The organism is Lysinibacillus sp. A4, from assembly GCF_024919535.1.
Taxonomy (GTDB): Bacteria; Bacillota; Bacilli; order Bacillales_A; family Planococcaceae; genus Lysinibacillus; species Lysinibacillus capsici.
This window is the reverse complement of the sequence record NZ_JANWTB010000006.1, coordinates 1-230686: the sequence shown is the minus strand read 5'-3', so window position 1 is coordinate 230686 and position 230686 is coordinate 1. Positions and strand designations below refer to the sequence as shown.

Genomic DNA, 230686 nt, shown 5'->3' with positions numbered 1-230686 from the left:
ATTATGGTAGGTGAACACGTAACTGCTGAAGCGGGTACAGGTTGTGTTCATACAGCCCCAGGGCATGGTGAAGACGATTATCATATTGGTAAACAGTATGGTTTAGGTATTCTTAGCCCTCTTGATAATAGTGGCTGTTATACAGATGAAGCACCTGGTTTTGAAGGCGTGTTTTATAATGATGCAAATAAACTCGTCACAGAAAAACTAAAAGAAGTAGGAGCGTTAGAAAAGCTTGATTTCTTTACGCACTCCTATCCACATGACTGGCGTACGAAAAAGCCTGTTATTTATCGTGCGACACCACAATGGTTTGCATCTGTTGAAGCATTCCGTGGGGAGTTATTAGAGGCTGTAAAAGCAACAGCATTTACACCAGCTTGGGGAGAAACTCGTCTTTATAATATGATTCGTGATCGTGGAGACTGGGTAATTTCACGTCAACGTGCGTGGGGTGTGCCGATTCCGATTTTCTATGCTGAAAATGGTGAACCTATTATTACACCTGAAACAATTAGTCATGTCTCAGCATTATTCCGTGAGAATGGATCAAATATTTGGTTCCAAAAAACAGCAAAAGAGTTATTACCAGAAGGCTTTACACATCCAGGTAGCCCGAACGGCGAATTTACAAAAGAAAATGATATTATGGATGTATGGTTTGATTCCGGTTCATCACACCAAGGTGTACTAGTAGAACGTGGTATGAAATATCCAGCTGATCTCTATTTAGAGGGTTCTGACCAACATCGTGGTTGGTTTAATTCCTCTCTTATTACATCTGTAGCTATTAACGGCTATGCACCATACAAAGGACTTTTAACACATGGTTTTGTACTTGATGGTGAAGGACGTAAAATGAGTAAATCTTTAGGGAATGTGATTATTCCGCAAAAAGTAATGGATCAGTATGGAGCAGACATACTTCGTTTATGGGTTGCTTCTGTTGATTATACAGCAGATGTGCGCATCTCTATGGATATGTTAAAGCAAGTATCTGAGGTGTATCGTAAAATTCGTAATACTTTCCGTTTCTTGCACGGCAATATTGCTGATTTCGATCCTACGAAAGATCGTGTAAGTTATGCTGAGCTTCGTGAAATGGATCAATATGTGTATATGCGCTTACAGGATGTCTTAAAAACTGTGCGTGCTGCCTATGATCGCTATGATTTTGCTGCTGTCTATCATGTAGTCAATAATTTCGTTGCTGTAGAGTTATCTTCATTCTATCTTGATATTGCCAAAGACGTAGTCTATATCGAGGGTCATGACAATAAGGATCGTCGTGCGATGCAAACAGTTATTTATGATACATTGATGACATTAGTAAAAATCATGACACCAATTATCCCACATACAACGGATGAAATGTGGTCTTATTTACATGTTCAAGGTATTGTAGAAGAAGTTTCTGTTCAATTAACAGATTTCCCAGAGGTAGATGTTCAAGCGAATTTTGACAGCCTACGTACAAAATGGGAAAAAATTATTGATGTACGCGATGATATTTTAAAAGCATTAGAGGAAGCACGTAATGCGAAAACAATTGGTAAATCACTTGAAGCAAAAGTCACTGTCTACGCGAAAGAAGATGTTGTCGCATTATTGAACGATGCCAACATTGACTTTGCACAACTTTCCATCGTTTCAGCTTTTGAGGTAGCTGCTATCGAGGAGGCACCTGCTGAAGCTTTAGCACTTGAGCATGTTTCCATTGTTGTTGAGAAGGCTACAGGTGAGAAATGTGAGCGTTGCTGGTCAATTTCTGAAACAGTTGGTTCAAATGAAGCACAACCTACAGTATGTGCTCGCTGTGCAGAAGTTGTAGAAAAGTATTACGTTTAATCTATAAATAACAAGAATCTGCATTTAAATGTAGAGGATGTGCAAGTCTCCTTGTTGGAGGCTTGCTTTTTTCATGGAAGTTTTGCAGATTCTTTTCCATTATTTAAATAAAATTTCTGTCGTATTGCGATAGTCTGTTGGAGAGATCCCTACATATTTTTTAAAAGTTAAGCTATAGTAATTTGGTGTATTGAAGCCACAGGTGGAGGAGATTTTTTCTATGGTGTAGTCGTACTTGCGTAAAAAAGGTAAGGTTTTGATAATGCGTGTATAAGCAACATAGTCAACAAAATTGCGACCTGTTTCTTTTTTAAATAGTCTACTAAAATGAGTTGGGCTAAAGTTAATATATTTTGCAACATCACGAATGGTCAGTTGTTCGTCGTAATGTTCTTCAATATACTGAATAGCTTTTTGCAGCTGCTCATGCTTTGTTAAATCTTCGTAATATCGGATGTGTATATTATGGATAGGTGGTTTTCTACGTGCTTTTCTAGCCTGGCTATAGGATTCCTTCACTTGCATAGCATCCTGAAATACACCTCCAACTCCCATAAAAAGATGAATAGAACAATCCCTTTTTAGGGTCTCGATAACCTCTAATAAACAGGCTTCACCCTCAGTCCAATGTTTGAAAGAGTTATAAGCAGTAGGAATTCGCATGAGAAGTAATAAATAGCGTTCAAAATGTAAAAAGGATAATGAGGCCTTCTCCGCAAAGTGCTGACGAAAAACAGTTGTAATACGACTACTTGCATCGTGTGGGACAGCTCTCTTATTATCCCCATCAATATAGCCTTGAATTAAAAATACAATATTAGGAATACAGCTTGTCGATAAAAATGAAGCAGATTGTATTATTTCTTGTTCATTGTCAATTTCTCCACGGATCAGGCGTTTTAAAAATGCTTCCCTAAATGGAGAGGTATGTTGTTGGGACACTTGTTGTGATAGCTCAAGTATTGTAAGCGTACTCGCCTTTTTTTCCTGATAGGACGTATACAGTTTTTTTACGATTCGTAAAAATTTTGATTTTTGTAATGGTTTTATGAGAAGTGCAGGTAAAGCTAATTCAATTGCTATACCAGTCGAGTAGGTAAGGTGTTCTGTAACAAACGGGACAATAATACTATTAGGATAGTTTCTTTTTAATCGATTAATTTTTACCCAGTCAAATAACCGATTGACTTCATAGACAATAATGACCTCATCTTCTGGCTTTGGCACTTTACATTCCTCTAAAGCGTTTGGTAAAACCTCTTTTAACCATTCACTCATCTGCAGCTTGTCAAATGAGCTTTCCATATACCATACCACCTTTAAAATGCTACCAGCCCCCTACGAATAAAAAGATAAAAATATTTTAACTTAAAATAGCAATTTTTTGTACTAATACAGCAATATTTTATATCTATATTGAAGTTGAAATAGAATAGAATAATTGTAGTGAATAATAATTTGAAATTTCAGATAATTATTTACTTATCAGAAAAGGGGGAGTTGGCTTATGGCGGAAGTAGGCAGTCATGATTATGACTATGTAGAAGCAGGAACAATTGATGTGAAAGATCTACCACCTTTAGATGCAACAACAAACAAAATTATGAAAGATGAATTTACAACAGGTTTAGGTTTATCGATATTTTACTTTATTTTGATTTTTAGTATCCCTGTTATGAATTGGTTTGCGCCAGCATTTGCGTTTAAGAAAATCTGGGGTGGTATGACAGTCACATGGTTTGTGACAACGATTGTAATGATGGCTATGGCATTTATTATTGCATATGTTCATACAGCCATGTACGAGAAACGTCTAAAAAAATACGATATAGCAAATAAGTAGTTGGAACAAAGGGGGAAATGTTGAATGATGGAAGCTCTATTAGAACCAAAGATGTTAATGACCATTGCTTTAATGGGGACAATTGTATACATTACGTATTTAACAAAAAGAAATGCAACAGCATCGGATTTCTTTGTAGGTGGCCGAAGCTTCGGATGGTTTACAAATGGTTCTGCCATTGGTGGGGATTACTTAAGTGCAGCAACATTTCTGGGCATCGCAGGGTTAACATTTCAACTTGGATATGATGGTGCTTATTATGCTTTTTGCTTTTCCATTGGGTTAACATTATTAGCGATTTTTGTGGCAGGTCCTTTAAGACGCTTCGGTGCATTTACCGTTGCAGATTTTTTAGGCTATCGTTTTCATAGTAGACGAGCACGGCTTGTAGCGGTAGCGGTGGTTTTAGCAATTTCTGGCTTTTATGCAGCTCCACAATTATTAGGTGCCGCACAAATTTTAAGTATGTTTTTTGGTACTTCTTATGAATTCGGCATTATATTTACTTGTGTTGTTATGATTTTTTATGTAGGTATTGGTGGTATGAAAGGAACAACCATCAACCAAGCATTAGAGTTGTGGATTCGTCTAGGTGCGTTTATCGTGATGTTAATTGCAGCAGTTTATGGCGGTTTACATTATGATAAAATTTTAGCAGCCATCCATTCATTTAGTGGTCCGATCACTGGCACTTCACCGTATGCCCTAGATGGCAATGATATCAATTTTGATGGTGCTGCTTGGACAGGCACAGGCTTCTATTTCCCAACGTTCTGGCAAACAATTAGTATGACGATTGGGTTAGCACTAGGAACAATTGGACTTCCACATATATTATTGCGTTTTTATACAAATCCAAGTGCTAAAGCAGCCCGTAAATCTGCACTCATGGCCATTGGGATTGCAAGCGCGTTCTTCTTGTTAGCTGTTTATTTAGGTGTTGTAGGTCGATCTATTTTCATTTCTGGGACAGCTAGTGAGGAAGTTATGCGTGATTTAGTGCTGGGTGGGAATAATATGGTCATTCCTACTACAGCCCTTGCACTAGGTGGCAAATGGCTACTTGGATTAGTTATAGCAGGAGCATTTGCAGCTATTTTCTCCAATCTTTCAGGATTGTTTATTACAAGCTCGGGTGCACTAGCTCATGATTTATATGCCAATATCATGAAAAAGGATATTACACAAAAACAACGAGTTATTGCTGGGAAAGTGGCTATTGTAATATTAGGTATTTTATATGGAGCATTGGGCTTACTTGTAAAGGATGCATCCATTGGCCATTTAGTGGCGCTCGCCTTTACTGTCGCTGCAAGTACATTTACCCCAATATTTATTTTAGGTATTTGGTGGAGAGGCATGACAGAGAAAGGAGCCATTGCAGGATTATTAATAGGACTTGGCGTGTCTATGTGGATGATCTTTTTACCAGGAACGTTACCAAGCTTCTTGCAGTTTAAAATTCCGGGTATTGTGACAGTGCCTGTGGGCTTCTTATCTGTTATTATCGTGTCTTTAATAGATCGCAAAGTTCCTGCTGATGTTAATGACTTCATGAAGCGAGTACATTCAAAAGAATCTGAAACTGTCTAACCAATAAGTTATGGCTATTTCTATTGCTTAAACGTAATAGGGGTAGCCTTTTTATATTTCTTGAAGAGATTTAGATTAGATAGGATATTAGTTATTGTGAATGGAACTGTTATGGTAGAATAGGTAAGATGTTGAGTGAACGGAGGAATGTCTGTGTATAAATATTATGGATTAGCTGCTTTTGTCGTTTTACTGGATCAATGGACAAAATGGCTGATTGTGAAAAATATGGAATATGCTGAACGCATTGCTGTATGGGACCCTTGGTTTGGTATTTTGTCTCATCGAAATAGAGGGGCAGCATGGGGGATGCTAGAGGGGCAAATGTGGTTGTTTAGTATTGTCACAGTTGCTGTTATCTGTGCGATTGTCTATTTTTATCATAAAGAAGCAAAGGGAAAGCCTGTTTTTCAAGTCGGCTTAATGCTTTTGCTTGGTGGTGCAGTAGGAAACTTTATTGACCGTCTATTTAGAGGAGAAGTGGTCGATTTTGTAGATGTTTTAATTCCGATTATTAATTATGATTTCCCTATTTTTAATGTGGCAGATGCTGCATTAACAATAGCGGTTGTCGTGCTGATGATTGGCTTAATTATGGAAGATAAAAAAGAGAAGAAACAGGTGAAACAATGACGCAAGTAACATATACAATCGAAGAACAGCAGCAAGGAGAGCGCATTGATAAAGCACTTTCCAGCTTACAATCTGAGTGGTCACGCACGCAAATTGGGAACTGGATTAGTGAGGGAGTCATTAAAGTAAACGGTGATGTGGTAAAGGCAAAATATAAGGTTAAAGCTGGTGACATCATCGCTATTGATGTACCAGAAGTGGAAGAATTGGATGTTGTCGCAGAAAATTTAGATTTAGATATTGTTTATGAGGATGCAGATGTTCTTGTTGTGAATAAACCAAAGGGTATGGTGGTACATCCAGCACCGGGCCATATGGGAGGTACACTGGTAAATGGCTTAATGTATCATTGTAAAGACTTATCAGGGATTAATGGTGTACTACGACCAGGGATTGTCCATCGTATCGACAAAGATACATCGGGCTTATTGATGGTTGCTAAAAACGATACGGCTCATGAATCATTAGTCAATCAATTAGTGAATAAAACAGTTACTCGTAAATATATTGCTCTTGTCCACGGGCATATTGCGCATGATAAGGGGACAATTGATGCACCAATTGGTCGTGACCAAAAAGATCGCCAAAAACAAGCAGTTGTCGATAATGGTAAACATGCTGTCACACACTTCCAAGTTGTTGAACGTTTTGGTGACTATACGCTTGTGGAATGTCGTTTAGAAACAGGACGTACACACCAAATTCGTGTGCATATGAATTATATTGGCTTCCCACTTGTTGGAGATCCAAAATATGGTCCGAAAAAGACAATCGACTTTGGGGGACAAGTTTTACATGCAGCGACTTTAGGTTTCGATCATCCTTCATCTGGAGAATATTTGGAGTTTGAAACACCACTTCCAGCTGATTATGAACAATTATTAAATGATTTACGAAATAGGCATTGACGTATACGAAAAGAAAGTCTATACTAACGACAGTGAATGAACAACATAACTAAATATTCACCTTTAATGGCAGTCCAGAGAGGCTGAGAAGGGACATGTGATAGTGTTGTGGAAATTTGTGCTGCAAATTTTTCCAACATGCTTTTTCGACACGTATACAACCCTCTCAGGCTATTCGCCTCGAGAGGTTTTTTTATGGACACATGGCCGATAATAGATTGGAGAGAGGAGGATACGAATATGGCACAAAATGAATTATTAGATGGCCCATCAATGACACGAGCATTAACACGTATTGCCCATGAAATAATTGAACGTAATAAAGGAATCGATGAATGTATTTTAGTTGGCATTAAAACAAGAGGTGCCTTTCTAGCCAGACGTTTGGCGCAGCGAATTGAAAAAATTGAAGGTAAACCGATTCGTACAGGGGAACTTGATATTACACTTTACCGAGATGATTTAACAACGAAACATGAAAACGAACAAGCACATGTAGAACAAGTTGATATCGAGTATCAAGTGAAAAATCAAAAAATCATCTTAGTGGATGATGTACTTTATACAGGTCGAACAGTACGTGCAGCTCTAGATGCTGTAATGGATTTAGGAAGACCTGCACAAATTCAACTAGCTGTTCTAGTAGATAGAGGACATCGAGAGCTACCAATTAGAGCAGACTATGTGGGAAAAAACGTTCCAACTTCTGGCTCTGAGCGCATTGTTGTCAATTTACAAGAGGTAGACGGAGAAGATTGCGTCATTATTTATAAAGAAGACGAACAATAAAGTGAGGAAACAGTATGTCAAATGCAGTTTTAGATATTAAGGATAAACCGACCCCGCTCCAGCTAGTGACATTAAGTTTCCAGCATATGTTTGCGATGTTTGGTTCAACGATTTTAGTACCGCAGTTAGTAGGTCTTAGTCCAGCGATTGCCCTTTTAACAAGCGGAATTGCTACATTATTCTTCCTATTAATTACAAAATTTCAGGTACCAGCTTATTTAGGATCATCCTTCGCCTTTATTGCACCAATCCTACTTGCTGCAGGTGGTTTAAATGAAGACGGTTCAAGTGTAAACCCAGGCAATGCCATGATCGGTGCTATGGCAGTCGGCATTACGTACGGGATTGTATCCTTAATCATTTGGAAAAGTGGTTATAAGTGGATTATGAAAATTTTGCCACCGATTGTGGTAGGCCCAGTAATTATGGTAATTGGGCTTGGACTTTCAGGTACGGCTGTGAATATGGCAATGAACGTCAATGGAGAGTATAGCTTTTTACACTTCTCAGCTGCTTTAGTGACGGTCTTTACAGCTATCATCTTTACGATTTTCTTTAAAGGAATTTTAAGCACTATGCCAATTTTGATGGGCCTAATTGTAGGGTACATTTACTCCATGATGATCGACATAGTAGACTATACACCGATTGCCAAAGCAAAATTCTTCGCAATGCCTGATTTCTTAATACCAGGTGTGCATTATGAGTTTGAAATAACAACAAAAATTCTACTTATCATGGTACCAATCGTAATTGTAACAATTTCGGAACATATAGGACATCAACTGGTATTAGGAAAAGTAGTAGATCGTGATTATATTAAAGAGCCAGGACTACACCGTTCGCTACTAGGTGACGGGCTTGGCACATTTGTGAGTGCTTTAATCGGAGGTCCTCCGAAAACAACGTATGGTGAAAATATTGGTGTACTAGCCATTACTCGAGTATACAGTATCTACGTTATTGCAGGTGCAGCAGTGGTTGCTATCTTACTATCATTCTTCGGGAAAGCAATGGCAGTAATTGCAACGATTCCAACCGCAGTACTTGGTGGAGTTTCCATCTTACTCTTTGGAATTATCGCAGCAAGTGGCTTACGTATGCTGGTAGATAATCATATTGATTTTGGTAACAGTCGTAACCTAGTAATTGCTTCAGTGATTTTAGTCATTGGTATTGGCGGTGCCAAGTTTGTTATCTCAGAATCATTGAGTGTAGAAGGAATGGCACTAGCAGCGATTATTGGTGTGCTATTAAATGCGATTCTACCAGGTAAAAAAGAAGCTGATATACCCGTACAATACAATCAAAATAAAGATTCATAGTAGTACCTTTTAATGAATTGTCCAGAGAGGCAAAAAAAGGGAAGTTGTGGACAGGCTGAAGTGGGATGTATGTCTTGCTGTAGTTTGTCACGCCTCCTCATGCCTCGTTGATGACATCAACGGGGCTTTTACTTTATATACAGAGAACGTCATACATAGGCGTTCACGATTCACAACCTAATGGAGGTCACATGATGAAGAACTTATTATCGATGGAACATTTAACAACAGAAGAGATTAACCAAATCCTAGATCTTGCGCAAGCATTTGAAAATGGTGAAACATCATCGTTATCTCGCACACACAAAGTGGCCAATCTATTCTTTGAACCAAGTACTCGTACAAAAACAAGCTTTGAAATGGCAGAATACAAAATTGGCTGTCATGTTATCCCTTTTGATGCAGGGTTTTCGAGTGTTACGAAAGGGGAAACGATGTACGATACGGTCAAAACATTGGAAATGATTGGTTTAGATGCTGTCATCATTCGAGCGTCAGAAGATGAGTATTACAATGAGCTGCTGGATGGTATTAATGTAGCGATTATTAATGCAGGAGATGGTGCTGGGCAACACCCTTCACAATCCTTATTGGATCTTTATACCATCAAAAAGGAGTTTGGCTATTTCGAAGGGTTGAATGTCACAATTGCAGGAGATATCTCTCATAGTCGAGTAGCGAAATCAAATGCAACAGCATTACAAAATTTAGGGGCAAATGTTCATTTCCTTTGCCCAGAAGAATGGTCTGGCGGTTTTGAAGCGCACCATTCATGGGATAATCTGATCGAAATAAGTGATGTCATTATGTTACTACGTGTGCAACATGAACGTCATAAAGTAAATAAAAGCTTCTCAAAGGAAGGTTACCATCAAGAGTTTGGTTTAACAATTGAACGAGAAAAGCAAATGAAAGAATCAGCCATTATTATGCATCCAGCACCCGTCAATCGTGATGTCGAAATTGCTTCTGAGTTAGTCGAGTGTGATCGCTCTCGAATTTTTGAACAGGTGCGGAACGGTGTTTACACACGGATGGCTATTATGGAAACCATTTTAAAGGGGAGAGAATAACATGACAAAGGTACTTCAAAATGTACAAATGCTAGATGAACAAGGTGAATTAAAGACAGTCAATATTGCAATGGCAGACGGAAAGATTACGGCTATTGGTCAAGATGTGACTGTAGCAGGTGCAGAACTGATTGAAGGACATGGTTTAATCGTAGCACCAGGCTTTATCGATGTTCATACACATTTACGAGAGCCAGGATTTGAGCATAAGGAAACCATTGCAACAGGTTCGGCATCAGCAGCAAAAGGTGGCTTTACGACAATTTGCGCAATGCCTAATACAAAGCCAGTACCTGATTCGGTTGAAAACATGCAACTCATCAATGGGCTCATTCAGGACAGTGCGGTTATTCGAGTACTCCCATACGGTTCCCTAACAAAGGATATATCGGGTGAGGTTCGAACAAATATTGAAGAATTAAAAGCACATGGAGCAGTGGCATTCTCAGATGATGGTGTTGGTATCCAGCTAGCCTCAACGATGTATGAGCAAATGAAAGATGCGGCCCAGCACGATATGGTCGTTGTAGCGCATTGTGAGGACAACTCATTAATCTATGACGGCGTGATGCATGAAGGAAAGCGTAATAAAGAGCTAGGCCTCCCAGGAATACCTTCCATCTGTGAATCCGTACAAATTGCACGAGATGTACTACTTGCAGAAGCAGCAGGCGCTCGTTACCATGTTTGTCATGTATCGACGAAGGAATCAGTGCGTGCGGTAAGAGATGCAAAGGCTGCGGGAATCCGTGTTACAGCAGAAGTTTGTCCACATCATTTATTGCTAGAAGAGATGGATATTCCATCTGATGATGCTAATTGGAAAATGAACCCACCATTACGCGCAGCTGATGATAAAGATTCTCTACATGCAGCACTACTTGATGGTACAATCGACTGCATTGCAACAGATCATGCGCCACACACAGTAGAAGAAAAATGCTGCGGTATGGTTGGCGCACCATTTGGTATTGTAGGTTTCGAAACTGCTTTCCCACTACTTTATACACAGTTTGTAGAAACAGGAAAGTGGACGTTAAAACAATTAATTGATTGGATGACAGTGAAAGCAGCTGAGATTTTTGATCTGCCATATGGCACATTAGAAGTAGGTGCTTCAGCTGATATGATTTTAATTGATATTCAAAAAGAACAAACGATTGATGCAGAAGGCTTTGTATCAAAAGGTCGTAATACACCATTCAACGGCTGGGTGGCAAAGGGTTGGCCAGTACTAACGATTTTTGAAGGCAATATCGTATATCAGGAGGCAGAGTAATGAAAAAACGTTTACTAGTTTTAGAAGATGGCACAGTATTTACAGGTACAGCATTTGGTAGCGAGCGCGCTTCACAAGGTGAGGTTGTATTCACAACAGGGATGACGGGTTATCAGGAAACGATTTCAGATCCTTCATTCTATGGACAAATTGTCACTTTAACTTATCCTTTAGTTGGTAACTACGGCATTAACCGTGATGACTTTGAATCGATTACGCCAGCAATTCGTGGATTTGTTGTACGTGAATTAGCTAAAAATCCTTCGAATTTCCGCTGTGATTTAACTTTAGATGACTATTTGACATCAAAGGATATCCCAGGAATTGAAGGGATTGATACACGAAAATTAACACGTATTATTCGTAGTAAAGGTTCCGTAAAAGCGATTTTGACAGCTGCTGATGAAGAAGTAAATGTGGATGAAATTGTGGCACAATTACAAGCAACGCCAGCCATTACGCACCATGTTCGTGAAGTATCACCAAAAGCAGCCTATCCATCTCCAGGACGTGGTAAACGAGTTGTTCTAATTGATTATGGAATGAAGCATGGAATTTTACGTGAGTTAAACAAACGTGATTGTGATGTGCTAGTCGTACCGTATAATACGTCAGCTGAGGAAATTTTAGCTTGGCATCCAGATGGCATCATGTTGTCGAATGGACCAGGAAATCCTGAAGATGTTCAAGAAGGCATTGAAACAGTACGTAACTTAATTGGAAAAGTGCCAATGTTCGGTATTTGTTTAGGCCATCAAATCTTTTCTTTAGCAAGTGGTGCGAAAGCCTTTAAATTACCATTTGGACACCGTGGTGGTAACCATCCAGTAAAAGATTTACGCACAGGTCGTACAGATTTAACATCTCAGAACCATGGCTATGCCATCGATATCGAATCATTAAAAGATACCGATTTAGAATTAACACATATCGCGTTAAATGATGGAACATGTGAAGGTGTACGTCATAAAAAATATCCAATTTTCACAGTGCAATATCACCCAGAAGCATCACCAGGTCCAGAAGATTCAAACCATTTATTTGATGAATTCATCGAAATGATGGAAGTAGAAGCAGGGAAGGGGAAACAACATGCCTAAACGTACAGATATTGAAACTATTTTAGTAATCGGCTCAGGCCCAATTGTTATCGGACAAGCAGCAGAATTTGACTATGCAGGAACACAAGCATGTCTTTCATTAAAAGAAGAGGGCTACCGCGTTATTTTAATTAACTCAAACCCTGCTACAATCATGACAGATACAGAAATCGCAGACAAAGTCTATATTGAGCCAATTTCTCTTGATTTTGTATCGCGTATATTACGTAAAGAACGCCCAGACGCGATTTTACCAACACTTGGTGGTCAAACAGGCCTAAATATGGCGATCGAATTAGACAAATCAGGTATTCTAGATGAGCTTGGAATTGAAATTCTAGGTACTAAATTAGATGCCATCCATAAAGCGGAGGACCGTGATTTATTCCGTAATTTAATGTATGAGTTAGGAGCTCCAGTTCCTGAATCTGATATTATTCATAACTTAGATGAAGCGAAAAGATTTGTTGCAAAAATTGGCTACCCTGTCATTGTTCGACCTGCCTTTACACTTGGCGGTACAGGTGGCGGTATTTGCTACAACGATCAAGACTTAGAAGAAATTGTGACATCGGGTTTAAAATATTCCCCTGTAACGCAATGTCTATTAGAGAAATCAATCGCAGGCTATAAAGAAATTGAATACGAAGTAATGCGTGATGCAGCTGACAATGCCATCGTTGTATGTAACATGGAAAACGTTGACCCAGTAGGGATTCATACAGGTGACTCAATCGTTGTTGCACCAACGCAAACACTATCTGATCGCGAAAACCAAATGCTACGTAATATTTCACTCGATATTATTCGCGCTTTAAAAATTGAAGGTGGCTGTAACGTACAGCTTGCACTTGATCCATATAGCTTTAATTACTATGTGATTGAAGTAAATCCACGTGTCTCTCGTTCATCTGCGTTAGCATCAAAAGCAACAGGTTATCCAATTGCTAAGCTAGCCGCTAAAATTGCAGTAGGCTTAACGTTAGATGAAATTAAAAATCCTGTAACAGGTTCAACATATGCTTGTTTTGAGCCTGCACTGGACTATATCGTAGCAAAAATTCCTCGTTGGCCATTCGATAAATTCGAATCTGCTAAACGTAATCTTGGTACGCAAATGAAAGCTACTGGTGAAGTAATGGCGTTAGGTCGTACTTTTGAGGAAGCTATGCTAAAAGCGGTTCGTTCTCTTGAGACAGGTCAAGTACACTTAGAGTTAAAACATGCTGAAGAAAATTCAGATTCTTGGATTGAAAAACGTATTCGCAAGGCTGGGGATGAACGTCTATTCTTCATCGGTGAAGCTTTACGTCGAGGTGTAACAATTGAACAAATTCATGAATGGTCAGCAATCGATCTATTCTTCTTAAATAAATTTAAAAATATTGTGGATATGGAACAAACGCTTGCTGACAATAAGAATGACAAAGACGTACTACGAACAGCTAAACGTTTAGGCTTTGCAGATAAGAAAATTGCTGAGCTTTGGGAAACAACACCAGAAGAACTGTATGCTTATCGTAAAGAGCATGGGATTATGCCAGTTTATAAAATGGTGGATACATGTGCAGCAGAATTTGAATCAGAAACACCATATTTCTATGGCACATATGAAGACGAAAATGAATCGATTAAGTCTGAAAAACCTTCTGTGGTGGTACTAGGTTCAGGTCCAATCCGCATTGGCCAAGGTGTAGAATTTGACTACGCCACAGTACACTCAGTTTGGGCGATTCAAGAAGCGGGTTATGAAGCGATTATCATTAACTCAAATCCAGAAACAGTGTCAACAGATTTCTCAATTTCCGATAAATTATACTTTGAACCATTAACAATTGAGGATGTTATGCATATTATCGACTTAGAACAACCAATTGGTGTTGTTGTTCAATTCGGTGGTCAAACGGCTATTAACCTTGCTGATAAATTAGCTGCTAATGGCGTGAAAATCTTAGGTACGTCTCTTGAGGATATTGACCGTGCAGAAAACCGCGATAAATTTGAGCAGGCGCTACGTGAATTAGATATTCCACAACCTCAAGGAGAAACAGCAGTTTCTACAGAGGAGGCTCTTGCCATTGGTGAGCGTCTAGGCTTCCCAGTGCTTGTTCGCCCTTCTTATGTACTTGGTGGACGTGCAATGGAAATTGTTTATAACCAAGAAGAATTACAGCACTATATGGAAAACGCGGTAGAGGCATCTCCAGATCATCCAGTATTAGTAGACCGTTACTTAACAGGACAGGAAATTGAAGTAGATGCTATCTGTGACGGTGAGAATGTGTTAATACCAGGAATTATGGAGCATATCGAGCGTGCAGGAGTTCACTCTGGTGACTCAATCTCTGTTTACCCACCGCAAAAATTAACACAGGCACAAAAAGATACATTAGTTGACTATACAACTCGTCTTGCGAAGGGGCTAGGCATCATCGGCTTAATGAACATCCAATATGTCATTTCACAAAACGAAGTATTTGTTATCGAGGTGAACCCACGTTCATCACGTACAGTACCGTTCCTAAGTAAGATTACAAATATCCCAATGGCTAATATTGCAACAAAAGCAATCCTTGGCAAATCCATTGTAGAGCAAGGCTATCCAACAGGCCTAGCAGCTGAGCAAAGAGGTGTATTTGTAAAAGTACCAGTGTTCTCATTCGCTAAATTACGACGTGTAGACATTACATTAGGACCTGAAATGAAATCTACTGGTGAAGTAATGGGGAAAGATGCAACATTAGAAAAAGCTCTTTATAAAGGCTTAGTTGCAGCAGGTATGGAAATACGAACAGAAGGTACAGTATTATTCACTGTGTCTGATAAAGATAAGGAAGAAGCGATTGCATTAGCAAAACGCTTCTCAACAGTAGGCTATCGCATTGTAGCAACAGAAGGTACAGCAAAAGCATTTGAAGCAGCAGGCGTACGAACTGATGTAGTAGGCAAGATTGGGGCGAAAGGACAAACATTGATTGACCTTATCCAAAATGGGGAAGCTCAGCTTGTTGTCAACACTTTAACAAAAGGCAAGCAACCAGCTCGTGACGGCTTCCGAATTCGTCGTGAGTCTGTAGAAAATGGTGTACCTTGCCTAACATCTTTAGATACAGCAGAAGCAATGGTACGTGTTATCGAATCTATGACATTTACAGCAGAACAAATGCCAAAAGCGGAGGTAGTACACTAATATGATACGTCAAGAGAAAATGACGGTCGTCTCTCAAAAGCAAATTGCGACAAACATTTTCGAACTGACACTTCATGGTGAACTGGTTCAGGAGATGACTCCTGGCCAGTTTGTCCATGTAAAGGTGTCGGATTCACTGGAGCCGCTTTTACGTCGACCAATTAGTATTGCAAATATTGATAAAGACAACAATGAGTTTACAATGATCTATCGTGCTGAGGGGCGTGGTACGAAAGTTCTGGCAACAAATCGAGAAGGTCAGCTGGTCAACGTACTTGGACCAATTGGGAATGGTTTCCCAGTAGAAGCGGTGCAGGAGGGAGGTACTGCACTACTAGTTGGTGGTGGCATTGGTGTCCCTCCATTACATGAGCTAGCCAAGCAATTGAATGCTCGTGGTGTGAAAACAATCCACGTCTTAGGCTTCCAAACAAAAGACGTCTGCTTTTATGAGGATGAATTTAGTGCACTTGGTGAAACGCATTATGTGACGGTGGATGGCTCGAAAGGCACAAAAGGCTTTGTAACAACGGTTTTAGAGTCGCATGCACCAGTGTTTGATGTTTTTTATTCCTGTGGTCCATTACCAATGTTAAGAGCATTAGAAGGCTTTTATCCTGAAAAAGAAGGCTATTTATCATTTGAAGAGCGTATGGGCTGTGGTATTGGAGCTTGCTTTGCATGTGTATGCAAAACAACCGATCAGGTTGAAAAAGACTATGTTAAAGTTTGTTCTGATGGTCCAGTTTTCCCGAAAGGAACGGTGGCACTATGAGTCGTTTAACAATTCAAATACCAGGCTTAGATTTAAAAAATCCTATTATGCCAGCCTCAGGTTGCTTTGGCTTTGGTCGTGAATATGCACAGCTTTATGATTTATCTAAACTAGGGGCTATCATGATTAAGGCAACAACGGTCGAAACGCGTGCAGGTAACCCTACGCCACGTGTTGCCGAAACAGCAGCGGGGATGTTAAATGCCATTGGTCTACAAAATCCGGGCATTGAAAAAGTGATGAATGAGGAATTAAAATTTTTAGAGGATTATAATGTGCCCATCATCGCCAATGTTGCTGGAACAGAGACAGCAGACTATGTGGAAGTAGCACGCCGTATTTCAGCAGCACCGAATGTCAAAGCATTGGAGTTAAATATTTCTTGTCCAAACGTGAAATGTGGTGGTATTCAATTTGGAACAGATCCTGCTACAGCACGCGAGCTTGTCAAGGCTGTCAAGGCTGTGTCAGAAGTGCCAGTCTATGTGAAGCTATCACCAAACGTGACGAACATCGTTGATATTGCCCTAGCTGTTGAAGCAGGTGGAGCAGATGGTATTACCATGATTAATACATTGGTTGGTATGCGTTTAGATGAGCGTACAGGTAAGCCAGTCATAGCTAATGGCACAGGTGGACTATCTGGTCCTGCTGTAAAACCTGTAGCAATACGAATGGTTTATGAGGTGTACAAGGCTGTCAATATTCCGATAATTGGTATGGGCGGTGTAACGGAAGCACAGGATGTCATTGATTTTATGTCCGCAGGTGCTTCAGCTGTAGCAGTAGGAACAGCTAACTTTGTTGACCATTTCGTTTGCCCGAACATTATTGAAGAATTACCAGCAAAGCTGGATGCATTAGGTGTAGAACATATAACAGAGATTATTGGAAGGAGCCATCGTTGATGAATACGAAGCCTATACTAGCTCTAGATTTTCCAGGAGAAAAAGAAGTATTCGATTTCCTTAAAAAGTTCGATGAGCCTCTTTTCGTGAAAATTGGAATGGAATTATATATGCAAGAGGGACCTGATATCGTACGCAAAGTAAAGGAGTTAGGTCATGATATTTTCCTTGATTTAAAATTACATGATATCCCGAATACAGTAGGCTCTGCGATGAAGGGTCTAGCAAAATTAGGGGTAGATTTAGTCAATGTCCATGCTGCAGGCGGACGTCCTATGATGGAAGCAGCTCTAGAAGGACTTGAAGCAGGAACACCAACAGGCAAACAACGTCCTGCACTAATAGCCGTTACACAATTAACATCCACAACAGAAGAACAAATGCAAGCAGAACAAAAAATTGCTCTTTCATTGAAAGAGTCTGTCCTACACTACGCAGGGCTGACAAAGGAAGCAGGTTTACAAGGTGTTGTTTGCTCTGTCCATGAGGCTAAGGCGATTGCTGAGGTGTGTGGAGATGAGTTTCTACGTGTCACACCTGGAATTCGTTTAGCTGGTGGTGCTGCACACGATCAAAAACGTATAGCAACACCTGATGGGGCAAAGCGTGATGGTTCATCACTCATCGTTGTGGGCCGTGCTGTAACAGGTGCACAGGATCCAGTAGCAGCATATAAAATCGTAAGTGAATTATGGGAGGCATAAATTATGACATTACAAAATGAAATTGCACACGCTATGTTAAAAGTTGGAGCTGTAGAATTAAATCCTACAGAGCTATTTACATGGGCATCTGGTATTAAATCACCTATATACTGTGATACACGCTTAACAATTTCCGATCCAGTTATTCGTAAACAATTAGCAAATGGTTTAGCCTCTGTCATCAAAGAAAACTTCGGAGCGACAGAAATTGTAGCAGGAACAGCTACAGCAGGTATCCCACATGCGGCGTGGGTAAGTGATATTTTAGAATTACCAATGGTTTATGTACGCTCTAAAGCGAAGGAGCATGGCCGTGGTAATCAAATTGAAGGAAAATACGCAGCAGGACAAAAAGTAGTGGTTGTGGAGGATATCGTCTCTACAGGTGGTTCTTCCATTACAGCAGTAGAAGCATTGCGTGCAGCAGGCTGTGAGGTGCTTGGAGTTGTTTGTGTTTACACATATAATCTTCCACGCGCTGAACAAGCATTTGATGAGGCTGGCATTCAATACGTATCATTAACTAATTTTGATTATCTGATTGAAGCAGCAAATGAATCAGGCGCTATCAAAGAAGAAGATATTCCATTCTTAAAAGAGTGGCATGGAAAATTAAAAGCTGGAGAATTGTAAAAGTAGTAGTAAAACATAGAGTTACTGGAATATAAAAGAGAGCAAATGCATAGAAACAACTATCGATACTTTTGTTGATAGTTGTTTTTTGTGTTTTTTCGACGTAGTCAAAGGAAAATAAACTTTATTAACTTTTAAGAGAAGTATGGCCTATAGATTAAAGAAATTGTAAAAATAATTTATTTTTTTAATGTAATATAAAACACTTCATTTGTTTAGTGCTTTAGTAAATAAAATTATTCGTTAATAATAATTAGGAAAATTTAGTATCATTCTATGAATTAAATAAACAATAAAAATCCTTTTATAATCATGTTTTCCAAATAAAAGTAAATTTTGACATAGTATGTGTGGATCAAATGAGTAGGTTATTATTATTTTAATAAAATAAAAAAATGATACTTTAGGCAAATAAAGTTGAAAATGAACTAATATTCAGTATGGTAAAATCTAAAACATCCAATCTGAAATGGTATAGTTGTATGGATTATTTTGTATGTAATATTATAAGAATTGTAAAAATTCACTTGATTAAATGTATTATTTCCAGATAAAATAGCATTACGCCTAATTGTCAGAATATTATATACCGATCCAGTTACTATTACATTTGGAAAATAGGGTCAATTTTATGTAATGAAGATGTACTCTTTAAAATTTGGTGTTTTTTTTAGGTAATATAATTTTGAAATAGGTTTAACATCTTATGATCTAATTTTTCGGAATATTGAATCTTATGAGGGAAGCCAAAAGCTAATTTCTATTTACATCTTTTACTTAAAGAATACATTTTAGACATATGTTTCTGTTGCTTACATAAAGGATGTAGTGATTTTTAGTAAAAAAATTAAAGGTGTGATATTAAATGAGCTTAATGTTAGAAGTGAAAAACCTTAAAACTGGTTTCGATATAGATGGGGATATCTATCATGCTGTTGATGATGTTTCTTTTTCAGTCAAATCAGGTCAAATTATTGGGGTAGTTGGAGAATCTGGATGTGGAAAAAGTGTCATGTCACTTTCAGTTATGCAGCTTCTTCCAAAAGGGATTGGCAAAATCACAGGCGGAGAAATTAAGTTTGAAGGAAAAAACATCGAAAATTATTCTAGCGATGACATGAATAAGATTAGAGGAAAAGATATCAGTATGATTTTCCAAGAACCCATGACATCATTAAATCCCGTTTTTACAATTGGTTCACAAATACAAGAGATTATCTTAAATCACTCTAAAATCTCAAAGGCTGAGGCTAAAAGTAAAGCAATTGACTTATTAAAACAAGTCGGCATACCCAGAGCGGATCAAATTGTAGATGAGTATCCTCACCAATTATCTGGTGGAATGAGACAAAGGGTTATGATTGCCATTGCCATTGCATGTCAACCTAAACTATTAATTGCAGATGAGCCTACTACGGCACTTGATGTAACGGTGCAAGCTCAAATCTTAGAGCTATTAAAGACAATTCAAGCAAAAAATGATATGTCCATCGTACTTATTACACATGATTTAGGCGTCGTAGCCGAAATGTGTGATGAAGTAATTATCATGTACGCGGGGAAAATTGTAGAAAAAACAAATGTAGATAATTTGTTCCACAATCCGCAGCATCCTTATACAAAGCTATTAATGGCTTCTATACCAAGAATCGATGAGGAAGTTGAAAAGTTAACGACCATTCAAGGGATTGTACCTTCATTGAAAAATATGCCCCAAATAGGTTGCCGTTTTGTGGATAGATGTCCTTCAGCTATGCCTGATTGTAGCAAGGTTACGCCGCAACTTTCCTTTATAGATGATGGACATGAGGTATCTTGTTTACTTTATGAAAGTTGCGATACTAGAAAGGGTGTGAGCTGACAGCATGAATGAAACAAGCGTAAAACAAAAAAAGGATAACTTATTAGAAATAATTGATTTGAAAACATATTACCCAATCAAAGGTGGCTTCTTAAGGCATACTGTTGGTCATGTAAAAGCAGTGGATAACATTTCTTTTTCTATTAAAAATGGCGAGACATTAGGGTTAGTTGGAGAATCGGGTTGCGGAAAATCGACAACTGGACGGACAATTTTAAGATTATTAGACTCGACGGATGGAAAAATTATCTTTGATGGTAAAGATATTACAAACTTGAGAGGGAAATCTTTAAGAGATATACGAAAAGATATTCAAATGGTATTTCAGGATCCATACGCATCTTTAAATCCTATGCAAATGGTAGGAAGCATTGTTGCAGAGCCAATTATGAATTTCAGTAACAAATCATTGAAATCATTAAAAGGCGAGGTAATGGAGCTATTAAGAAAAGTCGGCTTACCTGAAGATGCCTATTATAAATATGCTCATGAGTTCTCAGGTGGTCAGCGCCAGCGTATTGGTATTGCTCGGGCACTTGCACTTAGACCAAAGCTTATTATTGCAGACGAGCCTGTTTCAGCCTTAGATGTATCAGTACAATCACAAGTTCTTAATCTATTAAAAGAACTTCAGGATGAGTTTGATTTAACATTCCTGTTTATCGCACATGATTTAAGTGTGGTCAAGCATATGAGCGATCGAATTGGCGTGATGTATCTAGGAAATATTGTAGAAATAGCTGATAAGGAACATATTTACGATGAGCCATTACATCCTTATACACAAGCATTGATCTCTGCAATACCTGTGCCAGATCCGAGAAAGAAAAATAGTCGTATTGTTTTAGAGGGAGATATACCGAGTCCTGCTAATCCACCGTCAGGCTGTCCATTCCATCCAAGATGTCCAAAGGCAATGGCAGAATGTTCATTATCTAAGCCAGCTTTAAAGGAGGTGAAGTCGGGGCATAGTGTTGCTTGTCATTTATATTAAAAACTAAAAACGGAAAATAGTTATTGACAAAAATAAAATTACGGGGGGAAAAAAATGAAAAAATCAGCATTATGGTCATTTATGCTATTGCTAGTTATGGCATTATTTTTAGCTGCATGTAATAATGACTCATCAAAAACAGAGAAGGAAAATGAAAAGGATACAAGCGGGGATACAACGACAACAACAGATGAACCTTCTACAGAGGGTGGCATCGTAACATATGGTACAGATGTTGCACCTGAAGGCGTATATGATCCTGCTTATTCAGGTAGTATTGTAGACAGCTATATTCAAAATTTCACAATGGAAGGTATTTATGATGTAAATGATGACTTAGAATATGTTCCAAACTTAGCTTCATGGGAAATTAGTGAGGATAAATTAACGTATACGTTTACATTCCAGAAGGGTGTAAAATGGCATAATGGTGAGGAATTAACAGCTGATGACTGGGTTTTTGCTTTAGAAACTCTTGCGCATCCTGATTATGCTGGACCTCGCTACAATTATGTTGAGGGAATTAAAGGTGCCAAAGCTAAAAAAGAAGGTAAGGCTGACAAAATCGAAGGTATTGAAGTAGTAGATCCATACACTGTAAAAATCACTTTTGAACAAGTGAAAATTAATAATTTAGAAAATCTATGGTCAAATCCAATGCCGAAGAAACATTATGAAGGTATTGCTGTTAAGGATTTAGAGGAGTCAAAGCAAGTTCGTGAAAATCCTGTTGGCTTAGGGCCATTTAAGGTGAAAAAAGTTGTAGATGGAGAATATTCTGAATTAGAGCGTTTTGATGATTACTGGAAGGGCAAACCACAGCTTGATGGTGTTATTGTAAAAGTAATTGACCCATCATTAGCAACTGGTGCATTCCAAAATGGAGAAATTGACATTATGGATATTAGACCACAATCCGTAAAAGAATTAGAAGCATTAGGCAATGTACGTATTGAAGAAACTAATGGTGTGGGCTATTCATACATCGGACTTCGTTTTGGTCATCGTGATAAAGCTACATTAAAAAATGTGGCAGATTTTGATAAATTTAATGCAAAAGAATTACGTCAAGCATTATTATATGCAATTAACCGTCCAGCAATGATCGATGCTTTCTTAGAAGGAAAAGCAACAGTTGCCAACACTGTGATTCCAACTACTTTCTGGACTGCTGCACCAGAGTCAGAACTAAACCAATATGAATTCAACCCAGAAAAAGCAAAAGAGCTATTAGCATCTGCAGGTTATGTAGATAAAGATGGTGATGGTTTCGTAGAAGATCCAAAGGGACAACCATTTAAAATTTCATTTGGTCACTATGCAGGTTCAGCAGCATTTGAAGGACGTGCACAAGCAATTGTTCAATCTTGGAATGATATTGGTGTGAAAACAGAATTAGCGACAGGTAGTTTAATTGAGTTTAACTTATATAATGATATGAAAGATAATGATGATGCAGCTTTAGAGGCATTCTTCGGTGCGTGGAGTACAGGTGCTGATCCAGATCCATCAGGATTATGGGGTAATGACGCTGAGTGGAACTATGGTCGTTGGGTAGATCCTAAAAACCAAGAATTATTGGATAAAGGCTTAAGTGAAGAAGCATTTGACAAAGACAAACGTATGGCAACATATGTTGAATGGCAAAAATACTTCAACGAAGAATTACCTGCACTTCCTTTATGGGAAAACTTAGATTTATATGGTATTAATAACCGTTTACAAGGTGTTCATGTCAACGCTGTTGGCTTCCAAACGGATGTTTATAAATGGCATATTAAAGAATAAGCTAATTTGTACTTTAATTCTTGCTAACTAAGTCCTTGAAAAGAGGACTTAGTTAGTAAATTTATAGATAAGGAGACGTTACATGCTTCAATATACACTTCGACGACTACTTGGCATGATCCCATTGTTACTCCTTATTTCGTTGGTGGTATTCTTTTTAGCGAAAATGATGCCAGGAGATGCATTTGCTGGTGAAATTGATCCTTCTAATACGAATCCACAATATATCGAGGAAATGAGAGAAAAATTAGGCTATAACGATCCTATTATCCAGCAATACGGTAGATGGATTGTTAATTTTATGCAAGGGGATTTTGGTAAATCAACTGTTTATAAGAAACCAGCGGTAGAAATTATTGCGCAGCGTATACCTAATACCATATTTTTAGCTTTAACATCGTTAATTTTTACCTACATATTTGCATTTATCATGGGCATGTATGCTGGTAGAAAGCCCTATACACTTGGGGATAATTTGATTGCAACGTATAATTATCTAGCTTTAGCCATTCCGTCATTTGTTGCGGGAATTGTAGCCATTTACTTTTTCTCGTTCAAGTTAGGTTGGTTCCCATTTAACGGATCTGTTGGTGTAGGGCTAGAGCCTGGAAATTTGGACTACTATATAAGTAGATTCCACCATGTTTTACTACCTGCGCTTATATTAGGATTGATGGGAACAGCATCCTATACACAATTTTTGCGGAATGACATTATTGAAAATAGTAGAAAAGATTTTGTAAGAACTGCGAGAGCAAAGGGAACAAAAGAATCGAAAATTTATAACAAACATATTTTACGAAATTCTATTATTCCTCTTATTACGTTCCTTGGGTTTGATATCGCAACATTAATTAGCGGTGCAGTAATAACAGAAACGATCTTTACGTATCCTGGAATAGGTGCTCTCTTCCTTGAATCAGTTGGAAGAAGGGATTATGCAGTCATGATGTCGATCACAATGTTACTTTCGTTTTTAACACTTTTTGGAAATTTAATAGCGGATTTATTATATGGTGTAGTAGATCCACGTATTAGATTGGATTAAGGAGGGGGAAATATGACATTGGTAACGGATCAAGAAGTTTTAACGCCAAAATCGCCAAAGAAAAGCCCCTCGCCATGGGTAATTGCGAGACGAAAGTTCTTTAAAAATAAACTAGCCTTGATTAGCCTTATATTTCTACTGATCGTTATTATCTTATCGTTTCTAGCACCATATATTACAACTAAAGATATTGTCCGGGTTGATTTTACCCAAATAAGTAAACCACCATCTAGTGAAAATTGGTTAGGAACAGATACAAATGGACGAGATGTGTTTACAAGAATGCTCTATGCTGGTCGATCCTCCTTAACAGTAGGATTAAGCTGTATGTTCTTTATTGTTTTAATTGGAACTACAGTCGGCGCTATTTCAGGGTACTTTGGTGGAAAAATAGATCAAATACTCATGAGATTTACAGATTTTATCTTAATGTTTCCATTTATGATTTTTGTAATTGTTTTAAATCAAATTCTAATTGGAAAAGTATCTGGTCTATGGACTTTGATTTTTGTTATCTCACTATTAATGTGGGGATCAGTTGCAAGGATTGTACGAAGTAGGGTGCTTGCTGAAAAGGAAAATGAGTATATATTAGCAGCTCAATCAATAGGATGTAAATCATCAAAGATTATTATGAAGCATTTACTACCTAATGTTGCTTCGACGATTATTGTACAAGCAACATTGCTGATGGCTGTAACAATCGTCGCTGAATCTGGTTTAAGCTTTTTAGGGTTAGGCGTACCAGCAGATACGCCAAGTTGGGGGAATATGCTGTCCGAAGCTAGAAACTCAGAGGTATTAAAGGAGAAGCTTTGGATGTGGGTGCCTCCTGCAACAGCTATTACGCTAGTAATTTTGTCCATTAATTTTATCGGGGAAGGCTTAAAGGATGCATTAAATCCAAAATCCAGAAGGTAATCAAAAAATGGATATTAAATAAGTGACAAGAAAATAGGGCACCTTTAAATGTAAAAGTAATCACATTTAAAGGTGCCGAATTTTATAAAGGATAATAGTTTAATACATAGTAATATTGATTGTCCTTACAGAGACCATAGAGACCTGGAAATAATGTTTTGAGAGCAACTATTATGGTCTAATCACACAAGGCTTTGGACTGTGGCATGGACCAGGATAGGCAGATGCTGTGGTAGAACCAACACTAATTAATACGATTGTAAAACAACATGTAGCAAGAAGAAGTTTCATACTTTTTTTCATTGGACTACACCCCTTTATTCGTGTTAACTCTATCATAATATATTCGGGAAATTATTTAAACTAATTTTACAAAAATGGTATTTATTAACTATTTATTTTGTGTAAAATAAAAGAGTGAAGGGAATTAGAGTCTACTAAAAGGTTGTAAGTTTATTTAGGTTTCATTGACGGGGATATTGGGTAACAAAGAAGTAAATAAAAAAACTCCCATCACAGTTTTTGTACTGTCGATAGGAGTTATAGCTTTTAGCGATTACCAACCCAAGTTTTTACTAGATCAGCAGTACCATAAACATAATGCTGGTCACCTACTTCATGGTAGGTTGCACTTTCGTCAACCTCTGTATGCTTGTACTGAATACGTTGACGGCGCTTCTCTGACATTGGATCAGGAAGTGGGATAGCTGATAATAAAGATTTTGTATACGGATGAACAGGGTGATTGTAAATATCATCTGCTTTACCGATTTCCATGATTTTACCACGGTACATTACAGCAATACGGTCACTGATGTATTTTACCATAGATAAGTCATGGGCAATGAAAAGATATGTTAAGCCACGTTCTTTTTGTAATTCTTTTAGTAAGTTTACAACTTGTGCTTGGATCGATACGTCCAGAGCAGAAATTGGCTCATCGGCAATGATGAATTTCGGGTCTAGGCTTAATGCACGTGCAATTCCTATACGTTGACGTTGACCACCAGAGAATTCGTGCGCGTAACGATTCGCGTGCTCTTTGTTTAAACCAACAGCTTCAAGTAACTCTTGGATTTTTGCACGACGTTCTTTTTTATCCTTGTAAAGGCCATGAATATCAAAGGCTTCTCCAATGATCTCACCAGCTGTCATACGAGGGTTTAAAGAAGCATAAGGATCTTGGAAAATCATTTGCATTTGACGGTTAAATTTCTTTAACTCATTTTTAGATTTTTTTCCATGGACATTTTCACCATCGAAAACAATCTCGCCACCTGTAATATCATATAAACGAATAATTGAACGACCAGTTGTTGACTTACCACAACCTGATTCACCCACAAGACCAAGTGTTTCACCTTCGTAAACATCAAAGCTGATACCATCTACAGCTTTAATAGGATTACTTGGCGAACCAAAATGCTGCTGTAAATTTTTGATTTCAAGAATTTTTTTCGCACCAGTTTTAGTCATTTTCTTGTGCCTCCTTTGCTAAATACCCTTCAATACGTTTAGCAACCGCATCTGGAAGAGGAATCTTTGGTGCATCAGGATGCAACAACCAAGTCTTTGCAAAATGTGTTTCGCTTACTTGGAACATTGGTGGCTCTTGTTCATAATCAATCGCCATAGCATACTCGTTACGAGCTGCAAATGCATCACCCTTAGGTGGATTTGTAAGATCTGGTGGTGAGCCTGGAATGGTACGTAATAGCTCATCAGTATCATTATCTAAATCTGGCATTGAACCAAGTAGACCCCATGTGTAAGGATGCTTTGGATTATAGAAAATATCATTTACAGTACCATATTCAACGATTTGTCCAGCGTACATTACTGCTACACGGTCAGCGATATTCGCCACTACACCTAAATCGTGTGTAATGAAAATGATAGATGTTTTCGAGTTTTTCTGAATTTCTTTCATTAATTCTAAAATTTGCGCTTGAATGGTTACGTCTAGAGCTGTTGTTGGCTCATCTGCAATTAATAGCTTAGGATCAGCTGCAAGGGCAATGGCAATAACAACACGTTGACGCATACCACCTGAAAATTCATGTGGGTATTGGTTATAGCGTTTTTCAGGGAAGGGGATACCTACCTGTGTTAAAAGCTCAATCGCACGTTTTTTCGCTTCATTTTTAGAAACTTTTTTGTGTTGCAAAATTACTTCAGTTATTTGACGTCCGACCTTCATTGTTGGGTTCAAACTTGTCATAGGATCTTGGAAAATCATTGCAATTTCATTTCCGCGTACTTTAGACATTTCTTTATCAGTTAATGGAACTAAATCACGACCATTAAATAAAATTTGTCCTGACTCATAAATACCAGGTGGCTGTGGAATTAGTTTCATTAATGCATTACTCGTAACACTTTTACCAGAGCCTGATTCACCTACTATAGCGAGTGTTTCACCCTCCTTTAAATCAAAGTTAACACCACGCACAGCATGGACAAGCCCTGCATAAGTTTTAAAGTTAATTCTTAAATCTTTTACTTCTAGAACTGTTTTACTCATTTTGGCCACCTCCTTATTTACGTAGTTTTGGATCTAGAGCGTCACGTAAGCCGTCACCAACTGCGTTAAACGCAAAGATTGTTAGTGAAATAAATACCGCAGGGAAAATCAAGCGCCATGGGGCATTCGCAATGGCTTTATTACCATCAGAGGCCATTGTCCCCCAAGAAGCTGTTGGAGCAGGCACCCCAAGACCAAGGTAGCTTAGGAATGATTCGGTGAAAATAGCAGATGGAATTGTTAGCGTCATCGTTACTAAGATTGCACCAAGGGCATTCGGTACCAAGTGTTTGATAATTAAATGGCCTGTACTAGCACCTAATGTACGAGCAGCAAGAACATACTCTTGATTTTTAATAGATAATACTTCACCACGAACGATACGAGCCATGTTAATCCATCCAGTGATGGACAGGGCAATAATCATAGGAATTAAACCAGGTTGCATAACAACTAAAAGTACGATTACTACTAAAAGGTAAGGTACTGCTGTTAAAACGTCAGCAATACGCATCATGATGTTATCAACGCGACCACCTGCTAAGCCTGAAATACTTCCCCAAATAACACCGATAATTAAGTCAATAATCGCTGCAGCAATTCCGATAAATAGGGAAATACGAGCACCTTCCCAAATACGAACGAAAATATCACGACCAAGGTCATCCGTCCCGAACCAAAATTGTGCAGATGGTGGTGCATTGAAAACACCCAGTTGATCACTTGATTTATACTGAGAAAACATTGGTACGAATGTAGCCATTAAAATAACAATGATTAAAATGATTACCCCAATGATGGCTAATTTATTATGAGAGAAACGGAGAAATACTTCTTTCCAAAAGGAGACTGATTTGTCAGCTAACTTATCCGTTGCTTCATGATTGCCACCAACAATTTTAAATTTATCTTTTTCAATTTGTTGCTGTGTCATTATTTTTTCGCTCCTTTCAGTTTAATACGCGGGTCAATCACGCTATATAGAATATCAACGATTAATACCGCAAATAAAAGGATGATGGAATAGAACACCGTCGTACCCATAATGACTGTATAGTCACGGTTTGTAATACTTTGAACGAAGTGTTTACCAAGTCCAGGAATAGCGAAGATTTGTTCAACAATGAAACTACCTGTTACAACACCAGCTGTTAATGGACCAAGGTATGTTACGACTGGTAGAAGGGCATTTCGTAATGTATGACGGAATACGATTGTCCATTTTCCAATACCTTTCGCACGAGCCATTTTTACATAATCACTATTGTTTTGTTCAAGCATACTAGAACGTGTTAATTTTGCAATAAAGCCCATGTGAGAGAAAGCGATTGCAAGAGCTGGCAATATACTATAGACGAAGCCCTTCCAGCCACTAATCGGGAACCAGCCTAGCTTGAAGGCTAGGAAATACTGCATTAAACCTGCTAAGATAAATGAAGGTACTGATATACCGAGCACCGCAAAGGACGTTGCCAAATAATCCGGGAACCTATTATGATATAGCGCGGAAACTACGCCAATTAATACACCGAATCCAACTGCTAATAGCATAGCTTCAATCCCTAATGTTAATGAAACAGGGAAACTTTCAGAAATCATATCATTTGTAGAACGCGCTTTATATTTCATTGACTCACCGAAATTGAATGTGGCCGTATCGATTAAATAATCTTTATATTGTATATACCAAGGGTTATTTAATCCATACGTTTCGTTTAACTTCTCCTCAATTTGAGGTGGGAAATTACGTTCACTCGCAAAAGGACTACCAGGAGCGAGACGCATTAAGAAAAACGTAACCGTTACGATGACGAAAAGCGCGAGAAGTATATACATCAGCCTTTTCAAAATATATTTAATCACATAAAACTCCTCCTTCTATTTGTCAATTTTCAGACAAATATATGCCTTCGTATTTTAAAAAGAGCTGACTCGTGCCGAAGTGGCTACGAGGCAGCTCTTCGCTGTAGAGCTAAATAAGCGAAAGGTTGTTGATTATTTCTCTACTTTAACCTCTTTAAGAGAGATGTTACCAAGGATGTCTGCCTTCATATCTTTCACATAATCTTGTACTACAGAAAGGTTCGTGTAGTAGTAGATTGGAACAACTGGGAACTCAGAAACAGCAATTGCTTCAGCTTGTTTTAAAAGCTCAAGACGCTTGGCTGGATCTGCTTCTGTATTAGATTGATCTAATAATTTTTTGTATTCTGCATTTTCCCAACCTGTATCATTGTTACCGTTTGCAGCAGTGTCATACATTTCTAAGAAAGTATAAGCATCGTTGTAGTCACCAACCCAGCCCATACGGCCAACTTGGTAATCTAATTGGTTAAGTTTTTCTAAATATACTTGCCATTCAGAGTTATCAAGACTTACAGTGATACCAAGGTTTTTAGTCCAGCCCTCTTGAACGAATTGTGCGATAGCAGCGTGTGCTTCACTTGTGTTGTAAGAAAGGTTAATTTTAATATCTGCTGGGTTTGTAATTCCAAGTTCTTTCATACCAGCTTCAAGTGCTGCTTTAGCACCTTCGATATCATTATCTTTGTAGTAACCACGGTCTTCTTCAAAGCCATGAACTGCGATAGGAACCATACCTAATGCAGGTTTTTGCTCACCTTTAGTAACATTATCAATTAAAGTTTGACGGTCAACTGCTAATGCTAACGCTTTACGGATGTTAGCGTTTCCAGTGATTTTATCTTTTGTATTTAGCTTGTACCAATAAACAGAAGCTTGGTCTTCAATACGTAATTTCCCATCTGCTTTGAATCCATCGATTGAGTCAAGTGCCACAGATTGGAAAGGTGCCCCTACATAATCAAGTTCTCCAGCTTTGAAGCTTGTAGCTACAGTTGTTTCAGATTCAACCATACCGATATTAACAGTCTCTAAAGAAACTTTATCAGCATCCCAGTATTCTGGGTTTTTCTTTAATACGATTGTATCATTGTGTCTCCATTCAGCTAATGTGAAAGGACCGTTTGTAACAAAGTTTTCACCAGCATCTGTGTACCACTCATCATTACCTTCAACTACTTTTTGGTTTAATGGTGCATATGTTTTGAATGCTGTTAATTCTAAGAAGTAAGGTGTTGGATTTTCTAAAGTTACTACTAATGTTTTTTCATCTTGAGCTTTAACGCCTACATCATCAGCAGAACCTTCACCGTTGTTATATGCTGTAGCACCTTTAATTGGGTAAAGGATTGAAGCATATTCAGAAAGATTGTCTGGGTTTAATGCCCATTTCCAAGCGTATTCGAAGTCACCAGCTACTACTGGATCTCCGTTTGACCATTTAGCATCACGTAATTTGAACGTGTATGTTTTTAAATCTTCACTAACTTCCCAGCTTTCAGCAGCAGCAGCAACTGGACGAGCGTCTGCATCAAGTGTTGTTAATCCTTCAAAAGTATTTGTAAGAATAACACCAGAAGTTGTATCTGTTGCTAATGCAGGATGAAGTGATGGTGGCTCAGAAGCTACAGCTACATTTAATTCGCCGCCTGAAGTTGTTTCAGAAGAACCTGAATCTTTTTCATCGTCTTTTGATTTGTCAGACGAATCTCCACCGAAGCCACATGCAGCAAGTACTAAAGAAAATACTGCAAGGACTGTTAGTAATAAAAACTTTTTGTTTTTATTCATGTGAATCCCCCTTATACAATTTTTAAGCCTTTTGTGAAGCTCCTATTTAATATACCAAAAAAATCATTGTGTACAAAATAAAAAAGATTCGAATTTATATAGTATTATCTGACATTTAGGAGAATAATAAATTTTTCCGATTTATCACGCTAAAGAGGCGAAGTGTATATATATTAAAAATTTGATATTTACTTATTCTGAATATCAAAAATAAAGTAAAAATAAAAAAATGATTTACTATACGGAAAATTCCTATTTTTTTGATAATATTATCGATATTTGAAAAATGAATCAAAAGTCATGGATGTAATACCTTGAGGAATTTGTATAGATTTGTAGAAAATCTATGTAAAACTCAGTGAATTAGATTCTTTTACAGGCAATTTCTTGTAATTTATTATCGCAAAACATGAATATTTTTATCTATTAATGATATATAAGAAACTTGTTTTGTATTTTTCTAGGATTATCCATTTGTGGGGAAGGAAAAGAAAAAAATGAGCATTTGTATGAAAAAAGGTACCCATACTAAGAAAAAATTGGATTTAGTGACAAGCTAGTTTACGAGATTAAGTTTTTTTGAAATAATTTTAGAGCTAGTTGTATATACATGCATATATGCAGTTGGTTACTGTTTTATTCATCAGTCAAAAAAGAAAAGAAATGCTTCATTTAGCCTTATATTCTTTCTCAGAGAACCGTTTAAATCGTATTGTTTTTTTGAGGATGTCATTTGTCTTACTGAAGAGGATTGATAATGCAAATAATTACTAAAAATCAGTTTATTCATCGAATGAAAACGTTAACAATAGCTATTCAAGAGGATATTCTTCCGCATTTTAAGTGGTGTACTATGAAAAAAATATAAAAAAACAGTGCATCCCAACTATAAAATGCACTGTTTTCTATTTAAAGTTTAAATTGATTGATTTGATTCTGTAAATCTAAGGACTTTTCACTTAGATCTGCGGCAACTTGGTTTACTTGTTGTACTGTTATAGATTGTTCTCTTGTTGCTGAAGCTACAATTTTTGTATTATCCGCGCTCGTTGAAGCACCATGGGCGATTTCTGCAACGGATGCTGCAACCTGTTCAGCGCTAGCTGAAATTTCTTCAGAGGTAGCTGATATATCTTCTATCTGATCTGTCATCGTATTAATTGCTTTCACAATTCCTTCAAAGGCTTGTCCTGCATGTCCAATGATTTTAACGCCCTCTGTGACAGAATGAAGTCCATCAAAGACAGCTTTTTCTACATTATGTGTATCCTGTTGAATATCTAGGGTTAAGGCAACGATTTGGTTGGCGGATTGTTTTGATTCCTCAGCTAACTTACGAACCTCATCTGCTACTACCGCAAATCCTTTGCCATGCTCTCCAGCTCTAGCCGCTTCAATGGCTGCATTGAGTGCCAATAAATTTGTTTGATCGGTAATGGCTGTAATAACTGCTGTGATCTGACTAATTTCATCTGACTGCTTACTCAATTTTTGAACAAGATTATTAATCGTTTGTGTTGATTCATGGATGACGTTCATTTGTTGCTGAGCTTCTTCTACCGTCTCGTTTCCATTTGTTGCTAATTCAGAAGTTGTTATAGCGTTTTGATGTAGTTGTTGAGTTGCCTCAGCTATTCGTTGAACACCTACAGCCGTTTCATCCATTGCGTGTGCGCTTTCGTTAGCTGCAACTGTAGCTGTCACTGCAGCATCAGCTGTATCATTAATCCGTATTGTAATTTCATCAGCAGTGGCAGTAATTTCTTCAGTTGAGGCAGAAAGTTCCTCTACTGAAGCTGTTAAATGCTCCGCATTGTCCTGTATATGCGTTAATAAATTTTTCAGATTACCCTTCATGGCATTAAAAGATGCTGAAAGCTGACCAATTTCATCTTTTGATTGATGGGTAATATCTGGATGAATTAATTCACCATTAGCTACATGGTTTGCTGCCAGAACGACAGATTTTAAAGGGCGTGAGATTGTTCGTTGTATATAGAAAATAAGGAAAATACCTAGAGCGATACCAATAATGATTGCGATAATGGAAATAAGTTGGGAATTAAACACAGCCTGTTTAGATTCTTTTGTCACAATATCTAGTTGTTCCTTTTGATAGGTTCCAATTTTATCGGATACATCTTGTATACCTTTATTAGCTTGTTGTACTTCACCATTTACCTTCTGCAAAGCACCTTCTAGATTACCAGCTTCAAATAGAGCTATTGCTTCGGTTGCTGCCTTGTTAAAAGTATCATTATAAACTTTTAATTCCTGTGCATATGTTTCCATTTCGGCTGAATTCGATTTTTCAATGATTTCTTCTACATGTGTGTCGAGCATACTTGCATATTTTGAGAAACTCTCTTTGTTAGCAGGTTTGTCTTCGATGATGATGGCACGAATGAAAAGACCTTGCATAGCCATTTCGTATTGAATATCATCTGCTAATTCTACAAGGGCAACATGTCCTTCTAATGCATTTTCAATCTTTTTTTCAATGTTTGAAAATAACAGGAACATAATGAACAAAGAAATGATTAATGTGAGAATAATTGCAAAGAAACCAAAGCTTAATTTTTTACCTACAGACATATAGATACGCCCTTTCCTTAAATGCTCTATAAAATTTTTTATACTTTAATTTAGCGTTTCTCAGTAGTAGAAGTCAATATTCGTTGAAGGAAACAGTGCAGATTATTCATGTGCTTTTATATTGTTATTATAATAAGGAAGATTGTCTGTAAAAATCAATCAAAAGAAGGTTGTTTTCATCGTTTTATAGTACTGATTACGTGTACGCGTTATAAAAAAGAAGAAACCGATACAATTTGTATCGGTTTCTTCCTTTATGACTGTTTCTTTAACTGTAAAATGACTGCCTCATCAGGGTCAATATACAGTGTCTTTTGTTCAAAATAGATGACGAAACCAGGTTTAGCACCATTTGGTTTTTTGACCTGTCGTATTTCGGTATAGTCTACAGGGACAGAAGAGGATTCTCTGGCCTTAGAAAAATAGGCGGCTAATGTGGCAGCTTCTCGCAATGTCGTTTCATCTGGTTCACTTGAATGAATGACAACATGAGATCCAGGAATATCTTTTGTGTGTAACCAAATATCAGTTCGTTTTGCTAGTTTAAATGTCAGCATGTCATTTTGTTTATTGTTTTTCCCAACAGAGATTGTTACACCTGTAGAAGAAACATAGCGTTCTGGTTCAGGTTTTGCTTGTTTTTTCTTTTTCTTCGCATGACGTAGTTTTAAGTAACCTTGCTCTGCTAGCTCTTCACGAATTTCCTCAATATCTCCAGGGGAAGCCTGCTGAACTTGCTGAGCTAGCATTTCGAAGTAAGAAATTTCATCAGTTGTTTTTTCTAGCTGCTCTTGAACCATGACTAAAGCATTTTTTGCCTTTGTATATTTTGTATAATAGCTTTGGGCATTTTCAATCGGTGTTTTACGTTCGCTTACTGGAATCGTTATTTCTTCGCCAGTTTCACTATAGTAATTTGTAACAGTAACTTCCTTAACTCCTTTTTCAAAGGCATAGATGTTAGCCATTAATAGCTCACCATATAGTTGGAATTGATCGAGCTTGGAGGCACGTTCATAATCCTTTGTTAATTTTTTTGTTTTTAAAGCTAGTTTATCAATCTCATTTTGTAGCCAGCGCTCTAAATCGCCTGCTTGTTGTTTTACACGATCTCGCTCTGCACGTGCAAAGAATACACGATCAAGAAGCGCATGGACATTAGGATAGATTGTTATATCCCCATCATGCAAGTGCGTTAATTCGATAGGGGAAAAGTATACTTTCTGATTAAAGAGTACGTACATAGGCTTTATTCCACCGTTCGCAAAGGCGGTCATAAAATCCTTGAAACATGCTAGCATATTTGAAGTCGTCTTCATTCGATACAATAATTCTTCCGCGTGAAGAGGTGAAAAACCAGCTAATTGTTGCACTAGCTCTTTAGAGGTTTTTCCTTCAGCAAAAAATGCTGTTAGTTCTTCATCTGTCACTGTTAAAGGATTCCATTTGTTTTGTGGGGGTGGCGCAATATACGGTTGCCCTGGTAGTACAGTACGGAAGCTATTGACTGAAGGCGGTAGATGTTTTAGGCTGTCAATAATTTTTCCCTGCTCTTGATCAATCAACAGTAGATTACTATGTCTACCCATAATTTCAGCATGTATTTCTCTTACAATTGGATCTCCAATTTCATTTTTACTTTCAATTTCTACTATTATAATGCGATCAAAATCACGCTGTTTTATAGAAGCAATAAAACCACCCTCTATATGCTTACGCAAAAGCATACAAAACATTGGCGGCTCTGCTGGATTTTCAATCACATGTTCAGTAAGGTGTACACGTGCATAAGAAGAGTGGATGGAAAACAGTAATTTATGATTCTTTCCGTTCGCTCGCACATGTAAAATAACTTCTTGTGCATTAGGTTGATGTATTTTGGTAATCCGACCAGTGACTAGCTGTTGTAGGTCGGCAGTTATTGAATAAGTAAATAAGCCATCAAATGCCATATGAATTCCTCTTTCCAACGATATCAAGCATCTTGGTACTTTCGTATTTTTTTTCTTAATGTATCTGCATTTACTATTTTTAAGCTTCCGCAAATACTCTTTTGGTATGTTTATCATAGCATTTTTTAGGTGAATATTAAAATATAGCTTCAATTGTGGTAGAATTAGCTTTTACTTTATCCAAATTTTTTTGGAGAGTCGTCATAATCGACAAAGCTTATGTTATAATAATCCCAGTATGCAAAGAAAGGTGTGACGAACCTTGGTGCGTAGTATGACTGGTTTTGGCAGAGGTGTCACAACAACTAGAGACTTTCAATTAACCGTGGAAATGCGCTCGGTCAACCATCGTTTTTTAGAAATTAATGCAAAATTTCCGAAAGAATGGCTTGAAGCTGAAATTTTTGCAAAGAAACTAATTACTCAAGCTTTGTCACGCGGCAAAATTGATGTGATGGTATATGTGAAGGACTTAGAGAACGTAGAGCAATCTATTGAGATTAATTGGTCATTAATTGAAGCGTATCGTAAGGCAAAAGAGCAATTAGCAAGTAAAGTACCACTTGAAGAAAAATGGACGATGCAAGAGCTTTTATCGTTAGAGCAGGCACTTGTACAGCAAAAACCCCAGCTTACACCAGAGGATTTGCTCAGTGCTGTTGAACAAGCGATTTCACAAGCAATTGAACAGCTCGTTCAAATGCGTGAGCGTGAAGGGCAAGAATTACAAGAGGTTGTTGTACAATATAAGGAACAGTTAATGGAGCAGGTCAATCAGATTCGTTTGTGTTCTTCACTTGCTGTTGAAAAATATCGTACACGATTAATAGAGCGAATTAATGAAGTTGCAAATGGCACATTGCTAGAAGATCGTTTACTGGCGGAAGTAGCAATTTTTGCGGAACGAGTAGACATCTCCGAAGAGTTAGACAGATTAGATAGTCACTTCAATCAACTGGAGGAAACATTACTTGAAAAGGTTTCGGTTGGGCGTAAATTGGACTTTTTAATGCAGGAAATACATCGCGAGATTAATACGATTGGTTCAAAAAATCAATCTACAGAAGCAGCGGTTGCTGTTGTTCAGGCAAAAACAATTTTAGAAAAGATGCGTGAGCAAGTGCAAAACATCGAATAACTTGCACGTATCTGTTATAAATTAAGGGAGATATAGAGAATAAATGATAAAAGAACGTGGATTATTAATTGTTCTGTCTGGCCCCTCTGGTGTAGGTAAAGGGACAGTGCGAAAAGAATTATTTTCTCAGCCGAATACGAATTATGAGTATTCCATCTCGATGACAACACGAAATCCTCGCGAAGGTGAAGTAGATGGTGTAGACTATTTTTTCAAGACACGTCATGAATTTGAAGTGTTAATTGAACAAGGTGGCTTATTAGAGCACGCTGAATTTGTCGGTAACTATTATGGAACACCATTAGCTTATGTAAATGAAACACTTGATGCAGGTCGTGATGTATTTTTAGAAATCGAAGTGCAGGGTGCAGCACAAATCCGTAAAAAAGCACCAGATGCCTTATTTATTTTCTTAGCCCCTCCAAGTTTAACGGAATTAAAAGATCGTTTAGTTGGACGTGGGACAGAAACAGAGGATATCATTGCCAAACGAATCGCTACTGCAAGTGAAGAGCTTGAAATGATGAGCTTGTATGATTATGTTGTGGAAAATGATGAAGTGACGAATGCCTGTGATCGTATAAATGCGATTATTAAAGCCGAGCATTGTCGTAGAGAACGTGTTGAAAAAAGATATTTGTCAATGTTGAGAGGAGAATAAAACAATGCTATACCCATCAGTAGACGCTTTAAAAAAAGAAATCGATTCAAAATATTCATTAGTGAGCCTTGCTTCTAAACGTGCTCGCCAAATGCAAGAAGAGCAAGACACAGAACGCTTACACAAGTATGTTTCCCATAAATATGTAGGGAAAGCACTTGAAGAAGTAGCGGCAGGTGTACTTACGAAAGTATCACAGGATGAGTCAACTGTGTATGAGGACGAAATCTAACATCATGTAAAGTGCTTTACTATGTTTACAAGCATGTTAGTCTAGTTAGCAGTTGATTTTGATTATACAGAATGCCGAAAGCTCCCAGGGAATCCTTCTTTGGGAGCTTATCGTTTGAAAGGACGACACCTAACATGAATAAAAATATTTTACTTTGTGTTTCAGGCGGGATTGCCGTATACAAGGCTGTGGCACTCGTAAGCAAGCTATCACAAGCAGGAGCCAATGTAAAAGTCATCATGACAGCTTCTGCTAGAAAGTTTGTAAATCCATTAAGTTTTCAAGTGATGTCCAAAAATGATGTTTATTTTGACACGTTTGATGAAAAAGATTCAAGTGTGATTGCTCATATAGACTTAGCAGACTGGGCTGATTTAATTTTAGTAGCGCCTGCTACAGCAAATATAATAGGAAAAATGGCCAATGGTATAGCAGATGATATGATCACAACAACCCTGCTTGCTACGACAGCACCCGTATGGATTGCACCAGCCATGAATGTACACATGTACGACCATCCAGCGGTAAAACGTAATTTGGATAGGCTATTAGCTGATGGCTACAAATTTATTGAGCCTTCCGAAGGGTTTTTAGCATGCGGCTATGTCGGGAAGGGACGTCTAGAGGAGCCAGAAAAAATCACTGCACTTGTTCAAGATTTTTTTTCGGGAAAAACTAAACAACTGACAGATAAAACAGTCATAGTGACAGCAGGTGCCCTGCATGTACCATTGGATGAACAGCATGTAATTAGCCCACAGGCAAATGGAGCCATAGGACGAGCTTTAGCACATGAAGCAAGAATGCTAGGCGCACATGTAATTGAAATAGAAAATTCTAATTTGTTTGATGCTATACAGCAACTAGAAGCTTATAAAATCCAATACCCTCAAGCAATATTAATCCATGCGGCAAATGTGCCGACTATAAAGGAAACGCCGATCATTTCGGTAGAAGGCATAAAAGCGATCACTTTCGGACAAAAAGTGCAAGGAACACCAATGCTTAACATACTTTCTGAAAGTTGGATTGATTTTAGTGAAAAAGCGCAGCTTAACGGACAGTTTTTAGCTACAATGAACCCACAACTTTTTGCTCAGACATTATGGTCTTATATTATAAAGGGTGAGGAACAATGAGCTTTTTGATAGCAGAGATCATTGTAGATGTCTCTACTTACCATGTAGACCGTCCATTTGATTATCAAGTACCTGTAGAATGGGTTAGTGTTATCGAATTAGGAAGTCGTGTTAAAGTGCCATTTGGTCCACGAAATGTCCTGGGTTTTGTTGTTGGATTGAAGAAAGAAACAGATGTACCGTTAAATAAACTAAAGGCAATCAATCAAATTTTAGATATGGAGCCAGTCCTGACAGAAGAGATGTTGCGAATGGCGAAGTGGTTGAAGAACGATACGATTTGCTATGAAATAGATGCCTTACAAGTGATGTTACCATCTGCACTTCGAGCCAAGTATGAAAAAATGATTAAGCTACAACAAGGTCAACAATTGCCACTAGAGGTACAGGCTATATTCGGCAAGCGTCAACGGGCAAATTTTAAAGAATTTGAACGAGCAGGTTTACTACCCCTATTAAAACATTTGGTTGCAGAAAACATTGTTACAATCGAAAATGTTGTCAAGCAACAGGGAAATGTGAAAGAAATTCGAATGGTTCAAATAACAGCAGACCAACAACTTATTGAACATGCTTTAGAGCAGTCATCCAGAGCAGTTAAACAACGGCTATTACTGCAATGGATGTGCCAACACTTAGGAGAGGTTTTTTCTCCTCAACAAATTTGTGATGAAGCAGGGGTCTCTATATCAGTATTAGAGGCAGTAATTGACAAGGGAGCTGCTCAATTTATTCAAGAGGAAGTATTTCGTGATCCATTTACGAAGGAAGTTTCACGTACACAAGCCTTACAATTAACGGGAGAGCAACAGGTTGCTCTCAAAGCTATTACTACAGCTATGGATCAGCAAATAGCGCAAACCTTTTTATTACATGGTGTAACAGGGAGTGGCAAAACAGAGGTTTATTTGCAGGCTATTCAAAAGGTATTAGAAGAAGGAAAAGAAGCCATTATGTTGGTACCTGAAATCTCTTTAACTCCACAAATGACCGAACGATTCCGCAGTCGCTTTGGTGAGCTGGTTGCTGTGATGCATAGTGGATTATCTGTAGGGGAGAAATATGATGAATGGCGTAAAATCCAACAAGGCAAAGTGAAGGTCGTAGTTGGAGCTCGTTCAGCTATTTTTGCTCCCTTTACGAATATAGGGCTTATTATATTGGATGAGGAACATGAATCAACTTATAAGCAAGAAGATTCACCGCGTTATCATGCAAGAGATGTAGCCATCTGGCGTAGCGAATTTTATAACTGTCCTATTATTTTAGGGAGTGCAACACCAGCATTAGAATCATTTGCAAGAGCTAAAAAGGGAGTATATAAGCTACTCTCCTTAAAACATCGTGCTTTACATCAGGCTTTGCCGACTGTTTTTATTGCAGATATGCGTGAAGAGCTGAGACAGGGTAATCGTTCGATGTTTTCCCAATCACTGATTGAAGCAATCCGTTTAAGACTTGAGAAAAAAGAGCAAATGGTGCTGTTTTTAAATCGTCGTGGCTATTCATCATTTGTACTCTGTCGAGATTGTGGAACAGTTGTCCAATGTCCAAATTGTGATATTTCATTAACCTATCATCGAACAACTGAAAAATTGAAATGTCATTATTGTAATTACGAGGAACATGTTCCTCAAATATGTCCGCAATGTCAAAGTGATCATATTCGTTATTTTGGTACAGGTACACAAAAGGTGGAAGAGGAACTGTACAAGTTGTTTCCTGAGGCAAGAGTATTACGTATGGATGTAGATACTACGAAGCATAAAGGGGCACATGAAGAAATATTGGAGACATTTGGGGCAGGGCAAGCAGATATTTTGCTGGGTACTCAAATGATCGCGAAGGGTCTGGATTTTCCAAATATTACACTAGTCGGTGTACTTAGTGCTGATACATCCTTACATTTACCTGATTACCGCGCAGCAGAGCGAACATTTCAGCTATTAACACAGGTAAGTGGCCGTGCTGGGAGACATGACAAGCTAGGGGAAGTCATCATTCAAACGTATACACCTGAGCATTACGCAATTGAATTAGCTAAAACCCAAGAGTATGAACCTTTTTATGAACGTGAGATGTTTTTACGTCGCAGATCCAACTATCCACCTTATTATTTTGTAGCTCTTATTCAATTATCCCATGAAGATGTCATGATGGCTGCTGAATATGCTGGTCGAGTGGCTGATTGGTTACGAGGAAACTTATCGAATCAAGTAGCAATAATAGGACCAACAACTGCGAGTATTGCTCGTCTCCAAAATAGATATCGTTATCAATGTTTGATAAAATATAAAATTGAACCAAATCTAATTCCCGTGTTACAACGTTTACTTGCTATGTATAGAGCAGAGTGGATTAAACAAGGAATATTAATGACGGTAGATTTAGATCCGTCTACTATATAGTTAGCGTGTAAGAATAGCACGATTTTTAATAAAAGTATCAATTAGCTAGTGCACTAGCTTTAAAGCAGAAATGAGGAAATAATAATGGCTATAAAAAAAGTAATTGAAAACCCTGCAAAAGTACTATCAACACCGTGTGCTGAAGTGACAGAAATTAATGATGAAATTATTACATTACTGGATGATTTATATGACACTATGGTGGAATATGATGGCGTTGGAATTGCGGCACCACAAATAGACGTAGGGTTACGGGTAGCAATTGTTGAACTAGGTGAAGAACGTGATATTTTAGAAATGATTAATCCAACTGTCGTTGAAACGGACGGAGCAGAAGTAGATATTGAAGGATGCTTGAGCTTTCCAGGGTTATATGGAGAAGTGGAACGTCCTAGTTATGTCAAAATTGAAGCGTGTGATCGTGAAGGACGTGTTTATGAATTAGAGGCAGGTGGCTTTGATGCCCGTGCGATTTTACATGAAATTGATCATTTAGATGGTGTGCTTTTCGATTCAAAAATCAAGCGTATTGTCACAGCAGAAGAATTAGAAGAAATGTACGCTGAAGAGGAGGAATAAAATGACATCTATCGTTTTTATGGGGACACCTGACTTCTCCGCACCTATTTTGCGTATGCTACATGATGAAGGATATGCTATTAAAGCAGTTGTAACACAACCAGATCGTCCAGTTGGGCGTAAGCGAGTATTAACACCGCCGCCAGTAAAGGCAACGGCTTTGGAACTTGGCTTGCCAATTATTCAACCTGAAAAATTGCGTGGCTCCGAGGAGTTACAGCAGATTCTTGCTTTACAGCCTGATCTAGTAATAACAGCAGCATTTGGACAGATACTACCAAAAGAATTATTAGATGCACCAGCTCTAGGCTGCATTAATGTCCATGCCTCACTATTACCAAAATATCGTGGAGGGGCTCCAATTCACCAAGCCGTCATGGATGGTGAAAAAGAAACAGGAGTAACAATCATGTATATGGCAGAAAAGCTTGATGCGGGAGATATTATCTCTCAAAAAGCAATCCCTATTGAAGAGGATGATCATACTGGTGGACTTTTTGATAAGCTAAGTATGGTTGGCTGTGAATTACTTAAGGAAACACTTCCTTCAATTATAAATGGTACAAATAACCGTATAGTTCAAGATGAAGCACAAGTTACCTTTGCGCGTAATATTTCAAGAGAACAAGAACGGATTGATTGGACCAACGATGCTATTACTTTATACAATCAAGTGCGTGGTCTTCATCCGTGGCCTGTTGCTTATACCACTTTTGAGGATGGTAATTTTAAAATTTGGTGGGCAACGATTGGCAAAAGTAAGCATGAAGCTAATCCAGGTACAGTGGTGGCCATTGCTAAAGATCATTTTGAGGTAGCAGCTGGCAACGGGACAACTTTAGCATTATATGATGTGCAACCAGCTGGAAAAAAGCGTATGACCGCAGAGGAATATTTACGTGGGACAGGTTCTAAATTACAGATTGGGGACCAATTTAAATGAGTAAAAAAAGTGTAGTGATTTGGGATGGCAATGTACGAGATGCCGCATTGTCAATTCTATTAGCAGTTGATAAAAATCAGGCTTATAGCAACTTATTGCTAAATGAAACAATTAAACGACATAAAATTGAAGCAAAAGATCGTGCTTTATTGACTGAAATAACGTATGGAACTTTACAGCATAAAATGACACTTGATTATTACTTAGAGCCATTTATTCGTGGTTCAATTGATCATTGGGTTCGCTGGTTATTAAGAATCTCGTTGTATCAAATCCATTATTTAACACGTATTCCTCCACACGCTGCAGTAAACGAAGCAGTAGAAATTGCCAAGCGTCGAGGGCATCGTGGGATCGCTTCTATGGTCAATGGCATATTAAGATCCGTGTTACGCGGTGGAGTCTCTTCAACAGATGACATAGCAGATCCAATTGAGCGTCTTTCTATAGAAACAAGTCATCCAATGTGGTTAGTTCAAAGATTTGTTGATAACTACGGTCTTGAAGTAGCGACTGAAATGTTGCATGAAAATAATAGACCGCCTGTGCAGACTGTGCGTGTTAATACAACAAAAGCAACTGTTCAGCAAGCAATTGCCGAGTTAGAGGCAGAAGGATTAACGGCTAATCAAAGCGATGTTATACCAGAGTGCTTATACATTACAAACGGTCAACCAGCTCGTACAAAAGCCTTCAAAGAAGGTATAATTACTATTCAGGATGAAAGTTCAATGATACCTGCTAATGTGCTAAAACCAGCTCCAGGTATGCGTGTCTTGGATATGTGCGCGGCACCTGGTGGAAAAACAACACATATTGCCGAAATAATGAAAAATGAAGGGTCTATTTTAGCAACAGACCTTCATCCACATAAATTAGATTTAATCGACCATAATACTGAACGTCTAGGGCTTGATATTGTTGAAACAGCCCCAATAGATGGACGGAAAGCACCAGAATTTTTACAAGCAGCGTCTTTTGATGCTATCTTAGTCGATGCACCATGTAGTGGACTAGGAGTTATGCGACGTAAGCCAGATATTAAGTATACAAAGCGAGAAGAAGATTTAGAAAGTCTTCAAAAAATCCAATTAGCTTTACTGGATGCTGCAACGAAAGTTTTGAAAACAGATGGTAAGCTTGTATATAGTACGTGTACAGTAGACATACAAGAAAACGAAGGCACTGTGAAAGCCTTTTTAACAGCACATCCAGAAATGGAAGCTATACAACTAGAATCTTTACCAACAAAATTAGCGGAAAAGCAAGCTAATGGCATGCTTCAAGTCTTTCCACAAGACTTTGGCAGTGACGGTTTCTTTGTCGCCGCCTTTCGTAAAAAAGGAGAATCCAACTAATGGTGGATCAAGAGAAATTTAATGAACGTATTAACGATTTAGTCGAAGAAGCGGAAGAAAAGCCCGTTCGACGTGTAAAAAAAGAAAAGCCAAATTTAAAAGAATCCATTTATTCATTACAACCTCATCAATTAGAAGAATGGCTAAAGGAAAATGGCGAAAAGCCTTTCCGTGCTGCTCAAATTTTTGACTGGCTGTATAATAAACGTGTAAAGACATTTGAAGAAATGTCAAACCTTTCAAAGGGATTACGCGAAAAACTAACTGCAAATTTTGCATTATCCACACTATCAACCATTATTAAACAAGAATCTAAAGATGGTACCATTAAATTTTTATTCCAATTACAAGATGGCTATTCAATAGAAACTGTGTTAATGCGCCATGAATATGGAAATTCTGTCTGTGTAACAACACAAGTAGGTTGCCGAATTGGCTGTACGTTTTGTGCATCCACTCTAGGTGGTTTGAAGCGACATTTATTAGCAGGGGAAATTGTGGAGCAAGTTGTCAAAGTCCAACAAACATTAGATGAATTGGGCGAGCGAGTATCTCATATTGTCATTATGGGTATTGGTGAACCTTTCGATAACTATGATGCAATGATGAACTTCTTAAAAGTGATCAATCATGAAAAAGGTTTAAATATCGGAGCACGTCATATCACGGTTTCAACATCGGGTATTGTACCTAAAATTTACCAGTTCGCAGATGAACAATTACAAATTAACTTTGCTGTTTCTCTGCATGCGCCAAACCAAGAAGCACGTCAAAAGCTAATGCCAATTGCCCGTGCTTATAAATTGGAAGAATTAATGGAAGCAGTGCGATACTATACAAAAAAAACAGGTCGACGAGTGAGTTTCGAGTATGGACTGATGTCGGGTGAAAATGATTCAGTAGAAATAGCAGAGGAACTATCTGCTTTAATTAAAGGAATTAAATGTCATGTCAACTTAATTCCTGTAAACTATGTACCAGAACGTGATTATGTTCGTACATCTCGTAGTCAAATTTTTGCTTTTGAAAAAACATTAAAGAAAAATGGTATTAACGTAACGATCCGCCGAGAGCAAGGTTCAGATATCGCTGCTGCGTGTGGTCAATTACGTGCACAAGAGAGATCTGAAGAAACGAGGTGACCAGTATTGGAATACACAGTCGAAAGTGATATTGGTTTAAAACGATCCATTAATGAGGACCGTGCTGCATTCTTTAAACGTCCAGATGGGCTTGCACTAGCACTTGTAGCGGATGGCATGGGTGGTCATAATGCTGGTGATGTAGCAAGTGATATGGCAATTCAACAAATGGAATCCTTTTTTTTACAGGCAGACACACATCATTTTGTATCCACAACATCAAAAAAAGAATGGTTATTACAAACAGTTAAGCAATTGAATAAAACAATATATGACTATTCTTTATCACATGAAGACTGTAAAGGAATGGGCACGACATTTATTGCAGTGTTAATCGAAGAACAACATTGCTTCATTGCACATGTGGGGGACAGTCGTGTGTATTATTTCTTTGAAGATGGTGCACAACAAATAACAAGAGATCATTCATATGTGAACGTCTTGGTCGAAAATGGTGAGATAAGCGAAGAAGAGGCTTTGACACATCCAAAGAAAAATTTCATCTTAAAAGCGGTTGGGACAGAGGACACAATCGAACCAGACTTTTATGAAGTAGATTTAGCATCAGAATCGTATTTACTCATTTGTTCAGATGGATTAAGCAATAAACTAACTGTTTATGAAATGGCATCGATCATTACGTATCCAGACTCCATTAAGGAAAAGGGACGTAAACTTGTAGAATTAGCAAATGCCAGCGGGGGAGAAGACAATATCTCCCTCGTGCTATTAACAAAAAGGGATGAGGAGGTGTAAGAATGCTTGTAGGTAAAAGAATTAGTGACCGCTATAAAATTATAGAACTCATTGGTGGCGGAGGTATGTCCAATGTTTATTTAGCACACGATATGATCTTAAATCGTGATGTAGCCATTAAAATATTACGCTATGATTTTTCCAATGAGGATGAATTACATCGACGTTTTCAACGTGAGGCACTGTCTGCTACAAGTCTTACACATCCGAATATTGTTAGTGTTTATGATGTAGGTGACGATGGAGATCTACACTATATTGTGATGGAATATGTTCAAGGAAAAACATTAAAGCAGTACATACAAGAATTTGCACCAATTTCTCCTGCAAGAAGTGTGCATATTATGAAGCAATTAACGTCTGCCATTGCTAATGCCCATGAAAACCATATTATCCACCGTGATATTAAACCGCAAAATATTTTAATGGATGCGGAAGGTAATGTGAAAATTACGGATTTTGGTATTGCCATGACGTTAAGTGCTACATCATTTACTCAAACAAATTCTGTGCTTGGCACAGTGCATTATTTATCACCGGAGCAAGCTCGCGGCGGTACAGCTACAAACAAATCAGATATTTACGCACTCGGTATTGTATTATATGAATTATTAACAGGTGAACTTCCATTTTCTGGTGAATCAGCTGTTTCAATAGCACTTAAGCATTTACAAGCCGAAACGCCTTCTGTCCGTGCTTTTGATGCAACGATTCCCCAAAGCTTGGAGAATGTAGTATTAAAGGCTACTGCCAAAGATTCATCCCATCGTTATACGACAGTGGAAGAAATGTATGAAGATTTGGAAACTGTACTATCACCATCTAGAATCAACGATCCCAAATTTGTCATACCTGTAGATAATGATGTAACGAAGGCTATTCCCATCATTAAAGAGCAGATGCATAAAAAAGACGAAGATTTAACTAAAACAAGAGTTATTGAACCAATTATGGAAGCTAAAGCTCCTTCTCAACCACAACCTAAAAAGCCTGTAGAAAAGCCAGTTCCTGTTAAGGCAAAGAAGAAAAATTGGCCCAAATATGTTGCTGGACTATTCATTGCTGTGATTGTCATTTTCTTATTCTTTATTTTTGCAAAAGATTTATTTAGCCCGAAAAAAGTGGCTATACCAGATGTAGCAAATTTAACAATAGAGGAAGCGACAAAAAAATTAGAAGCAGATGGATTTGTTGTTGGTGAAGAGCATCAGGAGCGAAATCATGAGGAAATTGAAAAGGGGAAGGTTATTGAAACGGACCCATCAAAAAATTCATTACGTGAAAAAGGCTCAGAGGTAGATTTAATCGTTAGTTTAGGTGTAGAGATGACGACTGTAGATAATTATGTAGGACAAAATTATAGTCAAGTTGAAGCTTTAATAAAAGGAAAGTATAAAGACGTGGTAAAAGAGGATGTCCCTTCTAATGAGCCAGAAGGAAGTATCATTGAGCAAAGCATCCCTCCAAATTCTGAGGTAGTAGCGAAAGAAGAAACAATCACGTTTAAAGTTAGCCAAGGAGTTAGAATGGTAAGGGTTGAAAACGTTGTAAATTATACGAAAGCGGATATGGATGACTATGTGAAAAGAGTAGGCCTCAATTGGCGTATATCTCGTGAAGAACATCATGAAACCATCCCAGCTGGGAGTGTAATTTCGCAATTGACAAAAGCGGGTACTATGGTAGAGGAAGGTTCTATGATATCGGTTGTAATAAGTAAAGGGCCAGCGAAACAGCCTGATAAACTACGTCTAATACCTGTAGTCATTGAGTATAAACCTACAGAAGAGGGAATAGCTCAAAATATTCGAATTGAAATTCAAGATAAAAATCATACATTGTCTGAACCTGTTGAAGTATTTGAAATTTTAGGTGATACGCCATACAACATTCAGCTTACAATTGAAGATGGCAAAGATGCGAGTTATAGAATAATTCGGGATTCAGAAATAATTTTAGAAGGCAAAGTTCATTATAATGATGTCGATTAAGGAGGAATTGGATGGCGCAAGGCCAAATAAGAAAAGCATTAAGTGGTTATTATTATGTATTTGATGGACATCAACTGATTCAATGTCGAGGACGTGGGGTATTTCGTAATCGTGGCGAATCCCCACTCGTAGGCGATATTGTAGAGTATACAATGGAAACTGAAGGCTCTGATGGGACAATACAAAAGATTTTTGAGCGTCAAAATGAATTAGTACGTCCGCCAATTGCGAATATTGATCAAGGTATTTTGGTGTTTTCCGTAAAGGAACCGAATTTCAATACCATTTTACTGGATCGTTTTTTAGTTGTGTTAGAATCCTTCCATGTACATCCTATTATTTGTTTAACAAAAATGGATTTGCTAGAAAATGATGAACGTGATGAATTACAAAATTATATAGCAGATTATGAAGGCATGGGCTATACAGTTTTGCAAACATATAAAGATGAAGAAGAATTAGTAAAACGATTACGTCCTATTTTAAAGGGAAAAACCACCGTTTTAGCGGGCCAATCGGGCGTTGGCAAATCAACTTTGCTTAATACGCTCATTCCAGAGTTGAACTTAAAAACGGGTATTATCTCCCAAAGCTTAGGACGGGGTAAACATACTACTCGTCATGTTGAACTGATAGAAGTCTGTGATGGTTTATTGGCAGATACTCCTGGATTTAGTTCCTTTGATTTTGACGAAATTGAGAAAGAAGAATTAGGTGTATGTTTTCCTGAAATGGCTAGAGTAGCGGATGATTGTAAATTTAGGGGTTGCTTACACTTGAAAGAGCCAAAATGTGCAGTAAAGGCAGCAGTAGAAGCAGGGGAAATTCGTGACTACCGCTACAAGCATTATGAACAATTTATGCAAGAAATTATGGATCGAAAGCCGAGGTATTAATGATGATACAAATAGCACCATCAATTTTAGCAGCAAATTTTGCAAAGTTAGGTGAAGAAGTAAAGGAAGTAGAGCAAGCAGGTGCACAACTTATTCATATTGATGTAATGGATGGTCACTTTGTACCGAATATCTCATTTGGTTCCATTGTATTGGATGCTATCCGTCCATTAACGAAGTTACCATTAGACGTGCATTTAATGATAGAAAATCCAGACCAGTATATTGAACTGTTCGCAAAAGCTGGAGCAGATTATATTACGGTACATGTAGAAGCATGCCGTCATTTACATCGAACAATTCAATTAATCCGTTCTTTTGGAGTAAAAGCGGGTGTCGTATTAAATCCACATACACCGATAGACTCAATTCAACACATTTTAGAAGATATTGATATGGTATTATTAATGACTGTTAATCCTGGATTCGGTGGACAAAAATTTATCCATTCTGTTATACCTAAAATTGAAGCATTATCAACATTGATTAAGGAGCGTGGCTTAGATATTGCCATTGAAATTGATGGTGGTATTACTGCTGAAACAATTGTGCCATGTGCACAGGCTGGAGCGACAATTTTTGTAGCTGGGTCAGCTATCTATAGTAAAGAAGATCGAACAGCTGCTCTTCAAGAGATTTTACTAGCTGGAGAGGCAGCGATTAAAGGATGACGACAGTCGTTGTTTGTGCAGGTGGTCCAAAAAATGAGCTATGTTCATTTTCATCGTTTCAGCAACAACAGGATGTTGTGTTTATCGGGGCTGATCGTGGTGCTTTATATTTAATTGAGCAGGGAATTACACCTCATGCCATTGTTGGTGATTTTGACTCTTTAACGGATGAAGAATATCGACAAGTGATGGCACAAACCAATGATCAACAACGTTTTCAAGAAGAGAAAAATGAAACAGATACGGATTTAGCTTTGCTTAAAGCCTATACGTTTGCACCACAAGAAATTGTTCTGACAGGTGTGACGGGTGGGCGTTTAGATCATTACGAGGCAGCTGTTCGTTCTATTTATCGGTTACAAAAAGAGCATCCTCAAATTGAGCTAAAGATAATCAATTATACTAATATGTTGCAATTTTTACTACCAGGTACACATACAATTTATGCGGATGATCGATACCGATACTTGTCTTTTTTTGCTCACGAGGAGCCTATTCAAGATGTAACTTTACGACAAGTAAAATATGAAACAACGAATGAGGAAATTTCCTTAGGAACATCTCGATTTACAAGTAATGAAATAATAGGAACTTCAGGGTCTATATCTTTCTCGCATGGCATATGTTTAATGATAAGAAGCATAGATTAGCGTAAGGGGGAGAGAGTCCTGAAAGTATATACATTCCAATTGCCGAAATTCGTGAGTAGTATCACGCGTACGTGTATTAACCTATTTAAAAAAGATAAGAAAGTAAAAAAATCCGACTAACACTAGTCGGATTTTTTTACTTTCTTCTAGAATACTAATCAAGAAAAAAATCGATTGCGCTCAATGCGAAATCGATTTTTTAGAAGCAGCGATTAAACGCGCTCGATTTTACCTGATTTTAATGCACGAGCAGAAACCCATACACGTTTTGGTTTACCGTCAACTAAGATACGAACTTTTTGAAGGTTAGCACCCCAAGTACGTTTGTTAGCGTTCATAGCGTGGGAACGGTTGTTACCAGTACGAGCTTTACGTCCAGTGATTACACATTGTTTTGGCATGTTGTATTCCCTCCTTACTGTTGATGCTGAAAGATTATTATTTCAGTTCGGTATTTCACATACCATAATAATTTAACATACGATGGCGTTCAGTGCAACAGTTTTCACATAACCTTTCAAGAAAAAAACCTTTACAGACATAAAACGTTTATGAAAAGTAGAGAAGTTTAATGGGGAATAGTTCTCCTAACCTTTTCCTCGATAACCAAGTTTCAGTGATACACGTCTACCAGTATCAACTAATCGCTCAATTAATGTATTAATATGATCTTGAGAGACATTAAAGTTTACAAAACTAATACTGACTGCTCCTATCACTTCACCAAAACCATCTAAAACAGAGACAGCAATAGAGGAAGTACCTGCAGTTCGTTCTCCGTGACTTATTGCATAGCCTTGTTGTCGAATTTGATGAAGCTGTTCCTCTAATTCGGCCATTTCATCTTTAGTTACTAGTTGCTCTAGTATTTCTTTGGATTGAATCACGGACATTGAGGCAAGTATGGCTTTATTGGCCGCTCCGATATGCATAGGTATGCGAATACCCAACTGATCATAAATACGAATCGGATTTGCTGCACTGTCTATTCGTTCTATAATAATCGTATCTAATCCAGCTGGTTTACTTAAATAAACGCTTTCTTCAACCTCTCTGGCTAATCGTTCTAACTCAGGTCTGATTTTGCTAATATAATCCATCGTATCATACACCTGTAAGCCAAGTTCCATCCATATGGTTCCAAGCCGATAATATTTAGTCTGTTCATCTTGCTCAATCATCCCTTGTTTAATCATGGCTTTTAAAATTCTATGTAAAGTACTTAGCGGTAAATCGCATTTTGTAGAAAGCTCTGAAATGGACAAGCTACTGTCATTTGCATCAGCAGCTAAAACCTTGGCAATTGTCATCGCTCGCTCTAATAATTGCATTTGTCCCACCTCCCTTCATCCTATTTTATTTTTATTCTCCATCTACGTCTAGTTTCAATATTCCCAGAAAAATCAGAAGTCTAAACAAAGGCTTTATTTTAATACACGAAAGCGACAAAAGAATCCTTTTAGGCTTATTTAATAAATGTTTTACGGCTCTTTTTCCAAGGGTGAATGCAAGCTAGATTAAAAGAAAAATTAAAAGTTTTCTAAATATATTGACAGTATAGCATAAAACGAATATATTCTTCATATAAACTTTCCTCTTAACGGAAACGTTTTCCACTACACGGAAAAGAGGTGAAAGGAATGCATTATTGTTCATCAATGTATGCGCCTTTGAAACACGTTATTGTAAAAGATCCAAAAGATGCTTTCCAAAGCCAAACACATCTTAGTAAGGAATGGAAAACATTTAACTACTTATCTGAGCCTAATTATGAAGAAGCTCTAAGCGAATACGTTGAATTTATTGGGATTCTTGAAAGGTATGTTGAGACTATTGAATATTTGCCTAAAGCAGATGAAGTAGGATTAGATTCTCTTTATGCACATGATCCAGTTAAATTCACACCAAATGGTGCCATTATACTGAAATCAGGCAAAAAATTAAGACAACCAGAAGCAGCAGTATACAAGGACTTTTTACGGCAAAAAGGTATACCAATAATTGGTGAACTTACTGGAGAGGCAGTTTCAGACGGTGGAGATATTGTTTGGCTAGATAATCGAACGCTCGTTGTGGGTAGAGGTTATCGAACAAACGATGAAGCCATTCGTCAGTTAAAGGAAATGACAGCCGATATGGTAGATGAATTTATAGTTGTACAACTACCACATGATCTTGGTGAAGCTGAATGTTTACATTTAATGTCTTTCATAAGTATGGTAGACCGAGATTTAGCTGTTGTGCATTCGCGTTTAATGCCAGTATTTTTCAGACAACTGCTAATTGAGCGGGGCATCCAGCTAGTAGAAGTACCTAAAGATGAATACGATTCGTTAGGGTGTAATGTGTTAGCGCTTGCACCGAGGGTATGTGTGATTCCTCAAGGCAACAAAGCAACAAAGCAACAGCTACTTGATGCTGGAGCCACTGTGTACGAATATAAAGGCGATGAAATTACTGTTAAAGGAACAGGTGGGCCGACTTGCCTAACTTGCCCAGTAGTAAGAGGATAAAGGAGAAGATGAATATGTTTAAAAATGTTATTGTTAAAAATCCAGGAAATAGTTTTGTAAACGGTTTAACAACTAGTGATTTAGGAAAGCCGATTTTAGAAAAATTATTTGAACAACATGAACATTATGTAGAGGCTTTAAAAAAATGCGGTGTAGAAGTTACACAATTACCAGCAAATGAAGCATTTCCAGATTCAACATTTGTAGAGGATACAGCTGTATTAACGCCTGAATTTGCTATTATATCGAATCCTGGAGCAGCAGCTCGTAACCGCGAAATTGAAGAAATCGAACCAGCTGTAAAGCAATTCTATGAAAAAATTTACTATATTAAAGGTTCAGGAACACTTGATGGCGGAGATGTACTACAAGCAGAGAAAAAGTTTTACGTAGGGATCTCAGATCGCACAAATGAAGAAGGCGCTCAGCAATTTAAAGAGATTGTTGAACAAGAAGGCTATGAAGCAACTATTATTCCATTAAAAGAATTCTTCCACTTAAAAACTGGAATTGCCTATGTTGGGGAAAATCGTATGGTGTTAGCTGGTGAATTTGTCGATCATCCTGCATTTGAATCTTACGAAAAAATCGTGATTCCTAAAGAGGATGAATATTCAGCTAACTGTATTCAAGTAAATGATTATATTATTATCCCAGCTGGCTATCCAGAAACAAATCGTAAATTACTGGACCTTGGCTATCAAATAATTGAACTTGATATGTCTGAATTTAGAAAACATGATGGTGGTTTAAGCTGTTTATCATTACGTTTTTAAGTAAATCTAACAATACCCAATCAATTTAAAAGAGAAAATTGATTGGGTACTTTCATTCTAGAAAAATCAGAATATTTAATATTTTTACATTATATGGGAAGTAGGGATGGATGTTGAATAAAGGGGATCAGCTTCACAATAATCAATTAAAACGTTCGATGAAAAGTCGTCACTTGTTAATGCTTTCACTTGGGGGGGTAATTGGAACAGGTTTATTTTTAAATGTAGGCTATACCATTAACCAGGCAGGACCCGGAGGTGCACTGATTGGTTACTTATTTGGTGGCTTAATTTTGTTTATGGTCATGAATTGCCTTGGGGAATTGGCTGTTTACATGCCTGTTACAGGCTCTTTCCAAACATATGCAACACGTTTCATTAGTCCTTCAGCTGGTTTTTCATTAGGTTGGATGTATTTTGTCGGGTCTGCTGCCACAGCGGGCGTTGAATTTACGGCTGCAGGTATTTTAATGCAGCATTGGTTTCCGAGTGTACCAATTTGGATATGGTGTGCTGTGTTTATGGTTCTTTTATTTGTCTTAAATGCTTTAACAACGAAGGGCTTTGCTGAAGCAGAGTTCTGGTTTGCTAGTATAAAAGTTGTTGCAGTGATTGCATTTATCATTATTGGTGGAGCGGCAATCTTTGGTTTAATTCCATTAGCAGATCGACCTACCCCACATCTCACAAATTTAGCACCTTCTGGTTTATTCCCAGCAGGTATTACGATTATTTTTGTCACAATGATGAATGTAATTTTTTCTTATCAGGGATCAGAGCTGGTGGGGATTGCAGCAGGGGAGACCGAGAACCCTGAAAAAAATATTCCAAGAGCGATTCGTACAATTCTATTTAGAATCATCGTTTTCTATATTGCTTCCATTATTGTATTATCAGCAATATTCCCAGCATCAGAGCTTGGGCTGATGGAAAGTCCATTTGTCACGTTAATGAATTTAGCTGGTGTACCATATGCCGCTGGTATCATGAACTTTGTTATTTTGACAGCTATTTTATCAGTCGGTAATTCATGTTTATATGCATCAACACGTTTATTATTTTCCATGTCACAAGAGGGGATGGCGCCCAAGTTATTTGGTCGATTAACGAAAAATAAAGTACCTTTAAATGCGCTTATTTTTACGATGGTATTCTCACTCTTATCTTTATTAACTAGTGTTATGGAAGCGGATGCTGTATTTGTATTACTAATGTCGGTAGCAGGTATATCTGTCACAATTTCATGGATGGGGATATGTGCTTCTCAGTTAATGTTCCGTTATCGCTATGTGAAGTCGGGAGGAAATGTGGCTGATCTAAAATTTAAAACACCACTATTCCCGTTGATTCCAGTATTTTGTATAATCTTTTGTGTTTTAATTTTAGTATTTTTAGCGTTTGATCCAACGCAAAGGATTGGTTTACTATACGGGATTGGCTTCTTTATTGCCTGTATGATCTTTTATCAATTGAAATTAAAAAAAGCGGCGACTGCTGCTACAGATAGCAAAAATGAAGAAACACTAGAAGTTCGTTAATCGTACCTCTAACGAAGGGGAGTTAAAGGAGAATTTTATGAATACTTTTATGTGGGATACACCCGAAAAACTACGTGCCCTATTATGTGAGCTTGTGAGCTGGGAAAGCCGAACATTAACGGAGGGCGAAAATAAATTTGCCTTTCGCTTAAAAGATAAATTGTTAACGCTTCCATATTTTGAAAAGCACCCAGACTTGATTGAATTACATGATGCTGGACTTGGCAGGAATGCAGTGACAGCCTTCTATAAGCATCCAATGGCAACTGAAACTGTTGTGTTAATTAGTCACTTTGATACCGTGCATACGGAGGAATATGGTGAACTAGAGCCGTTAGCCTTTTCTCCAGAAGAACTAACGAAAAAGCTAATGGAACCTAAATACCTAAAAGATTTACCAGAGGCAGCTCGCATTGATTTGGCGTCTGGAAATTATTTATTTGGACGCGGCACAATGGATATGAAAATGGGTCTTGCCTTACACATGCAGTTGATCGAAAAGGCAAGCTTTGAGCAATGGCCGATTAATTTGATTTTAACAACGGTCCCTGATGAGGAAGTCAACTCTGCTGGTATGAGAGCGGCTGTTGTGGAGCTGGTGAGACTGCGGGAACAGCATGGCTTAACCTATAAATTATTTTTAAATAGTGAGCCATCGTTTTCACAAGGGCCATCGGATACGAATGAATATATTTATTCAGGTACAATTGGTAAAATCATGCCTGCTGCTTTGTTCTATGGAAAAGAGACACATGTCGGCGAGCCATTAAAAGGGATGACGGCTCCCTTTATCGCTTCCTATATGACACAGCATATGGAGTGGAATCCCCTTTTCCGTGAAACAGATTTAGGAGAAAGCACACCACTACCCGTCTCTCTACAATTAAAAGATTTAAAAATGGAGTATTCTACACAAACACCATACCGTGCGGCGGCACTTTACAATGTCTTCTTGTTAAAACGGACAGCGGCAGAGGTAATGGCTATTTTTGAGGAAGTTGCGTTACAGGCAATGGCTGCATGCAATACGCACTATCAGGACATTTGTACACGAGAAAATGTTCAGGGTGTGGGCAAGGTAAAGGTCTTACGCTACGAGGCATTATTGGAGCATGCGATCCATAAGCTAGGAGCTGAGGAAGTACAAGCAATTAAGCAGCAGGTTCAGCAGCATCGTGCATGGGATGATCGTGAGAAATCCATTCGCATTGTGGATCAGCTCATGATTCGCTGTCAGGAATTAGCACCTGCCACAGTTCTGTTATATGCACCCCCTTACTATCCAGCCATTAATTCATCCAACCATCCGTTAGTGAAACAGTCGATTGAATTAATGAAGCAAACAGCTCAAACATTTGATATTGAGGTGGAGCAGATCCACTACTTTAACGGAATTTGTGATTTAAGCTATGTCAACTATTCAGATGCATCCAATGAGTGGCTAGCATTTGAGCGGAACACACCTGTATGGGGCGATACGTACCATATTCCATTCAAAGAGATGGCAGCATTACAAGGTCCTGTCTTAAATGTCGGGCCATTTGGTAAGGATGCCCATCAAAAAACAGAACGTTTGCATGTGGATAGTGCGTTTAAAGAGATGCCTGTTATGATTGACACGCTTATTAAAAGCCTATTTTAGCCATATAAATTTTTTTAGATTTAATTGAATACAATGTAAAAAGTTGATGCTATAAAGGTATCAACTTTTTTATTTATCAGAAAAATTTAGATTGACTTGTATTTTTTGTTATGATGACGATACATATAGGACATTATAATTATTTGAAAGCGGGCATGAGGAGAGAGCATGATGGAAAATCAAGAAAAATTAGCTTTTTCTATTCGCGAAGAAATGGTTCAGTCGAATTTAAAAGGGATGAGAATAGTTGCTTGGACACTCATGTATGTATCAGCCATTATTTCGTTAATACATTACGGAGAGGTATTTTTTGTGAAGGCGGAAAGAGCCATGGTTCCCGTCTATATTGCCATTCATAACGCCATGTTTTATATAGATGTTGCAGTATTATTGTTTATCCGACAAAAGCGAATTCATATTACTCCTGTTACTATACAGAAGTATGAACGGTTGGTTGTTGTTTATATCTACACAATAATGCTATTGATTACTGCGATATCGATATTGGATGTTTACTTCTTCCGTCATGCAGCACTGTATGAGGTTATTTTAATCATTATTTGTACAGTATTCGCATTACCTTTACGAAAAATTATCTGGATTATTTTGCTTTCTGCATCAGCCATTATTGTGAGTGCATATATGAGTGCTGGAATATCGAGTGAAAATATAAAAATTATATTACCCATGTCCTTATTAATACCTATTGGTGTAATGATTCAATATCAAACCTATAAGGTTCGTAAACAAATCCATACCCAGCATATTTTATTGAATGAGGAAATGACCAAAACGAAGCGACTATCAGAATTGTTGGCTATTAAAAATAATGAATTAGCAGAGCAAGCATTAAAAGATTCTTTAACGAATCTACCTAATCGACGTGCATTTAACCAAAAATTGAATAAGATAGGACAGCAACTTTATCAAACACAACCTTTAACAGTCATAATGATTGATATTGATTGCTTTAAAAAATTTAATGATTATTATGGTCATTTGCAGGGAGATGCAGCAATTGTCAAAGTCGCATCTCTATTGGAGGAAATTGCAGGGAAGTATAATGCATTTGTTGCCCGTTGGGGTGGCGAGGAATTTGTTATGATAAGCCAGCATACTTATAAGGTTGCTGAACCTGTATGTGAAGAAATCTTAGAGGAAATTCGACAACTTAATATACCGCACCTACAATCTACTATTGCCCAACAAGTTACTGTTAGTATTGGAATGTGTCAAGCTAAAATCGCAAAATATGAGCATTTACAAACATGTTGTGAATTAGCTGACCAAGCGCTATATTTGGCAAAGCAAAACGGACGAAATAACTATTTCTGCAAAATGGCAATTTTCGATGAAGAAGCAAATGCGTCTATTTGAAGTCAGAAAACGTTGCTACGAAGCCCTTCAATACCCCCTTAGGTTGCTTAAATTATAACGAAAGTGTTACAATATAGTTTAGTCAAAAAGAGCCAAGGGGGCATTTCTATGTCAATTGAATTAAACAATGAATTCGGCCAAATTGATATTTCAACAGATGTACTTGCACAAATTGCTGGTGGAGCTGCTGTAGAATGCTACGGTATTGTTGGCATGGCATCTAAACATCAAATTCGTGATGGTCTAACTGATATTTTACGTAAAGAAAACTTCGCAAAAGGTGTTGTAATTCGACAACAGGACGACGATTTACATATAGATATGTACATTATTGTTAGTTACGGGACAAAAATTTCGGAAGTGGCTTATCAAGTACAATCGAAAGTGAAATATACAGTAGATAAAACATTAGGTATGAGCGTAAAATCTGTCAATATCTTTGTACAGGGCGTTCGTGTAGCGAATTAAGAGGAGGAACTAAATCGAATGCAGTCTTTAGACGGTATAAAGTTTGCTGAAATGGTACAAATGGGGGCGCATCACCTATACCAAAATGCAAATTATGTAGATTCATTAAATGTTTTCCCCGTTCCAGATGGTGATACAGGTACAAATATGAACTTATCGATGACATCTGGTGCAAAGGAAACAGAGCATGCTGCCTCAGAGCATATTGGTAAAACAGCACAGGCATTATCAAAAGGCTTGTTAATGGGAGCGCGTGGGAATTCAGGCGTTATTCTATCTCAATTATTCCGTGGTTTTGGGAAGTTTATTGAGAAGGAGTCAACAATTGATGCAAAGGGCTTTGCTGGAGCATTCCAGGCGGGGGTTGATACGGCATATAAAGCTGTTATGAAGCCAGTAGAAGGAACGATATTAACGGTGGCACGTGAAGCTGCGAAAAAAGGTGTAGAAGTAGCAGAAACTGAAAACGATATCATTGCCGTAATGGAAGCTTTTACAGCAGAGGCAAAGGCATCGCTGGATCGTACACCTGACCTACTGCCTGTTTTAAAAGAAGTAGGTGTGGTAGATAGTGGTGGTCAAGGCTTACTATTTGTGTATGAAGGATTTTTAGCTTCCTTGAAGGGGGAAGCTCTTCCAGAGAAAAATGACGCGACGCTAGATGATTTAATCAATGCAGAACATCATAGAGCCCAAGATTTCATGAACACTGCTGATATTGAATTTGGTTACTGTACAGAAATAATGGTACGCTTAGAAGAAGGAAAAGAACCTTTTAATGAAGAACAATTCCGTAATGAATTAAATCCTTTAGGTGATTCTTTACTTGTTATTTCAGATGAGGAAATTGCGAAGGTTCATATCCATTCCGAGCAACCAGGTTCTGTTCTATCAATTGGCCAAAAATACGGTAGTCTTATAAAAATTAAAGTTGATAATATGCGTGAGCAGCATTCAGCAATCGTTGGCGAGGAACATAAAGCCCCTACGCCTGCTAAAAAAGTAGAAAAACATCCATATGCTATTGTAACGATTGCTATGGGTGAGGGTGTGGCTGAATTATTGCGCTCTATCGGTGCTTCCTATGTCATTGAAGGCGGTCAAACAATGAATCCTTCAACTGAAGATATCGTGAAGGCTGTACAAAAAATCGGTGCAGAGAAAGTATTAATCTTACCGAATAATAAAAATATAGTGATGGCAGCGGAGCAAGCGGTTGAACTATTAGAAATTGATGCAGCAGTAGTTCCTACAAAGACGATTCCTCAAGGAATGGCAGCGATTTTAGCGTTTAACCCAGAGGCGGCTGTTGATGTAAATAAAAAAACAATGTCAGAAGCATTTACAAATGTGAAGACAGGTCAAGTTACCTATGCAGTCCGTGATACATCTATTGATGGTGTTGAAATTCACAAAGATGATTTTATGGCATTGGCAGAAGGGAAAATTGTCCTTTCTACACCAGCACTAAAGGATGCAGCTGAAAAAGTAATTAAGGATTTAGTCGATGAAGATGCTGAGATTGTTACAGTCATTTATGGTGAAGATACAACTGAACAAGCTGCCTCTGAGTTGGTAGCTTTCATTGAAGAGAACTATCCGGATGTGGAAGTTGAATTATTTGATGGTAAACAAGGGTTATATCCATATATTATTTCAGTAGAATAATTACATGCTACTTTGCTATTCCGTAAAGAAAGCAGTGCACAAAACGTGTACTGCTTTTGTTTATGCTACAAAGAGAATATTGGATTAAATTTATTAAAAACGTACTAAATATGAATCATTCAATGTACGTACCCACAGGATATAAAATTTGGAAATATTGGAATGTCAACGTTTTCGTAGTTGTGTATATATGGTACGGACAATAAATAAGCATAAATATTTACTATAAATTATAGTAGTGGTAATTTTCTGAAAGTTGATAAATTAAATGCTTTACTTTTATAGTAACTATCAAGCATGATATAAATAAAAATAAATATTATTATACGGATAGAATAGAGGGGTGTTTGTATGAAGTTTACTTCAGTATTTGATATTATTGGACCAGTCATGATTGGGCCCTCCTCCTCTCATACGGCAGGAGCAGCTCGCATCGGGCGTGTTGCAAGGGATTTATTTGGTAGACAACCTAAATGGGCAAAAATTCATTTATATGGATCGTTTGCAGAAACGTATAGAGGGCATGGTACAGATGTTGCGATTGTAGGAGGCTTATTAAATTACGATACATTTGATGATCGTATTAAAACGGCATTTGAAGATGCCAAAAAAGCAGGATTAGAATACGAATTCATTCCGGAAACAGCTAATACCGAGCATCCAAATACGGCTCGACTTGTCATTGGAGACGATGAAGGGGAAATGTCAGTAGTCGGTATTTCAATTGGTGGCGGAAAAATTGAAGTCAGTGAAGTCAATGGCTTTAAATTACGTTTAACTGGTGGTATGCCAGCTATTCTTGTTGTTCATGATGATCGTGCTGGCTGTATTGCCAATGTAGCCAATTGCTTGGCGATGCATGAAGTCAACATTGGGCATATGGAGGTATCACGTATCGAACGTGGCTTAACTGCTTTAATGGTAATTGAAGTTGATCAAAACATTGAGGATAAGGTGCTACAGCAAATATCTTTAATTCCATATATTACAAAGGTCTCGAAAATTAATAACTAAGGAGGTGTCCTGTGATGGACGTTTTATTTCATAATGTTCGGGAACTTGTTGAACGAGCAGAGAAAGAAGATAAATTAATATCAGAAATTATGATTGAACAAGAAATATTGATAACTGGTAGAACGCGTGAAGAAATCATCCGGCAAATGGATCGAAATCTAACAGTGATGGAAGAAGCAATTGAACGTGGATTACAAGGTGTGCAATCAGTAACAGGTTTAACTGGTGGGGATGCCGTATTACTTCAAAATTATATTGCACAAGGAAAGTCACTTTCAGGTGATTTATTATTAGATGCAGTAAGTAAAGCGGTTGCAACTAATGAAGTAAATGCTGCAATGGGAACAATCTGTGCAACACCAACAGCAGGTTCAGCAGGTGTAGTGCCAGGAACACTGTTTGCAGTAAAAAACAAACTAAATCCAACTCGTGAGCAAATGATTCGTTATTTATTTACGTCAGGAGCATTTGGATTTGTGGTAGCCAATAACGCTTCCATCTCTGGGGCTGCGGGTGGTTGTCAGGCTGAGGTTGGTTCAGCTGCAGGTATGGCTGCCGCTGCTATTGTCGAAATGGCTGGAGGTACACCACAGCAATGTTCAGAAGCGTTTGCCATTACACTAAAAAACATGCTAGGTCTTGTTTGTGATCCAGTGGCTGGCTTGGTTGAAGTGCCTTGTGTCAAACGTAATGCTATGGGTGCATCTAACTCCCTTGTAGCGGCGGATATGGCACTTGCTGGTGTAACAAGTCGTATTCCATGTGATGAAGTAATTGGTGCTATGTATCGCATTGGACAATCTATGAGTCCTAATCTTAAAGAGACGGCACGAGGCGGTCTAGCAGCAACACCAACTGGTAAGGCGATCAGTAAAGCCATTCTTGAAAATGGTGGCTTACAAAGCATTAAAGCACTTCAATAAATATAAGAAACATGCTATCTAAATAGGTAGCATGTTTTTATGTTGGTTGATAACTTACTGGAAAGAAAAAACCTCTTACGTACATAGTCGATTTAAGTATAATTAAATTTTAATAAGGAAATGTATTTATCTTAATTATATAGCAGGGACGTGAATAGAGATGGATTTGCGTAATTTGAAAACATTTCATGTTGTTTCAACTTACCTCAACTTTACAAAAGCGGCTGAAATTCTTAATTATAGCCAGCCTACAATTAGCCAACAGATTAAAGCGTTAGAGGAAGAGTTAGGGCATATCTTAATTAATCGAATGGGTAAGAAGATGTTCCTTTCTCAAGTAGGAAAAATAGTAAAGGAACATACAGATCAATTATTTGGGATTATTGAAGAAATGGAACAGGATTTGAAGAATTTCGAAAAGCCATTTGGTCATTTGACAATCGCTGCACCAGAGTTTTATTGCGGCTATTATTTATCACATATTATCGGCTCGTTTTTAAAACAGTACCCTCAGGTAAACCTAAAACTTCTTTGTGCCAATAGTAAAGAAACAGCCAAACTTGTGAGTTCAAACCAAGCAGATATAGGTTTTGTAGCTGGATCCCCTAGTTACGCTGGTGTAGAGGGGATTTTATTGGAGGAAGAGGATTTAGTATTGGTTGGAAATCCACTTATTATAAAGGATCGTACTGTGCAGGAAATATTTGATGATTATCCCTTTATAACCTATGGAATGGATGAGTGTATTGTCAGTTGCCTGCAAGAAATTAAGTGTAAGCCACAAACAATAGTGGAATTTGGAAGCGAGGAAGCAATTAAGAGAGCAGTAATGGAACAAGTGGGTCTAGCCTTGTTGAGTGATATTATTATTCAAAAAGAGGTAACCAAAGGGAGTCTTCAAGTTCTGTACCGATTCCCTAAAAAGTTACCCACTTATTTAATTTTTCCTCAAAATGCTAAAACATTTAGTAATGTAAGTACATTTATTGATTTAGTTAAAGACACATGGAAAACAATTTAATTGGTTTGTATATCGAAAAGAATGAAAAGAATGTTGCTGCCTGGTGAAATCGCAGGGATGTAACGTTCTTTTTATTTGTAATTTTTTTGATGTATCCCGATGAATTTATATGTAAATTTATCAATAGTAACTATTCAAAATAGTAATTTTTTATTTATTTTTTTATCAATTACAATGAATAAGACGGAAATTTCAAAAAAAGGGGATGGCTTTTTATGTTGGAGAGATATGTTACGTATTGATAGTGGACATAAAAATTTGTTTTTATTCAATGATTCAATTAAGGAGGATGGCGGATGAGTAAATTTATAGCTAATAAAGAAATAGAGCAACAAAAAGGAATTAATGTTTATGTGTTAATCTTTTGCCTTATTGTTATATCATCTATTTTAACGTATTTTATTCCAGCTGGTTCATTTCAACGGGAAGAAGTTAATGGACGTCAAGTGATTCAACCTGGGACATTTAGTTTTACAGATATGAACCCCATTGGATTTTTGGATATTTTTAGCAGTGTACATTCAGGCATGATGCAAGGAGCAAGTATTATTTTCTTCGTATTGATTGTAGGAGGTACCTTTGGAATACTATCAGCCACAGGGGCATTAGAATCCTTTATCGCCATGCTATCTGTAAAAATGGCAAAACGCGAAATGTTAATAATACCAGTATTAATGTTGTTTTTCGCCTGTGCTGGGTCATTAATGGGGATGTCTGATGAAACGATTGTATATGTAGGGATTCTTGCACCGCTTGCTGTTGCCCTAGGGTTTGATGCAATTACAGGTTTTGCAATTGTTATTCTTGGTGCATCTGTCGGATTTTCGGCAGCTGTTATGAATCCGTTTACAGTAGGAATAGCGCAAGAGATTGCGGGCTTGCCATTATTTTCAGGAATTGCTTTTCGAATTGTCATTTTTATTGTCTTATACACAGTAGCAACAATATATGTTTATCGCTATGCAAGAAAAGTGAAAAATAATCCTAAACTCGGCTTTTATGGAAATTTTCGCAATGATGAGGGTGATTTCGTACAGGGGAATTCGAAAATGGAAATAAGACATAAGCTTGTTATGGCTACATTTCTTTTGAATTTTATCGTATTAATGTACGGGGTTGTAAAACTAGGTTGGTACATTACTGAAATAGCTGGTTTATTTTTATTGTTTGGTATTTTAATGGGGCTTATTGGCAAATTATCACCTTCGCATATTGCTAATTCATTTATGAAGGGTGCAGGTGATTTAGTAGGTGGCGCTCTTATCATTGGGTTAGCTCAGTCTATTTTAGTGATTTTCAATAACTCAGGATTAATTGATACAATTCTCTTTTACACATCTGCATTGCTTGATTCAGTTCCACCTGCACTAAATGCTGTAGGGATGTTTATCTTCCAGTTATTTTTAAATTTTTTAGTACCATCAGGAAGTGGACAGGCTGCCTTAACGATGCCAATTATGGCACCTTTATCAGATATGATCGGTGTTACAAGACAAACAGCCGTACTTGCCTATCAATTTGGCGATGGTATGTCGAATATTATATTCCCAACAGTAGGTTTTTTAATGGCGGGATTATCAATTGCGGGTATTCCTTGGGGTAAATGGATAAAGTGGATTTTTCCGTTTATGCTTATTCAAGTAACAGTTGCGGTAATATCGCTCATTATTGCACAAGTCATACAATACGGACCTTTCTAAAGGAGTTTAACAATGGAAATAATGAATATAAAAAAATTAGCAGAAAAGGCAATAGAGGATCGCCGTCATCTGCACCAATACCCAGAGCTTTCTGGTGAAGAATACGAAACAAGTGAGTTTATTCGTAAAAGACTAGAGGAGTTAGATATAGAAATTCTAGATTATGAACCTCCAGGTGTAGTGGCGTTTATAAAAGGGACAAAGGGAACAAAAACTATTGCATTACGTGCCGATATAGATGCCTTACCTATAAAAGAAGAGGGAGACAAACCGTACATTTCAGACAGGCAAGGTGTTGCTCATATGTGTGGCCATGATGGTCATACAGCGATTTTATTAGCAGTTGCAACATGGATAAGCTTAAATAGAGAGAAAATCGAGCCGAATATCAAGCTTATATTTCAATCAGCAGAGGAAATCACGCCAAGTGGCGCTGATTTATTAATTCAAAAAGGTGTGTTGGAAGATATAGATGCTATTTTTGGCGTTCACTTATGGCAAGGTTTAGAGAAAGGGAAGATAGGTTTAACACATGGACCGATGATGGCTTCTATTGATGATTTTGAAATTATCATTCAAGGGTATGGTGGTCATGGTTCGATGCCACATGAAACAATTGATCCTATTTATATAGCTAGCCATTTAATGCAAGCTTTTCAAAGTATCATAAGTAGAAATGTCAATCCTATCGATGCGGGTGTCATTACAGTTGGTAATATACAAGCGGGAACCACTTATAATATTATTCCTGATACGGCAAAATTAACTGGAACGATCAGAGCATTGACACCGAACACTGTAAAAATCATTAAATCGAAAATGGTAAGTTTAACAGAAGGGATTTGCCGAGCATTTGGAGCAGAAGGAAAAATCGATTTTATTTTAGGAACACCTCCGCTCGTCAATGATCCAACACAATCACGATTTATTGAATCGATTGTACGGGAACAATTCGGAGATACCGCATTTAAGGTAGTCGAACCAGTCATGGGTGGAGAAGATTTTTCTTATTATTTACAACATAAGCCTGGAGCATTTGTTTTTGTAGGTATGGGTGGTGAAAAAAGCCAATATCCACATCATCATCCACGATTTGATCTAGATGAAGATGTTTTCCCTGATGCGATTCAACTATTTATAAATATTATCTTGCAACATAAATAATCAGACTATTTATACGAAAAGGAGTTTTACATCGTGATAAAAAAGATTGAAGTGTTTGCAGCACGTTTACAATTAAAGGAACCCTTCGTTATTTCTTATGTTCATTTAGATGATATGCCAACTATTCTTACCAGAATCGAGACGGATGAGGGTGTAGTTGGCTGGGGTGAAGCTGTGCCTGATCAAAATGTGACGGGTGAAACTTGGGAGAGCACGTATCACGTTATTAAACATGAACTAGCACCATTACTGATTGATGAAGATCCATTTGCAGTAGACCGTATCCATAAAAAGTTTAATGAAAAAATTGATGGAGTCCCTTCAGCAAAAGCCGCATTGGACATTGCACTCTACGATTTGATGGGGAAAATGACTGGTCAACCAGTTTATCAATTAATTGGTGGAAAAGCACATGAGGAATTACAGGTACCAAGAGTGATTAGCATTAAGAGTCCTGAGGAAATGGCTAAAGATGCAAGTGAATTTGTAAAATCGGGTTTCCGTAATATTAAAATTAAGGTTGGTACAAATGCTGATTTAGATATTGCTCGTATTCGTGCGGTAAGAGAAGCAATAGGTGAGGAGGTGCAACTGCGAGTAGATGCCAATCAAGGTTGGAATAGAATGGAGACACTAAAAGTAATAAGAGAAACTACAGCTTGTCATGTAGACTGGTACGAGCAACCTGTAAAAGCACATGATTTAAGAGCGTTAAAAGAAATCAGAGCCCTTTCACCTTGTAGTATTATGGTAGACGAAGGTGTTCATAATATTTATGATTTAGTCGATGTCATAGAAATGCGTGCTGCCGATATGCTAAATATAAAATTAATGAAATCAGGTGGAATCTATCCAGCTTTAGCGCTTGCAAGTCTTGCGGAGGCTGCAGAGATGCCTTGCCAAGTTGGCTCTATGGTTGAATCAGCAATCGGAACAATGGCTGGGGCACACCTAGCCATCAGTAAGTCGATTATCCATACAAACGAGATGGTCGGACCATTAATGTTTGTAAAAGATGTGGCAAATGTTACATACTATAAAGACATCCTGCAGTTAAGTGATAAAGCTGGATTAGGAATAGAAGTTGATGAGCAATATGTGAAAGAAATTACATGTTTCTCCTGTGAAATTAAATAATCACAAGTTTAACCCTATCAATCATTGGTAGGGTTTTTGCTTATATGTAGGGTTAGGGAAATAATTTATGGTACATTAGATAGAGAGAGTATAACACTACATAAACAATCAATGAAGGGAGTTGTGGGATAAGATGACTGAATTATATGGTCCCGTCAATGAATTAAAAGGCGTCGGGAAAGAAACAGCAGCCCATCTTGAATCACTAGGAATCAATACAATAGCTGATTTATTATGGACGTTCCCACATCGACATGAAGATTTTCGTTTAAAAGATTTAGCGCAAACACCACATAACGAACGGGTTACAGTTGAGTGTAAGGTGGAGCGGGAGCCTACGATTTTATTTTTAGGTCGTAATAAGTCAAGACTCCAAGTAACTGTTTTAGCAGGAAGACATTTAGTAAAAGTCGTATTTTTCAATCAGGGCTATTTAAAGCAAAAGCTTGTACCTGGTTCCATTATTACTGTGACTGGTAAATGGGATCGGGGTAGACAAGTAATCAATGGCACTTCAGTTACATTTGGTCCTAAAACAGATCAAGTTGACTTTGAGCCTGTCTATAGTCTGAAAGGCTTGATCCCCCAAAAAAGATTTCGAAAATATATGCGACAAGTGTTAGACGATTGTGGAGAAGTACTGCCAGAGACAATTCCATATTATTTACAAGAGTCGTATAAGCTTGTTTCAATAAGAGAGGGCTTGGAGGGTATTCATTTTCCACTGGATGCTGGGCATGCTAAACAAGCAAGGAGACGCTTTGCCTATGAGGAGCTATTAAACTTCCAATTGCGTATTCAAGCTTTACGGAAAATAAGGAAGGATAGTGAACACGGTACAGTTATTCAATTTAATGTGCATAAGTTACGAGATTTTATTGCTTCCTTACCCTATGAATTAACGAATGCTCAAAAACGCGTGGTGAATGAAATTTGTAAGGATTTGAAGGAGCCGCATCGAATGAATCGCTTGCTACAAGGGGATGTAGGTTCGGGTAAAACCGTTGTAGCAGCAATAGGGCTATATGCAGCAGTAACAGCAGGTTTTCAAGGAGCCTTGATGGCACCAACTGAAATATTAGCAGAACAACACTTAGAGAATTTGAAAGAATGGTTCCAACCATTTGGCGTTCGTGTTGCACTCTTATCCGGGTCCACTAAAACAAAAGAGCGACGTGTGATCTTAGCTGATTTGGCAAATGGAGATCTTGATATTGTTATTGGTACACATGCACTAATCCAGCCAGATGTTATTTTTCATAAACTTGGCTTTGTCATCACGGATGAACAGCACCGCTTTGGTGTGGAGCAACGACGTATTTTGCGTGATAAAGGGGAGAATCCCGATGTGCTTTTTATGACAGCTACCCCGATACCACGAACATTAGCTATTACTGCATTTGGGGAAATGGACGTATCGATGATTGATGAAATGCCAGCAGGGCGTAAGCAGATTGAAACGCATTGGATGAAGAAAGAACAATTCGGCTCCGTTTTATCTAAGCTAGAATTAGAGTTAGCGGCTGGAAGACAAGCCTATGCGATTTGTCCGCTTATCGAGGAATCCGATAAGCTTGATGTTCAGAATGCTGTGGAAATTTATGAGCAGCTAGCGACTTACTTTAAAGATCGTTATCATGTCGGTTTAATGCATGGACGTTTATCAGCTGATGAAAAAGATGCGGTTATGCGTGCTTTTAGTGAAGGGACTATTCAAGTTTTAGTTTCTACAACCGTTGTAGAGGTAGGTGTAAATGTGCCAAATGCTACCTTTATGATTGTCTATGATGCTGAACGCTTTGGCCTAGCGCAGTTGCATCAGCTTCGAGGTCGTGTTGGTCGTGGTGAGCACCAATCATACTGTATTTTACTTGCAGATCCTAAGTCTGATGAGGGGAAAGAACGTATGCAATCGATGACAGAAACAAATGATGGTTTCCGTTTAGCTGAAAAAGATCTTGAATTAAGGGGGCCAGGAGACTTTTTTGGTAGAAAACAAAGTGGTTTACCTGATTTTAAAGTAGCTGATTTAGTACATGATTATCGTATATTGGAGACCGCAAGAAAAGATGCCTCAGAGATGCTTGAAACAAAAGCATTTTGGCAGGATGACGACTATCAATACTTGCGTAAAATGCTAGAAGATACTGGTGTTTTACAAGGAGAGCGCTTCGATTAATCTGAGAAGCTTGTTAGCACAGAAAGAATGTAAGTACTTGATTTCAAAACAAGTCTTGCATTCTTTTTTTAACCTCTATATACTGATATTAGTACCAAGTGCTAATAACAACTCAAAAGGTGGCGAATGAAGTTGAGACGAACGAAAAAAGAGCGACAGCGACTACTATCTGAAACGATAGCTGAAAATCCATTCGTCACAGATGAACAGCTAGCAACACAGTTTCAGGTAAGTGTCCAAACAATTCGTTTAGACCGTATGGAATTATCAATACCAGAATTACGCGAGCGAATTAAAGATGTTGCTTCAAAAAACTATGAAAATGAAGTAAAATCTCTCCCGATTGATGAGGTAATTGGGGAGATAGTAGATATTGAATTAGATCATCGAGCACTCTCGATTTTTGATGTACAAGAAGAGCATGTTTTTCAGCGTAATGGCATCGCACGTGGGCATCATTTGTTTGCGCAAGCAAATTCATTAGCGGTTGCAGTAATTGATGACGAACTAGCACTAACCGTACATTCCAATATTACGTTTGTGAAACCTGTACGAGCTGGAAATCGTGTTATTACAAAAGCGATTGTTATCGGACGAGATGAACAAACACATCGAACAAAAGTTGAGGTAACATCTACCGTTAATGGTGAAACCGTTTTTGTTGGTGAGTTTGATATGTACCGCACGAAAGGTAAAGGTGAGTAACAATGAAATTAGCGCTTGATGGAATGGGTGGAGACAATGCACCAAAGTCAGTTGTTGAAGGTGCACTTTTAGCATTAGAGCAAATTCCAAACTTAGAAATTCAACTATATGGTCATCAAGATAAGCTGGAACCATTTTTAAAACAACATGATCGATTAAAGGTTATACATTGTGAGGAAGCAGTAGAAGGAACTGATGATCCTGCCCGTGCTGTTCGTAGAAAAAAGGATTCTTCCATGGCACGTATGATGGATGCAGTAGAAGAGGGTAAAGCAGATGCTTGCCTTTCTGCAGGGAACACAGGGGCCCTGATGGCGGGTGGCCTATTTAAAGTAGGTCGCATTGAGGGAATAGCTAGACCAGCATTAGCTACAACGCTACCAACATTAGACGGTAAAGGGTTTTTGATGCTTGATTTAGGGGCAAATGCAGATGCTCGCCCAGAGCATTTAGTGCAATATGCCATTATGGGTGATATTTATGCTAAAAAGGTTGGAGGTTTGCAAAAACCACGAATTGGCTTATTAAATATCGGTACCGAGGATAAAAAAGGGAATGAATTAACAAAAGCTGCCTTCGAATTATTGAAGGAAGCAGATTTGAATTTTATTGGAAATGTAGAAGCTCGTGATTTACTTGAAGGAGTAGCTGATGTTGTTGTAACAGATGGCTTTACAGGAAATATGGTGTTGAAGTCTATTGAAGGGACAGCAGGTGCTTTATTTTCTATGTTAAAAGAGGCCTTTATGTCTTCAACGAAAACGAAAATTTCAGCAGCGCTCATGAAAAATAATTTACGTGACTTGAAAAATAAAATGGACTATACAGAGTATGGTGGCGCAGGATTGTTTGGCTTACAAGCACCTGTTATTAAGGCACATGGATCATCAAATGCGAAAGCGATTTTCAGTGCCATTCGACAAGCCAATACGATGGTAGAGCATACGGTTATTTCGACGATTACGGAGACAGTACGCCACATAGAAATTGATTAAGCAAAGGGGATTATTCAAATGACAAAAATAGCATTTATTTTTCCAGGACAGGGTTCACAAGTAGTTGGAATGGGTCAAGAGTTTGTTGAAAATGCTGCAGAAAGTAAAGCATTTTATGATCGCGCAGATCAGGCTCTTCAATTTGAATTATCTAAATTAATGTTAGAAGGTCCAGCAGAAGAGTTAACACTGACATATCATGCACAGCCAGCGCTACTTACTACTGGTGTAATGGTGGCTGAAAAGTTACGTGCAGCAGGTATTCAACCACACTACGCAGCGGGTCATTCACTTGGAGAATATGGTGCATTGGTGTTAGCAGGTGTTATGTCATTTGATGATGCTGTGTCAATCGTGCATAAACGAGGTCTTTATATGAATGAAGCTGTGCCAGCAGGTCAAGGCGCAATGGCGGCAATTTTAGGAATGGAACTAGAGGCATTGAACGAGGTAACAGAGCAGGTATCAGCATCAGGTGACTCTGTTCAGGTGGCTAATGTGAATTGTCCAGGACAAATTGTTATTTCGGGCACTAAAGAAGGTGTGGATAAAGCAAGTGTTGCTGCCAAAGAAGCTGGTGCAAAACGAGCAATACCTTTAGTTGTAAGTGGTCCCTTCCACTCTGATTTAATGCGTCCATCTTCAGAGAAACTGCAAGCAGCATTGGCAGAGATTTCTTTATCTGCACCTGAAATTCCTGTAATTGGCAATGTGATGGCGAAGGAATTAAAAGATGTAGCAGCAATACAACAAGAGCTAGTTGAACAGGTATACAGTGCTGTTCAATGGGAAGCTTCTATGCGTGAAATGCTTGCGCAAGGTGTTGACGTCTTTATCGAATGTGGACCTGGTAAAGTATTAAGCGGTCTCTTGAAAAAAATTGATCGCTCTGTTGCAACTTATTGTGTTTATGATGAAGCTTCGTTAGAAGCGGTTTTAGAAGCGTCGAAGGAGTGGTCAATTAATGCGTAAATTAGAAGGAAAAGTAGCTGTTGTAACAGGAGCTTCAAGAGGGATTGGACGTGCTATTGCTTTAAAGCTTGCAGAAGAAGGTGCTAAGGTTGTTGTGAACTATAGTGGCTCTCAGGCAAAAGCAGAGGAAGTAGTAGCGATGATTCAAGAAAACGGTGGCGAAGCAATTGCTGTACAAGCTAGCGTCTCTCAGACAGAAGAAGTGACAGCATTAATGGATGCTGCTGTGAAAACATACGGCTCTCTTGATATTTTAGTGAATAATGCTGGTATTACAAGAGATAACTTGCTCATGCGTATGAAAGAAGACGAATGGGACGATGTATTAAATACGAACCTTAAAGGTGTTTTCCTTTGTACAAAAGCAGTCACACGTCAAATGATGAAGCAACGTGCAGGTCGCATTATTAATATTTCTTCCATCGTTGGTGTAGCGGGTAATGCTGGTCAAGCCAACTATGTTGCGGCTAAAGCAGGTGTTATTGGACTAACGAAAACGACGGCAAAGGAATTAGCTTCTCGTAATATTTTAGTTAATGCTATTGCACCAGGTTTTATCGAAACGGAAATGACAGAACAATTGCCAGAGGATATCAAACAAGGTATGCTAACACAGATTCCTCTTGCGAAACTTGGTCAGCCAGAGGATATCGCAAAAGCAGTAGCTTTCCTTGCATCGGAGGACGCAAATTATATGACTGGACAAACGCTTCATATTGATGGCGGTATGGTTATGTAATTTCAATTAGGCATATAAGCTGATTTTTTGTATAATCATTTGAGGGGAGGTGAATCATTTGTCTACAGTATTAGAACGCGTAACAAAAGTAATCGTGGACCGTTTAGGTGTGGAAGAAAGCGAAGTAACGCTTGAAGCTTCTTTCCGTGATGATTTAGGTGCTGACTCATTAGACGTAGTTGAGCTTGTAATGGAGCTTGAAGACGAATTCGATATGGAAATTTCTGATGAAGATGCTGAAAAAATCTCAACAGTAGGTACTGCAATCTCATACATCGAAAGTAAATTAAACTAATTTCGTTAAAACTTTATTTAGTGAAAATAGATCACCTCTAATGGTGTAATGGTCATCGTAATCATACAATGGTTTTATGGTAGCTTGAATAAAGTAGAAATTACTTTTTCTGCATCCCTTGTTTGAAGGAGCAGATTCAATGAATGAAGATGTATTTAAAGGGGACGAAATGGATCGGTTTTCGATCTATTAACGTCCCTTTTTTATGTTAAAAATCTAATGACCAGTCAGCTTCAGACTTCTCTCTCATGGGAGATGCATGCTGTATGAAGAGGAATTTTCGGAAAAATTTCCAAAACATTGTGTTTAAGCCGAAATACTTTTGCATAAACGCCCTGAAAAAGGTACACTAAAACGGTAGAAACTATTAGGAAGGCAGATTTGTTCAATGGCTATGAAAAGAAAAGGAACTATGCAGAAATCTGGCGTACTTCCTGAAAAAGTACGCAACCAATTTGAGCTGTTACAGCATGAATTAAATATCACATTTATTAATAAAAATTTATTGTATCAAGCATTCACGCATTCATCTTATGTGAATGAGCATCGCCGTAAATTATTTACGGATAATGAGCGTCTTGAATTTTTAGGAGACGCAGTACTTGAACTGTCTGTTTCTAAATATCTTTTTGAGAAATACCCAAATATGAGCGAGGGTGAGTTAACAAAGCTAAGAGCTTCCATTGTATGTGAGCCATCACTAGTGATTTTTGCTAACGAACTAGGCTTTGGACGCTTTGTATTACTTGGAAAAGGTGAGGAATTAACAGGTGGTCGGGAACGTCCAGCGCTGCTTGCAGATGTCTTTGAATCATTTGTAGGTGCACTCTATTTAGATCAAGATTTACAAACGGTCGTGTCATTTTTAGAACGAATCGTGTTCCCAAAAGTAGAAGTCGGTGCTTTTTCGCATGTGATGGATTTTAAAAGTCAATTGCAAGAAATGGTACAGCAAACGAATAATGGACTTCTTCATTATGAGATTATCGATGAAAAAGGCCCAGCACATAATCGTACCTTTGTATCAAGCGTATTATTAAATGGACAAGAGCTTGGTATTGGTCGTGGAAAATCAAAAAAAGAAGCCGAGCAGCAAGCTGCACAATGTGCAATGCGGATGATGCGTGAAGAAGCTGCAAAAGAGGAGGCTTAATAGATGTTCCTAAAACGACTAGAAGTGATTGGCTTTAAATCTTTTGCGGAACGCATTGGAATTGATTTTGTACCTGGTGTTACAGCCGTTGTTGGACCAAATGGCAGTGGAAAAAGTAATGTCACAGATGCGATTCGTTGGGTACTTGGGGAGCAATCGGCAAAGTCGTTACGTGGAGCAAAGATGGAAGATGTTATTTTCGCTGGGAGTGACTCTCGTAAGCCACTCAACTTTGCAGAAGTAACGCTTATTTTAGATAATACTGATGAGCAACTTGCTTTTTCTTATACAGAAGTCAGTGTAACAAGACGCGTATACCGTTCAGGTGATAGTGAATATTTATTAAATAACCAACAGTGTCGCCTGAAGGATATTACGGACTTGTTTATGGATTCAGGACTTGGGAAAGAGGCATTTTCAATTATCTCTCAAGGTCGTGTTGATGAAATATTAAATAGTCGACCTGATGACCGTCGTTCTATTTTTGAAGAGGCAGCTGGCGTTTTAAAGTATAAAATAAGAAAGAAAAAAGCTGAACATAAGCTTGTTGAAACAGATGAAAATTTGTATCGTGTATTAGACATTCTCCATGAATTAGACAACCGATTAGAGCCGCTTGAAATGCAGGCATCTAGTGCAAGAGATTATGTACAAATGTCTTCTGAGCTAAAGGATTTTGATATTGCAATTCTTGTGCATGATTTTAGAAATTGTGCACAATCTTTGCATGCGCTTAAAGAGGAATTTACGGAGCTTTCTGCAACAGAGCTAGAACAAGCTCAAAATATTTCAATGATTGATAAACAGACCGCTAATATACGTAAGCTATTAAAAGATCTAGATGATTACTTGGATGTTTCGCAGGCTGAGCTTGTCAATGCCACTATGGAGGTAGAGCGTTGGGATGGTCGTAAGGCATTAATGGCTGAAAAACGCCAAAATGCATCGAATCAACTACTACAACTGAATACAACATTACAAGAGGCTAAGGCAGAAGTAGAATTACTCCTGGTTCAAGAACAGGAGAAAAAAGAAGTGTTCTCTGAGAAGCAACAAGCCGTATCAGTATTAAAGCAGAGCATCAAGCAGTTAGAGCAATCATTAAATCGATCTGTGACAGAAATCGAGGAAGAAATAGAAGACTATAAAAATCGATATATTGATTCATTAAATGAAGAAGCAACAGTCAAGAACGAATTGAAAAATATCGATCAGCAATTAGCTCAACAAAAGGCAATGGCGGCAAAAATGTCCGATCAAACAGATGAAATTGGACAAGAGCTTATGCAAATCATTGCTGAAAAAGAAAAGCTAGTGGTTGAACATGCCTTAACAACCAATGATTTACAGAAAAAAATGGAGCAACATGAAACCTTACAAATACAGTTAAAAAATGTCAATATTTCCTTTGCTGAAAAGCAGGATATGTTGTACAAAGCGTATCAACACCAACAACAACTAAAGGCTAGAAAAGATACATTAGCTGAACTCGAAGCTGATTTTTCTGGGTTCTTCCAAGGTGTTAAAGAAGTTTTGCTTGCTCGAGATAAAGGTGATTTACAAGGTATTGAGGGTGCTGTAGCAGAGTTAATCCAAGTTGAAGGAAAGTATTCGCAAGCGATTGAAACAGCTTTAGGTGCTGCCTCTCAACATATTGTCACAACCAATGAGCGTCATGCGCAACAGGCCATTCACTGGTTAAAACAAAAACGGGCTGGACGTGCTACTTTTTTACCGAAAACAGTCATGAAATCACGCAAAATTAATCCAGGAACTATTCAGCTAGCAACTGAACATCCTGCCTTTATTCAAATGGCAGATGCACTTGTCACTTTTAACGAAGACAATCGAACAATTGTTGAAAATCTTTTAGGTAATGTCATTGTGGCATCAAATTTAGAAGGCGCAAGTCAAATTGCCCGATTATGTGGTTTCCGATACCGAGTTGTCACTCTTGAAGGAGATATTGTTAATGCAGGGGGTTCCTTAACAGGTGGTGCACTGAAACAGCAATCCTCACTCTTTACAAGAAAAGCTGAGTTAGATGATTTAATCATTAAGCTAGAATCGTTACAGGCCTCCATTTATAGTGCAGAACAGGCTGTTGCAGCCGAAAAAGAGAAGCTTGCGGTACTGCGAGATCAAGTAGAGCAATTAAAGCTTGAAGGAGAGCAATTACGAAAAGATGAGATGCAACAGTCAAGTCGTATTCGTGAGCTAGAAGTCGTTGAAAACAGCTTATCAGCCAGAGTAACCTTTGCTTCAACTGAAACAAAGGATGTAAAAACACGTGAGGAAGCATTGTTAACACAAAAACAAGCAGCAGAGGAGCGCTTAAATACCCTTGCCATAGAGCTTGTCGAAATCAATGAAACTGTCGAACAATTAAGTAAGGTAAAGTTACAAGGGGAGACAGAGAAAGACGTCTTACGAGAACAGCTTGCCGAAAAGCGTTCACAGTTAGCGGTTATGCAAGAACAAATGTCCCAAGTTCAAATTACAACTGCTGAACTGGCACTACAATTAAACAAAGCACAACAAAAAGTTAAAAATATTTCTCAGGAAATAATGTGGCTGCAATCTGATGAATCGACAAATCATTTAAGTGATGAAGAGGTTGAGGAACAGGTTGCGACATGGAAAGCAAGAAGAGATGCCTTACAAGAGACTATTTCTGAAAAGAAAGAGCAGAAAATAGGACAACAACAAGAACTCTCTACATTGGAAGAACAACTCAAGGAACTGCAACGTATTCATAAAGGATACCTTGAAGCAATTCGTGCCAATGAGTTAAAACGTAATCGTGTAGAATTTGAAATGGATAATTTTATCGAACAACTCGAAGAAAATTATCAGTTAACATTCGAAGAGGCTGAAAAAGAAGCTCTGGCAATAGAAGATGAAGAGTTTGTGCGAAGACGTGTTAAATTGTTAAAAAGATCCATTGAAGAGCTAGGACCTGTTAATTTAAGTGCGATTGAGGAATATGATAGAGTACTAGAACGTCATACTTTCTTAACTGAACAACGGGAGGACTTGCTTGCTGCACAGGAAACATTACATGAAGCAATCAAAGAAATGGATGAAGAAATGACGTTGCGCTTTAGTGAAACGTTTTATGCTATTAGAGAGCAATTTAAACGTGTTTTCCGTGAATTGTTTGGTGGGGGACAAGCTGATTTGGTTTTAATTGACCCACAAAATTTATTGGAAACAGGTATTGAAATTGTGGCACAGCCTCCAGGAAAAAAATTGCAGAATTTAAGTTTGCTTTCTGGTGGTGAGCGTGCACTTACAGCCATTGCTTTGCTATTCTCCATTTTAAATATTCGACCTGTACCATTTTGTATTCTGGATGAAGTAGAGGCGGCTTTAGATGAGGCGAATGTTGTGCGTTATAGCCAGTATTTGAAAAAGTTTAGTCTCGACACACAATTCATTGTGATTACTCATCGTAAAGGAACAATGGAGGGAGCTGATGTCTTGTATGGTATAACCATGCAAGAATCAGGTGTGTCGAAACTTGTATCAGTAAAACTAGAAGATGAACCCGTACTTGCGGAGCAAAGGAGCGAACAAGCATGAGTTTTTTTAAACGTTTAAAAGATAAATTAATGGGTAATCCAGCAGAGGAAGAGAAGCTAGACGCAACCGACAAAGAACAGGAATCTGACCATTCGGAGCCAGAGCTTAAAGAATCAAACGAACCTGCTGCCATTGAGACCGTTGATCTAAAAGTGTCTGAACAAGATGAAGAATCACCAGAAATGGAGATTGTGAAAGAAGTGGAAGCCGAGGCCTCGCCTGAAATAGAAGAAGCACAGCTAGATGTTCAGGAGCTAGCAGTAGTAGAGGATGAACAACTGGAAGAGAAAAAGCCTTCTGCTTGGTCAATAACACAAAAATTCAAGGCTGGTCTTGAAAAAACACGTAATTCTTTTACATCAAAAGTGAATGACCTTGTGGCACGCTATCGTAAAGTGGATGAGGATTTCTTTGAAGAATTAGAGGACTTACTATTACAGGCTGATGTCGGATTTGAAACAGTCATGGAACTTATGGATAAACTGCGTTATGAAGTGCAACGTAAAAATATTAAAGATACAAATGGCATCCAAGCAGTGATTTCTGAGAAGCTTGTCGAAATTTATGAGCAAGGTGAAGAAGATTTAATTGAACTAACTATGCAGCCAGATGGTGAACTAACTGTTATTCTATTTGTTGGCGTAAATGGTGTTGGGAAAACAACAACGATAGGTAAGCTAGCACACCGTTTAAAATCTCAAGGGAAAACGGTTGTATTAGCTGCGGGTGATACGTTCCGTGCAGGTGCTATTGATCAATTACAAGTATGGGGAGATCGTGTTGGTTGTGAGGTTATTAAACAATCAGAAGGCTCTGACCCGGCGGCAGTCATGTATGATGCGATTCGTGCAGCAAAAAACAGAAAAGCAGATGTGTTGATTTGTGATACAGCGGGACGCTTGCAGAACAAAGTGAACCTAATGAATGAGCTTGAAAAAGTTCATCGTGTTATTTCACGTGAAATTCCAAATGCTCCACATGAAGTATTATTAGCATTAGATGCAACAACTGGCCAAAATGCGCTTGTTCAAGCACAAACATTTAAAGAGGCAACGAATGTGACAGGGATTGTTTTAACAAAGTTAGACGGTACTGCTAAAGGGGGGATTGTTCTTGCTATTCGTAACAAGCTGCACATTCCTGTGAAATTTGTGGGTCTTGGTGAGAAAATGGATGATTTACAGCCATTTGATGCAGAAAGATATGTCTATGGATTATTTGCTGATGGTTTGGATAAGGAACTACAAAATAATGATGAGTAACAGCTAACAGTGGCTGAATAGTTTTAAATTGATTGCCATGTATGTCTTCTATTGAGAAAGCTGGATGCTTAGTTTGCTTCAGTTTTTGAACAAAATTGGATAAAATGACACTGACACATAATAGATAAAAACGCTCGATTGTGTATAGGATAATTGACTTGTTTAAAAGCGTAATACTGGCCAAAGGCAAAAAATGCCTGAAAGCTGCAATTTAGGCTTTTAGACAAGGAGATTACCTTGACACAGACGGGCGCTTTTCGTTATGATACAAATGACTAATAGCGGGAGGAGAAACATTCGATGCTACTTGAAAAAACAACACGCATGAACTTTCTCTTCGACTTTTATCAAGCATTATTAACAGATAAGCAAAGAAGTTATATGGAGCTATACTATTTGGATGATAACTCTCTAGGAGAAATTGCTGAATCGTATGGTGTTTCACGCCAAGCTGTTTACGATAATATTCGTCGAACTGAAGCGATGCTTGAGGAATATGAAGAAAAATTATGTTTACTTGAAAAATTTCAACAACGTACCCAAATGCTGTTACAGCTAACACAGGGGATTACAGAAAAAAGTATGACAGCTGAAGAGCAGCTAGCACTTATTGAGCAGCTGAAAGAATGGGATTAGGAGGCGAAAGCAATGGCTTTTGAAGGATTAGCGGAACGACTCCAAGGAACGATCCAAAAGATTAAAGGCAAAGGGAAAGTATCAGAGCAAGACGTTAAAGAAATGATGCGAGAAGTCCGATTTGCTTTAATCGAGGCGGATGTTAACTTAAAAGTAGTCAAAGAATTCGTGAAAAAGGTAAGTGAACGTGCTGTCGGTGTTGATGTTATGCAAAGTTTAACACCAGGTCAGCAAGTTATTAAAATTGTACAGGATGAACTAACAGAATTAATGGGGGGCGAACAAAGTCCCATTAAGTTTAATACGAAGCCACCCACTGTCATTATGATGGTCGGTCTACAAGGTGCGGGTAAAACGACCACTACAGGTAAATTGGCAAATGTTCTACGAAAAAAATATAATCGTAAACCATTATTAGTTGCCGCTGACGTTTATCGTCCAGCAGCTGTCCAACAATTACAAACATTAGGAAAACAGTTATCACTACCTGTTTTTGCGCTAGGTACTGAGGTATCTCCTGTAGAAATTGCACGTCAGGCAATTGAATTGGCAAAGGAAGAGCATCATGATGTAGTGATTATTGATACAGCTGGTCGACTTCATATCGATGAAGACCTAATGCAAGAGTTAAAGGATATTCGTGCATTAAAAGAGCCAGATGAGGTTTTCCTAGTTGTTGATGCCATGACGGGTCAAGATGCAGTCAATGTAGCAGAAAGCTTTAATGAGGCAATCGGTATTACTGGGGTTGTTTTAACAAAACTTGACGGTGATACGCGTGGTGGTGCTGCATTATCTATCCGTTCTGTGACGCAAAAACCAATTAAATTTGTCGGGATGGGCGAAAAAATGGATGCGCTTGAGCCATTCCATCCAGAGCGTATGGCCTCTCGTATATTAGGTATGGGCGATGTTCTGTCCCTTATCGAGAAAGCTCAGGCAAATGTAGATGAAGCCAAGGCCAAAGAATTAGAGGAAAAGTTTAAATCTCAAACATTCACTTTTGATGATTTTGTCGAGCAATTACAGCAAGTCAAGAAAATGGGCCCTCTTGATGAAATTTTAAAAATGCTACCAGGTGCTAACAAAATCAAAGGCTTAGATAATGTAAAAGTTGATGATAAGCAAATGGGGCGTGTAGAGGCCATTATTTACTCGATGACGCCTGCTGAAAAGACCAACCCAGAAATCATTAATGGTAGCCGTAAAAAGCGTATTGCGAAAGGCTCTGGGACATCTATTCAAGAGGTGAATCGTCTCATTAAACAATTCGATGAAATGAAAAAAATGATGAAACAAATGACTGGAATGGCAAGTGGTAAAGGGAAGAAAAAAATGAAATTACCAGGCTTTGATTCATTGTTTAAATAATAATTTTTAGGTGTTAAGAAAAAACACTTTACAAACAACCTAAACATTGATAATATACTATCTTGTGTGAAACTTATTCGGAGGTGCTATTAAAATGGCAGTTAAAATTCGCTTAAAACGTATGGGAGCTAAAAAATCTCCTTTCTATCGTATCGTAGTTGCAGACGCTCGTTCACCACGTGACGGTCGTCAAATCGAAACAGTTGGAACTTACAACCCACTAACTCAACCAGCTACTGTAAACATTGATGAAGAGAAAGCTCTTAAATGGTTAGCTGACGGTGCAAAACCATCAGATACAGTACGTAACCTGTTCTCAGAACAAGGTATCATGGAAAAATTCCATAACCAAAAATTCAGTAAATAATCGGGGGCGACGTCTTTGAAGCAGCTGATTGAAGCAATCGTTTTACCGTTAGTCGATTATCCAGAAGAAGTTCGTATTGAGACGGATGAAAATGCAAATCGAATTGTTTATAAACTTTTTGTTCATCCAGAGGATAGAGGGAAAGTCATAGGCAAGCAAGGGCGAGTAGCAAAAGCGATTCGTACAATTGTTTATTCAGCGGCAGGTAGTCACCATCAAAAGAAGACCTACGTCGATATATTGGATTAATAGAAAAGATTTTCACGCTCTTGCAACAAGTACTAGTGAGTCCTGATAGGTGTGTTTACATGTCGCTTAGGAGTTCGAAGTGGCCTTTTAGTATAAAGCGTAAAATCTGGACGAAAAAGGAGGGAGCTTGTAGGTTCCTTCCTTTTTTTATCTTTTTTTAACATCAGCATATCGCTATGACTGCTCTTTAAGTGGAAAATAAAGCTTAAATAAGGAGTATAGCTAAAGGATATTGCTTATATTATTGTTGACAAGACAAATGCGTCTTAGCTAAAACTACATTCTTCCAAAGCACATCTGCAAGAACGGAACCTTTTTGGGATGAGCCAGATGCTTTGTGAAGATAAGCATGTTTTTACGAGGTGAAATAGAATGGAATGGTTTAATGTAGGTCGAATTGTCAATACGCACGGTATTCGTGGTGAGGTACGTGTATTATCGACAACAGACTTTGAAGAAGAGCGCTTTACAGTAGGAAATAAGCTTGCTGCCTTTAAAAAGGACGATAAGAAGCCAACCTGGGTAACGATTGAATCTGTGCGTCGTCATAAAAACTTTATTTTATTAACTTTTGAAGGCATGAACAATATCAACTTGGTTGAGCCATTTAAAGAAGGCATGTTGAAAGTGACAAAAGATCAAATGAGTGATGATCTTCTTGAAGAAAATGAGTTCTTTTTCCATGAAATAATAGGCTGCACAGTTATTTCTGAAGAGGGCGAAACAATCGGTGTTGTAGCAGATATCCTGCAAACAGGGGCAAACGATGTATGGGTAGTGAAAGGGACTAAGAAAGAACATTATATCCCTTATATAGAAGATATCGTGAAAGATATTGATGTTATAGACAAAAAAATAGTCATTCATGTTATGGAAGGCTTATTATGATGAATATTCATGTATTGAGCCTGTTCCCTGATATGTTTTCGGGCGTTTTTGGTGCATCTATTTTAAAGAAGGCACAAGAAAAGGGAGCTGTAAATTTAGAGGTAACGGATATTCGTACATTTTCAGGGAACAAGCATAATCAGGTTGACGACTATCCATATGGTGGAGGTGCAGGTATGGTATTAAAGCCTGAACCAATGTTTAGTGCAGTAGAGGCTATAACTGCAGGGAAACAGCCACGTATCATATTAATGTGTCCTCAGGGTGAACGATTTACCCAGAAAAAAGCAGAGGAGCTAGCGCAGGAGACAGAGTTAGTGTTCCTATGTGGTCATTATGAAGGTTATGATGAGCGTATACGGCAGCATCTCGTGACAGACGAGATTTCTATTGGCGATTTTGTCTTAACAGGTGGGGAACTAGGTGCTATGACTGTTATTGATAGCGTAGTGAGATTGTTACCTGGTGTCTTAGGACAAGAGGATTCTCATATCCAGGATTCTTTTTCAACGGGTCTACTTGAGCATCCACATTATACACGTCCTGCGGAGTTCCGTGGCATGAAGGTACCTGATGTTTTATTATCGGGGAATCATGCTAAAATCGAGCAATGGCGAGAGGAACAGTCGCTAAAGAGAACTTTTGAGCGCCGTCCTGACTTACTGGAGCAATACCCATTAACAGACAAGCAAAAATTGTATCTAGAAAAACTAAAAAACAATCGTCTAGATGCTTGATTGCTGAATCTATTTATGATAACATCTAATCTGTACTTCTATGTGGAGTACTGAATTACGGTGTTCCGCTGTGGCATAGATTGCGTGCATGAGCATCTGTCTAAGGAGAGAAAACAATGTCAAACATTATTGCAGAAATTACAAAATCTCAGCTTCGCTCTGATCTACCAACTTTCCGTCCTGGTGATACTGTTAAGGTACACGTGAAAGTAGTAGAGGGTACTCGTGAACGTATCCAAATTTTCGAAGGTGTAGTAATTAAACGTCGTGGTGGCGGAATTAGCGAAACTTTCACAGTTCGTAAAATTTCTTACGGTGTAGGTGTTGAGCGTACATTCCCTGTACACACACCAAAAATCGCTAACTTAGAAGTTGTACGTCGTGGTAAAGTACGTCGTGCTAAACTTTACTACCTACGTAACCTACGTGGTAAAGCTGCTCGTATTAAAGAAATTCGATAATTATGACTTAAAAGTGAGGGGCTTGTGTTCAAGCCTCTTTTCTTTTTGCTTGTCATCTTTATTGACTATCATCTAAAATGGTGTTAGACAAGGGGGCAATTCTCAATGGAAAAACAAGTGAAAGAAAAAAATGAATTATGGGAATGGACAAAAGCACTATTAATTGCATTTGCGATTGCTGCAGTTATTCGATATTTTTTATTTACACCCATTGCAGTTGATGGAGAGTCCATGATGCCAACCCTTGAAGATGGCGACCGAATGATTGTGAATAAAATTGGTTATAAAATAGGTGAGCCTAAACGTTTTGATATCGTTGTATTTCATGCACCTGAACAAAAAAATTACATAAAGCGTGTAATTGGATTGCCAGGAGATACACTAGAGTATAAGGATGATCAATTGTATATAAATGGTGAACCAATTGAAGAACCCTATTTAGATGCCTATAAAGCGCAAATCACAGAGGGCACTTTAACAGAAGATTTCACCTTAAATGACATTGATGTTTCCTTGGATAGCAATACCATTCCTGAGGGGTATATCTTTGTTATGGGAGATAATCGTCGATATAGTAAAGACAGTCGACATATTGGCCTTGTTAACCAAAAAGAAATTATCGGTAATACCAGTCTGATTTTCTGGCCATTTAGTGATATAAAAATTGTAAAGTAATGTAAGAAAGGGAGAGCATAATCACTCCCTTTTTCTTTTAGTTTAGGAGGTATAGCTGTGACGATACAATGGTTTCCAGGGCATATGGCTAAAGCCCGACGTGAAGTAACTGAAAAATTAAAGCTTGTCGATATTATCTTTGAATTAATAGATGCACGTTTACCGCTATCCTCACGTAATCCGATGATTGACGAAGTCATTAACCAAAAACCTCGTCTTTTGATCTTAAATAAAGCGGATATGGCAGATGAACAAGAAACACGGAAATGGGTAGAGTATTTTGCAAAGCGTGGCCATAAAGCAGTAGCCATTAACTCACTTGAGGGCAAGGGCTTACAGCAAGTCACAAAAGCGGCACAAGATATTTTAAAAGAAAAATTTGATCGCATGAAAGCAAGAGGAATGAAGCCTAGAGCTATTCGTGCCATGATTGTGGGTATTCCAAACGTGGGAAAATCAACATTGATAAATCGATTAGCGAAAAAAAATATCGCTAAAACAGGCAATACACCAGGTGTGACAAAGGCACAGCAATGGATCAAAGTTGGTAAAGAGCTTGAACTATTGGATACACCAGGTATTTTATGGCCGAAGTTTGAGGATCAAGAAGTAGGCTTTAAATTAGCTTTAACTGGTGCTATTAAGGATACTATTACAAATATGGAAGACCTAGCTGTCTATGGGTTACGCTTCTTATCTAATCATTATCCAAAGCGTATGGAGGAGCGTTACGGTCTTGAGTTTATCCATGAGGAGTTAGTGGATACTTTTGACCATATTGGTAAGCTGCGTCGTGTATTTGGTCCTGGTGGAGAAATAGATTATGATCAAGTAGCTCAACTAATTGTTCGAGATATCCGTGGATTACAATTAGGTAAACTTACCTTTGATTTTGTGGATGAGCAGTTAGAAAAGGAAACTGAACAATTATAAGTATTTAAAACTGTCACACGTTCTTTTGTGACAGTTTTTCTTTTAGGAATACATTTTTTAACCGATAATGACTATAGAGAGGAAAATAGTTTTCAAGTTAAAGAGACTACATAAGAACTGACCATGATATAGTTTGAATGAATAGAAGCAAGAAGGAGTACACAATGAAAACCATTAAGGAAATTACAACTGCATTGAAAGCTGCTGAGGAATGGCAAGATTGGATGAAAGAAGTTGCAGCCGATGAAAGAGCAGGTGTACAAAAGGCTTGGCTAACTTGGCAAAAGAGACAAGATAAAAAACATCAATTACTGCAAGAGCATCAAAAAAAAGTTACATTTGATTTAAGTTATGGGGGAAAAGATACATTTATTGCGGGTGTAGATGAAGCAGGAAGAGGACCACTAGCAGGACCAGTCGTAACGGCAGCAGTAATTTTACCGACAAATTGTGAGGCACTTGTTGGTCTGAATGACTCGAAGCAATTATCGAAGGATAAACGAAACGGCTTTGCTACATTAATTAAAGAGCATGCCATAAGCTATTTTATTCATTTTCAATCTGCCCAACAAATTGATGAACTGAATATATATGAGGCAACAAAACAATCTATGAAGGTAAGTGTTGAATCATTGTCAACGAAGCCCGATGTTGTTTTAGTAGATGCAATGACATTGCCTATTACAATTCCTCAAGATTCGATTATAAAAGGAGATGCTAAGAGCTTAGCGATAGCAGCCGCATCCATTTTAGCTAAAACGGCAAGGGATGAGTATATGGAGCAATTAGACGAGGAATTTCCAATGTATGGTTTTGGGCAACATGCAGGGTATGGGACTAAGCAACATTTAAAAGCGTTAGAAGAATTTGGACCAACTATTCACCATCGTAAATCATTTGAACCAATAAAATCTATGTTTTCATAAAGCTAAAAAACGGTAGACAATTACACGAAGGAGTAATTGATGAAAGGAGTATGTATATGACAGCCACATCATTTAATCCAATTCAATTGCAGCAAAATGCAATGACTTCGACAAATCAACCACTTGCTTTAAAACAAGGTCAAGTATTTCACGGAACAATTAAGCAATTATATCCAGATCAAATGGCAGAAATCCAAGTAGGTAATCAAAAATTTATAGCTAAACTCGAAGTGCCGTTAAAAGCTGGGGATGCCCACTTCTTTCAGGTAACAGGGACAAATCCACAAACGGAATTGAAAATAGTGACTGGACCGATGGCGCAGGCATCTACACCAAGTCAGCAAATTAATCAGTTGTTAGATTCCATGAATTTGCCTAAATCACCAGAGATGCAGCAATTATTAGGGCATTTTATGAAAGCGCAGCTACCCATTTCTAAAGAACAAATGCTGCAAGCAGAAATGTGGTTAAAGGCCTTGCCAGAGGGTATATCAAAAGTAGATGCTCTACAAACCATTCAAAAAATGATAGAGCTTAAAATGCCTATGATAAACGATGTGTTTCAAGCATTGATGAGTGGTCAAAAGACATCTGGGATGACCGCTATCATGGATAACTTTGCTCAGCTTTTAGCGAAGGATACAACCCTATCTGAGTCATTGAGGCAAAATTTAATGCAACAAGTACAAGCGATTGCCAAGCCCTTTGAAGTAGAAACAGGCAGTGCAGTGCTTGCAAGGCTTTTACAAAGTTTAACGAATAGTGCTGCGACAATGAATGAAAAAATGCAAGCTTTATCAATGCTAAAAGAGTCGGGAATTCTTCCCCAGCAGGCTACATTACAAAACTGGTCAAAGATGAATGAAGCAAAAGCCTTTCAGCCAATACAGCAAGCTGGTCAAGTTATTCAAACCATTCTTGCTACAAAGCCAGAAAATGCTAGTCAACTGGTGGCACAGCTTAAATCATGGACAGAAAGTCAAAATTTATTAACAAATGAGCAAAAACAGCAAATCAATCAGCTGGTGGAACGCTTTAATCAGTTACCAGTATCAAAACAAACGCTAGATGTTTTTGCTAAACAAATGCAGGATCAGCTATTAAAAGCATTTACTCAAAATACAGCTGATCGTTTGTTTACACAAGATGCCCACACACTTTCGATGAAGGATCATTTGTTATCCCTATTTAAACAAGAGGCCCATTCTCCTTCACAGACTGAGGCACTCATGCGCAATCTGGTGAAAAATAGTATTAATTCTTCGCAACCATTTATACAGCAAATTGTGACGCAAGCAGATGCACTAGTACAAAATTCGATGGATAGTAAAGCAATGGAACATGCACTTAAAACGGTGTTGAAAAATTTAGGCATTAGCTATGAGGCTACACTCGGAAACAAGTCGGCTGATTTACACATGATTGCGCATCAGCTAAAGCCACAACTCCATACATTATTGCAGGAAACTAATATACCACCTCAAATGAAGGAAGCGGCAGAGATGCTTATGACGCGTATGAATGGAATGCAGCTATCTTCAGGAGAAAATGGTCACCAACATCAGCTCATCATGCAAGTTCCACTTGAATTTTTTGGCAAGAAGATGGATGCAACCTTACAATGGAATGGTCGCATGAAAGATAATGGCAAAATTGATGCTAACTATGCACGCGTATTATTTTATTTACAAATGGCATCTATGCAAGAAACAGTGATTGATATGCAGGTTCAAAATAGAGTTGTCACAGTAACGGTCTTTAATGAAAATTCGGAAATTCAATCACTTGCTGAGCCGTTGAAGGCTGCTTTAAAAATTGGACTGGCTGAAAAAAATTATCAACTTTCAGGTGTGTTTATTAAACAATTTGATAAAGGGCAAACGGAAAAAGTAGGTCCTGTAGTAGAACAGCGAGAGGAGCAGAGTGGGGTGGATATCCGCGTATGAGCGAAGAAAAACTTACTCGAAAAGAGGCAATTGCGCTTACGTATAAGCTTGGTCAATTTGATAGTCCCACTGTTGTAGCAAAGGGAAAAGGGAAAATTGCCGAGAACATTTTGGCAAGAGCAAATGAGCATAATGTGCCGATTTATGAGGATCCTAACCTTGTGCAGTTACTTGGTCAATTAGATTTAAATGAGTCTATTCCTGAAGAATTATATCAGGCAGTAGCAGAAGTTTTCGCATTTATTTATCGTTTGGATCAGCAACATGCGCAAAAATATAGAAAAAATGAATTATTCTGATTATTTTTACAAGCTGTTTTAGTACACAAAATAGAAAAAAGCGTCATAATAAGAGAGAAAATTCGAACTAAAGACAAAGTGTAGACTTTATCAGAATCTTTCGTTAGAATAGTCTATGTTAGTAAAACAATTCTATGCAAATGTTTGATGGGAGGATGTATTATGAATATCCATGAATATCAAGGGAAAGAGATTCTGAGAAAATATGGTGTAGCTGTACCAAACGGAAAAGTTGCTTTTTCCCCTGATGAAGCAGTAAAAGTAGCGAAGGAACTTGGCTCAAATGTAACAGTAGTCAAGGCGCAAATCCATGCAGGTGGACGCGGTAAAGCAGGCGGTGTCAAAATCGCTAAAAACCTTGACGAGGTGCGCACATACGCAAAAGAGTTATTAGGAAAAATTTTAGTGACTCATCAAACAGGTCCAGAAGGAAAAGAAGTAAAACGTTTGTATATTGAAGAGGGTTCTGATATCCAAAAAGAATACTATTTAAGTCTAGTATTAGACCGTGCCACATCTCGTGTAACAGTGATGGGATCTGAAGAAGGCGGTATGGATATTGAAGAAGTAGCAGAAACAAATCCAGAAAAAATCTTCAAAGAAGTTGTGGATCCTGTAGTTGGATTAACAAGCTTCCAAGCACGTCGTATGGCGTTTAATATGAATATTCCAGCAAACCTTGTAGGGAAAGCTGTTAAATTAATGTTAGGCTTATATCAAGCATTTATCGACAAAGATGCATCAATTGTAGAAATTAATCCACTTGTTGTAACTGGACAAGGCGAAGTAGTAGCATTAGATGCTAAATTCAATTTTGATGCCAATGCATTATATCGACATAAGGATATTGTCGAATTACGCGATTTTGACGAAGAAGATGCAAAAGAAATCGAAGCTTCAAAATATGACTTAAGCTATATTTCATTAGATGGAAATATTGGCTGTATGGTTAACGGTGCTGGTCTTGCAATGGCAACGATGGATACAATTAGTTATTATGGCGGAAGCCCTGCTAACTTCCTAGATGTAGGGGGCGGTGCAACAGCTGAAAAAGTAACAGAGGCTTTCAAAATTATCCTTTCTGATCCAAACGTAAAAGGCATTTTCGTAAACATCTTTGGTGGAATTATGAAGTGTAACATTATTGCTGAAGGTGTTGTAACGGCTGCTAAAGAGATTGGTTTAGCTGTGCCATTAGTTGTACGCTTAGAAGGTACAAATGTTGAGCTTGGAAAAGAAATTTTAAATGCATCTGGTTTAAACATCGTTGCAGCGGATTCAATGGCTGACGGTGCACAAAAAATTGTGGGACTAGTAGGCTAAGGAAGGCAGGGAGAACAATGGCTGTATTTATTAACAAAGATACGAAGGTAATTGTACAAGGGATTACGGGCGAAACAGCTCTTTTCCATACGAAGCAAATGCTTGAGTATGGTACTAAAATCGTAGCAGGTGTAACACCAGGTAAAGGTGGACTTGAAATCGAGGGAGTTCCTGTTTTCAATACAGTAGCAGAAGCTGTAGCTGCAACAGGTGCTACAACTTCAGTTATCTATGTACCTGCACCATTTGCGGCAGATGCAATTTTAGAAGCTGTTGATGCTGAATTAGAATTAACAATCTGTATCACAGAGCATATTCCTGTCCTTGATATGGTTAAGGTTAAACGTTATATGGAAGGCAAAAACACTCGACTAGTAGGTCCAAACTGTCCAGGTGTTATTACAGCTGATGAATGTAAAATTGGTATCATGCCTGGTTATATTCATACAAAAGGCCATGTAGGAGTTGTTTCTCGTTCTGGTACATTAACATATGAAGCAGTACACCAATTAACACAAGCTGGAATTGGTCAAACAACTGCAGTAGGTATTGGTGGAGACCCTGTCAACGGTACAAACTTCATTGATGTACTTGAAGCCTTTAATAATGATCCAGAAACATACGCAGTTGTTATGATTGGTGAAATCGGTGGTACAGCTGAGGAAGAAGCAGCGGCATGGATTAAGGCAAATATGACAAAACCTGTTGTAGGCTTTATTGGTGGACAAACTGCACCTCCTGGCAAACGTATGGGTCACGCTGGTGCTATCATTTCTGGTGGTAAAGGAACAGCAGCGGAGAAAATTAAAGCAATGAACGAAGCTGGTATTGAAGTTGCAGAAACACCTTCTGTAATTGGTGAAACATTGATTAAAGTAATTAAAGAAAAAGGGCTATACGAAAAGTGTAAAACCCATTAAAATGGAAGATGTAGCCATTACGGCTACATCTTTTTCATTATTTATACACTGTTTATCATACTTCATTCAACAATTACCTACTTACTGATGAAGAAATCAACAATTTTGTGGCAGATGTTATAAAAAATAATGCAATGTTGTGTTGAAAATTATCATGCGGTCATTTAATTTCTTCTATTATAAAAGGAGGTTTATTGAATGATTCTCGCAGTAGATACGCAGAGATTACTAGCCTTACATTATGTGTACCCATTACCACTACAGAAACTTCAGCAATTGTTGTCCCCTGTGAATATTTTAAGCTCTTTTGAAGACATTCATTATGACGACCTCGCAAAAGTTTTACAAATATCGGCACAAAAAGCACATCAACTTTCTCAGCGCTTTCGACAAATTATGACAACACCACTTGAAGAGGCCTATGCACGGGCTAATATATTCCCCATCCCGTTTTATCATCCTTATTTCCCGGCGCAATTATTTGAAATATCAAGTCCACCTACTGTATTGTATGTGAAAGGTCAATATTCCCTGTTAACAAACAAAAAACAGATAGCTATTATAGGCTCTAGGAAGGCGACAGCGTATTCAAAAAGAGCGATAGACTTAATTGTTCCGCCGCTTATTCAACGTGATTATACGGTTGTTAGTGGGCTTGCAAGAGGTGCAGATACAATGGCACATAGGGCGACTATCGATATGGGCGGTCATACAATAGCTGTGCTTGGACATGGTTTTAATTATCTCTATCCATCAGAAAACCGCATTCTCGCTACGCAAATGGCAGAGCAACAGTTATTAATGACAGAATATCCTCCCTATATGAAGCCTGAAAAATGGCATTTCCCAATGCGTAACCGAATCATTAGTGGTTTATCTCAAGCATTAGTTGTGACAGAAGCGGCATTAAAAAGTGGCACGCTTATTACAACAGAGCTTGCATTAGAGCAAGGAAAAGATGTGTTTGTGGTGCCAGGACCTATAGACGCAACGCAATCAAAAGGGACAAATCAATTGCTTTTTGAAGGAGCAATTCCCATAGTGAATGGTCATCAAATCATTGAAACATTAGACCTCTTTTCTAACAAAAATTGAAAAAAAGTTGCATTATCTTAAAATCTGTTATACATTTTGCAACAGGTAACTTAAAAAATTAGTAATAGACCTCGCTAAGGGGGAGACATAGATGGCGGATTATTTAGTGATTGTAGAATCACCAGCAAAAGCAAAAACAATTGAACGGTATTTAGGAAAGAAATATAAAGTGAAAGCGTCGGTTGGACACGTACGGGATCTTCCACGTAGTCAGATGGGCGTTAGCGCGGAAAATAATTTCGAGCCTAAATATATTACGATACGTGGTAAAGGACCTGTGTTACAGGAATTAAAGTCTGCAGCTAAAAAAGTAAAGAAAGTTTATCTAGCAGCCGATCCAGACCGCGAGGGAGAAGCAATTGCTTGGCACCTTGCGACTGCATTAAATATTGATATTCACTCAGATTGTCGTGTTGTATTTAATGAAATTACTAAAGATGCAATTATAGAGTCTTTTAAAAATCCACGTCCAATTAACATGGATTTAGTAGATGCGCAGCAAACAAGACGTATATTGGATCGACTTGTTGGTTATAACATTAGCCCGATTCTATGGAAAAAGGTGAAAAAAGGTTTATCGGCAGGTCGAGTACAATCTGTAGCACTACGCATGATCATTGATCGTGAAAATGAAATTAAAAACTTCCAACCTGAAGAATATTGGACAATTGAAGGAACGTTTGAAAAGGGAAAAAAATCATTTGATGCCCTTTACTATGGAAATGGTAAAGACAAAATAAAATTAACAAATGAAGCACAAGTCAAGGCAATCTTAAAAGATGTTAAAGGAACAAACTTTGATGTTGTCAATGTAACGAAAAAAGAACGTAAGCGTAATGCTGCACCAGCCTTTACAACATCATCTTTACAGCAAGAAGCAGCACGAAAATTAAATTTCCGTGCTAAGAAGACCATGATGCTAGCTCAGCAATTATACGAAGGTATAGATATTGGAAAAAAAGAGGGAACAGTCGGGTTAATTACTTATATGCGTACCGATTCCACACGTATTTCTGATACGGCAAAAGCAGAAGCAGTTACTTACATTGAGGGTAAATATGGAAAAGAATACATTGCAACAGAAATAAAACAAACAAAGAAAGCTTCAAATGCACAGGATGCGCACGAAGCAATACGTCCAACAAGTACAATGCGGACACCAGATGAATTAAAGGCGGTACTTAGCCGTGATCAGTTACGCTTATATCGCTTAATTTGGGAGCGCTTTATTGCGAGTCAAATGGCACCGGCAGTACTTGATACTGTAGCTGTAGATCTTCAAAATGGTGATGTTTTATTCCGTGCAAACGGCTCACAAGTTAAATTCGCAGGCTTTATGAAACTATATATTGAAGGTACTGATGATCAAACTGAAGAGACGACAAAACTTTTACCTGAGATGGAAATTGGTGATCAAGTAAAATCGCTCGAAATTGAGCCTAAACAACATTTTACACAGCCACCACCACGTTATTCTGAGGCGCGACTTGTTAAAACAATGGAAGAACTAGGAATTGGGCGCCCGTCCACATATGCACCGACCCTCGATACAATTCAGCGCCGTGGCTATGTTGTATTAGATGCTAAACGCTTTATGCCAACAGAGCTAGGAGAGATCGTACACCAACTCGTACTAGAATTTTTCCCAGATATCATAAACATCGAATTCACAGCACAAATGGAACAAGATTTAGATGATATTGAAGAAGGCAATCGACAATGGAAAAAAGTCGTGGAGGAATTTTACAAAGACTTTGAAGTCCATGTAAAACATGCGGATGAAGCTATGGAAAAGGTTGTCATTAAAGATGAGCCTGCAGGGGAAGACTGTGAGCTTTGTGGATCTCCAATGGTCTATAAGCTTGGACGATATGGCAAATTTATGGCTTGTTCTAATTTCCCTGATTGTAGAAATACAAAAGCGATTATGAAGCCTATTGGTGTGAAATGCCCTTCCTGTGAAACGGGCGAGATAGTGGAGCGAAAAAGTAAAACAAAGCGTCTATTCTATGGTTGCAATCAGTATCCTGAATGTGAATTTGTCTCATGGGACAAGCCGATTAATAGACCATGTCCAAAATGTAGTGCATTATTAGTAGAGAAAAAGATAAAAAAAGGTGTGCAAATTCAATGTACGAAGTGTGACTATGAAGAAGCACCAACTCAATGATAGGAAGATGGTAAGAAACATGACTGAACAAGTAGTAAATGTAATTGGAGCAGGGCTGGCAGGTAGTGAGGCAGCTTGGCAAATTGCTAAGCGTGGTATAAAAGTTAAACTTTATGAAATGCGTCCAGTAAAGCAGACACCAGCGCACCATACAGATAAATTTGCAGAACTTGTTTGTTCTAACTCATTGCGAGCAAACGGGTTAACAAATGCTGTAGGCGTTATAAAAGAAGAAATGCGTATGTTAGATTCTGTTATCTTAAAGGCAGCAGACCAATGTTCAGTACCTGCTGGAGGTGCCTTAGCAGTAGATCGTCACGAATTTGCAGGGTATGTAACTGAAACTGTGAAAAACCATCCACTTGTGGAGGTTATTCATGAAGAAGTCACAGAAATTCCAGAAGGTATTACAGTTATTGCAACAGGACCATTAACTTCAAAAGCTTTAGCTGAAAAAATTCAAGGTTTAACGGGTTTAGATTATTTATACTTTTACGATGCAGCAGCTCCTATTATCGAAAAAGATAGTATTGATATGAATAAAGTTTATTTAAAATCTCGTTATGATAAAGGGGAAGCGGCTTATTTAAACTGTCCTATGACAAAGGAAGAATTCGATCGTTTCCGCCAAGCATTAATCGAAGCTGAAGTTGTACCATTGAAGGAATTTGAAAAAGAAATTTACTTTGAAGGTTGTATGCCAATTGAAGTCATGGCAGCTCGTGGAGAGAAAACTATGTTATTTGGTCCGATGAAGCCAGTAGGTCTTGAGGATCCAAAAACAGGAAAACGTCCATATGCAGTTGTTCAACTTCGTCAAGACGATGCAGCAGGCACGCTTTACAACATTGTAGGCTTCCAAACGCATTTAAAATGGGGGCCACAAAAGGAAGTGCTACAGCTCATTCCTGGGTTAGAGAATGTAGAAATTGTTCGCTATGGCGTCATGCACAGAAACACCTTCATTAATTCACCGAAAGTTTTAGAAAAAACATATCAACTTCGTGAGCAAAAGAATATTTTCTTTGCAGGTCAGATGACTGGTGTAGAAGGCTATGTTGAATCAGCAGGTAGTGGATTAATTGCAGGAATAAATGCAGCTCGTTTAGCCTTAGGACAAGAGCCGATTATTTTCCCATTCGAAACGGCATTAGGAAGCATGGCGCGTTATATAACAGAAGCACAGTCGAAAAACTTCCAGCCTATGAATGTAAACTTCGGCATCTTCCCTGACTTACCACCTGGTCGTCGTTCGAAGCCAGAGCGTGCGGAAATGCATGCAACACGCGCAATAAGCACAATTCGAAATTTTGTGAATTCACAAACAATTTAATTGCCAAAAGCCTCTAAAAGTTGTTATACTCTTAGAGGCTTTTTCTTTTTGTAGACAAAATGCTTAATTAGACGTATTTTATTATTTTGTATGAAGTTTTTCTCAAAATATAACTATTTACACTTGCTATATTATGAAGATAGGTTTAGTGTCAATATGTATGTTTATTAATGATCAGGAAAACGATACAAACTTGTAAGAGATGACAAAGGATTGTATATCCGTTATATTACAAGTGTCAGTCATTTAAGAAAATTATTAATAAATTATTGGTGGTGAATCTTTCTGTGTTAGTTTCGTCCCAAGATGCACTCGAACAGTTCATGCTTTACATCCAAGTTGAAAAGAACTTCTCTGTTCATACAGTGCGAGAATATGAATCAGACCTGCTAGATTTTTTAACCTTTTTACAAACGGAGGGAATCGATGATTTAGCAAGTGTTGAATATATACATGCACGTCTTTATGTAACAAAGTTGTACGATGAGAAAAGGGCAAGGGCTTCTATTTCAAGGAAAATTTCCTCAATACGCTCCTTTTTTCGCTTTCTAAATAGACAGTACGGATTAGATGACGGAGCCTTTCGTTCGCTTTATCATCCGAAAAAAGAATCACGTTTACCTAATTTTTTCTACGAAGAGGAATTGAAACAGTTATTTGATGCGAATACTGGTGATGATTTGAAATCATTAAGAAATCTAGCTATATTAGAGCTGTTATATGCAACAGGTATTCGTGTGAGTGAACTGACTTCAATTCAAGTAGAGGATGTAGATTTTCATTATTCGATTATACGAGTAATGGGCAAAGGTCGAAAAGAACGAATCATTCCATTTGGTCAATTTGCGAGTTTAGCAATGCAGGACTACATAGAGCAAGCTCGTCCACGATTGATGAAAAAAACGAATCATCTGCAGTTGTTTGTCAATATGCGTGGTGGGGAACTTACTCCTAGAGGGGTACGTCATATTTTAAACGAAATGATTGACAAGGCCTCACTCCATACAAAAATTTACCCACACATGCTTCGCCATACTTTTGCTACTCATTTATTGAATAATGGCGCAGATTTACGGACGGTGCAGGAGTTATTAGGTCACTCACATTTATCTTCTACACAAGTTTACACACATGTAACAAAAGAGCATCTTCGTCAAACATATATGAATGCTCATCCAAGGGCATAATAGAGCTAAGGAGGAAGGCAGATGGGACAAATTCATGCAACAACGATATTTGCGGTTCATCATAACGGAGGCTGTGCTATGGCTGGTGATGGCCAAGTAACATTGGGAAATGCAGTTGTGATGAAGGGTACAGCAAGGAAGGTCAGACGTCTGTTTAATGGGCAGGTCCTCGCTGGTTTTGCAGGTTCAGTTGCGGATGCCTTTACACTTTTTGAAATGTTTGAAGGCAAATTAAATGAATATAATGGTAATTTGCAACGTGCAGCCGTTGAGGTAGCGAAGCAATGGCGTGGTGATAAAATGCTGCGTCAGCTCGAAGCGATGCTACTAGTAATGGATAAAACGACTTTATTACTCGTTTCGGGTACAGGAGAAGTGATTGAACCTGATGATGGTATTTTGGCCATTGGCTCTGGGGGCAATTATGCATTGTCTGCGGGTAGAGCATTAAAAAAATATGCAGGTGAAACAATGACTGCTCGTGAAATTGCTGAAGCGGCACTAGAAACAGCTGCTGAGATCTGTGTATTTACAAATCATAATATTATCGTGGAGGCGCTGAACTAATGACACAAAAAAATTTAACGCCAAGACAAATTACTGAGCATTTAGATCGTTACATTGTTGGGCAGAATGAAGCTAAGCGAGCAGTAGCTATTGCGTTACGAAACCGCTATCGTCGTTCGTTGTTAAATGAAGATATGAAGGCTGAAGTTATTCCAAAAAATATTTTGATGATTGGGCCTACTGGTGTCGGTAAAACAGAAATAGCCAGAAGGATTGCAAAGCTTACCAATGCACCTTTTGTAAAAGTTGAAGCGACAAAGTTTACCGAAGTAGGCTATGTGGGTAGAGATGTTGAATCAATGGTTCGTGACTTGGTAGAAGCTTCTCACCGTCTAGTTAAAGAAGAAATGATGGAGTCTGTCAAGGAACAAGCAGAAGAATTAGCAAATGAAGCAATCGTGAAACTTTTGGTGCCTTCTTTACGTAAAAAACAGGCGATGCAAAATCCGTTTGAAATGCTATTTGGTGGGAAAGAACAACCGACAAATGATGATTCATCAGCAGATGATGGAGAAGTTCGCTCGAAGCGTGCTCAAATTGCCATTGATTTACGCAATGGTAAGTTAGAAAATGAGTGGGTTACTGTAGAGGTAACAGAACAAAATCCATCCATTTTTGATGCCTTACAAGGAACTGGGATGGATATGTCTGCGAATAGCGGTATGCAGGATATGCTCTCTAGTTTAATGCCTAAAAAACAGAAAAAGCGCCGTGTGCAAGTAAAAGACGCGCGTCGTATTTTAACAATAGAAGAAGCAAATAAGCTGATAGATGCTGATGAAGTAGCACAGGAAGCCATTAATAGAGCTGAGCAGACGGGTATCATCTTTATTGACGAAATCGATAAAATTGCTAGTAAAGAAGGAAATACTTCGGCGAATGTCTCTCGCGAAGGAGTTCAACGTGACATTTTACCAATTGTAGAAGGTTCTACGGTCACTACGAAGTATGGTGCAGTGAAAACGGATTATATGCTGTTTGTTGCTGCTGGGGCATTTCATATGTCAAAACCATCAGACCTAATTCCCGAGTTACAAGGCCGTTTCCCAATTCGGGTAGAGCTAGAAAAATTAACAAAACAGGATTTTATCCGTATTTTACAAGAACCAGATCAATCATTAATTTTACAATATAAAGCACTTTTAGAGACAGAAGGCGTAGAAATTCATTTCACAACAGATGCTATTGAACGAATTGCTGAGATAGCAACTGAAGTGAATCAGGAAACAGACAATATCGGAGCTCGTCGTTTACACACGATATTAGAACGTTTACTGGAAGAACTATCGTTTGAGGCATCTGAGATTGCGCCAGCGAGTATCCCGATTAATGCGGCGTATGTGGATCAAAAACTTGCGGGAATAGTAAAAAACAAAGATTTGTCACAGTTTATACTGTAAGATAAAGCTGATTAGTATCATTCAATAGTAAAAACCTTTAGAATATTTAGTAAATACTCTTCGGATTATTTATAGGAGGAACATATAATGAATTTATTAGAAAAAACACGTAAAATTAACTCGATGCTTCAAGCTTCTGCTGGTAAGCCAGTAAACTTTAAGGAAATGGCCGATACATTAGGCGACATTATCGATAGTAATGTCTATATTTTAAGTCGTAAAGGTAAATTATTAGGTATTTCAATTCACCAACAAATTGAAAATGAACGTATGAAAAAAATGTTCGAAGAGAGACAGTTCCCAGAAGAATACACACATAGCTTATTTACGATCTCTGAAACATCATCAAATTTAGATATTAATAATGAACATACTGCTTTCCCAGTAGAAAATAAAGATTTATTCCAAAATGCTTTAACAACAATTGTACCAATCGTTGGCGGTGGTGAGCGTTTAGGCACATTAATCCTTGCTCGTTTATCTTCACAATTTGAAGATGATGATCTAATTTTAGCTGAGTATGGTGCAACGGTAGTTGGTATGGAAATTTTACGTGAAAAATCGGAAGAAATTGAAGAAGAAGCTCGTAGCAAAGCTGTCGTGCAAATGGCTATTAATTCACTTTCGTACAGTGAGTTAGAGGCAATTGAACACATTTTTGAAGAGCTTGATGGTAATGAAGGTTTACTAGTTGCTTCTAAAATTGCTGATCGAGTGGGTATTACACGCTCAGTGATCGTAAACGCATTACGTAAACTTGAATCAGCGGGTGTCATTGAATCTCGCTCTTTAGGCATGAAAGGTACTTATATTAAAGTACTAAACGATAAATTCTTAAATGCTTTAGCAGAAATTAAAATGAAATAAATACTTCTTTTAAGAAGCTAATGAAAGCGTCTATGGTAAACATAGACGCTTTTTATGTTGTTGAAAAAGACCTTTTAGAAAGGTGAGGGGTGCTTTAGGTTTCGTCATCGTCCAATCCAGAGGAGTGTACAATGAATCTGTTAGTCGAACATGAGGAAAAGTGACTTTTCAGACTAGTGATTGTAATTTTTGCTTTTAATGTAGAACGGTGGAGTAGAAGGCTAATTGATTCCCATGTGAGAAAGGGAGACCTTAAACAGAGCAGTAGTTTTGTACTTTAAACTGAGTGAGAAAGAAGTATAGTGGCAAGCCGGTAGGGTGGAATGAAAGCTGATTTCATCTTTCGTATAATGTATTGTTTTTCAAAATAATGGTGGTGTCTATGGTAAATATAGACGCTTTTTTGTGTATTTTCGAAATTTTAGGGCACTTATTTTGTAGAGAATTAATATAAAAACATGGATATCGTTGCTTTTATCCTAAAAATGTTCGATAATTTGTCACTACAATTAGCATATAAAAAATGCTGATATGTTACTTTTGAAGAATGGTGAATAAACTTATAGTCACTGTATAAAAAATACCCCCTTAGTGGTCAATCTAGTAAAAAGGGACCTTTATTTAAAAGGGTTAAAAAAGGCGATTAACCTCATAAAAAGGCATTTTTCACAATAAAATCGTAAACACTGTCGAAATGGTGTAAAATAACTAGATGATTAATAATCTTTACTGAAGCCTAGAGACACAAAGGATGGGGAAGTTTTGTCATGGTTAAGAGGGAGAAAAAATAGGGCGTATAGACTATTAAAAAGTGACAAAAGACAATAGACACTAGGTATCATCTTAATTACAATTGTATTATTGGATAAATTAACAAGTACATAGATTTTAAATAAAATGAGGTGAACAGTTTTGAATTTATTTGGAGGAACTATTAGTAGCCTGGAAAATGGACTTTCCTATGCCACTTTAAATCATAAAACAATCGCAAATAATATCGCGAATGTCGATACACCTAATTATAAGGCGAAAAATGTTAGTTTTAAGGATATGTTGGAAGAGCAGAAGAGCATAGCTATTTCTGCATACCGCACTGATAATAGACATTATGATTTCACGTTTCGACAATCTACACCAGGTGTCAATATTGTTGAGAACTTGCGATATAGAAACAATGGGAATGCTGTAGATATGGATGCTGAGCAAGCGAAATTAGCAGAGAATCAAATTTATTATAATGCGCTAATCGATCGTGTTAATGGGAAATTAAACACATTGAATACCGTTATTAAAGGAGGTAAGTAATAGATGTCTATTTTTCATGGGATGAATACCACTGCCTCCGCATTAACAGCGCAGCGTTTACGTATGGACGTTATTTCTTCTAATATGGCTAACATGGATACAACTCGCGCTCGTCAAGTGAATGGGGAATGGGAACCATATCGACGTAAGTCCGTGACGCTGTCAGCACAAGAAGGACAATTTTCTAATTTTTTGAATATAGCACTAGGTAAAAATGCAAAAAGTGGTGTTGGTAATGGTGTGAAAATTACTCGAATCTCAGAAGATCAAGAAACACCTTTCAAACTTGTATATGACCCAACTCATCCAGATGCAAATGCAGATGGTTATGTAAACATGCCTAACGTCGATCCATTAAAAGAAATGGTTGATTTAATGTCGGCTACTCGTTCTTATGAGGCTAATATAACTGTATTTAATGCGAATAAATCCATGCTTACAAAGGCTTTAGAGATTGGTAAATAAATTTAAGTAGAAAGGAAGATACATACATGGCCATTTCGTCCATTTCGCTAATGACACCTACTCAGGTTGTAAATAACACGAATAAACTGAATGCTACACCTTATGAAGCGCAACAAAGCTTCGCGAACTCGTTAAAAGAAGCAATTGCAAAAGTAAATGATCAACAAATAACTTCTGATAAATTTACTCAGAAGCTAATTAAAGGTGAAGATGTGGAGTTGCATGAAGTGATGATTGCTTCGCAAAAGGCAAGCATTACCCTAAACGCAACAATTGAAGTTCGCAATAAGGTGATTGAAGCTTACCAAGAAATAATGCGCATGAGTGTTTAATTATATTGTAAAGATAAGAAACCTCTTTTCAATATATATTAACAACCACAATTCAGAGTGGCTCATTATGTTCGCAAATTATTGATGGCTAGGTTATTCACTATAACCGGAGGATTCATAATGAATGAACGATTGACAAAAATAAAAAACGACACCAGTCAATTTTGGACAAGTCGAAGTAAAAAGCAAAAAATAGTTATGATTGGCTCCGTGGTAGTTGTAATCGCAATAGCAGCAATTGTGACATTTTTTGCTTCCAAAACTACATATGTTCCACTTTATAAAGATTTATCAACACGGGAAATTGGACAGGTAAAGGAAGCTCTAGATTCCCAAGGTGTGACTTATCAAATTGCTCCAGGTGGAACATCTATTTTAGTGCCAGAAGAACAAGTAGACTCCTTATTAGTGCAATTAGCTTCAGAGGGATATCCACAAACAGGTTCAATCGATTACTCATTTGCTAATAGTTCAGGTTTTGGTATGACTGATAATGAATTTAACCTATTAAAAAAAGCAGCTACTGAAACTGAAATTGCTAAACTTTTCAAAAATCTGGAAGGTGTAAAAGATGCAAAAGTGATGATTACTGTTCCTGAGGAAGGTGTATTCGTAACGGATGTTCAGGGAGAGGCAACAGCATCTATCGTTTTAAATACTGATCCTGGCTATAAATTTACGGAACAGCAAATAACTACAATGTACAATTTAGTGTCAAAAAGTATTCCGAATTTAAAGACTGAAAATATCGTGATCTCTAACCAATTTTCAGAGTACTTTGATCTGAATGCAGCAACAGCTGATGGTACTTCCACAACAACAGCTGAAGGCCAGTTACAAATGAAGAAATTGGTAGAACGAGATCTACAACGTCAAGTGCAAAATATGCTTGGAACGTTGATGGGACAAGATAAAGTAATGGTTTCTGTCACAACGGATATTGATTTCAAGAAAGAAAATCGTGAAGAAAATCTTGTGACACCAGTTGATGAAGAAAATATGGAAGGTATTGCCATAAGTGCTCAGCGAATTACAGAGCAATATTCTGGTACAGGCGCAGCTGCCGCTGCTGGAACACCTGAAGCTGAAACAACTACTGATAACTTCACAACTTATAATGAAGGTACAGCAGGAAATGGTGATTACGAGCGTACGGAAGAAACGATTAATAATGATGTGAACCGTATACGTAAGGATATTCAAGAAGCTCCTTATAAAATTCAGGATATTGGGATTCAAGTAATTGTTGAACCACCGACAGCAACTGATGCAGCGTCATTACCAGACGGTGTTCGAGAAGATATTGAGAAAATTTTAAGTACAATTGTACGTACAACAATTTCCAAAGACGTAGCAGCAGAACTTACTCAAGAGCAGATCGATGAAAAAGTGGCGGTATCTGTACAACCATTATACGGTAAGGCAACAGAGGTAGCTGATGAAAAACCAATCATTCCATGGTGGGTTTGGGTTATCGGAGGTATCTTGTTAGCTGTTATCTTATTACTAGCATTCTTCATTATCCGTTCACGTAAACGTGCGAAGGAAGAAGAAGAGTTAAGTATCCTAGAAGAACAAGAAGAATTAATGGTTGATGATATTAATGAAGAAATTGAAACGGAAGCTACAATGCGTCGTAAGCAGCTAGAAAAAATGGCCAAAGATAAGCCAGACGATTTTGCAAAGTTACTGCGTAGTTGGATTGCTGAAGACTAACTAGGAGGTTCGGCTGTGTCCAAGAAAGATAAAGAATTAACCGGAAAACAAAAGGCCGCTCTCTTGTTAATTTCATTAGGGCCTGAAGTTTCAGCTTCTGTCTATAAGCATTTAACAGAGGAAGAAATTGAACGTTTAACATTAGAGATTTCAAGTGTTAAAAAAGTAGAATCAAATGTAAAAGAAGAAATTATTGAAGAATTTCACAATATTGCACTCGCGCAGGACTATATCACACAAGGTGGTATTGGCTATGCAAAAACAGTATTAGAAAAAGCACTTGGCGTAGAACAAGCACAAACAATCATCAATCGACTAACATCTTCTTTACAAGTACGCCCGTTTGATTTTGCTAGAAGAGCTGATCCAGCGCAAATTTTTAACTTTATCCAAAATGAACATCCTCAAACAATTGCCCTAATCCTCTCTTATTTAGAGGCAGGGCAAGCAGGGGTTATTTTATCTTCTTTACCACAGGAAGTACAAGCTGACATTGCTAAACGTATAGCGGTCATGGAATCGACTTCACCAGAAGTGATTAGCGAAATTGAATCTGTGTTAGAGCGTAAATTATCATCAACCGTTACGCAGGATTATACAGAAACCGGCGGTATTGATGCAGTCGTTGAAGTTTTAAATGGAGTAGATCGACAAACAGAAAAAACAATACTCGATGCACTGGAAATACAAGACCCAGAACTTGCAGAGGAAATCAAAAAACGTATGTTTGTGTTCGAGGATATTGTTACACTCGACAATCGTTCCATTCAGCGTGTTATTCGTGATTGCGAAAACGAAGACTTACTGCTTTCAATGAAGGTATCAAGTGAAGAGGTAAAAGATATTATATTCCGTAATATGTCACAACGTATGGCTGAAACATTTAAAGAAGAAATGGAAATTATGGGACCTGTACGTTTACGTGACGTAGAGGAGGCACAATCTCGAATTGTTGCTGTTATTCGTCGTCTAGAGGATGCTGGAGAGATTATTATTGCTCGTGGTGGAGGAGATGACGTCATTGTCTAGAATCATCCGTTCTATTTACACTAAATCTGATAGCGATAATGTCAAAGAAATTCAAATCCGCGATATGTTTGAAGCGATGGAAGAATACCAAGAAGAAGAGCCTCCTCAGCATCAATTAACGTTGGATGAAGTCGTGGCAGAGCGAGATCGTTTACTTACTGAAGCAAGAACTGCTTTGCAAGCTGAACGAGAGATGTTTGAACAGGAAAAGCATAGGCACTTTCAAGAGATTGAACACTTAAAGCTAAGTTGGGAGGAAGAGAGACCCAATCGTGTTCAAGAAGCTTATGATGAGGGATTTGGACAAGGCTATGAAGATGGCGTGAATAAGGCCACCGAAGCAATGGCTCAGTCACTTCAAACAGCGAACGAAATAATGATGTTAGCGAAAGAAAATGCTCAAAAATATATTGAGGATCAAGAAGCGGTAATTTTAGAGTTAGGTTTAACTGCGGCAGAAAGAATTATTGGTACTTCTTTAGAACAGGATAACGAACTATTTGTATCGATTGTGCGTAGAGGGCTGAAAGAAGCAAGAGAAATGAAGGAAATTAAAATTTATGTTTCGCCAGCTTATTATGCTTTAATTACGACCAACCGAGATGAATTAGCAGAAATGTTCCCAATAGACGTACCATTTATGATTTTTGTTAATGAAGATTTAGATAATGAGACAGATTGCTATATTGAAACAAATCATGGGCGAATTATGGTTAGCATCGATGAGCAATTAAATGCACTGAGATTAAAGTTACATGAAATATTAGAGAGTAAGGAATGATCTTGATGAAAGCGGCTCAATTAATTGAACAAATTCCGCATATCCCAACTTTTAAAAAGTTCGGTAGGGTTACTAGAGTTGTTGGCTTAATGATTGAGTCGCAAGGTCCAGATAGTTCTATAGGTGATGTCTGTAAAATTCATGTGGAAACTGTAAATCATGGACACCAGATTATTTTAGCAGAGGTCGTTGGCTTTAAAGATGAAATAGTCGTCTTGATGCCTTTTACCTCTTTACGTGAAATATCTATTGGCTGCCTTGTCGAAGGAACGGGAGCCCCACTGGAAGTAAAAGTGGGTCCTGAGTTAATCGGCAAAGTATTAGATTCTATGGGAAATCCAATTGATGGCACTCTATTACCTAAAGGTCTCATGACAGTCCCTACAGAGCAAGATCCACCAAACCCACTAACTCGTCCACCAATTAATGAAAGGCTTGAAGTGGGAGTCAAGGCAATTGACGGTATGCTAACAGTTGGAAATGGACAACGTGTTGGTATTTTCGCGGGTTCAGGGGTAGGTAAAAGTACTTTACTTGGTATGATCGCAAGAAATACACAAGCAGATTTGAATGTCATTGCGCTAATAGGTGAGCGTGGTCGTGAGGTTCGGGAATTCATCGAACGTGATTTGGGTGCTGAGGGCTTAAGTCGATCGATTGTTGTTGCAGCTACCTCTGATCAACCGGCATTAATGCGGATTAAAGGGGCATTTACAGCTACAGCAATCGCCGAATATTTTAGAAATCGAGGCTTAAATGTCATGCTGATGATGGATTCCGTGACACGTGTGGCTATGGCACAACGTGAAATTGGACTTGCCACAGGAGAACCACCAGCACAAAAAGGTTATACGCCTTCTGTTTTTGCGATATTGCCTAAATTACTAGAACGTACAGGCACTAATGAAAAGGGTTCTATAACAGCATTCTATACTGTTTTAGTAGATGGTGACGATATGAATGAGCCCATTGCGGATACTGTGCGAGGGATATTAGATGGTCATATTGTATTGGATCGAAATCTTGCCAACAAAGGGCAATATCCAGCCATAAACGTCTTGAAAAGTGTGAGTCGTTTGATGAATCATGTTGCAGAGCCAACTCATAAGAAAGCTGCTGAACGATTAAGAGAACTCTATTATACTTACGACAAATCAGAGGATTTGATCAATATTGGTGCTTATAAAAGAGGAACCTCTAAAGAAATTGATGAAGCAATTCATTATGAACCGCTCATTACTGCTTATCTTAAACAGGGTTACTTAGATAAAGTGACACTTGAAGAAAGTGTCAATGAGTTAATAACATTATCGAACGGTGGTGCGAAATAGATGGTCAGTTATGTGTATCGTTTTGAAAAAGTATTAACAATTCGCGAACAAGAAAAAAACGAAACCGAAATGGCTTATAAGGAATCTGTCCGTTCTTTTGAAGAAATAGCAACGAAATTATATGAATTGCTAAAAAAGAAAGAAGATTTAATTGCATTCCAGCAGGAGCGTTTAATGGTTGGTTCATCCATAAATGAAATCCATCATTATAGTCGTTTTATTGATAGTCTCGAAAAAACAATTGCAGATGTACAACAGAAAGTGATACAAGCTCGTGCAAAGATGAATTGGCACGAAGAAAAACTATTAGAAAAAAACTTGGAAGTACGTAAATTTGAAAAAATGAGAGAAAAGGATTTTAAGCATTTCCAACAAGAGCAAGATCGTATAGAAAGCCTTTTTTTAGATGAAATTTCATTACAAACGTATAACAAGAAAGAAATCAGGTGATTTCATGGCAAAGAAAGACAATCGATTAGCAACAGAGTTAGTAGAAGAGCAACCAAAGAAAAAATCTGGGGGCTTTCTTAAGTTTTTTACTTGGATTGTACTGCCGATTATGTTTGTAGTAGCGGTTTTGCTTGTTGTGGCAACTTTAATGAATACAAATGTCTTTGATTTAGGAAAAAAGGCAATTGGTAGTATACCTTTTATCCCCTCAGAAGAACAACAAGCAAAGGATGCTGTCGTTAATAACGACTCTAAAATAGTGAGTTTACAGGCAGAGGTACAAGAAAAAGAAGCAGAGATTACCCAGCTTCAAAAAAAATTAGATTCAACAATAACTGAAAAAGAGAAGCTGCTGACAGAAAAGGAACAGTTTCAATTTGAAATTGAAAAATTAAATCGTGAACAAGATGATGTGAAGCGTGACTTTAACGATATTTTATCAACATTTGATAAGATGTCGCCGAAAGCTGCGGCACCTGTCTTAATCAATATGAGTGATACAGAAGCACTGAGGATTTTAACGAATTTAAAGCCAGATAAATTAGCAGCTATTTTAGAGAAAATGGATGCAAAAGATGCAGCAAAATATACGGAGCTTATGGCTAAACAGTAGGATAATTGAAAGGAGGTGAAAAATAGTGGATGTAGCAATGATGCAAATGATTAATAAAACAGTACCTACTAAAACTGCAGCAACAAAGTCAACAACAGTTGGAAACGCTGAAGGAAAAATAGACAGTACACCGAAGAAAGAAAATTTATCAAATTTTGGTTCTGTTTTTGGGCAAGTATTAACTTCTTCAACCCAAACAACCCAAACAACCCAGTCAACACAGACGTTCTCAACAAATGAACTCGAGGATTTACAAGCGTTATTAAATGCTGACTCAATGGAGGAAGTACTAGATTTACTAGGGATTTCTCACGATGATGGCTTATTAATGCTTCAGCTTGGTGAAGACGGAAAAGCAGTGGCGATGGATGAAATGCTTAATTTAGACAATATATTAAACGCATTAGGCATTAATGAAGAGCAGCTGCAAAAAATAGTTCAACAGCTACTAGGAGAAGAAAAGGAAGCAAGTGATGTTTGGGAGCTCTTAACATTAGTAGATGCTCAAGCGCCGGTACTACAGGCGAATATAAGCACGGCTTTACAAGGTGAAGGTCATGTGACACCAAAAGAGGCATCACAACTTCTCCAAGTGTTGAAATTAGCGCAATTAGTAGGGCAAAAGACAGACTTAACAGCATCCCAAGAAGATCTGTTAACGACTGTGAAGAGCCTATTAACGTCATTACAAACGCAGGTAGGAACTTTGCAGGTAACAACAAAAACAACTGTTACATTGCCATTACAAGGCTTCCAGCAAGTAGTTCATCAAGTCCAAGTGATCAAACAAAGTGAAACAACTACAAATGACATGGTTACGCCACAAACTGTACAAACGAAACCAGACACATTCCATGTAACGTTACCAACGGCGAAGCCTGCTCAATCAGAAGCTTTACTAAAAGAAATGCAAGCTATTATCAATCGAGCACAGATTTCGAATGCTCAAGGTATTACACGTTTAACCATAAAATTGTATCCAGAAAATCTAGGGACGGTTCGTATTGAACTTGTACAAAATGATGGTGTCCTTACAGCCCGTTTGCTGGCTTCTACAGCTCATGGACGTGAATTACTTGATAGTCAAGCACACCAGCTAAAACAGGCATTTACTCAGCAAAATATACAAGTAGATCGCCTTGATATTGCACAATCTCTGCAAGATGCCGATCGTCAACAACGTGATCAAAGCTTCTTCAATAATTTCTTTAAACAACAGCAGGAAGAAGAACAGGATCAAAAAAGTGATGATGAAGATGAAGGAATGTCCTTTAGTGACTATTTAATAAGTGAGGAGGTGTAAAAATGGCAGATACAACTACGAAAGTGACAAATCCGGCTATAACTGATGATCTTTATTACTCAAATTATCAGAAGCCAGTGAAGCAAACAGGCAATAGTGAGCTTGGCAAAGATGCCTTTCTACAATTGTTAATTACACAATTACAGCATCAGGATCCAACGAATCCAATGGATGATCGAGAATTTATTTCTCAAATGGCGCAGTTCTCTTCTTTAGAGCAAATGCAAAATATGACAAAGGCAATGGAATCTTTACTAGCATCTCAGCAACAAACACAGATGATGAGTTATACAACTTTTATAGGCAAAGAAGTCAAATGGCATGAGATTACAGAGGGGAAAGATGAAAAAGGAAATCCTGTGGTTAATGAAGGAACAGGCGTAATTGAATCTCTTAAATTTGTAGATGGTAATGTTGTGTTCAAATTAGCTGATGGGAAAGAGATTGCTCCTGGTAATATATCTGGTATTTTAGGTGGAGCTAGCGACTCTAGTTCAAATGGCAATAATAATGTACCAGAATCTCCATTAGTGAAGGCTAGCCAATTGATTGGTAAAAATGTAACGTATAAAGACGGTGATCAAGAACTAAAAGGACGAATCGTCTCTGTTTCCAATAAAGATGGGGTCATTAATTACGTACTAGATAATGATAAAAGACTAACAGATAGAGATTTTACAGTGATTAGCGAATAAAGGTGGAGAAAAGTGATGGATAAATTTTCAATTCATCGTGTACCCTTGCATCCATCTATTCGTACCACACAACCTAAGCCAGTCAATACACAACAATCATTTAAAGCTCATTTACAGGAAGCTTCTAAACAAGAGCTAAAGGTGAGTAAGCATGCGAATGAACGTATTATTGAGCGTAAAATTAATATCACTGAACAAGAATGGCAGGTTGTATCGGATAAGGTATTTGAAGCACACTCAAAAGGTGTCAAACAACCATTAGTCTTGATGGATCAAGCAGCTTTAATTGTCAGTGCTAAAAACGCTACTGTCATTACAGCAATGGATCGCACGGAAGCAAAACAGCAGTTATTTACAAATATTGATGGCACGATTGTGCTTTAAAGGCTGGACCTTCTTACGTAAGGAAGCCTTGGTGATGCTGAGTGATAGAAGCTCACCTATATAAAACGAAGGGAGAACGAAAACATATGTTACGTTCTATGTATTCAGGTATTTCAGGTCTTAAAAACTTCCAAACAAAGCTAGATGTGATTGGTAATAATATTGCCAACGTGAACACTTATGGCTTTAAAAAAGGGCGAGTAATTTTCAAAGATTTAATGTCGCAAACACAGGCAGGTGCCTCTGGTCCGAGTTTGACAGCAGGTGGTACGAATCCTCAACAGGTAGGATTAGGTTCAAGCTTAGCAACAATTGATACTATTCATGGATCTGGATCACGCCAAACTACTGGTCGTGTTTTGGATATTGCTGTTGAGGGTGAAGGCTTCTTTATGGTTGCGAAATACAATCCAGATGGTGACGGAGAATCAGTTGCGGGAGAAAACTTTGACAGTGTAGCTTACACACGCGCTGGAAACTTCTATATGGATGAGCAAGGTTTCTTAGTAGATGCATCAGGGAACTATGTAGTTGGTATCCAAGGTTGGGAAGGAACAGCTGAAGACGATGTGGATTTACCACTTGTTGAAGATGCTGGCACGGCACTAGAATACGATTCGGAAGATTGGGACGAATTACAAACTGAAGTAACAGGGACCCGAATCCGAATCCCGACAGATGCACAATCAATGTCTATAAGTACGGATGGTAAAGTTACATTCGTAGATAGTGAAGGGCTTAAATTTGCTGGTCAAATTGTAATGGCTAAATTTCCGAATGCTGAAGGTTTAACAAAAGAAGGGAATAACTACTTCCAAGAAAGTGCAAACTCTGGAGCAGTTCAAATAGGTGTAGGTAATACATTTGGTATCGGTAAAGCTGTTTCAGGTGCTCTTGAAATGTCGAACGTAGACCTTTCAGAGGAATTTACTGAGATGATTGTGGCACAACGTGGTTTCCAAGCAAATACGCGTATCATCACAACATCTGATGAAATATTACAAGAGCTAGTAAACTTAAAACGATAATAATATAGTCCTTTCAAAACGGACGTTTTAACAAACATATTTTCATATGAGGGAGGGTCGGGCCGGCTCTCATGCTAGACCCGGCCCTAATTCATGATTGAACTAACACGTCTAAATGGCAAAGCATTTACATTAAATGCTTTATACATAGAAACAGTCGAATCATTTCCAGATACGACTATTACATTAACAACTGGAACAAAATTAATTGTTTTAGAGAGTGAAGAAGAGGTGCGACAAAAGGTAACTGCCTTTTATAACAATATACAAATACTATCCAACCCGCATCTACGAGGTGAAGAAGATGAAGAATAATAAAATGCTAACAATGATTATTATTTTACTAGTAGCAGTCATTTTGATTGGGGTTATTTTGTTTGTATTGCTTACGCAATTTAATAAACCCACAGGAGCTGTTGAGCCGTCCATTGATGAGATTGTAGAGGCAACAGTGGAGATACCAGAGATCACGACAAATCTTGCAGATAAAAGAGTTGTTCGCTTGTCATTGAAAATTCAAACGACAAGCAAGGAAGCGGGTGCAGAGTTAACAAAGCGCGTTTTCCAAGTGCAAAATATCGCCATTCAAGAGCTTTCTGAAATGGAGCAAAAGGACTTAGAAGGTAAGCAAGGGAAACAAATTTTCCAAAAATCATTAAAAACAAGATTAAATGAGTTGATGCAAGAGGGAGAAGTCCAGGAAGTATATTTTACCTCCTTCATTACTCAATAAAACAGAAACTGCTTGAATTGGAGGTGGGCAAATGGCAGGAGATGTGTTATCTCAATCTGAGATAGATGCGCTGCTTTCCGCTATATCGACAGGGGAAATGTCAGCGGATGACATAAAAAAAGAGGACGAGGGACGTAAGGTTAAAGTTTATGATTTTAAACGAGCACTTCGCTTCTCAAAAGATCAAATCCGAAGTTTGACCCGAATACATGAAAATTTCGCACGACTATTGACAACCTTTTTCTCTGCACAGCTTAGAAGCTATGTACAAATTACGGTTGCATCAGTAGACCAAATACCATTTGAAGAGTTTGTTCGTTCCATTCCAAATATGACACTCATTAATGTATTTGAAGTGCCACCATTAGATGGTAATATATTGATGGAAATTAATCCTAATATTGCCTATTCGATGTTAGATCGCCTAATGGGCGGTAGTGGGGCAAGTCATAGTAATGTAGATAACCTAACGGAAATAGAAACAAAAATTATGACAAACCTTTTTGAACGCTCATTCGACAATTTACGCGAAGCATGGGAAAATGTTGCGGAAATTGATCCAATATTAGTGGAACTTGAAGTAAATCCACAATTTTTACAAATGATTTCACCTAATGAAACGGTTGTCGTAATTTCGTTAAATACGATAATTGGTGAGACAAGCGGTATGATTAATATTTGTATTCCACATGTTGTATTGGAGCCAATTGTTCCAAATCTTTCGGTTCGCTATTGGATGCAAACCAATACGAAAGAGATGTCACCAGAGCAAACAAAAATGCTTGAAACACGTGTGAAACAAGCCCAATTACCACTTTCAGTTGAATTAGGATTAACGGACATCACTATTGAAGATTTCCTAACAATGCAAGTTGGAGATGTCATACAGTTAGATCAAAAAATTGAAGCGCCATTATTACTAAAAGTAGGTACATTGCCAAAGTTCACTGTTCAACCAGGTAAAAAAGGCAAAAAATTAGCAATCCAGATTATCGACCCTTTGAAAGGAGGAGACGAAGATGAGTGATGAAATGCTCTCCCAAGAAGAAATTGAAGCGCTATTAAGGGGCGAGACGTTGGGAGATAAAAACAACGACACTGATGCTTCAACAAATGAAGAAATAAATGAGATACGAGTGGAGGATTACCTTGATTCGTTTGCACAAGATGCATTAGGAGAGGTAGGCAATATATCCTTTGGTAGCTCTGCCACAGCTCTTTCAGCGTTATTGGGTCAAAAAGTAGATATTACAACTCCAAGTATTTCAATGATTAATCGTAATAAATTAGAAGAGGAATTTCCTCATCCATATGTAGCTGTACAAGTTGAATATACAATTGGTTTGACAGGTATGAATTTACTTGTTATTAAACAATCTGATGCAGCAATTATCGCAGATTTAATGTTAGGTGGCGATGGATTAAATCCTAAGCCAGACTTAGGTGAAATTCAGCTAAGTGCTGTTCAAGAGGCTATGAATCAAATGATGGGCTCAGCTGCTACATCTATGTCGACGGTCTTCAACAAAAAAGTAGATATTTCTCCACCGACAATTGATTTAATGAACATCTCGCAAGATGAAGGTCGAGAAAATATCCCAGAAGACGATTTGCTGGTGAAAGTTTCATTTAGATTAAGAATTGGTAATTTAATTGATTCGAATTTAATGCAATTATTACCGCTTAAATTTAGTCAAAATATTGTAAAATCATTATTAGGTGAAACAGGAGTGTTTGAGGAACCGGTGGCAGCAACTATTGCACCTGAGGCTCCACCAGTTACACCACCGCCTGTTCAACAGCAAATACCTGTAGCACCACCATCTGAACAACCAGTTTATCAACAGCAGTCAGCACCGATGCAGCAACCGATTTATCAGGAGCCACAACAATTTGCACAACCAGCAAGACCTGCACAACCTGTAAATGTGCAACAAGCGCAGTTTGCTAGCTTCGATACAAATGTAATCTCTCAATCCGAAGCTAGAAATTTAAATATGCTACTTGATATTCCATTGCAAGTTACTGTAGAGTTAGGACGTACGAAACGTTCTGTTAAAGAGATTTTAGAACTATCAAGTGGTTCAATTATTGAACTGGATAAATTAGCGGGAGAACCGGTTGATATTTTAGTCAATAATCGTTTAATTGCTAAAGGGGAAGTCGTTGTTATTGACGAAAACTTTGGTGTCCGTATTACAGATGTTTTAAGTCAAGCAGAGCGTTTAAATAATTTAAGATAGTTTCAATTGGAGGAGTTAACCATGTCTAAAAGAATTTTGATTGTAGACGACGCTGCATTTATGCGCATGATGATCAAGGATATTTTATCAAAAAATGGATTTGAAGTTGTTGGAGAGGCAGCAGATGGTTTACAAGCTGTCGAAAAGTACAATGAACTAAAACCGGATTTAGTAACAATGGATATCACAATGCCAGAGATGGACGGTATTGCAGCTCTTAAAGCTATTAAGGGAACAGATCCAAGTGCAACTGTAATTATGTGTTCAGCAATGGGGCAACAAGCAATGGTAATCGATGCGATTCAAGCTGGTGCTAAAGACTTTATCGTAAAACCTTTCCAAGCAGATCGTGTAATTGAAGCGATTCAAAAAGCGCTAGGATGATTGCATGAAAATGTTAAAATCATTTCGTTTAACGATGATTTTCGCATTTCTTGTATCCTTCCTGTTTTTGTACCCGACACCGACTTCTGTCTATGCAGACGCTGATACAAATAGTGTCACGGATTGTATTAAAGACCCAGAAGCTTGTAATGGAGATACGACTGATCCAGCTGCTAAACAAGAAACAACTGTAACAGCAGCTGGAGATATATCTGCATGGGAATACATAAAAATGGTTTTGGCGCTTATTTTTGTTGTAGCTTTATTTTATGGATTGATGAAGTTTTTAAATAAACGAAATTTAAACTTCCAACGTAATCAAATGGTACAAAATTTAGGCGGTTTATCGTTAGGTGCGCAAAAGTCAGTTCAGCTTTTACAGGTAGGTAAAACATTGTATTTAGTTGGGGTCGGAGAAGACGTTCAGCTTTTACGAGAAATTACAGACCCTGAAGAAGTTGAAGCTCTTTTAGCCCTATATAACGAAAGGCAAGAATTTGCAGCAACATCACCGTATATTGCAGAAGTATTTTCTAAGTTTAAGAGAAAAGATAGCGCGAAGGTGCAAAATGAGCAGCAAAAGCAAGATTCATTTGGCAATCTATTCGAAAAAAAGCTATCAGAAATAAAACAGGAGCGTAGTGATGAGATAGAGAGATGGAAGCAGAAGGAGAAGGATGGTAAATGAATGATTTAATCAATATTTTTTCCAACAGCGATCCAACGAATGTCTCTACATCTGTAAAGCTCTTACTTTTACTAACAGTTTTATCACTTGCACCAAGTATTTTAATTTTAATGACATCCTTTGCTCGTATAGTCATAGTCTTATCCTTTGTGCGTACAGCATTGGCAACACAGCAAATGCCACCAAATCAAGTGATCATTGGGCTGGCACTATTTTTAACATTTTTTATCATGGCACCAACCTTTCAAGAGGTCAATAAAGAGGCATTACAACCATTGTTTGCTGAAGAAATTGGTATAGAAGAAGCCTATGACCGTGCTAGTGTGCCATTTAAAGAGTTTATGAGTAAGCATACTAGGCAAAAAGATCTTGATTTGTTTTTAACATATAATCAAGCAGAAAAACCAGCATCAGTGGAGGAAATCCCACTGACTATGCTTGTACCTGCCTTTGCTTTAAGTGAAATTAAAACAGCATTTCAAATTGGTTTTATGATTTTTATTCCATTCCTAGTGATCGATATGATTGTCGCGAGTACATTAATGTCGATGGGGATGATGATGTTACCGCCAGTAATGATTTCATTGCCATTTAAAATTTTATTATTTGTACTGGTTGATGGCTGGTATCTCGTTATGAAATCGTTACTACAAAGTTTTTAGGGGATGATACAGTATGACAGGTGAGTTGGTTATTTCCATTGCAGAGCGTGCTATAATGATTATCCTTCTAACAAGCGGTCCGCTACTATTAGTTGCTTTAATCTCGGGTTTAGCGGTAAGTATCTTTCAAGCCACAACTTCGATACAAGAGCAAACGTTAGCATTTGTACCAAAAATTATTGCTGTCTTAGTGGCCATCGTATTCTTTGGCCCTTGGATGCTATCTCAAGTTACAAGCTATGCGAGAGACATATTCGAGAATTTAACGCGATATATAGGGTGAGTACATGAATGAATTAATTCCGCATTTAACGGTTTTCTTATTAGTACTTGTACGTGTCTCAGCCTTTTTTGCTACGGTTCCTTTTTTTTCCTATAGAACCATTCCACCTCAAGTCAAAATTACTCTCGCACTGGTTTTAGCTTGGATGATGTACTATACAATTGATGTTGAGCCATTTGCATTCAATGATGATTACATATTATTAGTGATGAAAGAAGCACTAGTTGGACTATTACTCGGTCTAATGGGCTATATCATCATGTCCGCAATTCAAATTGCAGGAAGCTTTATCGATTTTCAAATGGGTTTTGCCATTGCCAATATAATTGACCCGCAAACAGGTGCTCAAAGTCCATTAATCGGTCAGTTTTTTAATATGCTAGCACTGCTTTTATTGTTAGCGATTGATGGCCATCATATGATTCTTAATGGAATCTACTACAGCTATCAATTTTTCCCGATGGATCAATTCCCAAGTTTTATGAACGAAAACTTTCCTCAATTTATTATCACAACTTTCACAGCAGTTTTTGCCATAGCATTCCAGATGGCTGCTCCTGTTGTAGCGACCTTATTCTTGGTCGATTTAGCTTTAGGGATCACTGCAAAAACAGTACCGCAATTAAATATATTTGTTGTCGGTTTTCCTATTAAAATTGGTGTTAGTTTTTTAGTGTTATTTACAATGATGGCCGTTATGATTCAAGTTATTCAAAAGCTTATTACGATAATGATTTATGGGATGCGTGATTTAATGGCCATTTTAGGTGGTGGATAATATGAGACTACTACTGAATTTAGAGCTACAATTTTTTGCGGGTGAAAAAACAGAAAAGGCAACCCCTAAGAAACGACAGGATGCTCGGAAAAAAGGGCAAGTTGTCAAGAGTCAAGATATTTCAAGTGCCATTGTAATGTTAATGGTATTTATCTTTTTGTTTTTCTTTGCTGGCTCTTTGCGTGACGAGCTATTAGCTTTTTTCAGGCAAACCTTTATTCATAACATACGCATCGAATCACTGACTATTGATAGTGTGATGCACCTATTTACAGAAACTTTGATTCAAATGGCTTTTATCATTGTGCCCATTATGGCAATTGCATTTGTCGGAGCACTTGCAGGTAACTTTTTGCAATTTGGTTTTCTTTTTACGTTAGAGCCAATGAAATTTGATTTGAAAAAGATGGACCCTATTAAAGGGTTAAAAAAGATATTTTCTGTCAAAGCCATTGTGGAGTTAATAAAGTCTGTTTTAAAGATTGGTTTTATCGGAAGTGTTACAACTATTATTATTTGGTCAAACTTACCAGAAGTTTTGGCGTTATCGTTTAAAAGTCCATGGATGACTCTCATTACGGTAGGGAAGCTTGTTGGTATTATGGGTATAGCAGCTTCTTTAGTATTACTTTGTGTATCCGTTTTAGACTGGATGTATCAAAAACATGAGTATGAAAAAAATCTTAAAATGTCTAAGCAAGATATTAAAGATGAATATAAAAATAGTGAGGGTGACCCTCTAATCAAATCAAAAATCAAACAACGCCAACGTGAGATGGCGATGAGACGTATGATGTCAGAGGTTCCGAGTGCGGATGTAGTTATTACCAACCCTACTCACTATGCAATTGCCCTCAAATATAATGAGGACAGTATGGATGCTCCTCGTGTTATTGCCAAGGGGACAGACTTTATTGCTCAAAAAATTAAACTGATCGCCAAAGAACATGATGTAATAATGGTTGAAAATCGACCTTTAGCACGAGCTATGTATGACCAGGTAGAAATAGGCGATCAGGTACCAGAAGAATTTTTCAAAGCAGTAGCAGAGATACTCGCTTATGTTTACCGAATTAAGCGAAAAATTTAAGGCTTTTTGTAGGAGGGACACAAATGAAAGTTCGCGATATTGGGGTTTTAGGTGCGGTTATTTTAATCGTTGCGATGCTCATCATCCCTCTTCCTCCGTGGATGTTAAGTTTTTTAATTGTCATTAATATTACATTAGGATTAATTGTACTGCTCACAGCAATGAGTATGAAAGAAGCATTGGATTTTTCCATTTTTCCTTCGGTGATTTTACTACTGACTTTGTTCCGATTAGGACTAAGTGTTTCCACAACTCGTGCCATCTTAGCAAATGGAGATGCAGGTTCGGTCGTTGAAACTTTTGGTGATTTCGTAGTTGGAGGAAATATACTTGTTGGTTTAGTCGTCTTCTTAATTTTAGTGTTAATTCAGTTTATTGTAATTACAAAAGGTGCAGAACGAGTAGCAGAAGTAGCGGCACGTTTCACACTTGATGCGATGCCAGGTAAACAAATGAGTATTGATGCTGACTTAAATGCGGGGATTATTTCCGAAAAAGAAGCGCGCGAGCGACGTGAAAAAGTTGCAGGAGAAGCTGACTTTTACGGTGCAATGGATGGTGCCACGAAATTTGTAAAAGGGGATGCCATCGCTTCAATGGTAATGGTTATTATCAATCTATTATTTGGTATCATCATTGGCGTTGTACAAATGGGGCTTCCATTTGCAGAAGCGGCAACTCATTTTTCGAAACTAACAGTTGGGGACGGTATTGTATCCCAAATTCCTGCCTTGCTTATTTCGACTGCTACAGGGATTGTCGTAACACGAGCCTCTTCTAAAGGGAGTCTTGGTCAAGACATTACAGGCCAATTATTTGCTCAAGCTAAGCTGCTTTATGTAGCAGGAGGTACCATTGTATTACTAGGGCTATTTACGCCAATACCAAACTGGGTAACGCTGCCAATAGGCCTTTCGTTAATTGCGGGAGCTTATATGATGGAACGTAAGAAGCCAGAGGATGAAGAAGAATTACAGGAGATTGAAGAAGAAGTGGCTACTGACGGCATGAAGAGTCCTGAGAATGTTGTGAATTTATTAAATGTGGACCCAATTGAATTCGAATTTGGTTATGGATTAATTCCCTTAGTAGATGCCGCTCAAGGTGGGGATTTATTAGACCGTGTTATCATGATTCGTCGACAGCTTGCCTTGGAGTTAGGTATCGTGATTCCAGTAGTCCGTATTCGAGACAATATTCAGCTTCAACCAAATGAATATCGAATTAAAATAAAGGGGAATGAAATGGCACGAGGAGAACTTTTACTAGATCATTATTTAGCGATGAGTCCTGGCGACGATGATTCTATTGAAGGTATTGATACTGTCGAGCCATCATTTGGATTACCAGCTAAGTGGATTACAGAGCAAGTAAAAGAGGACGCGGAAATGTACGGTTACACAGTTGTGGACCCACCGAGTGTGGTGTCAACACATTTAACAGAAATAATTAGAGCAAATGCTCATGAGTTATTAGGCCGTCAAGAGACAAAGCAGTTAATCGATCATTTACGCGAATCCCATCCAATTTTAGTAGAAGAATTGACACCTGCACCTTTATCTACTGGAGAAATTCAAAAGGTACTGGGTAAGCTTCTTCGAGAGAATGTATCAGTGCGTAACTTGCCAATTATTTTTGAGACGCTTGCAGACTATGCAAAATTAACGAGTGATACAGATATCTTAGCTGAATATGTACGTCAAGCATTGGCTCGTCAAATTACAGCACAGTATGTTGGGGATAGTTCAGTATTAAAGGTGATTACGGTTTCTGGTAAAGTAGAAAAAATGATCGCTGATAGTATCCAACAAACGGATCACGGAAATTATTTAGCGATGGATCCACAAGATTCTCAAACAGTATTAGAAACTATTGCAGCGGAAGTAGAGCGTGTTTCGTTTATGGAGCAATCAGCTATTATATTATGCTCTCCAGCAGTTCGAATGTATTTACGTCAACTAACGGAGCGTTATTTCCCACAAATTCCGGTTCTATCCTATAATGAATTGGATGCTTCGGTTGAAATTCAAAGTGTTGGGGTGGTGAATGTTTAATGAAAATGAAAAAGTATTATGCATCATCCATACCAGAGGCGATGAAGCAAGTGCGAGCAGAATTAGGTGAGGACGCAGTCATATTAAATTCAAAAGTCGTCATCACAAAGAAATTTTTTGGCATGATAAAAAAGAAAAGTTTTGAAGTGGTTGCGGGTATTGATGCAATGGAGCCACAACAAGTGGCTTCAGTACCAACACCACCAGCTGGACTGCCAGTAGTAAAAAAAGAAAATGCAAGGTTACAAGAGATTACAAATGCTATTCAAGCAAAAATACATCAGGAGCCACCCCTTGGTGTAGCAGCAGTACATGAGGACGCTAGCATGTCAGAAGAATTGAGAAAAGAAATTGCTGATTTAAAATCATTAATGCAATCGATGCATAAAAAGACTACCCAAGCTCAATATCCCGATGAACTCTTACCCTTCATTGAATACTTAAGACAGCAAGAGCTAAGTGAAGAGCTCATCACAACGATAGGTGATGAGCTTTTTATGCATTTTAAAGAAGCATCCGAAATAAATTTCTCGCAATGTAAATTGATAGCAAAAAATTTACTACGTAAGAAGCTAGAAGTACTTCCCATCGGAGGATTATCCTACGAAAGAAAATATATAAACATTTTAGGACCAACAGGGGTTGGAAAGACTACAACCATTGCCAAAATGGCAGCTAGAGCTGTGTTAGAAAAAAAGAAAAAGATTGGCTTTATTACGACAGATACTTATCGGATTGCGGCAATAGAGCAGCTCAAAACATATGCTGGTCTCTTACAAGCTCCTGTTGAAATTGCTTACAATGCAACAGATTTTGAACAAGCAATCCAGAGATTATCACATTTAGATTTGGTTTTTATTGATACAGCTGGTCGAAATTATAAAGAAGTCAAGTATGTTGATGATCTCCAACGTCTCATAAAATTCGATGATCATGCAGAATCTTATTTAGTGCTTGCAATGACAACGAAAGAAAGGGATATGGAGAATATTGTAGATCAATTTAAGCAATTACCAATTGAAAAATTCATTTTTACAAAAATTGATGAAACAAATTCTATTGGCACAATGATCAATTTAATGATTAAATATAATAAAGGACTTGCTTACTATACGAATGGTCAAGAAGTACCAGAAGATATTGAAGAAGCTGATTTAGAAGCAGTACTTAATTTGTTTTTTCAAGGTGAAGAAAAATGAGAGACCAAGCTGAAGCATTACGCTTAAAAATGATGAAACAGCAAGGCGAACTAGGTAGAGCGATTGCAGTTGTAAGTGGCAAAGGTGGAGTAGGTAAAAGTAACTTCACAATGAACTTTGCCATGACTTTGGCCCAAAAGGGAAAAAGAGTTGTCATTGTAGATATGGATATTGGGATGGGGAATATCCATATCTTAATTGGGAAAAATGCTTCTTATAGTTTAAAAGATTACTTAGAAGGAAATAAGCTACTAGATGAGGTAATATTTGAAGGGCCTTATGATTTAAGGTATATTTCAGGTGGGTCAGGTATGACGAGCGTGCTTGATTGGTCTCATAGTATGTTTGAACGACTTATTCAAGCATTTGAAGAACTTCAAAAAAACTATGATTATATTTTATTTGATATGGGCGCTGGTGCTACTAATTGGTCGTTAGATTTACTCACATCCATTGATGAAATTATCGTCATTTCAACAGCGGAACCTACTTCTATTACAGATGCGTATTCCATGATGAAATATATTCATGTTCGAGATCCAGATAAGCAGTTTTATATTCTCTGTAACCGCGCTTTCAGTAAAGAAGAAGGAATAGAAACGAATGAACGTTTGCAGTTAACAATGAAACGTTTTTTAGACAAAGAAACGATCATTCTTGGTTCATTACCTGAAGACCCTGTTGTGCGTAAGGCAGTGCGCGAGCAAGTGCCATTCTCACTTGCTTATCCAGAAGCATTAATATCAAAGACAATGCAACTTATAGTCGTTCGTTTTATGGAGCAACGTGCGGAGGAAATACATGCACATGATCAAACAACGAAAAAATTTTTAACGAAACTTAGAAGTATTTTCTCGAAAGGGCGTGATTAATTGGACTTTTTGCATAAAAGCAAGCTTTTAGTTGTGGATGATTCTGCTTTTATGAGAAAGCTAATTAGTGACTTTTTTGTTGGCAACTCGAAGGTGGAAGTAGTTGGAACAGCTCGAAATGGAAAAGATGCGATCAAAAAGATACAATCGTTGAAGCCAAACGTTGTAACAATGGATATTGAGATGCCTGAAATGAACGGGCTCGATGCTTTAAAAGAAATTATGATACAATGTCCAGTTCCTGTAGTAATGCTCTCAAGTACCACTCAACGTGGGACAGACAATGCAATTGCAGCAATTGAGAGCGGGGCAGTCGATTTTGTTGCCAAGCCTAGCGGGACCATCTCCCTTGATTTACATAAAATTCAAAATGAACTTGTGCACAAAGTGGAACAAGCTGCAACGGTGCCAGTTTCCAAATTGAAAAAACCTTCTGGAAGTAAACGACAACACGAACAAGTGACAAGGGTGAGTACCGTAATAAAGGAACCACAACAGCATGGACGAACAAATACGTCTACTAATGTTGTTTCTACTAAGGTAGCCGTAACTAAACCAATGGTAGAATGGAGTAAAATAGGAAAGAAGATTGTGTTAATTGGCACATCAACAGGAGGACCTCGCGCGCTTCAGGAGGTTGTTACTAAAATTCCTAAGTCTATTCAAGCTCCAATATTAATTGTTCAGCATATGCCTGCTGGATTTACTAAATCGCTTGCTAATCGACTTGATCAGCTAAGTGAAATTTCTGTTAAAGAAGCTGAACAGGGCGATATTTTGCAAAATGGAGTGGCTTATATTGCACCAGGTGGATATCATTTAAAACTTAGAAAAGTAGGGACAACTTTTGGCATTGTTCTTGATAATCAAGAAGCACCAAGATCTGGCCACCGACCTTCTGTAGATGTCATGTTCGAAGATGTTAGTCAATATAAAGATTTTGATAAAGTAGCAGTGATTATGACAGGTATGGGCCATGATGGCTCTAATGGTCTAAAAGCATTAAAACATACTGGCAATGTCATTGCTATTGCAGAATCAGCAGAAACTTGCATTGTATATGGTATGCCAAAAGCAGCAGTAGAAACGCAACTTGTTGATGAAGTTGCAGATGTAGATGATATTGCACAAACAATAATGAAATATTTGCCTTAAAAGGGGTGTCCTCTTATGGAAGTCAATCAATATTTAGAGATGTTTATTGAAGAAAGTAAAGAACATTTACAAGCGTGTAGTGAACATTTATTAGAATTAGAAAAAAATCCAGATGATTTGGCAATTGTTGGGGAAATATTCCGCTCTGCACACACATTAAAAGGTATGTCTGCCACAATGGGCTTCGAAGATTTAGCAGATTTAACCCATAAAATGGAGAATGTTTTAGATGCCATCCGTAATGAGAAGATTCATGTAACACCTGAAATTTTAGATGTTGTATTTGAATCTGTTGATCATTTAGAAGAAATGGTGATGGATATTGCGAATGGTGGAGATGGTAAGCGTGATGTTTCCTCAACTGTCGCACAACTAAAGCGTATAGAACTAGGCGAGGAAGCAGCAATACCAGAGGTGGTAGCAACGGTTGCTGCACCGGTTGTTGAAAGTGTATTAGAATATGATTCGTTTGAACAAACAGTCATTACACAATCGGCTGAACAAGGCTTTAATGCTTTTGAAATTTTAGTAACATTACGTGACGATTGCCTTCTTAAGGCAGCACGTGTATTTATGGTGTTTGAGATTTTGGAAAAAGATGGGGATGTCATTAAATCAAGTCCATCTGTTGAAAAGTTAGAAGATGAACAGTTTGATCAACAATTTTATGTAGCTTTTGTCACAAAAACAACAGCTGAGGATATGCAGAAAAAGCTAATGAAAGTTTCTGAAGTTGATGAGGTTATAGTGACTACAATTGACCAACGGAAATTTAGTGAAAAAGTATTTGAAGCGCAACAAGAAGTAGCAGCAACTGCAACAGCAGTGGCTGAGGTAGCTGCTATACCAACAAGTACGCCTGCTGCTAAAGCCGAGCCTATTGCAAAACCTGCTAAAGAGGCTACACCTTCCAAGGCTGACAAAAATCATGCACCAGTAGGTAATAAAACAATTCGTGTAAATATTGAACGTCTAGATATTTTAATGAACTTGTTTGAAGAGCTTGTCATTGATCGTGGAAGACTGCAATCTATCTCTACTGAAGTAAATCATGGCGAACTAAATGAAACAGTAGAGCGTATGAGTCGTGTGATGGGTGATTTGCAAACTATTATTTTAACAATGCGAATGGTACCTGTAGAAACAGTGTTCAATCGTTTCCCGAAAATGATTCGTCAGCTATCACGTGATTTAAATAAGAAAATCAACCTTGAAATTATTGGTGCTGAAACCGAACTAGATCGCACAGTAATTGATGAAATTGGAGATCCGCTTGTTCACTTGATTCGTAATTCTGTGGATCATGGCATTGAGAATCCAACTGCTCGTCGTGCAAAAGGCAAGCCTGAAGAAGGAACGGTCGTATTGCGTGCCTATCATAGCGGAAACTACGTCTTTATTGAAATTGAAGACGATGGCGCGGGCATAAATAGAGAAAAAGTGTTAGCGAAAGCTATTTCAAAAGGTATTGTTACACAAGAACAATCCTATTCAATGTCTGATAAACAAATTAATGAGCTTATTCTAGCTTCAGGCTTCTCAACTGCAGATGTTATTTCAGATGTATCTGGTCGTGGAGTAGGTTTAGATGTTGTAAAAACAACGATTGAATCACTAGGTGGCAATATTTCAATTGAATCAACACAGGATGTTGGATCCATCTTCTCGATTCAATTACCACTGACATTATCAATTATTTCAGTTATGCTTGTTGAGATTGAAAAGGAAATTTATGCTATTCCACTATCTTCTATTATCGAAACATCTATTATCCGTTCATCAGAGATTATGAATGCGCATAATCAAAAAGTAATCGACTTCCGTGGCAAAGTTGTGCCGTTGGTATTCTTAGAGGAAATCTTTGAGGTACCTCGTCAAGAGCATCAAGATGAAGAATTCCACTCAGTGGTGATTGTCCGTAAGGGTGAAAAACTTGCTGGTTTAGTGGTGGATTCATTCATTGGCCAACAAGAGATTGTCTTGAAGTCTTTAGGAAATTACTTAACAAATATCTTTGCCATTTCAGGAGCAACAATCTTAGGCAATGGTAAAGTAGCCTTAATTGTAGATTGCAACGCACTAATTAAATAAGGTGAATGAATAAGAGAGGTGTAAAGTATGACAAATGCAGTGGAGCAAGAAAGTATTAAAGTAATAGTATTTCAGTTAGCAGATAAAGAATATGCAATTCCTGTGTCCCATGTTCAAGGAATTGAGAAATTAATGCATATTACACGTGTACCGAAAACAGCGAAATATGTAAAAGGTGTAATTAATCTACGAGGTGTTGTCACACCAATTGTGGATTTACGTGAACGTTTTGAATTACCTATTTCTGAACATGAGGAAACAACACGCATTATTATTATTTCATTAGAAGATATGGAAGTAGGCTTTGTAGTGGATTCTGCTAACGACGTTATTGATATTCCTGCAAGTGCTATTGAACCCCAACCAGAAGTCGTTGGCTCACTTGAAGAAGAATTTATTTCAGGCGTTGCTAAAGTAGAGAAGCGATTATTAATCTTATTACATTTAGAAAAAGTATTAAATCCACTAAAGTAGGGATCGATAATGACATTTAATCAAAAAATTACATCACTACATTTAGATGTATTAAAGGAGATTGGAAACATCGGTGCTGCGCATGCCGCGACAGCACTTTCCAATTTACTTGGGAAAAAAATTGATATGCGTGTGCCAAAGGTAGAGATGGTGTCCTTTAACGATATGATGGAGTTGGCTGGCGGATCAGAAAACGTAGTTGTTGGCATTTTCCTTCGTATTGAAGGTGATGCAGAGGGAAGTATGTTCTTTATTTTACCGATCGAACAAGCAAACCGCTTTATACGCCGACTTATTTTTGATGATTCTTTTGACTTTAAAAAACGACCTGTTTCAGAGTTAGGTTTATCAGCCATGCAAGAGATGGGTAATATTTTATCGGGCTCCTATTTATCTGCCTTATCGGATTTTACTAATTTGAAAATTTATCCAACTGTGCCAGGTCTAAGTGTTGATATGTTTGGAGCTATAATAAGCATTGGATTAATAGAATTATCTCATGTCAGTGATAATGTTATTGTTATAAATACATCCATTTTTGAAGAAGGTGTGGAAGACCATGAAACGGTGAGGGGCCATTTCTTCCTACTACCAGACCCTGACTCGTTTGATGCAATTTTTAAAGCATTAGGGGTTTCGTGATATGTTAACCAATAGTAGTGGACAAGTGATTAAAGTGGGAATTGCACAAATGGATGTAGTAAAGCTGCCTAACACGATTCGAACTTCTGGTCTTGGTTCATGTGTTGGTGTTATTTTGTATGATGAGTCAAAAAAAATTGCTGGTTTAATCCATGTGATGTTACCAGATTCAAGTTTAGGAAGAGCTGAGTCAATCAATGTCGCGAAATTTGCAGATTCAGGGATTGCTGCAATGATTGATTTACTAAAGTTAGAAGGCGTTCAAAAATTTAAACTCAAGGCAAAAATTGCAGGGGGTGCGCAGATGTTCCAATTTACTTCAGACAAAGATACAATGCGTATTGGTCCCCGCAATGTAGAAGCTGTCAAAAATGAATTAAAGAGGCAGGGCATCCCTTTAGTAGCCGAGGATACTGGTGGAAATAGTGGTAGAACGATTGAATTTAATCCTGCAACGTCGATATTACATATCCGAACAGTTAACCAGGGAGTGAGTGAAATCTAATGTTTGGTTCTATATTTTACAACCTATGGGGAGCATTAATTGCCTTTTCTATTTATTTTTTTAGTACATTTCAAAAACCATTTACGCCTCTGCGAATCCTGATAGGCTCTTTTATTGTAGCAATCATCGCATTTTTTGTAATGTTTATTGTACGTTTTCTAATTGCTTACATCTTGTTTACACCAGAGGAAGATGAGGAAGCGGTTGAAGGCGATATAGAAGAAAAGGAACTTGAATCAATAGAAGGCGTAAAACAAGAAGTGCCAATAGCTAATTCTACGGTTGAATTTCAAGATGAAAATTCAGAGGAAATTGCACAAGTAGTAAGAACGATGATGAGTCGAGAAGAAGATCAACAAGTAAATGCGTAACAGTAAGAGTCGTGAATAACGACTCTTTTTTATTTTGCTTTGGAGTATGTAGCATATGAAAAAACTTAAGTGAAATTAATTATTTTTATATAGCCATAACTTTAGGCTAGGAGATGTTTCACACTCTGAGGCAGAAGAAATGGCGAGCATCTTACGTGATGCAGGTATTACGATCGTGACGAGTGTCCCCCCTACGTAGAAAGTTTCCCCCTGCTGGTTTATAACACAGAAAAGGAGTAACTGTTGTAATTGGGTGTGACAATATCTTTGATGTTTGGTCCCCATTTGGTAACGGGAATTTATTAGAACGAGCTGGTCGTTTGGCAAAAAGCTCAGGTTGGGGGGATGAACGCTCATTAGCCCAAATCCTTCAATTTATTACAGGAGGAAAAACTCCACTCAATCAAGCAGGTGAGCAAACATAGCCAAAAGTGAGAGATAGTGCAAATATGGTGTGTGGAGGCTTCTTGCTCTGCTGTAGCAATTGCTCGAAGATCTCTACGTAAGGCAACTATATTCAATGGAAACCTTGTCTTTAGTTCGTTGTAAAGCATAATTTATTGATAAAGAGTGGTTTCTATATATTGGGTAGTATTGCTCTTTTGTTCAATTTGTTCTTTGCGTTACACTAGTGCTAAAACTATATCAAAAGAATTCAGTAGCTACCTACAAATAGCTTAATCATATCCAACTGTATCCAAGTGTCGTTACACAATCAGGATACAGTTTTTCTATGTCTTTCAAAAACAAAGGAATATATTAGAGACTAAGAGAAACAAATGAAATTATAGTCGATTCTTGTTATAATATAGGAAAGATGGCAACTGCTTATCGGGCTTAACTATTCAGGGCTCACGTCTAGATTAGCTTAAATGTGGATTTTTATAAAAAATAACTGAGAAATCCTGTTGAATGATAAATTTTAAGAGCGCAAGTAGTCGTTAGTAAACAGGCGTGAAAAAGCGTTTTTTAGAGAGGTGGATTTCATGACACAACCAATTCTGAACGATGAGCAAAAACTATGGAATCGCTGGATACATGAGCGTGACCCCGATGCGGGTGATTTACTTATAAAAAAATACATTTCTTTAGTATCTTATCATGTCCAACGTATTGGTGCAGGTCTGCCAAAAAGCGTCTCACGAGACGATTTAACGAGCTTAGGGATGGTAGGACTTTTTGATGCATTAAATAAATTTGACATTAACAGAGATTTAAAATTTGATACATATGCTTCGTTTAGAGTAAGAGGAGCCATCATTGATGGTTTACGAAAAGAAGACTGGTTACCACGGTCAGCGCGTGAAAAAGCTAAAAAATTAGATGCACAAATTGAACAACTAGAACAAAAATATATGCGTCATGTAACACCTGAGGAGCTTGCGGAGCATATGGAAGTATCTGTTGAAGATGTCTATCAAACTGTGCAAGAGCATTTTTTTTCAAATGTTCTTTCTATTAATGAACAACAAGACCAAGAAGAAACAGATGGCAAGTCATTTGTCATACGAGACGATACAACAAAAACACCTGAGCAAGCTATCATTAAATCAGAGTTGTTAGATGATCTTGCGGAAAATATTCAGAAACTCAATGAAAAAGAACAACTTGTCCTAAGTTTATTTTACACGGAGGAGTTAACTTTGACAGAAATTGGTGAAATGCTTGAACTATCAACCTCTCGTATTTCACAAATTCATTCAAAAGCGCTATTAAAGCTACGAAAGCTATTATCTAGTGAAATGATTAATGCGTAAATATCCTTGAGGGAGAGATTCCAATGAGTTTAAAAGGTGTCGAGTTACAGATTGCTATTCCAAAAACATTTGAAGCAGGAAAAATGGCGGATCAGGCACAGCAACAAGTATTGGCTCAGCAAGCACATGCAAATGAAGCATTAAAAAAAGAAGTAGAGCGCAAACAAAAAATTGTCAACACATCAGAAGGTATGGATGAAATTAGTGAGGATGAAGATGCGGGTGGTGAGTATTTAACAGGGATTCATAAAAAGAAAAAAAAGCATCAACAAGAAAAACAGGCACAACATCCGTTTAAAGGGAATTTCGTGGATTTTAGTGGATAGGAGTTTACAATGACAACCATTCTAATAGCGGTGCTATTCTTTTTACAGCTAATTTCATTTTATTTTCTTATCATTTTAAATACAAAGTTAGCAAAGTTTAAAGATTTGGAAAAGAAGCAAGAACGATTAATGAGGGAAATGGACGACACCATTAGTGTATATTTAGCTGAAATGAAAGATGAAAATGACCGTCTTATTAAAGAGCTACAAAATGTCTCGCAATCAGAAATAGCTGCTAGTAGCTTGCAGCAAACGGAACAATATGTGACTCCTCAGGAGCAGCCATCTTTGCCAGTAGTACACGAGGTGAAAAGTGATAGTTCTCTATCCTTAGAAAAGGATGCTCGTATCTATGTACCTAAAAATATTGTCGCAAACGCTTATTCACGTCAGCAACATACTGGCTCGAAAATGGTGAAAACAGCTCCACCTTTAAAAGTGGAGGAGCAAAAAGAAGCTGAAAAATTACTGACAGTGGAACAACAAGCTCTAGAATTAGCAAAGCAGGGAAAATCACCAGAGGAAATAGCGAAACAACTGCAAAAGGGTAAAACAGAAATCGAGCTTTTACTGAAATTCCATCACTAAATTGTTGCGAATTATTCAAAGCTATGATATAGTTGCAAATGGTGTTATTACTACACACGCATTTTGATGCAGTAAGTGGTGCTCTAAGCTTAGGGTAGCTTGTTGTAGATGATAAATGCGGAGGATAAAAACCAAACATATTAGGAGGAAATTCACATGTCAGTAATTTCTATGAAACAATTACTTGAAGCTGGTGTACATTTCGGTCACCAAACTCGTCGTTGGAACCCAAAAATGAAGAAATATATCTTCGTTGAACGTAACGGGATCTACATCATCGACTTACAAAAAACTGTTAAAAAATTAGAGGAAGCTTATGACTTCATGCGTCAAGTTGGTCAAGACGGTGGTAAAGTTCTTTTCGTTGGTACGAAAAAACAAGCACAAGAAGCGATCAAAGATGAAGCTGAACGTTCAGGCAACTACTACATCAACCAACGTTGGTTAGGTGGTACTCTTACAAACTTCGGTACAATTCAAAAACGTGTTGCACGTATGAAACAAATCGAAAAAATGGAAGAAGAAGGAACTTTCGAAGTTCTTCCTAAAAAAGAAGTAATCCAACTTAAAAAAGAACACGAACGTCTAATCAAATTCTTAGGCGGTATCCGTGATATGCACGATCTTCCAGACGTAATGTTCGTGGTTGACCCACGTAAAGAACGTATTGCGGTTGCAGAAGCTCGTAAATTAAACATCCCTCTAGTAGGTATTGTTGATACTAACTGTGATCCAGATGAAATCGACTACGTAATCCCTGCTAATGATGATGCTATTCGCGCTGTTAAACTTTTAACTGCTAAAATGGCTGACGCTTTAATCGAGTCAAAACAAGGTGAAGAAGAAGCTCCAGCTGTAGAAGCTGCTGCTGAGTAATTCACGTTTACAAAAAGGTGATAAGTGGCTCAAAACCCTTATCACCTTTTTTAGAACCTATCATTAAATTATGTTCAACCAATTTGAGGAGGAAACACTAAATGGCAAACATTACTGCACAATTAGTAAAAGAATTACGCGAAAAAACTGGCGCTGGTATGATGGATTGTAAAAAAGCGTTAGTACAAACTGATGGCGACTTAGAAGCAGCTATCGACTTCCTACGTGAAAAAGGTCTTTCTTCAGCTGCTAAAAAAGCTGACCGTATCGCTGCAGAAGGTACAACTTATATTTTAGAACAAGGTAACGAAGCAATCATCCTTGAAGTAAATGCTGAAACTGACTTTGTTGCGAAAAACGACAAATTCCAAGTATTAGTTGCATCTTTAGCTGAGCAATTACTTGCTGCTAAACCTGCATCAGTTGAAGCTGCTTTAGAGCTTGCAAATGCTGAAGGCGTAAAAATTGTAGATCAAATTTCTTCTGCTATTGCAACAATTGGAGAAAAAATTACACTTCGTCGTTTCGAAATTAAAACAAAATCTGATGCAGATGCATTCGGTTCATACTTACACATGGGCGGCCGTATCGGTGTATTAGTAACTTTAGAAGGCTCTACTGATGCAGCAGCTGCTAAAGATGTTGCTATGCACATTGCAGCAATTAACCCAACTTATGTTTCTCGCGATGAAGTTTCTGCTGAAGAAGTTGAACGTGAGCGTAAAGTATTAACTGAACAAGCTCTTAACGAAGGTAAACCAGAAAACATCGTTGCAAAAATGGTTGAAGGCCGTCTTGGTAAATATTTCGAAGATGTTTGCTTACTTGACCAAACTTTCGTTAAAAACTCAGATCAAAAAGTACGTGATTTTGTAGCTTCAACTGGTGGTTCTGTAAACGGCTTTGTACGTTACGCTGTTGGTGAAGGTATCGAAAAACGTGAAGATAACTTTGCAGAAGAAGTAATGAGCCAAGTTAAAGGTAACTAATTTAGCTTGCATTTGATTCTAATCAAATAATATCTAGATTATCTAGACAAAAAAATGGGGAACACAACATAGCGTGTTCCCTATTTTTCCGAAATGAATGAAAAAATTGAAGATAATTTTCTATTCTGCCTTATTCACAACTAGCAATTATTGTTAGATATACTATAATGGAAAAGGGAATAGGGATGTTTTAAATAAAGTCTTACGGAGGTTTACAATGAGTGTACCGCAATATAAACGAGTAGTTATTAAACTAAGTGGTGAAGCGTTAGCTGGAGAAGCGGGCTTCGGTTTATCACCAAAAATAATCAAGTCTGTTGCAGAAGAAGTAAAAGAAGTAGTAGATCTTGATGTAGAAGTTGCTGTTGTTGTAGGTGGCGGTAATATATGGCGTGGAAAAATAGGTAGTGAAATGGGAATGGATCGTGCTGCTGCGGACTATATGGGCATGCTGGCAACCGTAATGAACTCCCTAGCTTTACAAGATGCACTTGAAAAATTAGGCATTGAAACACGTGTTCAATCTTCTATTGTGATGACTCAAGTAGCGGAGCCATACATTCGTCGTAAAGCAGTTAGACATCTTGAGAAAAAGCGTGTTGTTATCTTTGCAGCAGGGACAGGTAATCCGTTCTTCTCTACTGATACGACTGCCGCATTACGAGCAGCAGAAATTGATGCTGATGCAATTTTAATGGCTAAAAACAATGTCGATGGCGTTTATTCAGCGGATCCTAAAGTGGATGAGACAGCCATTAAATATGATACACTCACATACTTAGACGTTATCCAACAAGGCTTACAAGTAATGGATTCAACGGCTTCAACTTTATGTATGGATAACGATATCCCGCTAATTGTTTTCTCAATTACGGAGCCGGGTAACATAAAACGAGCTGTACAAGGCGAAAAAATCGGAACAGTTGTTAGGAGGAATGTATAATGGCTAAACAAGTATTAGAACAAGCTAAAGAAAAAATGAACAAAACAATCGCAGCTTTCTCACGCGAACTAGCATCTATTCGTGCAGGTCGTGCGAACGCATCTCTATTAGATCGTATTTCGGTTGATTACTATGGAGCAGCAACACCAATTAACCAACTTGCGGGTGTTTCTATACCTGAAGCTCGTTTATTAGTAATTACGCCTTACGATAAATCAATTTTAGGTGATATTGAAAAAGCAATTATGAAATCAGATATTGGTATTACACCAACAAATGATGGTTCTGTCATTCGTCTTATGATTCCTGCTTTAACAGAAGAGCGTCGTAAGGATCTAGTAAAACAAGTGAAAAAAGAAGCGGAAGATGCAAAAATTGCTGTACGTAATGTTCGTCGTGATGCAAATGATGATTTGAAAAAACTTGAAAAAGCTGGCGAAATCACAGAAGACGATCTACGTGGCTATGGGGAAGATATTCAAAAGTTAACAGATGAATTCATTGTGAAAGTAGATCAAGTAGCGAAAGATAAAGAAAAAGAAATTTTAGAGGTGTAAAGAAACCTTTTACACGTCTATGATGGAACTTTTTGATGAGATGAAGGCGTCCTATACTTAACAGGACGTCTTTTCTCTTTATTATTCATAGCCAAATTGCTTACTCAAATAGAGAGCATGTATGAATGTGAAAAGGTCATTAATGATACAATCATCATTATTTAACAAACTCATTCTTTAATATGTGTATAGTTCTAAAATAAGCTAGTACATACATAGTCAATTTAGAGGGAAAAAAAAGACAAAAGGCGCTTTTGTTTGTTATGATAGGTTAGTATACGTCCGATTAGTTGTAGTGGGGGAGTTAGCATGTTTAAAAAGCTATTAGGTAAACAAATAAATATGGATACACTATCATTGGAGGAGCGTGTGGCCCTAGCTAAAAGCGAGCCGATTCCTGCCCATGTAGCGATTATTATGGACGGAAATGGACGTTGGGCGAAGAAAAGAGCTATGCCACGTGTAGCTGGTCATCATGAAGGAATGAAGACGGTGCGTAAGGTGACAAGATTTGCGTCAGACTTGGGTATTAAAGTCTTAACTGTCTATGCATTTTCCACTGAAAATTGGAAGAGACCAAAACCTGAGGTAGATTTTCTTATGCGGTTACCTGTTGAGTTTTTAGGTTCCTTTTTACCAGAAATGATGGAGCGGAATGTACGTGTCGAAATGATTGGAGACCCATCTTTATTACCTGCCCATACACAAAAAGCGTTGTATGAGGCAATGGAAGAAACGAAGCATAATACAGGGCTTATTTTAAATTTTGCACTGAATTATGGTAGTCGTTCTGAAATGGTCAATGCCATGAAAATGATGCTTCAAAAAGTGCAGGACGGTCAATTAACGATGCAAGACATAACAGAAGATTGCTTAACATCTCATTTAATGACGGCACATTTACCTGAGCCAGATCTTTTAATTCGTACAAGTGGTGAAGTGCGATTAAGTAACTTTATGCTATGGCAGCTCGCCTATACAGAATTTTGGTTTACAGATACATTGTGGCCAGATTTTAGTGAGGAAAACTTACTCGAAGCGGTGGAAAACTATCAGAAACGTAATCGCCGTTACGGTGGGTTGAAGGGAGAAGAAACAACTTGAAACAACGAATTATTACCGCAATAATTGCAGCAGCACTTTTCATTCCATTCGTTATTTATGGAAAAGTACCATTTGCCATACTTGTGCTAGCAATGGCTATTGTCGGTTTTTATGAAATACTTAAGATGAAAGGTATTTCCATTTTTTCTGTACCTGGCTTCTTAGGACTGATCACTTTAATTTTACTGGTTATCCCGAAGGACTGGAGTGAAAGGGTTGTAGAATTAATAGGCTATTCGTCTAATCTAATGGTAGTCTATGGTCTAATGATGCTACTTCTTATTTACGTGGTTTTAGTAAAAAATAAAATAACTTTTGATGAAGTTGGCTTTATTTTATTAGGCGCTTTTTATGTGGGATTAGGATTCCATTATCTAATTGAAACTAGAAATATTGGATTAGAGTATGTTGTCTATTGCTTATTAGTTGTTTGGACAACGGATTCTGGTGCATATTTTGTAGGGAGAAAATTAGGGAAAAATAAGTTATGGCCAGAAATTTCACCTAAGAAAACGATCGAAGGCTTTATAGGTGGAATAGTCATTGCTGTTATTTTTGCAGTCGGTATGCAACTCCTTTACCCATTCGCAAATGGTTATATATCACTTGTTTTTGTAACGATTTTTGCCTCTATCATTGGTCAAATGGGCGATTTGGTAGAGTCTGCTATTAAACGTCACTTTGATGTAAAAGATTCAGGCAATATTTTACCAGGGCACGGAGGAATTTTAGATCGCTTTGATAGTCTATTATTTGTCGTGCCTCTACTTCATTTTTTACATTTATTTGGTAATTAATTGTATAGGAAAAGACATCTTGCTAAATCATTTGCTTAGATAGAAAAAGGGGACAATTTGTTGTGAAAAAAATTAGTTTATTAGGTGCAACGGGTTCAATTGGTTGGCAAACCTACGATATCTTAAAAGAACAACGTGATGCTTTTCAATTAGTAGCTTTTTCATCAGGAAAGAACCTAGAGAAAACGCGAGAAATGATTGAAACATTAAAGCCAGAATTAGTTTCTGTGCAATTAGAAGAAGACGCACTGACACTAGCTAAAGAGTTTCCAAATATCCAATTTACGTTTGGAGCAAAAGGACTTGTAGAGGTCGCAACACATCCAGATTCGACTGTACTTGTCAATGCTGTGCTTGGAAGTGTAGGCCTTGAATCAACATTAGCAGCCATTCGTATGGGCAAAACGATTGCTATTGCTAATAAAGAAACGCTTGTAACTGCTGGTCATTTAGTGATGGCAGAGGCCAAAAAATACAAAGTAGCCATCTTGCCTGTAGATAGTGAGCACTCTGCCATCTTCCAATCGATGAATGGTGAGAATCCGAAAAATATCGAACGTTTGATTATTACCGCTTCTGGTGGTAGCTTCCGTGATAAAACACGAGAACAATTAAAAGACGTGACGGTCGCAGATGCACTGAATCATCCAAACTGGTCTATGGGTGCAAAGATTACGATAGATTCCGCTACAATGATGAATAAGGGATTAGAAGTCATCGAAGCACATGTTTTATTTGATATGCCTTATGATAAAATAGATGTACTTTTGCATAGAGAAAGTATTATTCACTCTCTAGTTGAGTATCATGATACTAGTGTTATTGCTCAGCTAGGTACACCCGATATGCGTGTGCCAATCCAATATGCTTTAAGCTACCCAGACCGTATACCATTACAAAATGGTCAGCGACTAAATTTAGCGCAAATTGGTCAACTACATTTTCAAGAGATGGACTTTGAGCGATACCCTGCTTTGCGTTTAGCGTATGAGGCTGGTCGTATGGGTGGTACAATTCTGACAGCAATGAATGCAGCAAACGAAGCGGCAGTTGCAGCCTTTTTACAAGGGAAAATCACATTCCTTGAAATTGATGAGACGATTGAACGTGTGATGCAGGCACACCAAAACATTGCAGTACCAGATTTACAAACCATATTACATGTGGATAGTGAGACAAGAAAAATAGTGTTAGACATGGTAAAATAACGAAAGCACTGTATCGTTAAACTAATCGCTATTAAAGGTGGGGTATTATGCAAACAGCCATTGCATTTATATTAATATTTGGTATGCTCGTCTTCTTCCATGAACTTGGACATTTCTTATTCGCCAAACGTGCAGGTATCTTAGTACGTGAATTTGCGATCGGAATGGGTCCCAAAATTTATGGAAAAACGCATGGTGAAACAATGTATACTATTCGATTATTACCAATCGGGGGATACGTACGTATGGCCGGCGAGGATATGGATGGCACGGAATTACAGCCAGGCTACCGAATAGGGCTTATTGTGAATGAAGATAATGTTGTTAAAAAAATTATTTTCAATCAAAATAATAAGCAGTTACCAGATTTATTATTTTTAGAAGTTGAACGCGCCGATTTAGAGAAGGAGTTATTTGTAGAGGGTTATGATGAAGAAGAACGTCTAGTTCGTTATCAAGTAGCTAGAGACTGTGTGCTTGTGGAAAATGGTCGTGAACTTGTCATTGCGCCACACGATCGTCAATTTAATGCAAAGACAGTTGGTCAACGAGCAATGACTATCTTTGCAGGCCCTTTGTTTAACTTTATTCTCGCGTTTGTGATTTATTTAGTGATTGGATTGATCCATGGTGTACCAACATACGAGCCAATTATCACAGAGGTAGTAGAGAATGATCCAGCTGCACAAGCAGGGATGCTGGCAGGAGATAGAGTAACAGCTATTAACGGACAAGCAGTTGAAAAATGGCAAGATTTAGCTGCAATCGTTCAAGATCATCCAAACGAAGATATTGCTGTGACAGTTGAACGAAATGGACAATCAGTGAACTTAAATATGACTGTTAAGGAAATCCAGCAGGATGGCGAGAAATATGGTCAAATAGGTGTACGCTATGAAAGTCCCAGAGAATTTAACCCATTAAAGGCAGTTGTTTATGGAGCTCAAGAAACCTATAATATGACAGTGAAAATATTTGAACTATTAGGTATGCTAATAACTGGTAAGTTTACAATAGACGCACTTTCAGGTCCTGTAGGTATTTATAAAGCAACAGAGCAAGTTGCCCAATATGGTATTATGAACCTAATGAATTGGGCAGCAATGCTAAGTATTAACTTAGGAATTATGAACCTACTTCCATTACCAGCACTTGACGGAGGCCGTTTATTATTCTTTGGCTTTGAAGCTTTACGTGGTAAACCAATTGACCGTCAAAAAGAAGGTATTGTACATTTTGTAGGAATCGTCCTACTCATGATTCTAATGGTGGTTGTTACATGGAACGATATACAAAGATTTTTCTTTTAATTCATTGACAGTTAAATGAAATTTGATTTCCTAGCTTTGAGCGCAATTTCGATGAAACATTGCGCTCAAAGCTAAATTTGTTTATGCTATTGAGAGTATAAACTTATCTATTGAAAAAGGTGGAACACTGAATGAAGCAAAGTAAAACATTTATCCCAACGTTACGTGAAGTACCTGCTGATGCTGAGGTAAAGTCACATAAGCAATTACTACGTGCAGGGTTTATTCGTCAAAATACAAGTGGGGTATACTCGTATTTACCGCTTGCAAAACGTGTGCTAACAAAAATTGAAACAATTATCCGAGAAGAAATGGAAGCTATCAACTCCATTGAGCTACTAATGCCATCTCTACAATCTGCTGAGCTATGGCAGGAATCAGGTCGCTGGGAAAAATACGGACCTGAATTAATGCGCTTAAAAGACCGACATGACCGTGATTTTGCATTAGGGCCAACACATGAAGAAGTCATTACAACTTTAGTCCGTGATGAAATTAAATCATATAAAAAATTACCGCTAACATTGTATCAAATTCAAACCAAATTCCGTGATGAAAAACGTCCTCGCTTTGGCTTACTACGAGGAAGAGAATTTATCATGAAAGATGCTTATTCTTTCCATGCGTCACGTGAAAGTTTAGATGAAACATATGAAGATATGTATCGTGCTTATTCTAATATTTTCTCCCGTCTCGGCCTAAACTACCGTGCTGTTATTGCAGATGCAGGTTCGATTGGCGGTAAAGGAACACATGAATTTATGGTCCTTTCTGAAATTGGGGAAGATACAATTGCGTACTCAGATACTTCTGATTATGCAGCAAATATCGAAATGGCTGAAGTTATTGTTGACTATCAACCATCTGATGAAGCTTTAAAAGATGTAGAAAAAGTAGCAACTCCAGAGCAAAAAACAATTGAAGATGTTTCAGCATTCTTAAAAGTAGAACCTGCTAATGTCATCAAATCTCTAGTTTTTGATGTAGATGGAGAGCTTGTAGTAGTGCTTGCACGTGGGGATCATGAAATTAATGATATCAAATTGAAAAATGCACTTGATGCAGGATCTGTGGAACTTGCAAGTGAAGCAGCGATTCAAGAATTATTAGGTTGTGGTGTTGGCTCAATTGGTCCAGTGAAATTACCGGTAGACGTAAAAGTTGTAGCAGACCATGCTATTAAATCTATCCGAAATGGTATTGCAGGTGCCAACGAAGATGGATTCCATTTAGTCAATGTTAACCCTGAGCGTGATTTTGCAGTTAATGACTATTTAGATATTCGTTTTATTCAAGAGGGAGATCCTTCTCCTGATGGACAAGGTAACATTAAGTTTGCAGAAGGTATCGAGGTTGGTCATATTTTCAAATTAGGTACTACATATTCTGCTAAAATGAATGGTACTTTCTTAGATGAGCAAGGTAAGGCTCAACCATTTATCATGGGGTGCTATGGTATTGGTGTTTCTCGTATTCTAGCTGCTGTAGCGGAGCACTTCCAAGATGACAATGGCTTTACATGGCCAACACAATTAGCGCCATATGATATTCATGTTGTGCCAGTAAACACAAAAGATGAGGCACAAGTGACATTAGCGGAGGAGCTTTATGGCTTATTAAAATCATACCGTTATGATGTGTTACTTGATGATCGTCCTGAACGAGCGGGTGTAAAATTCGCTGATGCTGATTTAATTGGCTTACCTGTTCGAGTAACTGTTGGTAAAAAAGCAACAGAAGGTATTGTAGAAGTGAAATTCCGTCAAACGGGTGAAACATTTGAATGGAAAAAAGAAGAAGTAATTGATCGTCTGAATGAATTTTTCCGTAAAAATTAATGACGAGCTAAAAATTGGTGATAATTAGAATTTGATGCTTTTAATAGAGGCTTTCGTATAATTTTGATAAGATAGATATAAATAATTCGCGACACTTCTGCGGGACAGTGAGCCAAGCAAGCAACAACAGATGGTAAAATATCTGTTAAACTTGAAGAGCGCCCGCAGTGTGGGAGCGAATTTTTTTCTTGAATTCATCACGCGTTTGAGACGAATTAGAACATGAGGCTAAAGAAATTGCCTCTTTCTGAAAGTAGGTGTCATTAGATTGGAACAGCAACAAGAGGCAAGAATGAGACTTCGAATGCTCTTGCAACAACTAGAGTTAACAGATGATGTATATATGTCATTTTTTGAGGAAGGTGAACTATCACGCCTGACAGTTCATAAAAAGGATAGACTTTGGCATTTCACAATTAAGTTAAAGGATATATTACCGTTTCCGTTATATCAGCTTTTCCGTACGCATTTGACAGAGAAATTTTCAGCAATCGCGCAAGTTAATACAACATTCGAAACATTGGAAAAAAATGTAACGGAGGAACTGGTGCAAGCTTACTGGCTAAATGTTGTGGAACAAATTGATGAGATGGCTCCAACGCTTAAAAATTGTCTCATCACCCAAATACCAACGTGGAACGGCCAAAAGATGACTTTATCCTGTATGCAGGAAATGGAATTTATGATGCTCAAAACGAAGTATGCTGACAAACTAGCAGAAAGCTATGGTCAATTTGGTTTCCCTCGTATGGCAATCGACTTTGTGCTACAAGAAGAAACAGAAGAAATGATAGCAGCACAGGAAGCATTTATGGAGCAGAAACGTCTGGAAGAAGTGGCTCTGGCACAGCAAGCGATGCAAGATTTCCAAAAGCGTGAGCAAGAGAAGAAAGACAATCCGGCACTGGCCAACTTTGGTGACCGTCCATTCCAACTTGGGATGCATATTAAAGATGATGAAATCATGGAAATTAAGCGGATTGTTGAAGAAGAGCGCCGTGTTATTATTGAAGGATTTGTCTTTGATACGGAAATAAAAGAATTAAAAAGTGGCCGTTCCTTATTACAAATCAAAATTACCGACTATACAGATTCCATCATTGTTAAAATGTTTTCTCGTGACAATGATGATGCTGAATTAATGCAACATCTGAAAAAGGGCATGTGGGTGAAAGTTCGAGGCTCTGTGCAAACCGATACGTTTATTCGTGATTTAATCGTCATGGCGAATGATATTAATGAAATCAAAAAAGAAACACGACAGGATTTAGCACCAGAGGGTGAAAAGCGTGTTGAATTACATTTGCATACACCAATGAGCCAAATGGACGCTGTTACACCTGTTGATCGGCTTGTTGCTCAAGCTGCAAAGTGGGGGCATCCAGCGATAGCTATTACAGATCATGCGGTGGTGCAATCTTTCCCTGAAGCATATGCAGCGGGAAAAAAACATGGCATTAAGATTATATATGGTCTGGAAGCAAATTTAGTTGATGATGGTGTACCAATTGCCTATGCTCCAGAGCATCGTTTATTAGCAGACACAACGTATGTTGTTTTTGACGTAGAAACGACAGGGCTATCAACTGCCTATGATACGATTATTGAATTGGCTGCAGTTAAAATTAAAGATGGACAAGTGATTGATAAATATGAAAGCTTTGCAAATCCACATCATCCACTTTCGGCCACTACCATTGAATTAACAGGTATTACAGATGATATGGTGCGAAATGCACCAGAGGTAGAGCAGGTCATTAAAGAATTTCATGCCTTTATCGGCGATGCAATCGTTGTCGCTCATAACGCATCATTTGATATAGGCTTCCTATATACAGGCTATAAAAAATTTGGTCTTGAAGAGACAATCCATCCTGTCATTGATACATTAGAGCTAGCAAGATTGCTTTATCCTACAATGAAAAACCATCGCTTGAATACACTGTGTAAAAAATTCAATATTGAATTAACACAGCATCACCGAGCAATTTATGATACAGAAGCGACAGGATATCTATTGTTGCAGCTATTAAAGGATGCTGATGAGCTAGCTATTAAATACCATGATGACTTCAATAAGCATATTGGTGGTGGGGATGCCTATAAAAAAGGTAGACCTATGCATTGTACAATTTTAGCAGTTGATAATGCAGGCTTAAAAAACTTATTTAAAATCGTCTCACACTCTCATACAAAAACATTCTATCGTGTTCCTCGGGTGACACGTGCTGTGCTTGAACAATATCGTGAGGGTTTATTAGTTGGATCAGGTTGCAGTAATGGTGAAGTATTCGAAACAATGATGAATAAGTCTCCAGAGGAAGCAGAGAAAGTCGCTCGTTTTTATGATTATATTGAGGTGCAACCGAAGGCTGTATATGCACCATTAATCGAACGCAATGTTGTACGTGATGAATGGACATTAGAAGATATTATCCGTAAACTTGTTAAACTCGGGAAGAAGCTAGATAAACCTGTTGTTGCAACTGGAAATGTTCATTATTTAGATCCGACAGATGGGATGTTTAGGCAAATACTTATTGGTTCACAAGGTGGAGCAAATATTTTAAATCGTTCTAAGCTACCAGAGGTACATTTTAGAACAACTGATGAAATGCTGAAAGAATTTGATTTTTTAGGACCCGATCTTGCAAAAGAAGTGGTTGTGACGAATGCTCAAAAAGTAGCAGCAAGTATTGGAGACGTTAAACCGATTAAGGATGACCTATATACACCAAAAATTGAGGGCTCTGATGATGAAGTAACCAATTTAACTTATGAAATGGCCCATCGTATTTATGGTGAGGAATTACCGGAAATTGTGAAAGCTCGAATTGAGAAAGAGTTAAAATCGATTTTGGGACACGGTTTTGGTGTAATTTATTTAATTTCTGCCAAGCTAGTGAAAAAATCATTAGCTGATGGCTATTTAGTAGGGTCACGTGGTTCGGTAGGTTCCTCATTAGTAGCCACTTTTATGGAAATCACAGAGGTTAACCCATTACCTCCTCACTATATTTGTCCTAGTTGTAAACATTCCGAGTTTTTCGATGATGGATCTGTCAGCTCAGGCTTCGATTTACCAAATAAAGACTGTACGGAATGTGGAACACCTTATAAAAAAGATGGACAAGACATACCCTTTGAAACCTTCCTTGGATTCAAAGGTGATAAGGTACCAGATATCGATTTAAATTTTTCGGGTGAATATCAGCCTCAAGCGCACAACTATACAAAGGTGCTATTTGGTGAGGATTATGTATTCCGTGCGGGAACAATTGGTACAGTTGCGGAGAAAACAGCATATGGCTATGTGAAAGGCTATGCAAATGATCATAATTTACATTTTCGTGGAGCAGAAGTTGATCGTTTAGTTCAAGGCTGTACAGGAGTAAAACGTACAACTGGGCAACACCCTGGAGGAATTATTGTTGTTCCAGATTATATGGATATTTATGATTTCTCTCCAGTGCAATTCCCTGCAGATGCGCAGGATGCAGAATGGCGTACAACCCATTTTGATTTCCACTCTATTCATGACAATATTTTAAAGCTAGATATACTTGGACACGATGATCCAACGGTGATCAGGATGTTACAGGATTTATCAGGAATCGATCCTAAAACAATTCCGACCGATGATCCTGTCGTCATGAAAATTTTTAGTTCTCCTGAATCTTTAGGTGTTACAGAAAAGCAAATTGGCTGTAAGACAGGGACACTAGGTATACCAGAATTCGGTACGCGTTTTGTACGTCAAATGCTAGAAGATACAAAGCCTTCGACATTTTCGGAGCTTGTACAAATTTCTGGACTTTCCCATGGAACAGACGTATGGCTAGGGAATGCACAAGAATTAATTCAAAACGGTACATGTGTGCTAAAAGAAGTAATTGGTTGTCGTGATGACATTATGGTGTATTTAATTTATCAAGGTCTAGAGCCGTCACTAGCCTTCAAAATTATGGAATCTGTTCGTAAAGGGAAAGGTTTATCAGAAGAATTTGAAGCGGAGATGCTCGCTAATAAAGTACCAGGTTGGTATATTGAATCTTGTAAAAAGATAAAATACATGTTCCCGAAAGCCCATGCCGCAGCATACGTGCTAATGGCAGTACGAATTGCTTGGTTCAAGGTACATTTTCCAATCCTTTATTATGCAGCGTATTTCACAGTTCGAGCAGATGATTTTGATTTAATTGCAATGGTACAAGGATCGCAAATGATTCGAGCAAGGATTGATGAAATCAATATGAAAGGCTTAGATGCATCTACTAAAGAGAAAAACTTATTAACGGTGCTAGAGCTTGCACTGGAAATGTGTGAGCGAGGTATGAGTTTCCAAAAGGTTGACCTATATCGTTCCCAAGCTAGTGAGTTTGTCATTGATGGCAATTCACTAATTCCTCCGTTTGATGCAATTCCGGGTCTTGGAACCAACGTGGCGAAAACGATTGTAGCTGCTCGTGAAGAGGGAGAGTTTTTATCCAAGGAAGATTTACAGCAACGTGGTCGTGTTTCCAAAACACTTATTGAATACATGGACCAGCTTGGTTGTTTAGAAGGCATGCCTGATGCTAATCAGCTATCGCTATTCTAGTTTTGCAATTGTTTTGCATGGAAAGGTCATAATGTCAATTCAAATTCCTGACACAATATGGTTATCTATAATGAAGGAAATTTGCATTGTGTCGAGAACTGTGCTATTCTTATGGTAATAATTTGTTGATATTTTTCCAGCAAAAGAGTGGGGCATACCCGCTCTTTTCTGTTGTTTAACCGTAGCAAAACAAATTTTGACTAACAGCAGGTAAGACCGTAAAATTTCACCAAAGCAACTGGTGGAATTTCTGTTTTATTATGGTTCATTACTGCGTTAACTTGATAGTGATGAACAATTCATACGCTAGAATTTGATAAATACAGGAGGAAATAATGAGCAAAGTACCATCTTTAATTGAAGAGCTCGCTAAACCAATTGTGGATGAGTTAAATCTTGAGCTAGTGGATATTGAGTTCGTAAAAGAAGGACGTAACTGGTTTTTACGTGTCTATGTTGATACACCTGAAGGTGGAATTGACATCGATCAATGTGCTCAAGTGAGTGAACGACTAAGCTTGTTATTGGATGAAAAAGATCCAATTACACAAAACTATTATTTAGAAGTTTCTTCGCCTGGAGCGGAACGTCCATTAAAAAAAGATACAGATTTTGTCAAAGCAGTTGGCAAGTTTATTTATGTAAAAACCTATGAGCCCATCAAGGACATGAAGGAATTCCAAGGCTACTTAACGTCATACGATGAACATACATTAGTGATGGAAGTGCGTATTAAAACACGTAAAATAACAGTAACAATTGAACAAGAAAAAATCGCATTGGCACGACTTGCCATTGATTTTTCAGCATAAAGCATATTTAGGAGTGAAAACAAAATGAGTAGTGATTTGTTAGATGCGCTGAATGCGCTAGAAGAACAAAAAGGAATTTCAAGAGATGTGTTAATCGAAGCCATTGAAGCGGCATTAGTTACAGCTTACAAACGCAACTTTAACCAAGCACAAAATGTTCGAGTAGACTTAAATTTAGATAAGGGCTCAATTCGTGTATTTTCACGTAAAGATGTTGTGGAAGAGGTAGAAGATGATCGTTTGCAAATTTCTTTAGAAGATGCAAAAGTCATTAATCCAGCCTATCAGCTAGAGGATATCGTGGAGCAGGAAGTAACACCACGTAACTTTGGACGCATTGCTGCACAAACAGCAAAGCAGGTAGTTACACAACGCGTACGTGAAGCGGAACGAGGTTTAATTTATGAGCAATACGTAGATCGTGAAGATGATATCGTAACTGGCGTTGTTGAACGTTTAGATGCTCGTAATATCTATGTAGGTTTAGGCAAAGTAGAAGCGGCATTGCCTGTTAATGAACAAATCCAAGGTGAATCTTATCATCCGCATGATCGTATTAAAGTGTATATTACAAAAGTGGAACGTACAACACGTGGACCTCAAGTGATTGTGTCTCGTACACATCCTGGTTTATTACGTCGATTATTTGAGATGGAAGTACCTGAAATTTATGAGGGTATTGTAGAGATTAAATCAATTGCACGTGAAGCTGGAGATCGCTCTAAAATTTCTGTTTTCGCACATAATGAGGAAGTGGATCCAGTTGGTTCATGTGTTGGAGCAAAGGGAGCTCGTGTACAAACGATTGTCAATGAACTAAATGGCGAAAAAATTGATATCGTAGAATGGTCTGAAGACCCAGTTGTATTTGTAGCTAATGCATTAAGCCCATCAAAAGTATTAGATGTACAAGTGAATGAAGAAGAAAAGTCGACAACAGTCGTGGTACCAGACTATCAATTATCTCTAGCTATCGGTAAACGTGGGCAAAATGCTCGCCTAGCAGCGAAGCTTACTGGCTGGAAAATTGATATTAAGAGTGAGACTGATGCTCGTGAATTAGGTATTTATCCTTCGGCTACAAGCACTTTCATCCCTGCTGATGATGAAGAAAGTGATTTTGATGATGTAGCAGTTGACTTATATCAAGACGACGAAGAATAAGTAAGAAAGCCCGTGTGACAAGTTAGCTGACAGTATTCAGTGGGCCCCCTACGCCGACTGAATACTGTCAGAGCGTCAAGTAGAGCATGACTTGTCCACCTCTTACGACAAGCTTCAGAGAGGAATGGTGATTCTTATGGCTGTAAACAAAAAAGTACCTCTTCGTAAATGTGTAGCAACTGGAGAAATGCTACCAAAGAAAGAGATGATACGTGTTGTTCGTTCGAAAGAGGGCGAAGTAAGTGTAGATATCTCCGGGAAAAAGCCTGGGCGTGGTGCCTATGTCTCTAAATCAGAGCAGGCAGTTGACCTCGCGCGTAAGAAAAATGTATTAGGGCACCAACTTGATGTGAAAATTCCTGAAGAAATATACGAGGAACTTATTTTGCTGATTCGTAGGGAGTCAATTTTATGATAGATCAAGCAATATTTAATTTGCTTGGAATCGCAGCAAGAGCACGTAAGGTGATTTCAGGAGAAGAGTTAGTAGTAAAGGAAGTCCGCAATGGCAATGCTAAACTAGTACTGCTTGCAAACGATGCTTCTAAAAACTCTAGTAAAAAAATTCAAGATAAGTGCACGTACTACAACGTTGAGTATCATGTAATTGGAGATCGATATGATCTAGGACATGCTACAGGTAAGGAGGCCCGTGTGGCTTTAGCTATTACCGATAAAGGTTTTGCAAGTAAATTGTCTAGTCTACTCAACGAAAACTAATCGGGGGTGAGCAGATGACCAAAATCAGAGTTCATGAATATGCGAAGCAAGTGAATAAAACGAGTAAAGAGGTTATTGAAGCACTAAGTAAATTAAATGTGAGTGTAACAAACCATATGTCTATGTTGGAAAAAGACGCTGTGGCAAAGTTAAATCAAACATTTAAAGCAACACCTGAGAAAAATGTAGCAAAACAATCAACTCAAAACATGGCACAAAAATCTCAATCAAATGGCCAGCAAAAACCACAGCATTCGGTGAAAAAGCAAGAAGGACAAAGGCAGCAATCTGCTACTTCTAAGCCAAAAGCAAACAATCAGCAACATGCACAGCAAAACTCAAATTCGTCTAACGAAAAATCTAAGAATACAAAAGGTAATCAAAATAGAAATATGACACAAAATAATAATAATAACAATAATAATCGTAGAGGTGGCGGTGGTTACAACCAACGTCCAAAACCAGGGATTCATGGAGGCAAACGTCGCCATCCAAAAACGCATCAACCATCAATTCCAGTGAAACAAAAGGAACTTCCAGAAAAAATTACTTTTGTTGAATCATTATCAGTTGCAGAATTAGCAAAAAAATTACACCGTGAGCCATCTGAAATCATTAAAAAATTATTCATGCTTGGCGTAATGGCAACAATTAACCAAGAATTAGATAAGGATGCAATTGAATTAATTTGCGCAGACTACGGTGTAGAAGTGGAAGAAGAAATTCGTGTAGATATTACGGATTTAGAAACACACTTCGAGCAAACAGAAGAAGTAAACGAGGCAGATTTATCAGAACGTCCGCCAGTTGTAACAATTATGGGTCACGTTGACCATGGTAAAACAACTTTATTAGACTCTATTCGCCATACAAAAGTAACAGCAGGAGAAGCTGGTGGTATTACACAACATATTGGTGCATACCAAGTGACAGAAGGCGACAAGAAAATTACATTCCTTGATACACCAGGACATGCGGCTTTTACAACAATGCGTGCGCGTGGTGCAAAAGTAACGGATTTAACAATTTTAGTTGTAGCTGCTGATGATGGTGTTATGCCACAAACAGTAGAAGCGATCAATCATGCCAAGGCTGCTGAAGTACCAATAATTGTGGCTGTGAATAAAATGGATAAACCATCGGCAAATCCGGATCGTGTGATGCAAGAATTAACAGAACATGGTTTAGTTCCTGAAGCATGGGGTGGAGATACAATTTTCGTTCCAATTTCAGCGTTAAAAGGTGAAGGCATTGATACATTGTTAGAGATGATTTTACTTGTAGCTGAAGTAGGCGAGCTTAAAGCAAATCCAGAACGTTTAGCACTTGGAACAGTAATCGAAGCTCAGCTTGATAAAGGTCGTGGCTCTGTTGCTACGCTTTTAGTACAAGATGGAACATTAAAAGTAGGTGACCCAATCGTTGTAGGTCATACGTATGGTCGTGTACGTGCGATGGTAAATGACAAAGGTCGTCGAGTAAAAGAAGCTGGCCCATCAACTCCAGTTGAAATTACAGGTTTAAATGATGTACCTCAAGCAGGTGACCGTTTCGTTGTCTTTGAAGACGAGAAAACCGCACGTCAAGTTGGAGAAACAAGAGCAATGTCAGCGATTCAAGCACAACGTTCAGAAAAACAACGTGTAACGCTTGATAACTTATTTGAACAAATGAGCCAAGGCGAAATGAAAGAGCTCAACTTAATTGTGAAAGCTGACGTGCAAGGTACTGTTGAAGCTATGGCAGCCTCCCTAATGAAAATTGATGTGGAAGGCGTAAATGTGAAAATTATTCATACAGGTGCTGGAGCTATTACCGAATCTGATATTTCTCTTGCAGCAGCTTCTAATGCCATCGTTATTGGATTTAATGTACGTCCGGATGTTAACGCAAAACGTGCAGCAGAAGAAGAGGGTGTAGATATTCGCTTACACCGCATTATCTATAAAGTAATTGAAGAAATTGAACAAGCAATGAAAGGTATGCTTGATCCTGAATTTGAAGAAAAAATTATTGGTCAAGCAGAAGTTCGTCAAACAATTAAAGTATCAAAAGTTGGTACAATTGCTGGTTCATATGTAACAGAAGGAAAGGTAACACGTGATTCAGGTGTACGTGTGATCCGTGATAACGTCGTTATTTTTGAAGGTGAGCTAGATACGCTTAAACGCTTCAAAGATGAAGTAAAAGAAGTGGCAAAAGGATACGAATGTGGTATTACGATTACAAACTTCAACGATATTAAAGAAGGCGACATTATTGAAGCCTATATTATGGAAGAGGTTAAACGCGCCTAATGATCGTGTATGCAGAGGTTGAATTTATCATTCAAACTGCCCATTCGTTAAAGGAAAAGCGTGCTGTCTTACAGCGTATGATTACCCGCACAAAGCAGAAATTTAACGTTTCTATTGCGGAAATTGACCATCAAAATGTATGGCAGCGTACGAAATTAGCACTTGTTGCTGTTTCTTCGTCCAAAGAAGCAGCTGAACGAGAAATTAATCACGCGCTCCACTATTTAGAGTCAAATCCGTCATGGGAACAGCTTAATGTGTGGCGAGATTATTTATAAGTAACAGTAGATAGTTGAGCGTATGATTTAGCCATAAAATATCAACTATCTGTACATCGAAATAGAGGTGACAAATTATGTCTCTACGTTCAAACCGTGTTGCCGAGCAAATGAAAAAGGAGCTTGGTGATATTCTTGGCCGTAAAATAAAAGATCCGCGTGTTGGTTTTGTGACTGTTACAGGTGTTGAAGTAACGGGTGATTTACAGCAAGCGACAATTTATATTACATCTTTAGGCAACGAACGTGAACGAGAGGAAACGCTTAAAGCTTTAGTAAAAGCTTCGGGCTTTATTCGCTCTGAAATCGGATCACTCATTCGTTTACGACGTACACCAGAGTTAATCTTTGAATTTGATTCATCGATTGAATATGGGAACCGTATTGATTCATTGTTAAGAGATTTACACAAAGAATAAGCTGAAAAAGTCTGCCACATGCATGTTTATGCAGGCAGACTTTTTAGCTTCATGGAAAAAATTATATTGCCAATGAATAAATAAATGATAGAGTAAGCAATTTGGGAGGAGCTATATGAACGGTATTTTACCGCTTTGGAAAGAAAGAGGCATGACAAGCCATGATTGTGTCTTTAAATTACGCAAAATTTTGCGGACAAAAAAAGTTGGGCATACAGGTACACTGGATCCAGGTGTTGAGGGCGTACTACCAATTTGTATTGGCCAAGCAACTCGAATAGCAGAATATTTAACTGACGCAGGGAAAACCTATGAAGCAATCATTTCAATAGGTCGTACCACGACAACCGAGGATGCAGAAGGTGAAACCGTTGAAGAAGATCTTACGATAAAAAATTTTTCTCGGGAGCAGTTGTTAGAGGTTTTAGCTTCATTGACTGGAGTTATTGAACAAACACCACCCATGTTTTCAGCAGTAAAAGTAAATGGGAAGCGCCTCTATGAATATGCGCGAAAAGGCGAAAGTGTTGAAAGACCAACTCGTCAAGTAACAATTTATGATTTAGAGCTACTTGATGAGACAGCACAATATGAGGGGCAAGAAATTACATTTCCAGTACGTATCGCTTGTAGCAAAGGGACGTATATTCGAACACTAGCTGTGCAAATTGGTGAGGCGCTTGGCTATCCAGCGCATATGAAGGAGCTTGTACGTACTGCTTCTGGTACTTTTACACAGGATAACTGTTTTACGTTAGCACAGGTTGCAGAGCTAATGGAGGCTGAGCAAGTAGCTTCCTGCATTTTACCTGTCGAGTATGCGTTAGCAGACTATCCATATATTGAGATCACGAATGCCAATGAAAAAGAAATTTTCAATGGACAAGTGCTTCCAGCAGATGCATTATTAAATAGTCATGATAAAATTGTGTATGGAATCAATGGAAAGGCAGTTGCGGTTTATCAAGCTCACCCAACAAAGGACGGTTTGATGAAGCCACATAAGATGTTTCCGACGATAGAGTAGGAGGATTTTTCAATGGAGGTCATTCATTTAAAATACCCACATCAATTACAGCAACGAGAAAGCATGCAGCCGTATTCATTAGCTCTTGGCTTTTTCGATGGTGTACATAGAGGGCATCAAGCAGTTATCAAGGCAGCTAAGGAAGAGGGCAACAAGCGACAAATTCCAACTGCAGTGATGACATTCGATCCACATCCTTCATTAGTCCTTGGTGGACGTAACGAAAAGGTTTTTTATATTACACTCTTACAACAGAAATTACAGCTGTTTGAAGAACAGGGTGTGGATACGGTATTCGTTGTCCACTTCACTTCAGATTTTGCCAAACTTTCACCAGCGGCATTTATTGATACATTTATCCGTGGATTAAATATTCAGCATGTGACAGCTGGCTTCGATTATTCGTTTGGAGCATTTGGTAAGGGAACAATGGAAGATATGCGTTTATTAAGTAATGGTGATTATGGCGTTACAATTGTTGAGAAGAAAACAGATGATGTTGAGAAAATCAGCTCTACCCGTATACGCAAGCTATTACAAGAAGGCGATATGGAAGAAGCAACAGTTTTATTAGGGAGACCGTTTGAAATCAATGGGATTGTTGTCCATGGTGATAAACGTGGTCGTACTATTGGTTTCCCTACTGCAAATGTCCAAGCATTAGAAGGAACGTTTATTCCAGCTAGTGGTGTTTATGCTGTTCGTCTGCTTGTACAAAATAACTGGTATGATGGTGTTTGCAACGTGGGCTATAAGCCAACTTTCAAAGATCCAAATGATAAGCAATTATCGATTGAAGTCCATATTTTAAACTTTGATAAAAATATCTACGGTGAAGAAGTACATGTGGCATGGTATAAACGTATACGAAGTGAACGGAAATTCGATGGTATTGAGGCCTTGAAAACACAAATTGAAAAGGATAAACAAGAAGCAATCCGTTACTTTAACCAGCTATAAGAAGTACTTCATTACTGTCGTCACATTAGCCAAGTCGACGTTTTACTTGCTTGACTATGTGATTTATGGTAATATTCATAAGTGCATAAATGCTTAACCTTAGCTCGGTAGATCGATGACTCCAACGTTTACTGTGCTAATGGGGATTAATTATAATTTAGGAGGTCCATACAAATGGCTATTACAAAAGAACGTAAAAACGAAATTATCGCTGAGTACCGTACTCACGAAAGTGACACTGGTTCACCAGAAGTACAAGTTGCAGTATTAACAGAGGAAATTAATGCTCTAAATACTCACTTACGTACTCACAAAAAAGATTTCCACTCTGAGCGTGGTCTTCTTAAAATGGTAGGTCGTCGTCGTCACTTATTAAAATACCTTCGTGAAACAGACGTACAACGTTACCGTGAATTAATCAACCGTTTAGGCTTACGTCGCTAATTAATAGCAAAAGTAATCCTATATTAGACTGTAGACAAACTGATGTTTGTCTACAGTCTTTTTTTTGAGATAATCTTGTTAATTTTGTTCAACAATAAGCCATAACTTTTTTACACTACGATGAACGATAGATAAAAATGATTTGATACTTGATAAAAGGGTGATATATTCTAATCACATTTCACAGCCCATGTTATAGTCATTGCGATCATCATTTGCAAGTGTAATTGAAGTAGATAAATTGAAGGCTAGATTGCTATTATATGTCATGAAATACAATCCAGCAAATTATAGGATAGAGGCTCAAAATTGGTACATAAGCGTCAATCATACAATCTAAATGCTATCATTGAATACTAGTAAACGATGGCTATGGGTTAGAAAACTTTCTATTTTAATAGTTGGTGAAATGTAAACTAAATCATTTAGAAGGGTGAGTAGGATGTTTAACCAATTATTAAGAGAGAATAATATTGTTGCAGGTATTTTAACAGTTATTCGTGTTTATTTAGGCTGGCATTGGCTTACAGCAGGTTGGGGAAAACTGTTTAATGGCTTTGATGCATCTGGTTTTTTAGCCAATGCTATTGCAAATCCAGTGACAAGTGGCGAAGAGCTCGCATACCCACTGTATGTAAAGTTTATTGAATCATTTGCTTTGCCAAATGCTGAGCTAATTAATATTCTTGTGCCTTGGGGAGAATTCTTAGTAGGGCTAGGATTAATTCTGGGATGCTTAACGACATATGCTGCATTTTTCGGTATGGTCATGAATTTTGCCTTCCTAATGGCAGGTACTATATCTAGCAATCCTTGGGATATTTTACTTGCAATCTTTATAGCCGTTGCTGGTTACAATGCTGGGAAATTCGGGCTTGACCGCTTCATTATGCCAATCATAGGTGAAAAGATGGCGAGAAATAAGAAAAAAGAAGTTGTTCAACCTGTTAAAATTACATAATAAACTTTTTACATATCTTATATTAGGAGACTACTCATTAGTCTGAATATACCCCGCCCATTATATGGGTGGGGTATTTAAGTTGTTGAAAAAAGAAATGTCACTAGCAGAAAAGCAAGGTGAGGGGGTGATTTCCGTTCCATTGGGCGTCCGATGATCCAGCTTTACTCACTTACGCTACTTTCACAAAAATTCTATTGATGGTTTTACTTTTCAATACTATGTAAATCCCGACTATTATTTGCCTGACTTACTAACTTTCCTAGATGAGCCAACTTTCTTTTACCTTATAGGATGTTGTATGATAAGCTCCATGTTATAATAAGTCTATTGTTTAAACTTGTATTTGAAAAACTAATGTTAGCGAAGCAGTTATTTCCATTTACATACATTACTTTTCGTCAAGAAGGAATCAATATAAAAAAATCCATATACCAAAAATGCTTTTTCAATAAAATAATGAAATAAATCTTAAATAAATTGGCAATAACTGAATTTAAATGTATGATTATTTCATGAAATATTATTTAGCATAGAACAAGCATTTTTGGTACACTTACTATTAGTACATACAGACGAAGTAAGTGTTTTTATAATAGAGAGGGGTTCATTGAATGAACGAAAAGAAAGTCTATTCCTATGAATGGGCTGGCCGTCCACTTGTAATTGAAGTAGGACAGTTAGCAAAACAAGCAAACGGAGCCGCATTAGTACGCTATGGCGATACTTCTGTACTTGCTACAGCAACAATGTCAAAATCACCTAAACCACTTGATTTCTTCCCATTAACAGTAAACTATGAAGAGCGTCTATATGCTGCAGGTAAAATTCCTGGCGGCTTTATTAAGCGTGAAGGACGTCCATCTGAAAAGGCGATTTTAGCAAGCCGTTTAATCGACCGTCCGATTCGTCCGATGTTCCCGGATGGTTTCCGTAATGAAGTACAAGTTATTTCTATGGTTATGTCAAATGATCCTGACTGTACATCTGAAATGGCAGCAATGGTTGGTTCATCATTAGCATTAGCGATCTCTGATATTCCATTTGATGGGCCAATAGCAGGTGTACAAGTTGGTTATATTGATGGACAATTCATTGTAAACCCGACAGTAGAGCAATCGAATCGCTCAACAATTCATTTGTCTGTAGCGGGGAACAAAGATGCTATCAATATGGTTGAAGCGGGTGCACTTGAGGTACCAGAGGAAATCATGTTAGAAGCAATTATGTTCGGTCATGAAGAAATCAAAAAAATCATTGCTTTCCAAGAGCAAATTGTGGCAGAGGTTGGTAAAGAAAAGTTACCAGTGACACTATTTGAAATTGATGAAGCAATTCAAGCCGATATAAAAGCAGCTTGTGAGACTGATATGCATGATGCAATTCAAACGGCAGAGAAACATGCTCGTGATGAGGCAATTCAAGCTGTGAAAGAGCGAGTTATCGCTTCCTATGAAGAGCAAGAAGCAGACGACGAAACAATGAAACAAGTGTACACAATTCTTGACAAGATGGTAAAAGAAGAAGTACGCCGTCAAATCACGGAAGATAAGATTCGTCCAGATGGTCGTAAGCTCGACGAAATCCGACCACTTTCTTCTGAAACAGGCTTATTACAACGTACACATGGTTCAGGTCTGTTTACACGTGGACAAACACAAGCACTTTCTATTTGTACATTAGGTGCGCTTGGTGATGTACAAATTATTGATGGTTTGGGTGTGGAAGAGTCAAAACGCTTTATGCACCATTATAACTTCCCACAATTTTCTGTAGGGGAAACGGGTCCAATCCGTGGGCCAGGTCGTCGTGAAATTGGTCATGGTGCGTTAGGTGAGCGTGCACTTGAAGCAGTCATTCCTGATGAGTCGGTCTTCCCTTATACAATTCGTTGTGTATCAGAAGTACTTGAATCAAACGGATCAACTTCACAAGCTTCTATTTGTGCGTCTACATTAGCCATGATGGATGCAGGTGTTCCATTAAAAGCACCAGTTGCAGGTATTGCAATGGGCCTTATTAAAAAAGGTGAGCATTATTCTATTTTAACGGATATTCAAGGAATGGAAGACCATTTAGGCGATATGGACTTTAAAGTGGCTGGTACAGCTAAAGGTGTAACAGCTCTACAAATGGACATTAAAATTGATGGTTTATCTCGCAATATTTTAGAAGAAGCACTGACACAAGCAAAAGTTGGACGTATGCATATTCTAGAATCAATGCTTGCTACACTGCCAGAGCCACGTAAACAATTATCTGCGTTTGCACCAAAAATTGTTATTGTAAAAATTAATCCTGATAAAATTCGCGATGTAATTGGACCAGGTGGTAAACAAATTAATAAAATTATTGAAGAAACGGGCGTTAAGATTGATACAGAGCAAGATGGTACAATCTATATTTCTTCTGCCGATGAAGCAATGAATGCACGTGCAAAACAAATTATTGAAGATATCGTACGTGAAGCAAAAGTAGGGGAATACTACTTATCAACAGTGAAACGTATTGAAAAATTCGGCGCCTTTTGCGAAATCTTCCCAGGGAAAGATGGCTTGCTTCACATTTCTGAAATTCAAGAGGAACGTACAAAGCAAGTGGAGGATGTCTTAAAACTTGGTGATCAATTACTTGTGAAAGTGATTGAAATCGACAAGCAAGGTCGTGTGAATTTATCTCGCAAAGTAGTAATTCAAGAGGAAAAAGAGCGCGCTGAACAAGAAAAATAATATCGATTAAAAGGCTGCGTAGATTGCGCAGCCTTTTTCGATAGTAGCAAGAAGAAAAGTAGAGGATTTTTATAATTGGGGGAGATAGTTTGGTTCAAGTACATACATGTCAGAATGGTGTTCGTATTGTATCAGAGCAAATTGATCATGTAAGATCAGTGGCATTAGGTATCTTTGTGAATGCTGGCTCTCGCTATGAGCTACCTGAAGAGAATGGTATCACACATTTTATTGAGCATATGTTGTTTAAAGGCACAACAACTCGTTCAGCTCGTCAAATTGCTGAAGAATTTGATCGAATCGGAGGAGAGCTAAATGCCTTCACATCGAAAGAAAATACATGTTACTATGCTAAAGTTTTAGATCATCATGCGGAGCTTGCGGTCACAATACTAGCAGATATGTTTTTTAATTCTACATTTGCGGAAGAAGAATTAGAAAAAGAGCGACAAGTAGTATTAGAAGAAATTTTAATGAGCGAAGATGCTCCTGATGATGATGTTCATGAGAAGCTGTGGGGTGTCATGTATCCGAATGATGCACTCGGTCGTCCAATACTAGGCACAGCTGCTACATTAAAGACATTTACAGCAGATGCTATACGACAATACATGGATAAACATTATGGGCCAGAGTCCGTTGTTATTTCTATTGCAGGTAATATTTCATCTCAGCTTATGCAAACGATTGAAGATTTATTTGGTCACTATCAACCTTCACCTCATGCTATGGCACCTGTCCTGACAAACCCTTCATTTTATCCAGGAGAAATTACAAAAATACGCGATACAGAGCAGGCACATGTCGCGATTTCCTATCCAGCAATCGGTGTAAAAGATCCAGATATGTATAGCTTTATTGCGCTTAACAATATTATTGGAGGGAATATGAGTTCTCGATTGTTTCAGGAAGTACGAGAAGAACGTGGGCTAGCCTATTCTATTTTTTCCTATCAATCGTGTTATGCCGATGTAGGTGCTTTTACGATTTATGGTAGTACTAGTCGACAGCAATTAGCACAGCTTCAGCACACGATTGATGCCACTTTATTAGATATTGTAGCGGGTGGTGTTACAGAGGAGGAGCTTGATAATGCGAAAGAGCAGCTTAAAGGCAGCTTTGTCCTTGGGCTAGAAGGGACGGGGGCTCGTATGAATCGTAATGGAACAAGTGAACTTGTCCATCGCAAGCATCGAACAGTAGACGAGGTTCTTAAATCGATCGATGCCGTATCGATGGAATCGGTGGATCGACTGATTGCTAAAATTTTAAAAGCAGAGCCAGCTATCTCAATCATAGGTCCTAGCGAATAAAGATATTATAATTAGAAGCATATAAAAAGGAGAACTTTGATTAATTTCGAAGTTCTCCTTTACTATCTGGGAAAGTCTGTTATTTTCAATGTGGATAAGTGTCAACAACCCTCCATAAGATGAGTAGTGAACACCTTTGCTAAAAAGGTAGCACTTTATGAGCTGGTGTGGAAAACTTTACCCTCGAGGAATAGTGAGACTAGTCTGCCTTTAAACCAAGAAGGTAGCGGCCCTGCACATGCCCATAGGAAAGCAAGTAGCCTGCAATGGGAATCCATTTCCTATTTTTAATGAATGTTTAGCAAACTTCCTTTGCCATATATAAATAAAGACATTTGTGAAACACAAGAAAAGTGATGAGGATACTAACCAGTGTTGGTATGAATAAGATAATTAAATTTGCAGCTACTAGTGATAAATAATAATGAATAACAAAATTTAGCAGAATGATAAGCACAATAGCTGTAAGCATTCTAACCGTTCGCATTCTCTCTGTTTCATCAAGATGCTGAATATAAAATTGACTACAGATGAGGAAAGAAGCGCTACTTATATAGGCACAGTACATAGCAAGATGCTCTATAAAATTTTCAGATGCATCAGGTTGTGAGAAATACATAGGCGCAAGGACAATAAAGAGCAATGCAATAAGGCCATAGCAAAATAAAAAATCGGATTGCAATTGTGTTTTCTTTGATAGAGGTAGCGTATTGACATACATTGTCCACTTTACTTGACGGTCGCCTCTATATAAATTATCTACGATGTTGGCTGAAATTACGACAACAAATAATCCGATAGAAGGACTATCTACAAAAGGTAAATGAACAAAATGAAGAAGTAAACATATCGTCATTGTAAAAAGAATAGTCCATTTTTGTACGACGATTCTTTGTAACAACAGTGCTCGCATGGGATCCCTCCTAAAACTCTTTTCTTTTATAAATAGCAGTAGAAACAAGAGAGGAGAGGCAGAGCAGTATAAGTCCGCCCAAAGGTGCTAAATAGACATATTGCTTTAAATATAAAAAGGTTTGAGTCATATCAGGGATATATTCTTTAAACATCCCCGTTAAGAAGCCAGGGATAAAACAAAACGCAATGAGGACTATTCTTCCTTTAATAGAGCCAAATTTAATATAGATAGGTAGTAATACGGCTAATAAACAGAGCGCCGATGTTACGATCAAATTAAACGTTAGGAAAAATTCTGAAGTAATGTCGTTATTGGTAAAAAAATTGATGAAAAATAGGATAGGTAATGCCATAACAAGGCCGATAATCATTAACATCACACTAAGTATATATTTACTTAAAACGATATCCGTTTTAGGAATTGGTAAAGTATTAGCGTATTTATCCCACTTACTGTGTTCATCGTAGCTAAGCGCAGTTATCGCTTGTATCGTAACAATAAAAACAATAACAGCTAGAAGCATTGCGCTTTGCTGCATAAAAATCGCCATCACAAGAAGAAATACAAGAACAAATGCTTGTGCTTTCATTTGTCGTTGAATGGTCATTAAATCTTTTAGGATAAGTCCTACCATATTTAAACACTACCTTTCACGAAAAATAGCATAATATCTTCAATAGAAGGTCTTTCAAGTCTGAAAGCCTCATTTACTTCATTTTTCAGAACTAATGCTTCTATTCCAAATGCACCAGGACGGGTTCTCAGAATAGCATGCTCTGGCAAGTCGTTTACTTCCTCATTGTTACCTTTGAAAATACCATATTCATATAATAAAGCATCTTTACTCTCGCTCAATAAAATCTCACCATTATGAATTAATGTAATATAGTCAGCAATTTTTTCTAAATCGCTTGTAATGTGCGAAGAAAATAAAATGCTGTGGGTTTCATCCTGCATAAATGCTAAAAATAAATCCAGAATTTCATCCCGAATAATAGGGTCTAAACCACTTGTGGGCTCATCTAAAATCAATAATTTTGGATGATGTGCCAATGCTAAGGCAATTGATAGCTTCATCCTCATTCCTCGTGAAAGTTCCTTAATCTTCTTCCTCTTTGGTACCTTAAATTGGGCCAATCTTTCAAAATAATAGTCTGAATCCCATGTTTGAAATACTTTTCTCATGATTTTGTCGAGTTGCGTCGCATTTAGCGTTTCTGGTACATGTAAATCGTCAAATACAACGCCGATGTCGTTTTTTATCGATAGTTCGTGTTCGACATGATCTTTGCCAAATAGCAAAATTTCGCCATATTCCTTTTTTAGTAAATTCAGCATGCATTTTATCGTAGTTGATTTGCCAGCCCCGTTTTCTCCAACAAAACCCATTACAGTGCCTTGAGGGACGGAAAAACTTATATCTTTTAGAAAAAAGCCTTCAAAGCCCTTATGTAAATCATGAATTTCAATGGCATTCATATTACTTATCCTCCTCTAACATTAAAGATAGTAGTTCTTGTAATTCTTCACTAGAAAGTCCAGCGGTTTTCGCTATTTTTGCTGCCTTTTGCAAGTGCCCCTCTACCTGCCGTAATAGCTCCTCGCGTAGAAAGTCTTGATTTCGTTCTGTGACAAAGCTCCCTTTACCAGCGACTGTTTCAATGAAACCATCTCGCTCTAAATCAGCATAGGCACGTTTAGTGGTCATCACACTTATTTTTAAATCCTTTGCTAAAGCGCGGATAGAAGGTAGTGCATCACCTGCCTGTAATTTATTAGCTAAAATAGCCTCCTTGAGCTGTATGGTGATTTGCTCATAAATAGGTTTTTCACTCGCATTACTTAAATGGATATGCACAAATCATCACCTCTTATAACTGTATATATACACTATATACAGATAGCGGTGAAAATGCAACATATTCGTACTTTTGGTAGGGGTCACGATTTGCAAAAAGTCGGCATATATTGAGGTAACGGCTCAAGGAGGGAGATGAGGCATGTTACTATCTGAGATGGTGGATAAGGAGTTAATTCAAATTGAGGGTGGCGTACATTTTGGCATCCTGGCACATACAGAATGCCTATTAGATGTGCAAACAGGGAAAATACATGGTTTTGAAATTGTGAAAGATAAACTACCATTCCAAAAAAAGAAAATGAAAGTTAGTGAAATGATACCTTGGCATGAAATTATTTTAATTGGTGAAGATCGTATTTTATTTAATAAGACATCTACAGTACAGTCAGAATATTTACAGTGAGGTGAGCTTTTGGAAAACGAAAAATGGCTTGTTATCGGTGAGGACTCCCGATTAAAGGAACTAGCTACAATGCTAAGAAGTCCATCGAGAACAGTGTTTTATAAAAGAACGACCGTATGGAACGAAGAGTTAAATAAACTTGTTTTAGAATTCCAGCCTAATAAAATTGTATTACCTATTCTTCCATTAAAAATAGAAGTTGAGCAGCTCTATGGTATATCACAAGTGAAATTTTATACAGGTCGATTAACAATGCATTGGAAGCAATTACTAGAGAAAAATGAATCTATTTGCTATTTACAACAAGAATCATTTATTTGGCAAAATGCTCGATTAACAGCGGAGGGATTTATCGCCACATTTTACGGACTCGAGCAAAAATGTATTTACGGACAAAATTTCACAATCGCAGGTTTTGGTCGTATCGCAAAAATGCTCGCCTCTTTACTAGTTAAGATGGGTGCAAATGTTCATATTGTTGCACGTTCAGTTGTACAAGTGAGTGAAGCAAAAGCATATGGTTATAAAGCCACGAATTTAGATGATCGTCAATGGTCTATTACAGATGGCATTTTTATTAATACAATTCCTGCTAAATGGATCACAGAATCATTTATAGAGCATGTTCCAACTGTTTTATATGACTTGGCTTCAGAGCCAGGATGTTTAGATATAGATTCTGATCAATTACAAACATATGTACTATTGCCATCATTACCTGGGAAATACTTTGCACATGATGCAGCTACAATATTGTGCAAGGCAATAGAGGAGGAAGAAAATTGTTAACGGGGAAACGAATTGGCTTAGGTATTACTGCTTCTCATTGTACGTATGAAGATGTAGTACCTAAAATCCAAAATTTTATTGATGTCGGAGCAACAGTAATTCCAATCATTACCCATTCCGTTTTACATGCAGCTACACGCTTTGGTACAGGTGAAGAGTGGATTGCCAAAATAGAAGCTTTGACAGGAGAAAAAGTTATTTCTTCTATAAAAGAGGCAGAGCCATTTGGTCCATCCAATCCATTAGATGCAATGGTCATTGCCCCCATGACAGGCAATAGCATCAGTAAATTTGCTAATGCAGCAACAGATAGTCCTGTGTTAATGGCAGCAAAGGCAACTTTGCGTAATGGTTCACCTGTAGTTTTAGGTATTTCCACAAACGATGCACTAGGCTTAAATGGCATAAATATTATGAAGCTGTTAAATGCCAAAAATATATATTTTATTCCCTTTGGTCAGGATGCCCCTCACTCCAAACCAAATTCTTTAATTGCTGATTTTGAGCAAATGGTGGATACTGTTCATGCAGCAATTACGCAGAAAAAGCAATTACAACCGCTGTTGATACAATATTTCAAATAAATAAGAGATTACACACAATTTTCAGTATTTTTGTGATACAATAGCACACATTATGGAACATGTATTCAAGGAGAGATGACAGATGACAAAGCAGTTAACAGTTGCGGTTGTTGGGGCAACAGGTGCAGTAGGATCGAAAATGATGGAGCAGTTGATTAAACGTAAATTTCCGATTGGACATATTAAATTTCTAGCTTCTGCTCGTTCAGCAGGAAAATCAATCGAATTTAATGGGGAAACATATACAATTGAAGAAGCGACACCTGAGGCTTTCGAAGGCGTCAATGTCGCTTTATTCTCAGCTGGTGGTTCAGTATCAGCTGTGCTTGCACCAGAAGCAGCTAAGCGGGGTGCAGTAGTTATTGATAATACGAGCCATTTTCGTATGGATCCAGAGGTACCGCTTGTCGTGCCTGAAGTGAATCGAGGCGACTTAGCGAAGCATAAGGGAATTATTGCGAATCCAAACTGCTCGACAATTCAAATGGTAGCTGCGCTTGAACCAATTCGTCATGCATTTGGTTTAACAAAAGTAATTGTTTCAACTTATCAGGCAGTATCAGGTGCAGGGATTTCTGCGATCCAAGAATTAAAGGCACAAAGCGAAAACTGGGATGCAGGTAAAGATGTAGAAGCAAATATTTTACCGTCTGGTAGTGATAAACGTCATTACCCAATTGCTCGTAATGTCATTCCACAAATCGATAAATTCACAGATAATGGATTTACATACGAAGAAATGAAAATGATTAATGAGACGAAAAAAATCATGCATGCACCAGAGCTAAAAGTAGCTGCTACTTGTGTTCGTGTGCCAGTCGTTTCAGGTCACTCTGAATCTGTTTATATTGAGGTAGAGAAAGACGCGTCAATCCAAGAGATTTTCGAAGTATTACGCAACGCACCAGGTGTGGTATTACAAGATGATATTGCAACACAAACTTACCCAATGCCTATTTATGCAGAAGGGGAAGACGCTACTTTTGTAGGACGTATCCGTCAAGATTTAGACAACAGCAAAGGGTTCCATCTATGGATCGTTTCTGACAATTTATTAAAAGGCGCCGCATTAAACTCTATCCAAATTGCAGAAGCAATGCTTGAGGATAACTTACTATAAGAGGGGTGTAAGGATGAATTTAGGTCGAATTGGAACGGCAATGATTACGCCGTTCAAAAATGATGGCACGATTAATTATCCAGAACTAGAACGTATTATTAATCATTTAATAGACAATGGTACTGATTGTATTGTTGCTTGTGGTACGACTTCTGAAAACCCAACTATGTCTACAGAAGAGAAAATTGAAGTTGTACGCTTTACAGTTGAGAAAGTAGCAGGACGCGTACCAGTTATTGCAGGTACTGGGGATAATGAAACAGCTTACTCTATCGCAATGACACATAAGGCAGAAGAAAATGGAGCGGACGGCATTATGCTTGTAGCTCCCTACTATAATAAGCCAAATCAACGTGGGATTTATGCTCACTTTGAAACCATTGCTAAACAAACGAGTCTCCCTGTTATGCTTTATAATGTTCCAGGGCGTACTGGGGTCAATGTTGCCTATGAAACTTCTGTTGCATTAAGCAAGATTCCTAATATTGCTTGGATTAAGGAAGCGAGCGGTAACTTAGATCAGATGGGTGATGTTATTGAGAATGTTGATCCAGCTGATGATTTCTTAGTGTATAGTGGGGACGATGGTTTAACACTCCCACTAATGGCCATTGGCGGAGCAGGTGTTATTTCTGTAGCTGCCCATGTGGTAGGCAATGATATGCAATTAATGATTAAAGCGTTTGAAGAAGGAAATCATAAGCTAGCAGCCCAAATTCACCGAGCCTTATTACCTTTAGTACGTGCGCTGTTCGCTCAGCCCAACCCTTCACCGATTAAATATGCGATGACAAAATTAGGATTTGATACACTCAATGTTCGTTTGCCAATGATGGAAATGACAGATGAAGAGAAAGCTAATTTTGATCGAATTTGGGATACGTATCAAGAAAAAGCGAAAAGTTTTAGATAAATAGCAGCGAGGCTGATAGCATTTCAGCCTCGTTTTTTATATTTTATAAAATAAAAAGTATGTACCAAATTTGTAACTCCTCGTCCTTACAAATACTTATTTAGCTCTATTTATACAGGATAGCCAATATTTGTTTTCCATCTGCTAGTAATAAGCAAATAGCAGGAAAATCTATTTCCAACGTGAAACATGTATTTTTAATTTGTGCAAAAGCTTTGCAAACCGTATAATAAATGTTAAGTGGTTGCTGTTCGGGATATTTTTTAGGAGGAAATAAATTGACAAAAAAGAAAAATGAATTAATCCGCATCATCCCTCTTGGTGGTGTAGGCGAAATTGGGAAAGCCATGTACGTAGTAGAAATTGATGAAGAGCTATTTGTGGTGGATAGCGGCTTAATGTTCCCAGAAGATGAAATGCTAGGTATAGATATCGTGATTCCTGACATTACTTACTTAGAAGAAAATAAAGAACGTGTGAAAGGTATTTTCTTAACACATGGTCATGAAGATGCAATTGGCTCTATTGCCTATGTATTACAAAAAATAAAGGCACCTGTGTACGGATCGAAATTAACTATTGCATTAGCAAAGGAACATTTAAAAGAATTACCTGCACCACATCAAGTAAAGTTTTTTGAAGTAACAAACCGTAGTCGTATGAATTTTAACTCAACGTATGTAACATTCTTCCACACAACACATAGTATTCCCGATTCGTTAGGGGTAGTGTTCCATACATCTGAAGGCGCGATTGTTCATACAGGAGAGTTTAAATTCGATCAGTCAGCGACAGGTAAATTTAAACCTGATTTAGCAAAAATGGCACAGCTAGGTGAAGATGGCGTTTTCATTCTATTATCTGAGTCTTGCGAAGCTGAGCGACCAGGATATACGACATCAGAGATTGTCATTGAAGAACAATTATCAAAAACATTCCACTCAGCACCAGGTCGTATTTTAGTAGCTGTTTACGCATCGAATTTTATTCGAATTCAACAAGTATTTGCTCAAGCTCAGAAATCATTCCGTAAGGTTGTAATTGTAGGCAAACCATTGGAAAAGGCAGTTGATTTAGGCGTACAGCTTGGTTATTTAACAGTCGAAGAAGATACAATTATTCCGATCTCGGAAATGCAAAAATATCAAGATGATGAAATTATCATTATTGCAACAGGCAACAGAGGAGAGCCTCTCGATGCTTTAGAAAAAATTGTCCGTAAGCACCATCGTGATATTAAAATTAAACAAGGTGATACGGTACTAATTACGTTTACACCTTCTCCTGGCATGGAAGTTCAAATGGCGAATACAATGAACTCAATGTCAAAAGCAGGCGCTGAAATTTTGACTTCTAGCAAAAATGTCCATGTTTCAGGACATGGTAGCCAAGAAGATTTAAAGCTGATGCTAAACTTAATGCAGCCAAAGTATTTTATTCCTGTACAAGGAGAATACCGTATGCTAATTGCGCACTCTAAATTAGCACAACAGCTAGGTATGCAAAAATCCCAAATTTTTATCGCGGATAAAGGGGATATCGTAGAATATAAAAATAATAAAATGCGCATGAGTGGTCGTGTACAAGCTGGTAATGTCTTAATTGACGGTATTGGTGTAGGCGATGTAGGTAATATTGTCCTTCGTGACCGTAAATTATTATCGCAGGATGGTATTTTCATTGTGGTGGTAACATTAAATCGAGCACAAAAGAAAATTGCCTCTGGGCCAGAAATTTTATCACGAGGCTTTGTCTATGTACGAGAATCAGAGGAATTAATGATTGAGGCTTCTGACATTGCGAGGAATGTGATTGAAAAGTACGTTGGGAAAGAAACCTTTGAATGGACGAACATTAAACAAGAAATTAGAGATACGCTAAATACGTATTTATTCCAAAAAACAAAACGTCGCCCAATGATTATTCCTATAATTATGGAATATTAATTGAACAAACTCATCGTATATGCTTTGAGGAAAAAATAAATGAAAAAGGATTTTCTCCCAATTGCGGTGGAAAATCCTTTTTTTGAAATATTCAAGTTCTACATGTGATGATTCGCTACATATATAGAATGGATTGCAGAAGAAGGTGAATTAGATGGCAGTTAGTAAGAGAAAAAAAGTTACTAAAAGTAAAACGACAACTGAAAAAAAAGAAATGCATCCGCTTATGTACGAAATTTTAGGGTTGCTCTTAATTGCATTAGCAGTCATTATGATTTTTGAATACGGCATGATCGGGCGGATTCTACAAACAATCGCCATGTTCCTTTTTGGTAATTTACATTTTGCTGTTCCATTTATGCTTATATTTGTTGCATTGTTAATGATGATTGGTCGTAAAAAAGTTGGGATAAAGGATCGATTAATACTGGGCATGTTCCTCATTGTTTCGAGCTTAACGATTTTTAGCCATGGCATATTATTTGAACAACTATCCAAATCAGGTGGTCTGCTATCTGATTCTGTACTACGTGAATCATGGCGAATTTTGATTAATACAGATGGTATCATTCATCGTAGTAATGCTTTGGGGGGTGGCATGGTTGGTGCCCTACTCTTTAGCGGGCTTCATGTGTTGTTTGAAGCCTCAGGGGCAAAAGTTGTTGCTTGGGTTATTTTCTTTATCGGTTTAATTCTTGTCACTGGTAAAGCATTAGTGCCTTATTTAGCAGAAAAAACGCCAGATATATTTGGTAAATGGAAAAAAAAGCATCGTGATAAGAAAAAAAATACACCGAAAAAACCAAATAATCGTCGTTCAAGGGTAGAGAGTGGAGATGAAGTAGCAGCCGTTAATCAATCTATAGATATGCCTGAACAAGAAGAAGAAATACCACATGAACCGATTATTTCTGCGTTTACACAGAATGTTTCACAGGAAAGAGAAGTGTTGGATACAACTCACTTGGTGGAAAATGAACTAGAAGAAGCAACGGATGATGTCCAGATTCAGGGTACAGATGCAGTAGAAAATGCTGATTATCAGCTCCCATCATATAATTTATTACAATTACCACCACAACATGATCAAAGTGGTGAATATTCAGTGATTCAGGCAAATGCCAAAAAGCTTGAGCAGACATTACAAAGCTTTGGCGTAAAGGCAAAGGTGACACAGGTGCATTTAGGTCCTGCTGTTACGAAATACGAGATTTTACCAGATATCGGTGTGAAAGTAAGCAAAATTGTCAATTTGCAAGATGATCTTGCATTAGCATTGGCAGCTAAAGATATTCGTATGGAAGCACCAATTCCTGGGAAATCTGCGATTGGTATAGAAGTACCTAATAGTGAGGTCGCTATTGTAACACTTCGTGAGGTATTAGAATCGAAAGATGGTGCTAAGCCTGAGGCATTATTACAAGTAGCATTTGGTCGTGATATTACAGGACAAGCTGTATTAGCAGAGCTCAATAAAATGCCACATTTACTTGTAGCTGGTTCTACAGGTAGTGGGAAAAGTGTTTGTATAAATGGCATTGTTGTATCCATACTAATGCGTACAAAACCGCATGAAGTGAAGCTCATGATGATAGACCCAAAAATGGTTGAATTAAACGTTTATAATGGGATTCCACATTTATTAGCGCCTGTCGTAACGGATGCACGTAAAGCTTCGCAGGCACTGAAAAAAGTGGTATCTGAAATGGAACGTCGCTATGATTTGTTTTCTCATACAGGTACAAGAAACATTGAGGGCTATAATGCACATGTCCAAAAGGTTAATGATCAAACAGAGGAAAAGCATCCAAAGCTACCTTATATTGTGGTTATAGTAGATGAGTTAGCGGATTTGATGATGGTCGCATCAAGTGATGTAGAGGATTCGATTACACGTTTAGCGCAAATGGCAAGGGCAGCTGGCATTCATTTGATTATTGCCACACAACGACCAAGTGTAGATGTTTTAACAGGTGTCATTAAAGCAAATATTCCATCCAGAATTGCTTTTGCTGTTTCTTCCGCGATTGACTCAAGAACAATTTTAGACATGGGTGGAGCTGAACGATTATTAGGACGAGGTGATATGTTATTTTTACCTGCTGGAGCTTCTAAACCAAAAAGGGTGCAGGGTGCCTTTTTATCAGATCAAGAAGTGGAGGCAGTCGTTCATTTTGTTATAGAACAGCAAAAAGCTCAGTATCAGGAGGAGATGATTCCTACTGAAGAAGAAACCATTTTAGAGGAAACAGATGATTTATATGATGAAGCAGTCCAATTAGTTGTCAATATGCAAACAGCATCTGTCTCTATGCTTCAACGTCGCTTCCGTATTGGTTATTCAAGAGCTGCACGTATTGTTGATCAGATGGAGCAACGCGGTATTGTTGGGCCTCCAGAGGGTAGTAAACCTCGTCAAGTACTTGTTCACCAATACGATAACTAAGCAAAAAATGAAGACGAAAATGGTGAGAGCAATTGTATTTTTGTCCAAAAATTTGCAGATAAAATAAAGAAAGAATGAATTCTATAACAGATTTTACTCAAAACTGTTTATTTCATTCTGCAAAAATGTTATATTTATGAACGATTAGTAGGAATGTTGTACATCAGATGTCTGATCTCTAGTTTTGGTGGTGATATATGTGACTATTAAAGCAGATCATCGTCATCTCTATCTTCAAGTAATCGATCGTTTAAAATCTGACATTGAGGCTGGCATTTTTAAAGAAAATGAAAAGCTGCCTTCAGAATTTGAATTATCGAAATCACTAGGAGTCAGTCGAGCAACACTTAGAGAAGCACTTCGACTGTTGGAAGAGGAAAATGTGATTGTGCGCCGACATGGGGTTGGGACTTTTGTTAACCCGAAGCCGTTGTTTACATCAGGCATCGAGCATCTATCTAGTATTTCTTCTATGATCGAGACAGCAGGTATGGAGCCAGGTTCGCGATTTTTAAAAGCGACTGAGCACGTGCCTTCTGAGGAAGATTTAAAACGCTTCCAAAGTGATGGCGACGATAAAATACTCACGATTGAACGTGTCAGAACAGCGGATGGTGAGCCAGTAGTATACTGCATAGACAGGCTACCTGCAAGCTTCCTGCCTACTGACTTTGTCGAAAAAAAAGAAGTTTCACTGTTCTCTGCACTTGAGCAATCTGGCAAAATTCATGTAGCTTATGCTGTAACCTATATTGATCCAGTTGGGTATCATGAACAAGCCTCACCGATTTTAAATTGTGGACGTGAGACAGCTCTTTTAGTGTTAAAGCAATTGCATTATGATGATCATGATCAAGTAGTGCTCTATTCAAAAAATTATTTCCGAGCTGATAAATTCAGCTTCCATGTAGTTCGTAAACGGGTGTAGAACATTTCTAAATTTTTTCCTGCTAATTACAATACCTTTGGGGGGTTAATTAAATGAAAAAACGTAAATTTGGTTTAGTATTAACATCAGTATTAGCGGCAAGTGCTATTTTAGGTGCTTGTGGTACGAAAGACGACGAAAAGCCAGCGAAAGAAAATGACAATGCTTCAGGTGGCGAAAGCACAGAAGAAGCTTTCTCAGTAGCGATGGTTACTGACGTAGGTGGCGTTGATGACAAATCATTCAACCAATCTGCATGGGAAGGTGTACAAGCTTACGGTAAAGAGCACGATTTATCAAAAGGTGATGGTGGTTTTGACTACCTACAATCAGCTTCAGATGCTGACTATGAAACAAACTTAAACAACTTAGTTCGTCGTGACTTTAACTTAGTATTTGGTATCGGATTCATGATGGCTGATGCAATTGATGCAGTTGCTTCTGAAAATCCAGATAACCACTTTGCATTAATCGATGCTGAAGTAGAAGCAGACAACGTAGTAAACGTACTGTTCAAAGAGCAAGAAGGTGCTTTCTTAGCAGGTGTTGCTGCAGCGAAAACATCTAAAACAGGTAAAATCGGCTTCGTAGGCGGCGTTGATATTCCAGTTATTAACCGTTTCCACGCTGGTTTCGTTGAAGGGGCTAAAGCAGTAAACCCAGATATCGATATTCAAGTAAAATATACTGGTGCGTTTGATAAAGCGGATCTTGGTAAAATTACAGCGAACAGCATGTATTCTTCAGGTGTAGATGTAATCTTCCACGCTGCTGGTGCAACTGGTAACGGCGTATTCTCTGAAGCAAAAGAGCGTAAAGCGAAAGATCCAAATGCAGATGTATGGGTTATCGGTGTAGATGCTGACCAATACGAAGAGGGTAAAGTAGACGATAAAACAAACGTTACATTAACTTCTATGTTAAAAGGTGTTAATACAGCAGTAGTAGATATTTCAAATAGAGCGAAAAATGGTGATTTCCCAGGTGGAGAAACACTTGTTTACGGTTTAGCTGAAGATGGCGTTAAACTTGCAGATTCTCGCGGTGCGATTCCAGAAGATGTACAAAAAGTAATCGACGAATATAAAGAAAAAATTGCTAAGGGTGAAATCAAAGTTCCAGAAAAAGTGGAAAAATAATTCATCTTTTGATCATCATAAGGGACTCTTAGAAGGACCTTATGATGATTTTTCAATCTATCGTTATATTTAGATTATTCGCAATACTCTATTTAGCTAGATTTATAGAAACCTTATAGAGGTAGTAATTATGATTTGAATAATGATGGTAACAAGTTAATAGAAGAAAGGTTTCTAACGATGACCTTTCCTGTATTAATTTAGCAAAACATCTACCTCTATAGGTGGGATATTAAATCGGTAATAAAATATAGCCTCTAGTAGAAAATTTATTACTGGACGTATGGCTTATCTGTACCATCCATCATGTAGCAGCAGATACTATACGCTAAGATGAAAATACTTAATAATAGTGCCTATTAAGGGAGTGACAAATTTGGATTATGTGATTGAAATGCTAGGAATCCGTAAAGAATTCGGTAATTTCGTGGCGAATAATAATATCACCCTCCAACTGAAACAAGGCGAGATTCATGCATTGCTAGGTGAAAATGGTGCAGGTAAATCGACTTTGATGAACGTCCTTTTTGGTTTGTATCAACCAGAGGGTGGCGAAATTCGTGTACGTGGGAAGGCTGTAAAAATTACAAACCCGAATATTGCCAATGATTTAGGGATTGGCATGGTGCATCAACATTTTATGTTGGTAGAAAACTTTACGGTAACAGAAAATATCATTTTAGGCACTGAGCCTACTAAAATGGGAATTGTGAATATAAAAGATGCGGCTAAGAAAGTACAAGCACTTTCTGAAAAGTATGGTTTAGATGTTGATCCGAACGCCAAAATCGAGGATATCACGGTTGGTATGCAACAGCGTGTAGAAATATTAAAAACCTTATATCGTGGTGCCGAAATTTTAATTTTTGATGAACCAACTGCATCATTAACACCGCAAGAAATTACCGAATTAATTCAAATAATGCGCCGTCTTATCGCAGAGGGTAAATCCATTATTTTAATTACGCATAAGCTAAAAGAAATTATGGAAGTTTCAGACCGAGTGACGATTATCCGTAAGGGAGAAGGGATTGGCACTGTTGTAACCGCTGCCACAAATCCTGATCAGCTTGCTGAAATGATGGTTGGCCGTCAGGTTGAATTCAAAACGGAAAAAACGGATGCGACACCGACTGACGAAGTGCTTGCAATTGAGAACTTGGTTGTTACAGACTATCGAAATATTGATAAAGTTAAAGGTCTTAATTTAAATGTTCGTAAAGGTGAAATCGTAGGTATTGCTGGTATTGATGGTAATGGTCAATCCGAGTTAATAGAAGCCATTACAGGTCTACGCAAAATTAAAAGTGGTAAAGTCAAGCTGAATGGTAAAGATATTACTAACATGAAGCCTCGTAAAATTACAGAGGAAGGCGTAGGACATATTCCACAAGACCGTCATAAGCATGGATTAGTTTTAGATTTCCCAATTGGTCATAATATTGCATTGCAAACATATTACCAATCTCCAATAGCGAAGGGCTTTGTGATGGACTATAAAAAGGTGTCAGAGAAAGCTCGCCAAATCATTAAAGAGTATGATGTGCGTACTGGTAATGGAGAGATGACACCAGCTCGTGCATTATCTGGTGGTAACCAACAAAAAGCAATTATTGGTCGTGAAATTGACCGTAACCCTGATCTATTAATTGCTGCTCTACCAACACGTGGACTTGACGTAGGAGCTATTGAATTCATTCACTCTCGTCTAATTGAGCAACGTGATAAAGGGAAAGCCGTTTTATTAATCTCATTTGAATTAGATGAGGTAATGAATGTTTCGGATCGAATTGCTGTTATCTATGATGGACAAATTGTCGATGAGTTAAATCCGAAAGAAACGACTGAACAAGAGCTAGGCTTACTAATGGCAGGGCAAAGTAAAAAAAATATAAAGCGTGATGCGAAGGAGGGGAACGACTAATGTCAAATCGTGTCATTAATATCCTCGTTCCTATCATCTCTATCATTATCGGTTTAATTGTAGGGGCTATCGTTATGGTAGTCAGTGGCTATGACCCAGTGCAAGGTTATATCGCTCTTTGGACAGGTATTTTTGGAGATTCATATTCAATCGGGAACACAATTCGTCAAATTACACCATATATTTTAGCAGGTCTTGCGGTAGCATTTGCATTCCGTACAGGGCTCTTCAATATCGGTGTGGAAGGTCAGCTAATTTTAGGTTGGCTAGCCGCTGCTTGGGTAGGTTATGCGTTTGAACTTCCTAAAATCATTCACTTACCATTAGCATTGCTTGCAGCAGCTGCAGCTGGTGCATTTTGGGCCTTTATTGCAGGTTTCTTAAAAGCGAAATTTAAAGTTCACGAAGTTATTGCGACAATTATGCTGAACTACACTGCACTTTATATTGCAAATGCAGTGATTAAAAAATTGTCCGATGGCAGCTTTAAAACAGAACGTATCCATGAGTCAGCTTCTTTACGTTCTCCGTTTTTAAGAGAGCTTACAGACAATTCAAGTCTTCACTATGGGATCATTGTTGCACTGTTAATGGTAGCTGTGATGTGGTTCATTTTAGAAAAAACAACACGTGGCTACGAGCTAAAAGCAGTAGGTTTTAACAAAAATGCTGCTGACTATGCAGGTATGAGTGTTAATAAAAATATTATTTTAGCTATGACGATTTCAGGTATGTTTGCAGGTCTTGGTGGTGCGATGGAAGCTTTAGGGACATTCCAAAACGCATCCATTAAACCTGGCTTTACGGGAATTGGTTTTGACGGTATCGCCGTTGCGTTACTTGGTGCCAATACACCACTTGGGGTAGTGTTTGGAGCATCCCTTTTTGGTTCTTTAAAGTATGGTGCATTAAATATGCCAAATGCTGCGGGTATTCCAGAAGAAATCGTATCCATTATTATTGCATTGATTATCTTCTTCGTTGCATCAGGCTATATTATTCGAGTAGGCTTACAAAAGCTGAGCAAGAAAAAGGAGGGACAATAACATGAGCTTTTTAGAAATGTTATATTTCATCATCCCTTCAGCGATTCTTTATGCAACACCTTTGATTTTTACGGCCATCGGTGGGGTATTCTCTGAACGCTCTGGTGTTGTCAACATCGGGCTAGAAGGCTTAATGATTGTCGGTGCTTTTGTTGGTATTTTTGTCAATTTAGAATTCGCTTCATCATTAGGGGCAGCAACAGTTTGGGTAGCAATGCTAGCAGCTGTTGTGATTGGTGCTGTGTTCTCACTTTTCCATGCTGTAGCTTCTATTTCTTTCCGTGCCGATCAAACGGTATCAGGGGTAGCTATTAACCTACTAGGTTTAGCTGCAACCGTATTCTTAGTAAAAATGATTTATGATAAAGGTCAAACAGATATGATAGACCAACCGATTCGTCGTTTTGGTGTTCCTTACTTAGAGGATATTCCGTTCTTCGGTCGTTTACTGTTCCATGATGTTTATAGCACATCTATTTTAGCGTTTGCTGTAGCATTCGGGGCATGGTTTATCATTTATAAAACACCATTCGGCTTGCGTTTGCGTGCAGTGGGTGAACACCCAATGGCAGCAGATACAATGGGTATAAATGTAAATAAAATGCGCTATATTGCCGTGATGATTTCTGGGGCATTAGGTGGTCTTGGTGGTGCAGTGTATGCACAAACAATTACACATGACTTCTCACACGCAACAATTGCTGGTCAAGGTTTCATGGCTATTGCTGCAATGATTTTCGGGAAGTGGCATCCAATTGGAGCACTAGGTGCAGCCTTATTCTTCGGTTTAGCACAAACATTAAGTATTGCAGGGAATCAAATTCCGCTAATCGAAAATGTTCCAGCAGTTTATCTACAAATTTTACCGTATGTGTTAACAATTCTTGCTTTAGCAGGCTTTATTGGTAAAGCAAATGCTCCAAAAGCGAGTGGACAGCCTTATATTAAAGGTAAACGCTAAGAAAAGCATTTTAAGGGACTGGGCAAGCTATGCTCAGTCCTTTTTCTATATAATTGGCGAAATTTTTAATTTTTCCCATACATACTTTGGATTCCTTTTGCAATTATAGACAATAGACATGTATAGTATGTGTAGTACATCGTTATATTAAGAAGGATAGGAGGGTTTCATATGTTTAAAACAATACCTTTTGCAAAAGGTGTCAATTTGCATATCCGACAAACGACCCAATTTAAAACCGTAAATTTTTCAATTAAATGGAGAAGAGCATTAACGGCTAAAAGTGCATCAGAGCGTACAGTATTAACAAATGTACTGCAGCACAGTAATGCTAAATATAAGACAACTGCTGCTTTTCGAAGCTTTTTAGATGACTTGTATGGTACAGTTTTGTATTTTGATACATCGAAGCGTGGAAATGAGCATACAGTTCTTATGAATGTAGAGACTGTTAATGATCATTATCTAGCGAATACAAGTGTCTTAAACGAAGTCCTTGGTTTATTGCATACAGCTATTTTTGAGCCTAATCTAGAAAATGGTGTCTTTAAGGAATCCGTTGTAGAGCGTGAGAAAAAGACAGTTATTCAACGTATTGAATCTATTTTTGATGATAAATCTCGCTTTGCTCAATTCCGTCTACAACAAATCCTGAGACCAAATGAGCCAGCTTCAATTTCAGCGAATGGTAGTGTCGAAGAAATTCAAAAGATTACCACTGCCTCATTATTTGAGGCTTATCAATCGATGCTAGCTAACGACAAAATCGATATTTATGTAGCTGGAGACATTAATGAAGAGGAAATTGTTGCGAAATTAAAAAAAGCGCTACCATTTAAGGATCGTACTCCTAAGGAAGTTCCAGCAGTACTCCCACAACAACATCCAGACAATGATTATGTAAGAGAACAGCATGAAATGAAACAAGGTAAACTTCATATTGGCTTTAGCACACCTGTTAGATTTGGTGATGCAGATTTCTCTAAGATGCAAATTTTTAATGGCATTTTTGGTGGCTATCCACATGCCAAGTTGTTTATGAATGTTCGTGAAAAAGAGAGTCTTGCTTATTATGCTTCTAGTTCCTATGCTTCGCATTATGGACTTGTATTTGTTGTATCTGGGATTGAAGCTAAAAATGAAGAAAAAGCGCTATCTTTAATTAAAGAACAACTTGCCGTCATGCAGGCTGGAGACATTACAGATTTAGAGCTGGAGCAAACAAAGGCTATGCTGACAAATCAGCTAAAAGAATCCTTAGATTCGGCACGAGGTCAAATTGAAATTTTTGATCAATATAAGGATTTACCTGAGGAATTCTCAGTTCAGGCCTGGGCAAATAAGTGGAAAGCTGTGACAAAAGAAGATGTTGTTGCAATGGCAAAGCAAGTGCAGCTTGAAGCGGTCTATTTCTTATGTGGAAAGGAGCAAGCCGCACAATGAAAACAATAGAATTTAAACAATTAGATGAAACACTTTATTATGAAAAACTAGACAATGGCTTAGATGTTTATATATTGCCGAAAAAGGGCTTTTCTAAAACATTTGTTACATTTACAACAAAGTACGGCTCTGTCGATCGTACGTTCGTGCCAATTGGTGAAACAGAAAGTATTTCTGTACCAGATGGTATTGCACACTTTTTAGAGCATAAAATGTTCGAAAAAGAGGATGGAGACGTTTTCCAAAAATTTAGCGAATATGGTGCTTCTGCGAATGCATTTACATCGTTTACGCGTACAGCTTATTTATTTTCATCTACTGACAATATTTATAAAAGTACAGAAACTTTATTGAATTTTGTCCAAGAACCATACTTTACAGAAGCTACTGTCAATAAAGAAAAAGGAATTATTGGGCAAGAAATTACAATGTATGATGATCAACCAGACTGGCGTCTATACTTTGGCACAATCGAAAATATGTATCATCATCATCCTGTAAAAATTGATATCGCAGGTACAATAGAATCGATTGATGGCATTACAGCGGAGCACTTATATACGTGCTACAATACGTTTTATCATCCTTCAAATATGTTGTTATTTGTGATAGGTGCTGTTGAACCAGAAGAAATGATGACGTTTATTCGTGAGAATCAGGGTAAAAAAGAATTCCCAGAACCAACGCCAATTCAACGTTTCTTTGATAAAGAACCAACAGAGGTAGCCATTAAAGAACGTACATTAAATATGGATGTTCAAAAACCAAAAATTTATGTAGGTTTAAAAGCGAAAGACACTAATTTATCAGGCCAGGACATGTTAAAGCATGAGTTGTCGGTTCAAATTGCACTTGAACTTATTTTTGGACGTACCTCTGATTTTTATGAGCGTGTTTACGAGGAAGGTTTAATTGATGAGACATATGCTTTTGATTTTACTTTAGAAAATGGCTTTGGGTTTGCCATGATCGGATCAGATTCAGCAGAGCCAGATAAATTGGCAAAAACGATTATGGACGAATTAACAAAATATGAAGGAAATAGCCAATTTGATCGTGCTGGTTTGGAGCGTATAAAACGCAAAAAAATTGGATTCTTCCTACGTGCATTAAATTCGATCGAGTTTATCGCAAACCAATTCACACGATATTCCTTTAATGACATGAATTTATTTGATGTAGTACCAATACTTGAGACATTAACCGTGGAGGATTTACAAAAAGCATTTGCTTCTATCCAAGGTGAAACACAGCAAACAGTCTTTAAAATTCTGCCAAGTAAGCAGGATGCACAGTGAAAAAATTTGCCCTTGTTTTAGGTGCATCAGGTGATATCGGTCATGCCATTTGTCAAAGCTTAGCTGAGGATGGCTGGTCCATCTATGTACATTATTCAAACAATCAAAATGCGGCACAGAGGTTATGTGTAAAGCTTTCCGAAAATTTCCCTGCACAAGAATTTATGCTTGTACAGGGGGATTTTTCAATTGTTTATGGAGCAGAAATGGTAGCTGCACAAATTTTTAATGTACAGGCTATTGTTTTTGCCAATGGACAAGCCCATTATTCCTTGCTCGAAGATACGACAGTGGAGGATATGGATGCTTTATGGCGTGTTCATGTTCAAAATCCTATGAGACTGACAGCTTTACTTTCTGGAAAACTTCGCAAGCATAAAGTGAGCTATGTACTATTTATAGGTTCCATTTGGGGAGAGGCTGGCTCAGCGGGGGAGGCACTTTATGCAACTGTTAAGGGTGCGCAGCATGCTTTTGTTAAATCCTATGCAAAAGAAGCGGCATTATCTCGGATTAGAGTGAATGCTATTGCTCCTGGCTTTATAAATACCTCAATGAACAGCCATCTAAATCAAGAAGAGCTTCAATACATTTTGGACGATATCCCACTAGGCTCCATTGGACAAACAAAGGATGTGGCTGAAATGGTACGTTTTTATTTGTCTGGTAAAGCTGATTATGTGACAGGACAAATCGTACGATTAAATGGAGGTTGGTACATATAATAATCTCTTTTGCACATACTACTTGTGTAAAGGAGGAGGAAGAATATGACCATTTTAGAAAACTGGCAAAAATGGACATCGTTTTTAGGACAAAACGTTATGCAAGCTGAATCAAGCGGTATGCCTAAGAAAATGATTCAAACGGCTGCTGTCCAAATTGGGGAATATTTGGCGACTAATGTCGACCCTAAAAACGAACAAGAGCGAGTGCTGTCGGATTTATGGGGCGTTGCCTCTGAAGATGAAAAACATGCATTAGCGAATTGTGTCATTAAGCTCGTACAAAATAAGCATGTGCAGTAAATAAAAGAGGAGAGCCAATCTCCTCTTTTTGCTATACTATAAACTTTTTATCTGTGAAAACGGGAACGTATGTAAGCCTATTTAACAGTCATCAAAAAAAATTAGTAAATAACGCTGTAATTCCATGTATTCTAACTTTCCATTACATAAAAAATCAGCTATGATGGAACTTATAAAGGATTTTTTACGTTAACTAATAGGAAGGGAACGAGTGTGTTGAGCGATTGGTACTTTGAATATGAAATTCAGGTGAATCGCCCTGGATTATTAGGAGATATTGCTTCACTTTTAGGGATGCTTCGTGTCAATATTATATCAATAAATGGTGTAGATGAGGATCGACGTGGTATGTTAGTGCATACAGACAATGATGAGGCAATTGAGCGTTTTCGTACAATTGTTTCGACAATGGAACATATTAACGTAACCAAATTTCGACAACCAAAACTTCGTGACCGTTTAGCCATTAGGCATGGTCGTTATATTCCTCGAGATGCAGATGAAAAAAACACATTCCATTTCGTAAGAGATGAACTAGGTATTTTAGTCGACTTTATGGCAGAACTCTTTAAAAAAGAGGGACATAAGCTGATTGGTATTCGTGGCATGCCACGTGTTGGAAAAACTGAATCCATAGTAGCCGCCAGTGTCTGTGCCAATAAAAAATGGATCTTTTTATCATCTACAATGATTAAGCAAACAGTTCGTAATAAGCTTGTGGGAGATGAATTTAGTCGTAACAATATTTTTATTCTAGATGGTATTGTGACTCGACGTTCATCCGATGAGAAACATTTGCAATTAGTGCGTGAAATGATGAATATGCCTTGTATCAAAGTTGTAGAGCATCCAGATATGTTTGTTCAGCATTCAGAATATAAAATAGAGGATTTTGATTATATTATTGAACTGCGTCATCACACTGATGAAGAAATTACTTATGAAATAATGGAAAAAAATCATATGTCCGAATCCGATTCTTTTGGAGGATTTAATTTTTAATTTGATGTTAAAGTAGGTGTTATTAGTGGCAGAATTAGGGACTCGACTGAAAGAGGCGAGACTGTCTAAAGGCTACAGCTTAGACGATTTACAAGAAATAACGAAAATCCAAAAACGTTATTTAGTAGGAATTGAAGAGGGCAATTATTCCATTATGCCTGGTTCGTTTTATGTAAGAGCTTTTATTAAACAATATGCAGAAGCGGTTGGTTTGGACGCGGAAGAAATTTTAGAGACATATAAAAATGAACTACCGAGCACTCCAAACGATCAAGTAAATCAATCAATAACGAATAGTCCTAGCAGAAGAAAAGTAACGAAAGGCCCTTCGAATAAAATGATGGAGGCTATGCCCAAAATCATTGTTGCTTTATTTATTGTAGTGATTATTGTGGTTATCTGGGTGCTATGGCAATCAAAAAACAGTCCAGGGACAAGCGAGGAAAACACTTCTACTCCTGAAATTGAATATGACACAAATGTCAAGCCAATTGATAGTGAGAAGGATAAAAAAGAACAAGAAAATAAAGATGCACAGAAAAATGATAAAGAAGATAAAAGCTCTACAGAAGAAACACCAACTGATGAAGATGACACTGATCAAACTGAAGAGATGAAGCAAACAATTTCCGCAGGTACTGTTGAAGCAGATGGTGCGACAACTTCTTATACGTTAACAGGTACGGATACAATGAAACTAAAAATCGAAGTATCAGGCCCTACATTTGTTGGTATTCGCAATCAACAGCAACAAGAAATATTAACAGATACGCGTGTCTATAATGCCGGGGAAGTAGTTGAATTTGACGCCTCAACACAAAACTATGTTCGTATTCGTCTCGGTAATTCAACGCAAGCTAAAATCTATATTAATGACGAACTTCTAACGTATGCACAACAAATTGTAACGCAAAATATCGTCATCAATTTCAATAAAGAACAGTAGTCATCACATGATGACTACTTTCTTTCATCATGAAAGGTGTTAGAAAAATGAACATTCCAAATAAAATTACCATCTCTCGAATCTTACTTATTCCATTCTTTGTCATTGTTATGATGTTTGATTTTGGCTGGGGAACATTATCACTTTTTGGTGCAGAGATGCCAATCCATCATTTTATAGGCGCACTTATTTTTATCTTTGCTTCAACAACCGATTGGGTGGATGGTTATTACGCACGTAAGTATAATCTTGTAACGACATTTGGGAAATTTTTAGATCCCTTAGCTGACAAGTTACTTGTCTCAGCAGCCTTTATTTTAATGGTCGAGCTTAAGATGGCACCTGCTTGGGTAATTATCATTATTATTAGTCGTGAATTTGCTGTAACGGGTTTACGTTTGATTTTGGCAGGTGGAGGAGAAGTCGTAGCTGCCAATCAGCTTGGTAAAATTAAAACTTGGGCACAAATTGTAGCGATTGCTGCTGCTCTTTTACACAATACAATCTTTACATTGGTTGGTATTCCATTTGATACAATCATGCTCTATGTTGCATTGTTCTTTACACTTTGGTCAGGATGGGATTATTTCTATCTAAATCGACGTGTATTACTTGAGTCTAAATAAGAAAGGTCTTGGGGTTCATGAATGCTGAAATTCTTGCGGTTGGCTCAGAACTATTATTAGGTCAAATTACGAATACAAATGCGAGGTTTATCTCAAGCCAGCTATCCGAGCTTGGCATCAACGTTTTTTATCATACCGTAGTAGGCGATAATGCAAAGCGTTTAGAACAAGCTATCGAAGTGGCAGAGTCTCGTGCAGATCTCATTATTTTTTCGGGAGGACTTGGTCCGACAAAAGATGATTTAACGAAGGAAACGATTGCACGTCATCTTGGTGTTTCTCTTGAGTTTGATGAAGTAGCATTGACGTATATTGAGCAATTTTTTGCTAAACGAGGACGTCCAATGACGGAGAATAATCGTAAACAGGCATTAATTTTAGCTGGGAGTGAGGTATTAGCTAATCACCATGGAATGGCTCCAGGTATGATCTTCACAAAAAATGATCGCACTTATATTTTATTACCAGGACCTCCAAAAGAGTTAGAACCAATGTTTCAATTTGAGGCTAAACCTAAACTTGCTGCGATGCTTAATGATGGAGGGATCATTGCATCACATGTTATGCGATTTTATGGAATTGGTGAGGCCGAGCTTGAAGTACAAGTTCAAACTATTTTAGATGCACAAACCAATCCAACAGTTGCTCCACTTGCTTCTGATGGTGAGGTAACGTTACGCGTAACAGCTAAAGCCGCAACAGAGCAACAAGCTGACCAGCTTATTAAGGCAAAGGTTGCAGAAATACAAGCACTTGTTGGTGATTATCAATATGGTGTAGATGATGATTCCCTTGCCTCAAAAACGGTAGAAATGCTACTGGATAATGAGCTAACGATTGCGGCTGCTGAAAGTTTAACTGCTGGTTTATTTCAATCTGAACTTGCGGAAATTCCAGGGGTAGGCAATGCACTTATAGGAGGCGTTGTTACCTATGCAGCAGATGCGAAAGTAAAACAGCTAGGCATTTCACAAGATTTAATTGATACACATGGTGTTGTGAGTGCTGAGTGTGCAGCGGCAATGGCAAGTGCTGTTCGTGAGAAATTTGCTACAAATATTGGGATTGGCCTTACAGGAGAAGCAGGTCCCACTGCGCATGATCATCAGCCAGTAGGTACGGTTTGGATTGGTATTGCTATAAATGATGAGGAGCCGCTTACATATTTACTTCATTTATCAGGCATGCGAAATACGAATCGACTCCGTGCGGTGAAATTTACATGTCATTATTTAATGCAGCTTTTAGAAGAACGTGGCTACGCAAAACGTTATTAAAATAGAGTAAAACATAGGAATTTGGGTAGAGGAAAACTATCCAAATTTTTATTTTGAAGGAAAATCGAATAAATGTTCGCTTTTTTCTTGCGTGTTTTCTCAAAAACAAGTATAGTAGAGATAGATAAAAACAGTGAACAGTTTTCGAAGGAGGAAAATGAATGAGTGATCGTAAAGCAGCCTTAGAACAGGCTCTAAAGCAAATTGAAAAGAATTTTGGTAAAGGTTCCATTATGAAACTCGGTGAAAAAACCGATTTAGAAATTGCGACATCTTCAAGTGGTTCACTTGCACTTGATGCTGCATTAGGAGTGGGTGGATATCCACGTGGACGTATTATTGAAGTATACGGTCCAGAATCATCTGGTAAAACAACTGTTGCTCTACATGCCATTGCTGAAGTACAAGCAACAGGTGGACAAGCAGCATTTATCGACGCTGAGCATGCATTAGACCCGATCTATGCGCAAAAATTAGGTGTCAATATTGATGAGCTATTATTATCACAACCCGACACAGGTGAGCAAGCACTTGAAATCGCAGAAGCATTAGTGCGCAGTGGTGCTATTGATATTATCGTCATTGACTCTGTTGCTGCCTTAGTGCCAAAAGCTGAAATTGAAGGGGATATGGGTGACTCTCATGTCGGCTTACAAGCACGTCTAATGTCTCAAGCTTTACGTAAACTTTCTGGTGCGATTAATAAATCAAAAACGATTGCTATTTTCATTAACCAAGTTCGTGAAAAAATTGGTGTCATGTTTGGTAATCCAGAAACAACACCAGGTGGACGTGCGCTTAAATTCTACAGCTCTGTTCGTTTAGAAGTGCGTCGTGCAGAAGCTATTAAACAAGGTAATGATATTGTTGGTAACCGTACTAAAATTAAGATTGTTAAAAATAAAGTAGCACCACCTTTCCGTACAGCTGAAGTAGATATTATGTATGGAGAAGGAATTTCTAAAGAAGGCGAAACAGTCGATTTAGGCGTAGAATTAGACATTGTACAAAAAAGTGGTTCTTGGTATGCATATGGCGATGAGCGCTTAGGTCAAGGACGAGAAAATGCTAAACAGTATTTAAAAGAAAATACTGCTGTCCTAGAAGACATAGCAAATAAAATCCGAGCTTCTTATGGTATTGCGGCTTCTTCTTATACAATTGCTGCCCATGATGATGAAGAAGAGATGGATGAAGAATTAATGTTACTTCTGGAAGAAGAATAATTAATGATTGCATTGTTCCCACTTTATTGAGGGGGCAATGCATTTTTTTGTCTATATTCTTAAATTTTTACACATAATAAGAGAGAGGCTATGTGTTTATTTCTTATGTACTGTTTTTTTACTAATTGTTTTTAACATAAAAAATTTTCTAGTGAAATAGTAATAGGGGAAAAATTCACTGAATGGATAGGACTTACTTTTTTTGGCTAAGGTGGCGAACAGATGCCTGACTATCCTTGACAGAGCCTGAGGCTAGCTATACAATTAAATATGTATAATTTCTGAATTATGACTTTAAATAGGCAGTACATTTTATCCTCATTTAGCAAATGTTTTATAGTGAAATATCCTTTAAAATGGATGTCTAAACGCCTACTGGATGAAGATAATGCCTTTGGCCAATGAAACGGGTTTTGCATAAATTCTAACAAAATCTGGTGCATTTTAGCTAAGGCGACATAGATGTATGCGCCGACTGAAACTGTAATACCCAAATAGCAAGAGGAGGTGTTCATATGGATGGAATTACTATCATCTCCGCTTTGCTTGGACTCATCGTTGGTGCCGCTGTTAGCTATATCTACATGAAAAAAGTGAATGACTCAAAAATCACTGGTGCTAAACATGTCGCTGAAACAATCGTTGAAGAAGGAAAACGAGAAGCGGAGGCAATGAAGAAAGAAGCACTACTTGAAGCCAAAGATGAAACTCACAAATTTCGTACTGAAGCTGAAAATGACATTCGTGAACGTCGTTTAGAACTTCAAAAACAAGAGAACCGTTTATTGCAAAGAGAAGAGAATCTTGATCGCAAAGATGATGCTCTAAATAAGAGAGAAGCTGGCTTAGAGCGCAAAGAACAAGCTCTAGCTGAAAGACAACAGCATATTGAACAGATGGAGAGCAAAGTGGACGAGCTCATGGCATCACAAAAAACAGAGCTAGAACGAATTTCTGCTTTAACTAGGGATGAAGCTAAATCAATTATCCTCAATGAAGTAGAAAAAGAGTTATCAACTGATATTGCTGTGATGACGAAAGAAGCTGAAACACGTGCGAAAGAAGACTCAGATAAAAAAGCACGTGAAATTTTATCATTAGCACTACAACGCTTTGCTGCAGATCACGTAGCAGAAACAACTGTATCTGTTGTGAACTTGCCAAATGATGAAATGAAGGGACGTATTATTGGTCGCGAAGGCCGTAATATCCGTACATTGGAAACGTTAACAGGAATTGATTTAATTATTGATGATACGCCAGAAGCGGTTATATTATCAGGCTTTGATCCAATTCGCCGTGAAACAGCTCGACTTGCACTTGAAAAACTTGTACAGGATGGTCGTATTCACCCAGCTCGTATTGAGGAAATGGTGGAAAAAGCTCGACGTGAAGTGGATGAACAAATCCGCGAAACAGGTGAGCAAACTACATTTGAAATTGGTATTCATAACTTACATCCAGATTTAATGAAAATTTTAGGCCGCATGAAATATCGTACAAGCTATGGACAAAATGTCCTAAAACATTCAATTGAAGTCGCACATTTAGCAGGATTACTTGCTGCTGAACTTGGTGAAGATGTAGCATTGGCTCGTCGTGCGGGCTTATTACATGATATTGGAAAAGCAATCGATCATGAAGTTGAAGGAAGCCACGTTGAAATTGGTGTGGAATTAGCAACAAAGTATAAGGAACACCCAGTTGTTATTAATAGTATTGCTTCGCATCATGGTGATACTGAAGCAACATCTGTTATTGCGGTATTAGTCGCTGCAGCTGATGCATTATCAGCAGCTCGTCCAGGTGCACGTAGTGAAACACTTGAAAACTATATCCGCAGACTTGAAAAGTTAGAGGAAATTTCAGAAAGCTATGATGGCGTAGAAAAATCTTATGCGATTCAAGCTGGACGTGAAATTCGTATTATTGTACAACCTGAAAAAATTGATGATTTAGCATCTCATCGTCTTGCGCGTGATATTCGCAAACGTATTGAGGAAGAACTCGATTACCCAGGTCATATTAAAGTAACAGTCATTCGCGAAACACGTGCTGTGGAATACGCGAAATAAATAATAAAATAATAGGCATCCCTTGACCAAGGTCAGGGGATGCCTTTTTGTATGTGAATAAAATTCGATGTGATCTACCCAGTAAGAATAAATGGATGATTCCAACAATATAGTATGGAATAAAGCATAGTGAACTAGCCTCAACATGAATACCTTTTTAAAAATTAACCAGCCTAGGTTATACTCCATTTTTACAACTGTTTTATGTTTTGACAAGGAGTGAAGAGCATTGAAAGAAACAATCACATTACAAGATATATTGAAAATAGTCCGAGAAAACTTTCTTTTTATCATAAGTTTTACACTTTTTGCAGCGTTGGTTACGGGCTTTATTAGCATCTTTGTGTTAAAACCTACCTATGAGGCAGAAACGCAAATTTTAGTTAATCAAAAAAATATAGAACAACCACATTTAGGTGTACAACAGGTTGAAACAGATCTCCGACTTATTAATACGTATAATATTATCATAACAAGTTCTGCTATTTTATCTAAAGTTATAAATAGGCTAGATTTGGATGTCACACCTGAAGTTTTAATGGATCAAATTACTGTATCTAGTGCCAATAACTCACAAGTTGTCAATATTAATGTTGTAGACAAGCAAGCAGGGTTGGCTGTCGAAATTGCCAATACAATAGCAGATGTGTTTCAAGAGGAGATCCAAGTTTTAATGACGGTTGATAATGTTAATATTTTGTCAGTTGCACAATTAGATAAGGAACCTGTACCGATTGCGCCAAATAAAACCCTTTATATAGTAGCAGCCTCGTTTATTGGTTTTGTTTTAAGTGCTGCTCTCATAATCATAATAGAGAGCTTAGATACTACAATCAAGACTGAGCAAGATATTGAGGAGCTAATAGGACTACCGATTATTGGCTTGATTAGTCAAATAAGTGATGCTCACAATAAAAGCACTAGGATAAAATCTCGTAAAACGAGGAGAGGATCATAATGTTTTGGAAAAAAAAGAAAAAGAAGAAGTTAGTGAAAATGGCACGAAAACTTGTGACGATTGCAAATGACCATTCTTTTATTTCTGAACAATTTCGAACAATCCGAACAAATATTACTTTTTCAATGCCTGATAGAGAGATTAAAACAATATTAGTAACATCTGCAACACCAGGTGAAGGAAAGTCAACCAATGCAGCCAATATAGGTGTTGTTTTCGCACAAGAAGGAAAACGGGTCGTCATCGTAGATGCAGATTTACGAAAACCAACAATGCATTATACGTTTCTATTGCAAAATGCTAGAGGACTATCAAATTTACTAACAAGACATTTTACAATTTCCGAAGTCGTCAATAATACAGATATTGCTAATCTATATGTCTTGACAAGTGGGCCTATTCCCCCCAATCCAGCAGAGTTACTAGCTTCTACCTTAATGGGGAGTGTAATTGAGGAACTAAAGAAAGAGTTTGACATCATTATTTTTGATGCGCCACCCCTATTATCTGTAACAGATGCTCAAATTTTGTCCAATAAATGTGATGGTACATTATTAATTGTGAACAGTGGAGTTGCAGAATATGAAAGTGTGCTAAAAGCAAAGTCAAGCCTTGAAGCCTCAAAAGCAAATATTTTGGGCGTAGTATTAAATAACTATAAAATGCCACTCCATCAATATTATGAGCAATATTATCGTTAATTCAAGTACCTAGACAGGGAAGTGAAGTACAGTGATTGATATGCACAGTCATATATTATTTGATGTCGATGATGGTCCGAAAACGATTGAAGAGACACTTTGTTTATTTGAGCAGGCAGTTTTGGAGGGGATTTCAACGATTGTTTCCACTTCGCATGCTTTACATCCATTGTATAATGTCCCCTTTGATGTCGTGAATGAGCAAATTGCACAGTTACAAATGGCAATTGACCAACGTAATATGCCGTTAAAACTTTACACGGGACAAGAGGTACGCTTGGCAGGTAACATTCTAGAATTGTATGAAAAAAAACAATTACATACATTAGCAAATTCCAATTATTTGCTGTTGGAACTTCCCTCTAATCATATTCCCAAATATACAAAGGATATCATTTACTCGTTATTAACAGCAGGCATAACACCAATTATTGCACACCCAGAGCGAAATAGAGTCATTTCAGAAAATCCAAGTCATTTGGAACAAATTATACGTGTGGGGGCACATGCACAAATTACATCAGGAAGTTTAGCAGGATTGTTTGGCAAAACCGTCCAAAAACTTTCGCTAAATTTAGTGCGCTCGAATCTTGTCCATACATACGGTTCAGATGTGCATAACTTAAATACACGTCCTTTCTTATTTGAAAAGGGACTTAGATTTTTAGAAAAACAAAAAGATTTGGATGTGGTAGATTTTTTGCTTGAAAATAACGAACGAATCATTAATAATCAGCCATTAATTGTATATGAACCAGATGATACTTTCACAAAAAAATGGTGGAAGTTTTTTTAAAATGGGAAAGCATCTTTAAGTTGTAAGGACAAAAGGTAGCAAAAAGTAGCTGAAGCGCTAGAGACATTCAGTGTTTAAGGGGGTTATATGAGATGCGAGTTGTTTTTATGAGGAGTAACCCTGTTTCTCCAGATCCAAGGGTTGAAAAGGAAGCACATTGCCTTGCAAAAAATAATTGGAATGTTCACATTTTAGCTTGGGATAGAGATAAAAAATATAAAATAAAGGACCAACTGTTAGAAGGTGATCATGCAATTCGTATTACAAGGTTTGGTATTCCGGCAACATTTGGAGGAGGTTTGAAAAAGAACTTAGTCCCATTTATAAAATTTCAACTTAAACTTTTTCAATGGTTACTTCGCCATAAAAATACGTATGATATGATTCACGCTTGTGATTTTGATACAGCGCTAGTAGGTACAATATGTGGAAAATTACTTCGTAAAAAAGTAATCTACGACGTATTTGATTCGTATACATCACCATTTTATGGACCACAGCGTATTGGAAAGGTCATTGCTAGTATAGATATACGTCTTATGAATAGTGTGGATGCAGTCATTATATGTACAGAAAAGCGCAAAGAACAGATAGCGAAAGCTTCACCTAAAAAAATAGAGGTCATATATAATACTCCACGTTATATAGATTCAAATGATTGCTTAGATTTGAATCCGAAAAAAGTAAAAATAGTCTATGTAGGTATACTTACTGAAAATCGATTGATTAGTGAATTGGTTGAAGTAGTAAAGAATACGCCAAGTTATGAGCTGCATATTGGTGGATTTGGTAAGTTAGCTGATACATTGCTGCAAACTTCGAGAATGCATGACAATATACACTTTTATGGTAAGTTACCCTATGAAAAAACAATAGAGTTAGAGAATAGTTGTGACATTATGACGGCTATTTATGACCCTACCATTTCTAACCATTATTATGCCGCACCTAATAAATTCTATGAAGCATTAATGCTTGGAAAGCCTTTGATTATGGTGAAAAATACGGGAATGTCAGAAGTAGTTGCAACAAATAATTTTGGAGAACTTATTGATTACAATAGAGAGAGTTTACAAAACGGAATTAACAATTTGGTAAAGCGTAGAAAAGAATGGCCAGAAATTTCTCGTGAAATGAAGGCGCTGTACGAAGAAGATTATAGCTGGACGAAAATGGAGAAACGAATAACAGATTTATACAGTAATTTATAAAAACGATGCGGGGTATGAGCAGCAAAGGGAGTGGCATGTAGCGACTATCGAACCGTTTTTACAAACGTAAGAGCAATATGAAAATTTACGATAGTATTTTTAGGGGGACTAATATGAAAATATTATTTGTTGCACAAAATTTTCAAATGGGTGGTATCCAAAAGGCGCTAATTAATATGCTAAAAGAAATCAGCCTCTACGAGAAATACGAGATAGATGTTTTTACATTTAGCGGAGGGGAATTAATGAACGATATTCCCTCCAATGTGAAGGTAAATACAGGGAACTTACTGTTACAGCTAATTGCTACACCTTTTGTTGAAGTGAAAAAAAGAAATAACGTATGGCATATTATTTTACGTATTGTGTGTATGATAGTTGTTCGATTAATAGGTTCCCACACCTTCTATTCGATACTTTTAAAAAAACATCGCAATAATTGTCATTATGATATCGCCATTTCTTATTTTAATGATGTACCTAATCAATATTTCAATAAAGGGACCAATTTATTTGTAGATCAATTTGCGATAGCAGATCGTAAGTTCGCATGGATTCATACAGACCCCATTAAAGCGAATTTTAATTATAAGGCTTGTGTTAAAACTTATAAAAATTTTGATCGATTGTTGTGTGTTTCTGCAGCATGTAAGGAAAATTTGAAAAATTTTCTTCCAGAATATCAACATAAAATTTCAGTAGTATATAACTTTTTTCCAATTGAAGAGATTAAAGAACTGGCATGTCAATATACACCGTTTCTTAAAGGCGAGTTGGATTTAATATCTGTTGGGCGAATTGAAAATAGTACAAAAAGGTTCGACCTTATTCCACATCTGTGTAAGTTGTTAAAGGAAGCTTCTATAAATAATTTTCGCTGGCGCATTTTAGGGGATGGACCAGACCTACTTTCGAATCAGCAATTAGCTTTGCAACTTGGTGTAGAGGATGTAGTTGAATTTGTAGGGGAAATGAAAAATCCGTATCCATTTATAAAATGTAGTGATGTATTCATTTTAACATCAGCCTACGAAGGCTATCCAATGGTCATTGGGGAGGCATTAATTGTACAAACGCCTGTTATTACTACAGACTTTGCCGCAGCAGGTGAACAAATTTGTAATGGTCATAACGGATTGATAACAGGCTTTAACATTCAAGATATCTTTCAAGTCATGTCTAGTGTTATGAAAAATACAGAATTACTACACAATATGAAAAATTACATAGAGGAAAATCACTACACAAACAAAAAAGCTCAAGAGCAACTAGTATTGGAGTTTGATGTACATGATAGAATCTAAGAATTTTAGTGTGCTCATTTGTATAATTTCAAGTATCTTTGTCGTATTCAAAATATATACAGGTAGTAATCTATTTCTCTGGCTCTTCTTCCTTTTAACTAGTATGGCGATGCTGCTAGATAAGCAGCAGCATCGAATGGACTATTTATTGTTTTTTATATCGTGGGTGTATGTCATTAAATTCGATATAACAGGATATTCACTGCTTGTTGTACTTAGTTCTTTCTATATTTTGTTAAGTATTTTGACGCTCTTTTTACAAAAGCAAGGTATTTCAAAACGACTCTTATTGACCTATTTTTTATTTGCATTTTATACGGTAGCCGTAACGTTAGTTAGTGGTGGTAATCTTATTGCAGTTTTAGGCTTTGTGTTGAATTATAGTGTGCTCTTTTGTGCAATATTGACCCTCCATGATAAGGCATATTTCAGAAGGTATACGTATATCTATGCATCGGGTTTACTAGCTGCTTCGATCGTTCGATTGATCAGTTATTCTATTCCAGAAATTGATCATTTTATAGAGTCAATGACCATTGTAAATACAGTGAAGACAATGAACTCGATTAGTACAAGATTTACGGGTTTAGATTTAGATCCAAATTACTTTAGTTTGCAAGTATTAATAGCAATGGCTTGTTTATTAGTGCTTTTTAATCTGGATGGAAAAAAGGAGAAAAAGTCAATTGTATTACTCGTAATATTAGCATTTTTTGGCATACTGACCTACTCAAAAATGTTTATTATTACATTAGTCATTTTCATTATGATGACATTTATTGTCTTCATTAAAAATAATGTGAAGACAGCTATTAAATTTTCGTCTTTTATCGTGATTATTTGTGGTGTTGCCCTCTATTTTTTTTACGAGAAGTTATTCGCAATTTATTGGATTCGTTTTTTTGGTTCAGGAATATCGACAGATGCCATTACCACTGGTCGAGTGAGTAGTTGGGGCCTTTTTGTAAATGAAATCTTTCAAAACACGAAAGTATTTATTTTGGGAGCAGGATTTGGCACAAGCTTTGCGAAGGTGAAGATGGCACATACAATGTACTTATCAACTCCCTATTATATAGGTTTAATTGGAGTAGCCTTGTCAGTACTATACATTTCAAGCCTCTATAAAGTACTTAGAGAGAATGTCGGAATTATGAATACACCAGGCTTTCAAATCCTCTCAATTAACGCTATTCCTCTCTATATCGTGTTGATAGCGAATATAGGACTTGATTCATTTGTCATGGATTATTTTCCATATCATATTTTATTAATTATGTTTGCACTGACTATGAGTAAAAGTAAGGGAACTACTATGAATGAGAGGTGAGGTGAGTGCCATATTTAAGCATTATTGTCCCTGTTTATAATACGGAACCTTACTTAAAAATGTGTCTTGATAGTATTATGAGACAGGAGTTCGTAGATTTTGAGTTGATATTAGTAAATGATGGCTCGACTGATAACTGCTCAGTAATCTGCGATGAATATGCCCAATTTGATACAAGAATTACCGTCATTCATCAAGCAAATAGTGGTGCTGTCAGTGCTCGTAAAGCAGGGCTAAGGGTCGCCAAAGGACAGTATATTGGGTTTGTAGATAGTGATGATTGGATTGAAGTTGATATGTATAAATTATTATGTAATACTGCACGTGATTTTGATGTAGATATTGTTATTTGTGACATTGTAGAAAATTATCCACATCAAGAAGTGAAGAGCTCACAGCTTGTCGCGCCCGGTTTGTACAGGAAGGATAGGATGGAAAAAGAAGTATATCCAATTATGCTATATTCGGGCGAGTATTACCGTTTTGGCTTATATCCATCTTTATCTAATAAAATATTTAAAAGAGATCTATTAGAGAAAAATCTCTTTGATGTGGATGATCAAATTTGCATGGGGGACGATGCTGCTTGTACATATCCTAGTTTACTTGATGCACAAAGTATTTATATATTAGAAAATCAGTATCTCTACCATTATCGTCAGCATTCTTCTTCCATGACGGCTAGTTATGATCAGATGTTTTTTAAAAAAGTACTTGTGTTGTATGAACAATTGAAAGTTTTAAAGTACAGGAAAGCAGACCAGGTTCCTAATTTTGCTGAACAACTTCAGTATTATTTTACTTATTTAGTGATGGCAGCGGTGAATAATGAATGGAATAGATTCAACCATAAGCGTTTACATGAAAAGCGTACCTTTATTAAGAAAATGTTGATTCATGAAGCGTTTCATGGATCGTTGCATGCGATTCGTATGACAAATATGCCGCTCAAATCAAAGGTCTATACTTGGTTACTAAAGAAAAAACAAATTCTTTTACTTTTCATGTTGAATAGGCTTAATCGGCTGATCAGTGATTGCAAAAGTTTAATTCCTACTTTTATTAAAAGAAAAGGTGCTTACCAGCATGAGAACTAGGAGAGTAGTTTTAAATTTAATGGCTAATGTATTGCTACAAGTTATTACAGCGGTTATTAATTTTATTTTACCTCGACTATTTATGACAACATACGGCTCTGCTACAAACGGGCTAGTTTCGTCGATTAAGCAATTTTTAAGTTATTTAAAAATAGTAGAGGCTGGGGTTGGTAATGCATCTATAGTGGCACTTTATAAGCCACTAGCCAAGGGCGATAAAGACCAAATAAATGGAATTCTTTCAGCAACTAATCTTTTTTATAGACGTTCGGGTTATGTCTTTGTTGGATTAGTCGCCATTTTGGCTATTTGTTATCCGTTACTAGTAGGAGATGAAGTGAATCCACGAACGGCTCTTTACATGGTACTTATTTTGGGCATTAGTGGCATGTGGGAGTATTTTTTTATAGGGAAATATTTAGTTCTGCTGTCGGCAGATCAAAAAAGCTATGTTATTTTTCGCATTCAAACAATGTTGCTTTTTGCGAGTGCACTATTGTCAGTTACTTTGATAGCATTTGGTTTTTCCATCGTTATTGTTGTTGCTAGTTCAAGTGCCATATTATTACTGGATGTTCTTTTTTTAAGGTTGTATGTTAAAAAGAAATATCCATATTTCAATAGTAAAAATCAAGCAAATAGGTTAGCAATTAAAGATAAATGGGATGCTTTAATTCATCAAATTGCCTCGTTAGTAGTATTTAACACACCGTTTATTTTAATAACGATTTTTCTAGGCTTAACAGAAGTCAGTGTGTTTACTGTTTATAGTATGGTGTTTAATGCAGTCACATTGTTTATATCTACTTTTTCAGGGGCGATATTAGCAGCCTTTGGCGACATTCTTGTCAAAGAGGACAAGGACGTTCTTCGGAAATATTTTCATCATTTTGAATATATTTTTTATGGCATCATTGCTTTTAGTTACACATGTACAGCTATTTTAATATTACCATTTATAAAGATTTATACAGCAGGTATTGAAGATGCCAATTACATAAGGCCTTGGTTGGCAATATTGTTTGTCATTGTAGGAGTAGCGAACACAATTCGGATTCCTGCGAATACGTTAGTGAACGCTGCAGGACATTTTAGAGAGACGAAAAATCGTGCCATTATGGAAGCATTAATCAACCTAGTAGTTTCTCTTGTTTTTGTACAGTATTTTGGCGCAGAAGGAATATTACTGGGAGGAATTTGTTCATATGGCTATCGTACTTATGATTTAATCATTTATTCTTCAAAAAAGATTTTACAAAATTCACCTAAAGATACTGTCAAAAAAATTGTGCAAAATAGTATCTTTGCACTTACTGCAGCGACACCATTTATATTTTTTATCGAGCTCCATATTACATCTGCAGGTTCATGGCTTGTAGCCGCTATATGTATTTCCTTATGGACGATGTTTATTTTATTAGTAGGTAATTTTATTATTGAGCCTCAAACAATGCGAGATATTTTGGTGCAATTAAAGCGAACAATTACCGATAGTAAATAATTTTATCCCTGCATTTAGTAAGGTAAGTAGCATAATAGAAAGGCGATTTGATCCCTTGAAATGGCAGGTGATGGTGATGGTGATGGTGATGAAGCGAGAAGTCAAAGAAATATATTTACTACGATTCGTTGCTTGCTTAGGAATTGTGTTAATGCATAGTGTTACGTTGGCATTAAACATGTATGACATAGAAGAAGGTCCACTATTCGTAATCCTGACATCTATTCAGTTGATCTTTATGTTCGGGACACCTCTTTTTATATTTATCTCAGAGTTTGTCATTGCCTATTCCTATTCAGATCGTTTGCCGAAAAAGTTTTATGTAAAACGTTATAAATATATGTTAATGCCATTTCTTTTTACTGGACTACTTGATGCCGTTCTTAAATCAATCGAATCACCTTCTATTGAATTTGCCAAAAAACTAATACTAAATTATTTGGAAGGTGATTTCCATGGTTATTTTATCGTGATCATTTTTCAGTTTTATTTCATACATCCATTTTTTGTGAAATTTATTGCCTCAAGATACCCAGCCTCTCAAGTAATAATGACTGCATTTATCATTAATTTTAGTTACCTAGCCTTTTTTAATTTTTTGGATCCATTTAAGTATTTTCCTGATTTAGCGTATACTAGTTTACAATGGGATTTTTTTAATAAGATGCCATTTCCTGCGTGGATTGCTTATTTTGTAGTAGCTTATTACTGTGGAAAAAATTATGATAAGTTTCTATCGTGGTTACAGCGTTTTCGTTATCTGTTACTAGCAGTATTACTCATCACAGTAAGCCTTTTGCTAACCTCTCAATTATCAGGTATTATTACGGAAGTTCATTCAAAGAGAATAGACGTTATCCTTTATACATTCAGTGTAGCTTTTCTGTTATTTTTCATCGCGAGTAACAGAAGAAAAATGCCGAAATTTATCATTTTTATTAGTCGTTATTCCTTCGGTATATATTTATTACATCCCTTAGTGATTAGCCTACTTAAAATTTTTTTAACGGATTTTATCGAAACATTAAGTGTATTTTCTATCATTGCCATTTCATTTATTGTCAGTATCAGTTGCTCCATTTGTATAACATATATAATGAGTAAATGGAAATTCGGCTCGTTTTTTATAGGGCAACTCAATAACAATGGGGACTCTCATAAAAAAGATGCACCATTTCCCATCCAGAAATCCTAAATAAACTGGTATTTAAGTGTGTGAATGGCGTAAGGTTTGCGTTTTACTTTGCGATTGCCAAAGCAAAGATGGTAAACTAAAAGATGTTATTTAGAGAAAGTGTGGTCTTGCATAATGAAAGTTCTATTTATTGGTGATATTGTTGGTTCAATTGGTCGAGATGCGGTGGAAAAATATTTACCTCGCTTAAAAAAGAAGTATAATCCAGATGTTGTGATTGCAAATGGGGAAAATGCTGCGGCAGGACGAGGGATTACTCGTAATATTTATAATAGCTTGCTACAAATGGGTGTAGATGTTATTACGATGGGGAATCATACATGGGACAATAAAGATATTTTTGATTTTATTGATGACGCGGATTACTTAATCCGTCCGGCAAACTTTTCAAGTGAAGCACCTGGTAAAGGTATGGTTCAGATTTCTAAAAATGGCGTGACATTATCTGTCATTAATTTACATGGTCGCGTATTTTTACCGCCAAATGAGGATCCGTTTGCAATGGCAGATCAATTGATTGCAGAGGCTCGACAAATATCTCCACTTGTCTTCGTGGATTTTCATGCTGAAGCGACTAGTGAAAAAATCGCTCTTGGTTGGCATTTAGATGGAAAGGCTTCAGCGGTTGTTGGGACACATACACATGTGCAAACAGCAGATGCAAGAATCTACCCACAAGGTACGGCTTATATCACGGATGTTGGTATGACAGGGCCGTACGATGAAATTTTAGGTATGACGAAGGAAAGTGTCATCTATAAATTCCAAACAAACATGCCATCTCGTTTTGAAGTTCCGAAAAAAGGGCGAGAGGTTTTGAGTGGTTTCTTTGTAGAGATGGATGATCGAACAGGAAAAGCTATTGCCTGTGAACGCATTTATATAAATGAAGACTATCCATTTCAAGGGTAGATAAGTCGAAGAATGTTTTTTTACGTTTCTTTTACGGGGATATAGGTTTCTTTGTCAAACTAGTCTATTTCCGTTTTGCGGAGCATAAAATGTGCTACGGACAATAACTTGAGGTCCAAAAAGGGGGACATGAGTTGTTGAGCGTAAACACTATTCGCGAAACGGGGAGGAATAATTGTGGATTCATTAAAAGTATCATCACGCTCTAATCCAAATTCAGTTGCAGGTGCATTAGTCGCGGTAATCAGAGAAAAAGGGCAGGCAGAAATGCAAGCAGTTGGGGCAGGTGCACTTAACCAAGCCGTGAAAGCAGTGGCCATTGCACGCGGATTTGTAGCGCCAAGTGGCACAGATTTAATTTGCGCGCCGGCGTTTGCCGATATTTTGATTGCTGGAGAAGAACGAACAGCATTAAAGCTGCTAGTGGAAAAACGTATTCGATAAAAAAGTAATGAAGTAAAATGCTCTGTCACATAATATGGTGGCGGAGCATTTTTTCGTTTTCCTGTTTTACATATGATAGATGTCACTTGAAATAGGGGCGTGATTTTGCTTAGATTTGAAAATTACAACTTTATGAACAGGATTTTCAGTCAAAGGTCTGATTTTCGCCTAAATCGTGGAGAAACAATAGTCCAGACGGTTTCTTCGTGTTAAACTTATGAAGGAAAAATAATAGTACACATTGGATTTAAGGAGTTGTTGACATGTTACATCAGCTTTCATGGAAAGTCGGTGGGCAACAGGGTGAAGGGATTGAGAGTACAGGTGAGATTTTCTCAATGGCAATGAATCGTCTAGGTTATTTCCTATACGGTTATCGTCACTTCTCTTCTCGAATTAAAGGTGGCCATACGAATAATAAAATTACAGTTCGTCCAACAGAAGTACGTTCAATTGCGGATGATTTAGATATTTTAGTGGCATTCGATCAAGAAACAATTGATGTCAATTATAAAGAGCTTACAGAAAAGGGTATTATTTTAGCCGATGCAAAATTTGATCCTGTTAAACCAGAGGATTCAAAAGCACCATTATTTGCAGTACCGTTTACAGAAGTAGCAGCAGAGCTTGGTACTTCCTTAATGAAAAACATGGTGGCTATCGGCGCAACTGCATCATTGCTAAACCTAGAAGACGCAGTATTCCAAAATGTTGTCGATGATATTTTTGGTAAAAAGGGCGAAGAAGTCGTACAAAAAAATATGGAAGCCATTACACGTGGTCGTCAAATTATGAATGAGCTGTTAGTTGATCGTATAGGCGAATGGGAGCTTGCACCTGCAGATGGTAAACGTCGCATGTTTATGATTGGGAACGATGCGATAGCACTTGGTGCATTAGCTGCTGGGACACGCTTTATGGCAGCATACCCAATTACACCAGCGTCTGAAATTATGGAATACTTGATTAAAAAATTACCGAAATTCGGTGGAACGGTCATCCAAACGGAAGATGAGATTGCAGCAGCAACAATGGCTATTGGCGCTAACTTTGGCGGTGTACGTTCCTTTACCGCTTCTGCTGGTCCTGGTCTTTCATTAATGATGGAAGCAATTGGTCTTTCAGGTATGACAGAGCAACCTTTAGTAGTAGTTGATACACAACGTGGAGGCCCTTCAACTGGGTTACCAACTAAGCAAGAACAATCTGATTTGATGGCTATGCTTTACGGTACTCATGGAGAAATTCCTAAAGTAGTCATTGCACCTTCTACAATGGAGGAAGCTTTCTTTGATACGATCCAAGCATTTAACATTGCAGAGGAATTACAATTACCAGTAATCTTAATGACAGATCTACAATTATCTCTAGGTAAACAATCTGTTGAGCCATTTGATTATAATAAAATTGAAATTCGTCGCGGTAAAATTGTGATGGATGATCTTGAGGAAGCGGCAGATAAAGCCTACTTCAAGCGTTACGAAGATACAGAAGATGGCATTTCACCTCGTGTCTTACCAGGTACATTGCATGGTATTCATCACGTTACAGGTGTTGAACATGATGAAACAGGGAAGCCATCTGAGGCAACGGGTAATCGCCAAACTCAGATGAATAAACGCTTCCGCAAATTAGAGAGCTTGAAATTTGATAACCCAGTCTTTGTCAATGCACCACATGAGGAAGCCGATATTTTATTAGTAGGCTTTAACTCAACAAGAGGAGCTATTGAAGAAGTGCAAGAACGACTGAATGCACAAGGAATGAAAGTGAATCATGCCCATATTCGTTTAATTCACCCATTCCCATCTGCAGAAATAGCACCTCTTGTTGCACAAGCGAAAAAGGTGATCGTTGTAGAAAATAACTATACAGGTCAATTAGCTAATATTATGAAGATGAATGTTGGTGGTCACGATAAAATCGCGACAATCACTAAATATAATGGTACACCATTCTTGCCTGGTGAATTAGAAAATCGTGTGAAGGAGTTGACTCGCTAATGGCAACATTTAAGGATTTTCGTAATACAGTGAAACCAAACTGGTGCCCAGGCTGTGGAGACTTCTCAGTACAAGCAGCTATTCAACGTGCTGCTGCAAATGTCGGCATAGAACCAAATGAACTTGCTGTCATTTCAGGAATTGGATGTTCAGGTCGAATTTCAGGGTATATCAATTCTTATGGATTCCATGGTATTCATGGTCGTGCACTTCCGATTGCACAGGGTTTGAAAATGGCTAATCGTGATTTACATGTTATCGCTTCTGGTGGTGATGGTGATGGATTTGCTATTGGTATGGGGCATACCATTCATGCCATCCGCCGTAATATTGATATAACTTATATTGTAATGGATAACCAAATTTATGGTTTAACAAAAGGTCAAACATCTCCACGTTCAGCTGCTGGATTTATTACAAAATCTACACCAGGTGGAGCGATTGAGCCATCATTGAAACCATTAGAGGTAGCGTTAACAAGTGGTGCAACATTTGTGGCGCAGGGCTTCTCTACAGATATTAAAGAATTAACAGCACTAATTGAAGCTGGTATTAACCATAAAGGTTTCTCATTTATCAATGTCTTTTCACCTTGTGTAACGTATAACAAAGTGAACACATATGATTGGTTTAAAGAAAATTTAACAAAATTAGCAGATGTTGAAGGTTATGATCACTCAGATCGTGGTATGGCAATGCGTACAGTGATGGAACACGAGGGGTTAGTAACAGGCATTATTTATCATGATACGGAAACAACGTCGTATCAAGAAAAAGTACCTGGCTACTCTGAATTACCATTAACAGATATCGATATCAAAATGAGCGAAAATGATTTTAATGATTTAGTAAAAGAATTTATGTAAAATTGATGAGATCGAAGCATTTGGAATGAAGTCATTCCAAATGCTTTTTTTCATGCTTTAGAAAAGAATTACGAGCGATTGCGGGTAAACGCATGGTTAACCCTAGTAATTGTTATGAGATCCTTATAAAATCCTTATATTTATTTTTTACACTAAGGTCATCGAAAGGATGATGACTAATTATGAAAGACTTGATTTTGAAAACAAACAATTTGAATAAAGCGTTTAAAGGACAAAAAATCGTCGATAATTTATCGTTAGAAATTAAACGTAATTCAGTTTATGGCTTACTTGGACCTAACGGAGCGGGAAAATCTACAACCTTAAAGATGATAACGGGCATGCTACGACCTAATGCTGGAGATATCATTTTTAATGGACATCTATGGTCACGAAAAGATCTGCAGGATATCGGGGTTTTAATTGAAACACCCCCCTTGTATGATAATTTAACAGCTGAAGAAAATCTAAAAGTTCGAACGATCGCGTTAGGCATACCACAAAGTCGGATTGACGAAGTATTGGAGATTGTAGATTTAACGAACACGGGGAAAAAACGAGCAGGTCAGTTTTCTTTAGGAATGAAGCAACGTTTGGGCATAGCAATTGCACTGTTAAACAAACCGAAACTGTTAATTTTAGATGAGCCAACAAATGGTTTGGATCCAATTGGTATACAAGAGCTTCGTAAGCTCATTCGCTCATTTCCAGAACAAGGTATTACTGTTATATTGTCTAGTCATATTTTGCCTGAGGTAGAACAAGTCGTGGATGATATTGGCATTATTGCTGGTGGCAAGCTTGGCTATCAGGGACCAGCTCCACAAGGTCATGAATTAGAATCACTATTCATGCAGGTTGTCACTGCCAACAGAAAGGCAGGTCATTAGCATGTTAGCCATCATAAAAGCGGAACAATTAAAGTGGAAGCGAACTTTTATTCCCAAACTACTTTGGCTTACGCCATTTATAACCTTACTTATAAGCGCTGTACTTATGGGAGGTGAATATTTTCAAACAGGAGCTTATAACTGGTGGTATACGATGCTTCTGCCAGGTGCACTGACAATTTGCTGTGCCTTAGTGATTGAAAAGGATAAGAAGTTGAAATACCATAGTATACTTGCACTACCACTTGGCCTCAAAAGGGTTTGGTTAGGAAAAATACTTTCATCAGGTGTATGGCTTGTCCTTATCACTAGTATGTTCTTTGGAGGCATTACAGCAGGGGGCTGGCTATTTGGTCACAGCTTACCAATCACAAGCAGCCTATTAAGTTCTCTAGTTATTTTCGTAACGTTTTTGTGGCAAATTCCCTTATGTCTTTTTTTGGCAGCTAAATTAGGAACCTATTTGGCTATTTTGTTCAATATAGTGGCCAATATCATTGGAATTGTAGTATTTGCAGATGGAGAGCTATGGTATTGCTATCCCTTTGCAATTGGTGCACGTTTATTATGCTCAACTCTCGGCATATTACCAAATGGTCTACCAGTACCTGAGGGTAGTTCCTTACTCAATCATGATGTTATATTTCCTGGCTTATTGATAACGATCGCTTGGTTTATCATAATCGCTTCACTCACGACAAAGTGGTTTCAAAAAAGGGAGGCAAAATAGAAAATGGACATGTTACGATTATTGAGAGCGGAAATTCTTAAAACAAGACGAACTCCATTACTACTTACCCATCTACTTGTCCCCATTGTTATTTCTGGACTGTTTTTAGCTTATTATTCCTATTCACCATGGGATTTTCACGGAAAATTAACTGCCTATTTTCAAGGCCTAGCGTGTGGACTACCTATTATTATAGGATTAGTATGTGCAATGGCATCTGAGCAGGAAGCAAACGCTGGTCGTTTCCAAGGTATGCTAGCTACAACAAACATAAAAATAAAGACATATATGAGCAAGCTTATCTTATTATTATTGTTTAGCTTTGGATCCATCTTTCTATCTATAGCTATTTTTAGTTTTGGCTTTAGAGAACTATTACGTGAAGTTGATTTGGGCTATTCATTTTATAGTATGGCTGCTTGTATTCTATTCGGCAGTCATGTGATTTTCTATATGTTACATTTATTTGTAAGCTTCCAATTTAGTAAAGGCGCTTCGATTGGTTTAGGTATTGTAGAAGCCCTACTGGTCGCCCTATTGCTGACAGGCTTAGGGGATCGTATTTGGCCCTTTTTACCGTATGGATGGAGCGGTCATTTTGTTTCTTTATGGATTTTATCATCGACAGGAACAAATTTAACATTGCTCGAAGCAAGTATCCAGACTAGTATAATATGGTGCTTAGGTGGAAGCATACTAGCTTTTGCATTATCTTGCCTATGGTTTTGGAGATGGGAAGGTAGAGCAGCTGAAAATTAGAGGGTGAATTATGGCAAATATATTAGTAGTGGATGATGAAGTGGATATTTTAATGCTGATAAAAAATGCACTTTATAAAGATAATCACTTGGTAACCATTGTGTCTAAACCGACAGAAGTAGGCAAGATGGATTTAGGTTCCTTTGATTTAATTTTGCTTGATGTGATGATGCCTATTATGGATGGCTTTACATTGTGTGGGCAAATTAGGCATGCTGTAGATTGTCCTATTCTTTTTCTTACAGCTAAATCCTTAGAAGAAGATGTGATGTATGGTTTAGGCCTAGGCGCAGATGATTATTTGATTAAACCATTTGGCATTGGAGAGCTACGGGCAAGGGTGAATGCGCATATCCGACGGGAAAGCAGAGAGAAGCGGAACATCCTTTATAGCGATAAAGTTCACTTTAATCTTTCTGGTAAAGAATTGTTTGTTCAGAATGAGCGCGTTCTGCTAACTAAAAGTGAGTATGAAATATGTGAATTTTTAGCACGTCATCGCGGGCAAGTTTTTTCTAAAGAACAAATATACGAAACGATTTTTGGGTTTGATGGTAAAAGTGACAGTACAGCGATAACAGAGCATGTCAAAAATATTCGGTCAAAGCTACATGCGTTTGACATAGAAGTCATTGATACGGTTTGGGGGATCGGCTATAAATGGAGACGATAAAACCGAGGAAAGGAACACATCTTCATACATTTTTCCTGAGATATTTATTCTTTCTTTGCTTAGGTATCATTTTATTAGTGGCACTATTAATCGGTCTATTTATGTTTGCCTTTTCAGCTAATATTATTTTACCTGCAAATTATGCAGAGTCACAAATCACTTTAGCAAAAGATCGTATTGCTACAAGCAGTTCGGTAACGGACGAGATGATCCCTGATCTTGTAGAATATGCAGTGGTTTCAAATCAGGGAGAGTTTATTTCAGGCAATTTAACAAAAGAAGAGGCTTCCTATGCATGGCAGTTAAAACAAAAGGGAGAGAAGCAAGGAAGTTCTCAATTTTATGCATTTATTGAGCGCGAACAAGAAATATGTATTTTACGCTATAGTTTAGTCCCTGAGTATCGCTCTGCTATCATAAGAAATTATTTACCTAACCCGCAATTAACGGTTTTATTAGTTTTTATTATTGGAGTTGTTGTACAAGCAGCAGTACTAGCTGTTCATTTTGGCAGAAGACTAAAACAAAAAATGATGGGTTTACAAGAAGCTATTGAAAAAATCCAACATCAAAATTTAGATTTTCATTTAAAACCATCTGGGATTCGAGAAATTGATGATATTGCTCTTTCCTTTGAGCAAATGAAGGAAGCATTAAATACTTCATTGACACAACAATGGCAGGCAGAAAGATTGCGCAGAGAACAAATTTCAGCACTGGCACATGACCTGAAAACCCCATTGACGATTATTCGGGGAAATGCCGAACTTTTATTGGACACTGCCCAAGATGAAATGCAAAAAGAATTTAACCATTATATATTAAAAAATACGGTTGAAATTGAAAAGTTCACAAAGCAATTAATGGATCTTTCGAATGTGGAGCAAGGTGTTGTCACATCAAAATCGAATGTAGCCATGCATTTATTTATTCAAAAGGTCGAACAACAAATGAAAGCTCTTGCTTTAGAAAAAAATCTTAAAGTTAGTGTAGAAAAGATCAGGCTACCTACTTCCATTATGATAGAGGAAGAGCCTTTTTATCGGGCTCTATTAAATGTGATTGTCAATGCAGTTGAGCACACACCAAATAACAGCAAAGTCACTTTATCTGTTGAAGGAAAGGAGAATGTTATTCATTTTACTGTGAAAGATAGTGGTACTGGTTTTTCAGCAAAAGATTTAAAAGAGGCTACCAAACAATTTTATCGTGGAGACCCAAGTAGAAATACAACAAATCATCATGGTTTGGGCCTTTATATTGCAGAGTCAGTCATTAAAAAGCATGATGGGGTAATAACACTCGCTAATGATTCGATAACGGGTGGAGGAAAAGTGACTATCACTATTCCTGTTATGAGGATGTAGTAGCAGTTTATTTTTTCCAATTTACTTCAGGCAGAGATCAAAGTCATTGCCCTAATGAAGTTCTTCATGTTACCCTAGTAATAAATTTAGTCCTTTTTAATGGAAGTAAGGTTTTACAACTAACTATCCTTATAAAGGGCTTTTTTTATAGAAAAAAGTTTTAAGGGTACTTAAATGGAGGAGTTTTTTTATGGCAGAAAGAGGTAGACCTAAAGGCGCAAGTGGAGAAGAAAGTCGCGCATTATTACTTGAAATTGCAGCGAAAGAGTTTGCGCAGCATGGATATCATGAAACGAAGGTGAGTACTATAGTAAAAAGTGCATCATTAAGTCAGCCTACTTTTTATCTGTACTTTAAAAATAAAGAGGCCATTTTTGAAGAATTAGAAAATCTTTTTCGCTTACGAATGATGGATTTAGCCAAAAAAAGCCGCTTACAGCCTGCATTAGAGCAAGCAACAGTAAGAGAACGTATTATCCATAACGTTAAGGAATTATTAGCGTTTTTTGCTAAGAACCCAAATTTAACACGGATTGGATTATCTTTATCGTCAAAGGCTGATGAAATAAAGGCACAAATCGTCAAGCAAATAAAAGAGAATCTGGATTATGAAGTAGATGCTGGCTACTTTCGGAAAGATTTAGATACACATATCGTTGCAGAGTGCTTAATAGGTATTATTGAGCGCTTAACATTTGTTCAATTACTGCCAAAGCAAAAAAAGCCAGAAGAGATAGCCCAACATATTGTGAATTTATTGGTAGATGGTATGTTGCCTAAAGAATAATCTGCAAAATAATCATGCTATTGGCAAAGAAAGTAAACATCTTGTTTTTTAATTAAATATTATTTATGAGTTATTGTTTTACAATTGATTCAATTTACTAGTAGAAGCAACGTATCAGAAAAGAATGGTATGAATAGATGGTCTAATGGATAGAAGAATTTAAAAATAAATCATGCTATTATCTAAGAGTAAGAAAATACTGATTTTTCTATTTTTCTAGTTGTATATTACTTCAGAGTAATATAAAATCTAAAATAAGTAGTGATTATCATTAGCTTATCTGATGGTTGTTCACTCAATAAAAAATGAAAGTGAGGTGAAAAATAATGATGTTTCCACCACCAGTTAATTTTCCAAAAGGGGATACAAAGCCCTTCGGTAAATAATTATTACCTTAAGGTCTGACTTTTTAGTCAGACCTCCTCTTTTGAAATTTAACCAGGAAGGCTGTTTACCATGCTTGAACCAATATATGAATTAGAAAATGTAACTTTCTACTATAAAAAAGGTAAATTTAGAGCAAATAATGGCATTTCACTGACTATATATAAAGGTGAAATAATTGGGTTATTAGGACCGAATGGCGCAGGAAAAACGACACTGATAAAGCAAATGATAGGACAGTTAGCACCAACAGAGGGATCCGTGAAATTTCATCAACAAGAAGTATCTAAGAATCCGAAGTATGTATTGAAACAGATTGCCTATTATTCACAGGAGACTTTTGCTTTATCATTTTTAAAAACATGGGAAGCCATTTATTTTACGGGTAGATTAAAGGGGCTTTCCAAAAAAGAGTCGAAGCAACAGACAGATAATATTTTGCTGAGGTTAGACATGGAAGCTTATCGAGATAAGCTATTGTCAAAGCTTTCGGGTGGTCAAAGAAGACTCATTAGTTTAGGAGCAACTTTGATTGGTCAGGCATCCGTTATGATTTTGGATGAGCCTACAAATGAGCTGGATCCATTAAAACGGAAATTAGTATGGGACATCATTCGTGAGCTTAACCAAAAGGGTACAACAATTATTTTAGTCACTCACAATATTTTGGAAGCTGAAAAAGTTGTTCATCGTGTAGCTGTTATAGATAACGGAAAGCTGTTAGCCATTGACCATGTCGAAAAGCTAAAGAGAAGAGTAGACCAAAGAATGCGTTTAGAAATTTATGCACAGGAGGCCTCTATTCACAATATCCAAGACAGACTGAAAGCTTTTGGACAAGCAGAATTAGTAGAGGATACAAAACTCACGATGTTAATCGAGAAAAATATGGTTCGTACTATTGTTGAAATAATACAGGATGAGACGTTGAGCATTAGCCAATACTCTCTATTTCCACCGAGTCTAGAAGATGTCTATTCATTACTTCAAGAACAGCAAAGGAGTGAATAGTTAATGAATGCCTTTAGTCAATTCTTTGTTGAATTACTTATTTTATTTCGTATACAAATAGCTATTGTAAGGCATCAATTATTATGGATTATTGCAATGTCTTCCATTTTCCCAATAGTTACTTTAGTTTTTCTCGAATTTTTACTGGGTGAATCTAGCTCTGAACAATTAGCACGATTAATTATCGGTAATATGATTTTTAGTATTCTATTAATGGGGATGAATATTTTAGGGCAGGATATCTCGTATCAAAAATTTGGGGGCTACTTTACATATTACTCGTCTCTTCCCATTCGAAAGGTTAATTTTATACTATCTTTATTATTTTATGGAATTTTAACTTCCTTACCATCTTTTGTCATTGTATTTACATTTGGTCAGCAAATTTATGGGGTGAATCTTCATTTTGAGTGGCTTCTACTACCAGTTGCTTTATTGGCGATTTTTAGTGTAGTAGGCATTGGTGTATTAATGGGTTTTTTATCTCCAAATCCTCAATTTACAAATATTGTAGCGCAATTTTTGTTGATGTTTGTTACTTTCTTAACACCAGTTATGATTGAACTGAAAGACCTTCCCATCGTTCTGCAGTGGATTTCCTACGTGTTACCTACAACATATGTAGCGAATGTATTACACGGTATGTTAACTGTTGGATGGACCAATTCTACATACATAGATGTTCTTATCTTACTTATTTTTTCCTGTTTTTCTTATCTATTGATCAGTAAAAAAATACATTGGCGTGTTCAATAAATTATTTGAATAGGGAGTTAAATTTATAATGAAAACTTTTGAAACTAAGATAGAGCAGTATGCTGAATTGGTCATAAAAATAGGTATTAATATTCAACAAGGACAGACTTTAGTGATTTCTGCCTCGATAGCTGCTGCCGATTTTGTTCGGAGGGTTTGCCGACATGCCTATCTCAATGGTGCACATTATGTTTATATAAAGTGGATTGATGAAGAGCTTGCTCGAATTGAATTTGAATATATGACAGAGCAAGGCTTAGCCTATACACCAGATTGGCTTGTGAAGGGGTATGAAGAAATGGCGAGTAGTGGTGCTGCTTTTCTTTATATTATTTCACCCCACTTGCAAAATATGGAGGGAATAGACCCTGTAAAGGTAGAAAAAGCAGAGTATGCTTCTGCACTTGCTTTTCGTTCTTTTACCGAAAGATTGATTGGAATGGAAGTTAGTTGGACTGTTATTGTTTATCCGACGGAGCAATGGGCAGCATCTATTTTCCCTGATTTAGAGCCCAAAAATGCTCTTGAGGAATTATGGGAAAAGTTTTTTGAAATACTCAGATTAAATGAAGAGAGCCCACTACAAGCCTGGGAAAAGCATGTTGAAACATTAAATAAAACAGCCACGTTCTTGAATGAAAAGTATTTCCGTTATTTACACTTCATTAGCGAAGACACAAATTTAAAAATAGAACTACCACAAAATCATCGTTGGGTAAATGGCCTGGAAACGAATGACAAGGGAAGCTCATTTATTTGTAATATGCCAACTGAAGAAATTTATACAACACCACTCAAAAGAGGGGTAAATGGAATAGTCAAAAGTACAAAGCCATTAGTTTATGAAGGGCAGATCATTGATCAATTTACACTTACATTTAAAGATGGAGAAATTATAGATTTCTTTGCAGAAAAAGGGATGGATGCATTACAAAGTATTCTTCACAAGGACGAGGGTGCTAGATATATAGGTGAGGTTGCATTGGTTCCTCATGATTCTGCAATCTCTGCGAGCAATCTACTGTTTTATCATAATTTATTCGACGAGAATGCATCCAGTCATTTAGCCTTTGGGCAAGCCTATACTTCAGGCTTGAAAGAAGACGGTTTAAACTTAGAAAACATAAATAATAGTATGATCCATATTGATTTTATGATAGGCTCACAAAACTTGCAGGTTAATGGAATACGTGAGGACGGTACTGCCGAAGCGATTTTAGTAAATGGTAAGTGGGTAACGAAATAAGGGGGAAGATGAATGGAAATAGTGCAGTGTAAGACTGATAAGGATTATGAAAAATTCGCTGTTTTCTTTTTGCAAAATAGAAAAATATTTGATGATATGTATCCGATTTTAGATACACTTGGTAGTTTATATGTCATGATAGAGGAAACAAATCTGCTTCTCTTTCAAAATATACACGAGGAAGTATTTGCTGCAGCAAGCTATACATTGGGTGTAAGAGAAGATCAATTTAAAAATAAACATATCGTTTTTATTGATTGCGCACTTTTAAAGAAAGAATATCAAAATACTCGATCCTTTGTTAAGGGTTTTCTACAAATGCTAAAACATATTTTAGAAGAACACCCAGAAGTGAAGGAAGTCCAATTTTATGCTTATCGCCATCATGGCTATATTCACCGTCTTTATAAAAAGTTTGCCACTATTATAGATGAAAAAGAAGGATATTTTGGAATGCAAGATGTCTTCTCTGTGGAATTTCACAAATTGACTACTTTTTTAGAGGAATTTAATAAAAAACAAACCATTTAAACGGAATGGATAAAGGGCTATTTCAGGCAATGTTTCTATAAAAAATGCTACAATAAAAGAAAAAAAGAGGCGATGTACGTGAATAACGTCATTGATTTTATTGCAAAAAAAAAGGAACGTGAAGACCGAAAGCGTGCTCAGGATTTAGAACGTTATGTAGCTACACAATGTAATTTTCAACACCCTGAAAATATTGATGCACTTGTAGAGGACAAATTGATTGAGGTTAAAGATCATACGTTATTTCTTGGCTTTCTATCCATTTTAAAGGATGAGCAAATAGAACCGTTAGATATTTTTCAAGATGTCTTTTCATTAGAGCCCTCTCGTTTTGAAATGTCCTACAATATGAGATGGTGGTCAGTTGTGCAATTGGCATTTACATTTTTAACAATTCTCAAGGAAAATGAGCCGCATACATATGCTGATTTTTTAGGTCTCTCCAAATAATCTAAGTATGTGTACGTCTGTAAAGCAAACGTACACATACTTAGATTTTTCTTATCTTCCCCCGCTAGCTTTACAAGCCTACTTCATTTATTCATTAAATTCATAGATATTTATAATTCCTCAATAATTTTTACTAAATATTCTTAACACCTCCATACTTGCTTAATGTTTGTTTTATAACATAACGTTTGTAAGCAAATAAAAATAAAGCAAAACAAATGGAGGGTCCAACACATGGCAATTCAAAAACTGTGGAAAAAAGGTCTAATTGGTGCATTAGCTATTTCCATGTTGGCAGCTTGTTCTGACAGTTCATCTAGTGCAAATGAGGTAAACAAGGATTTATCGCTTGAGGACATTACAGAAAAAGCAAAGGAAGAGGGCACTGTTCATTCTGTCGGTATGCCAGATACATGGGCGAACTGGGTAGAAACCTGGGAGGAACTCGGGACCGAATATAGCATCAAACACAAGGATACGGACATGTCGAGTGCAGAGGAGTTAGCGAAGTTTGAAGCAGAGAAGGATGATGCTACGGCAGATATTGGAGATGTCGGGATTGCTTTTGGACCAATCGCTAAGGACAAGGGCTTAACATTATCATACAAAACGTCTTATTGGGATGAAATACCTGATTGGGCTAAAGATGATGAGGGACACTGGATTGTTGGCTATACAGGAACCATTTCTTTTTTGACAGATAAAAATAATGTGAAGAATGCTCCAACATCATGGGAAGACCTAAAAAATGGAGATTACACAGTAAGTATTGGGGATGCATTAACAGCTAACCAAGCACAGTTTGCCATCTTAGCAGCGGCTATGGCATTTGGTGGAGATGAGTCCAACATCCAGCCAGGTATAGATTTCTTTGCAGAATTAGCGAAGCAAGGACGTCTACAGGGAGATCCATCAGTAGCAAACCTAGAAAAAGGTGAAATAGATGTTGCGATCTTATGGGACTTTAATGCATTAGGTTATCGTCATCAAATTGATGAGGACCGCTTTGATGTAGTGATACCTAAGGAGGGATCTGTCACTTCTGGTTATGCAACGGTAATTAATAAATATGCCAAAAACCCACATGCTGCCATGCTAGCACGTGAATATATTTTATCTGATGCAGGTCAAGAAAATTTAGCAAAAGGCTATGCGCGTCCAATTCGGGACGGAGTGAAATTACCACAGGATGTAAAAGATTTACTATTACCTGCTGATATGTATACGAATGCACAACCTGTTAAAGACCAAAAGAAATGGGAAGATACAACAAAGCAAATCCCTCAACTCTATCAAGAGCAGGTGTTAATCCATGCAAAATAACAAAGTGGTTCTTATTGTTATCGATGCCTTGCGCTTTGACACAGCCTGCACACATATGGGGTTCTTGCACCATTTAGTCGAGCGTCAGGTAGCTGCTCGCTATAAGGTTTGCTCAGAGGTGCCTTCTTTATCAAGACCATTGTATGAGACGATTTTAACAGGTACACCCCCTATTGTACATGGCGTTACCAGCAATATGACAGTGCGTTTATCGAAAGGGCAAAGTGTCTTTCATATCGCAAAGGAGCATGGTTTAACTACAGCAGCCTCCGCCTATTATTGGGTGAGTGAGCTTTATAATAGAGCGCCATTTAATCATATGGAGGACAGGCTACAACTCGATACACATTTACCAATTGACAATGGTATGTTCTATTTTGAGGATCATTATCCAGATAGTCATGTATTTGCCGATGCAGCATGGTTAATGGCTCAAAAGCAGCCTGATTTTCTGTATATTCATCCAATGAATGTTGATGATGATGGTCACAAATTTACGGCAGATTCTGCTCAATATCGCAATCGAGTTTTAGCGATGGATGCTTTACTATCCTTGTTTATTCCAAAGTGTATGGCGCTGGGCTATGAGGTTATCGTTACGGCTGATCATGGCATGACAAGAGATGGTAATCATGGCGGTACAACACATGAGGATCGTCATGTCCCGCTATTTGTCATTTCAGATGCAGTAAAGGCTGGTATAAAAGAAGGCGTTATTTCCCAATTACAAGTTGCACCACTGTGCTGTCATTTATTAAATATTAAGCCTGCTGAAGATATGGTGCCACTCCTATTAGACGGTGTGTTTACAGCAAAAGAGGTTTAATTATATAGTAGTCGCTCTCATTATAAGGAGCGGCTATTATCCCCATGAGCCGCAAGTCATTTATAGAAAGAAGTGAGTGTGTTGATATCGAAGCGGCAATCCATTGCTTGGCTTTCACCTTTTCTTGTATTACTATTATTGTTTTTCTTAGTACCGCTCCTATATATGCTCATTACCAGCTTTCAAAATAGTGAGGGCTTTACTCTGAAGCAGTATGAATCAATTTTGACGAACGACTACATTCTTCAAGGTTTTAAAAATAGTATTACTTTATCTGTTATCTCAGCTATGATTGCGTTACTTATCACCTTGTTTGCAGTTTATGCCATGATGAAGTTTTCAGAGCCAGTACGGGAGAAGATTTTAATACTTACGAACTTAACCTCCAATTTTTCAGGTATTCCGCTAGCATTTGCTTTTATCGTTTTACTTGGCAATAGTGGTTTATTTACATTGTTATTTGACAAATGGGATATTGAAGCGTTGACATCCTTTTCATTATACAGTTGGAGCGGTTTGTTACTTATTTACATTTACTTTCAGCTGCCATTATCACTAATGCTGCTATATCCCATTTATGATGGAATTCAGCAACAGTGGAAGGAGGCGGCAGCCCTTCTTGGTGCATCTAGCTGGCAGTTTTGGATGAAAATTGGTCTCCCTGTTATGCTCCCAGGAATTGTGGGAACCTTTAGTGTATTGTTCGCCAATGCAATGGGCGCGTATGCCTCTGCTTATGCATTAACAAGTAGTAATTATAATTTAGTGGCGATTCGTATCGGCTCCTTAATAAAAGGTGATATTTTTGCTCAGCCAGAGCTAGCCAGTGCCATTGCAATTATATTAGCAGTGACAATGGTGACGGCCATGCTGATCAGTGAGTGGAGCATCTCTAAAACAAGGAGGAAAGTAAAATGAAAAAGCGTGGTTTGGCTGATTTCTTTTTCCTTCTGCTCGTGGGATATTTACTATTACCTGTGTTAGCAACAATGCTCTATGCGTTTGCAACAAAATGGAATAAAACGATATTGCCAGAAGGACTCACACTAAAATGGCTTTCCACATTGTTTCAGGATACCGATTTTATTCAGGCATTTGGTCGTTCAGTATTTTTAGCAGGGGGGGCAGTTAGCATTGCACTCCTTGTCATTGTGCCAGCCATTTTCGTCATCATCCTATACTTTCCAAGATATGAAAAATGGATACAGATGGCAGTGGTGATGGTGTATTCTTTTCCAGGAATCATTTTAGCTGTAGGGCTTATACGCGTTTATAGCCAAATAGGTATACCGATGATATTTGTTGTTTTAGGTGCCTATGTTGTGGGAATTCTTCCTTATATCTATCAAGGTACACGAAATAGTTTAAGAAATATAGATGCGAGGCAGCTACTTGATGCCGCTCAATTACTAGGCGCAACCAAAAGGCAGGCATTCACAAAAATTTTACTGCCTACCGTTTATCCAGGCTTATTTGCGGGGGCATTGTTATCCTTCTCTGTCTTATTTGGTGAGTTTGTCTTAATTAATCTTGTTGTAGGTTCTCGCTTTGAAACCGTTCAAATTTATTTAATGAAAAAGCTTAGCACAAGTGGACATATTGCTAGTGCTGTTGTTTTCATCTATCTCGTGCTAATGGGTCTTTTAACATTCATCATTGCTATCGTAACGAAACGATCGAAAGGTGCTACAAATCTATGAGTTATCTTGTTATTGAAGGGCTTCATAAAAAATATGGACAAGTATCTGTTTTAACCAATATTCATATGGAAATTCAAAAAGGAGAATTTATCACACTATTAGGTCCTAGTGGCTGTGGAAAGAGTACGATTTTGCGTATTGTTGCAGGCTTAACAGATGCATCGGCAGGTAAGATTTTGATTGAAGGAAAAAATATGAGTGGCGTACAACCGAAGGATCGTCAAGTGGGTATGGTCTTTCAGTCCTATGCACTTTTTCCTAATATGACTGTGCTCGAAAATGTTGCTTTTGGTTTGCGTATGCAAAAAGTTAATAAGGCAGATATAGAGCAGCGTGTTCATGAAATGCTAGCGCTTGTTCATCTAAGTGAGAAAGCTAATGCGTATCCGAAAGAATTATCGGGAGGTCAACAGCAGCGTGTTGCTCTAGCTCGTGCATTAATTGTCCGACCTAAAGTACTGCTATTAGATGAGCCGCTTAGTGCGCTCGATGCTCAAATTCGCAAAAAACTTCAAGCAGATTTACGAGCAATTCAGCGAAAATTAAATATGACAATGATTCTAGTTACACATGATCAGGAGGAGGCAATGGCTGTTTCGGATAGAATATTTGTCATGAATAATGGCAGCATTGCCCAAAATGGTACGCCAACGGAAATCTATACGAAACCAAATAATGAATTTATTGCTAATTTTATCGGTCATTATAATGTTTTTCCACGCCAAACTTTAGAAAAAATGCTTGGAGCATCTTTAATAGAGCAAGCCACGAAATTTGCTATACGACCTGAGGCGTTACATCTCGATCAACGAGATGGGGACTTATGTCTCTTTGGGGTTGCCAAACAATCATTAATGAGCGGCAATATTATTCGTACTACGTTTGAAGGAGAAATGGCGTTCACAATGGAACAACTGCATCAACAAGGGAATTCGATTGAAATGGGAAAATCCTATAAGTGTTATGTCGCACAAGAAGATGTGATTGCGCTATCATGACTTACGCTAAACTGGAAAGATTTGAATTTATTTTAAAACAATTAGATTCTGAAGGAAAAATTATTGTTGCCAATATTGCCGATGCCCTTCAGGTAGCACCAGAAACAATTCGCCGAGACTTTGATGAATTAGAACAACAGCATTTATTAACAAGAGTTCATGGCGGGGCTATTAAATATACGAATGTACGTAATGAACCGGTATTTTTACGCAAGCTACAAATGCACAAGGACGCAAAGAGACAAATTGCTCGTATTGCTGCAAAACGCATTTGCGACGGCGATACTATTGCAGTAGATACAGGTACTACAACAGTACATATAGCCGATTTTTTACTAGCTGTGGAAGATATAACGGTTGTAACGAATTCAATTGCAGCAGCTATTCAATTTAATTTAGCCATAGAAGAACGACGCATGACAGGCAAGGTCATATTACTAGGAGGCACGGCGAATCCAAAACAATCTTCTGTTGCAGGTGCTATGACGTTAGAAATGCTAGATAATATGAATTTTGATAAGGCTTTTTTATCGTGTGGTGGCATGAGTGAGGGCATTGTTTATGATTACGATTTGGATGAATCTCTTATTTCAAAGAAAATGCTCAAACATAGCAAAGTGAGTTATTTATTAGCCGATGCATCTAAAATTAATGGCAAATCATTTTTTCAAATCTGTCATCTTGATGAATGTACAGAAATTCTTTGCGAAAGCACTTGTCCATTAGAATGGCAGGCGTATGAGGAAAAATGGACGATATGTAATGGAGGGAAGAGTGGATGACAATTGATTATCACGTACATTTAGAAGAGGGACCTTATTCATTTCGCTGGCTAGAGCGTACATCGCAGGCACTGGAGTTTTTTCATTCGGATGATGAAACGGAAAAAGGCTCCAAACAACAAATAACTTGTCATTTACAGCGGCTAGCAAGGCGTGTGAAAAATGGCTGTTATAGTGAGGAATGGTTGGATTTATATCTCGAACAGGCAAAGCAGCTTGGCTTACGTGAGGTGGGGATTGTCGATCACTTATATCGATTTCAACAAACGCGTGACTATTTTGAGCGCTTTATGAGGCTGGATGATAGTGAAATTGGGCAAATTCAGCGCTATTGGCTGGATCGTGTGATGACAGAAAATATGGATACTTTTGTGACGACCATTCAGCAGGCGAAGGAAAAGTGGCGTCAACATGGCATTACACTGAGACTTGGTATAGAGGCAGATTATTTTATTGGTGGAGAGGAGGAATTAACGGCTTTACTAGCAGGCTATCCTTGGGATTATGTAATTGGTTCTGTTCATTTTGTTGATGGGTGGGGCTTTGATAATCCACAAACACAATATCTTTTTGAGCAAATGGATCAACCCTCTTTACAACAAAATTATGAGCGTTTTTTTAAAGCAGTAGAGAAAATGATTCAATCCAATATGTTTGATTTTGTTGCTCATTTAGATAATTTTAAAGTATTTAATTATCAGGTGGAGGATCGTACGTTTCTTGAAGTTTGGTATAAACGTATTGCAAAGGCACTAACGTCTACTGAAACCGCCACTGAAATCAATGCCGGGCTGTATTATCGTTACCCTGTACAGGAAATGTGCCCGGGTCCTCGTTTTTTACAAATCTTACTTGAGCATGGAGTTGCTTTTACTGTATCCTCTGATGCACATTTCCCAGATGATTTAGGTAAATATACATTTGCCAATACAGAGCTGCTAAAGGGTTATGGCGTTCAAGCTATTGCCTCCTTTGAACAGCGAGTGAAAAAAATGATGACGTTATAGGTTGAGTAAAGGGCACTAAAGCTTCAATGTAGTGCCTTTTATTCGTATTACATAAGTACAATTTTACTCGCATACAAATGATTAAATTCATTTTTATAATGTGAGGCGATTCAGATTGACATCTATTAAAGAACAACCCTTTTTACCTATTATTATACAATCGGGTCAGCATGCATACGGGGTAGCCCGCTCATTTTATGCAGCCTACCGCATGAAAAGTCTTGTCATTGAGCCAGCAAAAAAAGGGAGGACGATGCGCTCACTCCTTTTGAAAGGCTCACAGGGAATTGCCACGCAGAATAGCGGTATTCTGGATTTTCAATACGTTGAACATTTAGATGATCCTACCCGTTTTGTACAAGCGCTAGTGGGATTGGCCATGCAGTGCCAACAAAAGAAATTGATTTTATTAGTTTGTGACTGCTACTATGCAGAGCTTATCATTGAAAATAAAGAGCAGCTTGAAAAGTACTTTATTTTACCTTACATTGATCAGGCATTACTAAATAGGGTGCAAACAAAGGAGAAGTTCTACAGGCTTTGTGATAAATATCAGTTAAAATACCCCAAAACCATCATTATAACAAAGGAACATCATTCAAATAGAGAAATTCCAATCCAGTATCCCATTATTATTAAACCCTCCAATACCGTGGCCTATACGAACTGTTCCTTTCCTGAAAAGAAAAAAATATATCTAGTGCACGATGCACATGAGATGCAGCACATCATTCGCTGTATTTATCGTTCTAGCTATCAAGACACCTTAATCGTTCAAGAATTTATTCCAGGCGACGATTCATATATCCGTGTTCTAGATGTATATGTAGGAAGAGATCGAAAAGTAAAATTAATGTGTCTTAGCAACAAGCTACTCGAAGATCCATCTCCACAAAACAAAGGTATTTCTTTAGCTGTTATGACCGATTATGATGAACAGCTAATGGAATCCATTCGGCATTTTTTAGAGGACATCGGCTATACGGGCTTTGCTAATTTTGATATGAAATATGATGCAAGGGACGGGAAATACAAGCTCTTTGAAATGAATTTGCGAGCAGGGGCTTCAAGCTACTATGTGACCGCAAGCGGGTATAATTTAATGCAATATGTGGTGGATGATTATTTATACCAGGTTAATCATGAACGAACATATGTCCAGACGAAGCATGTATGGTCACTACTTCCTTCAAAAACACTATTTAAATACATGAAGAATGAAAAATTAAAAATAGAAGCAAAGCAATTAATGAAAGAAGGGCAATACACGGATGCATTACTATATAAAGAAGATATGAATATCAAGCGTTGGATAAAGCTGAAATTGTATCATTCATATTTACAGATAAAATACAGCAAGTATTTTAATAAGAGCAATAGTTAGCAAATGTGAACGCATGGATAGGACATTAAAACTTTCAGGATAGAACGCCAGAGCTGATGGATAATTACGCCTATCTTCATATAATTAAGTCGAAACCTCGACATTTGAGGCGCAAACCTTGTAGGAAGTATCAACTATTCAGTATAATAATAAAATGGGAATTCAAGTGCATGGATTTCGTTTGAAAGGAGTTACCTGATTGCGATGAATGAGGAACAACGCTTAGCTAATCAACAAGTCAATCAACCAAAAAAAGAAGACAAGCCTGAAAAGGATTATAGTAAATATTTTGAGAGGGTCTTTACAGCTCCATCCTTAAAAGATGCTAAAAAACGTGGGAAAGAAGATGTGAAGTATCATAAGGATTTTAGCATTGCAGAAGAGTTCGCAGGAATGGGCAAAGATCGCACCTTCTATATTCGTACTTATGGCTGCCAAATGAATGAGCATGACACAGAAGTAATGGCCGGGATTTTTATGCAGCTAGGCTACACACCAACAGAGGTGATTGAAGAGGCTGACGTTGTCTTGCTAAATACATGTGCTATTCGTGAAAATGCAGAAAACAAAGTATTTGGAGAACTTGGTTTCCTGCTGAAATATAAACGAAAAAACCCTGAGATGCTAATAGGGGTTTGTGGCTGTATGTCGCAAGAGGAATCTGTGGTTAATAAAATTTTAAGAAGCTACCCACATGTTGATATGGTGTTTGGTACACACAATATTCACCGTCTGCCAAACATTTTAAAAGAAGCCTACATGTCAAAAGAAATGGTCATAGAGGTTTGGTCTAAAGAAGGCGATGTCATTGAAAATCTGCCGAAGAAACGTCTTGGCTCCATTAAGGCTTGGGTTAATATTATGTATGGTTGCGATAAATTCTGTACGTATTGTATCGTTCCATATACACGTGGTAAAGAGCGCAGTCGCCGACCAGAGGAAATCATTGCTGAAGTTCGTGAGCTAGCGGCAGCGGGCTACAAAGAGATTATGTTATTGGGGCAAAATGTCAACGCTTACGGTAAAGATTTTGAGGATATTGATTATCGTCTTGGCGATTTAATGGATGAATTAAGAAAGATCGATATTCCGCGGATTCGATTTACAACGAGTCATCCACGTGACTTTGATGATCATTTAATCGAAGTTCTTGCAAAGCGTGGCAACTTAGTGGAGCATATCCATTTACCAGTACAATCTGGCTCGAATGACGTGCTAAAAATTATGGCGCGTAAATACACACGCGAGCATTTCCTTGGTTTAGTGGATAGAATTAAAGCGGCAATACCTGAAGTAACCTTAACAACAGATATTATCGTTGGCTATCCGAATGAAACAGAGGAACAGTTTGAGGAAACATTGTCCTTATACCGTGAAGTTGGCTTTGACGCAGCCTTTACGTATATTTATTCGCCGCGTGAAGGTACACCAGCTGCAAAAATGATTGACAATGTACCTGAAGAGGTGAAAAAAGAGCGTCTTCAACGTTTAAATGAAGTGGTGGGTGAATACTCTCGCAAAGCGTTAGAGCGTTTAAATGGTCAGGTTGTCGAAGTATTAGTTGAAGGCACAAGTAAACGACGCGACGATGTGTTAGCGGGCTATACGAGGAAAAATCGTTTAGTTAACTTCAAAGCACCAGCAGAAGTAATTGGTCAATTAGTGAAAGTAAAAATAACAGAGACTACATCCTATTCACTTACTGGTGAATTTGTGGAAGTCGTAAAAAATGAAAAGGTGGAAGCATAAATGACACAAGTCTTATATACAAAAGAAGATTTAATTAAAAAATCACATGAAATTGCACATATGATTGCAAATACGCCAGAGGTTGAATTTTTCAAAAAGGCAGAAGCGCAAATTAACGAAAATCAACAAGTACGTGAACGTATTGCAAGCTTAAAAAGCTTACAAAAACAAGCGGTTAATTTCCAACACCTAGGGAAAGAAAAAGCATTAAAAATGATTGAAGATAAAATTGCTAAAATCGAGGAAGAAATTAATGCCATCCCAGTTGTGCAACAATTTAAAGAATCACAAGGCGATGTGAATGATTTATTGCAACTTGTTTCAAATACGATCGCAAATAATGTTACAAATGAAATTATTCGCTCAACTGGTGGCGATGTTCTTCGTGGTGAAACGGGTTCATACGTAGAAAATAGTCAACCAGGTAGCTGCTCTTAACAGATTATAGAAATCAAAGCTCGAATGCTGTCATTCGAGCTTTTTTTACGTCTTCTTCTATTGAAGCATTCAGCTGCTATAATAGACCTCTCATCGAAAAGTTTTAAATGATCCATTTCATTCTCTAAAAATATATGTTCACCCAATGGGCGCTACCTGCATATGATGGAGTGAAAAGAGTCGAAGGAGGAATTGCGCTGAAACGTTTACGACAAATCGTGACGAAAGCAGTAGTTGCCAAAGGGAAGAAGAGAACGGAAGAACGTGTAACATTATCACCAACAAATAAACCGACAAGTATTTTAGGGTGCTGGGTAATCAATCACACTTGCTCTGCAAAAAGAGTCGGGAAATTTGTAGAAGTAACAGGGAAATTTGATGTCAATGTTTGGTATGCCTATAGTAATCATTCGAAAACAGCTGTGTTTTCTGAAACGATTCACTATAAAGACAAAGTGAAGCTTCACTATCGAGACGGTGAAATTAGCGTTGGTGATGATGTTCGTGTACGTGTGATACAAGAACCAAATTGTATTGAAGCGATTATCTCTCCATGTGGTACAAAGTTTGAAATTGTAGTGGAACGTGAAGTAGTTGTTGAGGTAATGGGTGAAACAACAATTTGTATTAGTGTCCATCCACTAGACTATGAAGAAGATTGGAGCCTTAATGATGAAAGTTCATCTTCATCCTCATCAAGCTCTAGTTCTAGCTCCTCTTCAAGTCCTGAAGGAGAAGGCAGGTATGTGTTAGAGTCTTCATCGTTTCCTGATGAACGACCAAGATAAGTCTAAAAAACATCATTTTTTGATACATGCGAAATGCTAGCATCTTAAAAAAGGTGAATAAAGCGTTTCGCATGTATCTTTTGTTATAATAAATATATCTATAAGGCAAGAGCGAGGTAAATAGTGATATGACAACATATACACCAATGATGCAACAGTATCTACAGGTAAAGGAAGATTACAAAGATGCCTTTTTATTTTTTAGATTAGGTGACTTTTATGAAATGTTTTTTGAGGACGCAATCAATGCCTCACAAATTTTAGAAATTACATTAACAAGCCGAGATGCAGGCGCAAAAGAGCGAATACCAATGTGCGGTGTGCCGCATCATTCGGCTAAAAATTATATTGAAACACTTGTGCAAAAAGGCTATAAAGTGGCTATTTGTGAACAAACAGAAGATCCAAAGCAAGCAAAAGGTGTGGTCAAACGTGAAGTTGTTCAGCTTATCACACCAGGAACAATTATGGAAGGGAAGGCTCTTGATGGTAAATCTAATCATTTTATTGGAGCGGCAGAGCAATTAGATGACACAACATTTGGCTATGCTTATTTAGATTTATCCACAGGTGAGGCAGTAGCATCTTCTATTGAAGGCGATGGAAAAGCCTTATTAATGCAAATGCAGGCTTACGGAATTCGAGAGCTGATTGTAACGGATAGTTTGCAGCTATTATTAGCAGAGCATGCCGTCAATGCCGGGATCGTACTTTCAATTGAAGTGAATGAAATGCCTATAGACAAAGCAGCAAGTTATCTAGAAGCTGTACCAAAACCGTTACAAATTGCGTGTCTTCGATTGTTAGCTTATATTGACCAAACGCAAATGAGGTCTTTATCACATATTCAGGCATTCACGTTTAATGAAATTAAAAATTATTTACGCATTGATTCAAGCTCAAAGCGCAATTTAGAGCTGATTCAATCGATTCGTGGTGGAGATCAAAAAGGTACACTCTTATGGCTATTAGATGACACCGTGACAGCGATGGGTGGGCGAAAATTAAAGCAATGGCTACACCAACCGCTTGCCACACGTTCAGCAATAGAGGCTAGACTAGCGATTGTTACGGATTTATTGGAAGAATATTTTGTACGAACAGAGCTTCAAGCATCCTTAAAACAAGTATATGATTTAGAGCGTTTGGCTGGTCGTGTTGCTTTTGGCAATGTGGGTGGACGAGATTTAGCCCAATTGCGTGATTCTTTACGCCAAGTGCCGACTATTCAACAGCAGTTGATGGGGTCAAATAAAGAAACATTACAGCAATTAGGTGCGGAACTTGATACATGCTCAGATGTCGAGGCATTATTAGCAAAAGCGATTACAGACAATCCCCCTATTACCATTAAAGAAGGGGATGTTATCCGTGACGGGTATAACGAACGCTTAGACGAACTTCGCTATGCCGCTCGTAATGGTAAGGATTGGATTGCCCAACTGGAACAAGAAGAACGTGTGAAAACGGGTATTAAAAATTTAAAAATAGGCTATAATCGCATTTTTGGTTACTATATAGAAATTACAAAATCAAATATTCATTTAGCAGATTTAACTCGCTATGAGCGAAAACAAACACTGGCGAATGCGGAACGCTATATTACACAGGAACTAAAAGAAAAAGAAGCATTGATTTTAAATGCTGAAGAAGAAAGCTTAACATTAGAGTACAACCTGTTTGTAGAAATTCGTGATGTATTAAAAGCTTATATTCCGCGTGTCCAAGCACTGGCTGCAAGCATTAGTGAATTGGATGTCTTACTAAGCTTTGCAAGCGTCTCAGAAAAATATCGATTTACGAAACCAGAATTTCATGGTGGACGTGCCCTTAAAATTATAGAAGGACGCCATCCTGTCGTTGAAAAAATGCTGAATAAGCAAATGTATGTACCAAACGATTGTGTGCTAGAAGAGCAGAATAATATGATGCTTATTACAGGGCCGAATATGTCTGGTAAAAGTACCTATATGCGTCAAGTAGCATTAATTGTTGTTATGGCACAAATGGGCTGTTATGTACCTGCTGAAAAAGCAAAGCTACCAATTACCGATCAAATTTTTACTCGGATTGGGGCGGCTGATGATTTAGCGGCAGGACAATCTACATTTATGGTGGAGATGCTTGAATCGCAACATGCTATTATGCATGCAACAAAAAATAGCTTAATGCTATTTGATGAAATTGGACGTGGAACATCGACCTATGATGGTATGAGCTTGGCACAATCAATGATGGAATATATTCATGACAAAATAGGAGCCAATACGTTATTTTCTACGCATTATCATGAATTGACAGCACTTGAAAAGGATTTGCCACGTTTACAAAATGTCCATGTTTCAGCCACTGAAAAAAATGGTACGGTCGTTTTCCTGCATAAGGTGAAAAAAGGAGCGGCTGATAAATCCTATGGTATACATGTGGCACAGCTTGCTCAATTACCTGAGGAAATTTTAGCTAGAGCACGTGTATTACTTGAGAACTTTGAGGCAGGGAAAGAAGTAGTTGCCGAAACACAGGTGATAGCTGAACAACCAATACAGATGTCTTTATTTACAGAAGACGAACCGATTTCCCCAGCCGAGACAAAGGTGCTAAAGAAATTAGAAAAGGTAAATATTCTAGGTACTTCACCGATGCAGGCAATGAATATTTTATATGAGCTACAGCAAGAGCTAGTGAACGCTAAAAAATAAAGGAGTGATACGTTAGTGGGAAACATACAAATTATGGACGAATGGCTATCCAATAAAATTGCAGCAGGAGAGGTAGTAGAGAGACCAGCTTCTGTTGTCAAAGAGCTAGTGGAAAATGCTATTGATGCTGGGAGTACGTCCATTGATGTTTTTTTACTAGAAGCAGGTCTCACTTCTATTCAAGTAATAGATAATGGTAGCGGTATGGATGAAGAGGATGCACTAATGTCATTCTCTCGTCATGCTACTAGTAAAATTCATCAGGAACATGATTTATTTCGTATTCGAACACTTGGCTTCCGTGGTGAGGCTTTAGCATCCATTGCCTCTGTTTCTAAAATGACATTGATTACATCAAATGGTGAATCTGGAACACATTTAGAACTTGAAGGTGGACATATCCTCACTCATAAACCTGGTCCGTTACGTAAAGGGACTGATTTAACAGTCTCCCAGCTATTCTTTAATACACCTGCCCGTTTAAAATATATGAAAACCATTCAAACCGAACTAGGACATACAATAGACCTGATGAATCGCCTCGCACTTGGTAACCCACAAATAGCATTCAGATTATTGCATAATGGTCAACAACTACTGCAAACAAATGGCCGAGGAGATGTACAACAAGTGCTAGCAGCTATTTATGGAATACATAATGCGAAGAAAATGGTGTCATTCCAAGGCGAGTCACATGATTATCGAATTTCTGGCTTTGTATCCTTACCAGAGGTAACACGTGCTTCTAAAAACTATATGTCTCTATTTGTTAATGGTCGTTGGGTCAAGCATTATTTAGTACAAAAGGCCATTGTGGATGCTTACCATACGTATTTACCTATCGAGCGCTTCCCAATAGTTGTTCTATATATAGAGGGTGATCCTTACTTAACAGACGTGAATGTGCATCCTGCAAAACATCAAATTCGTTTAAGTAAAGAGGCTGAGCTTTTAAAGTTAATAGAGGAAACCATTCGTGAAACAATACGCAACATTATTCGAGTCCCACAAATGGAAAAGAAAGAAAAAATAGTTAAACCAGCTACTGAGCAATTAAACATTTGGAAGCCTGCTCCGAAGATCGATGTGGAGAAAATGAATGCCATCGTAGAAAAATTATATGATGTCCAAACCATTCAAGAAAACAATCTTGAACAGACAGTTGAGCCTAAGCCTATTTCTACGGTTCGAGAGGAAAGTTGGCAGCCTACATCACAAATAGAGGCTGAAACAATTGATGAAGTAACAATAGCTGCACAGTCGGAAATATTGGAAGAGATGCCTACGAAGGAACCCTTTCCTGAACTCGAAGTAGTGGGACAAATCCATGGCACATACATTGTCGCACAAATGGAGGATGGTTTTTATTTAATTGATCAGCATGCTGCTCAGGAACGTATTAAATACGAATTCTTCCGTGAAAAAGTCGGTCAAGTTAATCCTCATGAACGTCAGGCATTATTGTTACCACTTACATTCCATTATGCAGCAGATGAAGCACTGATCTTACGAGAACACAGGCATGAATTAGAAGCTGTAGGCGTATTTTTAGAGGAATTTGGACAGTCATCTTTTGTTGTACGTGAGCATCCGAGTTGGTTCCCACAAGGGGAGGAACAGGAAATCATTGAGGATTTAATTGAACAGGTGTTGACAACTAAAAAGGCTGATATCAAAAAACTACGTGAGGCAGCCGCAATTATGATGAGCTGTAAAAAGTCAATCAAAGCCAATCATTATTTAACAAAAGAGCAAATGGAAACATTGCTACGAGATTTACGCAATGCAGATAATCCATTTACATGCCCACACGGACGTCCAGTGCTTATTCACTTTACATCATATGAAGTGGAAAAAATGTTTAAACGGGTTATGTAAGGGAGAGGGGGAAAATGGATGGGTGAATTTATTTTAGCGATTGATCAAGGAACGACAAGTTCAAGAGCCATTTTATTTGATAAAAAAGGTCAAATTGTTCATGTAGCACAAAAAGAATTTCAACAAATTTTTCCAAAGGCTGGCTGGGTAGAGCATAATGCCAATGAAATATGGGGTTCTATCTTGTCCGTTATTGCGGCAGTGTTAACCGAAAGTGGCCATGAAGCAAGTGAGGTTCATGCGATCGGCATTACCAATCAGCGCGAAACAACAGTGGTGTGGGATAAACACACAGGTCAGCCAATTTACAATGCGATTGTCTGGCAATCACGCCAAACACAGGACATTGTGAATACCTTAAAAGAACAAGGACAGGAAGAACATTTTCAGCAAAAGACAGGGCTACGCTTAGATGCTTATTTTTCAGCGACAAAAATTAAATGGATTTTAGATAATGTTGAAGGCGCTCGTGAAAAGGCAGAAGATGGAGATTTATTATTTGGGACGATTGATTCATGGATTGTTTGGCGATTATCAAAGGGAAAGGCTCATGTGACCGATTATTCAAATGCAGCTCGAACAATGCTCTACAATATTCATGAATTGAAGTGGGATGAGGAACTTTGCGAGCTTTTAGCTATCCCAATGTCCATGCTTCCAGAAGTGAGAAATTCATCAGAAATATATACAGAAACGGCTCCAAGTATATTTTTTGGAGAAAAAATTCCGATAGCTGGGATTGCGGGTGATCAGCAAGCCGCACTTTTTGGACAAACTTGTTTTACCAAAGGAATGGCTAAAAACACGTATGGCACTGGCTGCTTTATGCTATTAAATACAGGAAAGCTGGCTGTGACATCAAAAAATGGTTTATTAACAACCATTGCGTGGGGAATAGATGGGACAGTAACCTATGCATTGGAAGGTAGTGTATTCGTAGCAGGATCAGCTATTCAATGGCTACGCGATGGACTTAGGATGATTCGTACAGCAGAGGATTCTGAATCCTATGCTAGAAAAGTAGATCATACCGATGGGGTTTATGTTGTCCCTGCCTTTGTTGGACTCGGTACCCCTTACTGGGATACAGATGCACGTGGCGCCATATTTGGGTTAACACGTGGAACATCAAAAGAATATTTTATTCGAGCAACACTAGAATCATTAGCCTATCAAACGAAAGATGTACTAGATGCAATGGAAGAAGCAGCAGGTACTCCGATTGAAGTACTCCGTGTAGATGGTGGAGCTGTCAAAAATCAATTTTTAATGCAGTTCCAAAGTGATGTTTTACAGCTACAAGTAGAGCTAGCAAAACTGAATGAGTCAACAGCACTCGGTGCAGCCTATTTAGCGGGGCTGGCAACAAGCTTCTGGCCAAACCAAGAGGCTTTATCTGCATTATGGGTGAGTGGGGAAACCTATCAACCTCACATGAATGAAGAACAAGCCACAGCTCTGTACACAGGATGGCAGAAGGCTGTAGAGGCAACACGAATTTTTAAATCATAGCTATTGGGGGAGAAAGGTATGTTTTCATTTGAGCAGCGACCAAATATTTTATATTATCTAGAGCACTATAGCTTTGACGTATTAGTCATTGGTGGTGGTATTACAGGTGCAGGAATTGCATTAGATGCCGCATCAAGAGGCCTTTCTGTCGCATTAATTGATATGCAGGATTTTTCAGCTGGTACGTCGAGCCGTTCAACCAAATTAATTCACGGTGGTCTACGTTATTTAAAGCAATTTGATGTAGGCGTTGTAGCTGAAGTAGGGCGAGAGCGTGAAATTGTTTATGATAATGCTGTACATGTCACAACGCCTGAAAAAATGCTATTACCTTTATATAAAAAGGGATCACTCGGTCCCTTCACAACATCTATGGCATTAAAGGTCTATGACCGCTTGGCAGGCGTCAAAAAACATGAACGTAGAACGATGTTAAATGCTCAGGAAACCCTGGCATTAGAGCCTTTACTTAATCAAGATGGCTTAGTCGGTGGTGGCTACTATGTAGAATACCGTACAGATGATGCTCGTCTAACAATTGAAGTATTAAAAAAGGCTGTAGAATATGGAGCGCTTTGCCTCAATTATGCTGAAATGACGGAATTTATCTACGAAAAGAAAAAGCTTGTTGGCATTAAAGTGAGGGATCATGTGACGGGGAAAATGCTCAATGTCCATGCCGCACAAATTGTGAATGCAACGGGGCCATGGGTTGATGACGTACGACAAAAAGATAAAGTTGCAGATAACAAGCAATTACGTCTAACAAAGGGCGTACATATTGTCTTCAATCAAAAGGATTTTCCGCTAAAGCAAGCGGTTTATTTTGATATGGCTGATGGTCGTATGGCCTTTGCTATTCCACGAGATGGCAAAACCTATGTAGGGACTACGGATACTGTCTATGAAGGTAACCCTGTACATCCAGTGGCAACACAGCAAGATGTGGATTATCTAATTGAGGCTGCTAAAAAGGTCTTTCCAACTGCTACTATCACAAGGAACACAATTGAATCCTCTTGGGCAGGCGTCCGACCTCTGATTTATGAAAAAGGTAAGGATCCATCAGAAATTTCAAGGAAAGATGAAATTTGGACAGCGCCAAGTGGTTTAATGACGATTGCGGGTGGCAAGCTTACGGGCTATCGCCAAATGGCTGAAACGATTGTAGATAAAATTGTAAAGACTCGTCGCTACAAGCATGCAAGTGCCTGTTTAACACGCGAGCTTGCACTTTCTGGTGCAAAGGGAATCAACGCTATTAATTTCCATGACTATATTGCCTATAAAGCACGTGAAGGCGTACAATATGGCTTAAATTATGATGAAGCCAAGCATCTCGTACAAAAGTATGGTACGAATGTAGATGCCTTATTTGATCGGGTGAAATTTTTACATGAACATGGTAGTACAATGCCTCTTGCTTTACATGCGATGCTACTGTATGGCATTGAAGCCGAAATGGTCTATACACCAAGCGACTTCTTTATCCGTCGGACTGGTTTATTATACTTCGATATTGAAGCAGTAAAGCTTTATAAACAGCAAGTGATTCAGGTGATGCAACAACGCTTAAATTATACAGAGGAGCAAAAAAATAGATATATTGCTGAATTAGAGCAAGCCATTAACGATGCAACAAATTTTGCGAAAGAAGGGGAGTAAGGGATGGAGCGTTATATTCAAATGTCGGATGAACAATTTGTCTTCACGCGAACATTGGAGCCTTCAACGCCATGTATTGGACATATTCACATTTTGCATGGCATGGCAGAGCACAGCGGTCGCTATTTACCATTTGCGAAAACACTCAACGCAGCAGGCTATGTTGTGACGATGCACGATCACCGTGGGCATGGTGAAACGGCAGCCTATAATGGGACATTGGGCTTTTTTGCTGAAGAAAACGGCTTTGAGCGTGTTGTAAAAGATGCTCATGAAGTGATTACACAACTTCACGTACCATACGCGAATGTACCATTTATTCTCTTTGGCCATAGTATGGGTTCTTTCATTACTAGACGCTATATTCAATTATACGGAGAGCAAGTAGATAATGTTATTCTCTGTGGCACTGGAAATGTGACTGCCTTGCATGCTGTAGGAAACCTAATAGCCAAGGCTTTAGCTAAGGGACTAGGCAAAGAAACTGAAAGTAAGCTGTTAAATCAATTGAGCTTTGGTAGCTTTAATAAGCAATTTACCAATCCGAGGACTGCCTATGATTGGTTATGCTCAGTACAACAAGAGGTGCAAAAGTATATCGATGATCCCTATTGTGGCTTTATTCCAACAAACCAATTTTTCGTGGATTTGACAACTGGCTTTGCCACACTAAATCGTAAAAAAGAAATAGTAAAAGTAAGAAAAGACCTCCCTATTCTCTTGATTAGTGGCAGTAAAGATCCAGTAGGTGAGCAGGGTCTAGGTGTTTATAAAGTTGCTGAACAGTTAGCAGCGGTGGGTATAGAGGATGTAACAGTTTATTTATTCGAGGATAAACGGCATGAAATTTTAAATGAAGACAATCAAGAAGCGGTCTTTCAAGTTTTATTACGGTGGTTAGAAAAATATGATAGAAACTAAATTGCAGCAGGCAGAGGTCGTAGCAATAGTGGGGCCGACTGCCTCTGGTAAAACGGCATTAAGCATTGAACTAGCAAAAAAATATAATGGTGAAGTCATTAATGGTGACTCCATGCAAGTTTATAAAGGGCTCGATATTGGGACAGCTAAAATTACCGAAGAAGAGATGGAGGGTGTCCCTCATCATTTACTAAGCTTTTTAGAGCCTACAGAATCTTTTTCGGTAGCAGATTATCAAAGATTAGTACGTGCGAAGATCGCGGAAATTCAATCTCGTCAAAAATTACCTATAATAGTAGGAGGCTCTGGCTTATATGTACAAGCTGTCCTCTATGATTTCCAATTTACTGATGAAAAAGTAGATGAAGAAGCACGAAAAGCCTACTATGAGGAATTAGCAAAGCTTGGCCCAGAGGCAATGCATGACAAATTAAAACAACTAGACCCTCAAACAGCGGAGACAATCCATCCAAACAATACACGTCGTGTGATTCGTGCATTAGAAATGCTGGAATTAAGCGGTGTATCAAAAGCAGCGGAAGCGCAAAATCGAGGGGAAGTACCCCTTTACGACCATGTTATTTTAGGGCTAGGTCAAAACATGTCCCGTGACGTGCTATATGACCGTATTAATCGTCGTGTTGATTTAATGGTGGAAAATGGTCTTCTGCAAGAGGTGAAGGGATTATGGCAGCAGAATATCCGTGGAGTGCAGTCTATACAAGCCATCGGGTATAAAGAATTATATGATTATTTAGATGGCAAATGTACCCTAGAGGAAGCCCTTGATAGCTTAAAACAAAATTCCCGTCGCTATGCAAAAAGACAGCTTACTTATTTCCGTAATAAAATGGATGTCCATTTTATTACGCCGGATGATCGATTATAAGAATAAAGAAAAATTTCTAAAAATTACTAATTGATAAATTGGTAGAACGTGCTACTATAGGTATGAAGAGGTAGAAAGTTAGTAGGGAGGCTATTTGATGAAATCAATCAATTTGCAAGATACGTTCTTGAACCAACTACGTAAAAACAGTGTTTTTGTAACTGTATTTCTGTTAAACGGATTTCAGTTAAAAGGGACTGTGAAATCATATGATAATTTTACAGTATTACTACTTGATGCTGAAAATAAGCAGCACCTAATCTACAAGCATGCCATTTCTACATTCGTACCAGCAAAACAAATAGAGTTTTTAGAGACAGAAGTATAATAAGTTTGTTAAACAGTTAGTGTTCTCACACTGGCTGTTTTTTTTGCTACAAGCTATAATGATAGTGGAATTTGATATTTTGGAGGACAAAGTTTATGAAAACAATGGAAACAACACAATTATTAGATCTGTTAGATGCAAATGAGGACCTATATATTATCGATGTACGTGAAGAGGATGAAGTAGCACATGGCATGATCCCAGGTGCTCAACATATTGCACTCGGAACTATCCCTGAACGTTTAGAGGAATTAGATGTACAAAAGCCATATATTATTGTATGTAAGGCTGGAGCTCGTTCTGCCAATGCGTGTGCTTACTTAGAGGCACAAGGATTTGATGTAACAAACCTTGAAGGCGGCATGCTGGCTTATGATGGAGAATTAGAATTTAAATAAAATGTGAGTAAAAAGAAAGAGTTTCTTATCTTGGAATGACAACTTTCACCCCAATTAAAATTAATAGACCAGACATATTATTTGATATGCTCCCTATTAGGTAGACAGATTAAAAAATAAAATCTGTTTATCTAAGGGGAGTATTTTTTATGGGGCGAAGCAAACATCCACTCGAGTTGAAACTACATATCCTTCAATTGTTCGAAGAAGGTCACTATTCTATCAATGAATTGTGTGAAAGGTTTTCAATA

215 protein-coding genes (1 of these 215 cut by a window edge) are annotated in these 230686 nt (G+C 37.8%); 201 read left to right on the top strand and 14 right to left on the bottom strand.

All coding sequences use genetic code 11. The annotated features are described in order from the left end of the window. Window positions 1-1848, top strand: the 3' portion of a protein-coding gene (ileS, locus tag NY607_RS14185; protein WP_259419888.1) for an isoleucine--tRNA ligase. 921 nt of this gene lie to the left of the window's left edge; 1848 of the gene's 2769 nt are visible here — the last part of the coding sequence; its start codon lies off the left edge, out of view; the stop codon is at window positions 1846-1848. A gap of 99 nt (window positions 1849-1947) precedes the next feature. On the opposite strand, the gene NY607_RS14180 is transcribed toward ileS, so the two are convergent. After that, complete coding sequence (locus tag NY607_RS14180; RefSeq protein ID WP_131521619.1) at window positions 1948-3153, bottom strand: helix-turn-helix transcriptional regulator; 1206 nt, start codon at window positions 3151-3153, stop codon at window positions 1948-1950. Between the two features lie 202 nt (window positions 3154-3355). Between NY607_RS14180 and NY607_RS14175 the strand changes: the two genes are divergently transcribed. The 19 genes from NY607_RS14175 (at window position 3356) to opp4C (ending at window position 25213) form a co-directional block, all read left to right on the top strand. Next, window positions 3356-3691 carry a DUF485 domain-containing protein gene (locus NY607_RS14175; protein WP_131521618.1) on the top strand — a complete coding sequence of 112 codons (336 nt, stop codon included), beginning with the start codon at window positions 3356-3358 and terminating at the stop codon, window positions 3689-3691. Between the two features lie 24 nt (window positions 3692-3715). Further along, window positions 3716-5284: a sodium/solute symporter gene (locus NY607_RS14170; RefSeq protein WP_131521617.1), complete on the top strand. Its 1569-nt coding sequence runs from the start codon at window positions 3716-3718 to the stop codon at window positions 5282-5284. A 153-nt stretch (window positions 5285-5437) separates the two neighbouring features. Further along, window positions 5438-5917 (top strand): signal peptidase II, encoded by a 480-nt coding sequence (lspA, locus tag NY607_RS14165; protein ID WP_004227346.1) that lies wholly within the window; start codon window positions 5438-5440, stop codon window positions 5915-5917. Beyond that, window positions 5914-6825 (top strand): RluA family pseudouridine synthase, encoded by a 912-nt coding sequence (locus NY607_RS14160; protein ID WP_131521616.1) that lies wholly within the window; start codon window positions 5914-5916, stop codon window positions 6823-6825. Before lspA ends, NY607_RS14160 begins: the two co-directional genes overlap by 4 nt. Window positions 6826-7065: 240 nt before the next feature. Continuing rightward, window positions 7066-7614, top strand: coding sequence for a bifunctional pyr operon transcriptional regulator/uracil phosphoribosyltransferase PyrR (pyrR, locus tag NY607_RS14155; RefSeq protein ID WP_004227349.1), 549 nt, complete (start codon window positions 7066-7068; stop codon window positions 7612-7614). Window positions 7615-7628: 14 nt separating this feature from the next. Beyond that, window positions 7629-8939: a uracil-xanthine permease family protein gene (locus NY607_RS14150; protein WP_131521615.1), complete on the top strand. Its 1311-nt coding sequence runs from the start codon at window positions 7629-7631 to the stop codon at window positions 8937-8939. Between the two features lie 194 nt (window positions 8940-9133). Continuing rightward, window positions 9134-10012 (top strand): aspartate carbamoyltransferase catalytic subunit, encoded by an 879-nt coding sequence (locus tag NY607_RS14145; RefSeq protein WP_131521614.1) that lies wholly within the window; start codon window positions 9134-9136, stop codon window positions 10010-10012. 1 nt (window position 10013) lies between these two features. Further along, entirely contained in the window at window positions 10014-11291 is a 1278-nt protein-coding gene (locus NY607_RS14140) for a dihydroorotase (protein WP_131521613.1), read from the top strand. After that, window positions 11291-12391: a glutamine-hydrolyzing carbamoyl-phosphate synthase small subunit gene (gene carA / locus NY607_RS14135; protein WP_016994256.1), complete on the top strand. Its 1101-nt coding sequence runs from the start codon at window positions 11291-11293 to the stop codon at window positions 12389-12391. The genes NY607_RS14140 and carA overlap by 1 nt, the downstream gene beginning before the upstream one ends. Then, entirely contained in the window at window positions 12384-15581 is a 3198-nt protein-coding gene (carB, locus tag NY607_RS14130) for a carbamoyl-phosphate synthase large subunit (protein ID WP_115673784.1), read from the top strand. Before carA ends, carB begins: the two co-directional genes overlap by 8 nt. Window position 15582: 1 nt before the next feature. After that, window positions 15583-16356 (top strand): dihydroorotate dehydrogenase electron transfer subunit, encoded by a 774-nt coding sequence (locus tag NY607_RS14125; protein ID WP_259419887.1) that lies wholly within the window; start codon window positions 15583-15585, stop codon window positions 16354-16356. Then, the gene (locus NY607_RS14120; RefSeq protein ID WP_259419886.1) at window positions 16353-17264 is read left to right on the top strand and encodes a dihydroorotate dehydrogenase; all 912 of its coding nucleotides are present in this window, start codon (window positions 16353-16355) and stop codon (window positions 17262-17264) included. The genes NY607_RS14125 and NY607_RS14120 overlap by 4 nt, the downstream gene beginning before the upstream one ends. After that, entirely contained in the window at window positions 17264-17968 is a 705-nt protein-coding gene (gene pyrF, locus NY607_RS14115) for an orotidine-5'-phosphate decarboxylase (RefSeq protein ID WP_237899585.1), read from the top strand. Before NY607_RS14120 ends, pyrF begins: the two co-directional genes overlap by 1 nt. A 3-nt stretch (window positions 17969-17971) precedes the next feature. Continuing rightward, the gene (gene pyrE / locus NY607_RS14110) at window positions 17972-18601 is read left to right on the top strand and encodes an orotate phosphoribosyltransferase (RefSeq protein WP_016994265.1); all 630 of its coding nucleotides are present in this window, start codon (window positions 17972-17974) and stop codon (window positions 18599-18601) included. 865 nt (window positions 18602-19466) lie between these two features. After that, complete coding sequence (locus NY607_RS14105; RefSeq protein ID WP_048395394.1) at window positions 19467-20462, top strand: ABC transporter ATP-binding protein; 996 nt, start codon at window positions 19467-19469, stop codon at window positions 20460-20462. A gap of 4 nt (window positions 20463-20466) precedes the next feature. Next, window positions 20467-21456: an ABC transporter ATP-binding protein gene (locus tag NY607_RS14100; RefSeq protein ID WP_237899587.1), complete on the top strand. Its 990-nt coding sequence runs from the start codon at window positions 20467-20469 to the stop codon at window positions 21454-21456. A 54-nt stretch (window positions 21457-21510) separates the two neighbouring features. Next, complete coding sequence (gene opp4A / locus NY607_RS14095; protein WP_237899590.1) at window positions 21511-23244, top strand: oligopeptide ABC transporter substrate-binding protein; 1734 nt, start codon at window positions 21511-21513, stop codon at window positions 23242-23244. An 82-nt stretch (window positions 23245-23326) separates the two neighbouring features. After that, window positions 23327-24292: an oligopeptide ABC transporter permease gene (gene opp4B / locus NY607_RS14090; protein WP_016994271.1), complete on the top strand. Its 966-nt coding sequence runs from the start codon at window positions 23327-23329 to the stop codon at window positions 24290-24292. Window positions 24293-24304: 12 nt separating this feature from the next. After that, window positions 24305-25213, top strand: coding sequence for an oligopeptide ABC transporter permease (opp4C, locus tag NY607_RS14085; RefSeq protein WP_048395389.1), 909 nt, complete (start codon window positions 24305-24307; stop codon window positions 25211-25213). A 549-nt stretch (window positions 25214-25762) separates the two neighbouring features. Here the strand turns inward: opp4C and NY607_RS14080 are convergent. The 7 genes from NY607_RS14080 to NY607_RS14050 all read right to left on the bottom strand — a co-directional run bounded on the left by NY607_RS14080 (window position 25763) and on the right by NY607_RS14050 (window position 35938). Then, entirely contained in the window at window positions 25763-26689 is a 927-nt protein-coding gene (locus tag NY607_RS14080) for an ABC transporter ATP-binding protein (RefSeq protein ID WP_131521606.1), read from the bottom strand. Further along, on the bottom strand, window positions 26682-27737 hold the full coding sequence (locus tag NY607_RS14075) for an ABC transporter ATP-binding protein (protein WP_131521605.1): 1056 nt from the start codon (window positions 27735-27737) through the stop codon (window positions 26682-26684). Before NY607_RS14075 ends, NY607_RS14080 begins: the two co-directional genes overlap by 8 nt. A 13-nt stretch (window positions 27738-27750) precedes the next feature. Then, window positions 27751-28671 (bottom strand): ABC transporter permease, encoded by a 921-nt coding sequence (locus NY607_RS14070; RefSeq protein ID WP_131521604.1) that lies wholly within the window; start codon window positions 28669-28671, stop codon window positions 27751-27753. After that, on the bottom strand, window positions 28671-29600 hold the full coding sequence (locus NY607_RS14065; protein WP_131521603.1) for an ABC transporter permease: 930 nt from the start codon (window positions 29598-29600) through the stop codon (window positions 28671-28673). The genes NY607_RS14070 and NY607_RS14065 overlap by 1 nt, the downstream gene beginning before the upstream one ends. 132 nt (window positions 29601-29732) lie before the next feature. Next, a complete protein-coding gene (locus NY607_RS14060) occupies window positions 29733-31391 on the bottom strand; it encodes a peptide ABC transporter substrate-binding protein (protein WP_237899592.1) in 1659 nt (552 codons plus the stop codon). A gap of 909 nt (window positions 31392-32300) precedes the next feature. Next, entirely contained in the window at window positions 32301-33986 is a 1686-nt protein-coding gene (locus NY607_RS14055; RefSeq protein ID WP_131521601.1) for a methyl-accepting chemotaxis protein, read from the bottom strand. A 254-nt stretch (window positions 33987-34240) separates the two neighbouring features. After that, window positions 34241-35938, bottom strand: a complete 1698-nt coding sequence (locus NY607_RS14050; protein ID WP_259419885.1) for an Rqc2 family fibronectin-binding protein — start codon at window positions 35936-35938, stop codon at window positions 34241-34243. A gap of 262 nt (window positions 35939-36200) precedes the next feature. Here NY607_RS14050 and NY607_RS14045 point away from each other — a divergent pair, with 262 nt between their 5' ends. The 15 genes from NY607_RS14045 to spoVM all read left to right on the top strand — a co-directional run bounded on the left by NY607_RS14045 (window position 36201) and on the right by spoVM (window position 50622). Continuing rightward, window positions 36201-37076 (top strand): YicC/YloC family endoribonuclease, encoded by an 876-nt coding sequence (locus tag NY607_RS14045; RefSeq protein WP_259419884.1) that lies wholly within the window; start codon window positions 36201-36203, stop codon window positions 37074-37076. 43 nt (window positions 37077-37119) lie between these two features. Continuing rightward, entirely contained in the window at window positions 37120-37737 is a 618-nt protein-coding gene (gene gmk, locus NY607_RS14040; protein ID WP_004227379.1) for a guanylate kinase, read from the top strand. A gap of 4 nt (window positions 37738-37741) precedes the next feature. After that, complete coding sequence (gene rpoZ / locus NY607_RS14035) at window positions 37742-37969, top strand: DNA-directed RNA polymerase subunit omega (protein WP_004227380.1); 228 nt, start codon at window positions 37742-37744, stop codon at window positions 37967-37969. A gap of 134 nt (window positions 37970-38103) precedes the next feature. Continuing rightward, window positions 38104-39108, top strand: a complete 1005-nt coding sequence (coaBC, locus tag NY607_RS14030) for a bifunctional phosphopantothenoylcysteine decarboxylase/phosphopantothenate--cysteine ligase CoaBC (protein ID WP_131521598.1) — start codon at window positions 38104-38106, stop codon at window positions 39106-39108. Then, the gene (gene priA, locus NY607_RS14025) at window positions 39105-41516 is read left to right on the top strand and encodes a primosomal protein N' (RefSeq protein ID WP_259419883.1); all 2412 of its coding nucleotides are present in this window, start codon (window positions 39105-39107) and stop codon (window positions 41514-41516) included. The genes coaBC and priA overlap by 4 nt, the downstream gene beginning before the upstream one ends. A gap of 84 nt (window positions 41517-41600) precedes the next feature. Then, window positions 41601-42095 (top strand): peptide deformylase, encoded by a 495-nt coding sequence (def, locus tag NY607_RS14020; protein ID WP_004227388.1) that lies wholly within the window; start codon window positions 41601-41603, stop codon window positions 42093-42095. A 1-nt stretch (window position 42096) separates the two neighbouring features. Then, window positions 42097-43038, top strand: a complete 942-nt coding sequence (fmt, locus tag NY607_RS14015; protein ID WP_259419882.1) for a methionyl-tRNA formyltransferase — start codon at window positions 42097-42099, stop codon at window positions 43036-43038. Continuing rightward, a complete protein-coding gene (gene rsmB, locus NY607_RS14010) occupies window positions 43035-44396 on the top strand; it encodes a 16S rRNA (cytosine(967)-C(5))-methyltransferase RsmB (protein WP_131521594.1) in 1362 nt (453 codons plus the stop codon). Before fmt ends, rsmB begins: the two co-directional genes overlap by 4 nt. Continuing rightward, window positions 44396-45538, top strand: coding sequence for a dual-specificity RNA methyltransferase RlmN (gene rlmN, locus NY607_RS14005; protein WP_048395368.1), 1143 nt, complete (start codon window positions 44396-44398; stop codon window positions 45536-45538). The genes rsmB and rlmN overlap by 1 nt, the downstream gene beginning before the upstream one ends. A gap of 6 nt (window positions 45539-45544) precedes the next feature. Continuing rightward, the gene (locus NY607_RS14000) at window positions 45545-46294 is read left to right on the top strand and encodes a Stp1/IreP family PP2C-type Ser/Thr phosphatase (RefSeq protein WP_131521593.1); all 750 of its coding nucleotides are present in this window, start codon (window positions 45545-45547) and stop codon (window positions 46292-46294) included. Window positions 46295-46296: 2 nt separating this feature from the next. After that, the gene (pknB, locus tag NY607_RS13995) at window positions 46297-48285 is read left to right on the top strand and encodes a Stk1 family PASTA domain-containing Ser/Thr kinase (protein WP_237899602.1); all 1989 of its coding nucleotides are present in this window, start codon (window positions 46297-46299) and stop codon (window positions 48283-48285) included. Window positions 48286-48296: 11 nt separating this feature from the next. After that, complete coding sequence (gene rsgA, locus NY607_RS13990; protein WP_131521591.1) at window positions 48297-49181, top strand: ribosome small subunit-dependent GTPase A; 885 nt, start codon at window positions 48297-48299, stop codon at window positions 49179-49181. Window positions 49182-49183: 2 nt separating this feature from the next. Continuing rightward, window positions 49184-49852: a ribulose-phosphate 3-epimerase gene (rpe, locus tag NY607_RS13985; protein WP_131521707.1), complete on the top strand. Its 669-nt coding sequence runs from the start codon at window positions 49184-49186 to the stop codon at window positions 49850-49852. After that, window positions 49849-50502 (top strand): thiamine diphosphokinase, encoded by a 654-nt coding sequence (locus NY607_RS13980; protein ID WP_259419881.1) that lies wholly within the window; start codon window positions 49849-49851, stop codon window positions 50500-50502. The genes rpe and NY607_RS13980 overlap by 4 nt, the downstream gene beginning before the upstream one ends. Window positions 50503-50520: 18 nt before the next feature. Further along, window positions 50521-50622, top strand: coding sequence for a stage V sporulation protein SpoVM (spoVM, locus tag NY607_RS24315; protein WP_099805045.1), 102 nt, complete (start codon window positions 50521-50523; stop codon window positions 50620-50622). A 92-nt stretch (window positions 50623-50714) separates the two neighbouring features. Here the strand turns inward: spoVM and rpmB are convergent, their stop codons facing one another. Both rpmB and NY607_RS13970 read right to left on the bottom strand, forming a co-directional pair. Further along, window positions 50715-50903 (bottom strand): 50S ribosomal protein L28, encoded by a 189-nt coding sequence (rpmB, locus tag NY607_RS13975; RefSeq protein WP_004227417.1) that lies wholly within the window; start codon window positions 50901-50903, stop codon window positions 50715-50717. A gap of 186 nt (window positions 50904-51089) precedes the next feature. Next, complete coding sequence (locus tag NY607_RS13970; RefSeq protein ID WP_131521589.1) at window positions 51090-51833, bottom strand: IclR family transcriptional regulator; 744 nt, start codon at window positions 51831-51833, stop codon at window positions 51090-51092. A 309-nt stretch (window positions 51834-52142) separates the two neighbouring features. On the opposite strand from NY607_RS13970, the gene NY607_RS13965 reads away from it, so the two are divergent. The 101 genes from NY607_RS13965 to NY607_RS13460 all read left to right on the top strand — a co-directional run bounded on the left by NY607_RS13965 (window position 52143) and on the right by NY607_RS13460 (window position 157351). Continuing rightward, window positions 52143-53015, top strand: coding sequence for a dimethylarginine dimethylaminohydrolase family protein (locus NY607_RS13965; protein WP_259419880.1), 873 nt, complete (start codon window positions 52143-52145; stop codon window positions 53013-53015). Window positions 53016-53029: 14 nt separating this feature from the next. After that, window positions 53030-53791 (top strand): dimethylarginine dimethylaminohydrolase family protein, encoded by a 762-nt coding sequence (locus NY607_RS13960; RefSeq protein WP_131521587.1) that lies wholly within the window; start codon window positions 53030-53032, stop codon window positions 53789-53791. Window positions 53792-53901: 110 nt separating this feature from the next. Continuing rightward, window positions 53902-55329, top strand: coding sequence for an amino acid permease (locus NY607_RS13955; RefSeq protein WP_131521586.1), 1428 nt, complete (start codon window positions 53902-53904; stop codon window positions 55327-55329). 37 nt (window positions 55330-55366) lie between these two features. Then, complete coding sequence (locus NY607_RS13950) at window positions 55367-56971, top strand: M20/M25/M40 family metallo-hydrolase (RefSeq protein WP_259419879.1); 1605 nt, start codon at window positions 55367-55369, stop codon at window positions 56969-56971. A 171-nt stretch (window positions 56972-57142) separates the two neighbouring features. Continuing rightward, window positions 57143-58348 carry a GGDEF domain-containing protein gene (locus tag NY607_RS13945; protein WP_259419878.1) on the top strand — a complete coding sequence of 402 codons (1206 nt, stop codon included), beginning with the start codon at window positions 57143-57145 and terminating at the stop codon, window positions 58346-58348. 108 nt (window positions 58349-58456) lie between these two features. Beyond that, complete coding sequence (locus tag NY607_RS13940) at window positions 58457-58816, top strand: Asp23/Gls24 family envelope stress response protein (protein ID WP_004269431.1); 360 nt, start codon at window positions 58457-58459, stop codon at window positions 58814-58816. 18 nt (window positions 58817-58834) lie between these two features. Further along, complete coding sequence (locus NY607_RS13935) at window positions 58835-60484, top strand: DAK2 domain-containing protein (RefSeq protein ID WP_259419877.1); 1650 nt, start codon at window positions 58835-58837, stop codon at window positions 60482-60484. A gap of 351 nt (window positions 60485-60835) precedes the next feature. Beyond that, the gene (gene sdaAB, locus NY607_RS13930) at window positions 60836-61498 is read left to right on the top strand and encodes an L-serine ammonia-lyase, iron-sulfur-dependent subunit beta (RefSeq protein WP_004269429.1); all 663 of its coding nucleotides are present in this window, start codon (window positions 60836-60838) and stop codon (window positions 61496-61498) included. 14 nt (window positions 61499-61512) lie between these two features. Further along, window positions 61513-62421 (top strand): L-serine ammonia-lyase, iron-sulfur-dependent, subunit alpha, encoded by a 909-nt coding sequence (sdaAA, locus tag NY607_RS13925; protein WP_131521917.1) that lies wholly within the window; start codon window positions 61513-61515, stop codon window positions 62419-62421. 160 nt (window positions 62422-62581) lie between these two features. After that, window positions 62582-63442 carry a LysR family transcriptional regulator gene (locus tag NY607_RS13920; RefSeq protein ID WP_131521916.1) on the top strand — a complete coding sequence of 287 codons (861 nt, stop codon included), beginning with the start codon at window positions 62582-62584 and terminating at the stop codon, window positions 63440-63442. Window positions 63443-63738: 296 nt separating this feature from the next. Continuing rightward, a complete protein-coding gene (locus tag NY607_RS13915; protein WP_066037824.1) occupies window positions 63739-65142 on the top strand; it encodes a YfcC family protein in 1404 nt (467 codons plus the stop codon). 12 nt (window positions 65143-65154) lie between these two features. Beyond that, on the top strand, window positions 65155-66306 hold the full coding sequence (locus tag NY607_RS13910) for a M20 metallopeptidase family protein (RefSeq protein ID WP_131521914.1): 1152 nt from the start codon (window positions 65155-65157) through the stop codon (window positions 66304-66306). Between the two features lie 33 nt (window positions 66307-66339). Next, window positions 66340-67443 carry a mandelate racemase/muconate lactonizing enzyme family protein gene (locus NY607_RS13905; RefSeq protein ID WP_083225383.1) on the top strand — a complete coding sequence of 368 codons (1104 nt, stop codon included), beginning with the start codon at window positions 66340-66342 and terminating at the stop codon, window positions 67441-67443. 133 nt (window positions 67444-67576) lie between these two features. Beyond that, the gene (recG, locus tag NY607_RS13900; RefSeq protein ID WP_259419876.1) at window positions 67577-69622 is read left to right on the top strand and encodes an ATP-dependent DNA helicase RecG; all 2046 of its coding nucleotides are present in this window, start codon (window positions 67577-67579) and stop codon (window positions 69620-69622) included. A gap of 132 nt (window positions 69623-69754) precedes the next feature. Further along, window positions 69755-70327 (top strand): transcription factor FapR, encoded by a 573-nt coding sequence (fapR, locus tag NY607_RS13895; protein WP_004269421.1) that lies wholly within the window; start codon window positions 69755-69757, stop codon window positions 70325-70327. A gap of 2 nt (window positions 70328-70329) precedes the next feature. Further along, complete coding sequence (plsX, locus tag NY607_RS13890; RefSeq protein WP_048391651.1) at window positions 70330-71322, top strand: phosphate acyltransferase PlsX; 993 nt, start codon at window positions 70330-70332, stop codon at window positions 71320-71322. A gap of 18 nt (window positions 71323-71340) precedes the next feature. Continuing rightward, entirely contained in the window at window positions 71341-72294 is a 954-nt protein-coding gene (gene fabD, locus NY607_RS13885) for an ACP S-malonyltransferase (RefSeq protein ID WP_004269419.1), read from the top strand. After that, window positions 72287-73033 (top strand): 3-oxoacyl-[acyl-carrier-protein] reductase, encoded by a 747-nt coding sequence (fabG, locus tag NY607_RS13880; RefSeq protein WP_054550504.1) that lies wholly within the window; start codon window positions 72287-72289, stop codon window positions 73031-73033. Before fabD ends, fabG begins: the two co-directional genes overlap by 8 nt. Window positions 73034-73091: 58 nt before the next feature. After that, complete coding sequence (gene acpP, locus NY607_RS13875) at window positions 73092-73328, top strand: acyl carrier protein (protein ID WP_009371143.1); 237 nt, start codon at window positions 73092-73094, stop codon at window positions 73326-73328. A 388-nt stretch (window positions 73329-73716) separates the two neighbouring features. Next, complete coding sequence (gene rnc, locus NY607_RS13870) at window positions 73717-74481, top strand: ribonuclease III (protein WP_012293239.1); 765 nt, start codon at window positions 73717-73719, stop codon at window positions 74479-74481. A 3-nt stretch (window positions 74482-74484) separates the two neighbouring features. Next, window positions 74485-78066: a chromosome segregation protein SMC gene (smc, locus tag NY607_RS13865; protein WP_259419875.1), complete on the top strand. Its 3582-nt coding sequence runs from the start codon at window positions 74485-74487 to the stop codon at window positions 78064-78066. Next, on the top strand, window positions 78063-79328 hold the full coding sequence (ftsY, locus tag NY607_RS13860; RefSeq protein WP_237899648.1) for a signal recognition particle-docking protein FtsY: 1266 nt from the start codon (window positions 78063-78065) through the stop codon (window positions 79326-79328). The genes smc and ftsY overlap by 4 nt, the downstream gene beginning before the upstream one ends. 300 nt (window positions 79329-79628) lie before the next feature. After that, on the top strand, window positions 79629-79964 hold the full coding sequence (locus tag NY607_RS13855) for a putative DNA-binding protein (protein WP_054550507.1): 336 nt from the start codon (window positions 79629-79631) through the stop codon (window positions 79962-79964). A 12-nt stretch (window positions 79965-79976) separates the two neighbouring features. Then, window positions 79977-81335, top strand: a complete 1359-nt coding sequence (gene ffh, locus NY607_RS13850; protein WP_048391641.1) for a signal recognition particle protein — start codon at window positions 79977-79979, stop codon at window positions 81333-81335. A gap of 94 nt (window positions 81336-81429) precedes the next feature. After that, window positions 81430-81702: a 30S ribosomal protein S16 gene (gene rpsP, locus NY607_RS13845; RefSeq protein WP_004269411.1), complete on the top strand. Its 273-nt coding sequence runs from the start codon at window positions 81430-81432 to the stop codon at window positions 81700-81702. 15 nt (window positions 81703-81717) lie between these two features. Next, a complete protein-coding gene (locus tag NY607_RS13840) occupies window positions 81718-81951 on the top strand; it encodes a KH domain-containing protein (protein WP_004269410.1) in 234 nt (77 codons plus the stop codon). Window positions 81952-82323: 372 nt separating this feature from the next. Beyond that, on the top strand, window positions 82324-82839 hold the full coding sequence (gene rimM, locus NY607_RS13835; protein ID WP_131521909.1) for a ribosome maturation factor RimM: 516 nt from the start codon (window positions 82324-82326) through the stop codon (window positions 82837-82839). Next, on the top strand, window positions 82839-83576 hold the full coding sequence (gene trmD, locus NY607_RS13830; RefSeq protein ID WP_066037837.1) for a tRNA (guanosine(37)-N1)-methyltransferase TrmD: 738 nt from the start codon (window positions 82839-82841) through the stop codon (window positions 83574-83576). Before rimM ends, trmD begins: the two co-directional genes overlap by 1 nt. A 116-nt stretch (window positions 83577-83692) precedes the next feature. Further along, window positions 83693-84037, top strand: a complete 345-nt coding sequence (gene rplS / locus NY607_RS13825) for a 50S ribosomal protein L19 (RefSeq protein WP_004269407.1) — start codon at window positions 83693-83695, stop codon at window positions 84035-84037. 105 nt (window positions 84038-84142) lie between these two features. After that, window positions 84143-84712, top strand: coding sequence for a signal peptidase I (gene lepB / locus NY607_RS13820; protein ID WP_048391637.1), 570 nt, complete (start codon window positions 84143-84145; stop codon window positions 84710-84712). A 57-nt stretch (window positions 84713-84769) separates the two neighbouring features. Continuing rightward, entirely contained in the window at window positions 84770-85645 is an 876-nt protein-coding gene (gene ylqF / locus NY607_RS13815) for a ribosome biogenesis GTPase YlqF (RefSeq protein WP_048391635.1), read from the top strand. 164 nt (window positions 85646-85809) lie between these two features. Then, on the top strand, window positions 85810-86571 hold the full coding sequence (locus tag NY607_RS13810; RefSeq protein WP_259419874.1) for a ribonuclease HII: 762 nt from the start codon (window positions 85810-85812) through the stop codon (window positions 86569-86571). Window positions 86572-86627: 56 nt separating this feature from the next. Continuing rightward, window positions 86628-88517, top strand: coding sequence for a hypothetical protein (locus tag NY607_RS13805; RefSeq protein WP_237899651.1), 1890 nt, complete (start codon window positions 86628-86630; stop codon window positions 88515-88517). Beyond that, window positions 88514-88816: an EscU/YscU/HrcU family type III secretion system export apparatus switch protein gene (locus NY607_RS13800; RefSeq protein ID WP_048391628.1), complete on the top strand. Its 303-nt coding sequence runs from the start codon at window positions 88514-88516 to the stop codon at window positions 88814-88816. Before NY607_RS13805 ends, NY607_RS13800 begins: the two co-directional genes overlap by 4 nt. A gap of 162 nt (window positions 88817-88978) precedes the next feature. Continuing rightward, window positions 88979-90139, top strand: coding sequence for an ADP-forming succinate--CoA ligase subunit beta (gene sucC, locus NY607_RS13795; RefSeq protein ID WP_036080495.1), 1161 nt, complete (start codon window positions 88979-88981; stop codon window positions 90137-90139). A 17-nt stretch (window positions 90140-90156) separates the two neighbouring features. Beyond that, window positions 90157-91059, top strand: coding sequence for a succinate--CoA ligase subunit alpha (gene sucD / locus NY607_RS13790; RefSeq protein WP_004229280.1), 903 nt, complete (start codon window positions 90157-90159; stop codon window positions 91057-91059). A gap of 198 nt (window positions 91060-91257) precedes the next feature. Then, the gene (gene dprA, locus NY607_RS13785; protein ID WP_131521906.1) at window positions 91258-92154 is read left to right on the top strand and encodes a DNA-processing protein DprA; all 897 of its coding nucleotides are present in this window, start codon (window positions 91258-91260) and stop codon (window positions 92152-92154) included. Between the two features lie 91 nt (window positions 92155-92245). Beyond that, window positions 92246-94324: a type I DNA topoisomerase gene (topA, locus tag NY607_RS13780; RefSeq protein ID WP_259419873.1), complete on the top strand. Its 2079-nt coding sequence runs from the start codon at window positions 92246-92248 to the stop codon at window positions 94322-94324. A gap of 19 nt (window positions 94325-94343) precedes the next feature. After that, complete coding sequence (gene trmFO / locus NY607_RS13775; RefSeq protein ID WP_016994086.1) at window positions 94344-95657, top strand: FADH(2)-oxidizing methylenetetrahydrofolate--tRNA-(uracil(54)-C(5))-methyltransferase TrmFO; 1314 nt, start codon at window positions 94344-94346, stop codon at window positions 95655-95657. Window positions 95658-95944: 287 nt separating this feature from the next. Then, entirely contained in the window at window positions 95945-96844 is a 900-nt protein-coding gene (gene xerC / locus NY607_RS13770) for a tyrosine recombinase XerC (RefSeq protein ID WP_259419872.1), read from the top strand. Between the two features lie 21 nt (window positions 96845-96865). Further along, on the top strand, window positions 96866-97411 hold the full coding sequence (gene hslV / locus NY607_RS13765) for an ATP-dependent protease subunit HslV (protein ID WP_004229270.1): 546 nt from the start codon (window positions 96866-96868) through the stop codon (window positions 97409-97411). Beyond that, complete coding sequence (hslU, locus tag NY607_RS13760) at window positions 97411-98811, top strand: ATP-dependent protease ATPase subunit HslU (protein ID WP_259419871.1); 1401 nt, start codon at window positions 97411-97413, stop codon at window positions 98809-98811. Before hslV ends, hslU begins: the two co-directional genes overlap by 1 nt. 87 nt (window positions 98812-98898) lie before the next feature. Further along, window positions 98899-99678: a GTP-sensing pleiotropic transcriptional regulator CodY gene (gene codY / locus NY607_RS13755; RefSeq protein ID WP_004229266.1), complete on the top strand. Its 780-nt coding sequence runs from the start codon at window positions 98899-98901 to the stop codon at window positions 99676-99678. A 912-nt stretch (window positions 99679-100590) separates the two neighbouring features. After that, complete coding sequence (flgB, locus tag NY607_RS13750; protein ID WP_048391621.1) at window positions 100591-100983, top strand: flagellar basal body rod protein FlgB; 393 nt, start codon at window positions 100591-100593, stop codon at window positions 100981-100983. Window positions 100984-100986: 3 nt separating this feature from the next. Beyond that, complete coding sequence (gene flgC, locus NY607_RS13745; protein WP_054550512.1) at window positions 100987-101448, top strand: flagellar basal body rod protein FlgC; 462 nt, start codon at window positions 100987-100989, stop codon at window positions 101446-101448. A 26-nt stretch (window positions 101449-101474) separates the two neighbouring features. Further along, the gene (gene fliE / locus NY607_RS13740; protein WP_004269303.1) at window positions 101475-101780 is read left to right on the top strand and encodes a flagellar hook-basal body complex protein FliE; all 306 of its coding nucleotides are present in this window, start codon (window positions 101475-101477) and stop codon (window positions 101778-101780) included. A 120-nt stretch (window positions 101781-101900) separates the two neighbouring features. Continuing rightward, window positions 101901-103496 carry a flagellar basal-body MS-ring/collar protein FliF gene (gene fliF / locus NY607_RS13735; RefSeq protein ID WP_131521904.1) on the top strand — a complete coding sequence of 532 codons (1596 nt, stop codon included), beginning with the start codon at window positions 101901-101903 and terminating at the stop codon, window positions 103494-103496. Between the two features lie 15 nt (window positions 103497-103511). Next, window positions 103512-104525: a flagellar motor switch protein FliG gene (fliG, locus tag NY607_RS13730; protein ID WP_008180783.1), complete on the top strand. Its 1014-nt coding sequence runs from the start codon at window positions 103512-103514 to the stop codon at window positions 104523-104525. Then, the gene (gene fliH / locus NY607_RS13725) at window positions 104518-105306 is read left to right on the top strand and encodes a flagellar assembly protein FliH (protein ID WP_131521903.1); all 789 of its coding nucleotides are present in this window, start codon (window positions 104518-104520) and stop codon (window positions 105304-105306) included. The genes fliG and fliH overlap by 8 nt, the downstream gene beginning before the upstream one ends. Window positions 105307-105311: 5 nt before the next feature. Next, window positions 105312-106637, top strand: coding sequence for a flagellar protein export ATPase FliI (fliI, locus tag NY607_RS13720; RefSeq protein WP_066037836.1), 1326 nt, complete (start codon window positions 105312-105314; stop codon window positions 106635-106637). Continuing rightward, a complete protein-coding gene (gene fliJ, locus NY607_RS13715) occupies window positions 106638-107087 on the top strand; it encodes a flagellar export protein FliJ (protein WP_131521902.1) in 450 nt (149 codons plus the stop codon). It begins immediately after the preceding gene. A gap of 4 nt (window positions 107088-107091) precedes the next feature. After that, entirely contained in the window at window positions 107092-107700 is a 609-nt protein-coding gene (locus NY607_RS13710) for a MotE family protein (RefSeq protein WP_259419870.1), read from the top strand. A gap of 25 nt (window positions 107701-107725) precedes the next feature. Continuing rightward, complete coding sequence (locus NY607_RS13705; RefSeq protein WP_259419869.1) at window positions 107726-109003, top strand: flagellar hook-length control protein FliK; 1278 nt, start codon at window positions 107726-107728, stop codon at window positions 109001-109003. Window positions 109004-109005: 2 nt separating this feature from the next. Then, entirely contained in the window at window positions 109006-109698 is a 693-nt protein-coding gene (gene flgD / locus NY607_RS13700; RefSeq protein WP_131521900.1) for a flagellar hook assembly protein FlgD, read from the top strand. Between the two features lie 15 nt (window positions 109699-109713). Continuing rightward, window positions 109714-110082, top strand: coding sequence for a TIGR02530 family flagellar biosynthesis protein (locus tag NY607_RS13695; RefSeq protein ID WP_131521899.1), 369 nt, complete (start codon window positions 109714-109716; stop codon window positions 110080-110082). Between the two features lie 86 nt (window positions 110083-110168). Further along, window positions 110169-111110 carry a flagellar basal body rod protein FlgG gene (flgG, locus tag NY607_RS13690; RefSeq protein ID WP_131521898.1) on the top strand — a complete coding sequence of 314 codons (942 nt, stop codon included), beginning with the start codon at window positions 110169-110171 and terminating at the stop codon, window positions 111108-111110. 93 nt (window positions 111111-111203) lie between these two features. Then, window positions 111204-111425 carry a flagellar FlbD family protein gene (locus NY607_RS13685; protein WP_016994570.1) on the top strand — a complete coding sequence of 74 codons (222 nt, stop codon included), beginning with the start codon at window positions 111204-111206 and terminating at the stop codon, window positions 111423-111425. Then, on the top strand, window positions 111415-111843 hold the full coding sequence (fliL, locus tag NY607_RS13680) for a flagellar basal body-associated protein FliL (RefSeq protein ID WP_237899668.1): 429 nt from the start codon (window positions 111415-111417) through the stop codon (window positions 111841-111843). Before NY607_RS13685 ends, fliL begins: the two co-directional genes overlap by 11 nt. Window positions 111844-111874: 31 nt before the next feature. After that, window positions 111875-112870 (top strand): flagellar motor switch protein FliM, encoded by a 996-nt coding sequence (gene fliM / locus NY607_RS13675; protein ID WP_004269290.1) that lies wholly within the window; start codon window positions 111875-111877, stop codon window positions 112868-112870. Next, a complete protein-coding gene (gene fliY / locus NY607_RS13670) occupies window positions 112863-114086 on the top strand; it encodes a flagellar motor switch phosphatase FliY (protein WP_131521896.1) in 1224 nt (407 codons plus the stop codon). The genes fliM and fliY overlap by 8 nt, the downstream gene beginning before the upstream one ends. 21 nt (window positions 114087-114107) lie before the next feature. Then, window positions 114108-114470 carry a response regulator gene (locus tag NY607_RS13665; RefSeq protein ID WP_004269288.1) on the top strand — a complete coding sequence of 121 codons (363 nt, stop codon included), beginning with the start codon at window positions 114108-114110 and terminating at the stop codon, window positions 114468-114470. A gap of 10 nt (window positions 114471-114480) precedes the next feature. After that, window positions 114481-115158: a flagellar biosynthetic protein FliO gene (locus NY607_RS13660; RefSeq protein ID WP_004269287.1), complete on the top strand. Its 678-nt coding sequence runs from the start codon at window positions 114481-114483 to the stop codon at window positions 115156-115158. Next, window positions 115155-115820, top strand: a complete 666-nt coding sequence (gene fliP / locus NY607_RS13655) for a flagellar type III secretion system pore protein FliP (protein ID WP_048391597.1) — start codon at window positions 115155-115157, stop codon at window positions 115818-115820. The genes NY607_RS13660 and fliP overlap by 4 nt, the downstream gene beginning before the upstream one ends. A 13-nt stretch (window positions 115821-115833) precedes the next feature. Next, window positions 115834-116103: a flagellar biosynthesis protein FliQ gene (gene fliQ, locus NY607_RS13650; protein ID WP_004269285.1), complete on the top strand. Its 270-nt coding sequence runs from the start codon at window positions 115834-115836 to the stop codon at window positions 116101-116103. Window positions 116104-116107: 4 nt separating this feature from the next. Then, the gene (fliR, locus tag NY607_RS13645) at window positions 116108-116881 is read left to right on the top strand and encodes a flagellar biosynthetic protein FliR (RefSeq protein ID WP_004269284.1); all 774 of its coding nucleotides are present in this window, start codon (window positions 116108-116110) and stop codon (window positions 116879-116881) included. A gap of 1 nt (window position 116882) precedes the next feature. Beyond that, on the top strand, window positions 116883-117971 hold the full coding sequence (flhB, locus tag NY607_RS13640) for a flagellar biosynthesis protein FlhB (RefSeq protein WP_048391594.1): 1089 nt from the start codon (window positions 116883-116885) through the stop codon (window positions 117969-117971). A 23-nt stretch (window positions 117972-117994) separates the two neighbouring features. Further along, window positions 117995-120025 (top strand): flagellar biosynthesis protein FlhA, encoded by a 2031-nt coding sequence (gene flhA / locus NY607_RS13635; RefSeq protein ID WP_131521895.1) that lies wholly within the window; start codon window positions 117995-117997, stop codon window positions 120023-120025. Next, window positions 120025-121224, top strand: coding sequence for a flagellar biosynthesis GTPase FlhF (gene flhF, locus NY607_RS13630; RefSeq protein WP_131521894.1), 1200 nt, complete (start codon window positions 120025-120027; stop codon window positions 121222-121224). The genes flhA and flhF overlap by 1 nt, the downstream gene beginning before the upstream one ends. Continuing rightward, a complete protein-coding gene (locus NY607_RS13625; protein WP_259419868.1) occupies window positions 121221-122096 on the top strand; it encodes a MinD/ParA family protein in 876 nt (291 codons plus the stop codon). Before flhF ends, NY607_RS13625 begins: the two co-directional genes overlap by 4 nt. Next, complete coding sequence (locus NY607_RS13620) at window positions 122097-123251, top strand: protein-glutamate methylesterase/protein-glutamine glutaminase (RefSeq protein ID WP_131521892.1); 1155 nt, start codon at window positions 122097-122099, stop codon at window positions 123249-123251. Window positions 123252-123266: 15 nt separating this feature from the next. Beyond that, entirely contained in the window at window positions 123267-125342 is a 2076-nt protein-coding gene (locus tag NY607_RS13615) for a chemotaxis protein CheA (protein WP_131521891.1), read from the top strand. A 27-nt stretch (window positions 125343-125369) separates the two neighbouring features. Then, a complete protein-coding gene (locus tag NY607_RS13610) occupies window positions 125370-125816 on the top strand; it encodes a chemotaxis protein CheW (RefSeq protein ID WP_004269272.1) in 447 nt (148 codons plus the stop codon). A 9-nt stretch (window positions 125817-125825) separates the two neighbouring features. Further along, entirely contained in the window at window positions 125826-126458 is a 633-nt protein-coding gene (locus NY607_RS13605) for a chemotaxis protein CheC (RefSeq protein WP_131521890.1), read from the top strand. A gap of 1 nt (window position 126459) precedes the next feature. After that, the gene (locus NY607_RS13600) at window positions 126460-126963 is read left to right on the top strand and encodes a chemotaxis protein CheD (protein WP_004269269.1); all 504 of its coding nucleotides are present in this window, start codon (window positions 126460-126462) and stop codon (window positions 126961-126963) included. Continuing rightward, the gene (locus NY607_RS13595; protein WP_131521889.1) at window positions 126963-127334 is read left to right on the top strand and encodes a hypothetical protein; all 372 of its coding nucleotides are present in this window, start codon (window positions 126963-126965) and stop codon (window positions 127332-127334) included. Before NY607_RS13600 ends, NY607_RS13595 begins: the two co-directional genes overlap by 1 nt. A gap of 986 nt (window positions 127335-128320) precedes the next feature. Continuing rightward, window positions 128321-129091, top strand: coding sequence for a FliA/WhiG family RNA polymerase sigma factor (locus NY607_RS13585; protein ID WP_036080567.1), 771 nt, complete (start codon window positions 128321-128323; stop codon window positions 129089-129091). A 23-nt stretch (window positions 129092-129114) separates the two neighbouring features. Beyond that, complete coding sequence (locus NY607_RS13580) at window positions 129115-129417, top strand: RNA polymerase subunit sigma (RefSeq protein ID WP_131521888.1); 303 nt, start codon at window positions 129115-129117, stop codon at window positions 129415-129417. A gap of 9 nt (window positions 129418-129426) precedes the next feature. Then, window positions 129427-130005: a hypothetical protein gene (locus NY607_RS13575; protein WP_131521887.1), complete on the top strand. Its 579-nt coding sequence runs from the start codon at window positions 129427-129429 to the stop codon at window positions 130003-130005. A 156-nt stretch (window positions 130006-130161) separates the two neighbouring features. Continuing rightward, window positions 130162-130881, top strand: a complete 720-nt coding sequence (gene rpsB / locus NY607_RS13570; RefSeq protein WP_004269262.1) for a 30S ribosomal protein S2 — start codon at window positions 130162-130164, stop codon at window positions 130879-130881. A 101-nt stretch (window positions 130882-130982) separates the two neighbouring features. Next, window positions 130983-131870 (top strand): translation elongation factor Ts, encoded by an 888-nt coding sequence (gene tsf, locus NY607_RS13565; protein ID WP_131521886.1) that lies wholly within the window; start codon window positions 130983-130985, stop codon window positions 131868-131870. 217 nt (window positions 131871-132087) lie between these two features. Continuing rightward, the gene (gene pyrH / locus NY607_RS13560; RefSeq protein WP_004269260.1) at window positions 132088-132813 is read left to right on the top strand and encodes a UMP kinase; all 726 of its coding nucleotides are present in this window, start codon (window positions 132088-132090) and stop codon (window positions 132811-132813) included. Next, window positions 132813-133370 carry a ribosome recycling factor gene (gene frr, locus NY607_RS13555; RefSeq protein WP_004269259.1) on the top strand — a complete coding sequence of 186 codons (558 nt, stop codon included), beginning with the start codon at window positions 132813-132815 and terminating at the stop codon, window positions 133368-133370. Before pyrH ends, frr begins: the two co-directional genes overlap by 1 nt. Window positions 133371-133679: 309 nt before the next feature. Next, window positions 133680-134474: an undecaprenyl pyrophosphate synthase gene (locus NY607_RS13550; protein WP_004269258.1), complete on the top strand. Its 795-nt coding sequence runs from the start codon at window positions 133680-133682 to the stop codon at window positions 134472-134474. Beyond that, on the top strand, window positions 134471-135271 hold the full coding sequence (locus NY607_RS13545) for a phosphatidate cytidylyltransferase (protein ID WP_131521885.1): 801 nt from the start codon (window positions 134471-134473) through the stop codon (window positions 135269-135271). The genes NY607_RS13550 and NY607_RS13545 overlap by 4 nt, the downstream gene beginning before the upstream one ends. A gap of 62 nt (window positions 135272-135333) precedes the next feature. Then, window positions 135334-136479, top strand: coding sequence for a 1-deoxy-D-xylulose-5-phosphate reductoisomerase (dxr, locus tag NY607_RS13540; protein WP_131521884.1), 1146 nt, complete (start codon window positions 135334-135336; stop codon window positions 136477-136479). A gap of 47 nt (window positions 136480-136526) precedes the next feature. Then, on the top strand, window positions 136527-137789 hold the full coding sequence (gene rseP / locus NY607_RS13535; RefSeq protein ID WP_054550529.1) for an RIP metalloprotease RseP: 1263 nt from the start codon (window positions 136527-136529) through the stop codon (window positions 137787-137789). 131 nt (window positions 137790-137920) lie between these two features. After that, complete coding sequence (locus NY607_RS13530; RefSeq protein WP_131521883.1) at window positions 137921-139627, top strand: proline--tRNA ligase; 1707 nt, start codon at window positions 137921-137923, stop codon at window positions 139625-139627. 268 nt (window positions 139628-139895) lie between these two features. Beyond that, the gene (locus NY607_RS13525) at window positions 139896-144227 is read left to right on the top strand and encodes a PolC-type DNA polymerase III (protein ID WP_259419867.1); all 4332 of its coding nucleotides are present in this window, start codon (window positions 139896-139898) and stop codon (window positions 144225-144227) included. Between the two features lie 335 nt (window positions 144228-144562). Further along, window positions 144563-145039, top strand: a complete 477-nt coding sequence (gene rimP / locus NY607_RS13520) for a ribosome maturation factor RimP (RefSeq protein WP_004269252.1) — start codon at window positions 144563-144565, stop codon at window positions 145037-145039. Between the two features lie 24 nt (window positions 145040-145063). Next, complete coding sequence (nusA, locus tag NY607_RS13515) at window positions 145064-146203, top strand: transcription termination factor NusA (protein WP_131521881.1); 1140 nt, start codon at window positions 145064-145066, stop codon at window positions 146201-146203. 136 nt (window positions 146204-146339) lie between these two features. Beyond that, entirely contained in the window at window positions 146340-146618 is a 279-nt protein-coding gene (gene rnpM, locus NY607_RS13510) for an RNase P modulator RnpM (protein WP_131521880.1), read from the top strand. Then, window positions 146615-146923: a YlxQ family RNA-binding protein gene (locus NY607_RS13505; protein ID WP_259419866.1), complete on the top strand. Its 309-nt coding sequence runs from the start codon at window positions 146615-146617 to the stop codon at window positions 146921-146923. The genes rnpM and NY607_RS13505 overlap by 4 nt, the downstream gene beginning before the upstream one ends. 14 nt (window positions 146924-146937) lie before the next feature. Next, window positions 146938-149220, top strand: coding sequence for a translation initiation factor IF-2 (gene infB / locus NY607_RS13500; protein ID WP_131521879.1), 2283 nt, complete (start codon window positions 146938-146940; stop codon window positions 149218-149220). Continuing rightward, entirely contained in the window at window positions 149220-149498 is a 279-nt protein-coding gene (locus NY607_RS13495) for a DUF503 domain-containing protein (protein ID WP_008178987.1), read from the top strand. The genes infB and NY607_RS13495 overlap by 1 nt, the downstream gene beginning before the upstream one ends. Window positions 149499-149575: 77 nt before the next feature. Continuing rightward, entirely contained in the window at window positions 149576-149917 is a 342-nt protein-coding gene (gene rbfA / locus NY607_RS13490) for a 30S ribosome-binding factor RbfA (RefSeq protein WP_259419865.1), read from the top strand. A gap of 115 nt (window positions 149918-150032) precedes the next feature. After that, on the top strand, window positions 150033-150944 hold the full coding sequence (gene truB / locus NY607_RS13485) for a tRNA pseudouridine(55) synthase TruB (protein WP_131521878.1): 912 nt from the start codon (window positions 150033-150035) through the stop codon (window positions 150942-150944). A 12-nt stretch (window positions 150945-150956) separates the two neighbouring features. Continuing rightward, complete coding sequence (ribF, locus tag NY607_RS13480) at window positions 150957-151904, top strand: riboflavin biosynthesis protein RibF (RefSeq protein ID WP_004224996.1); 948 nt, start codon at window positions 150957-150959, stop codon at window positions 151902-151904. Between the two features lie 174 nt (window positions 151905-152078). Then, complete coding sequence (rpsO, locus tag NY607_RS13475; RefSeq protein ID WP_004224992.1) at window positions 152079-152348, top strand: 30S ribosomal protein S15; 270 nt, start codon at window positions 152079-152081, stop codon at window positions 152346-152348. A 442-nt stretch (window positions 152349-152790) separates the two neighbouring features. Beyond that, on the top strand, window positions 152791-153309 hold the full coding sequence (locus tag NY607_RS13470; protein ID WP_048391558.1) for a DoxX family protein: 519 nt from the start codon (window positions 152791-152793) through the stop codon (window positions 153307-153309). A gap of 614 nt (window positions 153310-153923) precedes the next feature. After that, window positions 153924-156038 carry a polyribonucleotide nucleotidyltransferase gene (gene pnp / locus NY607_RS13465; RefSeq protein ID WP_131521876.1) on the top strand — a complete coding sequence of 705 codons (2115 nt, stop codon included), beginning with the start codon at window positions 153924-153926 and terminating at the stop codon, window positions 156036-156038. Between the two features lie 89 nt (window positions 156039-156127). Beyond that, window positions 156128-157351 (top strand): M16 family metallopeptidase, encoded by a 1224-nt coding sequence (locus tag NY607_RS13460; protein WP_131521875.1) that lies wholly within the window; start codon window positions 156128-156130, stop codon window positions 157349-157351. Window positions 157352-157649: 298 nt separating this feature from the next. Here the strand turns inward: NY607_RS13460 and NY607_RS13455 are convergent, their stop codons facing one another. The 4 genes from NY607_RS13455 to NY607_RS13440 are packed head-to-tail and all read right to left on the bottom strand — an operon-like array spanning window position 157650 to window position 160125. Then, window positions 157650-158264, bottom strand: a complete 615-nt coding sequence (locus tag NY607_RS13455; protein ID WP_237899678.1) for an ABC-2 transporter permease — start codon at window positions 158262-158264, stop codon at window positions 157650-157652. Between the two features lie 10 nt (window positions 158265-158274). After that, window positions 158275-158901: an ABC-2 transporter permease gene (locus NY607_RS13450; RefSeq protein ID WP_131521873.1), complete on the bottom strand. Its 627-nt coding sequence runs from the start codon at window positions 158899-158901 to the stop codon at window positions 158275-158277. Window positions 158902-158903: 2 nt separating this feature from the next. Next, on the bottom strand, window positions 158904-159746 hold the full coding sequence (locus NY607_RS13445; RefSeq protein ID WP_131521872.1) for an ABC transporter ATP-binding protein: 843 nt from the start codon (window positions 159744-159746) through the stop codon (window positions 158904-158906). 1 nt (window position 159747) lies between these two features. Further along, window positions 159748-160125 (bottom strand): GntR family transcriptional regulator, encoded by a 378-nt coding sequence (locus NY607_RS13440; protein ID WP_004224968.1) that lies wholly within the window; start codon window positions 160123-160125, stop codon window positions 159748-159750. Between the two features lie 142 nt (window positions 160126-160267). Between NY607_RS13440 and NY607_RS13435 the strand changes: the two genes are divergently transcribed. The 65 genes from NY607_RS13435 (at window position 160268) to NY607_RS13115 (ending at window position 230435) form a co-directional block, all read left to right on the top strand. Beyond that, entirely contained in the window at window positions 160268-160531 is a 264-nt protein-coding gene (locus tag NY607_RS13435) for a YlmC/YmxH family sporulation protein (protein WP_004224966.1), read from the top strand. A 9-nt stretch (window positions 160532-160540) separates the two neighbouring features. Beyond that, window positions 160541-161320, top strand: a complete 780-nt coding sequence (locus tag NY607_RS13430; protein ID WP_004224963.1) for an NAD(P)-dependent oxidoreductase — start codon at window positions 160541-160543, stop codon at window positions 161318-161320. Next, window positions 161314-161904 carry a dipicolinate synthase subunit B gene (locus NY607_RS13425; protein WP_004224962.1) on the top strand — a complete coding sequence of 197 codons (591 nt, stop codon included), beginning with the start codon at window positions 161314-161316 and terminating at the stop codon, window positions 161902-161904. The genes NY607_RS13430 and NY607_RS13425 overlap by 7 nt, the downstream gene beginning before the upstream one ends. An 82-nt stretch (window positions 161905-161986) precedes the next feature. After that, a complete protein-coding gene (locus NY607_RS13420; protein WP_048391546.1) occupies window positions 161987-163024 on the top strand; it encodes an aspartate-semialdehyde dehydrogenase in 1038 nt (345 codons plus the stop codon). Window positions 163025-163037: 13 nt separating this feature from the next. After that, window positions 163038-163937, top strand: coding sequence for a 4-hydroxy-tetrahydrodipicolinate synthase (gene dapA, locus NY607_RS13415; protein WP_048391545.1), 900 nt, complete (start codon window positions 163038-163040; stop codon window positions 163935-163937). Between the two features lie 278 nt (window positions 163938-164215). After that, window positions 164216-165883: a ribonuclease J gene (locus NY607_RS13410; RefSeq protein ID WP_048391543.1), complete on the top strand. Its 1668-nt coding sequence runs from the start codon at window positions 164216-164218 to the stop codon at window positions 165881-165883. Between the two features lie 154 nt (window positions 165884-166037). Further along, complete coding sequence (locus NY607_RS13405) at window positions 166038-168329, top strand: FtsK/SpoIIIE family DNA translocase (protein ID WP_131521870.1); 2292 nt, start codon at window positions 166038-166040, stop codon at window positions 168327-168329. Between the two features lie 199 nt (window positions 168330-168528). Further along, window positions 168529-169257 carry a GntR family transcriptional regulator gene (locus NY607_RS13400; protein ID WP_131521869.1) on the top strand — a complete coding sequence of 243 codons (729 nt, stop codon included), beginning with the start codon at window positions 168529-168531 and terminating at the stop codon, window positions 169255-169257. 53 nt (window positions 169258-169310) lie between these two features. Beyond that, window positions 169311-170396 carry a BMP family lipoprotein gene (locus tag NY607_RS13395; RefSeq protein ID WP_048391537.1) on the top strand — a complete coding sequence of 362 codons (1086 nt, stop codon included), beginning with the start codon at window positions 169311-169313 and terminating at the stop codon, window positions 170394-170396. 376 nt (window positions 170397-170772) lie between these two features. After that, window positions 170773-172320: an ABC transporter ATP-binding protein gene (locus tag NY607_RS13390; protein WP_054550535.1), complete on the top strand. Its 1548-nt coding sequence runs from the start codon at window positions 170773-170775 to the stop codon at window positions 172318-172320. Further along, window positions 172320-173366, top strand: coding sequence for an ABC transporter permease (locus NY607_RS13385; protein WP_131521868.1), 1047 nt, complete (start codon window positions 172320-172322; stop codon window positions 173364-173366). The genes NY607_RS13390 and NY607_RS13385 overlap by 1 nt, the downstream gene beginning before the upstream one ends. A gap of 1 nt (window position 173367) precedes the next feature. After that, complete coding sequence (locus NY607_RS13380) at window positions 173368-174327, top strand: ABC transporter permease (protein WP_048391533.1); 960 nt, start codon at window positions 173368-173370, stop codon at window positions 174325-174327. 171 nt (window positions 174328-174498) lie between these two features. After that, the gene (gene yfmF, locus NY607_RS13375) at window positions 174499-175770 is read left to right on the top strand and encodes an EF-P 5-aminopentanol modification-associated protein YfmF (protein ID WP_131521867.1); all 1272 of its coding nucleotides are present in this window, start codon (window positions 174499-174501) and stop codon (window positions 175768-175770) included. Further along, on the top strand, window positions 175767-177068 hold the full coding sequence (gene yfmH / locus NY607_RS13370) for an EF-P 5-aminopentanol modification-associated protein YfmH (protein ID WP_131521866.1): 1302 nt from the start codon (window positions 175767-175769) through the stop codon (window positions 177066-177068). Before yfmF ends, yfmH begins: the two co-directional genes overlap by 4 nt. Further along, window positions 177065-177793, top strand: a complete 729-nt coding sequence (gene ymfI / locus NY607_RS13365; RefSeq protein WP_131521865.1) for an elongation factor P 5-aminopentanone reductase — start codon at window positions 177065-177067, stop codon at window positions 177791-177793. Before yfmH ends, ymfI begins: the two co-directional genes overlap by 4 nt. A 45-nt stretch (window positions 177794-177838) precedes the next feature. Then, window positions 177839-178096: a DUF3243 domain-containing protein gene (locus NY607_RS13360; protein ID WP_004224939.1), complete on the top strand. Its 258-nt coding sequence runs from the start codon at window positions 177839-177841 to the stop codon at window positions 178094-178096. A 216-nt stretch (window positions 178097-178312) separates the two neighbouring features. Further along, window positions 178313-179098, top strand: a complete 786-nt coding sequence (locus tag NY607_RS13355) for a DUF3388 domain-containing protein (protein ID WP_026023397.1) — start codon at window positions 178313-178315, stop codon at window positions 179096-179098. 16 nt (window positions 179099-179114) lie between these two features. Further along, window positions 179115-180044, top strand: coding sequence for a helix-turn-helix domain-containing protein (locus NY607_RS13350; RefSeq protein ID WP_193767401.1), 930 nt, complete (start codon window positions 179115-179117; stop codon window positions 180042-180044). A 47-nt stretch (window positions 180045-180091) separates the two neighbouring features. After that, the gene (gene pgsA / locus NY607_RS13345; protein ID WP_004224936.1) at window positions 180092-180670 is read left to right on the top strand and encodes a CDP-diacylglycerol--glycerol-3-phosphate 3-phosphatidyltransferase; all 579 of its coding nucleotides are present in this window, start codon (window positions 180092-180094) and stop codon (window positions 180668-180670) included. A 17-nt stretch (window positions 180671-180687) separates the two neighbouring features. Next, window positions 180688-181947, top strand: a complete 1260-nt coding sequence (locus NY607_RS13340; protein ID WP_131521863.1) for a competence/damage-inducible protein A — start codon at window positions 180688-180690, stop codon at window positions 181945-181947. Window positions 181948-182108: 161 nt separating this feature from the next. Continuing rightward, entirely contained in the window at window positions 182109-183173 is a 1065-nt protein-coding gene (gene recA, locus NY607_RS13335) for a recombinase RecA (protein WP_016992835.1), read from the top strand. A 515-nt stretch (window positions 183174-183688) separates the two neighbouring features. Then, window positions 183689-185248 carry a ribonuclease Y gene (gene rny, locus NY607_RS13330; RefSeq protein WP_004224930.1) on the top strand — a complete coding sequence of 520 codons (1560 nt, stop codon included), beginning with the start codon at window positions 183689-183691 and terminating at the stop codon, window positions 185246-185248. Window positions 185249-185477: 229 nt separating this feature from the next. Next, window positions 185478-186206 carry a YveK family protein gene (locus NY607_RS13325; protein ID WP_131521862.1) on the top strand — a complete coding sequence of 243 codons (729 nt, stop codon included), beginning with the start codon at window positions 185478-185480 and terminating at the stop codon, window positions 186204-186206. Continuing rightward, complete coding sequence (locus tag NY607_RS13320) at window positions 186206-186907, top strand: CpsD/CapB family tyrosine-protein kinase (RefSeq protein WP_131521861.1); 702 nt, start codon at window positions 186206-186208, stop codon at window positions 186905-186907. The genes NY607_RS13325 and NY607_RS13320 overlap by 1 nt, the downstream gene beginning before the upstream one ends. 40 nt (window positions 186908-186947) lie before the next feature. Then, window positions 186948-187703, top strand: a complete 756-nt coding sequence (locus NY607_RS13315; RefSeq protein ID WP_310794750.1) for a tyrosine-protein phosphatase — start codon at window positions 186948-186950, stop codon at window positions 187701-187703. Window positions 187704-187795: 92 nt separating this feature from the next. Then, a complete protein-coding gene (locus NY607_RS13310; protein WP_259419864.1) occupies window positions 187796-188914 on the top strand; it encodes a glycosyltransferase family 4 protein in 1119 nt (372 codons plus the stop codon). Between the two features lie 113 nt (window positions 188915-189027). After that, window positions 189028-190218: a glycosyltransferase gene (locus tag NY607_RS13305; RefSeq protein WP_259419863.1), complete on the top strand. Its 1191-nt coding sequence runs from the start codon at window positions 189028-189030 to the stop codon at window positions 190216-190218. Continuing rightward, complete coding sequence (locus tag NY607_RS13300) at window positions 190205-191548, top strand: hypothetical protein (protein ID WP_259419862.1); 1344 nt, start codon at window positions 190205-190207, stop codon at window positions 191546-191548. The genes NY607_RS13305 and NY607_RS13300 overlap by 14 nt, the downstream gene beginning before the upstream one ends. Window positions 191549-191553: 5 nt before the next feature. Then, window positions 191554-192645, top strand: coding sequence for a glycosyltransferase family 2 protein (locus NY607_RS13295; protein ID WP_259419861.1), 1092 nt, complete (start codon window positions 191554-191556; stop codon window positions 192643-192645). Continuing rightward, on the top strand, window positions 192635-194146 hold the full coding sequence (locus NY607_RS13290; RefSeq protein WP_131521855.1) for a lipopolysaccharide biosynthesis protein: 1512 nt from the start codon (window positions 192635-192637) through the stop codon (window positions 194144-194146). The genes NY607_RS13295 and NY607_RS13290 overlap by 11 nt, the downstream gene beginning before the upstream one ends. Window positions 194147-194201: 55 nt before the next feature. Beyond that, on the top strand, window positions 194202-195341 hold the full coding sequence (locus NY607_RS13285; RefSeq protein WP_259419860.1) for an acyltransferase family protein: 1140 nt from the start codon (window positions 194202-194204) through the stop codon (window positions 195339-195341). A gap of 114 nt (window positions 195342-195455) precedes the next feature. Continuing rightward, window positions 195456-196253, top strand: coding sequence for a TIGR00282 family metallophosphoesterase (locus NY607_RS13280; RefSeq protein ID WP_259419859.1), 798 nt, complete (start codon window positions 195456-195458; stop codon window positions 196251-196253). A gap of 177 nt (window positions 196254-196430) precedes the next feature. Next, window positions 196431-196697 carry a stage V sporulation protein S gene (locus tag NY607_RS13275; protein ID WP_004224903.1) on the top strand — a complete coding sequence of 89 codons (267 nt, stop codon included), beginning with the start codon at window positions 196431-196433 and terminating at the stop codon, window positions 196695-196697. Window positions 196698-196960: 263 nt separating this feature from the next. Then, a complete protein-coding gene (locus tag NY607_RS13270; RefSeq protein WP_259419857.1) occupies window positions 196961-198700 on the top strand; it encodes a 2-oxoacid:acceptor oxidoreductase subunit alpha in 1740 nt (579 codons plus the stop codon). After that, the gene (locus tag NY607_RS13265) at window positions 198700-199566 is read left to right on the top strand and encodes a 2-oxoacid:ferredoxin oxidoreductase subunit beta (protein WP_004224896.1); all 867 of its coding nucleotides are present in this window, start codon (window positions 198700-198702) and stop codon (window positions 199564-199566) included. Before NY607_RS13270 ends, NY607_RS13265 begins: the two co-directional genes overlap by 1 nt. A 182-nt stretch (window positions 199567-199748) precedes the next feature. Next, window positions 199749-200456: a lantibiotic protection ABC transporter ATP-binding protein gene (locus NY607_RS13260; RefSeq protein ID WP_237899687.1), complete on the top strand. Its 708-nt coding sequence runs from the start codon at window positions 199749-199751 to the stop codon at window positions 200454-200456. 1 nt (window position 200457) lies between these two features. Continuing rightward, a complete protein-coding gene (locus tag NY607_RS13255) occupies window positions 200458-201186 on the top strand; it encodes a lantibiotic immunity ABC transporter MutE/EpiE family permease subunit (RefSeq protein ID WP_259419856.1) in 729 nt (242 codons plus the stop codon). A 3-nt stretch (window positions 201187-201189) separates the two neighbouring features. Next, window positions 201190-201945, top strand: coding sequence for a lantibiotic immunity ABC transporter MutG family permease subunit (locus NY607_RS13250; RefSeq protein ID WP_259419855.1), 756 nt, complete (start codon window positions 201190-201192; stop codon window positions 201943-201945). A 10-nt stretch (window positions 201946-201955) separates the two neighbouring features. Next, window positions 201956-202618, top strand: a complete 663-nt coding sequence (locus NY607_RS13245; RefSeq protein WP_103117599.1) for a response regulator transcription factor — start codon at window positions 201956-201958, stop codon at window positions 202616-202618. Then, window positions 202606-203985: a sensor histidine kinase gene (locus NY607_RS13240; protein WP_259419854.1), complete on the top strand. Its 1380-nt coding sequence runs from the start codon at window positions 202606-202608 to the stop codon at window positions 203983-203985. The genes NY607_RS13245 and NY607_RS13240 overlap by 13 nt, the downstream gene beginning before the upstream one ends. Window positions 203986-204175: 190 nt before the next feature. Further along, window positions 204176-204772 (top strand): TetR/AcrR family transcriptional regulator, encoded by a 597-nt coding sequence (locus NY607_RS13235; protein ID WP_131521846.1) that lies wholly within the window; start codon window positions 204176-204178, stop codon window positions 204770-204772. Window positions 204773-205228: 456 nt separating this feature from the next. Continuing rightward, window positions 205229-206167 (top strand): ABC transporter ATP-binding protein, encoded by a 939-nt coding sequence (locus tag NY607_RS13230; RefSeq protein WP_259419853.1) that lies wholly within the window; start codon window positions 205229-205231, stop codon window positions 206165-206167. A 3-nt stretch (window positions 206168-206170) separates the two neighbouring features. Further along, complete coding sequence (locus NY607_RS13225; protein WP_259419852.1) at window positions 206171-206923, top strand: ABC transporter permease; 753 nt, start codon at window positions 206171-206173, stop codon at window positions 206921-206923. 28 nt (window positions 206924-206951) lie between these two features. After that, window positions 206952-208169: an aminopeptidase gene (locus NY607_RS13220; protein WP_131521843.1), complete on the top strand. Its 1218-nt coding sequence runs from the start codon at window positions 206952-206954 to the stop codon at window positions 208167-208169. Window positions 208170-208181: 12 nt separating this feature from the next. Further along, window positions 208182-208700, top strand: coding sequence for a hypothetical protein (locus tag NY607_RS13215; RefSeq protein ID WP_259419851.1), 519 nt, complete (start codon window positions 208182-208184; stop codon window positions 208698-208700). A gap of 72 nt (window positions 208701-208772) precedes the next feature. Continuing rightward, window positions 208773-209150 (top strand): ELKS/Rab6-interacting/CAST family protein, encoded by a 378-nt coding sequence (locus tag NY607_RS13210; protein WP_227744978.1) that lies wholly within the window; start codon window positions 208773-208775, stop codon window positions 209148-209150. A 234-nt stretch (window positions 209151-209384) separates the two neighbouring features. Beyond that, window positions 209385-210473 carry an ABC transporter substrate-binding protein gene (locus NY607_RS13205; protein ID WP_131521841.1) on the top strand — a complete coding sequence of 363 codons (1089 nt, stop codon included), beginning with the start codon at window positions 209385-209387 and terminating at the stop codon, window positions 210471-210473. Beyond that, window positions 210463-211299 (top strand): alkaline phosphatase family protein, encoded by an 837-nt coding sequence (locus tag NY607_RS13200; protein ID WP_237899711.1) that lies wholly within the window; start codon window positions 210463-210465, stop codon window positions 211297-211299. Before NY607_RS13205 ends, NY607_RS13200 begins: the two co-directional genes overlap by 11 nt. A gap of 72 nt (window positions 211300-211371) precedes the next feature. Beyond that, the gene (locus NY607_RS13195; RefSeq protein ID WP_259419850.1) at window positions 211372-212217 is read left to right on the top strand and encodes an ABC transporter permease; all 846 of its coding nucleotides are present in this window, start codon (window positions 211372-211374) and stop codon (window positions 212215-212217) included. Next, on the top strand, window positions 212214-212999 hold the full coding sequence (locus tag NY607_RS13190; protein ID WP_131521838.1) for an ABC transporter permease: 786 nt from the start codon (window positions 212214-212216) through the stop codon (window positions 212997-212999). The genes NY607_RS13195 and NY607_RS13190 overlap by 4 nt, the downstream gene beginning before the upstream one ends. After that, the gene (locus tag NY607_RS13185; RefSeq protein WP_131521837.1) at window positions 212996-213997 is read left to right on the top strand and encodes an ABC transporter ATP-binding protein; all 1002 of its coding nucleotides are present in this window, start codon (window positions 212996-212998) and stop codon (window positions 213995-213997) included. The genes NY607_RS13190 and NY607_RS13185 overlap by 4 nt, the downstream gene beginning before the upstream one ends. Beyond that, window positions 213994-214779, top strand: a complete 786-nt coding sequence (locus NY607_RS13180) for a DeoR/GlpR family DNA-binding transcription regulator (protein WP_131521836.1) — start codon at window positions 213994-213996, stop codon at window positions 214777-214779. Before NY607_RS13185 ends, NY607_RS13180 begins: the two co-directional genes overlap by 4 nt. Further along, window positions 214776-215786, top strand: coding sequence for a histidinol phosphate phosphatase domain-containing protein (locus NY607_RS13175; RefSeq protein WP_259419849.1), 1011 nt, complete (start codon window positions 214776-214778; stop codon window positions 215784-215786). Before NY607_RS13180 ends, NY607_RS13175 begins: the two co-directional genes overlap by 4 nt. Before the next feature lie 115 nt (window positions 215787-215901). Further along, complete coding sequence (locus tag NY607_RS13170; protein WP_237899722.1) at window positions 215902-217170, top strand: carboxylate--amine ligase; 1269 nt, start codon at window positions 215902-215904, stop codon at window positions 217168-217170. 204 nt (window positions 217171-217374) lie between these two features. Continuing rightward, the gene (gene miaB / locus NY607_RS13165) at window positions 217375-218919 is read left to right on the top strand and encodes a tRNA (N6-isopentenyl adenosine(37)-C2)-methylthiotransferase MiaB (protein ID WP_048391476.1); all 1545 of its coding nucleotides are present in this window, start codon (window positions 217375-217377) and stop codon (window positions 218917-218919) included. Further along, window positions 218920-219357: a YlbF/YmcA family competence regulator gene (locus NY607_RS13160; protein WP_048391473.1), complete on the top strand. Its 438-nt coding sequence runs from the start codon at window positions 218920-218922 to the stop codon at window positions 219355-219357. A gap of 134 nt (window positions 219358-219491) precedes the next feature. Continuing rightward, window positions 219492-220145: an outer spore coat protein CotE gene (gene cotE / locus NY607_RS13155; protein ID WP_175400709.1), complete on the top strand. Its 654-nt coding sequence runs from the start codon at window positions 219492-219494 to the stop codon at window positions 220143-220145. 128 nt (window positions 220146-220273) lie between these two features. Next, a complete protein-coding gene (mutS, locus tag NY607_RS13150) occupies window positions 220274-222844 on the top strand; it encodes a DNA mismatch repair protein MutS (protein WP_131521833.1) in 2571 nt (856 codons plus the stop codon). Between the two features lie 15 nt (window positions 222845-222859). Further along, window positions 222860-224722: a DNA mismatch repair endonuclease MutL gene (mutL, locus tag NY607_RS13145; protein ID WP_259419848.1), complete on the top strand. Its 1863-nt coding sequence runs from the start codon at window positions 222860-222862 to the stop codon at window positions 224720-224722. 18 nt (window positions 224723-224740) lie between these two features. Further along, entirely contained in the window at window positions 224741-226234 is a 1494-nt protein-coding gene (gene glpK, locus NY607_RS13140; protein ID WP_259419847.1) for a glycerol kinase GlpK, read from the top strand. Window positions 226235-226252: 18 nt separating this feature from the next. Next, entirely contained in the window at window positions 226253-227899 is a 1647-nt protein-coding gene (locus NY607_RS13135; protein ID WP_259419846.1) for a glycerol-3-phosphate dehydrogenase/oxidase, read from the top strand. A 3-nt stretch (window positions 227900-227902) separates the two neighbouring features. Then, window positions 227903-228820, top strand: coding sequence for an alpha/beta fold hydrolase (locus tag NY607_RS13130; RefSeq protein WP_131521830.1), 918 nt, complete (start codon window positions 227903-227905; stop codon window positions 228818-228820). Beyond that, on the top strand, window positions 228807-229709 hold the full coding sequence (miaA, locus tag NY607_RS13125) for a tRNA (adenosine(37)-N6)-dimethylallyltransferase MiaA (protein ID WP_259419845.1): 903 nt from the start codon (window positions 228807-228809) through the stop codon (window positions 229707-229709). The genes NY607_RS13130 and miaA overlap by 14 nt, the downstream gene beginning before the upstream one ends. Window positions 229710-229806: 97 nt before the next feature. Then, window positions 229807-230037: an RNA chaperone Hfq gene (hfq, locus tag NY607_RS13120; RefSeq protein ID WP_004225825.1), complete on the top strand. Its 231-nt coding sequence runs from the start codon at window positions 229807-229809 to the stop codon at window positions 230035-230037. Window positions 230038-230132: 95 nt separating this feature from the next. Further along, on the top strand, window positions 230133-230435 hold the full coding sequence (locus NY607_RS13115) for a rhodanese-like domain-containing protein (RefSeq protein ID WP_131521828.1): 303 nt from the start codon (window positions 230133-230135) through the stop codon (window positions 230433-230435). Window positions 230436-230686: the final 251 nt, after the last annotated feature.

Excerpts from the sequence above, each read along its gene's own strand:
- NY607_RS14180 (WP_131521619.1), bottom strand. The coding sequence starts at position 3,153 with ATGGAAAGCTCATTTGACAAGCTGCAGATGAGTGAATGGTTAAAAGAG.
- NY607_RS14175 (WP_131521618.1), top strand. The coding sequence starts at position 3,356 with ATGGCGGAAGTAGGCAGTCATGATTATGACTATGTAGAAGCAGGAACA.
- NY607_RS14170 (WP_131521617.1), top strand. The coding sequence starts at position 3,716 with ATGATGGAAGCTCTATTAGAACCAAAGATGTTAATGACCATTGCTTTA.
- NY607_RS14160 (WP_131521616.1), top strand. The coding sequence starts at position 5,914 with ATGACGCAAGTAACATATACAATCGAAGAACAGCAGCAAGGAGAGCGC.
- pyrR (WP_004227349.1), top strand. The coding sequence starts at position 7,066 with ATGGCACAAAATGAATTATTAGATGGCCCATCAATGACACGAGCATTA.
- NY607_RS14150 (WP_131521615.1), top strand. The coding sequence starts at position 7,629 with ATGTCAAATGCAGTTTTAGATATTAAGGATAAACCGACCCCGCTCCAG.
- NY607_RS14145 (WP_131521614.1), top strand. The coding sequence starts at position 9,134 with ATGAAGAACTTATTATCGATGGAACATTTAACAACAGAAGAGATTAAC.
- NY607_RS14140 (WP_131521613.1), top strand. The coding sequence starts at position 10,014 with ATGACAAAGGTACTTCAAAATGTACAAATGCTAGATGAACAAGGTGAA.
- carA (WP_016994256.1), top strand. The coding sequence starts at position 11,291 with ATGAAAAAACGTTTACTAGTTTTAGAAGATGGCACAGTATTTACAGGT.
- carB (WP_115673784.1), top strand. The coding sequence starts at position 12,384 with ATGCCTAAACGTACAGATATTGAAACTATTTTAGTAATCGGCTCAGGC.
- NY607_RS14125 (WP_259419887.1), top strand. The coding sequence starts at position 15,583 with ATGATACGTCAAGAGAAAATGACGGTCGTCTCTCAAAAGCAAATTGCG.
- NY607_RS14120 (WP_259419886.1), top strand. The coding sequence starts at position 16,353 with ATGAGTCGTTTAACAATTCAAATACCAGGCTTAGATTTAAAAAATCCT.
- pyrF (WP_237899585.1), top strand. The coding sequence starts at position 17,264 with ATGAATACGAAGCCTATACTAGCTCTAGATTTTCCAGGAGAAAAAGAA.
- pyrE (WP_016994265.1), top strand. The coding sequence starts at position 17,972 with ATGACATTACAAAATGAAATTGCACACGCTATGTTAAAAGTTGGAGCT.
- NY607_RS14105 (WP_048395394.1), top strand. The coding sequence starts at position 19,467 with ATGAGCTTAATGTTAGAAGTGAAAAACCTTAAAACTGGTTTCGATATA.
- NY607_RS14100 (WP_237899587.1), top strand. The coding sequence starts at position 20,467 with ATGAATGAAACAAGCGTAAAACAAAAAAAGGATAACTTATTAGAAATA.
- opp4A (WP_237899590.1), top strand. The coding sequence starts at position 21,511 with ATGAAAAAATCAGCATTATGGTCATTTATGCTATTGCTAGTTATGGCA.
- opp4B (WP_016994271.1), top strand. The coding sequence starts at position 23,327 with ATGCTTCAATATACACTTCGACGACTACTTGGCATGATCCCATTGTTA.
- opp4C (WP_048395389.1), top strand. The coding sequence starts at position 24,305 with ATGACATTGGTAACGGATCAAGAAGTTTTAACGCCAAAATCGCCAAAG.
- NY607_RS14080 (WP_131521606.1), bottom strand. The coding sequence starts at position 26,689 with ATGACTAAAACTGGTGCGAAAAAAATTCTTGAAATCAAAAATTTACAG.
- NY607_RS14075 (WP_131521605.1), bottom strand. The coding sequence starts at position 27,737 with ATGAGTAAAACAGTTCTAGAAGTAAAAGATTTAAGAATTAACTTTAAA.
- NY607_RS14070 (WP_131521604.1), bottom strand. The coding sequence starts at position 28,671 with ATGACACAGCAACAAATTGAAAAAGATAAATTTAAAATTGTTGGTGGC.
- NY607_RS14060 (WP_237899592.1), bottom strand. The coding sequence starts at position 31,391 with ATGAATAAAAACAAAAAGTTTTTATTACTAACAGTCCTTGCAGTATTT.
- NY607_RS14055 (WP_131521601.1), bottom strand. The coding sequence starts at position 33,986 with ATGTCTGTAGGTAAAAAATTAAGCTTTGGTTTCTTTGCAATTATTCTC.
- NY607_RS14050 (WP_259419885.1), bottom strand. The coding sequence starts at position 35,938 with ATGGCATTTGATGGCTTATTTACTTATTCAATAACTGCCGACCTACAA.
- gmk (WP_004227379.1), top strand. The coding sequence starts at position 37,120 with ATGATAAAAGAACGTGGATTATTAATTGTTCTGTCTGGCCCCTCTGGT.
- rpoZ (WP_004227380.1), top strand. The coding sequence starts at position 37,742 with ATGCTATACCCATCAGTAGACGCTTTAAAAAAAGAAATCGATTCAAAA.
- coaBC (WP_131521598.1), top strand. The coding sequence starts at position 38,104 with ATGAATAAAAATATTTTACTTTGTGTTTCAGGCGGGATTGCCGTATAC.
- priA (WP_259419883.1), top strand. The coding sequence starts at position 39,105 with ATGAGCTTTTTGATAGCAGAGATCATTGTAGATGTCTCTACTTACCAT.
- def (WP_004227388.1), top strand. The coding sequence starts at position 41,601 with ATGGCTATAAAAAAAGTAATTGAAAACCCTGCAAAAGTACTATCAACA.
- fmt (WP_259419882.1), top strand. The coding sequence starts at position 42,097 with ATGACATCTATCGTTTTTATGGGGACACCTGACTTCTCCGCACCTATT.
- rsmB (WP_131521594.1), top strand. The coding sequence starts at position 43,035 with ATGAGTAAAAAAAGTGTAGTGATTTGGGATGGCAATGTACGAGATGCC.
- rlmN (WP_048395368.1), top strand. The coding sequence starts at position 44,396 with ATGGTGGATCAAGAGAAATTTAATGAACGTATTAACGATTTAGTCGAA.
- pknB (WP_237899602.1), top strand. The coding sequence starts at position 46,297 with ATGCTTGTAGGTAAAAGAATTAGTGACCGCTATAAAATTATAGAACTC.
- rsgA (WP_131521591.1), top strand. The coding sequence starts at position 48,297 with ATGGCGCAAGGCCAAATAAGAAAAGCATTAAGTGGTTATTATTATGTA.
- rpe (WP_131521707.1), top strand. The coding sequence starts at position 49,184 with ATGATACAAATAGCACCATCAATTTTAGCAGCAAATTTTGCAAAGTTA.
- NY607_RS13980 (WP_259419881.1), top strand. The coding sequence starts at position 49,849 with ATGACGACAGTCGTTGTTTGTGCAGGTGGTCCAAAAAATGAGCTATGT.
- rpmB (WP_004227417.1), bottom strand. The coding sequence starts at position 50,903 with ATGCCAAAACAATGTGTAATCACTGGACGTAAAGCTCGTACTGGTAAC.
- NY607_RS13970 (WP_131521589.1), bottom strand. The coding sequence starts at position 51,833 with ATGCAATTATTAGAGCGAGCGATGACAATTGCCAAGGTTTTAGCTGCT.
- NY607_RS13965 (WP_259419880.1), top strand. The coding sequence starts at position 52,143 with ATGCATTATTGTTCATCAATGTATGCGCCTTTGAAACACGTTATTGTA.
- NY607_RS13960 (WP_131521587.1), top strand. The coding sequence starts at position 53,030 with ATGTTTAAAAATGTTATTGTTAAAAATCCAGGAAATAGTTTTGTAAAC.
- NY607_RS13955 (WP_131521586.1), top strand. The coding sequence starts at position 53,902 with ATGTTGAATAAAGGGGATCAGCTTCACAATAATCAATTAAAACGTTCG.
- NY607_RS13950 (WP_259419879.1), top strand. The coding sequence starts at position 55,367 with ATGAATACTTTTATGTGGGATACACCCGAAAAACTACGTGCCCTATTA.
- NY607_RS13945 (WP_259419878.1), top strand. The coding sequence starts at position 57,143 with ATGGAAAATCAAGAAAAATTAGCTTTTTCTATTCGCGAAGAAATGGTT.
- NY607_RS13940 (WP_004269431.1), top strand. The coding sequence starts at position 58,457 with ATGTCAATTGAATTAAACAATGAATTCGGCCAAATTGATATTTCAACA.
- NY607_RS13935 (WP_259419877.1), top strand. The coding sequence starts at position 58,835 with ATGCAGTCTTTAGACGGTATAAAGTTTGCTGAAATGGTACAAATGGGG.
- sdaAB (WP_004269429.1), top strand. The coding sequence starts at position 60,836 with ATGAAGTTTACTTCAGTATTTGATATTATTGGACCAGTCATGATTGGG.
- sdaAA (WP_131521917.1), top strand. The coding sequence starts at position 61,513 with ATGGACGTTTTATTTCATAATGTTCGGGAACTTGTTGAACGAGCAGAG.
- NY607_RS13920 (WP_131521916.1), top strand. The coding sequence starts at position 62,582 with ATGGATTTGCGTAATTTGAAAACATTTCATGTTGTTTCAACTTACCTC.
- NY607_RS13915 (WP_066037824.1), top strand. The coding sequence starts at position 63,739 with ATGAGTAAATTTATAGCTAATAAAGAAATAGAGCAACAAAAAGGAATT.
- NY607_RS13910 (WP_131521914.1), top strand. The coding sequence starts at position 65,155 with ATGGAAATAATGAATATAAAAAAATTAGCAGAAAAGGCAATAGAGGAT.
- recG (WP_259419876.1), top strand. The coding sequence starts at position 67,577 with ATGACTGAATTATATGGTCCCGTCAATGAATTAAAAGGCGTCGGGAAA.
- plsX (WP_048391651.1), top strand. The coding sequence starts at position 70,330 with ATGAAATTAGCGCTTGATGGAATGGGTGGAGACAATGCACCAAAGTCA.
- fabD (WP_004269419.1), top strand. The coding sequence starts at position 71,341 with ATGACAAAAATAGCATTTATTTTTCCAGGACAGGGTTCACAAGTAGTT.
- fabG (WP_054550504.1), top strand. The coding sequence starts at position 72,287 with ATGCGTAAATTAGAAGGAAAAGTAGCTGTTGTAACAGGAGCTTCAAGA.
- rnc (WP_012293239.1), top strand. The coding sequence starts at position 73,717 with ATGGCTATGAAAAGAAAAGGAACTATGCAGAAATCTGGCGTACTTCCT.
- smc (WP_259419875.1), top strand. The coding sequence starts at position 74,485 with ATGTTCCTAAAACGACTAGAAGTGATTGGCTTTAAATCTTTTGCGGAA.
- ftsY (WP_237899648.1), top strand. The coding sequence starts at position 78,063 with ATGAGTTTTTTTAAACGTTTAAAAGATAAATTAATGGGTAATCCAGCA.
- NY607_RS13855 (WP_054550507.1), top strand. The coding sequence starts at position 79,629 with ATGCTACTTGAAAAAACAACACGCATGAACTTTCTCTTCGACTTTTAT.
- ffh (WP_048391641.1), top strand. The coding sequence starts at position 79,977 with ATGGCTTTTGAAGGATTAGCGGAACGACTCCAAGGAACGATCCAAAAG.
- rpsP (WP_004269411.1), top strand. The coding sequence starts at position 81,430 with ATGGCAGTTAAAATTCGCTTAAAACGTATGGGAGCTAAAAAATCTCCT.
- rimM (WP_131521909.1), top strand. The coding sequence starts at position 82,324 with ATGGAATGGTTTAATGTAGGTCGAATTGTCAATACGCACGGTATTCGT.
- trmD (WP_066037837.1), top strand. The coding sequence starts at position 82,839 with ATGAATATTCATGTATTGAGCCTGTTCCCTGATATGTTTTCGGGCGTT.
- rplS (WP_004269407.1), top strand. The coding sequence starts at position 83,693 with ATGTCAAACATTATTGCAGAAATTACAAAATCTCAGCTTCGCTCTGAT.
- lepB (WP_048391637.1), top strand. The coding sequence starts at position 84,143 with ATGGAAAAACAAGTGAAAGAAAAAAATGAATTATGGGAATGGACAAAA.
- NY607_RS13810 (WP_259419874.1), top strand. The coding sequence starts at position 85,810 with ATGAAAACCATTAAGGAAATTACAACTGCATTGAAAGCTGCTGAGGAA.
- NY607_RS13805 (WP_237899651.1), top strand. The coding sequence starts at position 86,628 with ATGACAGCCACATCATTTAATCCAATTCAATTGCAGCAAAATGCAATG.
- NY607_RS13800 (WP_048391628.1), top strand. The coding sequence starts at position 88,514 with ATGAGCGAAGAAAAACTTACTCGAAAAGAGGCAATTGCGCTTACGTAT.
- sucC (WP_036080495.1), top strand. The coding sequence starts at position 88,979 with ATGAATATCCATGAATATCAAGGGAAAGAGATTCTGAGAAAATATGGT.
- sucD (WP_004229280.1), top strand. The coding sequence starts at position 90,157 with ATGGCTGTATTTATTAACAAAGATACGAAGGTAATTGTACAAGGGATT.
- dprA (WP_131521906.1), top strand. The coding sequence starts at position 91,258 with ATGATTCTCGCAGTAGATACGCAGAGATTACTAGCCTTACATTATGTG.
- topA (WP_259419873.1), top strand. The coding sequence starts at position 92,246 with ATGGCGGATTATTTAGTGATTGTAGAATCACCAGCAAAAGCAAAAACA.
- trmFO (WP_016994086.1), top strand. The coding sequence starts at position 94,344 with ATGACTGAACAAGTAGTAAATGTAATTGGAGCAGGGCTGGCAGGTAGT.
- hslV (WP_004229270.1), top strand. The coding sequence starts at position 96,866 with ATGGGACAAATTCATGCAACAACGATATTTGCGGTTCATCATAACGGA.
- hslU (WP_259419871.1), top strand. The coding sequence starts at position 97,411 with ATGACACAAAAAAATTTAACGCCAAGACAAATTACTGAGCATTTAGAT.
- codY (WP_004229266.1), top strand. The coding sequence starts at position 98,899 with ATGAATTTATTAGAAAAAACACGTAAAATTAACTCGATGCTTCAAGCT.
- flgC (WP_054550512.1), top strand. The coding sequence starts at position 100,987 with ATGTCTATTTTTCATGGGATGAATACCACTGCCTCCGCATTAACAGCG.
- fliE (WP_004269303.1), top strand. The coding sequence starts at position 101,475 with ATGGCCATTTCGTCCATTTCGCTAATGACACCTACTCAGGTTGTAAAT.
- fliF (WP_131521904.1), top strand. The coding sequence starts at position 101,901 with ATGAATGAACGATTGACAAAAATAAAAAACGACACCAGTCAATTTTGG.
- fliI (WP_066037836.1), top strand. The coding sequence starts at position 105,312 with ATGAAAGCGGCTCAATTAATTGAACAAATTCCGCATATCCCAACTTTT.
- fliJ (WP_131521902.1), top strand. The coding sequence starts at position 106,638 with ATGGTCAGTTATGTGTATCGTTTTGAAAAAGTATTAACAATTCGCGAA.
- NY607_RS13710 (WP_259419870.1), top strand. The coding sequence starts at position 107,092 with ATGGCAAAGAAAGACAATCGATTAGCAACAGAGTTAGTAGAAGAGCAA.
- flgD (WP_131521900.1), top strand. The coding sequence starts at position 109,006 with ATGGCAGATACAACTACGAAAGTGACAAATCCGGCTATAACTGATGAT.
- NY607_RS13695 (WP_131521899.1), top strand. The coding sequence starts at position 109,714 with ATGGATAAATTTTCAATTCATCGTGTACCCTTGCATCCATCTATTCGT.
- flgG (WP_131521898.1), top strand. The coding sequence starts at position 110,169 with ATGTTACGTTCTATGTATTCAGGTATTTCAGGTCTTAAAAACTTCCAA.
- NY607_RS13685 (WP_016994570.1), top strand. The coding sequence starts at position 111,204 with ATGATTGAACTAACACGTCTAAATGGCAAAGCATTTACATTAAATGCT.
- fliL (WP_237899668.1), top strand. The coding sequence starts at position 111,415 with ATGAAGAATAATAAAATGCTAACAATGATTATTATTTTACTAGTAGCA.
- fliM (WP_004269290.1), top strand. The coding sequence starts at position 111,875 with ATGGCAGGAGATGTGTTATCTCAATCTGAGATAGATGCGCTGCTTTCC.
- fliY (WP_131521896.1), top strand. The coding sequence starts at position 112,863 with ATGAGTGATGAAATGCTCTCCCAAGAAGAAATTGAAGCGCTATTAAGG.
- NY607_RS13665 (WP_004269288.1), top strand. The coding sequence starts at position 114,108 with ATGTCTAAAAGAATTTTGATTGTAGACGACGCTGCATTTATGCGCATG.
- NY607_RS13660 (WP_004269287.1), top strand. The coding sequence starts at position 114,481 with ATGTTAAAATCATTTCGTTTAACGATGATTTTCGCATTTCTTGTATCC.
- fliP (WP_048391597.1), top strand. The coding sequence starts at position 115,155 with ATGAATGATTTAATCAATATTTTTTCCAACAGCGATCCAACGAATGTC.
- fliQ (WP_004269285.1), top strand. The coding sequence starts at position 115,834 with ATGACAGGTGAGTTGGTTATTTCCATTGCAGAGCGTGCTATAATGATT.
- fliR (WP_004269284.1), top strand. The coding sequence starts at position 116,108 with ATGAATGAATTAATTCCGCATTTAACGGTTTTCTTATTAGTACTTGTA.
- flhB (WP_048391594.1), top strand. The coding sequence starts at position 116,883 with ATGAGACTACTACTGAATTTAGAGCTACAATTTTTTGCGGGTGAAAAA.
- flhA (WP_131521895.1), top strand. The coding sequence starts at position 117,995 with ATGAAAGTTCGCGATATTGGGGTTTTAGGTGCGGTTATTTTAATCGTT.
- flhF (WP_131521894.1), top strand. The coding sequence starts at position 120,025 with ATGAAAATGAAAAAGTATTATGCATCATCCATACCAGAGGCGATGAAG.
- NY607_RS13625 (WP_259419868.1), top strand. The coding sequence starts at position 121,221 with ATGAGAGACCAAGCTGAAGCATTACGCTTAAAAATGATGAAACAGCAA.
- NY607_RS13615 (WP_131521891.1), top strand. The coding sequence starts at position 123,267 with ATGGAAGTCAATCAATATTTAGAGATGTTTATTGAAGAAAGTAAAGAA.
- NY607_RS13610 (WP_004269272.1), top strand. The coding sequence starts at position 125,370 with ATGACAAATGCAGTGGAGCAAGAAAGTATTAAAGTAATAGTATTTCAG.
- NY607_RS13605 (WP_131521890.1), top strand. The coding sequence starts at position 125,826 with ATGACATTTAATCAAAAAATTACATCACTACATTTAGATGTATTAAAG.
- NY607_RS13600 (WP_004269269.1), top strand. The coding sequence starts at position 126,460 with ATGTTAACCAATAGTAGTGGACAAGTGATTAAAGTGGGAATTGCACAA.
- NY607_RS13595 (WP_131521889.1), top strand. The coding sequence starts at position 126,963 with ATGTTTGGTTCTATATTTTACAACCTATGGGGAGCATTAATTGCCTTT.
- NY607_RS13585 (WP_036080567.1), top strand. The coding sequence starts at position 128,321 with ATGACACAACCAATTCTGAACGATGAGCAAAAACTATGGAATCGCTGG.
- NY607_RS13580 (WP_131521888.1), top strand. The coding sequence starts at position 129,115 with ATGAGTTTAAAAGGTGTCGAGTTACAGATTGCTATTCCAAAAACATTT.
- NY607_RS13575 (WP_131521887.1), top strand. The coding sequence starts at position 129,427 with ATGACAACCATTCTAATAGCGGTGCTATTCTTTTTACAGCTAATTTCA.
- rpsB (WP_004269262.1), top strand. The coding sequence starts at position 130,162 with ATGTCAGTAATTTCTATGAAACAATTACTTGAAGCTGGTGTACATTTC.
- tsf (WP_131521886.1), top strand. The coding sequence starts at position 130,983 with ATGGCAAACATTACTGCACAATTAGTAAAAGAATTACGCGAAAAAACT.
- pyrH (WP_004269260.1), top strand. The coding sequence starts at position 132,088 with ATGAGTGTACCGCAATATAAACGAGTAGTTATTAAACTAAGTGGTGAA.
- frr (WP_004269259.1), top strand. The coding sequence starts at position 132,813 with ATGGCTAAACAAGTATTAGAACAAGCTAAAGAAAAAATGAACAAAACA.
- NY607_RS13550 (WP_004269258.1), top strand. The coding sequence starts at position 133,680 with ATGTTTAAAAAGCTATTAGGTAAACAAATAAATATGGATACACTATCA.
- rseP (WP_054550529.1), top strand. The coding sequence starts at position 136,527 with ATGCAAACAGCCATTGCATTTATATTAATATTTGGTATGCTCGTCTTC.
- NY607_RS13530 (WP_131521883.1), top strand. The coding sequence starts at position 137,921 with ATGAAGCAAAGTAAAACATTTATCCCAACGTTACGTGAAGTACCTGCT.
- rimP (WP_004269252.1), top strand. The coding sequence starts at position 144,563 with ATGAGCAAAGTACCATCTTTAATTGAAGAGCTCGCTAAACCAATTGTG.
- nusA (WP_131521881.1), top strand. The coding sequence starts at position 145,064 with ATGAGTAGTGATTTGTTAGATGCGCTGAATGCGCTAGAAGAACAAAAA.
- rnpM (WP_131521880.1), top strand. The coding sequence starts at position 146,340 with ATGGCTGTAAACAAAAAAGTACCTCTTCGTAAATGTGTAGCAACTGGA.
- NY607_RS13505 (WP_259419866.1), top strand. The coding sequence starts at position 146,615 with ATGATAGATCAAGCAATATTTAATTTGCTTGGAATCGCAGCAAGAGCA.
- infB (WP_131521879.1), top strand. The coding sequence starts at position 146,938 with ATGACCAAAATCAGAGTTCATGAATATGCGAAGCAAGTGAATAAAACG.
- NY607_RS13495 (WP_008178987.1), top strand. The coding sequence starts at position 149,220 with ATGATCGTGTATGCAGAGGTTGAATTTATCATTCAAACTGCCCATTCG.
- rbfA (WP_259419865.1), top strand. The coding sequence starts at position 149,576 with ATGTCTCTACGTTCAAACCGTGTTGCCGAGCAAATGAAAAAGGAGCTT.
- truB (WP_131521878.1), top strand. The coding sequence starts at position 150,033 with ATGAACGGTATTTTACCGCTTTGGAAAGAAAGAGGCATGACAAGCCAT.
- ribF (WP_004224996.1), top strand. The coding sequence starts at position 150,957 with ATGGAGGTCATTCATTTAAAATACCCACATCAATTACAGCAACGAGAA.
- rpsO (WP_004224992.1), top strand. The coding sequence starts at position 152,079 with ATGGCTATTACAAAAGAACGTAAAAACGAAATTATCGCTGAGTACCGT.
- NY607_RS13470 (WP_048391558.1), top strand. The coding sequence starts at position 152,791 with ATGTTTAACCAATTATTAAGAGAGAATAATATTGTTGCAGGTATTTTA.
- pnp (WP_131521876.1), top strand. The coding sequence starts at position 153,924 with ATGAACGAAAAGAAAGTCTATTCCTATGAATGGGCTGGCCGTCCACTT.
- NY607_RS13455 (WP_237899678.1), bottom strand. The coding sequence starts at position 158,264 with ATGCGAGCACTGTTGTTACAAAGAATCGTCGTACAAAAATGGACTATT.
- NY607_RS13450 (WP_131521873.1), bottom strand. The coding sequence starts at position 158,901 with ATGGTAGGACTTATCCTAAAAGATTTAATGACCATTCAACGACAAATG.
- NY607_RS13445 (WP_131521872.1), bottom strand. The coding sequence starts at position 159,746 with ATGAATGCCATTGAAATTCATGATTTACATAAGGGCTTTGAAGGCTTT.
- NY607_RS13435 (WP_004224966.1), top strand. The coding sequence starts at position 160,268 with ATGTTACTATCTGAGATGGTGGATAAGGAGTTAATTCAAATTGAGGGT.
- NY607_RS13420 (WP_048391546.1), top strand. The coding sequence starts at position 161,987 with ATGACAAAGCAGTTAACAGTTGCGGTTGTTGGGGCAACAGGTGCAGTA.
- dapA (WP_048391545.1), top strand. The coding sequence starts at position 163,038 with ATGAATTTAGGTCGAATTGGAACGGCAATGATTACGCCGTTCAAAAAT.
- NY607_RS13405 (WP_131521870.1), top strand. The coding sequence starts at position 166,038 with ATGGCAGTTAGTAAGAGAAAAAAAGTTACTAAAAGTAAAACGACAACT.
- NY607_RS13395 (WP_048391537.1), top strand. The coding sequence starts at position 169,311 with ATGAAAAAACGTAAATTTGGTTTAGTATTAACATCAGTATTAGCGGCA.
- NY607_RS13385 (WP_131521868.1), top strand. The coding sequence starts at position 172,320 with ATGTCAAATCGTGTCATTAATATCCTCGTTCCTATCATCTCTATCATT.
- NY607_RS13380 (WP_048391533.1), top strand. The coding sequence starts at position 173,368 with ATGAGCTTTTTAGAAATGTTATATTTCATCATCCCTTCAGCGATTCTT.
- yfmF (WP_131521867.1), top strand. The coding sequence starts at position 174,499 with ATGTTTAAAACAATACCTTTTGCAAAAGGTGTCAATTTGCATATCCGA.
- yfmH (WP_131521866.1), top strand. The coding sequence starts at position 175,767 with ATGAAAACAATAGAATTTAAACAATTAGATGAAACACTTTATTATGAA.
- NY607_RS13360 (WP_004224939.1), top strand. The coding sequence starts at position 177,839 with ATGACCATTTTAGAAAACTGGCAAAAATGGACATCGTTTTTAGGACAA.
- pgsA (WP_004224936.1), top strand. The coding sequence starts at position 180,092 with ATGAACATTCCAAATAAAATTACCATCTCTCGAATCTTACTTATTCCA.
- NY607_RS13340 (WP_131521863.1), top strand. The coding sequence starts at position 180,688 with ATGAATGCTGAAATTCTTGCGGTTGGCTCAGAACTATTATTAGGTCAA.
- recA (WP_016992835.1), top strand. The coding sequence starts at position 182,109 with ATGAGTGATCGTAAAGCAGCCTTAGAACAGGCTCTAAAGCAAATTGAA.
- rny (WP_004224930.1), top strand. The coding sequence starts at position 183,689 with ATGGATGGAATTACTATCATCTCCGCTTTGCTTGGACTCATCGTTGGT.
- NY607_RS13320 (WP_131521861.1), top strand. The coding sequence starts at position 186,206 with ATGTTTTGGAAAAAAAAGAAAAAGAAGAAGTTAGTGAAAATGGCACGA.
- NY607_RS13315 (WP_310794750.1), top strand. The coding sequence starts at position 186,948 with ATGCACAGTCATATATTATTTGATGTCGATGATGGTCCGAAAACGATT.
- NY607_RS13310 (WP_259419864.1), top strand. The coding sequence starts at position 187,796 with ATGCGAGTTGTTTTTATGAGGAGTAACCCTGTTTCTCCAGATCCAAGG.
- NY607_RS13305 (WP_259419863.1), top strand. The coding sequence starts at position 189,028 with ATGAAAATATTATTTGTTGCACAAAATTTTCAAATGGGTGGTATCCAA.
- NY607_RS13300 (WP_259419862.1), top strand. The coding sequence starts at position 190,205 with ATGATAGAATCTAAGAATTTTAGTGTGCTCATTTGTATAATTTCAAGT.
- NY607_RS13290 (WP_131521855.1), top strand. The coding sequence starts at position 192,635 with ATGAGAACTAGGAGAGTAGTTTTAAATTTAATGGCTAATGTATTGCTA.
- NY607_RS13280 (WP_259419859.1), top strand. The coding sequence starts at position 195,456 with ATGAAAGTTCTATTTATTGGTGATATTGTTGGTTCAATTGGTCGAGAT.
- NY607_RS13270 (WP_259419857.1), top strand. The coding sequence starts at position 196,961 with ATGTTACATCAGCTTTCATGGAAAGTCGGTGGGCAACAGGGTGAAGGG.
- NY607_RS13265 (WP_004224896.1), top strand. The coding sequence starts at position 198,700 with ATGGCAACATTTAAGGATTTTCGTAATACAGTGAAACCAAACTGGTGC.
- NY607_RS13260 (WP_237899687.1), top strand. The coding sequence starts at position 199,749 with ATGAAAGACTTGATTTTGAAAACAAACAATTTGAATAAAGCGTTTAAA.
- NY607_RS13255 (WP_259419856.1), top strand. The coding sequence starts at position 200,458 with ATGTTAGCCATCATAAAAGCGGAACAATTAAAGTGGAAGCGAACTTTT.
- NY607_RS13250 (WP_259419855.1), top strand. The coding sequence starts at position 201,190 with ATGGACATGTTACGATTATTGAGAGCGGAAATTCTTAAAACAAGACGA.
- NY607_RS13245 (WP_103117599.1), top strand. The coding sequence starts at position 201,956 with ATGGCAAATATATTAGTAGTGGATGATGAAGTGGATATTTTAATGCTG.
- NY607_RS13240 (WP_259419854.1), top strand. The coding sequence starts at position 202,606 with ATGGAGACGATAAAACCGAGGAAAGGAACACATCTTCATACATTTTTC.
- NY607_RS13235 (WP_131521846.1), top strand. The coding sequence starts at position 204,176 with ATGGCAGAAAGAGGTAGACCTAAAGGCGCAAGTGGAGAAGAAAGTCGC.
- NY607_RS13230 (WP_259419853.1), top strand. The coding sequence starts at position 205,229 with ATGCTTGAACCAATATATGAATTAGAAAATGTAACTTTCTACTATAAA.
- NY607_RS13225 (WP_259419852.1), top strand. The coding sequence starts at position 206,171 with ATGAATGCCTTTAGTCAATTCTTTGTTGAATTACTTATTTTATTTCGT.
- NY607_RS13220 (WP_131521843.1), top strand. The coding sequence starts at position 206,952 with ATGAAAACTTTTGAAACTAAGATAGAGCAGTATGCTGAATTGGTCATA.
- NY607_RS13215 (WP_259419851.1), top strand. The coding sequence starts at position 208,182 with ATGGAAATAGTGCAGTGTAAGACTGATAAGGATTATGAAAAATTCGCT.
- NY607_RS13210 (WP_227744978.1), top strand. The coding sequence starts at position 208,773 with ATGTACGTGAATAACGTCATTGATTTTATTGCAAAAAAAAAGGAACGT.
- NY607_RS13205 (WP_131521841.1), top strand. The coding sequence starts at position 209,385 with ATGGCAATTCAAAAACTGTGGAAAAAAGGTCTAATTGGTGCATTAGCT.
- NY607_RS13200 (WP_237899711.1), top strand. The coding sequence starts at position 210,463 with ATGCAAAATAACAAAGTGGTTCTTATTGTTATCGATGCCTTGCGCTTT.
- NY607_RS13190 (WP_131521838.1), top strand. The coding sequence starts at position 212,214 with ATGAAAAAGCGTGGTTTGGCTGATTTCTTTTTCCTTCTGCTCGTGGGA.
- NY607_RS13185 (WP_131521837.1), top strand. The coding sequence starts at position 212,996 with ATGAGTTATCTTGTTATTGAAGGGCTTCATAAAAAATATGGACAAGTA.
- NY607_RS13180 (WP_131521836.1), top strand. The coding sequence starts at position 213,994 with ATGACTTACGCTAAACTGGAAAGATTTGAATTTATTTTAAAACAATTA.
- NY607_RS13175 (WP_259419849.1), top strand. The coding sequence starts at position 214,776 with ATGACAATTGATTATCACGTACATTTAGAAGAGGGACCTTATTCATTT.
- miaB (WP_048391476.1), top strand. The coding sequence starts at position 217,375 with ATGAATGAGGAACAACGCTTAGCTAATCAACAAGTCAATCAACCAAAA.
- NY607_RS13160 (WP_048391473.1), top strand. The coding sequence starts at position 218,920 with ATGACACAAGTCTTATATACAAAAGAAGATTTAATTAAAAAATCACAT.
- cotE (WP_175400709.1), top strand. The coding sequence starts at position 219,492 with ATGTTCACCCAATGGGCGCTACCTGCATATGATGGAGTGAAAAGAGTC.
- mutS (WP_131521833.1), top strand. The coding sequence starts at position 220,274 with ATGACAACATATACACCAATGATGCAACAGTATCTACAGGTAAAGGAA.
- glpK (WP_259419847.1), top strand. The coding sequence starts at position 224,741 with ATGGGTGAATTTATTTTAGCGATTGATCAAGGAACGACAAGTTCAAGA.
- NY607_RS13135 (WP_259419846.1), top strand. The coding sequence starts at position 226,253 with ATGTTTTCATTTGAGCAGCGACCAAATATTTTATATTATCTAGAGCAC.
- NY607_RS13130 (WP_131521830.1), top strand. The coding sequence starts at position 227,903 with ATGGAGCGTTATATTCAAATGTCGGATGAACAATTTGTCTTCACGCGA.
- miaA (WP_259419845.1), top strand. The coding sequence starts at position 228,807 with ATGATAGAAACTAAATTGCAGCAGGCAGAGGTCGTAGCAATAGTGGGG.
- hfq (WP_004225825.1), top strand. The coding sequence starts at position 229,807 with ATGAAATCAATCAATTTGCAAGATACGTTCTTGAACCAACTACGTAAA.
- NY607_RS13115 (WP_131521828.1), top strand. The coding sequence starts at position 230,133 with ATGAAAACAATGGAAACAACACAATTATTAGATCTGTTAGATGCAAAT.